At 66.1% G+C, this 221146-nt stretch carries 230 protein-coding genes, 3 tRNA genes and 1 pseudogene (1 of these 234 running past the window's edge); 124 read left to right on the plus strand and 110 right to left on the minus strand.

Translation table 11 applies throughout. The features are described from left to right. Positions 1 to 75 precede the first annotated feature (75 nt). From sufU to FJT57_RS10255, 5 genes are all read right to left on the minus strand, one after another. Positions 76 to 495, minus strand: coding sequence for a Fe-S cluster assembly sulfur transfer protein SufU (sufU, locus tag FJT57_RS10235; RefSeq protein WP_144904829.1), 420 nt, complete (start codon positions 493 to 495; stop codon positions 76 to 78). A gap of 57 nt (positions 496 to 552) precedes the next feature. Then, a complete protein-coding gene (locus FJT57_RS10240; protein WP_144904831.1) occupies positions 553 to 1209 on the minus strand; it encodes a mechanosensitive ion channel domain-containing protein in 657 nt (218 codons plus the stop codon). Positions 1210 to 1288: 79 nt separating this feature from the next. Next, positions 1289 to 2566, minus strand: coding sequence for a bifunctional cysteine desulfurase/selenocysteine lyase SufS (gene sufS / locus FJT57_RS10245; RefSeq protein ID WP_144904833.1), 1278 nt, complete (start codon positions 2564 to 2566; stop codon positions 1289 to 1291). Between the two features lie 253 nt (positions 2567 to 2819). Beyond that, a complete protein-coding gene (locus FJT57_RS10250) occupies positions 2820 to 3119 on the minus strand; it encodes a DUF424 domain-containing protein (protein ID WP_144904835.1) in 300 nt (99 codons plus the stop codon). Continuing rightward, positions 3119 to 3883, minus strand: a complete 765-nt coding sequence (locus FJT57_RS10255; protein WP_144904837.1) for a tetratricopeptide repeat protein — start codon at positions 3881 to 3883, stop codon at positions 3119 to 3121. The genes FJT57_RS10250 and FJT57_RS10255 overlap by 1 nt, the downstream gene beginning before the upstream one ends. Positions 3884 to 3964: 81 nt before the next feature. Here FJT57_RS10255 and thpR point away from each other — a divergent pair, with 81 nt between their 5' ends. Further along, positions 3965 to 4525, plus strand: a complete 561-nt coding sequence (thpR, locus tag FJT57_RS10260) for an RNA 2',3'-cyclic phosphodiesterase (protein ID WP_144904839.1) — start codon at positions 3965 to 3967, stop codon at positions 4523 to 4525. Between the two features lie 87 nt (positions 4526 to 4612). On the opposite strand, the gene FJT57_RS10265 is transcribed toward thpR, so the two are convergent. Further along, entirely contained in the window at positions 4613 to 5551 is a 939-nt protein-coding gene (locus FJT57_RS10265) for a DMT family transporter (protein WP_144904841.1), read from the minus strand. A 146-nt stretch (positions 5552 to 5697) separates the two neighbouring features. Between FJT57_RS10265 and FJT57_RS10270 the strand changes: the two genes are divergently transcribed. The 10 genes from FJT57_RS10270 (at position 5698) to FJT57_RS10315 (ending at position 13021) form a co-directional block, all read left to right on the plus strand. Next, the gene (locus FJT57_RS10270; RefSeq protein ID WP_049985609.1) at positions 5698 to 5850 is read left to right on the plus strand and encodes a 50S ribosomal protein L39e; all 153 of its coding nucleotides are present in this window, start codon (positions 5698 to 5700) and stop codon (positions 5848 to 5850) included. Positions 5851 to 5852: 2 nt separating this feature from the next. After that, entirely contained in the window at positions 5853 to 6131 is a 279-nt protein-coding gene (locus FJT57_RS10275) for a 50S ribosomal protein L31e (RefSeq protein ID WP_144904843.1), read from the plus strand. 1 nt (position 6132) lies between these two features. After that, positions 6133 to 6798: a translation initiation factor IF-6 gene (locus tag FJT57_RS10280; RefSeq protein WP_144904845.1), complete on the plus strand. Its 666-nt coding sequence runs from the start codon at positions 6133 to 6135 to the stop codon at positions 6796 to 6798. A gap of 200 nt (positions 6799 to 6998) precedes the next feature. Continuing rightward, complete coding sequence (rpl18a, locus tag FJT57_RS10285; RefSeq protein WP_144904847.1) at positions 6999 to 7184, plus strand: 50S ribosomal protein L18Ae; 186 nt, start codon at positions 6999 to 7001, stop codon at positions 7182 to 7184. Continuing rightward, positions 7184 to 7648 (plus strand): prefoldin subunit alpha, encoded by a 465-nt coding sequence (pfdA, locus tag FJT57_RS10290; RefSeq protein WP_144904850.1) that lies wholly within the window; start codon positions 7184 to 7186, stop codon positions 7646 to 7648. The genes rpl18a and pfdA overlap by 1 nt, the downstream gene beginning before the upstream one ends. Before the next feature lie 38 nt (positions 7649 to 7686). After that, positions 7687 to 8985, plus strand: coding sequence for a signal recognition particle-docking protein FtsY (ftsY, locus tag FJT57_RS10295; protein ID WP_144904852.1), 1299 nt, complete (start codon positions 7687 to 7689; stop codon positions 8983 to 8985). A gap of 217 nt (positions 8986 to 9202) precedes the next feature. Next, a complete protein-coding gene (locus FJT57_RS10300; protein WP_144904854.1) occupies positions 9203 to 10609 on the plus strand; it encodes a signal recognition particle protein Srp54 in 1407 nt (468 codons plus the stop codon). 112 nt (positions 10610 to 10721) lie between these two features. Next, positions 10722 to 11303 (plus strand): magnesium transporter, encoded by a 582-nt coding sequence (locus tag FJT57_RS10305; RefSeq protein WP_144904856.1) that lies wholly within the window; start codon positions 10722 to 10724, stop codon positions 11301 to 11303. Beyond that, positions 11304 to 11861, plus strand: coding sequence for a magnesium transporter (locus tag FJT57_RS10310; protein ID WP_144904858.1), 558 nt, complete (start codon positions 11304 to 11306; stop codon positions 11859 to 11861). An 80-nt stretch (positions 11862 to 11941) separates the two neighbouring features. Then, entirely contained in the window at positions 11942 to 13021 is a 1080-nt protein-coding gene (locus FJT57_RS10315; protein ID WP_144904860.1) for a nucleoside recognition protein, read from the plus strand. Between the two features lie 72 nt (positions 13022 to 13093). Here the strand turns inward: FJT57_RS10315 and FJT57_RS10320 are convergent, their stop codons facing one another. Beyond that, positions 13094 to 13513, minus strand: a complete 420-nt coding sequence (locus tag FJT57_RS10320; protein WP_144904862.1) for an RNA-binding domain-containing protein — start codon at positions 13511 to 13513, stop codon at positions 13094 to 13096. Next, positions 13510 to 14154 (minus strand): AAA family ATPase, encoded by a 645-nt coding sequence (locus tag FJT57_RS10325; protein ID WP_144904864.1) that lies wholly within the window; start codon positions 14152 to 14154, stop codon positions 13510 to 13512. Before FJT57_RS10325 ends, FJT57_RS10320 begins: the two co-directional genes overlap by 4 nt. A 132-nt stretch (positions 14155 to 14286) precedes the next feature. Between FJT57_RS10325 and FJT57_RS10330 the strand changes: the two genes are divergently transcribed. Together FJT57_RS10330 and mdh are read left to right on the plus strand one after the other, a co-directional pair. Further along, positions 14287 to 14360, plus strand: a tRNA-Arg gene (locus FJT57_RS10330). 302 nt (positions 14361 to 14662) lie between these two features. Continuing rightward, complete coding sequence (gene mdh / locus FJT57_RS10335) at positions 14663 to 15577, plus strand: malate dehydrogenase (RefSeq protein WP_144904866.1); 915 nt, start codon at positions 14663 to 14665, stop codon at positions 15575 to 15577. 7 nt (positions 15578 to 15584) lie between these two features. Here the strand turns inward: mdh and FJT57_RS10340 are convergent, their stop codons facing one another. Then, a complete protein-coding gene (locus FJT57_RS10340; protein ID WP_144904869.1) occupies positions 15585 to 15983 on the minus strand; it encodes a CBS domain-containing protein in 399 nt (132 codons plus the stop codon). A 258-nt stretch (positions 15984 to 16241) separates the two neighbouring features. Further along, positions 16242 to 17975, minus strand: coding sequence for an excinuclease ABC subunit C (locus tag FJT57_RS10345; RefSeq protein WP_144904871.1), 1734 nt, complete (start codon positions 17973 to 17975; stop codon positions 16242 to 16244). A 128-nt stretch (positions 17976 to 18103) separates the two neighbouring features. Between FJT57_RS10345 and FJT57_RS10350 the strand changes: the two genes are divergently transcribed. The 3 genes from FJT57_RS10350 (at position 18104) to FJT57_RS10360 (ending at position 20460) form a co-directional block, all read left to right on the plus strand. Then, positions 18104 to 18430: a hypothetical protein gene (locus tag FJT57_RS10350; protein ID WP_144904873.1), complete on the plus strand. Its 327-nt coding sequence runs from the start codon at positions 18104 to 18106 to the stop codon at positions 18428 to 18430. A gap of 108 nt (positions 18431 to 18538) precedes the next feature. Then, positions 18539 to 19543, plus strand: a complete 1005-nt coding sequence (locus FJT57_RS10355) for an ABC transporter ATP-binding protein (protein WP_144904875.1) — start codon at positions 18539 to 18541, stop codon at positions 19541 to 19543. Further along, complete coding sequence (locus FJT57_RS10360; RefSeq protein ID WP_144904877.1) at positions 19540 to 20460, plus strand: ABC transporter permease; 921 nt, start codon at positions 19540 to 19542, stop codon at positions 20458 to 20460. The genes FJT57_RS10355 and FJT57_RS10360 overlap by 4 nt, the downstream gene beginning before the upstream one ends. 87 nt (positions 20461 to 20547) lie before the next feature. On the opposite strand, the gene FJT57_RS10365 is transcribed toward FJT57_RS10360, so the two are convergent. Together FJT57_RS10365 and ligA are read right to left on the minus strand one after the other, a co-directional pair. Then, positions 20548 to 21435 carry a hypothetical protein gene (locus FJT57_RS10365; protein WP_144904879.1) on the minus strand — a complete coding sequence of 296 codons (888 nt, stop codon included), beginning with the start codon at positions 21433 to 21435 and terminating at the stop codon, positions 20548 to 20550. A 267-nt stretch (positions 21436 to 21702) separates the two neighbouring features. Next, positions 21703 to 23856: an NAD-dependent DNA ligase LigA gene (gene ligA / locus FJT57_RS10370; protein WP_144904881.1), complete on the minus strand. Its 2154-nt coding sequence runs from the start codon at positions 23854 to 23856 to the stop codon at positions 21703 to 21705. 164 nt (positions 23857 to 24020) lie between these two features. On the opposite strand from ligA, the gene FJT57_RS10375 reads away from it, so the two are divergent. The 7 genes from FJT57_RS10375 to fer all read left to right on the plus strand — a co-directional run bounded on the left by FJT57_RS10375 (position 24021) and on the right by fer (position 31740). Beyond that, positions 24021 to 25205 carry a pyridoxal-phosphate-dependent aminotransferase family protein gene (locus FJT57_RS10375; RefSeq protein WP_144904883.1) on the plus strand — a complete coding sequence of 395 codons (1185 nt, stop codon included), beginning with the start codon at positions 24021 to 24023 and terminating at the stop codon, positions 25203 to 25205. 174 nt (positions 25206 to 25379) lie between these two features. Then, on the plus strand, positions 25380 to 26774 hold the full coding sequence (locus tag FJT57_RS10380; RefSeq protein ID WP_144904885.1) for an O-acetylhomoserine aminocarboxypropyltransferase/cysteine synthase family protein: 1395 nt from the start codon (positions 25380 to 25382) through the stop codon (positions 26772 to 26774). Further along, entirely contained in the window at positions 26771 to 28021 is a 1251-nt protein-coding gene (metX, locus tag FJT57_RS10385) for a homoserine O-acetyltransferase MetX (protein ID WP_144904886.1), read from the plus strand. Before FJT57_RS10380 ends, metX begins: the two co-directional genes overlap by 4 nt. A 76-nt stretch (positions 28022 to 28097) precedes the next feature. Next, positions 28098 to 28514 (plus strand): hypothetical protein, encoded by a 417-nt coding sequence (locus tag FJT57_RS10390; protein WP_144904895.1) that lies wholly within the window; start codon positions 28098 to 28100, stop codon positions 28512 to 28514. A gap of 98 nt (positions 28515 to 28612) precedes the next feature. Then, the gene (locus FJT57_RS10395; RefSeq protein ID WP_144904897.1) at positions 28613 to 29917 is read left to right on the plus strand and encodes an O-acetylhomoserine aminocarboxypropyltransferase/cysteine synthase family protein; all 1305 of its coding nucleotides are present in this window, start codon (positions 28613 to 28615) and stop codon (positions 29915 to 29917) included. A 135-nt stretch (positions 29918 to 30052) separates the two neighbouring features. Further along, positions 30053 to 31210: an inorganic phosphate transporter gene (locus FJT57_RS10400; protein ID WP_144904899.1), complete on the plus strand. Its 1158-nt coding sequence runs from the start codon at positions 30053 to 30055 to the stop codon at positions 31208 to 31210. Positions 31211 to 31350: 140 nt separating this feature from the next. Next, entirely contained in the window at positions 31351 to 31740 is a 390-nt protein-coding gene (fer, locus tag FJT57_RS10405; protein WP_144904901.1) for a ferredoxin Fer, read from the plus strand. 186 nt (positions 31741 to 31926) lie between these two features. Here the strand turns inward: fer and FJT57_RS10410 are convergent, their stop codons facing one another. Then, positions 31927 to 33237: an amidohydrolase gene (locus tag FJT57_RS10410; RefSeq protein WP_144904903.1), complete on the minus strand. Its 1311-nt coding sequence runs from the start codon at positions 33235 to 33237 to the stop codon at positions 31927 to 31929. A 249-nt stretch (positions 33238 to 33486) separates the two neighbouring features. Between FJT57_RS10410 and eif1A the strand changes: the two genes are divergently transcribed. The 3 genes from eif1A (at position 33487) to FJT57_RS10425 (ending at position 35296) form a co-directional block, all read left to right on the plus strand. Beyond that, positions 33487 to 33777, plus strand: coding sequence for a translation initiation factor eIF-1A (gene eif1A / locus FJT57_RS10415; protein ID WP_144904905.1), 291 nt, complete (start codon positions 33487 to 33489; stop codon positions 33775 to 33777). After that, positions 33774 to 34688 carry a serine/threonine-protein kinase Rio1 gene (gene rio1, locus FJT57_RS10420; RefSeq protein ID WP_144904907.1) on the plus strand — a complete coding sequence of 305 codons (915 nt, stop codon included), beginning with the start codon at positions 33774 to 33776 and terminating at the stop codon, positions 34686 to 34688. The genes eif1A and rio1 overlap by 4 nt, the downstream gene beginning before the upstream one ends. Before the next feature lie 65 nt (positions 34689 to 34753). After that, positions 34754 to 35296, plus strand: coding sequence for a KH domain-containing protein (locus FJT57_RS10425; protein WP_144904909.1), 543 nt, complete (start codon positions 34754 to 34756; stop codon positions 35294 to 35296). A gap of 17 nt (positions 35297 to 35313) precedes the next feature. Here FJT57_RS10425 and FJT57_RS10430 read toward each other — a convergent pair whose 3' ends face one another. Next, entirely contained in the window at positions 35314 to 36087 is a 774-nt protein-coding gene (locus FJT57_RS10430; RefSeq protein ID WP_144904911.1) for a DICT sensory domain-containing protein, read from the minus strand. A gap of 201 nt (positions 36088 to 36288) precedes the next feature. On the opposite strand from FJT57_RS10430, the gene thsA reads away from it, so the two are divergent. Beyond that, positions 36289 to 37941 carry a thermosome subunit alpha gene (gene thsA, locus FJT57_RS10435; protein WP_144905320.1) on the plus strand — a complete coding sequence of 551 codons (1653 nt, stop codon included), beginning with the start codon at positions 36289 to 36291 and terminating at the stop codon, positions 37939 to 37941. Positions 37942 to 38382: 441 nt separating this feature from the next. Here the strand turns inward: thsA and FJT57_RS16670 are convergent, their stop codons facing one another. Then, a complete protein-coding gene (locus FJT57_RS16670; RefSeq protein WP_175454563.1) occupies positions 38383 to 38547 on the minus strand; it encodes a DUF6757 family protein in 165 nt (54 codons plus the stop codon). A gap of 67 nt (positions 38548 to 38614) precedes the next feature. Next, a complete protein-coding gene (locus FJT57_RS10440) occupies positions 38615 to 39433 on the minus strand; it encodes a PHP domain-containing protein (RefSeq protein WP_144904913.1) in 819 nt (272 codons plus the stop codon). Between the two features lie 155 nt (positions 39434 to 39588). Between FJT57_RS10440 and FJT57_RS10445 the strand changes: the two genes are divergently transcribed. Next, positions 39589 to 39873, plus strand: coding sequence for a DUF5789 family protein (locus tag FJT57_RS10445; protein WP_144904915.1), 285 nt, complete (start codon positions 39589 to 39591; stop codon positions 39871 to 39873). Between the two features lie 43 nt (positions 39874 to 39916). Here FJT57_RS10445 and FJT57_RS10450 read toward each other — a convergent pair whose 3' ends face one another. Further along, the gene (locus FJT57_RS10450; RefSeq protein WP_144904917.1) at positions 39917 to 40909 is read right to left on the minus strand and encodes a DUF5784 family protein; all 993 of its coding nucleotides are present in this window, start codon (positions 40907 to 40909) and stop codon (positions 39917 to 39919) included. 122 nt (positions 40910 to 41031) lie between these two features. Between FJT57_RS10450 and FJT57_RS16675 the strand changes: the two genes are divergently transcribed. Next, positions 41032 to 41205, plus strand: coding sequence for a DUF5786 family protein (locus FJT57_RS16675; protein ID WP_203229146.1), 174 nt, complete (start codon positions 41032 to 41034; stop codon positions 41203 to 41205). 23 nt (positions 41206 to 41228) lie between these two features. On the opposite strand, the gene FJT57_RS10455 is transcribed toward FJT57_RS16675, so the two are convergent. From FJT57_RS10455 to FJT57_RS10465, 3 genes are all read right to left on the minus strand, one after another. Beyond that, positions 41229 to 41951 carry a DUF7530 family protein gene (locus FJT57_RS10455; RefSeq protein WP_144904918.1) on the minus strand — a complete coding sequence of 241 codons (723 nt, stop codon included), beginning with the start codon at positions 41949 to 41951 and terminating at the stop codon, positions 41229 to 41231. After that, entirely contained in the window at positions 41948 to 42925 is a 978-nt protein-coding gene (locus FJT57_RS10460) for an NAD(P)H-binding protein (RefSeq protein ID WP_144904920.1), read from the minus strand. The genes FJT57_RS10455 and FJT57_RS10460 overlap by 4 nt, the downstream gene beginning before the upstream one ends. A 70-nt stretch (positions 42926 to 42995) precedes the next feature. Beyond that, positions 42996 to 43910: a YkgJ family cysteine cluster protein gene (locus FJT57_RS10465; protein WP_144904922.1), complete on the minus strand. Its 915-nt coding sequence runs from the start codon at positions 43908 to 43910 to the stop codon at positions 42996 to 42998. Positions 43911 to 44007: 97 nt separating this feature from the next. Between FJT57_RS10465 and FJT57_RS10470 the strand changes: the two genes are divergently transcribed. The 3 genes from FJT57_RS10470 (at position 44008) to FJT57_RS10480 (ending at position 47714) form a co-directional block, all read left to right on the plus strand. Next, positions 44008 to 44211, plus strand: a complete 204-nt coding sequence (locus FJT57_RS10470; RefSeq protein WP_144904924.1) for a DUF7561 family protein — start codon at positions 44008 to 44010, stop codon at positions 44209 to 44211. Positions 44212 to 44383: 172 nt separating this feature from the next. After that, positions 44384 to 46285, plus strand: coding sequence for a receiver/sensor box histidine kinase (locus tag FJT57_RS10475; protein WP_162524333.1), 1902 nt, complete (start codon positions 44384 to 44386; stop codon positions 46283 to 46285). 145 nt (positions 46286 to 46430) lie between these two features. After that, the gene (locus FJT57_RS10480; protein ID WP_144904928.1) at positions 46431 to 47714 is read left to right on the plus strand and encodes an adenosylhomocysteinase; all 1284 of its coding nucleotides are present in this window, start codon (positions 46431 to 46433) and stop codon (positions 47712 to 47714) included. A gap of 46 nt (positions 47715 to 47760) precedes the next feature. On the opposite strand, the gene FJT57_RS10485 is transcribed toward FJT57_RS10480, so the two are convergent. Together FJT57_RS10485 and FJT57_RS10490 are read right to left on the minus strand one after the other, a co-directional pair. After that, entirely contained in the window at positions 47761 to 48186 is a 426-nt protein-coding gene (locus FJT57_RS10485) for a GtrA family protein (protein WP_144904930.1), read from the minus strand. After that, positions 48187 to 49677, minus strand: a complete 1491-nt coding sequence (locus tag FJT57_RS10490; RefSeq protein WP_144904932.1) for a sulfatase — start codon at positions 49675 to 49677, stop codon at positions 48187 to 48189. It lies immediately after the preceding gene. Between the two features lie 150 nt (positions 49678 to 49827). Here FJT57_RS10490 and hjc point away from each other — a divergent pair, with 150 nt between their 5' ends. Beyond that, a complete protein-coding gene (gene hjc, locus FJT57_RS10495) occupies positions 49828 to 50265 on the plus strand; it encodes a Holliday junction resolvase Hjc (protein ID WP_144904934.1) in 438 nt (145 codons plus the stop codon). Here the strand turns inward: hjc and FJT57_RS10500 are convergent. Then, positions 50230 to 50889: an SWIM zinc finger family protein gene (locus tag FJT57_RS10500; protein ID WP_203229147.1), complete on the minus strand. Its 660-nt coding sequence runs from the start codon at positions 50887 to 50889 to the stop codon at positions 50230 to 50232. The two genes, hjc and FJT57_RS10500, sit on opposite strands and share 36 nt — an antisense overlap. A 361-nt stretch (positions 50890 to 51250) precedes the next feature. Between FJT57_RS10500 and FJT57_RS10505 the strand changes: the two genes are divergently transcribed. Further along, positions 51251 to 51445: a DUF7472 family protein gene (locus FJT57_RS10505; RefSeq protein ID WP_144904938.1), complete on the plus strand. Its 195-nt coding sequence runs from the start codon at positions 51251 to 51253 to the stop codon at positions 51443 to 51445. Positions 51446 to 51523: 78 nt separating this feature from the next. Here FJT57_RS10505 and FJT57_RS10510 read toward each other — a convergent pair whose 3' ends face one another. Next, the gene (locus FJT57_RS10510; RefSeq protein ID WP_144905322.1) at positions 51524 to 52672 is read right to left on the minus strand and encodes a DNA primase large subunit PriL; all 1149 of its coding nucleotides are present in this window, start codon (positions 52670 to 52672) and stop codon (positions 51524 to 51526) included. Positions 52673 to 52846: 174 nt separating this feature from the next. Here FJT57_RS10510 and FJT57_RS10515 point away from each other — a divergent pair, with 174 nt between their 5' ends. Further along, positions 52847 to 53437: a DUF7474 family protein gene (locus FJT57_RS10515; protein WP_144904940.1), complete on the plus strand. Its 591-nt coding sequence runs from the start codon at positions 52847 to 52849 to the stop codon at positions 53435 to 53437. Positions 53438 to 53604: 167 nt separating this feature from the next. Beyond that, entirely contained in the window at positions 53605 to 55116 is a 1512-nt protein-coding gene (locus FJT57_RS10520; RefSeq protein WP_144904942.1) for a molybdopterin-dependent oxidoreductase, read from the plus strand. A 71-nt stretch (positions 55117 to 55187) separates the two neighbouring features. On the opposite strand, the gene FJT57_RS10525 is transcribed toward FJT57_RS10520, so the two are convergent. Further along, on the minus strand, positions 55188 to 55931 hold the full coding sequence (locus FJT57_RS10525; protein WP_144904944.1) for a DNA polymerase sliding clamp: 744 nt from the start codon (positions 55929 to 55931) through the stop codon (positions 55188 to 55190). 200 nt (positions 55932 to 56131) lie between these two features. On the opposite strand from FJT57_RS10525, the gene FJT57_RS10530 reads away from it, so the two are divergent. Beyond that, the gene (locus FJT57_RS10530) at positions 56132 to 56905 is read left to right on the plus strand and encodes a 23S rRNA (uridine(2552)-2'-O)-methyltransferase (protein ID WP_144904946.1); all 774 of its coding nucleotides are present in this window, start codon (positions 56132 to 56134) and stop codon (positions 56903 to 56905) included. Between the two features lie 84 nt (positions 56906 to 56989). Here FJT57_RS10530 and FJT57_RS10535 read toward each other — a convergent pair whose 3' ends face one another. Then, the gene (locus tag FJT57_RS10535) at positions 56990 to 57703 is read right to left on the minus strand and encodes a queuosine precursor transporter (RefSeq protein WP_144904948.1); all 714 of its coding nucleotides are present in this window, start codon (positions 57701 to 57703) and stop codon (positions 56990 to 56992) included. Next, entirely contained in the window at positions 57696 to 57869 is a 174-nt protein-coding gene (locus FJT57_RS10540; RefSeq protein ID WP_144904950.1) for a ribbon-helix-helix domain-containing protein, read from the minus strand. Before FJT57_RS10540 ends, FJT57_RS10535 begins: the two co-directional genes overlap by 8 nt. 177 nt (positions 57870 to 58046) lie before the next feature. Here FJT57_RS10540 and FJT57_RS10545 point away from each other — a divergent pair, with 177 nt between their 5' ends. From FJT57_RS10545 to FJT57_RS10555, 3 genes are all read left to right on the plus strand, one after another. Beyond that, a complete protein-coding gene (locus tag FJT57_RS10545) occupies positions 58047 to 58247 on the plus strand; it encodes a hypothetical protein (protein WP_144904952.1) in 201 nt (66 codons plus the stop codon). A gap of 217 nt (positions 58248 to 58464) precedes the next feature. Beyond that, entirely contained in the window at positions 58465 to 59301 is an 837-nt protein-coding gene (locus FJT57_RS10550; protein ID WP_144904954.1) for a BKACE family enzyme, read from the plus strand. A gap of 401 nt (positions 59302 to 59702) precedes the next feature. Continuing rightward, positions 59703 to 60644, plus strand: a complete 942-nt coding sequence (locus FJT57_RS10555; protein WP_144904956.1) for a polysaccharide deacetylase family protein — start codon at positions 59703 to 59705, stop codon at positions 60642 to 60644. Between the two features lie 85 nt (positions 60645 to 60729). Here FJT57_RS10555 and FJT57_RS10560 read toward each other — a convergent pair whose 3' ends face one another. From FJT57_RS10560 to tatC, 3 genes are all read right to left on the minus strand, one after another. Continuing rightward, complete coding sequence (locus FJT57_RS10560; RefSeq protein WP_144904958.1) at positions 60730 to 61938, minus strand: GNAT family N-acetyltransferase; 1209 nt, start codon at positions 61936 to 61938, stop codon at positions 60730 to 60732. A 64-nt stretch (positions 61939 to 62002) separates the two neighbouring features. Further along, positions 62003 to 63472 carry a flippase gene (locus tag FJT57_RS10565; protein ID WP_144904960.1) on the minus strand — a complete coding sequence of 490 codons (1470 nt, stop codon included), beginning with the start codon at positions 63470 to 63472 and terminating at the stop codon, positions 62003 to 62005. Between the two features lie 151 nt (positions 63473 to 63623). Continuing rightward, positions 63624 to 65885 carry a twin-arginine translocase subunit TatC gene (gene tatC, locus FJT57_RS10570; RefSeq protein ID WP_144904962.1) on the minus strand — a complete coding sequence of 754 codons (2262 nt, stop codon included), beginning with the start codon at positions 65883 to 65885 and terminating at the stop codon, positions 63624 to 63626. 110 nt (positions 65886 to 65995) lie between these two features. Here tatC and FJT57_RS10575 point away from each other — a divergent pair, with 110 nt between their 5' ends. After that, the gene (locus FJT57_RS10575; protein WP_144904964.1) at positions 65996 to 67969 is read left to right on the plus strand and encodes a twin-arginine translocase subunit TatC; all 1974 of its coding nucleotides are present in this window, start codon (positions 65996 to 65998) and stop codon (positions 67967 to 67969) included. A gap of 104 nt (positions 67970 to 68073) precedes the next feature. Here FJT57_RS10575 and larE read toward each other — a convergent pair whose 3' ends face one another. Next, positions 68074 to 68979, minus strand: coding sequence for an ATP-dependent sacrificial sulfur transferase LarE (larE, locus tag FJT57_RS10580; RefSeq protein ID WP_144904965.1), 906 nt, complete (start codon positions 68977 to 68979; stop codon positions 68074 to 68076). Positions 68980 to 69115: 136 nt separating this feature from the next. Between larE and FJT57_RS10585 the strand changes: the two genes are divergently transcribed. From FJT57_RS10585 to rpiA, 4 genes are all read left to right on the plus strand, one after another. Further along, positions 69116 to 71140 carry a MutS-related protein gene (locus FJT57_RS10585; RefSeq protein ID WP_144904967.1) on the plus strand — a complete coding sequence of 675 codons (2025 nt, stop codon included), beginning with the start codon at positions 69116 to 69118 and terminating at the stop codon, positions 71138 to 71140. A 35-nt stretch (positions 71141 to 71175) separates the two neighbouring features. Further along, on the plus strand, positions 71176 to 71511 hold the full coding sequence (locus FJT57_RS10590) for a hypothetical protein (RefSeq protein ID WP_144904969.1): 336 nt from the start codon (positions 71176 to 71178) through the stop codon (positions 71509 to 71511). A 73-nt stretch (positions 71512 to 71584) separates the two neighbouring features. Continuing rightward, on the plus strand, positions 71585 to 72709 hold the full coding sequence (locus FJT57_RS10595) for an ORC1-type DNA replication protein (protein WP_144904971.1): 1125 nt from the start codon (positions 71585 to 71587) through the stop codon (positions 72707 to 72709). A gap of 73 nt (positions 72710 to 72782) precedes the next feature. Continuing rightward, on the plus strand, positions 72783 to 73475 hold the full coding sequence (gene rpiA, locus FJT57_RS10600; RefSeq protein ID WP_144904973.1) for a ribose-5-phosphate isomerase RpiA: 693 nt from the start codon (positions 72783 to 72785) through the stop codon (positions 73473 to 73475). 81 nt (positions 73476 to 73556) lie between these two features. On the opposite strand, the gene FJT57_RS10605 is transcribed toward rpiA, so the two are convergent. After that, the gene (locus tag FJT57_RS10605) at positions 73557 to 73724 is read right to left on the minus strand and encodes a DUF1931 domain-containing protein (RefSeq protein WP_144904975.1); all 168 of its coding nucleotides are present in this window, start codon (positions 73722 to 73724) and stop codon (positions 73557 to 73559) included. Between the two features lie 280 nt (positions 73725 to 74004). On the opposite strand from FJT57_RS10605, the gene larB reads away from it, so the two are divergent. The 4 genes from larB (at position 74005) to FJT57_RS10620 (ending at position 76442) form a co-directional block, all read left to right on the plus strand. Beyond that, positions 74005 to 74769, plus strand: coding sequence for a nickel pincer cofactor biosynthesis protein LarB (gene larB / locus FJT57_RS10610; protein WP_144904977.1), 765 nt, complete (start codon positions 74005 to 74007; stop codon positions 74767 to 74769). A gap of 140 nt (positions 74770 to 74909) precedes the next feature. After that, positions 74910 to 75059 carry a DUF7563 family protein gene (locus FJT57_RS17455; RefSeq protein WP_449405207.1) on the plus strand — a complete coding sequence of 50 codons (150 nt, stop codon included), beginning with the start codon at positions 74910 to 74912 and terminating at the stop codon, positions 75057 to 75059. Positions 75060 to 75268: 209 nt separating this feature from the next. Further along, complete coding sequence (gene surE, locus FJT57_RS10615) at positions 75269 to 76150, plus strand: 5'/3'-nucleotidase SurE (protein ID WP_144904979.1); 882 nt, start codon at positions 75269 to 75271, stop codon at positions 76148 to 76150. Between the two features lie 13 nt (positions 76151 to 76163). Continuing rightward, positions 76164 to 76442, plus strand: a complete 279-nt coding sequence (locus tag FJT57_RS10620; RefSeq protein WP_144904981.1) for a GIY-YIG nuclease family protein — start codon at positions 76164 to 76166, stop codon at positions 76440 to 76442. Positions 76443 to 76500: 58 nt separating this feature from the next. Here FJT57_RS10620 and FJT57_RS10625 read toward each other — a convergent pair whose 3' ends face one another. After that, positions 76501 to 77244, minus strand: a complete 744-nt coding sequence (locus FJT57_RS10625; protein ID WP_203229148.1) for a hypothetical protein — start codon at positions 77242 to 77244, stop codon at positions 76501 to 76503. 50 nt (positions 77245 to 77294) lie between these two features. On the opposite strand from FJT57_RS10625, the gene FJT57_RS10630 reads away from it, so the two are divergent. Genes FJT57_RS10630 through FJT57_RS10640 form a run of 3 tightly spaced genes read left to right on the plus strand, consistent with a single transcriptional unit; the run spans position 77295 to position 80474 of the window. Beyond that, positions 77295 to 78470: an ABC transporter substrate-binding protein gene (locus FJT57_RS10630; protein WP_144904983.1), complete on the plus strand. Its 1176-nt coding sequence runs from the start codon at positions 77295 to 77297 to the stop codon at positions 78468 to 78470. A 10-nt stretch (positions 78471 to 78480) separates the two neighbouring features. Continuing rightward, on the plus strand, positions 78481 to 79647 hold the full coding sequence (locus FJT57_RS10635; protein ID WP_144904985.1) for a FecCD family ABC transporter permease: 1167 nt from the start codon (positions 78481 to 78483) through the stop codon (positions 79645 to 79647). After that, positions 79644 to 80474 (plus strand): ABC transporter ATP-binding protein, encoded by an 831-nt coding sequence (locus FJT57_RS10640; RefSeq protein ID WP_162524334.1) that lies wholly within the window; start codon positions 79644 to 79646, stop codon positions 80472 to 80474. Before FJT57_RS10635 ends, FJT57_RS10640 begins: the two co-directional genes overlap by 4 nt. A 42-nt stretch (positions 80475 to 80516) precedes the next feature. Here the strand turns inward: FJT57_RS10640 and FJT57_RS10645 are convergent, their stop codons facing one another. Beyond that, positions 80517 to 81053: an NADPH-dependent FMN reductase gene (locus FJT57_RS10645; RefSeq protein WP_144904989.1), complete on the minus strand. Its 537-nt coding sequence runs from the start codon at positions 81051 to 81053 to the stop codon at positions 80517 to 80519. A 93-nt stretch (positions 81054 to 81146) separates the two neighbouring features. Here FJT57_RS10645 and FJT57_RS10650 point away from each other — a divergent pair, with 93 nt between their 5' ends. Beyond that, on the plus strand, positions 81147 to 82520 hold the full coding sequence (locus FJT57_RS10650) for a phosphoglucomutase/phosphomannomutase family protein (protein ID WP_144904991.1): 1374 nt from the start codon (positions 81147 to 81149) through the stop codon (positions 82518 to 82520). On the opposite strand, the gene FJT57_RS10655 is transcribed toward FJT57_RS10650, so the two are convergent. Both FJT57_RS10655 and samp2 read right to left on the minus strand, forming a co-directional pair. After that, the gene (locus tag FJT57_RS10655; RefSeq protein ID WP_238993970.1) at positions 82513 to 83088 is read right to left on the minus strand and encodes a GNAT family N-acetyltransferase; all 576 of its coding nucleotides are present in this window, start codon (positions 83086 to 83088) and stop codon (positions 82513 to 82515) included. The genes FJT57_RS10650 and FJT57_RS10655 overlap by 8 nt on opposite strands. A gap of 21 nt (positions 83089 to 83109) precedes the next feature. Then, the gene (samp2, locus tag FJT57_RS10660) at positions 83110 to 83322 is read right to left on the minus strand and encodes a ubiquitin-like small modifier protein SAMP2 (RefSeq protein WP_144905328.1); all 213 of its coding nucleotides are present in this window, start codon (positions 83320 to 83322) and stop codon (positions 83110 to 83112) included. A gap of 117 nt (positions 83323 to 83439) precedes the next feature. On the opposite strand from samp2, the gene FJT57_RS10665 reads away from it, so the two are divergent. The 5 genes from FJT57_RS10665 (at position 83440) to FJT57_RS10685 (ending at position 89715) form a co-directional block, all read left to right on the plus strand. Beyond that, positions 83440 to 84420 carry a replication factor C small subunit gene (locus tag FJT57_RS10665; protein WP_144904993.1) on the plus strand — a complete coding sequence of 327 codons (981 nt, stop codon included), beginning with the start codon at positions 83440 to 83442 and terminating at the stop codon, positions 84418 to 84420. 57 nt (positions 84421 to 84477) lie between these two features. After that, complete coding sequence (gene alaS / locus FJT57_RS10670) at positions 84478 to 87246, plus strand: alanine--tRNA ligase (RefSeq protein WP_144904994.1); 2769 nt, start codon at positions 84478 to 84480, stop codon at positions 87244 to 87246. Between the two features lie 149 nt (positions 87247 to 87395). Further along, the gene (locus FJT57_RS10675) at positions 87396 to 88001 is read left to right on the plus strand and encodes a DUF7504 family protein (RefSeq protein ID WP_144904996.1); all 606 of its coding nucleotides are present in this window, start codon (positions 87396 to 87398) and stop codon (positions 87999 to 88001) included. Positions 88002 to 88131: 130 nt separating this feature from the next. After that, positions 88132 to 88911, plus strand: coding sequence for an alpha/beta fold hydrolase (locus FJT57_RS10680; protein WP_144904998.1), 780 nt, complete (start codon positions 88132 to 88134; stop codon positions 88909 to 88911). A gap of 96 nt (positions 88912 to 89007) precedes the next feature. Next, positions 89008 to 89715 carry a type 1 glutamine amidotransferase gene (locus FJT57_RS10685; RefSeq protein WP_144905000.1) on the plus strand — a complete coding sequence of 236 codons (708 nt, stop codon included), beginning with the start codon at positions 89008 to 89010 and terminating at the stop codon, positions 89713 to 89715. Between the two features lie 98 nt (positions 89716 to 89813). Here the strand turns inward: FJT57_RS10685 and FJT57_RS10690 are convergent, their stop codons facing one another. Then, a complete protein-coding gene (locus tag FJT57_RS10690; protein ID WP_144905002.1) occupies positions 89814 to 90296 on the minus strand; it encodes a cupin domain-containing protein in 483 nt (160 codons plus the stop codon). Between the two features lie 161 nt (positions 90297 to 90457). Here FJT57_RS10690 and FJT57_RS10695 point away from each other — a divergent pair, with 161 nt between their 5' ends. The 3 genes from FJT57_RS10695 to FJT57_RS10705 all read left to right on the plus strand — a co-directional run bounded on the left by FJT57_RS10695 (position 90458) and on the right by FJT57_RS10705 (position 91947). Beyond that, positions 90458 to 90823, plus strand: a complete 366-nt coding sequence (locus tag FJT57_RS10695; RefSeq protein ID WP_144905004.1) for a 4Fe-4S dicluster domain-containing protein — start codon at positions 90458 to 90460, stop codon at positions 90821 to 90823. Between the two features lie 38 nt (positions 90824 to 90861). Then, complete coding sequence (locus FJT57_RS10700) at positions 90862 to 91413, plus strand: VIT1/CCC1 transporter family protein (protein ID WP_144905006.1); 552 nt, start codon at positions 90862 to 90864, stop codon at positions 91411 to 91413. Between the two features lie 81 nt (positions 91414 to 91494). Beyond that, positions 91495 to 91947, plus strand: coding sequence for a ferritin-like domain-containing protein (locus FJT57_RS10705; protein ID WP_144905008.1), 453 nt, complete (start codon positions 91495 to 91497; stop codon positions 91945 to 91947). Positions 91948 to 91966: 19 nt separating this feature from the next. Here the strand turns inward: FJT57_RS10705 and FJT57_RS10710 are convergent, their stop codons facing one another. From FJT57_RS10710 to FJT57_RS10720, 3 genes are read right to left on the minus strand one after another with little or no spacing between them, the layout of a single operon-like run. Continuing rightward, the gene (locus FJT57_RS10710) at positions 91967 to 92701 is read right to left on the minus strand and encodes an energy-coupling factor transporter transmembrane component T family protein (protein ID WP_144905010.1); all 735 of its coding nucleotides are present in this window, start codon (positions 92699 to 92701) and stop codon (positions 91967 to 91969) included. Beyond that, positions 92695 to 93438, minus strand: a complete 744-nt coding sequence (locus tag FJT57_RS10715; protein ID WP_144905013.1) for an energy-coupling factor ABC transporter ATP-binding protein — start codon at positions 93436 to 93438, stop codon at positions 92695 to 92697. Before FJT57_RS10715 ends, FJT57_RS10710 begins: the two co-directional genes overlap by 7 nt. A gap of 37 nt (positions 93439 to 93475) precedes the next feature. Continuing rightward, entirely contained in the window at positions 93476 to 94057 is a 582-nt protein-coding gene (locus tag FJT57_RS10720; RefSeq protein ID WP_144905015.1) for a biotin transporter BioY, read from the minus strand. A gap of 84 nt (positions 94058 to 94141) precedes the next feature. On the opposite strand from FJT57_RS10720, the gene FJT57_RS10725 reads away from it, so the two are divergent. The 7 genes from FJT57_RS10725 (at position 94142) to FJT57_RS10755 (ending at position 100476) form a co-directional block, all read left to right on the plus strand. Then, the gene (locus FJT57_RS10725; RefSeq protein WP_144905017.1) at positions 94142 to 94897 is read left to right on the plus strand and encodes a conditioned medium-induced protein 4; all 756 of its coding nucleotides are present in this window, start codon (positions 94142 to 94144) and stop codon (positions 94895 to 94897) included. A gap of 91 nt (positions 94898 to 94988) precedes the next feature. Further along, entirely contained in the window at positions 94989 to 97100 is a 2112-nt protein-coding gene (locus FJT57_RS10730) for a minichromosome maintenance protein MCM (protein WP_144905019.1), read from the plus strand. Then, positions 97100 to 97384: a DUF7854 family protein gene (locus FJT57_RS10735; protein WP_144905021.1), complete on the plus strand. Its 285-nt coding sequence runs from the start codon at positions 97100 to 97102 to the stop codon at positions 97382 to 97384. Before FJT57_RS10730 ends, FJT57_RS10735 begins: the two co-directional genes overlap by 1 nt. A 57-nt stretch (positions 97385 to 97441) precedes the next feature. Further along, complete coding sequence (locus FJT57_RS10740) at positions 97442 to 97780, plus strand: DUF7855 family protein (RefSeq protein ID WP_144905023.1); 339 nt, start codon at positions 97442 to 97444, stop codon at positions 97778 to 97780. Next, complete coding sequence (locus tag FJT57_RS10745; RefSeq protein ID WP_144905026.1) at positions 97777 to 98721, plus strand: DUF7856 family protein; 945 nt, start codon at positions 97777 to 97779, stop codon at positions 98719 to 98721. Before FJT57_RS10740 ends, FJT57_RS10745 begins: the two co-directional genes overlap by 4 nt. Before the next feature lie 82 nt (positions 98722 to 98803). Further along, complete coding sequence (locus tag FJT57_RS10750) at positions 98804 to 99811, plus strand: DUF7857 domain-containing protein (protein WP_144905028.1); 1008 nt, start codon at positions 98804 to 98806, stop codon at positions 99809 to 99811. After that, a complete protein-coding gene (locus FJT57_RS10755; RefSeq protein WP_144905030.1) occupies positions 99808 to 100476 on the plus strand; it encodes a MinD/ParA family ATP-binding protein in 669 nt (222 codons plus the stop codon). Before FJT57_RS10750 ends, FJT57_RS10755 begins: the two co-directional genes overlap by 4 nt. 102 nt (positions 100477 to 100578) lie before the next feature. Here FJT57_RS10755 and FJT57_RS10760 read toward each other — a convergent pair whose 3' ends face one another. Next, the gene (locus tag FJT57_RS10760) at positions 100579 to 101469 is read right to left on the minus strand and encodes a transcription initiation factor IIB (protein WP_144905032.1); all 891 of its coding nucleotides are present in this window, start codon (positions 101467 to 101469) and stop codon (positions 100579 to 100581) included. Between the two features lie 163 nt (positions 101470 to 101632). Here FJT57_RS10760 and FJT57_RS10765 point away from each other — a divergent pair, with 163 nt between their 5' ends. Beyond that, a complete protein-coding gene (locus FJT57_RS10765; RefSeq protein ID WP_144905034.1) occupies positions 101633 to 102154 on the plus strand; it encodes a DUF7858 family protein in 522 nt (173 codons plus the stop codon). A gap of 136 nt (positions 102155 to 102290) precedes the next feature. Here the strand turns inward: FJT57_RS10765 and FJT57_RS10770 are convergent, their stop codons facing one another. The 6 genes from FJT57_RS10770 to FJT57_RS10795 form a co-directional block, all read right to left on the minus strand. Then, positions 102291 to 103052, minus strand: a complete 762-nt coding sequence (locus tag FJT57_RS10770; protein WP_144905036.1) for an AAA family ATPase — start codon at positions 103050 to 103052, stop codon at positions 102291 to 102293. Between the two features lie 57 nt (positions 103053 to 103109). Beyond that, the gene (locus FJT57_RS10775) at positions 103110 to 103538 is read right to left on the minus strand and encodes an HIT family protein (protein WP_144905038.1); all 429 of its coding nucleotides are present in this window, start codon (positions 103536 to 103538) and stop codon (positions 103110 to 103112) included. A 272-nt stretch (positions 103539 to 103810) separates the two neighbouring features. Further along, on the minus strand, positions 103811 to 104446 hold the full coding sequence (locus FJT57_RS10780) for a uracil-DNA glycosylase (protein WP_144905330.1): 636 nt from the start codon (positions 104444 to 104446) through the stop codon (positions 103811 to 103813). Between the two features lie 26 nt (positions 104447 to 104472). Then, on the minus strand, positions 104473 to 105339 hold the full coding sequence (locus FJT57_RS10785) for a ribose-phosphate diphosphokinase (RefSeq protein ID WP_144905040.1): 867 nt from the start codon (positions 105337 to 105339) through the stop codon (positions 104473 to 104475). Positions 105340 to 105480: 141 nt separating this feature from the next. Continuing rightward, on the minus strand, positions 105481 to 106335 hold the full coding sequence (locus FJT57_RS10790; protein WP_144905042.1) for an HVO_0234 family beta-propeller protein: 855 nt from the start codon (positions 106333 to 106335) through the stop codon (positions 105481 to 105483). A gap of 150 nt (positions 106336 to 106485) precedes the next feature. After that, positions 106486 to 106803: a hypothetical protein gene (locus tag FJT57_RS10795; RefSeq protein WP_144905332.1), complete on the minus strand. Its 318-nt coding sequence runs from the start codon at positions 106801 to 106803 to the stop codon at positions 106486 to 106488. Between the two features lie 249 nt (positions 106804 to 107052). Here FJT57_RS10795 and FJT57_RS10800 point away from each other — a divergent pair, with 249 nt between their 5' ends. The 4 genes from FJT57_RS10800 (at position 107053) to FJT57_RS10810 (ending at position 110889) form a co-directional block, all read left to right on the plus strand. Continuing rightward, positions 107053 to 108168, plus strand: a complete 1116-nt coding sequence (locus tag FJT57_RS10800; protein WP_144905044.1) for a tRNA (guanine(26)-N(2))-dimethyltransferase — start codon at positions 107053 to 107055, stop codon at positions 108166 to 108168. Positions 108169 to 108316: 148 nt separating this feature from the next. After that, positions 108317 to 109627 carry a YihY/virulence factor BrkB family protein gene (locus FJT57_RS10805; protein WP_144905046.1) on the plus strand — a complete coding sequence of 437 codons (1311 nt, stop codon included), beginning with the start codon at positions 108317 to 108319 and terminating at the stop codon, positions 109625 to 109627. Positions 109628 to 109670: 43 nt separating this feature from the next. Then, positions 109671 to 109844 (plus strand): hypothetical protein, encoded by a 174-nt coding sequence (locus tag FJT57_RS16680; protein ID WP_203229149.1) that lies wholly within the window; start codon positions 109671 to 109673, stop codon positions 109842 to 109844. A 133-nt stretch (positions 109845 to 109977) separates the two neighbouring features. Beyond that, positions 109978 to 110889 carry a phosphatase PAP2 family protein gene (locus FJT57_RS10810; protein WP_144905048.1) on the plus strand — a complete coding sequence of 304 codons (912 nt, stop codon included), beginning with the start codon at positions 109978 to 109980 and terminating at the stop codon, positions 110887 to 110889. Positions 110890 to 111068: 179 nt separating this feature from the next. Here FJT57_RS10810 and glnA read toward each other — a convergent pair whose 3' ends face one another. Then, a complete protein-coding gene (gene glnA, locus FJT57_RS10815; RefSeq protein WP_144905050.1) occupies positions 111069 to 112442 on the minus strand; it encodes a type I glutamate--ammonia ligase in 1374 nt (457 codons plus the stop codon). A 126-nt stretch (positions 112443 to 112568) separates the two neighbouring features. Here glnA and lrp point away from each other — a divergent pair, with 126 nt between their 5' ends. Next, a complete protein-coding gene (gene lrp / locus FJT57_RS10820; RefSeq protein WP_144905052.1) occupies positions 112569 to 113027 on the plus strand; it encodes an HTH-type transcriptional regulator Lrp in 459 nt (152 codons plus the stop codon). An 88-nt stretch (positions 113028 to 113115) separates the two neighbouring features. On the opposite strand, the gene FJT57_RS10825 is transcribed toward lrp, so the two are convergent. The 3 genes from FJT57_RS10825 to FJT57_RS10835 form a co-directional block, all read right to left on the minus strand. Next, entirely contained in the window at positions 113116 to 114027 is a 912-nt protein-coding gene (locus FJT57_RS10825) for an HFX_2341 family transcriptional regulator (protein ID WP_144905054.1), read from the minus strand. Positions 114028 to 114172: 145 nt separating this feature from the next. Further along, positions 114173 to 115675: a sodium:solute symporter family protein gene (locus FJT57_RS10830; RefSeq protein ID WP_144905055.1), complete on the minus strand. Its 1503-nt coding sequence runs from the start codon at positions 115673 to 115675 to the stop codon at positions 114173 to 114175. Beyond that, a complete protein-coding gene (locus FJT57_RS10835; RefSeq protein ID WP_144905058.1) occupies positions 115668 to 115901 on the minus strand; it encodes a DUF3311 domain-containing protein in 234 nt (77 codons plus the stop codon). The genes FJT57_RS10830 and FJT57_RS10835 overlap by 8 nt, the downstream gene beginning before the upstream one ends. A gap of 324 nt (positions 115902 to 116225) precedes the next feature. Between FJT57_RS10835 and dnaG the strand changes: the two genes are divergently transcribed. Further along, positions 116226 to 117788 carry a DNA primase DnaG gene (gene dnaG / locus FJT57_RS10840; RefSeq protein ID WP_144905060.1) on the plus strand — a complete coding sequence of 521 codons (1563 nt, stop codon included), beginning with the start codon at positions 116226 to 116228 and terminating at the stop codon, positions 117786 to 117788. Positions 117789 to 117905: 117 nt separating this feature from the next. On the opposite strand, the gene FJT57_RS17245 is transcribed toward dnaG, so the two are convergent. Then, positions 117906 to 118322: a GNAT family N-acetyltransferase gene (locus tag FJT57_RS17245; RefSeq protein WP_338035701.1), complete on the minus strand. Its 417-nt coding sequence runs from the start codon at positions 118320 to 118322 to the stop codon at positions 117906 to 117908. Between the two features lie 186 nt (positions 118323 to 118508). After that, entirely contained in the window at positions 118509 to 119813 is a 1305-nt protein-coding gene (locus FJT57_RS10850) for a DUF92 domain-containing protein (RefSeq protein WP_144905063.1), read from the minus strand. A gap of 174 nt (positions 119814 to 119987) precedes the next feature. On the opposite strand from FJT57_RS10850, the gene FJT57_RS10855 reads away from it, so the two are divergent. After that, entirely contained in the window at positions 119988 to 120596 is a 609-nt protein-coding gene (locus tag FJT57_RS10855) for an undecaprenyl diphosphate synthase family protein (RefSeq protein WP_144905065.1), read from the plus strand. Positions 120597 to 120736: 140 nt separating this feature from the next. Here the strand turns inward: FJT57_RS10855 and uppS are convergent, their stop codons facing one another. Continuing rightward, positions 120737 to 121678 (minus strand): polyprenyl diphosphate synthase, encoded by a 942-nt coding sequence (gene uppS, locus FJT57_RS10860; protein WP_144905067.1) that lies wholly within the window; start codon positions 121676 to 121678, stop codon positions 120737 to 120739. Between the two features lie 175 nt (positions 121679 to 121853). Between uppS and serS the strand changes: the two genes are divergently transcribed. The 3 genes from serS (at position 121854) to FJT57_RS10875 (ending at position 124431) form a co-directional block, all read left to right on the plus strand. Beyond that, complete coding sequence (serS, locus tag FJT57_RS10865) at positions 121854 to 123236, plus strand: serine--tRNA ligase (protein WP_144905069.1); 1383 nt, start codon at positions 121854 to 121856, stop codon at positions 123234 to 123236. 248 nt (positions 123237 to 123484) lie between these two features. Continuing rightward, complete coding sequence (locus FJT57_RS10870) at positions 123485 to 123772, plus strand: HalOD1 output domain-containing protein (protein WP_144905071.1); 288 nt, start codon at positions 123485 to 123487, stop codon at positions 123770 to 123772. 167 nt (positions 123773 to 123939) lie between these two features. Beyond that, on the plus strand, positions 123940 to 124431 hold the full coding sequence (locus FJT57_RS10875) for a DUF367 family protein (protein WP_144905335.1): 492 nt from the start codon (positions 123940 to 123942) through the stop codon (positions 124429 to 124431). A 45-nt stretch (positions 124432 to 124476) separates the two neighbouring features. Here the strand turns inward: FJT57_RS10875 and FJT57_RS10880 are convergent, their stop codons facing one another. Continuing rightward, positions 124477 to 124839, minus strand: a complete 363-nt coding sequence (locus FJT57_RS10880; protein ID WP_144905073.1) for a DUF5518 domain-containing protein — start codon at positions 124837 to 124839, stop codon at positions 124477 to 124479. Positions 124840 to 125072: 233 nt separating this feature from the next. Between FJT57_RS10880 and FJT57_RS10885 the strand changes: the two genes are divergently transcribed. After that, positions 125073 to 126047: an NOG1 family protein gene (locus FJT57_RS10885; protein ID WP_144905075.1), complete on the plus strand. Its 975-nt coding sequence runs from the start codon at positions 125073 to 125075 to the stop codon at positions 126045 to 126047. Between the two features lie 5 nt (positions 126048 to 126052). Here FJT57_RS10885 and FJT57_RS10890 read toward each other — a convergent pair whose 3' ends face one another. Further along, positions 126053 to 126790 carry an SIMPL domain-containing protein gene (locus tag FJT57_RS10890; protein ID WP_144905077.1) on the minus strand — a complete coding sequence of 246 codons (738 nt, stop codon included), beginning with the start codon at positions 126788 to 126790 and terminating at the stop codon, positions 126053 to 126055. A 100-nt stretch (positions 126791 to 126890) separates the two neighbouring features. Next, the gene (locus tag FJT57_RS10895; protein ID WP_203229150.1) at positions 126891 to 128210 is read right to left on the minus strand and encodes a TIGR00341 family protein; all 1320 of its coding nucleotides are present in this window, start codon (positions 128208 to 128210) and stop codon (positions 126891 to 126893) included. A gap of 299 nt (positions 128211 to 128509) precedes the next feature. On the opposite strand from FJT57_RS10895, the gene FJT57_RS10900 reads away from it, so the two are divergent. Next, positions 128510 to 129211 carry a rhomboid family intramembrane serine protease gene (locus FJT57_RS10900; RefSeq protein ID WP_144905079.1) on the plus strand — a complete coding sequence of 234 codons (702 nt, stop codon included), beginning with the start codon at positions 128510 to 128512 and terminating at the stop codon, positions 129209 to 129211. Between the two features lie 32 nt (positions 129212 to 129243). Continuing rightward, complete coding sequence (locus tag FJT57_RS10905; protein WP_049986659.1) at positions 129244 to 129477, plus strand: DUF7385 family protein; 234 nt, start codon at positions 129244 to 129246, stop codon at positions 129475 to 129477. 99 nt (positions 129478 to 129576) lie between these two features. Here the strand turns inward: FJT57_RS10905 and FJT57_RS10910 are convergent, their stop codons facing one another. Beyond that, entirely contained in the window at positions 129577 to 130914 is a 1338-nt protein-coding gene (locus tag FJT57_RS10910; RefSeq protein ID WP_144905081.1) for an RNB domain-containing ribonuclease, read from the minus strand. A 234-nt stretch (positions 130915 to 131148) separates the two neighbouring features. On the opposite strand from FJT57_RS10910, the gene FJT57_RS10915 reads away from it, so the two are divergent. The 4 genes from FJT57_RS10915 to FJT57_RS10930 all read left to right on the plus strand — a co-directional run bounded on the left by FJT57_RS10915 (position 131149) and on the right by FJT57_RS10930 (position 136364). Next, on the plus strand, positions 131149 to 131898 hold the full coding sequence (locus tag FJT57_RS10915; RefSeq protein WP_238993971.1) for an AzlC family ABC transporter permease: 750 nt from the start codon (positions 131149 to 131151) through the stop codon (positions 131896 to 131898). Beyond that, positions 131898 to 132233 carry an AzlD domain-containing protein gene (locus FJT57_RS10920; protein ID WP_144905085.1) on the plus strand — a complete coding sequence of 112 codons (336 nt, stop codon included), beginning with the start codon at positions 131898 to 131900 and terminating at the stop codon, positions 132231 to 132233. The genes FJT57_RS10915 and FJT57_RS10920 overlap by 1 nt, the downstream gene beginning before the upstream one ends. Before the next feature lie 131 nt (positions 132234 to 132364). After that, a complete protein-coding gene (locus tag FJT57_RS10925) occupies positions 132365 to 134413 on the plus strand; it encodes an AMP-dependent synthetase/ligase (protein ID WP_144905087.1) in 2049 nt (682 codons plus the stop codon). An 82-nt stretch (positions 134414 to 134495) separates the two neighbouring features. After that, the gene (locus FJT57_RS10930) at positions 134496 to 136364 is read left to right on the plus strand and encodes a cation:proton antiporter domain-containing protein (protein ID WP_144905088.1); all 1869 of its coding nucleotides are present in this window, start codon (positions 134496 to 134498) and stop codon (positions 136362 to 136364) included. A 104-nt stretch (positions 136365 to 136468) separates the two neighbouring features. On the opposite strand, the gene FJT57_RS10935 is transcribed toward FJT57_RS10930, so the two are convergent. Continuing rightward, on the minus strand, positions 136469 to 137602 hold the full coding sequence (locus tag FJT57_RS10935) for a thiolase family protein (protein ID WP_144905090.1): 1134 nt from the start codon (positions 137600 to 137602) through the stop codon (positions 136469 to 136471). Between the two features lie 152 nt (positions 137603 to 137754). Here FJT57_RS10935 and FJT57_RS10940 point away from each other — a divergent pair, with 152 nt between their 5' ends. Both FJT57_RS10940 and FJT57_RS10945 read left to right on the plus strand, forming a co-directional pair. Continuing rightward, complete coding sequence (locus tag FJT57_RS10940) at positions 137755 to 139131, plus strand: ATP-binding protein (protein WP_144905092.1); 1377 nt, start codon at positions 137755 to 137757, stop codon at positions 139129 to 139131. 87 nt (positions 139132 to 139218) lie between these two features. Beyond that, positions 139219 to 140043, plus strand: coding sequence for an MBL fold metallo-hydrolase (locus FJT57_RS10945; protein ID WP_144905094.1), 825 nt, complete (start codon positions 139219 to 139221; stop codon positions 140041 to 140043). A 39-nt stretch (positions 140044 to 140082) separates the two neighbouring features. Here FJT57_RS10945 and FJT57_RS10950 read toward each other — a convergent pair whose 3' ends face one another. The 4 genes from FJT57_RS10950 to FJT57_RS10965 form a co-directional block, all read right to left on the minus strand. After that, on the minus strand, positions 140083 to 140844 hold the full coding sequence (locus tag FJT57_RS10950) for a maleate cis-trans isomerase family protein (protein ID WP_144905097.1): 762 nt from the start codon (positions 140842 to 140844) through the stop codon (positions 140083 to 140085). 173 nt (positions 140845 to 141017) lie between these two features. Next, complete coding sequence (locus tag FJT57_RS10955; protein ID WP_144905099.1) at positions 141018 to 142988, minus strand: TRAP transporter permease; 1971 nt, start codon at positions 142986 to 142988, stop codon at positions 141018 to 141020. Between the two features lie 18 nt (positions 142989 to 143006). Then, a complete protein-coding gene (locus FJT57_RS10960; RefSeq protein WP_144905101.1) occupies positions 143007 to 144140 on the minus strand; it encodes a TAXI family TRAP transporter solute-binding subunit in 1134 nt (377 codons plus the stop codon). 305 nt (positions 144141 to 144445) lie between these two features. Further along, positions 144446 to 145231 (minus strand): IclR family transcriptional regulator, encoded by a 786-nt coding sequence (locus tag FJT57_RS10965; RefSeq protein ID WP_162524335.1) that lies wholly within the window; start codon positions 145229 to 145231, stop codon positions 144446 to 144448. 162 nt (positions 145232 to 145393) lie between these two features. On the opposite strand from FJT57_RS10965, the gene FJT57_RS10970 reads away from it, so the two are divergent. After that, on the plus strand, positions 145394 to 146239 hold the full coding sequence (locus FJT57_RS10970) for an MBL fold metallo-hydrolase (RefSeq protein ID WP_144905105.1): 846 nt from the start codon (positions 145394 to 145396) through the stop codon (positions 146237 to 146239). A gap of 81 nt (positions 146240 to 146320) precedes the next feature. Here the strand turns inward: FJT57_RS10970 and FJT57_RS10975 are convergent, their stop codons facing one another. The 7 genes from FJT57_RS10975 to FJT57_RS11005 form a co-directional block, all read right to left on the minus strand. Beyond that, positions 146321 to 146851, minus strand: coding sequence for a DoxX family protein (locus tag FJT57_RS10975; protein WP_144905107.1), 531 nt, complete (start codon positions 146849 to 146851; stop codon positions 146321 to 146323). Between the two features lie 98 nt (positions 146852 to 146949). Further along, positions 146950 to 147930: a DUF5787 family protein gene (locus tag FJT57_RS10980; protein WP_144905108.1), complete on the minus strand. Its 981-nt coding sequence runs from the start codon at positions 147928 to 147930 to the stop codon at positions 146950 to 146952. A gap of 83 nt (positions 147931 to 148013) precedes the next feature. Beyond that, positions 148014 to 148346 (minus strand): NifU family protein, encoded by a 333-nt coding sequence (locus tag FJT57_RS10985; RefSeq protein WP_144905110.1) that lies wholly within the window; start codon positions 148344 to 148346, stop codon positions 148014 to 148016. 163 nt (positions 148347 to 148509) lie between these two features. Next, positions 148510 to 150129 (minus strand): LVIVD repeat-containing protein, encoded by a 1620-nt coding sequence (locus FJT57_RS10990; protein WP_144905339.1) that lies wholly within the window; start codon positions 150127 to 150129, stop codon positions 148510 to 148512. A gap of 86 nt (positions 150130 to 150215) precedes the next feature. After that, positions 150216 to 151184 (minus strand): ROK family protein, encoded by a 969-nt coding sequence (locus FJT57_RS10995; protein WP_144905112.1) that lies wholly within the window; start codon positions 151182 to 151184, stop codon positions 150216 to 150218. A 255-nt stretch (positions 151185 to 151439) separates the two neighbouring features. Beyond that, complete coding sequence (locus FJT57_RS11000; RefSeq protein ID WP_144905114.1) at positions 151440 to 151820, minus strand: DUF5611 family protein; 381 nt, start codon at positions 151818 to 151820, stop codon at positions 151440 to 151442. 151 nt (positions 151821 to 151971) lie between these two features. Then, positions 151972 to 153144 carry a DUF7093 family protein gene (locus FJT57_RS11005; protein WP_144905116.1) on the minus strand — a complete coding sequence of 391 codons (1173 nt, stop codon included), beginning with the start codon at positions 153142 to 153144 and terminating at the stop codon, positions 151972 to 151974. 166 nt (positions 153145 to 153310) lie between these two features. On the opposite strand from FJT57_RS11005, the gene FJT57_RS11010 reads away from it, so the two are divergent. The 4 genes from FJT57_RS11010 (at position 153311) to FJT57_RS11025 (ending at position 158634) form a co-directional block, all read left to right on the plus strand. Further along, on the plus strand, positions 153311 to 153613 hold the full coding sequence (locus FJT57_RS11010; RefSeq protein ID WP_144905341.1) for a DUF6432 family protein: 303 nt from the start codon (positions 153311 to 153313) through the stop codon (positions 153611 to 153613). Between the two features lie 294 nt (positions 153614 to 153907). Then, the gene (ygfZ, locus tag FJT57_RS11015) at positions 153908 to 155119 is read left to right on the plus strand and encodes a CAF17-like 4Fe-4S cluster assembly/insertion protein YgfZ (RefSeq protein ID WP_144905119.1); all 1212 of its coding nucleotides are present in this window, start codon (positions 153908 to 153910) and stop codon (positions 155117 to 155119) included. Between the two features lie 120 nt (positions 155120 to 155239). Further along, entirely contained in the window at positions 155240 to 156787 is a 1548-nt protein-coding gene (locus tag FJT57_RS11020) for an ATPase domain-containing protein (protein WP_144905121.1), read from the plus strand. After that, positions 156784 to 158634 (plus strand): PAS domain S-box protein, encoded by a 1851-nt coding sequence (locus FJT57_RS11025; protein ID WP_144905123.1) that lies wholly within the window; start codon positions 156784 to 156786, stop codon positions 158632 to 158634. Before FJT57_RS11020 ends, FJT57_RS11025 begins: the two co-directional genes overlap by 4 nt. 66 nt (positions 158635 to 158700) lie before the next feature. Here the strand turns inward: FJT57_RS11025 and FJT57_RS11030 are convergent, their stop codons facing one another. The 5 genes from FJT57_RS11030 to FJT57_RS11050 form a co-directional block, all read right to left on the minus strand. Beyond that, on the minus strand, positions 158701 to 159789 hold the full coding sequence (locus FJT57_RS11030; protein ID WP_144905125.1) for a geranylgeranyl reductase family protein: 1089 nt from the start codon (positions 159787 to 159789) through the stop codon (positions 158701 to 158703). Positions 159790 to 159942: 153 nt separating this feature from the next. Next, complete coding sequence (locus FJT57_RS11035; protein WP_144905127.1) at positions 159943 to 161049, minus strand: beta propeller repeat protein; 1107 nt, start codon at positions 161047 to 161049, stop codon at positions 159943 to 159945. 66 nt (positions 161050 to 161115) lie between these two features. After that, entirely contained in the window at positions 161116 to 164064 is a 2949-nt protein-coding gene (gene uvrA / locus FJT57_RS11040; protein ID WP_144905129.1) for an excinuclease ABC subunit UvrA, read from the minus strand. A 68-nt stretch (positions 164065 to 164132) separates the two neighbouring features. Further along, complete coding sequence (locus tag FJT57_RS11045; RefSeq protein ID WP_144905131.1) at positions 164133 to 164486, minus strand: cell division protein SepF; 354 nt, start codon at positions 164484 to 164486, stop codon at positions 164133 to 164135. A gap of 102 nt (positions 164487 to 164588) precedes the next feature. Continuing rightward, entirely contained in the window at positions 164589 to 165068 is a 480-nt protein-coding gene (locus FJT57_RS11050) for an RNA-binding protein (RefSeq protein ID WP_144905133.1), read from the minus strand. 101 nt (positions 165069 to 165169) lie between these two features. Between FJT57_RS11050 and FJT57_RS11055 the strand changes: the two are divergent. Next, positions 165170 to 165382 (plus strand): annotated as a pseudogene (locus tag FJT57_RS11055) (DUF7562 family protein); the annotation flags it as partial. Between the two features lie 307 nt (positions 165383 to 165689). Here the strand turns inward: FJT57_RS11055 and FJT57_RS11060 are convergent. The 3 genes from FJT57_RS11060 to FJT57_RS11070 are packed head-to-tail and all read right to left on the minus strand — an operon-like array spanning position 165690 to position 166691. Next, the gene (locus FJT57_RS11060; protein ID WP_238993972.1) at positions 165690 to 166130 is read right to left on the minus strand and encodes a hypothetical protein; all 441 of its coding nucleotides are present in this window, start codon (positions 166128 to 166130) and stop codon (positions 165690 to 165692) included. A gap of 1 nt (position 166131) precedes the next feature. Then, positions 166132 to 166401: a hypothetical protein gene (locus FJT57_RS11065; protein ID WP_144905135.1), complete on the minus strand. Its 270-nt coding sequence runs from the start codon at positions 166399 to 166401 to the stop codon at positions 166132 to 166134. After that, a complete protein-coding gene (locus tag FJT57_RS11070; RefSeq protein WP_144905138.1) occupies positions 166398 to 166691 on the minus strand; it encodes a ubiquitin-like small modifier protein 1 in 294 nt (97 codons plus the stop codon). Before FJT57_RS11070 ends, FJT57_RS11065 begins: the two co-directional genes overlap by 4 nt. 292 nt (positions 166692 to 166983) lie before the next feature. Between FJT57_RS11070 and FJT57_RS11075 the strand changes: the two genes are divergently transcribed. Further along, positions 166984 to 167751: a CRISPR-associated protein Cas4 gene (locus FJT57_RS11075; RefSeq protein WP_144905345.1), complete on the plus strand. Its 768-nt coding sequence runs from the start codon at positions 166984 to 166986 to the stop codon at positions 167749 to 167751. 131 nt (positions 167752 to 167882) lie between these two features. On the opposite strand, the gene FJT57_RS11080 is transcribed toward FJT57_RS11075, so the two are convergent. From FJT57_RS11080 to FJT57_RS11090, 3 genes are all read right to left on the minus strand, one after another. Then, the gene (locus FJT57_RS11080; RefSeq protein WP_144905139.1) at positions 167883 to 168536 is read right to left on the minus strand and encodes an L-threonylcarbamoyladenylate synthase; all 654 of its coding nucleotides are present in this window, start codon (positions 168534 to 168536) and stop codon (positions 167883 to 167885) included. 99 nt (positions 168537 to 168635) lie between these two features. Further along, on the minus strand, positions 168636 to 169145 hold the full coding sequence (locus FJT57_RS11085; protein ID WP_144905141.1) for a redoxin domain-containing protein: 510 nt from the start codon (positions 169143 to 169145) through the stop codon (positions 168636 to 168638). Next, positions 169145 to 169414 carry a glutathione S-transferase N-terminal domain-containing protein gene (locus FJT57_RS11090; RefSeq protein ID WP_144905143.1) on the minus strand — a complete coding sequence of 90 codons (270 nt, stop codon included), beginning with the start codon at positions 169412 to 169414 and terminating at the stop codon, positions 169145 to 169147. Before FJT57_RS11090 ends, FJT57_RS11085 begins: the two co-directional genes overlap by 1 nt. 163 nt (positions 169415 to 169577) lie before the next feature. On the opposite strand from FJT57_RS11090, the gene FJT57_RS11095 reads away from it, so the two are divergent. Next, positions 169578 to 171071: a hemolysin family protein gene (locus FJT57_RS11095; RefSeq protein WP_144905146.1), complete on the plus strand. Its 1494-nt coding sequence runs from the start codon at positions 169578 to 169580 to the stop codon at positions 171069 to 171071. A gap of 31 nt (positions 171072 to 171102) precedes the next feature. On the opposite strand, the gene FJT57_RS11100 is transcribed toward FJT57_RS11095, so the two are convergent. Both FJT57_RS11100 and FJT57_RS11105 read right to left on the minus strand, forming a co-directional pair. Beyond that, positions 171103 to 172305: an inorganic phosphate transporter gene (locus tag FJT57_RS11100; RefSeq protein WP_144905148.1), complete on the minus strand. Its 1203-nt coding sequence runs from the start codon at positions 172303 to 172305 to the stop codon at positions 171103 to 171105. Between the two features lie 5 nt (positions 172306 to 172310). After that, positions 172311 to 172532, minus strand: a complete 222-nt coding sequence (locus FJT57_RS11105) for a DUF7859 family protein (RefSeq protein WP_203229152.1) — start codon at positions 172530 to 172532, stop codon at positions 172311 to 172313. Positions 172533 to 172665: 133 nt separating this feature from the next. Here FJT57_RS11105 and FJT57_RS11110 point away from each other — a divergent pair, with 133 nt between their 5' ends. After that, the gene (locus FJT57_RS11110; protein WP_144905150.1) at positions 172666 to 173682 is read left to right on the plus strand and encodes an ArsR/SmtB family transcription factor; all 1017 of its coding nucleotides are present in this window, start codon (positions 172666 to 172668) and stop codon (positions 173680 to 173682) included. Positions 173683 to 173749: 67 nt separating this feature from the next. On the opposite strand, the gene FJT57_RS11115 is transcribed toward FJT57_RS11110, so the two are convergent. Beyond that, positions 173750 to 174268: a metallophosphoesterase gene (locus FJT57_RS11115; protein ID WP_144905152.1), complete on the minus strand. Its 519-nt coding sequence runs from the start codon at positions 174266 to 174268 to the stop codon at positions 173750 to 173752. Positions 174269 to 174388: 120 nt separating this feature from the next. Between FJT57_RS11115 and FJT57_RS11120 the strand changes: the two genes are divergently transcribed. Continuing rightward, a complete protein-coding gene (locus tag FJT57_RS11120) occupies positions 174389 to 175330 on the plus strand; it encodes a cation diffusion facilitator family transporter (protein ID WP_144905154.1) in 942 nt (313 codons plus the stop codon). Positions 175331 to 175411: 81 nt separating this feature from the next. On the opposite strand, the gene FJT57_RS11125 is transcribed toward FJT57_RS11120, so the two are convergent. Both FJT57_RS11125 and FJT57_RS11130 read right to left on the minus strand, forming a co-directional pair. Continuing rightward, complete coding sequence (locus FJT57_RS11125; protein WP_144905156.1) at positions 175412 to 176443, minus strand: threonine aldolase family protein; 1032 nt, start codon at positions 176441 to 176443, stop codon at positions 175412 to 175414. Positions 176444 to 176674: 231 nt separating this feature from the next. Further along, on the minus strand, positions 176675 to 177220 hold the full coding sequence (locus FJT57_RS11130; protein WP_144905158.1) for a DoxX family protein: 546 nt from the start codon (positions 177218 to 177220) through the stop codon (positions 176675 to 176677). Positions 177221 to 177419: 199 nt separating this feature from the next. Between FJT57_RS11130 and FJT57_RS11135 the strand changes: the two genes are divergently transcribed. Both FJT57_RS11135 and FJT57_RS11140 read left to right on the plus strand, forming a co-directional pair. Next, entirely contained in the window at positions 177420 to 177839 is a 420-nt protein-coding gene (locus FJT57_RS11135) for an EamA family transporter (RefSeq protein ID WP_144905160.1), read from the plus strand. Then, entirely contained in the window at positions 177839 to 178258 is a 420-nt protein-coding gene (locus FJT57_RS11140; RefSeq protein ID WP_144905163.1) for an EamA family transporter, read from the plus strand. Before FJT57_RS11135 ends, FJT57_RS11140 begins: the two co-directional genes overlap by 1 nt. A gap of 294 nt (positions 178259 to 178552) precedes the next feature. Here the strand turns inward: FJT57_RS11140 and FJT57_RS11145 are convergent. Next, positions 178553 to 178625: transfer RNA gene (locus tag FJT57_RS11145), tRNA-His, on the minus strand. Between the two features lie 119 nt (positions 178626 to 178744). Here FJT57_RS11145 and FJT57_RS11150 point away from each other — a divergent pair. Continuing rightward, positions 178745 to 179200, plus strand: coding sequence for a DUF5814 domain-containing protein (locus tag FJT57_RS11150; protein ID WP_144905165.1), 456 nt, complete (start codon positions 178745 to 178747; stop codon positions 179198 to 179200). Between the two features lie 30 nt (positions 179201 to 179230). Here FJT57_RS11150 and FJT57_RS11155 read toward each other — a convergent pair whose 3' ends face one another. The 4 genes from FJT57_RS11155 to FJT57_RS11170 form a co-directional block, all read right to left on the minus strand. Then, positions 179231 to 179599 (minus strand): DUF7344 domain-containing protein, encoded by a 369-nt coding sequence (locus FJT57_RS11155; RefSeq protein WP_144905167.1) that lies wholly within the window; start codon positions 179597 to 179599, stop codon positions 179231 to 179233. A gap of 130 nt (positions 179600 to 179729) precedes the next feature. Further along, positions 179730 to 180140: a ribbon-helix-helix protein, CopG family gene (locus FJT57_RS11160; RefSeq protein ID WP_144905169.1), complete on the minus strand. Its 411-nt coding sequence runs from the start codon at positions 180138 to 180140 to the stop codon at positions 179730 to 179732. Between the two features lie 157 nt (positions 180141 to 180297). Further along, entirely contained in the window at positions 180298 to 180987 is a 690-nt protein-coding gene (locus FJT57_RS11165; RefSeq protein ID WP_144905171.1) for an RPA family protein, read from the minus strand. Position 180988: 1 nt separating this feature from the next. Then, positions 180989 to 181918, minus strand: a complete 930-nt coding sequence (locus FJT57_RS11170; RefSeq protein ID WP_144905173.1) for a replication factor A — start codon at positions 181916 to 181918, stop codon at positions 180989 to 180991. Between the two features lie 229 nt (positions 181919 to 182147). On the opposite strand from FJT57_RS11170, the gene FJT57_RS11175 reads away from it, so the two are divergent. Together FJT57_RS11175 and FJT57_RS11180 are read left to right on the plus strand one after the other, a co-directional pair. Continuing rightward, positions 182148 to 182459: a DUF7091 family protein gene (locus tag FJT57_RS11175; RefSeq protein WP_144905175.1), complete on the plus strand. Its 312-nt coding sequence runs from the start codon at positions 182148 to 182150 to the stop codon at positions 182457 to 182459. Beyond that, the gene (locus FJT57_RS11180; protein WP_144905177.1) at positions 182459 to 183592 is read left to right on the plus strand and encodes a mannose-1-phosphate guanylyltransferase; all 1134 of its coding nucleotides are present in this window, start codon (positions 182459 to 182461) and stop codon (positions 183590 to 183592) included. The genes FJT57_RS11175 and FJT57_RS11180 overlap by 1 nt, the downstream gene beginning before the upstream one ends. Positions 183593 to 183613: 21 nt before the next feature. Here FJT57_RS11180 and FJT57_RS11185 read toward each other — a convergent pair whose 3' ends face one another. Together FJT57_RS11185 and FJT57_RS11190 are read right to left on the minus strand one after the other, a co-directional pair. Beyond that, positions 183614 to 184126 (minus strand): Tfx family DNA-binding protein, encoded by a 513-nt coding sequence (locus FJT57_RS11185; protein ID WP_144905179.1) that lies wholly within the window; start codon positions 184124 to 184126, stop codon positions 183614 to 183616. 134 nt (positions 184127 to 184260) lie between these two features. Then, positions 184261 to 184746: a TRAM domain-containing protein gene (locus FJT57_RS11190; RefSeq protein WP_144905181.1), complete on the minus strand. Its 486-nt coding sequence runs from the start codon at positions 184744 to 184746 to the stop codon at positions 184261 to 184263. A 175-nt stretch (positions 184747 to 184921) separates the two neighbouring features. Here FJT57_RS11190 and FJT57_RS11195 point away from each other — a divergent pair, with 175 nt between their 5' ends. Further along, positions 184922 to 185608, plus strand: a complete 687-nt coding sequence (locus tag FJT57_RS11195) for a hypothetical protein (protein WP_144905183.1) — start codon at positions 184922 to 184924, stop codon at positions 185606 to 185608. A 17-nt stretch (positions 185609 to 185625) separates the two neighbouring features. Here FJT57_RS11195 and FJT57_RS11200 read toward each other — a convergent pair whose 3' ends face one another. Beyond that, positions 185626 to 186621, minus strand: a complete 996-nt coding sequence (locus FJT57_RS11200) for a radical SAM protein (protein WP_144905185.1) — start codon at positions 186619 to 186621, stop codon at positions 185626 to 185628. Positions 186622 to 186818: 197 nt separating this feature from the next. Here FJT57_RS11200 and FJT57_RS11205 point away from each other — a divergent pair, with 197 nt between their 5' ends. Further along, the gene (locus tag FJT57_RS11205; RefSeq protein WP_144905187.1) at positions 186819 to 187946 is read left to right on the plus strand and encodes a DUF373 family protein; all 1128 of its coding nucleotides are present in this window, start codon (positions 186819 to 186821) and stop codon (positions 187944 to 187946) included. A 77-nt stretch (positions 187947 to 188023) separates the two neighbouring features. On the opposite strand, the gene FJT57_RS11210 is transcribed toward FJT57_RS11205, so the two are convergent. Together FJT57_RS11210 and FJT57_RS11215 are read right to left on the minus strand one after the other, a co-directional pair. After that, on the minus strand, positions 188024 to 188866 hold the full coding sequence (locus FJT57_RS11210; RefSeq protein WP_144905189.1) for a polyprenyl synthetase family protein: 843 nt from the start codon (positions 188864 to 188866) through the stop codon (positions 188024 to 188026). 114 nt (positions 188867 to 188980) lie between these two features. Beyond that, a complete protein-coding gene (locus FJT57_RS11215; RefSeq protein WP_144905191.1) occupies positions 188981 to 190351 on the minus strand; it encodes a helix-turn-helix transcriptional regulator in 1371 nt (456 codons plus the stop codon). A 244-nt stretch (positions 190352 to 190595) separates the two neighbouring features. On the opposite strand from FJT57_RS11215, the gene FJT57_RS11220 reads away from it, so the two are divergent. Next, entirely contained in the window at positions 190596 to 191927 is a 1332-nt protein-coding gene (locus FJT57_RS11220) for a DUF7096 domain-containing protein (protein ID WP_144905193.1), read from the plus strand. Positions 191928 to 192006: 79 nt separating this feature from the next. Next, positions 192007 to 192510 (plus strand): type IV pilin, encoded by a 504-nt coding sequence (locus tag FJT57_RS11225; RefSeq protein WP_144905195.1) that lies wholly within the window; start codon positions 192007 to 192009, stop codon positions 192508 to 192510. A 120-nt stretch (positions 192511 to 192630) separates the two neighbouring features. On the opposite strand, the gene FJT57_RS11230 is transcribed toward FJT57_RS11225, so the two are convergent. Then, positions 192631 to 193254, minus strand: a complete 624-nt coding sequence (locus FJT57_RS11230; protein WP_144905197.1) for a methyltransferase domain-containing protein — start codon at positions 193252 to 193254, stop codon at positions 192631 to 192633. 135 nt (positions 193255 to 193389) lie between these two features. Between FJT57_RS11230 and ahaH the strand changes: the two genes are divergently transcribed. The 12 genes from ahaH (at position 193390) to FJT57_RS11290 (ending at position 204739) form a co-directional block, all read left to right on the plus strand. Beyond that, the gene (gene ahaH, locus FJT57_RS11235; RefSeq protein ID WP_144905199.1) at positions 193390 to 193722 is read left to right on the plus strand and encodes an ATP synthase archaeal subunit H; all 333 of its coding nucleotides are present in this window, start codon (positions 193390 to 193392) and stop codon (positions 193720 to 193722) included. Beyond that, positions 193709 to 195979, plus strand: a complete 2271-nt coding sequence (locus FJT57_RS11240; RefSeq protein WP_144905202.1) for a V-type ATP synthase subunit I — start codon at positions 193709 to 193711, stop codon at positions 195977 to 195979. The genes ahaH and FJT57_RS11240 overlap by 14 nt, the downstream gene beginning before the upstream one ends. A gap of 213 nt (positions 195980 to 196192) precedes the next feature. Further along, entirely contained in the window at positions 196193 to 196432 is a 240-nt protein-coding gene (locus FJT57_RS11245) for a hypothetical protein (RefSeq protein WP_144905204.1), read from the plus strand. 21 nt (positions 196433 to 196453) lie between these two features. Continuing rightward, positions 196454 to 197035: a V-type ATP synthase subunit E gene (locus FJT57_RS11250; RefSeq protein ID WP_144905206.1), complete on the plus strand. Its 582-nt coding sequence runs from the start codon at positions 196454 to 196456 to the stop codon at positions 197033 to 197035. Next, the gene (locus FJT57_RS11255) at positions 197032 to 198078 is read left to right on the plus strand and encodes a V-type ATP synthase subunit C (RefSeq protein ID WP_144905208.1); all 1047 of its coding nucleotides are present in this window, start codon (positions 197032 to 197034) and stop codon (positions 198076 to 198078) included. Before FJT57_RS11250 ends, FJT57_RS11255 begins: the two co-directional genes overlap by 4 nt. Continuing rightward, the gene (locus tag FJT57_RS11260) at positions 198075 to 198401 is read left to right on the plus strand and encodes a V-type ATP synthase subunit F (protein WP_144905210.1); all 327 of its coding nucleotides are present in this window, start codon (positions 198075 to 198077) and stop codon (positions 198399 to 198401) included. Before FJT57_RS11255 ends, FJT57_RS11260 begins: the two co-directional genes overlap by 4 nt. 3 nt (positions 198402 to 198404) lie before the next feature. Next, positions 198405 to 200174, plus strand: a complete 1770-nt coding sequence (locus FJT57_RS11265; RefSeq protein ID WP_144905212.1) for an ATP synthase subunit A — start codon at positions 198405 to 198407, stop codon at positions 200172 to 200174. Between the two features lie 2 nt (positions 200175 to 200176). Beyond that, the gene (locus FJT57_RS11270) at positions 200177 to 201604 is read left to right on the plus strand and encodes an ATP synthase subunit B (RefSeq protein ID WP_144905214.1); all 1428 of its coding nucleotides are present in this window, start codon (positions 200177 to 200179) and stop codon (positions 201602 to 201604) included. Positions 201605 to 201707: 103 nt separating this feature from the next. Further along, positions 201708 to 202538 carry a lycopene cyclase domain-containing protein gene (locus FJT57_RS11275; RefSeq protein WP_144905216.1) on the plus strand — a complete coding sequence of 277 codons (831 nt, stop codon included), beginning with the start codon at positions 201708 to 201710 and terminating at the stop codon, positions 202536 to 202538. Beyond that, positions 202535 to 203770, plus strand: coding sequence for a Brp/Blh family beta-carotene 15,15'-dioxygenase (locus FJT57_RS11280; RefSeq protein WP_203229153.1), 1236 nt, complete (start codon positions 202535 to 202537; stop codon positions 203768 to 203770). Before FJT57_RS11275 ends, FJT57_RS11280 begins: the two co-directional genes overlap by 4 nt. Positions 203771 to 203806: 36 nt before the next feature. Next, positions 203807 to 204490, plus strand: a complete 684-nt coding sequence (locus FJT57_RS11285) for a V-type ATP synthase subunit D (protein WP_144905218.1) — start codon at positions 203807 to 203809, stop codon at positions 204488 to 204490. A 176-nt stretch (positions 204491 to 204666) separates the two neighbouring features. Further along, positions 204667 to 204739, plus strand: a tRNA-Asp gene (locus FJT57_RS11290). 287 nt (positions 204740 to 205026) lie between these two features. Here the strand turns inward: FJT57_RS11290 and FJT57_RS11295 are convergent. From FJT57_RS11295 to FJT57_RS11305, 3 genes are read right to left on the minus strand one after another with little or no spacing between them, the layout of a single operon-like run. Next, entirely contained in the window at positions 205027 to 205365 is a 339-nt protein-coding gene (locus FJT57_RS11295) for a fluoride efflux transporter FluC (RefSeq protein WP_144905351.1), read from the minus strand. 44 nt (positions 205366 to 205409) lie between these two features. Then, complete coding sequence (locus FJT57_RS11300; protein ID WP_144905220.1) at positions 205410 to 205751, minus strand: CrcB family protein; 342 nt, start codon at positions 205749 to 205751, stop codon at positions 205410 to 205412. A gap of 21 nt (positions 205752 to 205772) precedes the next feature. Further along, complete coding sequence (locus FJT57_RS11305) at positions 205773 to 206885, minus strand: ATP-binding protein (protein WP_144905222.1); 1113 nt, start codon at positions 206883 to 206885, stop codon at positions 205773 to 205775. A gap of 75 nt (positions 206886 to 206960) precedes the next feature. Between FJT57_RS11305 and FJT57_RS11310 the strand changes: the two genes are divergently transcribed. Then, a complete protein-coding gene (locus FJT57_RS11310; protein ID WP_144905225.1) occupies positions 206961 to 207413 on the plus strand; it encodes a DUF7382 domain-containing protein in 453 nt (150 codons plus the stop codon). A 29-nt stretch (positions 207414 to 207442) separates the two neighbouring features. On the opposite strand, the gene FJT57_RS11315 is transcribed toward FJT57_RS11310, so the two are convergent. Further along, positions 207443 to 208720 (minus strand): tRNA(Ile)(2)-agmatinylcytidine synthase, encoded by a 1278-nt coding sequence (locus FJT57_RS11315; RefSeq protein ID WP_144905227.1) that lies wholly within the window; start codon positions 208718 to 208720, stop codon positions 207443 to 207445. A gap of 169 nt (positions 208721 to 208889) precedes the next feature. Between FJT57_RS11315 and FJT57_RS11320 the strand changes: the two genes are divergently transcribed. Continuing rightward, the gene (locus tag FJT57_RS11320) at positions 208890 to 209867 is read left to right on the plus strand and encodes a transcriptional regulator (RefSeq protein WP_144905230.1); all 978 of its coding nucleotides are present in this window, start codon (positions 208890 to 208892) and stop codon (positions 209865 to 209867) included. A gap of 111 nt (positions 209868 to 209978) precedes the next feature. Here the strand turns inward: FJT57_RS11320 and FJT57_RS11325 are convergent, their stop codons facing one another. The 6 genes from FJT57_RS11325 to FJT57_RS11350 all read right to left on the minus strand — a co-directional run bounded on the left by FJT57_RS11325 (position 209979) and on the right by FJT57_RS11350 (position 215956). Further along, positions 209979 to 210236, minus strand: coding sequence for a glutathione S-transferase N-terminal domain-containing protein (locus FJT57_RS11325; RefSeq protein ID WP_144905232.1), 258 nt, complete (start codon positions 210234 to 210236; stop codon positions 209979 to 209981). A 153-nt stretch (positions 210237 to 210389) separates the two neighbouring features. Beyond that, a complete protein-coding gene (locus FJT57_RS11330; protein WP_144905235.1) occupies positions 210390 to 211787 on the minus strand; it encodes an aryl-sulfate sulfotransferase in 1398 nt (465 codons plus the stop codon). 130 nt (positions 211788 to 211917) lie between these two features. Continuing rightward, positions 211918 to 213306, minus strand: coding sequence for an NCS2 family permease (locus tag FJT57_RS11335; RefSeq protein WP_144905237.1), 1389 nt, complete (start codon positions 213304 to 213306; stop codon positions 211918 to 211920). Positions 213307 to 213414: 108 nt separating this feature from the next. Continuing rightward, complete coding sequence (locus FJT57_RS11340; RefSeq protein WP_144905239.1) at positions 213415 to 214134, minus strand: phosphoribosyltransferase family protein; 720 nt, start codon at positions 214132 to 214134, stop codon at positions 213415 to 213417. 169 nt (positions 214135 to 214303) lie between these two features. Continuing rightward, a complete protein-coding gene (pyrE, locus tag FJT57_RS11345; protein ID WP_144905241.1) occupies positions 214304 to 214828 on the minus strand; it encodes an orotate phosphoribosyltransferase in 525 nt (174 codons plus the stop codon). Between the two features lie 585 nt (positions 214829 to 215413). Next, the gene (locus tag FJT57_RS11350; RefSeq protein ID WP_144905243.1) at positions 215414 to 215956 is read right to left on the minus strand and encodes a CDP-2,3-bis-(O-geranylgeranyl)-sn-glycerol synthase; all 543 of its coding nucleotides are present in this window, start codon (positions 215954 to 215956) and stop codon (positions 215414 to 215416) included. A gap of 130 nt (positions 215957 to 216086) precedes the next feature. On the opposite strand from FJT57_RS11350, the gene FJT57_RS11355 reads away from it, so the two are divergent. Continuing rightward, positions 216087 to 216674 carry a DUF502 domain-containing protein gene (locus tag FJT57_RS11355; RefSeq protein ID WP_144905245.1) on the plus strand — a complete coding sequence of 196 codons (588 nt, stop codon included), beginning with the start codon at positions 216087 to 216089 and terminating at the stop codon, positions 216672 to 216674. A 54-nt stretch (positions 216675 to 216728) separates the two neighbouring features. After that, positions 216729 to 216869 carry a hypothetical protein gene (locus tag FJT57_RS16425; protein WP_162524336.1) on the plus strand — a complete coding sequence of 47 codons (141 nt, stop codon included), beginning with the start codon at positions 216729 to 216731 and terminating at the stop codon, positions 216867 to 216869. Between the two features lie 169 nt (positions 216870 to 217038). Here FJT57_RS16425 and FJT57_RS11360 read toward each other — a convergent pair whose 3' ends face one another. The 3 genes from FJT57_RS11360 to FJT57_RS11370 form a co-directional block, all read right to left on the minus strand. Continuing rightward, the gene (locus tag FJT57_RS11360; protein ID WP_144905247.1) at positions 217039 to 217968 is read right to left on the minus strand and encodes a branched-chain amino acid transaminase; all 930 of its coding nucleotides are present in this window, start codon (positions 217966 to 217968) and stop codon (positions 217039 to 217041) included. Positions 217969 to 218134: 166 nt separating this feature from the next. Continuing rightward, on the minus strand, positions 218135 to 218860 hold the full coding sequence (ribB, locus tag FJT57_RS11365) for a 3,4-dihydroxy-2-butanone-4-phosphate synthase (RefSeq protein WP_144905249.1): 726 nt from the start codon (positions 218858 to 218860) through the stop codon (positions 218135 to 218137). Continuing rightward, on the minus strand, positions 218857 to 219567 hold the full coding sequence (locus FJT57_RS11370) for a DUF120 domain-containing protein (protein ID WP_144905251.1): 711 nt from the start codon (positions 219565 to 219567) through the stop codon (positions 218857 to 218859). The genes ribB and FJT57_RS11370 overlap by 4 nt, the downstream gene beginning before the upstream one ends. A gap of 283 nt (positions 219568 to 219850) precedes the next feature. On the opposite strand from FJT57_RS11370, the gene argS reads away from it, so the two are divergent. Continuing rightward, positions 219851 to 221146, plus strand: the 5' portion of a protein-coding gene (argS, locus tag FJT57_RS11375; RefSeq protein WP_144905253.1) for an arginine--tRNA ligase. 459 nt of this gene lie beyond the right edge of the window; the window shows 1296 of its 1755 coding nt (coding positions 1-1296); it begins with the start codon at positions 219851 to 219853; its stop codon lies off the right edge, out of view.

The raw sequence follows: 221146 nt of genomic DNA on the forward strand, positions 1-221146 counted from the left end.
ACCTCCTGGTATTTGCACGGTGGGTTCCCGCAGCGAACGAAGTGAACGAGAAAACCCACCGTGCAAAAAGGTGAGTCAGTCTTCGGTCGTCGTCTCGTCGATGTCGATATCCCCATCGTAAATCTTCGCGCCGTCCTGCGCCACCTGTCGGGCGAGCACGGCGCACTTGATCCGCATCGGCGAGATATCGACGCCGAGCATTTCCGTGACGTCGTCGGTGTCCATCGCGTCCAGTTCCGAAAGCGTCAGCCCGCGAAGCTTTTCGGAGAGCATACTGGCGGACGCCTGGCTGATCGCACACCCGTCGCCGGTGAACGTCACGTACTCGATCGTTTCGCCGTCGTCTTCGAGCCTGACGTTCACCGTGATCGTATCGCCGCAGGACGGATTCTCCCCGGTGTGTGAGAAGTCCGGTTCGGACATCTCGCCCTTGTTCCGGGGGTTCTTGTAGTGATCCAGAATCTGCTGCCGATACATGTCCGAGCCCATTCCCATCGTTGCCGGTGCTACGTCAGTCCCGCGCAAAAGGGTTCCGCCGCGCGGCGCGGACGCTCACGCCGTATCGGTCGCGTCGGTGTTGTTGCCCTCCGTTTCCGGCGTCGACACGTCGGTGTTGGAACCCGTGTCATCGGGATCGACGTCGGAACCCGACTCAGCGTCACCGTCGGCGATCTGCGTCCACTTCTTTTCGACGTCGCGGTTCGCGACGACGACCGTGCGACCCTCCTCGTCGCGGAACCGGGTCTTCCGTAGTTCGATCGCCGTGACAACGCCGGTCACCGGATCCGATTTCACCTCGTCGCCGGGGTTGAAGTCCGGATCGCGGAGGAGATACACGCCCGCGACGGTGTCGGCGATCATGTTCGAGAGCGCGTAGGAGACGCCGAGCGCGACGAAGCCAGCCGCGGTCCCGAGGCTCGCCGCGATCTCGCCCATCCCGAGGATGTTCAACAGCGCCAGCGCGGCACCGAACCACAGGAAGACCGCGACGACCGTCACGCCGAGATCGACGACGAGTCCCTGCTCTTCCGAATAGAGTGCGGCCAGCGTCCCCCGGAGCACGCGGGTCACTACTCGAATCGAGACGTACGCCAGCGCGAGGAACACGATTCCGGTCAGGAGCTTCGGTGCGGCCTCCTGTATCCCTCCCGCGAACTCATTGACTGTTCGTTGAATCGTGTTGCCGAGGAATTCGCCGACTGTGGGCATCGGTGCGTATGCCCTCACGTATCAGGAACTAAGCGTTTTGGGCGTGGGGCCCCCGCGAGGTCGCGAAAGCTGAGTGAACCTAGGCGAACAGCTGTCGGGCGTCGTCGACGGCGTCGACGAGGGCATCGATTTCAGACGTCTCGTTGTAGATGTAGAACGATGCGCGGGTGGACGCGGGTACGCCGAGTTTGTCGTGCAGCGGTTGCGTGCAGTGATCGCCCGCGCGGATCGCGACGCCGTGGTCGTTGAGGATGCTCGAGAGGTCGTGAGCGTGGACGCCGTCGAGATTGAACGCGACGAGGCCGCCGCGATCGTCGCCCGGCGGCCCGTAGATCTCGATGTCGTCGAACGCCGTCAGTTCGTCGTAGGCGTATTCAGCGAGCAGTTCCTCGTGGGCCTGCACGCGGTCCATCCCGATCTCGTCGAGGTAGTCGATCGCCGCGTGGAGGGCGATTCCCTGCGCGATGACCGGCGTCCCGGCCTCGAACTTCCAGGGCAGGTCCTCCCACGTCGAGTCCTCGTAGGTGACGCTGCGGATCATCTCGCCGCCGTAGAGGTACGGCTGCACCGATTCGAGGATGTGCTCTTTCCCGTAGAGGACGCCGATCCCCGTCGGCCCGAGCATCTTGTGCCCCGAGAAGGCGAGGAAGTCGGCGTCGATTTCCTCGACGTCGACCGGTCGCGTCGGAACCGACTGCGCGCCGTCGACGAAGATGTACGCGTCCTGTTCGTGTGCCAGGTCCGCGAGGTCGGCGACCGGCGCGACCGTTCCGAGCGTGTTCGAGACGTGAACGACGGAAACCATCGCCGTCGAGTCGTCGATCAGCTCCGCGGCGTGGTCCATATCGAGGTATCCGTCGTCGTCGACGCGGATGTACTCGACGCTGGCACCGGTCTTCTTCGCGATCTGCTGCCAGGTGACCAGCGACGCGTGGTGTTCCATCTCGGTGAGGACGACCGTGTCCCCGGGACCCAACTCCGCGAGCCCCCACGCGTAGGCGACGAGGTTCAGCGATTCGGTCGTGTTCTTCGTGAAGACGATCTCTTCGCGCCCGTTCGCGCCGATGAAGTCGGCGACGCGGTCGTGGGCCGCCTCGTAGGCGACGGAGGCCTCCTGACTCAGGTGGTGGATGCCACGATGAACGTTCGAGTTGTAGCCGTAGTAGTAGTCGACGATGGACTCGACGACGGGTTTCGGCGTCTGCGTCGTCGCCGCGTTGTCGAGGTAGACGAGCGGGCGGGTGTCGTCGGGGCCCTCGCCCGGCGTCTCGATGTCGCCGCCGACCTTCCGCTCGAGGATCGGGAAGTCCTCTCGGACGGCGCCGACGTCGATCGGGTGCGATTCCTGCGTTCTCATTGGGGACCGATAGTGGCCGGAGCACTAACACGGCTTCGGTCTGGACGGGAAAACGAAACCGGTGGTGGTTACGAATAGTTGAAACCGCCACCGTAGAGTCGCCATCTCACCTTTTGTTCCAGGAAATTCTACCGCGAGCGAGGCCGAAGGCCGAGCGAGCGGCCTTTTTCCCTCCAGGTTTTTGCACGGTGGGTTCCCGCAGCGAGCGGAGCGAGCGAGGAAACCCACCGCTGGAAAAAGGTGGGGGTGTTTTCTACATCCAGAGTAACTGCGCGTGCAACGTGCCGTCGACCGAGAGCACGCGCTCCTCGTCGACGATGCCCGCATCGACGGCGACGGAGACGGACCGTTCGCCGACGAGGTTGGCGACGCTGGCGCGGGTGAGACTGTCGACGACGGCATCGGCGTCGACTTCTTCGGCCTCCTCGCCGCCGTAGAACGCTTCGGTCACGTCGAGTTCGATCTCGCCCTCGACGTACGTCTCGCCCAGGCATTCGGGATCGCAGACCGAGACGAGAAGGCCCTCTCCGGTCTGCCGCTCTCGGAGGAGCATCACCGGCGCTGTTGCTGGGGCTGCCCCTGCTGATTCAGCAGCTCCTGTTCGCGTTCCTGGCGCAGCTCTTCGGCCTGCTGTTGGACCTCCTCCGCCTGTTCGTCTTCGCCGAGTTCTTCGAGCGCGGCGGCCTTCTCTTCGAGGACGTCAGCGGTGCGCATTCCCAGCCGCATCGCGTTGTCGAAGGCGTTGACGGCCTCCTCGTTGAGGCCGCGCTCGCTCAGGAAGAAGCCCCGGTTGTACCACGCCTGCGGGAACCGCGGGTCGATCTCGACGGCCCGCTCGGCGTGGTGCAGCGCGGCTTCGATCTCGCCCGCGTTCCAGAGCGCGTACGCGAGGTTCGTCTCCGCCGACGCCGCGTGCTCGGAGTCGTCGTCGATGCGCAGCGCCTCCCGATAGGCGCCGATCGCCTCGTCCCACTCCTCCAACTCGGCGTGCGCCGCGCCCTCGTTCACCCGCGCCTCCTGGGCTTCGAGGGAATCCTCCTCGGCGAAGCGCGCCGCGCGCTCGAACGTCTCGGTGGCCTCCTCGAAGCGGTTGATCTGCATGTAGGAGAGTCCCACGTCGACGAGCTGTTCGACGTCGACCTGGTCGGAGGCGACGTTCCGCTTGTCCAGTTCGTCCGTGAGGACGCGCGTGTCGACGGGATCGACCTTCGTCGGATCGACCTTCAGCTCCGGCGGGTCGAGTGTGAACTCCTCGTAGTCGTCCGAGAAGCCCTGTCCCGAGGAGAACTCGTGGTCGTCTGGCTCGCCGTCTGTCATACCGCCGGATTGGGTGTGAGGACGGTTAAGCACTGCGTCACGGGGACGAATTTCTTGGTCGATGCGCGCCTACGACCGCATATGCGACTGTTCGTCAGCATCGACCTCCCCGACGCCGTCATCGACGCCGTCGCCGATGTCCAGGAGCGCTTCGCGGACGCGGAGGGCCTCCGCTTCGTCGATCCCGCGCAGGCGCACCTGACGCTGTTCTTCCTCGGCGACACCGACCCCGACCGACTCGAAGCCATCGAGTCCGCGCTCTCGCGCGCCGCCGACGACGCCGACGTTGATCCCTTCGAACTCCGCGTCGGCGGCTTCGGCGTCTTCCCCTCGATCGAGTACATCAGCGTGGTCTGGACCGGAGTCCGCGACGGCGGCGGCGTCGCGGAGACGACGCGGCTGCACGAGGTCGTCGAGGCCGAACTGACCGCTCTCGGCTTCGAGGCCGACGACCACGAGTTCACACCGCACGTCACGATCGCGCGGATGGACGACGCACGCGGCAAGGATCTGGTCCAACGCGTCGTGCGCGAGACCGATCCGGATCTCGGGGCGTTCACCGTCGAGGAGATCCGGCTGAAAGAGAGTGTGCTGACGGCCGACGGCCCCGAGTACGAAACGATCGCCTCGTTCCCGCTGTGAGACGTCCAACATCGGCCCAGCCATCCGGCGCCATTCGTTCCGTCATCCGGCGCTAACTGCGGATCGATCTCGGCGGGCCGCTCGTCGTCAGTCCGCACGCTGTGCTTGTGGCTCCGGCCCCTCGTGCCACTGCCGGAGTTCGGCCCGTATCGTCCGGCGCTTCACGAGGACGAACCCCGTGAAGATGATCGCGAATCCGAGTACGGTCCGTGGCGCGAGCGACTCCTGGAGGGCGATCCACCCCGAGACGGCGGCGAAGATCGGGATGACGTATTCCAGGAGGCTCACTTCGACGGGGCCGACGCGGCGCAGGAGCCAGAAGTACAGCGCGAACCCGCCCGCTCCGGCGACGACCGCGAGATACACGAGCGAAAGCATCGCCTCGCCCGTCCACACGACCTGCGCCAGCGACTCGCCGGGCAGGAGCGCGCTCGTCGTATGCAGCACGACCGCGCCGACGAGCATCATCCACGCCTGTTCTGTCACGAACGGCATCGTCGCCTGCGAGTCGTGCGTCAGGACCGCGCCGACGGCGAACGCGAGCGCCGATCCGAGCACGAGGCCGATTCCGCGGAGGTCCGAGCCGACGAGGTTCGATGGATCCGGGTTCGCGATCGTGATGACGCCCAGAAAGCCGAGCCCCACGCCGAGGACGCCGATCGGCCCGAGTCGCTCTCGTGTCGCCGACAGTCGCGTCAACGCGGGCGTGATGATCGGGATGAGACCGAGGAGCACGGCGGCGACGGCGCTCGTGACGTGCTGCTGCCCGGCGAAGAGCAGCGCGTGATGGACGCCGATGAGGAGGACGCCGCCGGTCGCAATCGGTCGCCACTCGCGGCCGTCGACGGGGCGGAGCCTGTCACCGCGCCAGACGGCGAGTCCGAAGAGGAGAACCGCGGCGAGATCGAATCGGAGCGCCGCGAAGAGCGCGGGCGGGAGCCATTCGAGGCCGACCTTCGTCACCATAAACGCGGTGCCCCAGACGGCGGCCACGCAGAGAAAGACGAGCGCGGTTCGATAACGCATCGACTCTTCGGAGGCGACAGGTCGTGTTGAACATCTCGACTTCGACGCGCGGCGCCGAAGGATCGCGAAGCGCGTGCGAACTGCTCGCACGTTGGCGGAGGCGAAGGAACAAGATTTTATGCGGCCCCGAGGTACAGAAGAGCACTATGAGCAAGAAGTCGAAGGCCAAAAAGAAGCGCCTGGCCAAACTGGAGCGCCAGAACACGCGCGTTCCGGCCTGGGTGATGATGAAGACGGATATGGAAGTCACGCGAAATCCCAAGCGTCGCAACTGGCGACGGAGTGACACGGACGAGTAACGATGAGCGCCAGCGACTTCGAAGAGCGAGTCATCACGGTACCGCTTCGAGACGTCAAAGCCGTCCCCGGGCACGAACGCGCCGGACGGGCGATGTCTCTGATCCGATCGCACCTCGCAAAGCAGTTCTCGGTCGACGAGGATGCCGTCCGCCTGGACACCTCGCTCAACGAGACGGTGTGGGCGCGCGGCAAGCAGAAGCCGCCGAGCAAGCTCCGCGTGCGCGCAGCCCGGTTCGACGAGGACGGAGAGTCCATCGTCGAAGCGGAGCCCGCCGAATAGCGTGCTCCGCGCATCCTTCGCCGGGTCGCCGTACGTCGGCGTGTTCGCCCGCGCGACGGATCACGTTCTGATCGTTCGCTCGGACGCCGAAGCCGACGTCGTCGACGCGATGGCCGAAGAGCTCGGCGTTCCGGCAGTCGCGACCACCGTGGGCGGCTCCGGCACCGTCGGCGCGCTCGCGACCGGCAACGAGAACGGCATCCTCGTGACCAGCCGCGCGACCGAGCGCGAGAAGGAAACCATCGAGGAGGCGGCCGACCTCCCGGTCGCCGAACTCCCCGGTCGAATCAACGCCGCCGGAAACGTCGTTCTCGCGAACGACTACGGCGCGTTCGTCCACCCCGACCTCTCGGATGCGGCGGTCGACGCCGTCGAATCCACGCTCGGCGTTCCGGTCGAGCGCGGCGAACTCGCCGACGTCCAGACTGTCGGGACTGCGGCAGTCGCGACCAACGAGGGCGCGCTCTGTCACCCGAAATCCCGGGAACCGGAACTCGAAGCCCTCGAGGCACACCTCGACGTCCGCGCCGACATCGGCACGGTCAACTACGGCGCGCCGCTCGTCGGCTCCGGACTCGTCGCCAACGAGACCGGCTACGTCGCCGGAGAGGAGACGACCGGTCCCGAACTGAGTCGGATCGAAGACGCGCTCGGCTACTTGGAGTAGGCCTTCTTCTCTCGCGGGTTGCGGACGCCTTTCGCGGGTTGTGGACGCTTTCAGGTGTCTCGTGGATGCCTTTCACGTGTGACGTCGGAGATTTCGCTCTCATCGGGCACCCCACGAAAACGGTTCTCACGGCGCGATTCGGCGCATTTCTACGATCCCGAGTAGGAAGATACTTCCCGCTCGCTCAGGAATTTACGGCTATGAGTCAGTTTACTGTGAGCGGCCGGTTCCAGAGCCGCGAGGGATTCAGCGAGTTCGAGACGAGCGTCGAGGCACCGAACGAGAACGTCGCCCGCGAGCGCGTGTACGCCAACATCGGGAGCCAACACGGCCTGAAGCGCCCGCAGATCGAACTCGACGACGTCGAGGAGGTGTCGGCGGCATGATGGGTGGTGGCGGTCAACAGCAGCTTCAGCAGCTCTCCCAGGAACTGCAGGCGATCGACGAGGAGATCGAGGCGCTGGAATCCGACATCGACGAGCTTCAGAACGAGCAGAGCGAGATCGACGAGGCGATCGAAGCGATCGGAACGCTCGACAGCGGCTCGACCGTGCAGGTCCCGCTCGGCGGCGGCGCGTACGTCCGCGCCGAAGTGCAGGACATCGACGAGATCATCGTCAGCCTCGGGGCCGACTACGCGGCCGAGCAGTCCGCCGACGACGCCGTCGACGCGCTGGAGACGAAGCGAGACGCCCTCGACGACCGCATCGCCGAGGTCAGCGAGGAGGTCGACGAGTTGGAAGACGAGAGCTCCGACCTCGAACAGCAGGCACAGCAGATGCAACAGCAGATGCAGCAACAGCAGATGCAGCAGATGCAGCAGATGCAGGAAGACGGCGACGGCGAGTAACCCGACCGCCGAAGAACGTTTACGCGTAGCAGACACCAATGTTTGACGGACTGAAAAAGAAACTCGACAGCTTCCGGGAGGACGTCGAGGAGACGGCCGAAGAGAACGCACCGGACGACGCCGACCTCGACGACCCCGGCGCGGCCGACACCGACGCGGTCGATGCTGAGGAGGTCGACACCGACGCCGAAGTGGCCGACGCCTCCGAACCCGAATCCACGGACCCGTCTACGGCCACCCCCACTGACGTTTCCGGAGCCGCAGAAACGGCCGAGTCGGCGGCTCGCGAGGCCGAACCCGTTGCTGAAGATGACGGGTCGATCGTCGAGGACGACACTTCGGATACCGAGGACGGCACTCCGGATACCGAGGACGACAGACCGGCGTCTCTCGCGTCGGAGGAAGCCGCCGCTGCACTCCGAGAAGAAGAAGCGGAGGAGTCGGGGCCCGGCCGACTCAAGCGCGCGGCGGCCTTTGCCACCGGGAAGATCATCATCGAGGAGGAGGACCTCGAAGACCCGCTGTGGGAACTGGAAATGGCGCTCTTAGAGAGCGACGTCGAGATGAACGTCGCCGAGGAGATCCTCGACACTGTCCGCGAGAAGATGATCGGGGAGACGCGAGCGCAGGTCGAAACGACGGGTGAACTCGTCGAAACGGCGCTTCACGACGCCCTTTACGACGTGATCAGCGTCGGGCAGTTCGATTTCGACGGTCGCGTCGCCGAGAGCGAAAAACCGGTGACGATCATCTTCACCGGCGTCAACGGCGTCGGCAAGACGACGAGCATCGCGAAGATGGCGCGCTACTTCGAGAATCAGGGCCTATCGGTCGTCCTCGCGAACGGGGACACCTACCGCGCGGGTGCGAACGAGCAGATCCAAAAGCACGCCGACAACCTCGGAACGAAGATCATCACCCACGAACAGGGCGGCGATCCGGCGGCCGTCCTGTACGACGCCGTCGAGTACGCCGAGGCGCACGACATCGACGTCGTCCTCGGCGACACCGCGGGTCGGCTCCACACCTCGAACGACCTGATGGCTCAACTCGAAAAGATCGACCGCGTCGTCGGACCCGATATGACGCTGTTCGTCGACGAGGCCGTCGCGGGCCAAGACGCCGTCGAACGCGCGAAGACGTTCAACGACGCCGCTGAGATTGACGGGGCGGTGCTGACGAAGGCCGACGCCGACTCCAACGGCGGCGCGGCCATCTCGATCGCCTACGTCACGGGCAAGCCGATTCTCTTTCTCGGAACCGGTCAGGGCTACGACGACATCGAACGCTTCGACCCCGAGCGGATGGTCGCGCGACTGGTCGGCGACGACGAGTAGGCCGCGCAGTTGATCGACGGGGCGGCCGACTCGGTCGTCGCGGTCGATCCCGCTTCCCTCCGCAGTCACTCCGCGGCAAGCGCCAGCCCCAGCGTGATCAGCGCGACGGCGGCGCAGAAGGCGAGATAGGTGGCGCGGGCGGGAACGAACGTCACAGCCGACGATGCTCGGGCTCGCAGAAAAAGCCTTTACCCGCGCGGTGGCGTAGAGACGGGTAATGGTACTCGATAATCTCGGGAGTTCCCTCCGCAGCAGTCTCGACAAGCTGCAGGGGAAGTCCCGCCTCGACGAGTCGGACGTCGAGGAAATCGTCAAGGAGATCCAGCGCTCGCTGCTCTCCGCCGACGTCGAGGTCGCACTCGTGATGGACCTCTCCTCGTCGATCAAAGAGCGCGCGACCGAGGAAGAACCGCCCGCGGGAACGTCCGCCCGGGATCACGTCCTCAAGATCGTCTACGAGGAACTCGTCGGTCTCGTCGGCGAATCGACCGACCTCCCGCTGGAACCGCAGACAATCCTCCTCGCCGGGCTGCAGGGATCCGGTAAGACCACGAGCGCCGCGAAGATGGCGTGGTGGTTCTCGAAGAAGGGGCTTCGCCCCGCCGTCATCCAGACGGACACGTTCCGCCCCGGCGCGTACGATCAGGCCAAGCAGATGTGCGAGCGCGCCGAGGTGGAGTTCTACGGCGACCCAGACGAGTCCGATCCCGTCAAAATCGCCCGCGAGGGCCTCGAAGCGACCGAGGACGCCGACGTCCACATCGTCGACACCGCCGGTCGGCACGCGCTCGAAGACGACCTCATCGCCGAGATCGAGGAGATCGAGTCGGTCGTCGAACCGGATCGCTCGCTGCTCGTCCTCGACGCCGCGATCGGACAGGGTGCGAAGGAGCAGGCTCGCGAGTTCGACGACGCGATCGGCATCGGCGGCGTCGTCGTCACCAAACTCGACGGCACGGCGAAGGGCGGCGGCGCGCTGACCGCCGTCAACGAAACCGGCTCCTCGATCGCCTTTTTGGGCACGGGCGAGACCGTCCAGGACATCGAGCGCTTCGAGCCCAACGGCTTCATCTCCCGGCTGCTCGGGATGGGCGACCTCAAGCAGCTCTCCGAGCGCGTCGAGCGCGCGATGGCCGAGACGGGGGACGAAGACGACGACTGGAGCCCCGAGGACATCATGGAGGGGTCGTTCACCCTCAAGGACATGCAGAAGCAGATGGAGGCGATGAACCGGATGGGGCCGCTCGATCAGGTGCTCGATATGATCCCGGGCCTCGGCGGCGGCTTCAAAGATCAGCTTCCGGACGACGCGATGGACGTCACGCAGGACCGGATGCACTCCTTCGACGTCGTGATGGACTCGATGACCGAGGACGAACTGGAGAACCCGCGCTCGATCGGCGCCTCCCGCGTCCGCCGGATCGCCCGCGGATCCGGAAAGAACGAGGAAACCGTCCGCGAACTCCTCGAACAGCACAAGATGATGGAGCAGACCATCCAGCAGTTCCAGGGGATGGGCGACGGCGATATGCAGCGGATGATGAAGAAACTCCAGAACCAGGGTGGTGGCGGCGGAATGGGCGGTCTCGGCGGCGGCGGTGGCGGTCTCGGGCCGTTCGGCTAAGCACGACGTTCGGTTCGATTGAGTAGGGCGCTCGTCCGACTGACTCGCCCGCTGATTGCGCGACTGTCCGAGACACGTCCGATTTTTCACCCCTCCGGTCGTCGGTCGTGGTATGACCGTCCGGGACGTGGCTCGCGAGGCCTACCGCGAGGCGCTCCCAGCCCTCGCTGCGAGCCTTGTCGGGGGCCTCGTCGCGGGCGTTATTCTCAGCGGAATGCGTGCGGAGCTACGAGCCGTGCCGGGGCTCTTGGTTCTCGTCCCGGCGCTGCTCGCGACGCGCGGAAACGTCTACGGCTCGCTCGGCGCGCGCATCTCGACGGCGCTTCATCAGGGTCTCATCGAACCGCGGGTCCGCGGCGGCGACGAGCGGCTTCGAGCGGCGGTGGCCGCGGCGCTCGCGAACGGCCTGTTGGTGTCGACGTTCGCGGCCGCCGCGGCGTTCGCCGTCCTCACGCTCCTCGGTGACACGGTCGCGCCGTTTCCGATCCTCGTCGCAACCGCGCTCGTCTCCGGGATCCTCTCCGGCGTCGCGCTCGCGGGTGTCGTCGTCACCGCGGTGTTCGCCGGATACCGTCGCGGACGGGATCCGGACACGCTCGTGGGGCCGCTCGTGACGACGACCGGGGACCTGTTCGGGATGCTCTTTCTGCTCGTCGCAGTCAGGTTCGTTCTGGCCGTCGCGGGGGTGCTCTGAGTGCCGACCGAGTGGACCGTCCGCGCGATCACGCGCGCGATGCTCCCGGTGTTGCTCGTCCTCACGCTCGTCGAGATCGGCAGCGGGTTGGTGTTGGGGCAGTTCGAGGCGCAGCTGTTGCGGTACCCCTCCCTGCTGGCACTCGTTCCGGTGACGATCGGCACCGCGGGGAACCTCGGGAGCGTCCTCGCGGCGCGGCTCTCGACGTCGTTTCACCTCGGGACGCTCTCGTTCGATATCGACGACGAGCACCTCGTCGGCAACGCGGCCGCCACGTTCGCGCTCGCGCTCTCGATCTTCCCGATCGTTGGCGTGGGCGCGTGGGGCCTCACCGCGCTCGTGAGCGGCGTTCGTCTGTCGCTGTGGACCGTCGTCGCGATCTCGGTCGCCTCGGGCATCGCGCTGGCGGTGCTCGTGATCGTCGTGACGCTCTCGGCGACGTACGTCGCCTACCGGTTCAGCCTCGATCCCGACGACGTCGTGATCCCCGTCGTCACCAACACCTGCGACGTTCTGGGCGTCGTGGTCCTGTTCGCGACGGTCCAAGCGTTGCTCTGAGCGATTGTCCTTCCACGGGGGCGAGACGTGCGGAGCTACTGAACCGACGCCGATTAGTCGGTCGCCGCCGAAAGATCGCTATGGAACTGGGGGCCGTTGCCGGGACCGTGTGGCCAGTCCTCGCAGAGGTCGCACCCCGAGTGGCCCGTATCTCTGTTTTCATCGCGGTCGGCGTCTTTCTCGCGAACGTCACCGTCGAATTCGGCCTCGTCGAGCGGATCGCGACGGTGTCGACGTACCTCACGCGACCGGCGAACCTCCCGGACGAGGTGGGTGCCGCGATCGTCACGACAGCGGCGTCGACGACGGCGGGCTACGGGATGCTCGCCGAGTTCCGCGAGTCCGGTCGGTTGGACGACACGGAGACGCTCGTCGCCGTCACGATGAACACGTTCTTCGGCTTCGTCCAGCATATTTTCACGTTCTACGCGCCGGTGTTGATCCCGATTCTCGGCCTCGAAGTCGGTCTGCTCTACGTCGGCGCGCGCGCCGCGATCGCGCTCGGAATCACGGTTGCCGGGGTGGTCGCGGGCGCGGTGTTGCTCTCGGGGCGGTCGGCGGCAGCCGAACCGGACGGTGAAGCCCCGACGACCCCAGACGGCGGGACCGAAGCGAGCGCAGGAGACGGATCGGCCTCACCGACTCCCGACGCCGAGACCGGTGACGCCACCCCCAAGACCGTTCGCGCCGACGCCGACGAATCCGATCCACCGGGTTCGGTACTCCGGACCGCCGCGGAGAAGACGTGGCCGAAGCTGCGGCGCATCGTGCCGCGGCTCGCGATCGTGTACGCGCTCGTCACGCTCCTCGTCCGGACGCAGGATCTGGAATCGGCCACGGCGTCGGCCGAGCCCCTGACGGCGCTGCTCGGGCTTCCGGGGGCGTCGCTGCCGGTGATCGCGGTCTTCGCGTTCGACACCACCGCGGGTGCCGCGACGATCGCGCCGATGATCGGCTCGACGTTCACCCCGCGAACCGCCGTGGCGACGATGCTCCTCGGCGGTATCATCTCCTTCGCGGTGTCGACGTTCAAGCGCTCGATCCCGTTTCAGTACGGCATCTGGGGACCGGCGTTCGGCTCGAAGGTCATCGCGGTCAACACGGCGCTGAAGGTCGTGTTCATCGCCGCCGCGCTGGCCGTGCTTCTCGTTCCCGTTTGAGCGTCGGGGACGGCGTTCTGTCTGAGCGTCGGGGACGGAGTTCCCGTCTGAGCGTCGAAGGCGAAGAGTGCGCTACTCGCGCTCGTCCGGATCGATCGGTCGTCCGTCCTCCGTCGGCGGCGCGACGTGGTCGATGTACGACTCGACGTCGGGCTCGGTGACGGTGACGTGCACCTGGATGTCGCCGAGTTCGTCGGGGTTCCCGACCGCGAAGTTGATGACGCCTTTGAACGCCGCCTGCTTCTTCAGCGCGAACGAGAATCCCTCGTCGTCCACGCGCTTGAAGAACTCCGTCCGGGCGGTTTCGAGAATCGCCTGTTGGTGTAACCGCTCGGAGAACCGCTCTAACGAGTGCGTCTCCCCGACGAGTTCGCCGGGCCGGTGTTCGAAATCGACGTTCGGAAAGAGGTTCCGAACGGCGTCCTCGACGCGGTCGGTCACTTCGGTGTCGCGGACCGGGACGACGATCTGGGCCTCGACGCGGTAGATCATCGCGACTCACCGGCGTCGGCCTCGGGGGCCGAGTTGTGGTCGTGGTCGTTTCCCGGACGCTCGGCGATTTCGACGTACTCGTCGTGCGTGAGGCTCTCGATATTGTCGGTGAGAACCGCTCGGATGCGCTCGCGGAACGCAGACAGCGTGTCGGTGTTTTCGACGACGACGTCGGCGTCGGCCATCACGTCTCCCATCCCGAACCCGAGTTCGCGCTCCTCGCGCTCGCGGAGGGCCGCTCGATCGACGTCGGAGTCGTCGCGGTCGCGTTCCAGAAGCCGCTCGGCGCGGGTCTCGAACGGGGCCTCGATGCTCACGAGCAGGAACTCCTCGCCGAACGCCTCGCGGAAGCGATCGAGTTCGACGCCCGAGCGGAGGCCGTCGACGAGAACGACGTCGTTCGTCTCCAGTTCGGACTGGATGAGGGGGAGTGACTGCTCGGCGATGGCCGCAGGCCCGCCCTCTTCGCGGAGCGTCCGCGCCATCTGACCGTGATGCTCTGCGGGGTCGAGGCCGCGTTCGCGGCAGGCCTCGCGGATCACGTCGCCCATCGTGACGACCGGAACGCCGATCTCGCGGGCGACGGCGGCGGCCTCGCCCTTGCCGCTGCCGGGCAGTCCGACGGTGCCGATGACCTTCATTACGCGTCGATTCACGGCACCCAACCTTACGCGTTGCGCTCGGCGCTCCCGTTGTCCTCTGACGTCTCGGTACTCCGCTCCCGACGCGAAACCCGTACGCCTTTTTACCCGCCGCCGAGTTGACAGTGCCGAGGGCGCGTAGCTCAGTCGGACAGAGCGTCGGACTTCTAATCCGATGGTCGCGGGTTCGAATCCCGTCGCGCTCGTTCGGCCTTCGGCCTCACTCGCGCGACGTACTCCCGATCGCTTCGCTCTCGGGAGTCCCGTCGCGCTCTTCTACACGGCGGCGAGCGGAGCGACCAGCGAACCGACATATGAGACTCGAATCAGAGAGGAGCCTCGCTCCGACTGTGGTTCGAATTTCACCGCACTCGTGAAATCTCCGATTTCACTCACGAGGCGATTTCCCGCTCACTTCGTTTGCGGGGATCCCGTCACGCTCTCCCCGATCCGTCCCTATGAGAGCGCCAAAGCGTTTAATCGACCACAGCGGCAACTCTCACCCGTTATGACGAAAGTCAGCGTGGTCGGTGCGGCCGGAACTGTCGGCGCGGCGGCCGGGTACAATCTCGCGCTCAGGGACGTGGTCGACGAACTCGTCTTCGTCGACATCCCCGACAAGGAGGACGAGACCGTCGGGCAGGCGGCCGACGCGAACCACGGGGTCGCCTACGACTCCAATACCGAGGTCGTCCAGGGCACCTACGAGGACACGGCCGGGTCCGACGTCGTCGTCATTACCGCGGGAATCCCCCGCCAACCCGGACAGACCCGGATCGATCTGGCGGGCGACAACGCGCCGATTATGGAGGATATCGGCTCTTCGCTCGCGGAGTACAACGACGACTTCGTCTCCGTCACCACCTCGAACCCCGTCGATCTGCTGAACCGCCACCTCTACGAGTCGGGCGAGCGCGACCGCCACACGGTAATCGGCTTCGGCGGCCGCCTCGACTCCGCGCGCTTCCGGTACGTACTCAGCCAGCGCTTCGGTGCGCCCGTAAAGAACGTCGAGGCGACGATCCTCGGCGAGCACGGCGACGCGCAGGTCCCCGTCTTCTCGAAGGTCCGGATCAATGGCGCGGATCCGGAGTTCTCGGCCGCCGAGCGCGAGGAGATCCTCGGCGACCTCACGAAGTCTGCGATGGACGTCATCGAGCGGAAGGGGGCGACACAGTGGGGTCCGGCGACGGGCGTGGCCCATATGGTCGAGGCGATCCTCCGCGACACCGGCGAGGTGCTCCCCGGTTCGATCGTTCTCGACGGCGAGTTCGGCTACGAGAACACCGCCGTCGGCGTGCCGCTGAAACTCGGCTCCGACGGCGTCGAGGAGGTCGTCGAGTGGGAACTCGACGAGTACGAGGCGGACCTGCTGGACGACGCCGCGGAGAAACTGTCCGAGCAGTACGAGACGCTCTCGTAGCTGGGAGTTACACGCTCGCTGGCTGGAACCGCGAGAGGTACGATGCCAGATCGGTCGTCGTCACGATGCCGATCACGGTCCCGTCGTCGTCGACAACGGGCACGTGGTGGATGCGGTGTTCGACCATCGATTCGGCGACGTCGGCGATCGGGATCTGCGCACCCGTCGTCACATCGACCGGCATCATGTACGCCGACACCGGCGTCTGGTCCTTCGGCTTCCGCTCGGCGACGATCTTCACGAAATCGGTGTTGGTCAGGATACCCACCAACTCCCCGTCGTCGACGACCACGACCGATCCGATCTCGGCGTCCAGCATCTCTTGGGCGGCCTCCTCGACTAACGTGTCGGGAGAGACGGTGTGTACCGGCGAGGACATCACTCGTGCGACAAAAATATCGTCCATAGTACGATGTCGTGTGTTAACTACTATTAAGGATTTGGCTCGCGGTGGTCGATGTCGGGCGAACGTTTATACCCGGAGACGAGGCCAGCACCGCCGTGACGTAAGTCCTGCCCCGCGTCGTGCAGCGGTTGTTCGGCACGGCGACGCGGGTCGATACGTGATGACGATGCCACGGGCGAGGCCGTCGTCGCGAGTCGCAAGCGTGTGCCGACTGTTTGCCTCATACGTTACCGGTAGCGATGCATCGGTCCGCGTCGCTCACAACCGCTCGCATATCGTCTGCGCCGTCCCCTCGCCGACGCCGGGGACGTCGGTCAGGTCCGCGGTCGACGCCTTCCGGACGTTCTCGACGCTTCCGAACCGTCGGAGGAGGGCGGTTCGGGTCTTCTCGCCGACGCCGGGGACGTCGTCGAGGACCGTCCGGACGTCGTCGCGGAGCGTCTGGTGGTACTGGACGGCGAAGCGGTGTGCCTCGTCGCGGACGCGCTGGAGGACGTGCAACGCGGGGTCATCGCGCTTCCAGTCGCGGACGCCGGTAGGGGTGATGACGAGCTCTCGCTCCTTCGCGAGCGCGACGACCGGGACGTCCCAGCCGGTCTCCGCGAGCGCGTCCTGCGCCGCCCCCAGCTGTCCCTCGCCGCCGTCGATGAGCAGCAGGTCCGGATCGGGTCTGTCGTCGCGGCCCTCGACCGCGCGTTCGGCGCGCCAACGGACGAGGTCGCGCATCCGCGCGTAGTCGTCGTTGCCGTCGTCGAGCCGCTTGCGGCGGTAGTCGGACTTCGCGGCGGAACCGTCGACGAAACAGACGTTGCTGCCGACGACGGCCGTCCCCCCGGCGTGGCTCACGTCGAACCCCTCGATTCTGGAGACCGACGACACTCCGAGCGCGTCCGCAAGCTTCCCGAGACCGTCTCCTCGGTCCGGGCCGCTACGGGCGTTCTTGAGCGCGAGCTCGACGAGCTTCGACTCCCGTCCGGCACCGGGAACCCGGACGTCGACGCCCTCGGTGTTCAGCCACGCGGTGACGTCAGAACCGTCCGGGCGTTCCGAGCAGAGGATCGCGTCCGGTAGCTCGCGTTCGGCGTAATACTGGGTGAGAAACGCCGTGAGCACCGCGGCCGAGCGCTCGCCGCCCTCGGGGGCGTCGAGATGGTGACGCGAGCGGTCGACGAGCTGTCCGCGCTCGCTGTGCAGCCGCGCGACTGTCGCCGCGTCTCCCTCGACTGCGACGCCGAGGACGTCGATCGCCCGCTCGTCTGTTCGCGTGGAGACGGCCTCCTCGCCCGCGCCGTGGAACGATTCGACAGCGTCGAGTCGATCGCGGAGGTTCGCGGCCCGCTCGAACTGCTCGGACTCGGCCGCCTCGTCCATCGCCCGCCGGAGCGGATCCGCCAGTGCGCCGGTCTCCCCCTCGAAGAAACGGATGACCGACTCGACGTCCTCGCGGTACGCCTCGGTGTCGATCGCGCCGGTACAGGGAGCGGTGCACAGCCCCATCTCGTAGTCGAGACAGGGCCGATCGCGGTTCGCGTACTTGTGGTCCGAACACCCCCGGAGCCCGTACGTTTCCCGAAGGGCCTTCACTACGACGTCGACGCGGCCCTTGTCTGTGAACGGGCCGAACACCGTCGCCCCCGGGTCGGGGTCACGAGTGACTTCGATCCTCGGGATCGGATGCGCCGTGAGTTGGACGAGCGGATAGGACTTGTCGTCCTTCAACCGGACGTTGTACCGCGGCTGGTGGCGCTTGATCAGGTTCGCTTCGAGCAGCAGCGCTTGCGTCTCCGTGTCCGTGACCGCGATATCGATCGAGTCGGCACGCTCGACCATCTGGCCGATGCGCTCGCTGCGCGGATCGGCGTAGGAGCGGACGCGGTCCCGGATGTCGACGGCCTTGCCGACGTAGACCACGTCGTCGCCGTCGAGGAACTGATAGACCCCGGGATCGGACGGTAACTCCGCGGCCCGGTCGCGAAGTTCGCTGCGTTCCATTACTTCGACGTAGCGGCGCGAGCGGCTTGAGCGTGACGCGACGAATCGCTCTCGTATTCTCTCACTCACGGAGAACCCCCTTGTAACAGGGACGGCAGCTACAAACCGTTCGATCGACGAGTTCAGGTATGCACGATGACGCACCCGACGGAGGACACCCGGACGACGCAGACAGCGGAGACGACACCGACGAGACGGTTCGCTGCTGGCTCGTCGAACGCACCTACACGGACCGGGGGCTCGTCGATACGGTGTACGCCACGCCGGATGGCTCGAAAGCGCACCGAAAGCAGGTCTCGACGACGATTATGCGTCAGCGCGGCGTCGGTACAACCGCCGCTGTCGACGTCGACGCCTCGGATCTCGAACCCGTCGATGACGGGGAAACGAGAGACCGTTACGCGAGCGAAGTCGAGCGAGTCCGCGAGCAGTACGGCCCCGACGACGAGGTGTGAGTTTCCGGTCGGTACGTTCGTTGATCGCACCGGTTCGACGCGGCATCCGAGTCTCAGCGCTGATTTTCTCACCAAACGCTTTATGCGCCGACCTGACAACCCTCGCCTATGGCTGCTATCGAACTCGACGGAGTGACGAAGCGGTTCGAGGACGTCACCGCCGTCTCGAACCTCTCGCTCACCGTTGAGGAGGGGGAAATATTCGGGTTCCTCGGCCCGAACGGGGCGGGGAAGTCGACGACCATCAATCTCCTGCTCGACTTCGTTCGCCCGACGTCCGGAACGGTGACGGTGCTCGGCAACGACGCGCGCGAAGAGAGCGTCGCGGTGCGGGATCGGACCGGCGTGCTTCCGGAGGGGTTCGACGTCTACGATCGGCTGACCGGTCGCGCACACGTGGCGTTCGCGATCGACTCGAAGGAGGTCGACGCCGATCCCGACGCCGTCTTAGCGCGAGTCGGACTCGCCGACGCCGCGGACCGACAGGCCGGTGGTTACTCGAAGGGGATGCGCCAGCGACTCGCGCTCGCGATGGCGCTCGTCGGCGAGCCCGACCTGCTGATCCTCGACGAGCCCTCCTCGGGGCTCGATCCGGCCGGAGCGAAAGAGATGCGTGAAATCGTCCTCGAAGAGGCCGAACGGGGGACGACCGTCTTCTTCTCCAGTCACATCCTCGAGCAGGTCGAGGCGGTCTGCGACCGCGTCGGGATCCTCCGAGCGGGGGAGCTCGTCGCGGTCGACTCCATCGACGGACTGCGAGCGGCCTCGGACGCCGACGCGACGCTTCGGGTCACGGTCTCCGAGCGAGTCGACGACGGGGTCCTCGCGGCCGTCCGTGCGCTCGCGGGCGTTCAAACCGTCGAGCGCGACGGCGACGACGCGCTCCGCGTGGCCTGCGACAGCGACGCCAAGACGCGAGTCGTCACGGAACTGGAGGATCGCGGCGTCAGCGTCACCGACTTCACCACCGAGGAGGCCTCGCTCGAAGATCTGTTCCTCGCGTACACCGAGCGCGACGAGGACGCGAATGCAGACGGTACAGGAGCCAGCGACGAGGAAACCGACGAAGCGGAGGCCCACGCCGCGGCCGAAGACACGGAGGTGCCGCGATGAGCTGGCAGGCGGTCGCCAACAAGGAGTTCCGCGACGCTATCCGCTCGCGGTGGCTCCACGGCTCGACGCTGTTTTTCGCGCTCTTCATCGGCGGTGCCGCGGCGCTGTTCTTCGGCGTCCTCCTGGGACCGGGCGCCCGACAGGTCTCGAACCTGTTCGGCTTCTTCGCCAACCTGGGCGTGTTCAGCTTCTCCTTCCCGGGACTGCTCGCGTTGGTGCTGGGTTTCATCGCGCTCTCGACGTCGCACGGATCGATCACCGAAGAGCGCGAGAGCGGTTCGATCAAGCTGTTGCTCTCACTGCCGAACTCCCGGCTCGACGCCGTCCTCGGCAAGCTGGTCGGCCGCTCCGCGGTCGTCGTCGTCGCGCTGCTCGTCGGCTTCTTCGTGACGTTTCTCACGCTTCTGGCGACCGGGACGCGGCTGGAACTCGGGTCGTTCGTCCCGCACATCGCGCTCACCGCGCTCTTGGGGGTCGCGTTCGTCTCCATCGGATTGAGCCTCTCGGCGCTCGCCGACTCGAACCGCGAGGCGACGCTCGCGACGATGGGGCTGTACCTGGTCTTCGCCGTTCTCTGGGGGTCGATCTCAGAGGGAATCCCCAAGCTCCTGAACTACACGGCCGAACAGGTCGGTATGGGCAGTCTCTCGGAGGTGCTGCGGGTGAAGATTGGGGTGTTCCTGAAATATCTGAATCCGCTGAAGACCTACGAGACGCTCGCGGCGCAGTTGTACTATCCCGCGGAACAAGCACGTCTCGTGAGCACCGCATTCGGTGAGCAAGCGGTCCTGACGCCGGTTCTGCAGGAGTCGATCCCGTTCTATTTCTCGGGGTGGTTCCTCTTTTTGATCCTCCTGGCGTGGATCGTCGTCCCCGTCGCCGTCGGATACTGGGCGTTCGAGCGCGCAGATCTGTGAGGACTCCAATTCCGTTACGGTCCGCTGGGCCGCCAGTTATGTAGGCGGGAAATCGCGCTCGCGGTTCGCTTCGATTTTACTGTTGCGTTAGTCGTGTCCTCGTCTGCGACCGCGTTCGTGTCCTCGTCCGCGCCCTCGTCCGCGCCCTCGTCCGCGCCCTCGCTTGTCGTCTTTCTCCTCGTCGTCCTCGTCTTTCTCCTCGTCGTCCTCGTCGCTCGGTTCTGACGCGGGGTCCTCACAGCTCCCAGTCGCGATTCGGAGCGCATCCTCCAACGCGAGCGAGATGCGCTCTTCGCCCTCTGCGCCGGAGACGAACTCCCAGTCGGTGACGATCCCCTCATAGTACTCGTCGTAGAGGTAAGCGGCCTCGTTGAACGCCGGAACCACCTCGATATCGAAGTCCTCGCCGAGGCCACCGAACGCACCGCCGTCGGTGCCGCTGCTGCCCCACGTCCAGTCGATCGTATGGTCCGCTTCCTCGATGTCCCAGTGGTCGTAGTTCGTCGAGGCGATCTCGCCGGTGTCTGGGTCTCGGTAGAGGTCGTCCTTGACGGTCCACTCGCCGCCCTCGGGGAGCCCGGAAATCTCGAACGTCACCGAACCGCCGTCGTCGGTTTCCACGTTCCCGTGGACGACGACGAGGCTCAGTTGCTCCGGCCCCTCATAGAGGAACGCGATGCTCGTCTGCGCTCGTTGCCACTCGGTAGTCCCTCCCGACGAGTACGACGGACCGTCACCGGTGACCGCTCCGTTCTCCTCGGAGACGTACTCCTCCGGAAGCGTGTACTCGTAGAAGGTTTCGACGGGCACCTCTCCCCGAATCGGTTCGATCGGAACGCATTCGCCGTTCTGCTCGAGGACGTAGTCCGTGTCCTCCTCGCCGGTCACGCCCGTTCCGACGGCCCCGGCGGCAATTCCGGCACCGACGGCGGACAGCACGGTTCTACGGGTCAGCGCGGCGGTCTCTTTTTGCATCGGTCGAAGATGGCGCTCCGACGAGTTTGTTACCAAGCGCTTACCACCGACAGCCGTTACAATCGCCCAAAGCGCGGTTAATCGGCGTTTGAAGTGGCTATCGAACGCGAAACTCTCTCTCTCAAGCGGCAGTAATGAACTGAAAAATACACCGCCGCTCAGAGCGCAGCCAACGGCAGTCGAGACGGCGATTCAACGAGCAGTTCGACCGACCGGAAGTCAGTACGGCCGTCAGTATGCAGACGTTTGCAACGATATGGTGTCACCCTACTCCACCGGCGGGTACTCGATCCCTCGCGCTTCGAGCAGTTCGGCGAATGCCGACTCATCGAGCATCTGAACGCCGTTGGCCTCCGCGTCCTCGCGCTTCGTGCTCCCGGGGTTCTCGCCGACGACGAGGTAGTCGGTGGTGCCCGAGACGCTGCCCGTCGCGGACGCGCCGTGCCGTTCGACCAACTCCTGCGCGGCGCGTCGCGTCGCGGAGAGGGACCCGGTGAAGACGAACGTCAGCCCGTCGAGACCGCCGTTTTCGTCGTCTGTTTCCAGCGACTCGGGCTCGACGCCGGTCTCGCGAAGTTCCTCGACGACCGCGCGGTTCCGCTCGTTCGCGAAGAACTCGGCGATGTGCGCGGCGACGGTCGGTCCGACGTCGTCGACGGTCTGTAACTCCTCTTCTGTCGCCGCCGCCACGCCGTCGAGGTCGCCGAACGCCCGTGCGAGGTTTCGAGCCGTGCTGCCGCCGACTTCCGGGATCCCGAGCGCGACGAGGAAATCCGTGAGCGGCGGGGTTCGCGTGGCGTCGACCGCGTCGACGAGGTTCCGCGCGCTCGTTTCGCCCCAGCCGTCCAGCGCCGCGAGGTCGGCGACCGACAGCCGATAGAGATCCGGGAGCGACGTCAGCACGCCCGCGTCGACGAGCTGTTCGACGCGCTCCTCGCCGAGTCCGTCGATGTCGAGCGCGCTGCGGCTCCCGTAGTGTACGATCGCGCGGACCAACTGCGCGTCGCAGGTGAGTCCGCCCGTGCAGAACGCCAGCGGGCCGTCGCGCTCGACGGGGCTGTCGCAGACCGGGCACATCTCGGGGAAGTCGAACGTCCCCGCGGCGCGCTTTTCGATCACTTCGGCGACTTCCGGGATGACGTCGCCCGCGCGTCGGACGCGCACCTCGTCGCCGACGTCGACGCCGAGGCGTTCGATCTCCTCGGGGTTGTGCAGCGACGCGCGAGAGACGGTGACGCCGCCCACGTCGACCGGTTCGAGGAGGGCGACGGGAGTCAGACGGCCCGTTCGGCCGACCTGGACGACGATGTCCGTGATGCGCGTGACCTCCGCGCGCGGCGGGAACTTGTAGGCGAACGCCCAGCGGACGGCGCGGCTGGTCGCGCCCAACCGCTCTCTCGCGTCGCGGGCGTCGACCTTGATGACGGTGCCGTCGATCTCGTAGTTCAGGTCCTCGCGGTCTTCGAGCAGCGCGTCGCGGTAGTCGACTGCCGCCTCGATCGATCCGACAGCCTCGACGCGGTCGTTGACGTGGAGTCCCCACTCGCGGAGCCGATCGAGCGTTTCGGACTGGCTCGCCGGGACCTCGCTCGCGTCCAACACGTCGTAGAAGAAACAGTCGAGCGGTCGGTCGGCGACGACGCTCGGGTCGAGTTGTCGGAGCGTCCCCGCGGCGGCGTTCCGGGGGTTCGCGAAGGGTTCCTCGTCGCGCTCGACGCGCTCGCGGTTGTGCTCGCGGAACGCGTCTCGCGGCATAAACACCTCTCCGCGGACCGCCAGCGAGTCGGGGTAGTCGCCGCGAAGCCGCAGGGGGACCGAGCGGACCGTCCGCACCTGCTCGGTCACGTCGTCGCCGCGCCGCCCGTCGCCGCGGGTCGCCGCGCGCACGTACTCGCCGTCCTCGTAGACGACTTCCACGGAGAGTCCGTCGAATTTGGGTTCACAAACGTAGTCGATATCGCCGACGGCCTCGCGCACGCGGCGATCGAACTCCCGTAGCTCGTCGGCGTCGGTCGACTGCTCGATCGAGAGCATCGGCGCGCGGTGTTCGACCGTCGCGAGTTCGCCCAGCGGCTCCCCGCCGACGCGTCGCGTCGGACTCGTCTCGGTGTCGAGGTCGAACGCGTCTTCGAGCTCTTGCAGCCGCGAGAACAGTTCGTCGTACGCGCGATCGGAGATCAGCGGATCGGCCAAGACGTAGTAGCGGTGGTCGTGCTCGCGGATCGCGTCCCTGAGCTGCGCCGCCTCCGTCTCGGCATCCTCGGGGGTCAGCGCCTCGATCGGCGCGAAGTCGGTGTCGGGGTCGCGGAGATAGGGGTTATCCGGATCGGCGTGCGCGAGTGCCGGTTCGCGTTCGGAGTCGCCGCCCTCGTCGTCGATGCGTTCGGAGTCGGGATTCGTCGACGACGCGTCGTCGCTCATTCTATCGGCGGATCGGATGCAGGGCAGTTAGGTGCTTCGTCGGACGCCGGGGACGTGTCAGGGGGACGGAGACGGAGACGTCGAACTCGGGTGTACGCCGTCGAGCGCCCGCAACGTCGGCGGAAACCCGTATCGCTTATCCCTGCGGACCGCAATCGCCGCGTATGGAAGAGGACTTCCTTCTCCTCAACCCCGGTCCGGTGCCCATCACCGACGAGGTGTCGGCGGCGATGGACGAGCCGATGGTTTCGCACCGGTCCGCGGCGTTCGAGGCGGTCTATGAGCGTGCACAGGACGGTCTCGACTACATCTTCGAGCAGTCGACGCTCGACGGGTCCTCGACGGCGACCGCCGGGGGCGGAACCTCGCTCATCCTCAACGGAACGGCTTCGATGGGAATGGAGGCGTCCGTCGCCAACCTCGTCGGGGACGGGGGACACGTCGTCGCGCTCGTCAACGGGAAGTTCGGCCGACGCTTCGCGCGGATCGCCGAGCGCTACGCCGACGTCACGCGCGTCGAGGTCCCGTGGGGCGAGTCGATCCCGCTGGAGGACGTCCACGCCGTCGTCACCGAGGAGACCGACGTCGTGACGATGGTCCACAACGAGACGAGCACGGGGCTGCTGAACCCCGTCGCTGGCGTCGGCGAGGTCGCCGAGGCGTACGACGCGCACTTCGTCGTCGACGGCGTCACCTCCATCGGCGGCGACGCCTTCGCGCTCGACGCGTGGAACGTCGACATCGCGATCACCGACTCCCAGAAGGCGCTCGCGGCCCCGCCCGGAATCAGCGCGATGTACGTCACGAGCGAGGTCGAGGAACACCTCGACGGCGAGTCCGCGCCGTTCTATCAGGACCTCGAATGGCACCTCCGGAAGGCCGGGGATCACCAAACGCCCTTTACCAGCGCCGTGCCGCTGTTCCGCGCGATGGCCGTCGCCGTCGAGGACATCGTCGAGGAGACGATGCCGACCCGGATCGCCCGGCACCGCCGACAGGCCGCCGCGTTCCGCGCTGGTTTCACGTCGATGGGACTGGACCTCTTCGCCGCGCCGACGGGCGAGACGGAGCTATCGAACACCGTCACGGCCGTGGCGCTGCCGGGGGACGTCTCCGGCGACGACGCCGACGCGTTCTTCGACGGCGTCGACGCGAGAAACGTCAGCATCTCCGGTGGGCAGGGTCACCTTGGAGGGACGATCTTCCGCGTGAGCAATATGGGCGGCCTGCCCGACGAGGCCGTCCTCCGCGGTGTCCGGACGGTCGGCGAAGCGATGGCCGACGCGGGCGTCGACGTCGACGTCGAGGCCGGTCTGGAGGCCGCCGAAGACGAACTCGACGCCGAGTGAACCACGGCGCGAGCGACTGACCCCGACTCTGCAGTTTCTCTTCTCCGCCGGACGTCTCGACCGAGAGCGTTGCGACCGCAGTGTCGCATCCGAGCGAGAAATGATATCACGTGTCGCCGCGGGCCGTAACCGCTGGTTATAAGTCTGCGAACGAATATGCGTATTATACATAGTATGGTCGATGGCTTCCACACCCGGAGTCTGCACGCCGGTCAGGAGCCGGACGAGGCGACAGGCGCGCGAGCGCCGCCGATCTACCAGACGACTTCCTACGCTTTCGACGACGCCGACCACGCCGCCGATCTGTATGCGCTCGCGGCCGACGGCGACGTCTACTCGCGGATCTCGAACCCGACGACGCGGATTTTGGAGAACCGGCTCGCGGCGCTCGAAGGCGGCGTCGCGGCGGTCGCGACCGCGTCGGGGATGGCCGCGCTGGACTCGGCGACGAGCATTCTCGCGAGCGCGGGCGACAACGTCGTCGCCTCGTCGGATATGTACGGCGGGACGGCGACGTACCTCACGAAGATGGCGGCGCGCAGGGGCATCGACATCCGGGTCGTGGACACCCTCGACTACGATGAATACGGCGAGCAAATCGACGAGAACACCGCGTTCGTCCACGTCGAGACGATCGCGAACCCTTCGCTGAAGACCCCCGATTTCGAGCGCCTCGCCGAGGTCGCTCACGCCAACGCCGCGCCGCTCGTCGTCGACAACACCTTCGCGACCCCCTACCTCTGTCGGCCGCTCGAACACGGCGCCGACATCGTCTGGGAGTCGACGACGAAGTGGATTCACGGCTCGGGGACGACAATCGGCGGGATCCTCGTCGACGGCGGCACCTTCCCGTGGGAGCACGCCGACTACGACGAGCTTTCCGGAACGAACCCCGCGTTCGGCATCGACTTCGTCGAGCGCTACGGCGAGGCCGCGTTCGCGAACGCCGCCCGCCAGCGCGCGCTCCGGACGCTCGGCAACCAGCAGTCGCCCTTCGACGCGTGGCAGACGATCCAGGGGTTGGAGACGCTCCCGCTGCGGATGCAGCGACACTGCGAGAACGCCCGCGGGGTGGCGACATTCCTCGAAGCGCACGACGACGTCGCCTGGGTGTCGTATCCGGGCTTTGCGGAACACCCGACACACGAGAACGCGTGTCGGTACCTGGGATCCGGAGACCGGAGCGCCGACACGGGCGACGGCGAGTTCGGCGGAATGGTCACGTTCGGTCTCGCGGCGGGCTTCGAGGCGGCCAAGCGGACCTGCGAGGAGACCCAACTCGCCTCGTTCCTCGCGAACATCGGCGACGCGAAGACGCTCATCATTCATCCGGCGTCGACGACGCACGCCCAACTTTCGGAAGACGAACAGCGCGCCGCGGGGCTCTCCCCCGAGATGCTTCGCCTGTCGGTCGGCATTGAGGACGTCGACGACGTGATTTCCGACCTCGATCGGGCGATTCGAACGGCGAGCCGAAACGATTCGGAGGGGGAGAATCGGAACGGTTCGGAAGCGGCGAACCGGTACAGTTCGGAATCAGACACCGAAAACGGGGCTGAGACACGATGAAGGCCGACAGCGGCACGGTCGAGATCGGTCGTTTCGACTTCGCCTGCGGCGACGAGATCGAGAACCTCGAGGTCGCCTACGAGACCTACGGCGAGTTCGACGGGGACAGCGCGGAGCAAAGCTCCGCCAGCGACCGGGCGCAGTCCGGGAGCAACGCGGTCCTCGTCTGTCACGCGCTCACCGGCAGCCAGAACGTCGCGGGCTACGGCTCCGAGACGGCCGGACAGGCCCGCGCGTGGTGGAACGACATCGTGGGACCGGGAAAAGCGATCGACACCAACGAGTACTACGTCGTCTGTGCGAACATCCCCGGATCGTGCTACGGGACGACGGGTCCCGCCTCGGAGGACCCCGAGGGCGAGATCTACGGCACGGACTTCCCGCCGGTCACCGTCGGCGACTGGACGCGCGCGCAGCGACTCCTCCTCGACGAACTCGGCGTCGGCCGCCTCCACGCGGTCGTCGGCGGCAGCGTCGGCGGGATGAACGCGCTCGACTGGGCGAAGCGCTATCCGGACGACGTCCATCGCGTCGTCTCCGTCGCATCGGCCGCTCGGCTCGACGCGCAGTGTCTGGCGCTCGACGCCATCGCGCGCCGATCGATCACGACCGATCCGAACTGGAACGGCGGGAACTACTACGACCAAGAGAACCCACCGACCGACGGCCTCGCGCTCGCCCGCCAGATCGGCCACGTGATGTACCTCTCGAAGACCTCGATGGAGCAGAAGTTCGGCCGCCGGGCCGCCGGTCGCGACGCCCGCCGGGACTCGTTCCCCTCGGATCCCGCGGCGGCGTTCTTCCCGTACCGCGACGTCGAGTCGTACCTCGACTACCAGGCCGAGAAGTTCGTCGACCGCTTCGACGCGAACTCGTATCTGTACCTCACCCGCGCGATGGACGACTACGACCTCGCGGAGGGCTACGAGGACGACGCCCGCGCGCTCGCGGCCTACGAGGGCGAGGCGCTGTTGCTCTCTTTCACCGGCGACTGGCACTTCACCACCCAGCAGTCCGAATCGCTCGCGAGCGCGTTCCGCGCGAACGACGTCCCGGTGGCCCACCACGTCATCGAGTCGGACCACGGCCACGACGCCTTCCTCGTGGCACCGGAGAAGGTCGGCCCGCCGCTCCGGGACTTCATCGACGCGGGCGTCGAAGGACGCGCCGTTCACGACACCGACGACCCCGACCCCGACACCGGCAACGACTTCGCGCCCGTGCACGCGTCCCTGTTCAGTCAGTGAGGGCGTGCGTTCGTGCCGCTCCACGGAGAGCGCGCAAACCCGAACACACTTTTCGATCCGCCCCGTCCGCTGGCGTATGTCTCCCGCCGACCTCCTGGCACGACTCGTCGGTCTCGCGGTCGCCATCGCGGGCGGCGCGCTCGCGTGGGTCAGCCTGTTCGCGCCGCTCGCGTTCCGCGACGGTGCTCGCGGCGTCGATCTCCTCGCGTCGGGCGCGGTGGTGAGCGTCGCTTCCGCGGGCGCACTCGTCGGAGCGGTCTTCGTCCTCGGCGGCGTCGCCGTCCTCCTCGGGCGGGGGCGCTCGCTCGCTGTATCCGTCGGTGGCGTCGTCCTCGTCTGTGTCGTCGCGGTCCTCGCACTCGGTGTCGACGGCGCACTCGGACAACCCGTTGCGGCTGGCGGCGTCGGAAACGTCGGCATACTCGGCGTCGGCATCGTCGCGCTCGGACTGTTGTTCGCGGGCGCGTGGATCGGCGACCGATCGGTCCCCTGAGCGGCCCCTGTTCGAACGTTTCTGGATGTCCGTCGCAGATAGCGGCGGAATTTGCTCACGTCACGTCGGTTAGGCCGTTCCTCTGAGAAGGCCCGTGTATGTCAGACGAAGAAAACGACACGCCGCTCGGATTCGGGACGCGAAGCCTCCACGCGGGGCAGGAACCCGATTCGGCGACCGGAGCGCGCGCACCGCCGATCTATCAGACGACCTCGTACGTCTTCGACGACGCGGAGGACGCGGCCGGGCAGTTTGCACTGGAAAAGGAGGGGTTCATCTACAGTCGACTGATGAATCCGACGGTCGCGACGCTGCAGGAGCGACTCGCGTCGCTCGAAGGCGGGATCGGCGCGGCGGCGACGTCGTCGGGGATGGCCGCGCTCGACCTCGCGACGTTCCTCCTGGCCTCGGCTGGGGACAACATTGTCACGGCGTCGTCGCTGTACGGCGGCACATACACGTACTTCACGCACACTGTCGAGCGCCGCGGCGTCACGACCAAGTTTGTCGACACGCTCGATTACGAGGCGTACGAGGAAGCGATCGACGAGGACACCGCCTACGTTCACTTCGAGACGATCGGCAATCCGGCGCTCGTCACGCCCGACATCCAGCGGATCGCCGACATCGCGCACGAGCACGACGCTCCGCTGCTCGTCGACAACACGTTCGCGACGCCCTATCTCTGTCGGCCGATCGAGCACGGCGCCGACCTGGTGTGGGACTCCACGACGAAGTGGATCCACGGCGCCGGGACGACGATCGGCGGTGTCCTCGTCGACGGGGGCTCGTTCCCCTGGAGCGAACACGCCGAAAAGTATCCGGAAATCGGCGCGTCGAACCCCGCTTACCACGGCGTCAATTTCTCCGAGCGCTTTGGCGACGCGGCGTTCACGTACGCGGCCATCGCGCGCGGCCTGCGCGACCTCGGGAACGCCCAATCGCCGTTCGACGCGTGGAACACCATCGAGAAACTCGAGTCGCTGCCGATGCGGATGGATCGGCACTGCGAGAACGCGATGGCCGTCGCGGAGTTCCTCGAAGACCACGACGCCGTCTCGTGGATCAACTACCCCGGCCTGGAGAGCCACGAGACCCACGAAGAGGCAAGCGAGTACCTCGACGGCGGCTACGGCGGGATGATCACCTTCGGTCTCGAAGCGGGGTACGACGCCGCCCGCGACACCGTCGATAACGTCGAACTCGCCTCGTTGCTCGCGAACGTCGGCGACGCGAAGACGCTCGTGATCCATCCGGCGTCGACGACGCACCAGCAGCTCACCGAAGCGGAACAGGAAGCGGCGGGCGTGACGCCCGATATGGTTCGCCTGTCGGTCGGCATCGAGGACGTCGGCGACATCATCGCCGACCTGGAGCAGGCGATCGAATCGGCGACGAACTGAGTTGCGGGACGGGCGGGCGGTGGCTCACCGTCACTATCGCTCTCACCCCTGATCTTACATTCCTCCGGATCGGCATTCGTGCCGACGCTGCGCTAATAGTGACGCTTTTTTCCCGGTATGGTAAACGGTTCACCCGTGGTCGAAACACTCCTCGTCGTCGGCCTGCTGGTGGCGGTCTTCGTCGGGTTCAACATCGGCGGCTCCTCGACCGGCGTCGCCTTCGGCCCGGCGGTGGGGAGCGACCTCGTCTCGAAACTGGCCGCGGCGGCGCTGATGACCGCGTTCGCGCTCTTGGGCGCGTGGACCGCCGGGCGGGAGGTCATCGCGACGATGGGCGGTCGGATCGTCCCGCAGAGCGAGTTCACGCTCGCCGCGAGCGTGGCCGTCCTCTTCTTCGTCGGCCTCGCGCTGCTCGTCTCGAACACCTTCGGCGTCCCGGCGTCGACGTCGATGACCGCCGTCGGCTCTATCGCCGGGCTCGGCATCGCCTCCGGGACGCTGAACGAGGCGGTGATGCTCGAAATCATCTCGTGGTGGATCGTCGCCCCGGTGATCGCCTTCTGGATCTGCGCGGTGATCGGCCGTTACGTCTACCCGCACCTCGATGCGAGGTTGAAACTCGACCGCTCTCCGGGTCCGATCGTCGTCTTCGACCGCGAGGGCGCGGTCCCGCGCCCTCGACTCGGTCCGAACACGACGCCCAGAGAGCTCGGTAGCGTCGTGCTCGTCGTCGTCATCGCCTGTTATATGGCCTACTCGGCGGGTGCGTCGAACGCGGCGAACGCCGTCGCTCCATTGGTCGGCAACGGGGCGGTGTCGATGAACGGCGGGATCTTTCTGGCCGCCGGTGCGATCGGACTCGGCGCCTTCACCATCGCCAGACGGACGCTCGACACGGTCGGAAACGACCTCACGGAGCTGCCGATTTTGGCCGCGCTCGTCGTCGAAACGGTGTCGGCGTCGCTGATCACGATGCTCTCGTATCTGGGTATCCCGGCGAGCCTGGCGGTCTCAGCGACGATGTGCATCGTCGGATTGGGGTGGGGAAGGGCGACGCGGACGGTCACTATCGGGGAAGCCATCGGCGGCAACGCGCCGGAGATGTCCGTGGACGCGTTGACGACGGAAACCAGCGAGACGGTCCCCCGCGTCGGCGAGGAATCCGCGCGGGACCTCGGCGGAACGGATCTGTTCGATCCCGGGACGACCGGTCGCGTGATCTTCTTTTGGCTCCTCACGCCCAGTCTGTCGGCCGTCGCCTCCTATCTGCTCTTTGCGACGACCGCTCTTTGAGTCCCCTGAAGAATCGACGGACCATCTTTCGCATTGTAGCGTGGTTTCGGCCGAAACCAGACAGTCATTTGGTAGTAATCGGCTCACGAGGGGGAACTGAACAGCAAAGTCTAATGGGATGGCATACAAATCGGATGCTGATGCCTACCGTAGAATACCTCAATTACGAAGTGCTGGATGACCAGGGCTGGGATATGGACGACGACGACCTCTTCGAGAAGGCCTCGGACGCCGGACTCGACGACGAGGATTACGGTTCCCTCGAAGTCAACCAGGGCGAGTATATCCTCGAAGCCGCCGAGGCGCAGGGCTACGACTGGCCCTTCTCGTGCCGCGCCGGTGCCTGTGCGAACTGCGCGGCGATCCTCACAGAGGGCGAGATCGATATGGATATGCAGCAGATCCTCTCCGACGAGGAAGTCGAAGAGAAAAACGTCCGCCTGACCTGCATCGGGTCGCCGGCGGCCGACGAGGTGCAGATCGTCTACAACGCGAAGCACCTGGACTACCTCCAGAACCGCGTCATCTAACAACCGGCGTACGCCGCCGGTTAGCTTCTCGTATCGCTGCGGATTCGATCAGAAACTTGTTGGGATATCATCCCGATTCCCGGATACTCATCCGTTAGGTGGCCTCGATCCTCGGTCTCTTTGCGTTGATTCTCAGTCTCCCCGATTTGATGAGGAATCTTTCGGGGGAGAGCGCCGCGCCGTCAGCTATCGCTCCGCGCGAGCGACGAGGTCGACAGCGCGCTGTCGCGCCGTCTCGACGACCGCCCGTTCGTCGAGGGTGAGTACCTCCCGATCACGCATCAAAATCTGTCCGTCGCAGACCGTGTGCCGGACGTCGGAGCCGCGGACGGCGTACGCGAGGTGACTGACGAGGTCGTGGGCGGGTGCGAGGTGCGGGGCGTCGAGGTCGACGACCGCGAGGTCCGCGGCGGCACCGACTTCGACCCGTCCACCGGGAAGTGACAGCGCCGCCGCGCCGCCCTGCGTCGCCATATTCACCGCCGCTTCGGCGGGCACCGCCGACGCGTCGTCAGCGCCGAGCTTACCGATCATCGCGGCGTCCCGGAGTTCGTCGAACAGGTCGAGGTCGTTGTTCGAGGCGGCCCCGTCGGTGCCGAGACCGACGGTCACGCCAGCGTCGAGCAGCTTCTGCACGGGCGCGATTCCCGAGGCGAGCTTCATATTCGACGCCGGACAGTGGACGACTGCGGTCCCGCGCTCGGCGAGGAGGTCGATCTCGCTGTCGTCGACGTGGACGCCGTGCGCGAGAAAGTCGACCTCCGAGAGCAGGCCGATATCGTCTGCGTACGCGAGCGGTCGCTCCGAGCGGTCCTCGACGATCGGATCTACCTCGTCGCGCGTCTCGTTCGCGTGCGTGTGTACCGGAATCCCGTCCTCGCGTGCCGCAGCGACTGCCTCGCGAAGGAGCGTCTCGTCGACCGTCGTCAGGGAGTGCGGCATCACGGCTGTCCGGATCCGCCCGTCCGCTGCGCCGTCGTACTCCCGAGCGACGTCGAGACTCTCCTCGACGTCCGCGCGAGCGGCGTCTTCGTCCTTGCCGACCGTGACGACGCCGTGACCGACGCGGGCGCGCATCCCCGCTCGATCGACGGCCTCGACGATTTCGGGCACGTGGAAGTACATATCCGCGAACGTCGTCGTTCCCGAGCGAATCATCTCGAGGAGCCCGAGCTCCGTCCCGGCGCGAACGTCTTCGGCGGTGAGTTCGGCCTCCGCGGGCCAGATGTCCTCTCGGAGCCACGCGTCCAGCGGTTTGTCGTCGGCGTACCCGCGGAGCAACGTCATCGCGACGTGCGTGTGCGCGTTCACGAGGCCGGGCATCACGAGACCCCCGGAGGCGTCGAGCGTCCCGCCGATGTCGTACTCGGCCGCGAGGTCCGGTCCAATCGCCTCGATTCGGCCTCCGTCGCGATCGATCAGCACGTCCGCATCCGTGAGCGTGGCGTCCGGACGCAACACCCGGCCGCCGGAGACGAGCAGCGTGTCAGTAGCCATGTCGGCCGCTACCGAGGGGACGCCTATGAGCGTGTCGTCTGGTGGACGGCGGACCGCTCGTGATCGGTTGGGGGCGGGCGGCACGAATCGGGATGTACCGAGTGGCAGGAATCAGAACGTACCAAGCCACAGGAATCAGAACGTACCAAGCCGCAGGAACTGGAACGTACCAAGCCGCGGGAACCGGAGCGTACGGGCGTTTCGTCGGCTCTCGCAGAACTTAAACCGGGGCGCGACGAACGCAGGTCTATGAGCGACGACGAGAACGGGGGGCGACGTGACCTCCGGATGCCCGACGACGACGAGGTGTTCGCCGTCGTCACGGACATGCTCGGAGCGAACCGCGTGAAAGTCCGGTGTGCCGACGGCGTCGAACGCACCGTGCGAATCCCCGGTCGGATGCAAAAGCGCATCTGGATCCGCGAGGACGACGTGGTGCTCGTCGAACCGTGGGACTGGCAGGACGAGAAGGGCGACATCACCTGGCGCTACGAGAAATCCGAGGCCGACCAGCTACGCGAAGAAGGACACATTCAGTGATAGACTCCGACGAGTACGGCTTTTTGGCGACCGACGACGAAAACGCCCCCGGCGACGAGTGGGAAGAGATCGACGTCTCCGACACCGAGGCCGATCGAATCGCGCGTCGTCGGGACCGCGAGTTCGACGAGTTTCGCAAGCGGCTGAAAGACGCCGATCAGTTCAAAGTCGAACAGTCGGTTTTCGACGACGCCACGTTCGCGGCGATCTACAAACTCGTCCAGGACGGTCACATCGAGGCCTTCGGCGGGCCGATCTCGACCGGCAAAGAGGCGAACGTCTACGAGGCGCTCGGCAGCGAGGACGACAGCGAGCGGGACGTCGCCGTCAAAATTTATCGGATCAACGCCTCGAACTTCCGGCAGATGCGGGAGTATCTGGAGGGGGATCCCAGATTCGAGGGGATCGGCAACGACAAGAAGCAGGTCGTGCTCGCGTGGACGCAAAAGGAGTTCGCGAACCTCAGCCGAGCCCGACAGGCGGGCGTCCGCGTCCCCGAACCGATCGCCGTCGAGCGTAACGTCCTCGTGATGGAACTCGTCGGCCTCGTCGAGGACAGAGCGCGCAGGCTGGCCGAAGTCGAGGTGGAAAACCCCGAGACGGCCTACGAGGTCGTCCGCGAGTATATGCGTCGCCTCCACGCCGCAGGGCTCGTCCACGGCGACCTCTCGGAGTACAATATGATCATCCACGACGGCGAACTCGTCGTGATCGACCTCGGCCAGGCGGTGACCGTCCACCACCCGAACGCCGAGGAGTTTCTCCGCCGCGACTGCCGCAACGTGGCCGCGTTCTTCGGCCGCCAGGGCCTCGAAGTAACGAGCGAGGAGTTGTACGAGTTCGTCACTGCGGTCGAAGCGGATCCGAGCGGAACGCCCGATCGGGATGACGGCACCGGCCCGGAGACGTAACGCCGCGTGCTGTGGAACCGTCTCACGAACAAACGCTTAAACGGCTCCACCGGGTATTCGGCCGTATGAAACACGTGAAGGTCCCGCAGGACCGCATCGGCGTCCTCATCGGCGAGGGCGGTGAGACGATGCGCGAGATCGAATCGCGGGCCGAGGTTCGCCTCGACATCGACTCCGAGAGCGGGTCGGTCGCGATCGACGACGTCGGCGATCCCGTCAGCGGAATGATCGCCCCCGACATCGTCCGGGCGATCGGACGGGGATTCACGCCCGAGTCGGCGCTGTCGCTGCTCGACGGTGAGCTCCGGACGTTCGAACTCGTCGACCTCGAATCGCACACCCGAAACAAGAACGACCTCAAGCGACAGAAGGGACGGCTCATCGGCGAAAACGGCCGAACCAGAGAGCTGATGGAAGAGCTCACGGGCGCGGAAGTCGTCATCAAGGGAACGACCCTCGGCGTCATCGGACAGCCGGAGGAGGTCGAGGCCGTCCGTCGCGCCGTCGGGATGATCCTCGACGGCGCGCCGCACGGCGCGGTGTACTCGTTCCTCGAACGCAAGCACAACGAACTCACGAAGGGGTTCGACGTGCGTCAGTCCGGTTGAAACGGAGACAAACGGAGCTATTCTGCGCCGTACTCGGCGGAAAGGTACGCTGCAACCCGCCGGGCGGCCTCGGTGTCGATCACCCAGATCCCGTCCCACTCGACGTTGTCGTCGGTGAACGCAATGAGTGCCGCGCCGGTCGCATCGGAGTCTGTCGGGGGAGCGAACACGACGAACCAGCCGCTGCGGAGTTCCGCTACGTCTTGGTTGTGCACGGTGACGTCGTGTGACGAGAGGGCGTCCGCGTCACCGATTCCGTACACGTGGACGTCGAGGTCGGTCTCCGAGAGCGTCTCGTAGGCGCGCTCGGTTCCGCGTTCGTCGACGATCCGCGACAGTCGCTGAAACCCCGTGTGGAGTTCGCCCTCGCCGTGGCGAAGCGCCTTCGCCTCGATATACCTGGAAATTTCGATGAGGAGGAGTTTCCCTTTGGTTCCGGCGGGATAGCCCCGTACGCTGAATTTGATCCCTTCGAGATCGCGGATCACGGCGGGCGTCTCCACCGCTTTCAGCGGCCGAGAACCGGTGATATAGAGGTCCGAATTGACCGCGAGTACCGAATCGCGGACGTCGCTGAACGCCGACTGGGAAACGACCGTGCCGTCGCGCCGAAGTTCGACGACGTCCGAATCCGAGAGGACCCGAGCGGCTTCCGAGACGTCGACAGTCTGCTCCTCGAAGAGCGAATTCACCATTCGGGCGATCATCGGGGGCTGTTCGCTGTTGACGATCGAGAGGGAGGTTTCCGCGTCTCCCTCGGCGAACTCGTCGATGAACTCCCGAAGTTCCATCGCCCGAAACATCGCCATTCGGCGTAATAGACCTTTACACACTCGTGGGACAAAACAATATATAAACAGATACTGTGAGAGATGTTAACACCCACATTCGGGAGCATATACCGCTTTTCGATGCCGCTTGCGATGCCTTTTTATAGAATCACAAACAATCATTGGGTGATTATGTCTCAGCGAATGCAGCAGGGTCAGCCGATGATCATTCTGGGCGAAGACTCCCAGCGCACGCAGGGTAAGGACGCACAATCGATGAACATCTCGGCGGGGAAAGCGGTCGCCGAGTCCGTCCGGACCACACTGGGTCCGAAAGGGATGGACAAGATGCTCGTCGACTCCACCGGATCGGTCGTCGTCACCAACGACGGCGTAACGATCCTCAAGGAGATGGACATCGATCACCCCGCGGCGAACATGATCGTCGAAGTGAGCGAGACGCAGGAGGACGAGGTCGGCGACGGCACCACGACCGCCGTCGTCGTCGCCGGTGAACTCCTCGATCAGGCCGAGGAACTCATCGAGCAGGACGTCCACGCGACCACCATCGCGCAGGGGTACCGACAGGCCGCGGAGAAGGCCAAGGAGATTCTCGAGGAGAACGCCATCGAAGTCGGCGAGGAAGACCGCGACACGCTCGTCAAGATCGCCGAAACGGCGATGACTGGTAAGGGCGCGGAGTCCTCGAAGGACCTGCTCGCCGAACTCGTCGTCGACGCCGTGCTGGCCGTCGCCGACGACGAGGGCATCGACACGGACAACGTCTCCGTCGAGAAGGTTGTCGGCGGCTCGATCGATAACTCCGAGCTCGTCGAGGGCGTCATCGTGGACAAAGAGCGCGTCCACGAGAATATGCCCTTCGGCGTCGAGGACGCCAACGTCGCGCTGTTCGACGGCGCCCTCGAAGTCCGCGAGACCGAGATCGACGCGGAAGTCAACGTCACCGACCCCGACCAGCTTCAGCAGTTCCTCGACCAGGAAGAGGCCCAGCTGAAGGAGATGGTCGACCAGCTCGTCGACGTCGGCGCCGACGTCGTCTTCGTCGGTGACGGCATCGACGACATGGCCCAGCACTACCTCGCGAAGGAGGGCATCCTCGCGGTTCGCCGCGCGAAGTCCTCCGACCTGAAGCGTCTCGCCCGCGCGACCGGCGGCAACGTCGTCGGCTCGCTCGACGACATCGAGGCCGACGACCTCGGCTTCGCCGGCTCCGTCGCCCAGAAGGACATCGGCGGCGACGAGCGCATCTTCGTCGAGGACGTCGAGGACGCGAAGTCCGTCACGCTCATCCTCCGCGGCGGCACCGAGCACGTCGTCGACGAGCTCGAACGCGCCATCGAGGACTCCCTCGGCGTCGTGCGCACGACGCTCGAAGACGGTCAGGTCCTGCCCGGCGGCGGCGCGAGCGAGACCGAACTCTCGATGCGGCTCGGCGAGTTCGCCAGCTCCGTCGGCGGCCGCGAGCAGCTCGCGATCGAGGCGTTCACCGAGGCACTCGACATCATCCCGCGCACGCTCGCCGAGAACGCCGGTCTCGACCCCATCGAGTCGCTCGTCAACCTCCGCAAGGAGCACTCCGACGGCGACATCTCCGCGGGTCTGGACGCCTACACCGGCGACATCGTCAATATGCAGGACGACGGCGTCGTCGAACCCCTCCGCGTGAAGACGCAGGCCATCGAATCCGCCACCGAGGCGGCCGTGATGATCCTCCGCATCGACGACGTCATCGCCGCTGGCGACCTCAAGGGCGGCGGCAGCGACGACGGCGGCGACGAGGGCGGCGCGCCCGGCGGCGCACCCGGCGGAATGGGTGGCATGGGCGGTATGGGCGGTATGGGCGGCGCAATGTAAGCGCGGCTCCGAACACGCCACACCACACCCACCCCAGTTCCGCACGAACCGCGCGCCGAACGCCTGCGACGAGCCGAATTTTTTCGTATGCGAGAGAACACGCCTACTAGCGGAGAGCTTCACACCTACTAGCGGAGAGAGAGAGTAGTCCCACTAGCGCGGAGAATAACCCCGCTAGCGCAGGGAATCGCCCCGCTAGGGCGTCGCTGTCGAAGGAGGGACTCCCCCAGCTAACGAAGTGAATTTGTGTCCCGGCTGCGAACGGCAACTGATGGGAGAGCGAGCCTGTTACCGCGAGTTCTGTCCCGACTGCGACGCGTCGGTGACGATTCTCGATACGCAGTGTCCGGACTGTGGAACGTCGTTACGTGAAGATCGGTAGTGAGATCAGACGGGACGAGTCGCGGTTTCGCAGCGATCGAACGGGTCCGTCGTCGCGAGCTATTCGGTTCGGTCGATATCGATCTGCTCGCGGATCGCCGCCAACTCCTCGGAGTCGGCGAGTGCCTCGACCTGCGTCCGGAAGTGCCGCTCGCAGAGGCCGACCTTGATACCGTCTTTCTCCGCAGCGTACGCCGCGTCCCGGTCACAGTAGTGGCACTTCATACACGTCCCATACGTTCTCACTGCGGTTTAAGTCTACGCTCGCGGCTATCTCCACCGAGAATCGGGATCAGACGGTCGGCAGACGGGAGGCGAACGGTTCGAACGCGGCTGGTGACGGTCCGTCGACGCCGAGCGTCCGACCGTGGGCGTCCGTCCCACCCGTTCGCAGTAGGTCCGCTTCCTCGGCGACCGCGTCGACCAGCGCGCGGTCTTCGACCTCGGCGCTGGCCCCGGAGTACGGATAGAACCGTTCGACTGCGTCGAGTTCACGAGCGCGTTGGAGTGCTGCTTCGGGATCCGACGAGCGGAACGGGTGCGCGAGCGCAACGACGGCGCAGGACTCCCCGAGGACGTCCGCGCCCTCGGAGAACGATGGGACGTAGCGCTCGACGTAACACGGGCATCCGTTGCCGATCAACTGATCGAACGCCGCATCGAAGTCATAGGGGGCGTCGCTCTCGGCGATGGCGCGGGCGATGTTCGGCCGTCCGATTCCGTCCGTCAATTTGATATCGAGATCGACGCCGAGGCGGTCCTCGACGCGGTCGACGATCTCCGCCCCGCGCCGCTTGCGGTTCTCTTGGATGCGTCTCGTCACCGCTTCGATGCCGTCTGTCGCCTCCAGGCCGTAGCCCAGAAGGTCGAGGCGCTGATCGCCAGCGTCGACGCGGAGCTCGATACCGCGGATGACCGTCACCCCATCGAGCCGCTGCACCGGCGCGTCGAGTTCGGGATGGATCCGGTCGTGGTCCGTCACGGCGACGACGTCGACGCCGCCGGTACGGGCTGCGTCCGCGAGTTCCGCGACCGTGAGAACGCCGTCGGACGCGGTGGTGTGGACGTGGAGATCGGCCGCGGGCGCGTCGCCGTCGCGTTCCCGAGTCACGGCTCTACATCCGCTGCGACGTCTCAAAGCCCTTGCGACCGTGCCAACAGTTCCCGTGACACAGTTCGACAATTAATGATCATTAAGGAATTTAGCGTGTACATATTCCATCATAGAAAACCATTAAGAATTTGGGGCACATACTCACGGATGCAATGCGCTTGAACCACACTGGCGAGCTCATCGACGCTCACGAGTTCCCGGCGACGACCGAGGAACTCATCGAGGCGTACGGCGATCAGACTATCGAACTCCCCAACGGGACGGCCCGCCTCGGAGACGTACTCGCCCGTGCCGGTTCAGAAACCTACGTCAACGCCGACGACGCGCACTCGGCGCTGCTGTGCGGCCTCGGTCACGAGGCCATCGGTCGGCGGTACTACAGCGACCGCGACGCCTACGCGATGGGCGAGGACGGTCCCGAGCAGGTCTCGTTCTGAGAGACAGCGGCTCAGAACGGCGTTTTTCAAAGTCGGATAGTGACTAGAACGGCAGCGTGAGCGGAACGCTTCCCTTCGTGTACCCCTCGACCCGCCCGTCCGGTCGGAGTCGGAAGACGACCGCCGGACGGTGATGAACCTCCGGCTTCTCGGCGATGACGGACTGCCACTCGTCGTCGGGGAACGACGAGCAGTCGACGAAGAGGGTAACGCCGCCGCCGTGTTCCTCTAGCTGTCCGTCGGACTTCGTCGCCGCCGTGTCGCGGACGGCTGCGACCGGCGTTCCGGCGCGTCGCTCTCCCGTCGGCGTCGGGCGCGTCACCTCGACGAGCACGGCCTCGCTGTCCTGTCCCTCTGCGCGGTAGTCGATGGCGTGTCCGGTCGAAACCTCGATCTCCGGCTCGATCTCGTAGCCCGCCTCCACGAGCACGTGGGCGACGTTGAACTCGCCCATCGCGGCGGTCATCCGCGTGAGATCCAGATACTCCGAGGTACCCAGTTTCCCGGCCATCACCTCGCGCCACGGGTCGAGCACCCGGGTCCGGAAGAACGTCTCGTAGAATTCGAGCGCCTCCTCGCGGGTCGCGTCAGGGAACCCCGCGGCGTGTTCGTCGAAGAACGCCAGCGTGGTCTCGCGACCGTCTTTCGAGAGGAAGACCGGCAGAAAGTACCACGAGAGGTGCGGGTACGGTTTCAACCACGGGCTCTCATCGTGGAGTTGGGCGGTCAGTTCGCGCGTCGCCCACCGCGAGACGTCGTCGGGAATGTCCTCGAAGCTGTACTTCTCAGTGCGCCAGAGCGCCTCCGGTGTCTCGGTGTTCCCGAGCCAGTAGGCCTCATCGTCGTTCCACAGAAAGAGCGCGACGTCGCCGTTATCCATCTCGAAGCGCTCGCCGCGGTAGCGAGCGGGCTGTTTGAACCACGGACGGCGACGTGTCGCGCCGAGATTGCGGTCTAAATCGCGGTAGATCTGGCCGACCACCCGGTCTTCGGTCCAGCGACCGGGCGCGTGTCGAAAGCGAAGCGGACGTGCCACACGCGCCAGTAGCGCGGCCGTCGGTTTATACTGTCGCCTGATCGATCGCCAATCCGACGCCCGTTTCGGGCCGGGACCGGCGATACATATATGTGGGTACCACTCACACGGTAGGTTGTACCATGTCGATGGGCGCATACGACGACGACGAACACGAGCGTCGTGAGCGGAAGAACGGGACGGTCGATACGGACTTTTCGGACGACAGAAACGTGTATCGAGGGTCTATCGAATACGACTCGGGCGACTCCACGGAGGCGCTCCTCGACCAGTTCAAGCGAATGCAGGGAGAGTAGCCTTTTTTGACCGGATATCGGCGTTAGCGAACCTTCAGCGTCGCAATCGCCGCCAGTGAGACGACGGCTACCGCGACGACGTGACCGGCCACGGCGGCGAGCAGCACCGGGTGATCAGTCAGGAACGGGACCATCGCGAGTTGCGTCAGCCCGAACCCGATGTTGAACGCGTCCAGACGACGGAGGCGGCGGACCGTCCCGGCGTCGAACGGGTATCGCCACGACCGCCAGAGCGCGGCGACCGCCACCCACCACGAAGTCCCGATGCGGTAACAGAGGTCCCAGAGGATCAACAGCGTCAGGAAGACTACCGGGACAGGCGGTTCGGGGCCGAACAGGGCCGTCAGAAGCGGGGCGTCGGCGGTCCGGGGATCGACGACGAACAGGTACGTGACGAGGCCGACGAACGCGACGATCCCGAGAACGGTCTCGATACTCGATCCGAACAGGAGGCGTCGATACGGTTCGGGCAGATTGAGCCGACGCGTTCGACGACCGAACTGGCGCATCACGCCGCTTCCGACGGCGGCGACGGCCACCGCGACGGTCCCGGGTAACGCGGCCGCCCAGAGGTCGTAGAACCACGCGAGAACGAGTATACCCGTCTCGAAGAGCAGTACCTGCACCGCGATCGCTTGGCTGTCAGAGAGTTCGAGTCCCGGGATCGCGCCGACGATGCTCTCGTAAACCCACGTCTCACCGTACAGGTCGACCCCTGACTCGTAGCGGGAGTGTGACCGACTCATCGGCGTTCGGGCGCTCCGTCCGTCGTTCCGGATTCCGAACGGGAGCCGGGATGTTCGGCGTCGTCGCTCGCGCGGGACTCTCCACCGCCGTTAGACCCCTCCATGAGGGCCCGCCGAACCGCCTCGTCGAACGGCGTGAGAGCGACGTCGATCAGCGATTCGATCCGGTGATCGTGCACGACGACCGGATTTTTCAACCCCTCGATCAGCGGCCGAGCGACAGACGCCGGAACGTCGGTGACGAGGCCGATCCAGAGCGACGACAGCCTCGGAGAGAGGATCGGAATCGGAACGATCACCGGGTCGTGCCCCTGGAGGTGGCCGATCTGGGTCAGTATTTCCAGATACGTCAGCACGTCCGGCCCGCCGATCTCGTAGGTCTCGCCCGCCGTCTCGGGGACGTCGAGCACGCCGACGAGATACGCGATGGCGTCGTCGACGAAGATCGGTTGACAGGGGGTTTTCACCCACCGCGGCGTCACCATCACCGGCAGTCGCGACCCCAGCTGTTCGATCATCTCGAAACTCGCTGACCCGCGCCCGATCAGGATCGCCGCTCGTAACGTCGTGAGCCGGTACGCTCCCTCTCCGAGGAGGCGCTCGACCTCCCGTCGCGAGCGGAGGTGCTCCGAAAGGCGGTCGCGCTCCTCGCCGAGACCGCCGAGATAGACTACGCGTTCGACTCCGCGGTCGGACGCGGCGCGTACGAAGTTCCGCGCCGCGCGCCGGTCCCGCTCCTCGAAATCTGGACCGGAGCGCATCGAATGGACGAGATAATACGCGGCCTCCACGTCCAGCGCGGCGTCGAAGCTCCCGGGGTTGAGGAGGTCACCCTCGACGACGCGGACTGACGAATCGGGGTCGTACTCCCTCGCGTCCCGGACGAGCACCGTCACGTCGTGTCCGGCCGCGAGCAGCTCGGGGACGAGCCGTCGCCCTACGAATCCGGTCGCACCGGTCACGAGAACTCTCATAGTTGAGTATGGTTCCGTATCCTGTTAAAGCGTGCTTCTCTGTCCTGTTAACGCCCGCTTCCGTGTCGTCTCACCCGTTCTCGCCGAGCGAACCGTCCGGATGCCGCTCGCCCGCGACCGCGTCCCACCCCGGCGTCTCCGGCGCGCCGCGGGCGACTTCCACGGCGTCCGCGTTCGGCGGGTCCGTCGCGAGCGAGCCCTCGGTCCCGGCCGCGTCGACCCACTCGTCGATCGCGCGGCCAACCCACGAGTCCGCGTCGAGCACCTCTGCCGTCGCTGCGGCCGTGCGATCCTCGTTCACTGACAGCGAGCCGGGGCTCGATCCGACGGCGACGCCGACGAACGCCGCTCGGTCCGTCGCTGTCAGCGCGTCCCGACGCATCCGATCGACGGTACCCGCGAGTTCGTCGGGGTCGGGGTAGGCGAACACCTTCGCGCCGATCGCCTGCGGACCGAGGAGCAGTCCGGCGCTTCCCTCGGGCGCGTCGTCGAGGAGCCGATTGCCCCCGTGTTCGGCTTCGACCCGCTCGCACTCGGTCTCGACGCCGAGATCGAGGTTGTGGCTCGGATACGCGGCGCACTCGTCGGGGTAGCTATCGGTGCCGTGAATCCGACACTGGAGCGTCTCGGGATCGAGGAAGACGCAACTCCGCAGCCAGTGTCTCTCGGTCTCGAACGGGCCGACCGGTTTCGGCGGCTTTCGAAAGCCGACGAAGAACGCGGGTCGACCGTCGACGGCGGCGATCCGAACCCCGTCGACGACGACGCCGGGCGTCTCGCGGTCGACGCGCCAGAGCCGGGGCGTCAACGCGTCGCCGAACCCGCGTTCGACGAACCGCGCCACCTCATCCCGCGTCAACGGCACGAGGTTGTACGCGTCGTCGAGCGGTTCGCCGGGACCCCGACGCTCGTGTTCGGAGGGCGCCTCCGCGAGCGGCCGCCAGTCGATGCAGCAGCCCGCACAGCCCTCGCAGTTCAGTTTCATTTACATATGATACTCGTTCACACTGTATGAATGGCACGGACGGAAGGGGGGGCGTCTGTGCCGCAGGAGGTATCAGCGTCCCCTCCCTTGTCCCGATATGACAAGTGAACCTTGCGAGGGCTGCGGACGTTCCGTGCGAATCGCCGGTGGGATCGGAGATTTCTGGTCGTTCCAGACCGAATCGACGGGCGGAATGACGCTCGAACTCGATGACGGCGGCGAGTTCTTCCTGTGTCACGACTGCATCGCACAGTTGCCTGAGGACCGCGTCGTAACGAGCGAGGACGTCCAGTCGCTGTGAGGGCCGTCGCCGTGGACGACGAGTGGCGCGTCGGTGGATGAGTGTCGGGTGAGTGATGTCTGTGGGAGCGATTGACGCGTCGTCGTGTATTCCGTCGTCGTTCGTGGAGTTTCCCCCGTACAAGCGGCGGATGGCAAGACTAACGACACTGCGAGACCGAACCGCAGAGCAGATGGAACCGGCGTCCGATCGGATCCGGGTGCGATACGTCGATAGCGACGAGACCGCTGCGGAACGAACCGCGACGGTGCTCGAACGGTCGGACGACGCGTTCGAGGTGGTGGCGAGCGGACCACCGGACCCGGTTTCGACTTTCGACGGGACGGCGTGCGACTGCGTCGTCTCCGCGTACGATCTCGGATCGACGACCGGGGTCGAGTTGCTCCGTGCGATCCGCGCGGACGATCCGGAGCTGCCGTTCATCCTCTATCCGACCGCGGGTTCCGAACGGATCGCCAGCGACGCGATCACCGCGGGCGTGACGGGGTACGTCGTTCGGGAGACGGCGGCGACCGATGATCACGAAACGCTCCGGGAGCGAGTGCGAGCGGCGGTCGCCGACCGAAACGCCGAAAATACAGAACCGGGCTCCGAGCGCGGCGAGACGCGACGACTCCGGACGTTCAGAACGGCGGTTGAGGCCTCCGGGCACTCGATATACTACACCGAACCGGACGGAACCATCACTTACGTGAATCCCGCGTTCGAGGCGGCGACGGGCTACACGGCCGAGGAAGCCATCGGCCGCACGCCGCGGATCCTGAAATCCGGCGTGCACGACGAAGCGTTCTACGCCGACCTCTGGGAGACGATCCTCTCGGGGGATGTCTGGCGGAGCGAACTGACGAACAGCACGAACCGCGGCGAACGGTACGTCGTCGATCAGACCATCGCACCGGTCGAGGGTGCGGACGGATCGATCGAAGGTTTCGTCGCGGTCAACGCTGAAGTGACCGACCAGCGGCGACGCGAGCGACAGCTTCACGGGCTCTACGAATCGATGATCGAGTGGCTCGACGCCGACACCGAAACGGAGCTGTGTTCGCTCGTCGATCGGAACCTCTCGAACCTCCCGGGCATCGACGCCCACGCGATCTACCGATACGAGGAACCGGGGGACCAGTTCGTCGTGGTGACGCAGACCAGTCTCGCGACACCGGTCGTGGCGGCGCTCCGTGCCGCGGGGTCGGATCGCCCGCTGATTCGAGAAGCGTTCGAGAGGGGGCAGTCCGAGCGCTTCGACGCCAGTGCGAGCGACACCGAGATCGAGAGCGGGCTCGTGGTTCCGATCGGATCTCGCGGCGTGCTGGTCGTCGGTGGGGCCCGTCGTGACGCGTTCGACGCGTCCGACGAAGCGATTCTCAACGTCCTCACCACCGCGTTGTCGGAAGTGGCCGATCGGATCGAGAAGGGTCGAGAGTTGCGGGAGCGCAACGACCGGCTTGAGGACTTCGCCAGCGTCGTCTCCCACGACCTGCGGAATCCGCTCTCGGTGGCGGGGGGATATCTCGAACTGGCGCAGGAGACCGGATCGACGACGCACCTCGAGGAGGTCGAGCACGCCCACGAACGGATGGAGCGGATTATCGACGACCTGCTCTGGCTCGCCCACAAGGGGCGGCGAATCGGTGAACTTCGACGCATCTCTCTCGCGAATGTCGTCGCCCGGGCGTGGGAACATGCTGAGACGCCAGCCGCGACGCTTGAGGCACACTGCACGGCGGAGATCGCGGCCGATCCCGACCGACTCCAGCAGTTGTTCGAGAACCTGTTCCGCAACGCCAGCGAACACGCCGGACCCGACGCCACGGTACGAGTCGGACACATCGGCGACGGCCCGGACTTCTACGTGGAAGACGACGGTCCGGGAATCCCGACGGAAGAGCGCGGGCGCGTGTTCGACTCGGGATACACGACGGCGGTTGACGGAACGGGATACGGGTTATCGATCGTCGAGACGGTCGTCGACGCTCACGAGTGGGACCTACGGGTGACAGAGAGCGACGCGGGCGGGGCCAGATTCGAGTTCCGAGACGTCGATAGTGACGCGTTGCGCGCGGGACGCGAGACGTAAGGGAACCACCGGTCGGTGTAACCGCGCAGTCCGCGAGAATACGGATATCGAGACGGCGCGGTTTCCCAGTTCTCGGACCGCGAGAAAACCCACCCGGAAAAGGGAGGTCGGTAGCGTTTTCTTCCGTCTGTGGTAACCGACGTGTATGAGTGCGTATCCACCGATCAGTGAGCAGCTCGACGAGGTCGAGAGCGCTCGCACGGAGGGGCGGCGAAAGATGGACTGGGCGCTGCAACACATGCCCATTCTGCGGGAACTCCGCGAGCAGTTCCGGGAATCGAAGCCGCTCGACGGCCAGGTCATCGGGATGGCGATGCACGTCGAGGCGAAGACCGCGAACCTCGTCGAACTCCTCGCGCTCGGCGGTGCAGAGGTCGCGATCACGGGGTGTAATCCCCTGTCGACGCACGACGACGTGAGCGCGGCGCTCGACGCCAACGACGACATCACCTCCTACGCCAAGCGCGGCGTCGGCGACGACGACTACTACGCGGCCATCGAATCGGTCGTCTCTCACGACCCGACGATTACCGTCGACGACGGGATGGATATGGTGTACGCCATTCACGAGGACTACCCCGAACTCATCGACACCATCGTCGGCGGGGCCGAGGAGACCACGACCGGCGTCCACCGGCTCCGGGCGATGGACGCCGACGGCGAGCTGAAGTACCCCGTTTTCGCCGTCAACGACACGCCGATGAAGCGGCTCTTCGACAACGTCCACGGGACCGGCGAGTCCTCGCTCGCGACGATCGCGATGACGACGAACCTCTCGTACGCGGGCAAGAACGTCGTCGTCGCTGGCTACGGGTACTGTGGGAAAGGTGTCGCGAAGAAGGCCGCCGGGCAGAACGCCGACGTGATCGTCACCGAGGTCGAACCGCGCCGCGCGCTGGAGGCGCATATGGAGGGCTACGACGTGATGCCGATGAACGAGGCCGCCGAGATCGGCGACGTCTTCATCACCACGACGGGCAACCGCGACGTCATCACCCGCGAGGACTTCGCGGAGATGAAAGACGGCGTCCTGCTCGCGAACGCGGGTCACTTCGACATCGAGATCGATCTGGAGGCGCTGTCCGAACTCGCCGTCGACGAGTACGAGGCGCGCGACGGCGTCCGAGCCTACGAGATGGCGGACGGCCGTCGTCTCAACGTTCTCGCCGAGGGACGACTCGTCAACCTCGCCTCGCCCATCGCGCTCGGTCACCCCGCGGAAGTGATGGACCAGTCGTTCGGCATTCAGGCCGTCTGCGTCCGCGAGCTCGTCGAGCACGGCGACGAGTACGACGCTGGCGTCTACGACGTCCCCGACGATCTCGACAGGGAAGTCGCAGAGATCAAACTCGACGCCGAGGGCGTCGATTTCGACTCACTCACCGACGAGCAGGCGGAGTATATGAGTAGCTGGAGCCACGGTACGTAATCGCATCGCCTGCTTTTCGTCGGGGAATCTCGTGGGACCGCTACTGCTACTGGCCCCACGTCCACTTCGCATCGAGCACGTAGCGGTACACGCCGCTGATGACGATGGCGACGGCGTTGGCCGCGAGATACGGAACCGACCGCCACTCGACGAGCAGGTACAGCACCGCCAACTGTATCGGAATCGCCGTCCCGCGGACGACGTTCGTTTTGAGCAGTCCAGTGAGGAACTCGATCGTCCCCGTGTTCTGGGTCGCCTCGAACGTCCAGGCGTTGTTGAGAACGTACGAGAGTATGATCGTGATCTCGATAGCGAACAGCGCGCCGAGTAGGTAAAAGAGGCCCACGATGTCCACGAACAGCCACAACAGCGCCATCTGGATTCCGGCCGTTACCGCGCCGACCATAACGAACCGACGTAACTGAACGACGAGCGGTCCGCTGTGGAGGTTACGAAGGAAGCTCCGAACCATCTATCGGTAGCCCAGTGCCTCCAGCCGAGCTTCCAAGTCCTCGTCGACGCGTTCCGCTGTCTTCCCGTCTTGGGTGGCGTCGCGCTCCGCGTTCCGCAGGAGCTCTGTATGCGCGTCGACGATCGAGCGAGATTCCTCGACGAACGCCGCGACACCGTCATCGGCGTCTATGGTGTCAATATCCCCGGCGTCAGCGTCATCGACGCCGACCTCGCTGAGTCGGTTCCGTTGCTGCGTCGGGTCGTCCGGTCGGTAGTACAACTCCGCTTCGTCGTCGTCCACGTTTCGAATGTACGTCCAATCGCGGTTGCGAACGCTGACGATGAGGTCGCCGTCGTCGAGCGAGCGGGGGATCGGCTGTGCGGTCACGTCCTCGCCGCGGACGGTGACCGAGACGACTGGCTCTCCCGCTGGCTCCTCGCCGTCGAGGACGGTCGAGACGAGCGATTCGCCGAGCCACTCCTCGGCCGCGTCGATGCCGAGGAGATCGCCCACCGTCGGCGGGATCGAATCGAGGGCGACCTGCTCTTCGACGCGTCGTCCCTCCGCGCCCGGCACGTCGACGATGAACGGGACGTGAATCAGCTCGTCGTACAGCTTCGGGTAGTGCGCCAAGTGGCCGTGCTCCTGGAACTCCTCGCCGTGATCGCCCGCGAGAATGACGGCCGTCTCGTCGTCGAGACCGTTCGCCGACAGTTCCTCGAGGAGTCGGCCGATACTGGCGTCGACCTGCCTGGCGGCGGCCTGATACAGCGTCCGCAGGTCGTCGAGGGTCCGTTCGCCGACCTCCCAGCCGAGGCCCGTGCGGGTGTGCGCGTGGAGCATTCGGTGGGTCCCCACGAGTCCGGACGACACTTCGCGAATGTACCGGGGAGCGGGTACGTACGGCGTGTGCGTGTCCATATAATGGACCCACAGGAAGAACGGTTCGGAGGCGTCGTCGAGAAAGTCTATCGCGGCGTGTTCGACGTCGAACATCCGTGAAGTGTCCAGAAAGGGTCGATCGTCGGCGTTGCCAGCGAGCCGCGATTTGATCCGTCTGATCGGCGAGGCCGCAAGCTGGAGCCACGCCTCGACGGTCGGGTGGGTGGCGAGATACTTGCTGTAGATGCTTGATCCGACGCTGGCGACGAACGGCTCGAACTCGTCGAAGCCGTCGTCGTATCCCCAATGCGAGGTCAGAAACCCGTTCGCCGCATTGAACCCGCCGGTTGCCACCCCCGCATCGGAGACTGTCCGTGCGAGGGTCGGCACGTTCTCGACGCCGATCTCGCCCGAATCGGCGAACACCGGTCGGGAAGCCAGCATCGAGGGGAAGGAAAACGGCGTCCAGTTACCGTTGGCGAACGCCCGCTCGAACACGGTCCCGCGCTCGGCGAGTTGGTCCATCACCGGCGTGTGGCGCTCTCGGTCGTATGCGCCGATCGCGTCCGCTCTGAGGGAATCAACAGTGACGAGAACGACGTTCGAGACTGGTGTATCAGTAGTCATCTGTATGTGCGGCAACGCTCCGTATCTGCCCGACGGAACGACGTATTATCCAACAAGTGGGTTTTAAGACATATATACCCGCGGATTTCTTCTGACGTCGTCGGAAACTGGTGTCGTCCGGTTTAAATCCTTCACTAACCGAGGAGAGGTATGTCCGCGAATCGAAAGGGCGACCGCCGCGAGCGAGAACTGGTCAACCGGCTCGACGAGGCCGGATTCGCGGTGATGCGCGCCCCCGCGTCGGGATCGGCGACAGAGCGGGAGCTCCCGGACGTTCTGGCCGGGGACGGCGACGTCTTCTACGCGATCGAGGCGAAATCCAGTTCCGGGCGACCGATCTATCTCTCGGGCGAGGAGGTCGAGGCGCTCATCTACTTCGCGCGGAACTTCGGCGCGAAGGCGCGGATCGCGGTCCGCTTCGACCGCGAGTCGTGGTACTTCTTCCACCCCGGCGATCTCCACGTGACCGACGGCGGAAACTACCGCGTGAAAAAGGAGACGGCGCTCGCGGAGGGCGAAGACTTCGATTCGTTCGTCGGCGGTCCCGCTCAGTCACGCCTCTCCGACGTCGGCGACGACGCCGAGTAGGGTGTGCGTCCCCCTGTCTCTCGCCGCCGATTCACTACCATTCGCGTTCCTTCGAGCGTTCCCCGCGTTGTCGCGATCGCTTGTAACGGAGCGGAGCCGGGAGGCCGGAAACAGGTACCGGCGGCTGTCGCTGACGTCGTCGACCGGCAGCGAGTCGACGTAGACAACCGCGAACACCGGCTCGTGTCCGCCGTAGGCCGCGTTCGACTCGTAGGAGGAAACGAGCCGTCCTTCCGTGGTCTGCGTCGCGTCCGCCCGTGTTCCGAGCGCATCGGCGACGACGAGCAGCGATCCCGTCTCCCGATCCCGAACGAGTTCGCCGGGTGCGCGCTCGTGCCGTTCGCACAACGCGGGGTGATCCGCTGGATCCTCTCGTGACCGCTCGTCGCCGTCGTCTGGGACGAACGCGCGGCCGCCGCAGACCGCACAGACGCGTTCGCGCTCGTTCGGCCCGGGAACGAGCCCGGCTTCGATTTCGAGCGCGACGCGTCGGCGGTGCTTGCAGCGAACGCCCCTGATCGCGCTGTCCGGACAGGTACACGTCTCGCGCTCGACGTCGACGACGTAGGTTCCGCCCGCGGTTTCGACGACGTACCGACCGTCTCGAAGCGGTCGGACCGTCATCGGTTCGGTCCGAGCGCGGTACGCCCGTCCCGTCTGTCCGTCGACCGGAAACGGTCGTTCCGTCGGCGCGTGGGAGCGGTCGTCGGCGGGAGGACGACCGTCCGAGCGACGATCGCCAAGCTCGGCGTGTTGGCGTCCGTGTGATCTCGACCCTGTCGAACCGCGTCGCGTAGCGGCTGCTGGTGCCGTTTCTTCGTCTGACGCGGATGTGTTTCGTGTGTGCGTCATCAGTGATTGCGAGAGGTCGTCCTCTCGTCGGTATCCCTACGCGCTCGACGGACCTAAACCTTCGTTTCAACTGGAGTATCGGGACGTAACGCCGCATCGAAGCCCTTTTAGAACGTCCTCGGGAACCTCGGGTATGGAAATCGATGCGGCGATGCGCCGGAAGATCGTGGTCTCTATCGTCGCCGTCGGCGCGTTCTTCGCCCTCTTCGTCGGCATCGGGGCGACGTACGGTCCGGATCTGGGCGAGACCGGCGGCCTCGCACTCGTCGGCGCGATCGTACTGTTTATTCTCGTGATGGCTCTCGTCGGCGTCATTCTCAAAGACTGATCTCGTCACCCACTCTCCGTCGAGGAACTTCTGACCGCCGGACAGCGCGTTTGTGAGTTAGTACCGAGAGCGTGGTCCTCAGTCGCTACCGGCGGTTTCGCGCCAGTCGCGGACGTCGCCCGCGTCCCGCAGTGCGTCTGTGTAGTACGATAGCGGATGCGAGATCGTCTCACAGCGCTCGTCGGGATCGACGCAGTCGCCGTAGGCTTTCATCGTCGCGCACGAGGGCGGCGGGTACTGCGTCCCGTTGCTCTCCGTGAGGTACTCGACCCGCGATTCGATACGCGCTTTGGCGGAATGCTCTTCGCCGTCACCCGATTCGGCGCCGAGAAGCGTTAGCACGTCCTCACTGTCCATCCCGAGCGCCACGAGAAACGAGACGAGGGAGAACTCGGCGTGCGTCGAGAGGGATTCGTCCGCGCGCGCGCGCCGCACCAGCGCCTTCATACACGGGGGGAACAGCGCGGGGACGACAGTTTCGATTTGGCCGGTACTGGCCGTTTCGGTGTCGTTGAGAAGCGAGCGGAGTTCGGCGACGGCGTCTTCGAGCGCATCGGCGATTGCGTCGCCGCCGTCGGTCCCGCGCACCTCGAACGGGAGGCCCCCCGCGACCCGCCGCTGCACGGCCGCTTCGAGGAGTCGAAGCAGGCCGTCGGTGGGTATCCGGACCGCTCCGTCTGCGACTTCCCGGTTGACGAGTCGCCACCGCTCGCCCCAGTCGGCGTCGGCCAATTCCAGATACGGTCCGATGCGGATCCAGTAGTGCGTGGGGCCTCGTCCGCCGCGGCGCGAACGACCGTCCCCGGGTCCGTCGATCGGTTCGGGACGCACGGCCGCCGAAAGGTCGAACTCGCGGAGGACGTCGTCGAGCGACGCGCGGGTGATTCCCGTGCTTTGGAAGTCGTCGTCGGCCGCGAAATCGGCCGCGAAGCGTTCGCGCGCCGTCGACGCCTCCGCAGTCGCGTACTTTTCGACCGCCGCGGGCGTCTCGATCAGCGAGACGAGGATCCGCGCGATCGGGTAGGAGAGCAGTCGTTCGCGGTCGTCCCAGCGGTGGGGTTCCTCGGCCGCGACGGTTCCCTCCATCAGCGCCCGCTCGACCCGCTCTGTGGCCCGCTCGACCGCCGGTGCGTCCTCCGCGATGAGCGCCGCTGGCGAGATATCCGCCTCGCGGACGGCCTCGCGCGCGCCCTCGAAGAACGGGTACCGCGCGTACAGCGGGTCCATCGGCATCGCCTTCCCGTTTCCACCGCCGTCGAATAAACACGACGGTCGGAGATTCGCGCGCCGCGCTCCGACCTGTCGGACGGGGTCGACGGACTCGGGAGTCCGCGATACGTCTCGACACCCCGCGACACCGACACCGTATCACCTAAGACGGCGGGTCTCCACTCTCTCCCCGTGCCGCAGTTCGACTACCCGTGTCCCGACTGCCGGGCCACGAACAGCCTCCACAGCGCCGACTGCGACTTCGAGGGGACGCCCTGGCCGGACGTCGAGAAAGCCTACGTCGACATCGTCGCCCGACTCACGGCGGAACCGACCGGGGAGGCCGACCTGTATGACGCGATCGACGGCGAGTGGGGAGCGCTCCACCGATCGGCGCTCGAACGGCTGAAACGCGACGAGCGAATCACGGAAGCCAACGACGTGCTCCGCCTACGCACGGCCGCGGAGTTCCGCGAACACGTCTCGGAGCCGACGCGCGAGCCGATGCGAACCCTCTACCGCCAGGGGAGTGTTCCGGGCTGTCACGACAACGCGGTCTTCGCAATGATCGCGTGGTACGAGATGGTCGGGCTCTCGTGGTCGGAGACGCGCGAGAACGTGATCGAATGGCTGCACGAGAGTGGTACGTGGGCCCGTGGCGGTTTCGAGGAATCCTCGCCCGAAGCGCTCGTCGACGCGAAGCGTCACGTCTACGAGGCCGGATACGGTTGGAAGGAGAAAGCCGAAGCGGCGAAGCGCGTGATCGATCGCCATCACGGGTGATCCCGTCGAATATACGACAGAGCATCACCGCGCCTGGCTTGATCGAATACGCGACCGAGATCGAATACGCGACCGAGCGTCACCACGCGTGAACCGGCCGAATACGCGATCGAACGCCATCGTGGATCGGCCGTACTCATTAACCGTCTGCGACGCTTGGTAACACTATGCATTCGAGGGCTGGCCGACGCGGCGTCGTCGGTGCCATCGCGGGCGCGGCGTGGCTCGTCGGACTGTACGTAGCAACACCGCTCGTCGGTGAATTCGCCCCGGTCGCGATCGCGGAGGGGATCATCGTTCGGTCGCCGGGGTGGCTGTCGACGCTCGCGATCGGTCTGCTGGGATTTTCGGCCAAGCCGGTGCTGTTGGGCGGCGTGCTCGTCGGAATCGTCGCTGTCGCGGCGGGTGCGTGGATCCTCTGGCCGCATAATCGACAAGTGGCGACGCCGCTTGCCGTCGTCGCGGGCCTCGGGCTGACTGCCACGGCGCTCGCGGTTAGCGGTGGGCGGTTCTCGGCGGGAACGGCGCTGGCTCTCGCCGTCGCTGTCGGGTTTCCGCTCGTTGCGAGCCGGTTGCTCTCGGCGGCCGACCCGTCCCCGGACCGACGGCGGTTCCTCCGCCGACTCGGTGCGGTCGCCGTCGTCGGGACGGGATCGGCCGTCGTCCTTCGAGCCGGGTTCGACCGCCTCACGGACCGGGGGAGAAGCGCTGCGGTCGCGGGCGGCGACGCGGGCGGTTCCGCCGGTGGCGCTGCGGACCGATCGACTCCCTCCGTAGGCGATCCGCGGTTCGACTTCGCGGGGATGCCTCCGGCGGTCACACCCGCCGATGAGCACTACGTCGTCGACATCAATATTCGACCGCCGAGCGTCGATCCCGACACGTGGACGCTCGACATCGACGGCGCGGTCGATGAACCCTACAGCCTGTCGTACGACGACCTCCGCGGGCACGACGCGAGCGTCGAGCAGATCACGACGATGCTCTGTATCTCGAACACCGTCGGCGGAAACCTCATCGGCACTGCCCGCTGGACGGGCATCCAGTTGTCCGACCTCGTCGCGGACGCGACCCCCGCTGGCGGAGCGGTCGACGTCGTCACTCACGCGGCCGACGGGTACAGCGAGGCGATCCCGCTCGGTATCGTCGAGCGCGAGGATATCCTGATCGCTCATCAGATGGGTTCGGCTCCACTCACGGCGGAACACGGGTTCCCTGCGCGGCTGCTCATCCCCGGGCGGTACGGGATGAAGATGACCAAGTGGATCACGCGGATCGAGCTCTCGGAGACGGAACACGACGCCTACTGGGAGCAGCGCGGCTGGAACGAAGAGGCCATCGTCAACACGATGTCGTACGTGCGCGGGGCCGAGCGCGACGGCGACAGGGTGACCGTCGGAGGTGTCGCATTCGGCGGCTTAGAGACCGGCGTCGAGGAGATTGCCGCCGTCGAAGTCAGCGTCGATGGCGGGAACTCCTGGAGTGAGGCGGAGTTGGAGGAGCCGATCGCGCCGCATGCGTGGCGACGCTGGCGGTACGCGTTCGAGGCACCGGACCGAAACGAGTTCGAGGTCGTCGTTCGGGCGATCACGCGCGACGGAGACGTACAGAGCGAGGAACGGAGCTCGCCGCGCCCGAACGGTGCGACGGGATGGCACAGACGCTCGGTGAGGGTGTGAGGTATCGAAAGGAACGGCAAAGTCGCCCGCAGCAGAGTCTGCTATTCGCGCCGAACCGAGCCGCACCGAACCTAGTCGCTCTGGATCCGCGGCGCGAGCATATACGTGACGTTGCCCTGTCCCTCCGCGACGGCGTAGTGGATCTTGACGGGGAACTCCTCGCCGAGTTCGACGGTGACCTCGGCGTCCTTCGGGATCGCCTTGTTCATATCCTTCAGGTAATCAAGCGAGAACAGCGAGTCGGCCGTCCCCGCCGTGAGCGCGATCAGGTCGTCGGCGTCGAGTTCGAAGTCGACGTCGTCGGTGTCGCCCTCGGCCTCGATGTGGAACGCCTCCTCGTCGGCGTCAACGCGGAGCCGGACGTGGTCCGAGACCATGTCGGCCGCTTTGATCCCGCGGTCGAGCTGCGCCCCTTCGAGGACGATTTCGGCGGCGAGGTCGAGATCCGGGATGTCGGGCTCCTGTCGGATCGAATCGGGGTCGATGAGCGCGAGCGTCGAGGAGAGACCGTCCATTCGGATGTTGAGCTTTCGCGTCTCCTCGTCGAGTTCGAGTTCGACGAGCTGGTCGCCCGTGGCCATCCCGACGAAGTCCTCGAGCTTCGCGAGGTTGACGCCGATGACGCCGCCGTCGGCCTCGTAGGACTCGAAGGCGGCGGCGTCGAGAGAGAGGTCCACCATTCCGACGTTCGCGGGGTCGACGGCCCGGATCGACAGTTCGTCCTCGTTCAGCCGGATCTTGCACTCGTCGACCAGCACGCTCACCGAGTCGAGCGCGTCCTGGAGCGTAGACGCGCTCACGATGGCCTTGAACATATGGAGCGTGCTACGGCAGCGGGCTTAAAAATACTCCTGATTTTGTGCACGCGCGCGGAATGTCCCGACGAATGCGGGCAGCCGCGGTGACTGATGATATCCGATGTGCCTTTCCGGTTCGACAGCGTCAGACCCTGTATGAACGCAGATTCGTCGACGGTTTCGCAACTGAAGACGTCGAGAAACCCTGTGAGGAACCGATGACCCGAAAGGACCACTACTACAACAAAGCCAAGCAGGAGGACTATCGCGCCCGTTCGGCGTACAAGCTCAAGCAACTCGACGCGGAGGCCGGGCTGTTCGGCCCCGGAAACACCGTCGTCGACCTTGGGGCCGCTCCCGGCGGGTGGCTTCAGGTGGCGGCCGAGGCGGTCGGAGACCGCGGCACGGTCGTCGGCGTCGACTTCCAACGCATCCGCGACCTGGAGATGGACAACGTCGAGACGATCCGCGGCGATATGACCGACGAGGAGACGAAAGCGAAACTCCGCGAGCGAATCGGCGACGACGGTGCCGACGTCGTCATCTCCGATATGGCTCCGAACATGACGGGCGAGTATTCGCTGGATCACGCTCGCTCGGTCCACCTCGCGCGGCAGGCCTTCGAGGTCGCGCTCGAACTCCTCCCCGCGGGCGGCGACTTCGTCGCGAAGGTGTTCGACGGGCAGGACCTCGCCGACCTGCGTGCGGACGTCGAACGCGAGTTCGAGTACGTGCGCTCCATCCGTCCCGACGCGTCCAGGGACTCCTCTTCTGAACTCTATCTGGTCGGGAAACACCGCATCACAGCCCCGGTCCGCGAGGGCGACGAGCTCGACGTCGTCGTCGACGACGTGGGAAGTGAGGGCGACGGCGTCGTCAAGGTCGACGGGTACACGCTGTTCGTTCCCGGTGTCGAGACGGGGGATGCCGTCCGCATCCGCGTGACCGACGTCAAGGCGAAGTTCGGCTTCGCCGAAGTCGTCGAGGAGTGACTCGGCAGATCCGGCGCGGCTCTCGACGCGGCTTCCGATACGTTTCTTCGTGCAGTGTTCGACGCGGTCCCCCGGGAGTCGCTCTCAGTTGGGGGCCCAGGCGTTGTCGTCGTCATCGATGTTCGATCCACCGAATATCGCCACGACCGCGTACACGAACGGCGTGTCGACGAGCGCGATGAGCAGCTTCAGCAGGTACTGACCGACGATCAGCGAGAGGATCACCGGGATCTCGAACTGATTGCCCAATCCCAGTACCTGCGGGGCGAGATAAAACGCGACGGTGACGAAAAGCACCGTATCGATCGCCTGGCTCGTCGCCGTCGAGACGATGTTCCGCAACCAGAGCATCGACGCGCCCGTGGCGTCGCGAATGCGGTGGAACACGAGCACGTCCCAGTTCTGGCTGACGAGGTACGCCAGCAGGCTCCCGAGCACGATGTTCGTTCCCGGTGCGAGCACTGCGCGGTACTGCGACGCCGCGTCGGGATTCGCCGCGGGGGCGAGAATCGTACTCCAGACCAGCGCCAGCAGGACGAAGTTCATCGCGAAGCCGACGTTGACCATCACCTGCGCGGCGCGGCGGCCGTACAGCTCGGAGTAACAGTCCGACGCGAAGAACGTGAGCGCGTACGCCAGCGCCGCCCCCGGCAGGATGATGCTCGCCCCGGTGACAGGCAACTCGAACGGGAGCCCGAACGCCAGGAGCTTCGATGCCGTCAACTGCGCCGTCGTCAGCGCGGTCACGAACAGCCCGATGAGTGCGATCTGGCCCGTCTGTGCTCTCGCGTTACTCATCGTCGATTCGACCGTGCCGCGAGTCGATTTCGTCCAGCAAGTCCAGCGTCTTGCGGATCGACGCGCGGATCGCGTCGCTCCGGTTGACGAACTTCCCGCCGTCGCCCACGTGATCGTCGAGATCTGTGAGCAGTTCCTCCGGTATCTCTACGCTTATTTTGGGCATATATTCTCCTAAGAATACCGAGTTAATATACAACGTGGATTCGAGTCACCCGTGACGAGCATCATCACACTGCGACAGTTGCGACCCGCGCCAGTCGCCCCGACAACCGCGGAACCAGTCGCTACGGGCGGTAGCAGTCGGGTTACAAAGTCCTCTCTAGGTGTCAGACTGTACCTGATGACGTGTCCACGACTCGAATACCGAGCGGCCGACGACGAGCACGAGTTCGATCACGTGCGGCCCTACTGTACCGTTACGAAGGAGTTCGTCTCACCGATGAAAGCCGACATCTGCAACGATCGCTTCGACTTTCATCACGAGCGTCACTGTGACGTGTTCAAAGCGAGGGCCGAGACGCCACCCGCGGACGACGACTAGAGCGCGACACTCGCGAAGCAGTCGAATCATCGAACGGCTCGACTCCTCCTTCGATACCTTCCGATAGCGCGGCTGGGATCAGCCCCCCACGGACAGCGGAACCGTCCGTCTCACCAAACCCCAAGTAAACAGGTGTTACTCGTGGTAATCTGACTAATACAAAGCAGCCGTTCCGCCACGTCACAGACGATTCCGGTGTTCGACTGGATCTGATGCTATGAGTTACCAGGACTATCTCGACGACAAGAAAGTGATACTGACAGTGGCGACGACAGGCGGCATTCACGGGAAGAACGTGAACCCGAACCTCCCGGAGCAACCCGAGGAGATCGCAGAACACGTGGCCGCCTGTGAGGAGCTCGGCGCGGCGATCTGTCACGTCCACGGCCGCGACGAACACGGCGAGAACGACGCCAGCCGCCTACAGGCGGTCAACGACGCGATCAGAGAGCGCTGCGATGATATCATCATCCAGAACACGACCGGCGGGCAGAGCACGCTCGAAGCGCGGATCGCGGGCATCAGAACGGATCCGGTGCCTGATATGGCCTCGCTCGATATGGGCCCGTTCAACCGCGGCCAACACATCATCACCGAGCACAACCGTCACAACATCCAGACGCTCGCTCGGGAGATGAAAGAGAAGGGAATCAAACCCGAACTGGAGGTGTTCAACAACGGCCACCTCAACGAGGTCTACCAGTTGATCGAAACCGGGCTGTTGGAGGAGCCGTACTACATCAACCTCATCTTCGGCACCGGTACGTTCTCGATCCCGTCTCCAGAGAACGTGCTGAACCTGGTGCGGAACCTCCCGGAGAACAGCGAGTTCAACCTCCTCGCCACCGGCCCCCACCAACTCCCGCTGACGACGCTGTCGCCGATTCTCGGCGGTCACATCCGCGTGGGAATGGAGGACAATCTCTACTTCCGCCGCGGCGAACCCGTCGAGAGCAACGCCCAACTCGTCGAGCGGACGGTCGAGATCGTCGATCGGCTCGAATGCGATCTCGCGACGCCCGCGGAGGCCCGCGAGACGCTCGGAATGAACTGAGGTTCCGATCGCGAAGTCGCGTCCCGACCCACTCTCGACGTCCGAGACGGCTTCAACCGACTGTTACCGTCGTATGGGTTCGTTTATCGCCGTGTGCTCGCCCGCGACTCCGCTGATAATCGTCGGTGTCGCTCTCGCCGAAGCCGACCGGTGGCCGCAGTCTTCAGGTTTCACCGGCTCACAGGCGTCGAGAGCGTGTCCATCGCGGTGACTGAATCTCGGGGGTCGAACTCGGCGGTTAACGGCACATGCACTGCTTCTTCGGTCCGACTACGGATTCCATACACAGAGCGAAGAGCCATAGTCCGCTCCATAACAAAGCCCTCTGTCATACCATTTGTAGCCACTATGAGCCGTCCGTTATCCAACGTTCCCGCAAAATCCGGTGGAGGTGACCGACTGTGGGAACCGTCGTAATCTCGATCGACGCCGAACTCGGGTGGGGGTTTCACGACGTTGTGGACCCACCGACCGACCGCGTCGAGTCCGGACGTGACGGTTGGCACACGCTGTTGGAGCTCTTCGACCGCTATGACCTCCCGGCGACGTGGGCCGTGGTCGGCCACCTGTTCTTAGAAGAGTGTGACGGCGTCCACGCGCGACACCCGCTCGCCGGAACGTGGTTCGAACGCGAGCAGACGGAGTGGCTCGACCGACCCGATCTCCGATTCGCTCCCGACCTCATCCGGCAGATTACCGACGCCGACGCCGCGCACGAAATCGGCTGTCACACGTTCTCACACGTGCTCTTCGGTCAGGAGTCCACGACGTTGGAAATCGCCCGTGCCGAACTGCTCGCGGCGCTGGAGGCCGCCGAAAATTCGCCGATCGACTCCGAGATGCGGTCCGTGGTGTTTCCGCGAAACAGCGTCGGCCACCGAGACGTGCTCGCAGAGTTGGGTTTCTCCTGTTATCGCGGCACCCGCCCCAACTTCGATGCCATCGGACCGGACGCGATACGGAAAATCGGAGCGCCGCCGATCGTCCACCCCACGATCGACGAGTTCGGTCTCATCAATATCCCCTCCTCGCTCTATCTGTACGGCTTCGAGGGGTTCGCACGCCGCCTCTGCGAGTGGCTCTGGGAGGATCCGATCGTCTCTCGGGCGCGGGCTGGCGTCGCGGCCGCTGCTGATGAGGACGGGGTGTTTCACATCTGGCTCCATCCGAACAATCTGATGAGCGATATCGACGTCGAGCGCCTCCGACGGATCTTCGCGCACATCGCCGAACGTCGTGATCGCGGGGCGATCGAGGTGAAGACGATGGCCGACGTCGCGAAGGCGGTTCGATCACGGGCCGACGAAATGGTATATGAGTACCCACCGCCTTCGGGTCGCTGATACTGAATCTGACTTTCGCCACCTCGGGCGGCGGACCCCCCGCTCGTAACTGGTCAGTCGCTCGGCCCAGTCGTGCGCGTCTGTGTCAGAATCCGTTGTGCTCTGCGAACGTGAGTAACCAACTCTCGGGATCGTCGAGTTGCACCCCGTGAAGCCGCCACGACGGTTCTTCGAGTCCGTCGAACGGGCGCGAGACCAGAACCGTCGGCGTCGCGACCGCCGACAGCGGAAGTCGGTCGTCGAGGAGGAATCCGTACCGGTACAGCAGGGACTTCGGGATCGCGCTGGGTGCGGCCAACAGGAGGTCGGCGTCGGTCTCACGCGCCGTGATGTGACTGAGGAGCGCTTTCAGCCCGCGGATTCGCTCGCCACCGCCGACCAGCGGGACGACGTCGGTGAGCGCGACGACGTCGGCTCCCCCTTGCTCTTGCCGTCCCACGACGATTCCGGCGATCGGTTCCGCGTCTTCTCGTTCTTTGCTGTCTTCCCACTCCCGCCCGGCACCCCGCTCCCCTTCGGTTCCTCGTCCTTCCTCTTCCCCTCGTTCCCCTTCCGTTGCCCGCCCGTTGCCGGTTCCACGTCCGTACGCGAGATACGTCTCGTACTCCCAGTCGGGGCGTGCGAACCGCCAGTCGTAGAAGCGCTCATCGCGCAGCGCGTGAGCGACGTCCGGAACCGATTTCCGATACAGCCCGGCGAGCGTCGCGGCCGGGACGTCGTCGTGGTGGGTCACGTCCACGTCCGTCGGCGGCGACGTTCGGAGACGCTGGGCTCGCAGTCCGGTGGCGACGAGCGGAGCGGCCGCCCCGGCCACGCGCGAGGCGAGGCCGTCGGTGAGTGCCGCGGGATTTTGGACGCGGTACGCCGCCGTGAGCTGCCCCACTTCCCGGCAGCCCAGTTTCAGGTAGCCGGGACGAGACAGCGCGTTCGGCACGCTGAACGTCAGCACGTCCTCGGCCAGGTCGCCGTAGTACTCGAAGGAGCGCTCCGTCATTCGCGTGAAGAGCCCCCGTCGCTGGTGGTCCGGGTGGACCATCGTATCTCCCGTCTGGAGGCCCAGCGGCGACGCCTCGCCCATCCGCAGTCGGAACGCCATATACGGCCGCGCGCCGACCAGGTCGCCGTCGTGCTCCGCCACGTACATCGGGACGTGCGAGACGTACGGATTCTCTAGGTACTTCCACCTGAACCACGCCTCGCTGCCCCCGCCGAACACGTCGTCGAACAACTCGAGAAACGCCGCCCGGTCGCCGGGTTCGTACAACCGGATCGTGTACGGGTCGTCACTTGTCATAGGCGAATCCCGGCTGGCTCCGCTGTTAGTTATGGACAGATTACGGGTCTCTTTCGACCGTGGGTCACGTGAGAACCGCTCGGATTCGCTTCACATCGAGTAAGCCGCCCAGTGTCGCGAGCGCCGCCCAGACGGCGACGCCGACACCGACGACGAGCAGTAAGGTGACCAGACCCGTGACCATCGGAAGCAGTACTCGAACCACCGCACCCATCACGACGGCGATACCGGTGGTCGCGACCAGCAATCGGCCGATCGACGCGACGTTCAATTCGAGTTCTTCGTGGATGATGTACACGTTCGCGACGGTGTAGACGGTGTAGGTGATCACCGTCGCGATGGCGGCACCGACGACGCCGATCCGCGGGATCAACACCAGGTTCAACAGGAAGTTCGCCACCGCGGTTATCGTCTTCACGATCGCCCGCTCCCGGGCCCGACCGAGAAAGTCGAGGCCGTCGCTCGTCACCTTGTTGACCGCGTTTACGAGCATAAATCCGGCCATCACCTGCAGGACCGGGGCCGCGCCGTCGTATTCGGGGCCGAACACGTAGGCGACCACCGGTCCGGCCACGAGTATGAGTCCGACCATCCCCGGAACGTACAACAACAGGACGTGCCGCAGGGAGGCCTCGTAGACGCGGCGGGCGCGACTCCGGTCCTCCCTAGCGCTCTGTTCGCCGACGGTCGGCGAGATCGTGTACCCGAGCGACTGCGCCGGGATCGAGCCGAACTCCGACACCTGCTTTGCGATCGTGTAGAAGCCGACCGCCGCCGGAGTGAGGAATATCCCGACGAGCACCGTGTCGATCCGCTTGTCCAACACGTTGGCCCCGCGGGTCGCGGTGAGCGGCACGCTGTACTCTAGGATCCGCCGCCGGAGTCCGTCGGCCATCTCCGTCGTACGCGGAAAGGACGAGTACGACCCCCGGTAGAAGACGACGCCGCCGACGAGCGCCGTCACGGCGAATCCGACGACGTAGCCGCCGAGCGCTCCAGCGGCCCCGAACCCGGCGAGCACGAGGCCGATCGCCGCGGTCAGTCTGGTGATCCCGGAAATCGCCGTGAGACGGCCGCTCCAGGCGACCCGGTTGACGGATTGAAACAGCCGCCCGAACGACGTTCGAAGCGTGTTGCAGACGACGTACCCGGCACCGAGGACGAGCAGCGGTGCGAGTCCGGGTTCGTCGAGACGGTCGGCGATGATCGGGCTCCCGACGGCGATCGCCGCGCCGACGATCAGTGAGAGAAGCACGACGATACCGAGACTGAACCGGACGACGTGACGCACCTGTCCCGGTGTCGTCTCCGCGAGCTCGGTGACGTAGCGGGCCGCGGACGAGGGCACACCGAGCGTTCCGAGAATGGCGACGACGCCGATGATCGACAGCGCGTAGTGAAGCAGCCCGAACTCCGACGGCGTCAGTAGATATCGGGCGAGTACGACCATCAGTAGCCCGTTCGCGAGAGAGTTGACGAGGTTCCCGCCCAGACTGGCCTTGACCCCGGTTGCGATCCGGTCCGTGAGCGACATCTGCCGAATTCTCTCCCCGCACGTGGGTTTGTTAGCCGTCCTATACTCGGAGACTGTCCATCAGTGAGAGACGACGGAGCCGAGGTCCACGTCGCTTACGCGGCGTCAGATATTGGTCTTGAGCAGTATCAGATGTCCGTTCCGCGGAATGTCAGATGTCCGTTCCGCGGGTAGGTGCCAGATCCCGTCGTCCGCCGAAGGTGATGACGAAGAGGACCCCCAGACCGATGCCGTAGGCGACCATCAGCGGGATCGTCACGAGGAACATCGTAAGGACGTCAGCCGGGGTGAACAGCGCCGAGAACGCGAGGATGCCGACGGTCACTTCGCGCCAGCGGCCGCGCATCGTGCGGTAGCTGATCCCCGCGCTGTTGAGGAGGATCATCAGGATCGGCACGTCGGCGAGGAGGCCGATTCCCGCGGTCGTGAAGAAGATGAGCCAGAAGAAGTTCGTGATGCGGTAGGCGATCACCATGTTCGCCATCACGGCGTCGTTGACGAGCCACGAGATGATGCCCGGCGCGATCATCGTGTAGCCGAGGACGAAGCCGCCGATCAGCCCCGCCGCCAGTGCCCCGGTCCACAGGAAGACCGCGCGGCGGCGCTGTCTGATGATGTTGCGCTCGCGGAGCGCAGGCCACGCGTAGTACGCGAGCACCGGGGCCGTGACGATGGCAGCGATGATCGTCGAGAACTTCACCTCGAAGACGAGCGCCTCCATCGGATGCAGGGCGACGACGTTGAGGACCTCCTCGGGGGTCACCTGCGCCGGGAGCCGACTGAGGAAGTCCTCGTAGACGCGCTTGATTCCGCCGGTGTAGAGCCAGCCGAACGTGCCCGCGAGCACGAGCATAAACAGTCCAACGATGCGGAACGCCCGCGACGTGATCGAGTCGAGGATGAACGCGATGTCGGTGTAGTAACCCTCGAAGTCGTCGGACGCGTCCGCTCCCTCGTCTTCGTCCCCGGCCGCTCCGTCACCGTCCGCATCATCGTCTGCATCCCCGTCGCGGAACTCGCCGAGGAACGTGTCGCTGGCGCGCGAGAACCGATCGGCGATCGAGCCGCCGGACCCGGCGGCTTCCGTCGCACCCGCCGCCGCTGCCGACTCCGCGTCGGCGTCGGCAGCATCCCCGTCGGGGTCCGCGTCGTCGCTCGCTCCGTCTTCGTCGAACCGGTCGATGATCGCCTGCGCCTTCCCCCTGTCACCCGCGTCGATCGCGTCGCCCGCGGCGGCCATCGCCTCGTCTTCGCTGAGCGCGGCGAACACCTCGGGGGGTGCCGCGCGGACGCCCGCTGCGTCGAGGTCTGCGAGATCGATGGCGGCGGGGTCGCCGACGCCAGCCTCGACGATCGCGAGGTCGTCGAGATCCTGATAGACGTAGTAGCCGACGGCGACGGCCGCGGCCCCGACGCCCGCGAGGAGGACGTAGCCGGCCAGGAGCGGCGTCGACGACGGTGCGTAGATCACGTAGTCGCTTCCGATCGCGGCGAGTCCACCGTTGAAGTAGTCGACGCCCCCGCGCTCGAAGAACGCGTAGACGAGCAATCCGCCGACGACGCCGACGCCAGCGATCGTGTTCCAGTGCGCCCGGGCGCTCCCGACGACGTCCATCCGCTCGCTCCCGCGACGGGCGGTCGTGACGACCTTCGCGAGGTAGAGGCTGACGCCGTAGAGCGCCAGGACGGGGATCGCCCACATAATCTGGGTGAACGGATCCGGCGGCGTGAACATCGCGCCGACGGCGAAGACGCCGACGACGGCGTGCCGCCACTTGTCCCGGAAGGTCTCGTAGGGGACGATCTCGGTGTAGGACAGTCCGGTCATCACGAGCGGCAACTGGCTCGCGAGACCGAAGGAGGCGGTGAGTAAGAAGATGAACTGCGCCCACTTCACGATGGAATACGTCGGCGAAAAGCCCGCCGCGATGGCGTTCTGTGCGAGGAACGCGAACGTGAACGGGAAGAACACGAAGTAGCCGTAGGCGACGCCGAGGACGAACAGCGTCACCATCCCGAGGAGGATGATTACGAGCTGCCAGATCGGCACCGGCGAGGAGGGCCACAGCCCCCGTTCGACGAGCGCGTCGCGCGAGAAGTACAGGAAGGGGGGGACCGCGAGGACGACGCCGACGACGAGACCGATCTTCGCCTGCAGGAGGATCACGTCGAACGGCGTCTGCGCGATGATCGAGACGTCCCCGCTCACCTGTGCCGACATCTGCGCTCTCGTGACCCGTTTGAGGAAGTCCCACACGTAGAGCCGGAGCGCGTAGAACGTCCCGAGAAAGCCGATCAGGAAGAAGATGAAAACCTTCTGGAGGTCCTTCTGCGCGGCTCGAAGCATCGCACCGGCGGTCTCTCGACCGGCGTCGAGTGTCGCTTTCGTGTCCTCGTCGAGCGCGCTGGACATATCCGAAGAGAACCGACTCGCAGTTATCAATCTTTTCGACCGGCGGCGCGGGAGCAGCGTCGAGACGATGCGGAAAGGCCTATAAGAACCGGGCGGCCAATCTCTGGTGAATGGCCGAGGATTCGGAGGACGCCGACCGGACGCCCGATGCGGACGACGCGGAGGCGTCCGGTACTGGTGAGTCCGTTGCCGACTCGGAGACCGACGCCTCTCCGGACAGCGCCGAGTCCGACGCGGACGACGCTCGCGCGTCGGATCCGGATTCGAGTAGCTCCGAAGCCGACGGCAATGCGGAATCCGACGGCAGTGAGAACGCGGAGGCGGCGGACGCGTCCGCGACTGGCGACGAAGGGGTTATCGAGGAAGGGACGGTCGGCGAGGAGGCGGCGACTGACACCGACGAGGGCGACACGAAAGCGGCGTCATCCAACGAGCCCGAAGAAGACGCGGACAACGGGAAAGACGACGACACGGACAACGGGAAAGACGACGGCGCGAGCGACGAACCGTCAGACTCGGGCGAGGAGGTCGACTCTGCGGACACGGAGTCGGACGCTGATACCGACGCTTCCGGTTCGGAGACTGCGGACGAAGACTCGGAGCCGAACGAAGAGCCCGATACTGACTCGGACGCAGAATCGGAGCCAGATTCGGAGACCGACGTTCAGAAGTCCGAAGAGGAAGGGGAAGACGCAGACGAAGAGGAAAAGGAAGAGAAAGACGCAGCGACCACCGGAACCGACGGCGGCGCACCGGCGACCGCTGGCGACGTCCTCCCCGGCGATACGGACGATATGCTGCCCGAGGAGGACTCGACCGTCGACGACGGCTTGCTTTCGGGTGGGCCCGAGAGTGACGAGGAGATGCCGCTGGCGGACCACATCGAGGAGATGGTCCGCCGGCTCACCGTCGTGCTCGGCATCGGTGGGCTCATTACGCTCCTTTTGTACCCCGGTGCCGACCTCGTCAACTCGGCGTTCGGTCTCAACCTCATCAGTTCGACGGAGGTAATCGACTTTCTCTGGAACAAGCACATCCCCGGCGCGCCCGAGATGGTCGACCGGCGCCCGCGGATTTACGGTCCGCTCGAACTGCTGTTGACCGAGTTGAAAGTCGCCGCGCTCGGCGGGCTCGTGGTCGGACTCCCGGCATTCGTCTACGAGACGTACCTGTTCATGCGACCGGGGCTGTACTCGAAGGAGCGTCGATATTACCTCGCGGCGGTGCCGACGAGCCTCGTGCTCGCGTTCGTCGGAATCTCCTTCGCGCACTTCATCGTCCTCCCGGCGATCTTCGCGTACTTCACCTCCTACACGACGGGGACGGCGATCGTGGCGTTCGGCCTCAAGGAGACGTTCAACCTCATCCTGATTCTGATGGGCTACAACGCCATCATCTTCCAGATCCCGCTGTTCGTGATGTTGGCGATTATGATGAACCTCGTCACGCGGCGGTGGCTCGAAGACCGCCGCCTGCTCTTCTGGGGTACCTTCCTGGGGCTCGCGTTCCTCGTCAGTCCCGACCCGACCGGGATGGCTCCGATCATCATCGGTGCGACGATGATCGCGCTGTTCGAGGGGACGCTGTTCGTGCTGCGGTGGGCCGGGAGGGGGTCGCTGGCCCCCACCGCCGAGGGACTGGCGGCCCGCCGTCCGCTGGCTGCCGTGCTCGCGGCGCTCGTCGGCTACCTCCTCAGCCCCCTGCCGGTCCCGACGGGCTATTACCACCTTCTTCCCTCGGTGGTCGTCGAGACGCTCGCGGCCAACGGTCTCGCGGTGTACACACCGTTGATCATCGCGGGCGCCCTCGTAGGCACGTTCGAACTCGTGTCGCTGCTCCTGCGCCGCTACGGTCGCTCGCGGCGGATACTGCGGGTCAGTCTCGCCACTGACACCGCCCGCCGCTCGGTCTGGCTGGTCGCCGTCGTCGTGGGTTATCTCGGCAGCCCCGATCCGGCCGTCCTCCGGTGGGCCACTGAGCTGAATCTGCACCCGGCGCTGGCTGGCGGAATCGCGGTCGGACTGGTGCTCGGCTACGAGGCGATTCGCCTCCTACTCGCGTCCCGCGAAAATCGTGCGGGCTGATACTGATTGCTCTCACTGGTTACCGGTGAACATCACCTTCGTCCGCGGTGTTTACCACGCCCGGTGCGGTGAGCTCCGGGAAGAAGAGACGACAGCAGACTGTCTCACTCGCTGGCGGTCGGGTAGTCGGCCTCGAAGACGTTCTCGACGACGGGGTCGCCGTCGCCTCCGGCGTCGCCTGGGCTGACGCTCCCCGTCTGGTACCCGTGTAAATCGAGCGTCACGTGCTCGAAGCCCAGGTCTTCGAGGTGCTCGCGGGCGGCGATCACGAAGTCGTGATTCAGCGCCGCGTCCAGTTCCTCGGCCGCGATTTCGATTCGCGCGAGGCCGTCGTGATCGCGGACGCGGAACTGCGAGAAGCCCCACTCCCGGAGCACGCGCTCGGCCTTTTCGATGCGCGTGAGCCGTTCGTTCGTCACTTCCAGACCGGTCGGGATCCGCGAGGAGAGACACGCCATCGAGGGCTTGTTGGCGACCGAAAGCCCGTAACTGTCGGCGATCTCTCTGACTTCGTCCTTCTCGATTCCGGCCTCCAAGAGCGGCGACCGGACGTCCAGTTCCTCGACAGCGCGGAGTCCGGGTCGGTGGCCCTCTCCCGGATCTGAGGCGTTGGTGCCGTCGCAGACCGTCCCGATGCCCAGCTCACGCGCGGCCTCGTACATCCGGCCGAGTCGCATCGTCCGGCAGTGGTAGCACCGCTCTCCGTCATTCTGGACGAAGTTCGGATCGTCGAGCTCGGAGAACTCGACGACCTCGTGACGGATCCCGATCTCGTCTGCGACCCGGCGGGCGTCGTCGAGTTCGGCGGCCGGGAGCGTCTCGGATTTGGCCGTGCACGCGACGGCGTCGTCACCGAGGGCGTCGCGTGCGAGCGCGGCGACGACCGAGGAGTCGACGCCGCCGGAGAACGCGACGAGGACGCCGTCGCAGTCGGCGAGCGACGCGCGTGCGGCGTCGGCCTTCCCCGCGGTATCGCCGGGGAGTTGGTCCGTGTCCGTCTGGGGTGGCATACTCGGCCTACCCGGTGCAGGGGCAAAAGCACGTTGTCGCTGGCTCGAAATGAGACGCCACGCGACCCGCGGTCGCGACGTCGGCACTCGCACCGACCCGTAACGTTTTGTCGGATCGGGAGCGAAGGCACCCCGAATGCAGTTCGAGGCCATCCCGGGCGTCGGCGAGAAGACGGCGAGAGCGCTGTCGAAACTCGACGACGCCGAACGCGCGCTCGAAGAGGGGGACGTCGCCACGCTGGCGCGCGCACCTGGGCTGTCAGAGGGCCGCGCGGCGGTCGTCGCGCGCGGCGCGATTCGCCGCCGACACGGCGACGACGGCGACTTCCTCGCGACCGACCGGGCCCGAGAGGTGTACGAGGACGCCCTCGGACTCCTCCGCGAGCGGACCGTCACCGACTACGGCGCGAAGCGCGTCGCCACGTTCTACCCCACGCGCTCGGCTTCGCGAATCGCAGAAGTCCGCGACTTCGTCGAGCGCGCGACCGACCACGAGATCGATCCCGAAACGCTGGACGCCCTCGACGGCGTCGAACCGCTCTCTCCGCCCGCCGCGCGCCGGGTTCGCGATCGGTGCCTCGCGACGACCGACGCCGAACGGTTCGCCGCCGCCGAGGGGGCGTTCCCCGAACTCTCCATCGAAGTCGTCGAGGACGCCCGCGGCCTCGCCGAACTCGCCCGCTCGTACGCGACGGTCGTCGCGCTCGACGAGCAGTTCGCGGGGATCGACGTCGACGGCGACGTCCGCGTCCGCCCCGACGCGATGGAGGCGCCGGACGAGATCGTCCCCGAGCGCGTCCTCGCGTTCTTCGCCGAGAACCGCTCGCGCATCCTCGCCGCCGCGGCGGTCCACGAGGAAGCGGGAATCGATCCGTCCTGCGACCTCGACGCGCTCCGTGGCGCGCTCGACCGACTGGACGAGGACGGAACGATCGTCGGCGACGCGGAACTCGACCGGCTGGTGACCGCCGTCGACGACCTCGACGCCGCCGTTTCGACGGCCGAATCGGTCGCCAACGACCGCCTCCGCGACGCCATCCGCGAGCGCGACGTGACGATCGAGGGGACGGACTTCCTCTCGCTCGTCGAGCAGGGCGCGCGGGTGGACTCGCTACTCGATCGGGAACTGGACGACGACTACGCCGCCGCCGTCGCCGCCGCGCGGGGGCAACTCGTCGACGCGCTGGATCTCCGGCCGGAGGAGGCCGACTTCGCCGAGCGCGCGTTCCCCGAGGACCCCTCGTTCCCGATCGAGCACAACGAGTCGGTGATCTCCCGCCTCCGGACCGAACTGAAGGCGGGCCGGGACCGCCGAGCCGCCCGGTTGAAGCGCGAACTCGCGGCGGACCTCTCGTCGCTCCGCGACCCGGTCGAGACGCTCGTGCGCGACGCGCTCGAACTCGACGTCGAACTGGCGGTCGCGCGCTTCGCCGCCGACTTCGAGTGCGCGCTGCCGACGTTTGCCGACCTCGACGGGGAGCCATCGGCGGACGGACCGACGGACGCCGAAACGAAAGAACCGCACGGCTTCGCCATCGAGGGGGGTCGATCTCCCCTCCTTGACGTCGGTTTCGCCGAGGTTGACCCCGTCGATTACGAGGTTTCGGGCGTCACGCTGCTCTCGGGCGTCAACTCCGGCGGGAAGACCTCGACGCTGGACCTGGTCGCGCTCGTGGTCGTCCTCGCGCAGATGGGCCTCCCGGTTCCCGCGGCGCGCGTCGAACTCGAACGCTTCTCGGAACTCCACTACTACGCGAAGACGCAGGGCACGTTGGACGCGGGCGCGTTCGAGAGCACGCTGCGTGACTTCCGAACCCTGGCCGACGGCGAGACGAACCGCCTCGTCCTCGTCGACGAACTGGAGAGCATCACCGAACCCGGCGCGTCGGCGAAGATCGTCGCCGGGATCTTAGAGGCGCTCGACGAGCAGGCGGCGACGGCCGTCTTCGTCTCGCACCTCGCCAGAGAGATCAGCGAGGCGGCCGATTTCGACGTCGCGGTCGACGGGATCGAGGCGCTGGGGCTCGAAGACGGCGAGCTCGTCGTGAACCGTTCGCCGGTGAAAGACCACCTCGCGCGCTCGACGCCAGAACTCATCGTCGAAAAGCTGGCCGAGGGCGACGAGTCGGGGTTCTACGACCGACTGCTCACGAAGTTCTGAGGGATACTTTTCACGGTCGGCGTGAAACGCCGCCTATGGTCCCCACTCCCACTGACGACGACACCCGCAACCAACCGACGGAGGGTAGCCCGAGTCGTTCGTCGGGTGCGAATCCCTCTGACCTCACGGACGATGAACGCTACGACCTGCTGTACCGAGCAACTCGCGAGGCGATCTGGGACGTGGTCGGAACGGCCACGTTGATCCTCTTTTACGTCGCGTTGTCGGCGATCAGCCTCTCGATCGCCCTCGGCGGACTCGGGCCGTTTCTCCGCGGTTCGGCGTCCTACGTCGCCTTGGTGATCGGCGTCGTCGCGCTCGCGGTCGGCGTCTTCGCGCTCGTCCGCGTCTATCGGCTCGTGACCGAGTGACCGCTTGGCGGGTGTGCCGATGGACGCGCGATCTGGGGAACGGTTAAGTAGACTCCTCGTCGTGATTGAAGCGATGAGGGACGACCCCGATGAGGGGATGCTGTCGTGGGACGAGACGGTCTTCCGCGACGAACACGTCTTCGAGATCGACTACGTCCCCGAGACGTTCGAGCACCGCGAGACGCAACTGGAGAGCCTGAAGTACGCGCTCCGACCCGCCGTTCGCGGATCGCGCCCGCTGAACACGATGGTCCGCGGGCCGCCGGGAACAGGCAAGACGACCGCCGTCCAGAAGCTGTTCGGCGAACTCGGCGCACAGACCGGCGTCCAGACCGTCCGCGTGAACTGTCAGGTAGACTCGACGCGCTACGCCGTCTTCTCGCGGATCTTCGAGCACATCTTCGAGTACGAACCGCCCTCCTCGGGCATCTCTTTTAAGAAGCTGTTCGGCCAGATCACGGATCGCCTCGTCGAGGAGGAGCAGGTGCTCGCGGTCGCGCTCGACGACGTGAACTACCTGTTTTACGAGAACGAGGTCTCGGACACGCTCTACTCGCTGCTCCGGGCGCACGAGGCGCACTCCGGCGCGAAAGTCGGCGTCGTCGTCGTCTCCTCGGACCTCTCGCTCGACGTGATCGACGAACTCGACGACCGCGTCCAGAGCGTCTTTCGGCCCGAGGAGGTGTACTTCCCGGTGTACGGCGTCGACGAGATCGTCGACATCCTCCGCGAGCGCGTCCGGCGTGGGTTCCACGAGGGCGTCGTCGACACGTCGGAACTCGACCGCGTCGCCGAACTGACGTCCGAAAGCGGTGACCTCCGGGTGGGAATCGATCTTCTCCGTCGAGCGGGACTGCACGCCGAGATGCGCGCGAGCCGCACCGTCAACCTCGAAGACGTCGAGGCCGCCTACGAGAAATCCAAGTACGTCCACCTCTCTCGGAGCCTCCGCGGCCTCTCGGACCGCGAGCGCGAACTCGTCCGCGTGATCGCCGAACTCGACGGGAGTCAGGCGGGCGAGGTGTACGAGGCGTTCCACGACGAGACCGACCTCGGCTACACCCGGTACTCCGAAATCGTCAATAAGTTAGACAGGTTGGGCCTCGTCGACGCCGACTACGCCGAGATCGAGGGCCGCGGGCGGTCGCGGTCGCTCACGTTGGCGTACGATTCCGAGGCCGTCTTAGAGCGGTTATAACTTCGGCGGCCGCCCGGGAGGATTGGAACCGCAGAGCGGAAGTTTTGTGCCCCGCGTCGTCGAGACGACGCGTATGAAGACGACCGGCGGGACCGACGATCAGAAGCGACGCGCGGGCGAACGCGCCGCCGAACTCGTTGCGGACGGCGACGTCGTCGGCCTCGGAACCGGGAGCACCGCGGCGCACGCCATCCGCGCGATCGGCCGCCGGGTCGATAACGGGCTCGACGTCCGCGGGATCCCGACATCCTTCGACGCCCGCGCGCTCGCTCGCGACGCGGGGATTCCCCTGTGCTCGCTCGACGATGCGGACGGCGTCGATCTCGCGATCGACGGCGCGGACCAGGTCGACGCCGACCTCCACGCGATCAAGGGCGGCGGCGCGGCCCACGCACGAGAGAAGGTGGTCGACGCGGCGGCCGACCGGTTCGTCGTCGTCGCCGATCCCTCCAAGATGACCGACGCGCTCTCGCGAGCGGTACCGATAGAAGTGCTTCCGGACGCCTACGCGGCGGTCGAACGCGATCTCGACTCGCTCGACGGGGAGTCGACGCTCAGACGCGCCGAGCGCAAGGACGGGCCGGTCGTCACCGACAACGGAAACCTGGTTCTCGACTGCGATTTCGGCTCGATCGGCGATCCGGGGTCGCTGGCGGCGACGCTGTCGGGGGTACCGGGCGTCGTCGAACACGGTCTCTTCGTCGACCTCGTCGATGCGGTGTACGTCGGCACCGACGACGGTGTGGACGTGCGGCGGCGCGACTGAGCGGGTCGCTGGATCGCTAGTTACACGGCGCTGTCGCTCGTCGGCGTTGTCGCGATAAAAATACGGGATCGGTCTCCCTGCTTACAGGTCGCGGGGCTGAACCGTCTTTCGGTCGTTCTCTTCCGCGCGGCGAGCAGCGTCTTCGAGCAGTTCGTTCACTTCTCCGTCGAGGGCATCGTAGAAGTCAGAAGCCACGTTCTTGTCCTGGAGCGCTTCCTTGACGGCCGCTTTGACAATAAGGTCTGCCATACACCACCCTCTATATCGGCACTATATAAAAAGATTTTCCAAAACACCGGCCTCTCCGTCCCTGCGCGTCGTCTATAGCGTTTCCTATGGGAATGATTTATATACTCGGGAGTCGCAGTAGAATGATCACCTTGGTTTTGACGGTTCGATGCGTTTCGTGCGGTCCAGGGACCGATCTGTGGTCTTGAGCCGCGGTTCTGAGGTTCGGTCGATCTCGGCCGCGCCAGCGGGGAGCGCGTCGAAGCGACAGGTACGTGCCGATCGCCACAGAGTATGCAGTATGCGCGAAGTGCTCGAAGCGGTCGCGGCGGGTGAACTCTCCCCGACCGAGGCAGAAGGACGATTGGCCGGATACGTCACGACCGGCGCGGGGCGATTCGATGCCGCCCGAGAGCAGCGACGGGGCGTCCCGGAAGGGATTCTCGCCGACGGAAAGACGCCCGACGAGGCGGTCGAACTCACGCTCGCGGCGCTCGATTCGACGGGGAGCGCGCTTCTCACGAGAGCCTCCGCGGCCGACGTCGAGGCCGTCACTGCCGCTGTCGACGATTCTGTGGAACTCACGCACAACGACCGAGCCGGGACGCTCGTCGCCCGGCGCGCTGATTACGAACCGCCGACGGTCGATGCGACCGCGGCGGTCGTCACCGGCGGGACGGCGGATCGCGCGGCCGCGGGCGAAGCGGCCACCGTCCTCGAGGCGATGGGCGTCGCCGTCGAGGTGATCGAAGACGTCGGCGTCGCGCACCTCGGCCGCGTTCTCGATCACCTCGAGACCCTCCGATCGGCCGACGTCCTCGTGGTCGCCGCCGGGCGAGAAGGGGCGCTCCCGACGGTCGTCGCCGGACTCGTCGACACGCCCGTGATCGGACTCCCGGTCTCCTCGGGATACGGGCACGGTGGTGAGGGGTCCGCGGCACTCGCGGGAATGCTCCAGTCCTGTACGGTGCTCTCCGTCGTCAACGTCGACGCCGGGTTCGTCGCCGGATCCCAAGCCGGGCTCATCGCGCGCGCCGTGAGCGACGCCCGCGACGACACGGAGTGAGCGTTTCACAGCCCAAGCGTGGACCTTTCGCTCGAAGAGGCCTAAGTCTAGTGGCCGGTTCCTCGCGCATGCGCGGGAAGCCATATACGTGTCGCGCTCGTACGGCTGTCACCGGCAAATGGTGGCTGCCGGACACACGCATGCCAACCTGTGACCACTGCGGGTCACACGTCTCCGATCGCTTCGCGCGCGTGTTCGCCGATAAGGAAGGGCGATTGCTCGCCTGTCCAAACTGCTCGGCGAACGCGGGGATCGCGGAGGTCGCACGGCGTCGAACCCGCACCGCGTGACCACTGAAACGGCCATTGACCACCACGCGAAGCCGTGTTCCGTTCTGATCGGGCGGGCGAACCACCGCTCGGTCGTCGGCTCCGACCGACTGTGATTCTCGATGAGTGACTGCTTCCGTTCCCACCGACTGCTGACCACCCCGACCGCTGTCGCGTCACCGCGCTCCGACCGGAAGGGCTACCTGTCTCTCACGCCCTAGCATCCGGTAATGAGCACGGAGCCGCGGATCCTCTTGACGAACGACGACGGTATCGACTCGCCGGGCATCGCGACGCTCCGCACCGAACTCACCGCGCTCGGCGACGTCACGGTCGTCGCGCCGGACGCGAACCAAAGCGGCGTCGGTCGGACGCGAAACCACACCGCGTACATCCGCGAGCATCCGTGGGGGTACCGACTGTCGGGAACGCCCGCCGACTGCGTCGCCTACGGGCTCCGGGGTCTCGACACCGAATTCGACGTCGTCGTCTCCGGCGTCAACGACGGTCCGAACGCGGGCAACTACGTCGTCGGCCGCTCGGGAACGGTCGGCGCGGGCATCGAGGCGGCGTTCCTCGGGACGCCAGCGCTCGCCATCTCGGCGTATCACTCCACGGACTTCTTCGTCTCACCACCCGAGGAGTACGACTTCGCCCGCCCCGCCCGAATCGCCGCTCGGCTCGTCTCTCGTGCGCTCGATTCGGGCGTCTACGACGATGTCGACCTGCTGAACGTCAACGCGCCCATCGACGCCCCGTCGCCGCCGGTCATCCTCACCGAGCCGTATCACGACTACGAACAGCACGTCGAGGCCGCCGACCCGGATGCGCTCGACGGGGTGTTCGGTTCCGACGGCGGCGAACGGCTCGACAACGGCGGACTCGACGACGACGAGCAGGTCGTGCACCTCCACGACCGCACCTGGCCCGGCGTGGTCGGCTGGGAGAACCCGTTCCCCGCGACGGACGAACACCGCGAGCGCTACCCGGTCGGCACCGACCGCCGCGCGATGGTCGACGCCTCGGTCAGCGTCTCCCCGCTCTCTGTGAGCCACGCCTCGCCCGACAGCGCCGCGCTCGCAGAAGTCGTCGAGACGATCGACGTCGAGTGATCCCGTTCGGAAGATGACTGACTCCGACGCTGATCCCCCCGCGGATGCCGACCACTACGTCTACATCCTGCGATGTGACGACGGTTCGCTGTACACCGGCTACACGACCGACGTCGAGCGCCGCGTCGCCGAACACGACGCTGGGGAGGGTGCGAAGTACACGCGCGGCCGGACGCCGGTCGAGTTGGTCCACGTCGAGTCGTTCGGCTCGCAATCCGCGGCGATGTCCCGAGAGTACGAGATCAAACAGTTCCCACGTAGGGAGAAAGCGCAGTTGATCGATATCGAGTGACCGACTACCCGTCGGACAGAATAGCTAGGACTGTCCGCAACGCCGCCGACACCGGAACTCAGTCGTCGACGTTCGTCGCCCGATAGCGACCGTCCGCTCGCTCTTTCACTTCGAGCACGGCCGACCCGCCGCGGAGGAGCGGACGCACCCAACCGGTGGTCGCAACCGCCCCCGATTCGATCACCGACCCGTCAGGCGTGACAACGGCGATCCCGTCCGACCGGAGCCGCTCGACCGACTCGGTGCCGGTGTAGGACCGAATCTGTCCGTATTCGATAAACCGACCGCACTTCCCGTTCGCGGTACGACCGACGCCCGCGAGCGCGCCGATGACTCCCTCGCCCGTCCCGCCGTACTCCGCGAGAAACAACCCTGATTCGCGCGCCAGTTCGTACGCTCGCTCCTCCCCGACGAGCTTCGATGCCGCGTCGACGCCGAACTCGCGCACCGATTCCGTAACGTCCGACCGGCGGCCGACGCAGAGCCCCGGATCGGAACCGTCCGCGGCGATGTTTTCGAGGAAATCCGCCGCGAGATCGATGATCTTCTGACGGCTCGTCGTCGGCACCTCACAGAGGAGTGTCGCGGAGCTGTTGTGGGTGGTGTAGGGGACGCGTGGATCGACGAGCAGCTGTTGTCGAACGCTTCCTAGCCACCGAAATTCCGGCAGTTGCTCGGCGAGATGCGCTCCCAACAGTCGACTGACCTTCCCAGTCCCATACTCGCTGTCTATCGTGTCAGTATCGTCGATACCGATCAGCATCATCGAATCGGTGAGGAGGCGCTCGGATCCGGAGTCCATAACTGAAATCGGTGGGACTTTACTTTCCACCAGTATAAAGCGTTGTATCTATGAGAGAACAACGATCCCGAAGACGGTTCCTGCAGACGCTCATCGCGACGACAGGTGCGACGGCGATCGCCGGGTGTAGCGGCACGGACGACGGGGCGGGCTCACCGACATCAACCGGGACGAACACGGAAACAGCGACGGCAACCGGAACGGCAACGGCGTCATCTTCCACGCGGACGATCGAGGATATGTCCGATCGGACGGTCGAGATTCCGGCGACCGTCGAGAGCGTCATCGGCGTCGGCTCCGGGGCGCTCCGACTCATCACGTATCTGGGCGCCGAGGACGACGTCATCGCGGTCGAGAATCTCGAGACGACGAACGAGAAGCGGCCCTTCCGTCCGTACATCCTAGCGAACCCGTCTCTGTCGGAGCTCCCGTCGGTCGGCCGTCGAAACAAACCAGACGCCGAACTCCTGCTGCAGCAGGATCCTGACGTTATCATCTGGGCATGGGGCAAAGGGGCCGATGCGGACAACTTACAGAGCCAGACCGACATCCCGGTCGTCGTCGTCCAACCGGGCGATATCAACAAGGAACACCGAGGCTTGTTCTTCGAGTCGCTGGACGTCATCGGGACAATCACCGATCGGTCTGAGCGGGCCGCCGAGTTGCAGACGTTCACCGACGAGACGATCGCCGATCTCGACGAGCGGACGAGCGACGTGGCAGATGACGAGCGACAGCCGAGCTACGTGGGGTATCTTGGACGCGGGAATCACGGCCTCACCCGGACGCAGCCGCTGTATACGCCGCTACACTTCGTGAACGCAGACAACGTCGCCAGCAACCTGACTGGGACGCTCACGGAGACGAAGGGCGCGGCGCGGATCGACATCGACCCCGAGGAGATCATCGAGCAGGACCCGAACTACATCTTCGTCGATATGGGCACCGTCGAGTACGAGGCACTCTCGGAATCGCAGTACCAGTCGGTCACGGCGATCGAGAACAGCGACGTGTACACCCTCTTCCCGGTCCGGGAGTACTCAATCAACTTCGGGACGTCGCTCGCGAACGCGTACTACGCGGGGCAGGTGCTGTACCCCGATCGATTCAGCGACGTCGATCCGGTGGCGAAGGCCGACGAGATCTGGGAGTCGTTCGTCGGAGCCCCTGTTTACGAGGATCTGAGGGAGACGTACGAACGAGGCTTCAGCCGGCTCGATATCTAACTCCGGACCGATGCCAGAGAGCTCGTCTGGAAACGCCGATCGGGACCCATCGGCAACCGACTGGTCCGTCGACGTTCCGGAGGCGACATCCAGCGACGGTGGTTCAGACCTTCGGGCGTCGAACGTGCGGCTACTCCATCAGTACCACCGGCGGTACCGGAAGAAGTTCGGCGTCATCGTCGCGATCGCGGCGCTCCTGGTCGCCGTCTGGGGGTATTCGGTCGCCACCGGTCCCATCGACGTTCCGGTCTCCGAGATCGTCTCGGTTCTCGGGGGGACGGACACCGGCACCGGCTATCAGGTCGTCTGGAACATCCGCCTCCCGCGCATCGTCGCCGCCGTCGGTGCTGGCGCGGGGTTAGCGGTCGCCGGTGCCGTTCTGCAGAGTGTGCTCAGGAACCCGTTGGCCTCGCCGTACACGCTGGGGATTTCACAGGGCGCGGCCTTCGGCGCGGCGTTTTCGATCGTCGTCCTCGGAACGGGCACGACGAGCGGGAGCGGCCCGATCCTCTCGGTCATCGACCCGTACCTCACCTCCGTCTCGGCGTTCACCGGCGCACTCACGTCTACGACGGCCATCTATCTGGTCGCGAAGTACAAGCGCGCGACGCCCGAAACGCTCATCCTCACCGGGATCGCGCTGGCGGCGCTCTACACCGCGGGAACGACGAGTCTGGAGTACTTCGCGACGAACACCGAACTCGCGGCGCTCGTCTACTGGAAGTTCGGCGACGTCAGCGGCACCACGTGGCGCTTCAACGCGCTTCTGTGGCTCGTCGTCGCCGTCGTGACGGTGTACTTCACACGGCGGGCGTGGGCGTACACGGTGCTGAACGCTGGCGACGAGACGGCGCGAAGCCTCGGCGTTCCAGTGGAGCGGACCCGGCTCTTCGGAATGGTCTTCGCGTCGTTCGTGACCGCCGTCGTCGTCGCTCTGTTCGGAATCATCGGGTTCGTCGGCCTCGTCGTTCCACACATCGTCAGACGACTTATCGGCGGCGAAGAGCGGATTCTCATCCCTGCGTCGACCGTCGCCGGCGGGACGCTCTTGCTCTCTGCGGACACAGTCGCCCGAACGGTCATCTCGCCGATCGTGCTCCCGGTCGGAATCGTCACCTCATTCGTCGGCGTGCCGCTCTTTCTCTATTTGATCCTCCGCGGGAGGGAGTACTGGTGAACGACGATCGACCGAGGGACGCCGAGCGCACCCGCCCGACGTCGACCGATCCCGTCATCTCGTTCGACGGCGTCAGCGGCGGGTACAACGGGGTAGAAGTCATCTCCGACGTCTCCCTCGACGTGCATTCCGGTGACATCGTCGGATTACTCGGCCCCAACGGCGTGGGTAAGAGCACGCTGCTCAAATGCGCCGTCGGCCTCCTCGATCCGCTGGCTGGCGAGGTGGCTATCGGCGACCGACCCGTCCCGGTGTTCGACCGCGACGAACTGGCCCGCACAGTTGGGTACGTCCCACAGCACGAACCGACGAACTTCCCGCGGACCGTTTTCCAAACGGTACTGATGGGGCGGAAACCACACTTCGGGACGCGGCCGAGCGCCCGAGACCGAAACGTCGTCTCGACGCTCCTGCACCGACTGTCCCTCGATGAGTTCGCGATGCGGGACGTCAACGCGCTCAGCGGCGGGCAGCGGCAAAAGGTCATCCTCGCGCGGGCGCTCGCCCAAGAGCCGCGAGCGCTCGTTCTGGACGAACCGACCAGCGACTTGGACATCCGTCACGAAGTCGAAGTGCTCTCGCTGTTACAGCGGGAAGCCCCGAACGGGCTTGCGATCCTGCACGCGATGCACGACCTGACGCTCGCGTTCCGATACAGCGATCGGATCGTGCTACTCGGCGAGGACGGCGTTCGGACCCAGGGACCGCCGGAAGCGATCTCCGCGGCGGCAATCTCCGAAGTGTACGGAATCGACGTCTCGATCCACGACGTCGATGGCGAGACGCTCATCGTCCCGACGGATTCGCCCGCGGATCCGTCGCTGTGAGCGGGATGACCCAGCCAGCGGGCGGCCGCCAACTCGTCCCGTCTACGCCTCCGGATGCAGCCGCCGCGCCTCCCCGACGACGGCCGCTCCCAGTTCTTCGAGCCGGGCCCGAATTCCCTCGTCAGTCAGCGTGTCGCCGTCGTACTTCCGCGACGCGCGCCGGATTCCGACCTGCTCTGGGACGGTGTGGCCGTGGACGCCGCGGACCGTGCTCCGCATATGCTCTAAGGTCGCGCCGTAGGAACCGCCACCGGCGGTCGCGACGAGTCCGACCGCGGTGTCCTCGAACTCGTCTTTCGAGCAGTAGTCGTGGAAGTTGCGGAACGTCGAGGAGTACGAGTCGTGGTAGACGGGCGAGCCGAGGAGCACCGCCTCCGCGTCGCGGACGCGTTTCTTCAGATCGGCCGAGTCCCCCTGTTCGTCGATATCGGGGTGGTACAGCGGGAGGTCGGCGGTTCCGAGATCGATCAGCTCCGTTCTGACGTCTCCTCCGTCCACGGCGTCGAGCACGACCTGGAGGGACTTCTTGGTGTAACTCCGCTCGCGGCGACTGCCGGAGACCGCGACGACAGTGATCATTGCTCGCTCTCGGTGTCGAACGGCGAAAAGACCCCGGGTTCGAGGCGCACTCCCCGCCGCACCTTTTTATCGAATGCCGGGCTCAGTTTGGGTATGAACGCCATCTCTTTCGGGACCGACGGCTGGCGAGCCACGCTCGACACGTTCACCGACGATCGGGTGCGGATCGTCGGCCAGGGCGTCGCGAACTACCTCATCGAAGCGGGCTACGACGACCCCGTCTTCGTCGGCTACGACGCCCGCGAGACCTCGAAGGGGTTCGCCGACTCCCTCGCCGAGGTGCTCGCGGGCAACGGCTTCGACGTCCTCCTCCCCGAGCGCGACTGCCCGACGCCGCTCGTCGCCTACGCCATCGTCGACCGCGGGCTCTCCGGCGCGCTGATGATCACGGCCTCGCACAACCCGCCGGAGTACAACGGCGTGAAGTTCATCCCCTCCGACGGCGCGCCCGCCCTCCCGGAGGTGACCGACGCGGTCGCGGCGTCCCTCGCGAAACCCGATCTCGCGCCCGAGTCCGAGCGCGGGACGATCGAAACGATCGACATCGTCACGCCACACGCCGAGCGAGCCCGCGAGTTGGTCGCGGCGGACCTCTCGGGGCTCACCGTCGTCCACGACGCGATGCACGGCTCCGGCCGCGGCGTCACCGACGAACTGCTCAGATCCGCTGGCGCGGAGGTCGTCGGCATCCGCGACGAGCGTGATCCCGACTTCGGCGGGACGCCGCCGGAGCCCAGCGCCGAGAACCTCGAACCGCTCGTCGAGGCGGTCGAGGCCCACGACGCCGACCTCGGGGTCGCAAACGACGGCGACGCCGACCGGGTCGCGTTCGTGACGCCCGAGCGCGGTCACTTGGACGAGAACCTCTTTTACGCCGCCGTCTACGACTACCTGCTCGAATCCGACCGCGGATCCGCGATTCGAACGGTCTCGACGACGTTCCTGATCGACCGGATCGCCGAGGCGCACGACGAAGACGTGTTCGAGACCGCGGTCGGGTTCAAGTGGGTCGCACAGGCGATGGCCGAGCACGACGCGCTGATCGGCGGCGAGGAGTCGGGCGGGTTCTCGATCCGCGGACACGTCCGCGAGAAAGACGGCGTCCTGATGGGACTGCTCGGTGCCGCCGCGGCGGCCGAGGAACCGATGGACGACCGCGTCGACCGCCTGCTCGACACGTACGGCGATATCGTATCGGACAAAATCAGCCTCGATTGCCCCGATTCGGAGAAGCAACGCGTCATCGACGAACTCGACGACGCCCTCCCCGAGCGCGTCGCCGACCGCGACATCGCCGAGGTGGTGACGCTTGACGGCTTCAAACTCCTCTTAGAAGACGGCTCGTGGCTCCTCGTCCGACCCTCCGGGACCGAGCCCAAAATGCGGGTCTACACCGAGGCGGCGAGCCGAGAGCGCGCGGACGCGCTGCTGGCGGCGGGAAAGGAGTTGGTGGAGCCGCTCATCTGAGGATCCCGCACAGCCGGTCGTCCGCGGGGTCGTCTGGGTCGTCTGCGGGTTCATTCGGACCGTCAGCGTTGGTTTCATCCCGACCGTCTGGGTCGGTTTCGTCCGGGTCGTCAGCCTCGGCTTCGTTTCGCCTGCCAGCGCCGGCTTCGCCGCAGTTACCCCTGCGAATCTCGAACCCCAACGCCGCGTAGAAGGGCCGAACCTGCTCGCGGAAGCGCGCGACCAGCGGTCTCGCCGCGCGCGTCGCCGCCGTCTCGACCAGCGCGCGCCCGATCCCGCGCCCGCGACGCGACCGGCGAACGGCGATCGACTCGATTTCGATCGGATTGACGTCGCCGCCGTCGTCGATGCCCTCGCCCTCGATGTGCTCGGCGATGCTTAGCACGCAGGCACCAATCACGTTCTCACCGTCGTCGACGGCGACGAGCACGTCGGCTTCGATCACACAGTCGCCATCGCAGACGCGTCGGCGCACCCGCTCGCGGTCGAATTCGAGCATCGCGGCATCGAGCAGATAAACGATCTCGTCCGCATCGTCGGCCGTTGCCTCGCGGATCTCGTGTGTCACGATCGGACCTCCGAAGAGACGTCACCGCGGCGACGAGCCGCCCTTGATGAGTCGAAGCACCCGAACGCGGTCGACTTCGACGGGTTGGTCCTCCGGAACGGGGCTGCCGTCGATCATCACCGAGATCTCGTGCGGGGAGTACCCGACGGCGCGAACGACGTCGGCGTACGTGTCGTCGTCACCGACTTCCACGGTCTCCTCTCCCTCGCCGACGACATCGACGGTCACGCGCATATCCCCCGCTTCGACCGCGCCGGGCTTTCCGGTTTCGCTTCCGGCGGGGCGGACGTCGACCGCGAACCGTAGCCGAAACGCGGGTGGTTTATGAGCCACGGGCTCCCTGTCTCGCGTATGAGTGAGGCCGACGCCTCGGAGGGGGCCCCGGCGGGACGCGAGATCTGGATCGAGAAGTACCGACCCGAAACCTTCGACGACATTTACGGACAGGAAGAGATCGTCGAGCGCCTTCGATCGTATGTCGAGCGCGACGACCTGCCGCACTTGCTCTTTGCGGGTCCGGCCGGAACCGGCAAAACCACCTCAGCCACCGCCATCGCCCGCGCGATCTACGGCGACGACTGGAAGAACAACTTCCTCGAACTGAACGCCTCCGACGAGCGCGGAATCGACGTCGTCAGGGATCGGATCAAGAACTTCGCGCGCTCGTCGTTCGGCGGCTACGACCACCGAGTCATCTTCCTCGACGAGGCTGACTCGCTCACGGATGACGCCCAGTCGGCGCTGCGGCGGACGATGGAACAGTTCTCCGACAACACGCGCTTCATCCTCTCGTGTAACTACTCCTCGAAGATCATCGACCCGATCCAGTCGCGATGCGCCGTCTTCCGGTTCTCGCCGCTCTCCGACGATGCGATCCGCCAGCAGGTCGAAGACATCGCTGCGGCGGAGGATATCGAGATCACCGAAGACGGCCTCGACGCGCTCGTTTACGCCGCGGGCGGCGATATGCGCCGCGCGATCAACTCGCTGCAGGCGGCGGCGACGACCGGGGACGTCGTCGACGAGGAGGCCGTCTATCTGATCACCTCGACCGCTCGCCCCGAGCAGATCGAGGAGATGGTACGGGCGGCGATCGACGGCGACTTCGCGTCGGCGCGGTCCCAACTCGAAACGCTGCTCGTCGACACCGGGATGGCGGGCGGCGACATCATCGACCAACTGCACCGCTCGGCGTGGGACTTCGACCTCGACGAGCGCACGACGATCCGACTGATGGAGCGCATCGGCGAGGCGGATTATCGGATTACGGCGGGGGCGAACGAGCGGGTCCAGTTGGAGGCGCTGTTGGCCTCCCTCGCGGCCGAGGAATAGCGGTTCGCGGCCTGTACCCGGAACTGTTTTACCCGGCCGTGGGTCAACTGACGGGTAATGAGTGAACTCGAAGCGGAGTATCGCCTCGATTACTTCGAGGAGGAGGGGTTCCACCGGAAGCAGTGTCCGGTGACCGACGTCCACTTCTGGACGCGGGATCCCGACCGCGAGACGTGCGGCGAGCCGCCCGCGGACGACTACTCCTTCATCGACAACCCCGGCTTCGACGAGGAGTACACCCTCGAAGAGATGCGAGAGAAGTTCCTCTCGTTCTTCGAGGAGCACGGCCACGAGCGAATCGACCCATATCCGGTCGCGGCGAACCGCTGGCGCGACGACGTCCTCCTGACGCAGGCGTCGATCTACGACTTCCAGCCGCTCGTCACGAGCGGGCAGACGCCGCCACCGGCGAACCCGCTGTGCATCTCCCAGCCCTGCATTCGGATGCAGGACATCGACAACGTCGGCAAGACCGGCCGCCACACGATGGCCTTCGAGATGATGGCCCACCACGCGTTCAACGCCCGCGAGGAGGCTGGCGACGAGTACGCCTACTCCGGCGAGGTCTACTGGAAGGACGAAACCGTCGAACTCTGCGATCAGTTCTTCGAGCACATGGGGGCGGACCCGGCCGAAGTGACCTACATCGAGGACCCGTGGGTCGGCGGCGGCAACGCCGGACCGGCCTTCGAGGTCCTGTACCGGGGTGCCGAACTCGCGACGCTCGTCTTTATGTCGATGGAGCAGGACGCCGACGGCGAATACGAGATGAAAGACGGCAACCGGTACTCGCCGATGGACACCTACATCGTCGACACCGGCTACGGCCTCGAACGCTGGACGTGGGTGTCGCAGGGGACGCCGACGGTTTACGAGGCGGTCTACCCCGATATGATCGAGTTCCTCAAGGAGAACGCCGGAATCTCGCTGACCGACGAGGAGCGAGAACTCGTCCACCGCGCGGCGAAGCTCTCGGGCTATCTCGACATCGACGAAATCGACGACCTGACGGAAGCCCGAGCCGACGTCGCCGACGAACTCGACGTCGACGCCGACGAACTCACCGAACTGCTCCACCCGCTGGAGACGATCTACGCGATCGCCGATCACTGCCGCACCCTCGCCTATATGTTCGGCGACGAGATCGTGCCGTCGAACGTCGGCACGGGCTATCTCGCGCGGATGGTGCTGCGCCGGACGAAGCGCCTCGTCGACGACGTCGGCGTCGACGCCCCGCTCGACGAACTCGTGGATATGCAGGCGAAGCGACTCGACTACCAGAACCGCGATACGATCCGCGACATCGTCCGAACCGAGGAGCGGAAGTACCGCGAGACGCTCGAACGCGGCCGACGAAAGGTCGAAACCCTGGCGGCCGACTACGCGGAGAAGGACGAACCGATCCCCGTCGAGGAACTCATCGAACTGTACGACTCCCACGGGATCCAGCCGGAGATGGTCGCGGAGATCGCCGCCGACCGCGGCGCGAGCGTCGACGTCCCCGACAACTTCTACTCGCTCGTCGCGGAGCGACACGGCGGCGACGACGCGGCCGCGGCGTCGACCGCGCGCGAGGAGCGCCTCGCGGACCTCCCCGAGACGGAGAAGCTCTACTACGACGACCAGGAGCGGACGGAGTTCGAGGCGGTCGTCCTCGACGTGATCGAGCGCGAGGAGGGGTACGACGTCGTCCTCGATCAGACGATGTTCTACCCGGAGGGCGGCGGCCAGCCCGCCGACCACGGGGCGCTGTCGACCGACGACACGACCGTGCAGGTGACCGACGTCCAGATCCGCGACGGCGTCGTGCTCCACCGGACCGACGGGACCCCCGGCAAGGGCGAGTTCGTCCGCGGCCAACTCGACGTCGAGCGCCGTCGTCGGCTGATGCGGCACCACACCGCGACGCACATCATCGGCTACGCCGCCCGGCAGGTCCTCGGCGAGCACGTCCGGCAGGCGGGAGCACAGAAGGGGACGAAGCGCTCCCGTCTCGACATCAAACACTACGCGCGGATCTCCCGCGATGAGGTCAAACGGATCGAGATGGTTGCGAACGATCTCGTGATGCAGAACCGGACGGTGAAGCAGAACTGGCCGGACCGCCACGAGGCCGAAGCCGAGCACGGGTTCGACCTCTATCAGGGCGGAATCCCGCCGGGACAGAACATCCGGACGATCACCATCGACGACGACGTCCAGGCCTGCGGCGGGACGCACGTCTCCCGTACCGGCGACATTGGCGCGATCAAGATCCTCACCACGGAGCCGGTCCAAGACGGCGTCGAACGCGTCGTCTTCGCCGCCGGTGACGCGGCGATCGAGGCGACCCAGCGCACCGAGGACGCGCTGTACGAGGCGGCCGAGGTGCTCGACGTCACGCCCGAAGACGTCCCCGAGACGGCCGAGCGCTTCTTCACCGAGTGGAAGGAGCGGGGGAAGACGATCGACCGGCTGAAGACCGAGGTGGCGGAGGCCCGCGCGGCCGCCGGAGACGACGAGATCGACGTCGACGGAACGGCCGCCGTCGTGCGGCGACTCGACGGCGACGCCGACGAACTCCGGGCGACCGCCAACGCGCTCGTCGAGGAGGGGAAGGTCGCCGTCCTCGGCTCCGGTGCCGGTGGCAGCGCGCAGTTCGTCGTCGGCGTCCCCGACGGCGTCGGGATCAACGCGGGCGAAGTCGTCGGGCGTCTCGCCGCGGCGGTCGGCGGCGGCGGCGGCGGCCCGCCGGACTTCGCGCAGGGCGGCGGACCGGACGTCGACGCGCTGGACGACGCGCTGGACGACGCCCCGGACGTGCTCCGCGCGGTTCGGAGCGCGTGATCGACGAACCGTTCGCCCTCAACTGAACGCGTAGCGACCCACCGCTTCGCCCTCGGTTGCGGGCCTAATCGATCCACCGCTTCGCTATCGATACCATCACTGCGGCGTATCACACAAGACTTATCGGAATCTGTTGACAATCCAACACTGTGTCCTCGATAGCGACGGTCGCGGCGCAGGTTGCCGACGCTTCGACCGTGTTGATCCTCCATCCGCAGAACGCGGCCGTCGATGATGTCGAGTACAAACGCCACTTCGCGGACGGCGGTAGCGATGTGGAATTGCTCGGTATCTCGTTTTCGCAGCCTCCCGCTCCGTGGTACGACGCGTGGTCCGAAGCGCTCGACGGTGAGCCTGCTGCGGCCGCGATCATCACGACGCCCGAACTGGACAGCGGCGACGTCGGCGACCGCGACCTTGTGGTCGAGACGGTCGCCAATCCCTCGAATCTCACGGGTGTCGGGATGAAATCCACGCCGTACATCTCCGACTGGACCAACCCGATAGTCGCCGTCGATTCGCTCACGGTCTTGCTTCAGTACGCCGATTCACAGAGCGTGTACCGCTTCCTTCACGTGCTCACAACCCGGCTTCGGGCGGCCGACGCGACCGGGCTCTTCTTCCTCGATCCGATGGTGCACGACGACCAGACCGTCGAGCTGCTCAAGACGCTGTTCGACGCCGTCGTCGAGTGCGAGGCCGACAACGCGGATGGCGAGCAGGTGGAGTGGACGGCGCGGGCCCAAGAGTCCTGAGCGGTTCGAACTAAGCGGTCCAAACCTGAGTCTCCCGACTCTGAATCCTCCGAAGCTGAGTCTCCGAATCTGTGAGGCCCACCTCGTCCCGAGGCGAGACGCCTAAGACGCGCCGAATCGACGTTCCGGTATGGCGCGGGTCTCGAACGATGGCGTCGATCTGTACTACGATACGGCCGGGCGGGGCGAGACAGTCGCGTTCGTCGGCGACGTCGGCTACGGGGCGTGGCAGTGGGGCTGGCAACACGCGGCCGTCGCGGGTCCGTACCGGAGTCTCGTCACCGATCTCCGCGGTTGCGGACGCTCGAACGCGCCCTCCGGTCCCTACGCCGTCGCGGATTTCGTCGACGACCTCACAGCGGTGCTCTCGGACGCGGGCGTTCGCTCGGCGCACGTCGTGGGCGCGGGTCTCGGCGGGATGGTCGCGCTGGAGGCCGCGCGGACGACCTCGCGCGTCGACAGCCTCGTCCTCGTCGGGACCGCGGCCCGCGGCGAGGGCCTCGACCTCGAACCCCTCTGGGGCGCTCCGGACGACCGCGGGGCGCTCGAAGGCTCGCTCCGCGCTGGCTTTTCAGGATCGTTCTCCGAGGCCCGTCCCGATGCTCTCGCGCAGATGGTCGACTGGCGTTCGGCGGAGGACGCAGCGCGGTCGGCGTGGGAGGCACAGATTGCCGCCGTCACCGACTTCGACGTCTCCGATCGCCTCTACGCGATCACGGACCCGGCGCTCGTCGTCCACGGGGCCGACGACGCGGTCTGGCCGTTCGAGCGCGGTGACGCGCTGGCCGAGGGGCTTCCGCGCGGAGAGCTCTCCTCGATAGAGGACGCGGGCCACCTCGTCCATATCGAGGCCTCCAAACGCGTCAACGACGATTTGCTCGGCTTTCTGGCAGCGCTGGAGGACGCGTAGGTCGTCACCTCCCCGCTGGCAAACGGGCGTCACAGGGTCCGGCACGACTGCCCGCGGGCGCAAGACACTTTTCGATCCGCCGCGTTCGGACCGTTGATGAATCGGGCCAGCGACCGGTTGCGGATCGCGCTTCTCGACGCTTCCCACGGCGACGAGCACACGCCCCGGAACTTCCGACGCGAACTCGCCGCCGACCTCGTCGAGTTCGACGTGACGACGGACGGGCCGCCCGCGGACTTCGACTTCGACGCCGTCGTGGTCACGGGATCTAGCTCGTCGGTGTACTGGGACCGCGAGTGGATTCGGCCCCTCGTCGCATACGTCGCCGACGCCGACGAGCGCGGCCTACCGATCCTCGGCGTCTGTTACGGCCACCAGGTGCTCGCGACGGCGCTGGGCGGTCGGGTCGAGGATATGGGCCGCTACGAGATCGGCTATCGGGAGATCACGAAGGTCGCCGACGACGAGTTACTGGGAGGCGTTCCAGACACCTTCACCGCGTTCACGACGCATTCGGACGCGGTCACCGAACTCCCGCCGGACGCGACGCTCCTCGCGGAGAACGACTACGGGGTACACGCCTTCCGCCGGGGGGTGGCCTGGGGGGTTCAGTTCCACCCCGAGTACGACCCGGAGACGGCACGGGCGATCACGAACGAGAAGGAGCTCTCGGACGAGCGCCGCCGATCGGTTCTCGACGGCATCACCGAGGAGAACTACCACGCCGCGTGCCGGACGAAGCGGCTGTTCGACAACTTCACCGACGCCGTCCGTCGGGCGCGACGCGAGCGGGTTTCGGCGTAGCTCGACGCGAACAGAGTTCGGCGTGGCTCGATGCGAACAGATTTCAGCGTAGCTCGACGCGGGCGAGTGGCGGCTATCGCCACGGAGTCGATATCGGCCTATGATTCGTCCTCCCAGTAGTCGACGTCGTCGCCGCGGCGGAAGTAGCCGGAGACGACGCGCTCGTCGTCGCTCCCGGGCGGTGAGCCCGCATACACGCCGATCTTTTCGGAGTCGGGATAGACGGTCACGTCCGGATCTCGCATCGTCGAGACCGCGAGATAGCGCAGCGGTTCGTCGCCGTCGTTGTGCAGGCGGTGCGCGCCGTCCGGATCCGCTGGAAACCCGCAGAAATCGCCCGCTTCGATCCTGCTCTCCCCGTCCGGAGTTCGGAGCGCGCCGGTCCCCGAGAGGACGTACATCGCCTCCGCGTTGCCGGTGTGGAAGTGATACGGCCACGAGGAGGCGTCCGGCGGGAGTTCGTAGAGGCTCGCACCGATATCGTCGAAGTCGGCCGCGCTCGCGAGTTTCTTTCGCTTGAAGTTCGTGCGCTCGCGCTTGACCTCGGTCCACTCCAACTCCCGTTCGTTAACACGGCTCATACACTCACTCCCGACTGGTGTGGCTTAATTATGCGGTCGGCACCGACAGTTCAACAACGGCGTCGACAGTCCAACAACAGCATCGACAGTCCAACAACAGCATCGACAGTCCAACAACGGCACCGACGGTGTTTTCCTCCTCACTCGTGTACTGACGCACAATGGGAATCGATCCGAACTTCGATAACAACCGCGAGAAGCTCCGCGAGGAGGAGTTGGACGAGCTTCGCTCGTCAGCGAGCAAAACGGAGCTCGGCGAGGGCGTCGACGTCTGGGGACCCGTCGAACCGCCGGAGAAACTCGGGATCCACGGGACGCACGTCGCCGTCGACTACGACCTCTGCGTCGCCGACGGCGCGTGTCTGGAGAACTGCCCGGTCGACGTGTTCACGTGGGTCGAAACGCCCGGACACCCCGAATCGGACCGGAAGGTCGAACCGACGCGCGAGGATCAGTGCATCGACTGTATGCTCTGCGTCGACATCTGTCCGGTGGACGCCATCGACGTCGACGGCTCGCGGGCCTGATACGGCCGGTTCGCGCGTCCCGACGGTGACGACACACGATGATCGAGAAACTCCTCGGCGACGACGTCGAACCCTCCGGTCGGTACCTCGCGGAGATCATCTACGGCGCGAACGACGGCATCGTGACGACGTTCGCCGTCGTCTCCGGCGTCGCGGGGGCCGCACTCAGTCCCTCTATCGTGCTCATCTTGGGCGCGGCGAACCTCTTCGCCGACGGCTTCTCGATGGGGATGAGCAATTACCTGAGCCGCCGCTCCGAACTCGACTACCAGCACACCAGGGCTCGCGTCGGCGACGCGGCTCCGGCGACGTTGGCTGACGGGAAATCGCCGCGCTGGACCGCGCTCGTCACCTTTCTGGCGTTCGTCGTCGCCGGGTGGGCACCGCTGTTACCCTACATTCTCGGACTCGGCCCGGCGTTTCCGCTCTCGGTCGCGGTCACCGGTGTGACCTTCTTCGTCGTCGGCGCGAGTCGGAGCCTCGTGACTGCACGTCGGTGGTATCTCAACGGCGCGGAGATGTTCGTCGTGGGGATGGCCGCCGCCGTCGTCGCCTACACGGTGGGACGCGTTCTCGGCGGCGTGGCCTAAGTGGCGCGTGGGTTCTGTTCGGCGCTAGTACGTCGGATTGGCGACAGTATCTTGTCGACGGCGAGCGAATCCTTACCCGCTATGTCTGACGAGGTAACCCGGCTGCTGCAGAAGGCCTACCAGGACGAGATCGAGACCGTGATGAACTACTTGACGAACTCGATCGTCCTCGACGGCGTCCGCGCCGAGGAGATCAAAGAGTCCCTCCAGCAGGATATTCAGGAGGAACTCGGCCACGCCGAACAGCTCGGCAATCGACTCAAGCAGCTCGACGAGCACCCGCCCGGCTCCGCCGCCTTCGAGGCGAACCAGCTGAGCCTCCAGCCGCCCGAGGACACGACGGACGTCCTCTCGGTGATCGAGGGGGTTCTTGACGCCGAGGAAGGTGCGATCGAGACGTACCGGGCCCTGATCGACGCCGCCGAGGCGGCCGATGATCCCGTCACGGAGGACCTCGCAGTGACGCTTCTCGCCGACGAGGAGGCGCACCGAACGGAGTTCCGCGGGTTCAAGAAAGAGTACAGCCAGGCGTAACCCCGGCCCACGCGGAGCCCTACGGCCCGAGCAGAGTCGCCCCCGCGAGCGCGAGCGCGACGAGCAGTCCGACCGCGTCGATTCTCTCGAATCGGAGTTCCGGGAGCGTCGGATTCCAGGCGAAGCAGCGCGCGCGAAGAGCGAGCGCCAGCCGATCCGCCCGCCCGAACGCCCGTCGGATTCCGGCCGACGCGACGAGTTGCATCCGCGCTCGGAGCGGCCGCTCCGAGCCGAGCCGGGCGTTCGAGGCCTCGCGGATCCGTCCGAGATCCGATCGGAGCAGCGGCAGGAACCGGAACACGAGCGCGACGCCGACGCCGAGCAGCCGACCGACGCGACCCGGAACGAGGCGCTGGATCGCCGCGCGGGTGTCGCGAACGGGCGTCGCGTGCAGGTAGACCGCCGACACGAGGAGAATGAGGAGCACCCGGTAGCTCGCCAGCAGCGGCTCGAACGCCGCGGCCGGATCGATGCCGACCGCCCACGCGCCCGACCCCGGACTGACGTCGACCTCGACGACCGAGAGCAGCGGGGCGGCCACCAGAAACGGCAGTGCGGGCAGATAGCCCCGGATCGCCCGCACGGGAGAGAGCCGCCCCGCGGCGAGGAAGGCGAGCGCCACGACTGTGAGCCACGCAAGACCCGAGGGAGTGGTGTGCGCGAACGCGGCCGCCGCGAACGCGGCCTGTGCGAGCAGTTTCGTCCGCGGATCGAGCCGGTGAGCGAGCGAGTCACCGGATCGGTAGGTCAGCATCGCGCGTCGGCGTCGCGGTCCGCTGGGGCGTTCACCGACTCCGGCACGCGCACGTCGTACTGCGGAAGCGACGACGCGGCCTCCGCGGGCGCGGCGTCGACGACGACCCGCCCGTCGGCCATCGCGACCACGCGATCCGCCAGTTCGAGGACGTCGCGGAGGTCGTGCGTCACGACGATGAGGCTCGTTCCGTCGTTCGAGAGCGTCCGCAGTCGATCGAGCACGGAGCGGCGCGCTGGCTCATCAAGGCCGGTGAACGGCTCGTCGAGGACGAGATGGTCGGGTTCCATCGCGAGCGCGCCCGCGATGGCGACGCGTTCGCGCTCGCCCCCGGAGAGTTCGTCTAGCCGATCATCGGTGCGATCGGCGAGGTTCACCGCGGCCAGTGCGGCCTCGACCCGACGATCGATCGCTTCCCGCTCCAGTCCGAGGTTCTCGGGGCCGAAGGCGACGTCGGCGCCGACCGTCGCGGCGACGAGTTGGTCGCGCGGCTCCTGAAACACCATTCCGACGGCCGTCCGCGCGGCGACGAGATCCGACCCGACGTCGCGACCGTTCACCTCGACCGTTCCCGCGTCCGGTTTCAACAGGCCGTTGAAGTGCCGCACGAGCGTCGTCTTCCCCGACCCGTTCGCGCCCGCGAGGACGACGCACTCGCCGTCTGGGACCGAGAGCGAGACGTCGTCGACGGCGACGGAGTCGCCGTAGCGGTGAACGAGCCCGTCGGTTCGGATCACTGTGCGTTTCCTCCCACCATCACGGTTGTTGCGGTTGTCACGCGGCCGCGGCGGCGTCGCTGCGGACCACGCCCACCGCGGCGGCGATTTTCACGGCCTCGAAGGGAACGAACGCCAGCGCGCTCACCGCGAACGCCTCGACGAGACCGACGTTCTGCACGAGCGCGAAGCCGACCGTCCCGAGCGCATAGATGACGACCGTCCCGGCGAGCATCCCGCCGACCAGTCGGACGGTTCCGACCGTTTCGGGGTCGTCGAGGCCGTCGAACCCGTGGACGGTGGCTCCGATCAGCGCGGCCGCGATCGGGTACGACCAGAGGTAGCCCGCCGTGTAGCCGACGAGCGGGCCGAAGCCCGCGGACCCCGCGGAGAAGATCGGCGCACCGGCCGCGCCCGCGGCGAGATAGAACGCCAACGACACGCCGCCCCACACGGGGCCGAGAAAGATCCCGGCGAGGAAGACGCCGAGCACCTGCAGGCTCACGGGGACCGGCGAGATCGGATTGGGAAACGATACGTACGCGAACGCGCCGGTGAGCGCCGCGAACAACGCCGCGCGAGCGACGTTGCCGACGACGTCCTCCCCGACGAGCTCGACCGACTCCGTCTCTGTCGACATACCCTCTCCTGTCCCGTAAACCTAAATCAATACTTTGGTTTACGACGGAAACGTTTGTACGTCGCGGCGACCTTGAGTGACCTGATGGACGAAAAGACCGCCGAACTCCGGGACCTCTTCGTAGAGACGACGGGCGAAGAAACCGTGACCGAGTCGCAGTCGGCGGCGCGCGGCTCGCTGGCGAGCGACCGCGACGAGGAGGCCGTCGACACGGAACTCGACCACGTGATCGAGACGATGCGCGAGCGCTACGATTTCGCCTCGTCGCTTTCGACTCCCGATCTCCGCCGTATCGTCCGGGCGTTCTTCGATCCCGACGTCGCGGGCGTGGACGCGGGATCGTGGTCGGATGCGGCCGACGCGGCGGTAGCGTCGTCGCTCTCTGCGGCCGTCGATAGCGAATCATCTGCGGTCGATGTCGATGCCGAGACGGTCTTCCGCGCGCGAATGGACCTCCACCTCGTCAGCGACGCGGACCGCGAGAGTCCGGTTCCCTACGAGCGACTTCGAGAACTCGTTTCGGACCGTTCCCCTGACGTCGCCGACGAGTCGCTCGCGGCGGAACTGTCCGCGGCGACGGATGTCGGCATCGACGTTGCGGCGGACGCAGATGTCGACGTGGCTGCGGATGCAGACGTCGACGTGGACGCTGACGCCGTCCGACGATACCGTCGCGTCGTCGAGGCTGATCTCGAATCCCGGCAGGCGAACCACCGGTTCCGCGACGCGTTCACCGACCTCCTGACGGACGCGGACCTGTCGACGCGACTCGCGGAGGACGCCCGCCGCGACGGTCTCAAAGACGCGACTGAGGACATCGAAACCGACGTCTCGCTCTGAGAACAGCCTTCTGCGGCCTCCGCTCGTAGTTCGTTCACTTTCGCTCTCCGTGGCGAAGACTCTTACCTGATGAGGACCCTACTCCGGTGCGATGGCGCAGGCCCCCCAGGATTCACGCGACCTCACAGATCGATTCATCCAGTTTTACCGCAAGTACTACAGCGACGAGATCGGCACGCTGGCGCAGCAGTATCCGAACGAAAAGCGGTCGCTCTACGTCGATTACGACGACCTCTACGCCTTCGATACCGAGTTAGCCGAGGATTACCGAAAGAAACCCGACCAGATACGGGAGTACGCCGAGGAGGCGCTCCGGCTCTACGACCTGCCGGTGGACATCAAACTCGGGCGCGCGCACGTCCGCCTGATGAACCTCCCCGAGACGGTCGACATCCGCGGTATCCGCGTTCACGACGACCATATCGGGCGGATGATCGCCGTCCAGGGGATCGTCCGGAAGGCGACCGACGTCAGGCCGAAGATCACCGAGGCCGCCTTCGAGTGCCAGCGCTGCGGGACGATGACGTACATCCCGCAGGCCGACAGCGGCTTTCAGGAACCGCACGAGTGTCAGGGGTGCGAGCGTCAGGGGCCGTTCCACGTCGACTTCGACCAATCGGAGTTCGTCGACGCGCAGAAGGTGCGCGTCCAGGAGAGCCCGGAGGGCCTGCGCGGCGGCGAGACGCCGCAGAGCATCGACATCGACCTCGAAGACGACGTCACCGGCAGAGTGACCGCGGGGGATCACGTGATGGTGACGGGCGTCCTCCACATCGAACAGCAGACCTCGGGCAACGAGAAGACGCCCATCTTCGATCTCTACATGGACGGGGTCAGCGTCGAAATCGAAGACGAGGAGTTCGAGGATATGGACATCACCGACGAGGACGTCGCGAAGATCGTCGATCTCTCGAACGACCCCGACATCTACGAGCAGATGGTCGCCTCCGTCGCACCTTCCATCTACGGCTACGATCAGGAGAAACTCGCGATGATTCTCCAACTGTTCTCGGGCGTGACGAAACATCTCCCGGACGGGTCGCGGATCCGCGGCGACCTGCATATGCTTCTGATCGGTGATCCTGGGACGGGTAAGTCGGCGATGCTTCAGTACATTCGCAATATTGCCCCCCGATCCGTCTACACCTCCGGGAAAGGCAGCTCCTCCGCAGGGCTCACTGCTGCGGCCGTACGCGACGATTTCGGCGACGGACAGCAGTGGACGCTCGAAGCCGGTGCGCTCGTCTTGGCCGATAAGGGGATTGCGGCGGTCGACGAGCTCGATAAGATGAGGTCGGAAGATCGCAGTGCAATGCACGAAGCGCTAGAGCAGCAATCCATCTCGGTATCAAAGGCCGGAATCAACGCGACGCTGAAGTCCCGGTGTTCGCTGCTCGGCGCGGCGAACCCGAAGTACGGCCGCTTCGACCAGTACGAACCGATCGGCGAGCAGATCGATCTCGAACCCGCGCTCATCTCCCGGTTCGATCTGATCTTCACGGTGACCGACAACCCCGATCCGGAGACCGACGCGGAGCTCGCAGATCACATCATCAACACGAACTACGCGGGCGAGCTTCACACGCAGAAGTCGAAGATCCCGAGTTCGGAGTTCACCGACGGCGAGGTCGAAGACGCGACCGAAGAGGTGACTCCCGCGATCGACGCCGAACTCCTGCGGAAGTACATCGCCTACGCGAAACGGAACTGCTATCCGACGATGACCGAGGAGGCCAAGGAGGTCATCCGCGACTTCTACGTCAACTTCCGGGCGAAGGGGGCCGCCGACGACGCCCCGGTGCCGGTGACGGCGCGGAAGCTCGAAGCGCTCGTTCGCCTCTCGGAGGCGTCGGCGCGGCTCCGCCTCTCCGACAAGGTCGAACACCAGGACGCCGTCCGCGTCACCGATATCGTCGAATCCTGCCTGCGCGACATCGGAATGGACCCCGAGACGGGCGAGTTCGACGCCGACATCGTCGAGACCGGAACCTCGAAGAACCAGCGCGATCGGATCAAGGACCTCAAGCATCTCATCGAGGAGCTCGAAGACGAGTACGAGGAGGGCGCACCGGTCGAGGAGGTCATCAAGCGGGCGGGAAGCGACCTCGGCTTGGACGAGACGAAGGCCGAAGACGAGATCGAGAACCTCCGCCGGAAGGGCGAGGTGTACGAGCCACGACAGAACTACCTCCGGACGACGTAATGGATCGAATATCCGCACTCCGGAACGTCGAGGAGGCGCTCAGAGACTTCGAGTCGGGCGAGTCGGACCTCGCGGCGACCGAGCAGCGCGTCACGACGGTTCTCCGGACCTACGCGACGGATTTCGAGGGCGAAGCGGGCCTTCGAGCGTATCAGGCGATCGGCGACGGCCGGGCACACGGCCTCGTCGTCGTCGCCGAGAGCGACGCCGAGGCGCGCGAGCGGATCGCCGACCTCCTCGACGAAAATCCGTCGGACCTCGACGTGAACATCTCGCCGGTGTGAGTCGGTTTCGCCGGTGTGAGTGGATTTTTACCACCCCCGTGAAATAGGCTCGTAGCCGTGTTGTTGGTTGTGACGTACTCGCGTCGGGCGCGCGAGACGCTGCGAAACGCCTGTCGAGCGCACGAGGAAACTGTCGTCAGACGGTTCGGTCGCGCCGCCCTGTTACGCGAGACCGAGTACGGCGCGTTTCTGGCGTGTCGGCTTCGGGAGCGACACGCTGCGGACGTGCAGATCGAGCGAACCGAGCCGTTCAACGAGTTCGCCGACGCGCCCGAATCGGTTCGGGAAGCGGCCGCAGCCTACGAGGACCGCGAGTCGCCGAGCACGCCGTACGACAGGTTCGCCGCGGGGACGGAGTATCCCGACCCTGCCGCGATGCGAGAGCGGGAACTGTGACCGGGAGTTCCGCCGAATCGCCGTTCGCGCTCCGGCTACCGGACGGGACCGTCCAGCGGGGGCCGGTCGTTGATCTGCGGGAGGGCGCTGTCGGGACCGCTCTCTCGCTTCATCGACTCCGCCGCGCGATCCGCGACGGCCGACCGACCGGACCCGAAGCGCCCGCTGTTTCTTCGCCACCTCCCGGGGCGACTCACGCACACGTCGCTCGTCTCGCCTTCGATACCCGAATCCGAACCCGTGCCGCGCTCGCGGCTGTCGCGTTCGACCGAGGCGTCGAAACGCCGCACGACGACGACCTCCTCGAGGCGGCCCGGTCGCTCCGATCGCACTCTCCGGCACCGATAGACGACGGGGAACTGCGGGATGCCCGCCGTAAGGCGGCCGAGGCCGGGGCCGAGACGGACCGCCTCAGAGAACGCGTCGCGACCGTTCGGGGTCGGGTGACCGCGCTCCGGGAGGCCGCGGCCGACGACGCGCGGCGATCCCCGGAGACCGACGAAGGGGTGGCCGACGCGGAAACCGCGCTCTCGGACGCGACGCGTCGGCTCTCGGAAGCGGCCACGGAGCGCGTCGCTGCGACCCAGCGACTGAAACTCCTCGAAGCGCAGGCCAGGAACGCACGCGACGGACGAAACACGCGCATCAGCCTCGAAGACCGGCTCGAAAACTGCAGGCGAAAGGTCCGGGCTGCCCGCGTCGACGCTGTCTCCGACGAGTTTCACGCCGCCCGTCGCGAGACCGTGCGTCGGGTTCACGGACTCGACGAGGCCGCCTCTGATGCGCTACCGACGGACGTTCCGGAGTTCGTCGACGCGCTCGCCGTGGCCCGTATCGCGCCGATCCGCGCGCCGGTGGTCGTCGCTGGCGACGTCGTCGGCGCGTTCGGCGGCGCCGACGCGGCGTTCGAGTGGCTCGACGCGCCGCTCGTGATCTGTTAGCGCGTCGGGCGAGTACCCCCGCCTCGGACCGTTGTCCCTACACCTCCAACAGTTTATGTAGGAACGAGCGACCAGACCTCGCGTGAAAGCCGTTTCCGACGCCACCGATCGGGTCGGTGAACCGAAATCACCGGACGACGAACAGCCCGCCGCCGACCCGTTCGTGACCACCGTCTCTACGAGGTCCGTCGCGGGCGTCACGCTCGTGCAGGTTGAACTCCGGAACACCGTCTCGGTCGATCTTCGGGTTCGCGTTCGGAACGAACTCGACGGCCCCGTGCTCCCGCCTCGCGAGGAGGGCCTCCCCGCTTCTGGGTGGGGCGCTGACGGGTTTTGTGGTGCTGTTCCCGCGTCTGGACGCCGGGGCGTCGGCTACGCCTGTCCGGTGTCGTCTCCGACGGAGACGGATACGCACTCGGAAGCCGTCAGTGGTGACTCCGAGCTGTCGCGTGACTCCGATGCCGTCTCGATCGACGTACTCGGCCCCGCTGACGGGTCGGAGTCGCAGTCGACTCCCACCGCGGCGGCGATTCGATCACTGGGCCGGGCGCGGCCGCCCGCTGACGTCGTCGAGAACGATGTGCAAAATGATGCCGACACTGACATCGATACCGGCGCCGACCATCTCGCGGCGGCATCTGCTGTCGAAACTCCCGATGGATCGACCGTCGAATCTACTCCCGAATCCACTGGACAAGCGGAAATGGACAAAATAGCCGCTGTGGGGGAGGAAACGGACAGCAGTCCCGAAAACGCGGTGGGAGCACGATCCGGCACGGTTCCCGTCGCCGTCGACGTGTGGCTCGACGCGGCCGAACGGCGTATCGGGCACGCCGAGCGACTCACCGGCGGAACGGCCGAGGAGGCGACGGCGGTGCTCGTCGACCGCGGCGGCGCGGATGCGCTCGCGGGGCTTCCCGAGGCCGTCGCGGCCGACGAATCGTCCCTGCGGGCCGCGGCGTCCCGAATGCGCGATCTCGCCGAGCGCGCGGCGGCAACGGACGCGGCACCGGTCGTGTCGTCGCTGTCGGAGGCGGCCGTGTCGAGCAACAATTCCGCGATGGACTCACACGCGGGGAGTGAGCGATGATCGTCGCCGTCACCGGCGGCAAGGGCGGCGTCGGTAAGTCGACTGTCTCGGTCGAACTCGGCGCGGCACTCGACGCGACGGTCGTCGACGCCGATCTGGGAATGGCCGATCTGCCGACGGGACCCGGGCCGGACCTCCACGACGTCCTCGCTGGCCGAGCGGACCCGATCGAAGCCGTGCGGGAGGGCTGCGGTCCGGTCAGGTTGCTCCCCTGCGGGCGTTCGCTCGCGGGCGCTCGCGCCGCCGACGTCTCGACGCTCGACGGGGCGCTCCGCGCGGTCGAAGCGACCTACGGCGACGTCGTCGTCGACTGCCCGGCGGGGATGAAGGCCGATGCGGGCGTTCCCCTCGCCGTCGCGGACGCCTGCGTCATCGTGGCCTCGCCGCAGTCCTACGCGCTCGCGGACGCGGTTCGATCCCGGGAGCTCGCCCGCGAACTCGACGCCGGACTGGTCGGCGTCGTCATCAACCGTGCGCTCGACGACCCGCCGACGCGGACCTTCGAGGGGGTGTTGGGTGCGCCCGCGGTCGTCGTTCCGGCGGACCCGCGCGTGGGTCAGACCGTCGAATCGTTTCGGCCGGTCGTTCGCGCCGCGCCGTCGACGCGAGCGGCTCGCGCGGTCTCGGCCGTCGCCGATGCGGTGACTCGGGCGAAGCGGGTCTGAACGAGGTCCGCTGCCGATCATCTGGAGGACGCCAGTAGCTGAGCCTTCGAACGACAGCAGAACAGTAGTCGCCGACACCGACAGCGATCCAAAAGACGTCTCTTACTCGTCGTCGCGGAGCCGCTGGTACGTCGACCGCAGCGTCACCGGCGTCACGTCGGCGGCGTCGGCTGCCTCCTGCTGTGTCACTCCCGCGCCGAGGTCGCGACCGGCGGTGTACAGGCAGGCTGCCGCGACGCCGCCGGGGTTTCGCCCCACTGAGAGGCCCTGTTCGGCCGCTTCGTCGACGTACTCGCGGGCGCGCCGTTCGACTTCGTCCGAGAGATCGAGTCGGGAGGCGAACCGCGGGACGTACTCCGCGGGATCGATCGGCCCGACCGGCAGCCCGAGTTCGCGGTTGATGGCGTCGTACGCGGCAGTCTGCTCGCTTTTCGTCGCCTTGGCGACGTCGGCGACCTCTCCGACCGTCCGCGACACGCGGGCGACCCGGCAGGCGGCGTAGACCGACGCGGCGGCGAACCCCTCCAGCGAGCGCCCGCAGAGGAGGTCCTCCGACTGCGCCGAGCGGAACAGCGAACACGCGTGATCTCTGATCCGGTCGGGGAGCGACAGGACGCTCGTCAACCGTCGAATCTCGGTGAACGCGTACACCTGGTTGCGCTCGCGCTTCGTCGAGATCCGCGCGCGGTTGTGCTGCCGTCGCATCCGCGCGAACTGTCGGCGCTTGCGACCCTTCACCCGCGTCGAACGCCCGATCTTCGTCGACAGTCCCCTGTCGTGACGCGAGCGCGTCAGCGGCGCGCCGGTCCGCTTCGGGTCCGTGTCGGAGTCGGCGAAGGAGCGCCAGTCCGGGCCGTGGTCGATCCGGTACTCCGAGATGACGAGCCCGCAGTCCCCGCAGACCGTCTCGCCGCGGGCGGTCTCGGGCCGACCCCCGCACTCGGGACAGGCGTTCGTCGTCGTGGTCGCGTCGGCGGTGGGTGATTCACTCATCACAATTGAAACTCGGTCGCGAAGCCATATTTAAAGACGTGAGAAAACGGGGCTTTACCCCCGATTCGACCACGTCTAACCTACCGGTAACCGGTAGGTTATGATATCAATTATGATACTCAGAACGAAGATTCTTATCCCACCGGGAGGACACACGCACACGATGGGTTTGTCGGAGATCGCCGCGGGGTTGGAACTGACGACGGAGCAGGTACAGCGCGGCGTCGCGACTGTCGACGACACGGACGTCGATCTCGACGCCCGCCTTCGCGAGTACGAGGACGACCTCCCGTGCACGGCGGCGGGGGCGGCGACCGTTCTCGACCGCTACGACGCGGGCACGAGCGTCGGCGACGCGGGAGAGGCCGCGGCGCTCGCGCCGGTCACCGCCGCGAAGTTACTGCATCGCTGCGGTTTCGAGGGCGTGACGCCGCTGTCGCCGACGGCCCACCGCGTTCTTCGAGATTGGATCGACGGTCGACTGTCGCGCGCGGACGCGCTGGAACTCACCGGCGCGGACGAGGCGGAGTTCGCGCTCGCCGCCTACGTCGAAACGCACGACCGGATCGCCGAACTCGCCGAGGCGGTCCGACGCGACGCGTCCGCCCCGATCGCTGGCAACGCGCTGGTGTCGAAGCGGGACGCGCTCGCGGAGACGATGAGCGGTACCGCCGAGCTCCGGTAGTCGCGGTGCCGCGCACCGAACACGGTGATCGGTAGCGGCCGGTCAGCGATGACTGCGCCGCTCACCAGTGAAAACCCGCTCAGCGACGGTTACCTATCTGAGCCACGATAGCGCCGCCCAGCCGTCATGTCCCCGCTCAGCGACCGATCAGACCACCGACCGAGCCGAGAAGTCCGCTGTCGTCACCTTCCGATGACGACAGTTCTTCCCCCGCGACGGCGGCGGCGACGCGCGCGACTTCCCTCGCGAATGCGTCGTCGTCGCCGAGACACGCCGGGGCCGAGCCGACCGCGCTGGCCTCGGTCTCCGGAACCGACACGTCCGCCGTCTGTAGCTCCCCGCGAGTCGAAACCACGAGATCGGCTTCGGTGCCGACGTCGGCCAGTCGCTCGTGGCACTGCTGGACCGACTCGGTTCCGCGCTCTGTGGCTGGTGCGACGACGGCGACGCTGTCTGCGGCGTTCACCGCGGCGACGGCCTGATTCGACGCGATCGGCGGCGCGTCGAGGAGGACGTGGTCGAACTGCGCGGCCGCCGTGGCGGTGAGCGACTCGAACCGCTTTGCCGCGTCGACGCTCTTCGCCCGCGCGAGTCGCTCGAACGGCGCGTACGCGGGGCAGACCGCGACGCCTCCGTCGGTCTCCCTGCCGAGATTGAGCTGATACAGTCCCGTGGCGAGCACGCGCTGCTCCTCGGTGAGCAGTGTCGTGATGTCCGGCTCGATCCTCCCTTCGACGTACTGCGCGAGCCCCTGGGTCGCGAACGCGGCGTCGAGAATCGCGACTTCGCGGCCGTCGGCCGCCAGCGCTGCACCCACTTCGACGGCGGTCCGCGTCGTTCCCGCGCCACCCGTCGCGCCGACGAACGCGGCGACGTCGGCCGTCCTCGTCTGTGACATATCCCACTTGGCCGCGTACTCGGGTTTAAACGATCCGATCGGGTTTCGGACTCCCGCTCACTCGCCCGATCCGATCGCGGCGGCGATGTCGTCGAGTTCGCTCTCGGAGAGATCCGGTCGCGCCCCGGCGACCGCGTGGATCGGCCCGCCGCCGTCGCCCTCGAAGCGCGGCACGACGTGCACGTGCACGTGCGGGACTTCCTGCCCGGCGGCCTCGCCGTTGTTGACGCCGATCGTCGTCGCGTCGGCGTCGACCGCGGCTTCGATCTGCGGCGTCAACTCCTGGACGGCCGCCCAGACGTCGGCGGCGACGTCGTCGGGCATCTCGTCGAGGCGTTCGTAGGGTTCTCTCGGAATCACCAGCGTGTGCCCCGGAGCGAGCGGGTTCGCATCGAGGAACGCCGCGACGGTGTCGGTCTCGTGAACGATCCGCGCCGGGATGTCTCCGGCGACGATCTGCTCGAAGATGGTCGGGTCGTCGCTCATACGCGAGGTGTCGGGCGGATCGCCGAAGTAGGTTCGGGTCAATACGAATCTGGCACAGATTGTACTGAAAGTGGTGCAGAAGAAGTATGGATGACCTCGGAATCCCCTGCCGTCTCGACTCCCGGGCCTCGTTGCGCTCCTCCTCGCTCACTTCGCTCGCTTCTGTGGTGCTTACGTCGGCCGGGTTCGTCGAGACGACAGCCCCTTCCAATCCCACCCGTGTGTATTTTCGTTCTGTCGTCGTGCGTAGAATCCGGGTTTCCGATCCCCACTCAGGACGAGTCGTCGTCGAGAGCCGTTCGGATCGCGTCGTGCACCGCAGTTCGGTACTCGTCGGCGCTGTAGCCGAGTTGCGCTCGCCAGATATCCTGATAGGACGGGTGCAGGATCGGCAACAGGGTCGTTCCGAGGTCCGCAAGTTCGATCGGCGCTAAGATCCGATCGACGAAGCCGTCGATCGTTCGGTCTTCGAGGGCTAATATTGTCGTCGTGGCGTGCTTCCCGGTCGCGACGATGACCGTCGGCTCGACGGTCTCGATCTCGACCAAAAGGTGCGTCCGGCAGTTCTCGCGCTCGGTCTCGGTTGGCTCTCGATTCGAGCCCTCGCCGTCGCACGGGAAGCACTTCACGGCGTTGGTGACGTAGGCGTCGGATCTGTCGATTTCTGCGAGGAGTTCTCTGACACGACGCCCAGAGTGCCGCGCGGTGTATGCCTTCCCCGTCCAGTTACCGCCGCGCCAGGTCTCCACTTCCGGGTTCCCGGCGCCGGGCGCTTCGCCGACGACCATCACGTTGGCGTCGAGGTCGCCGGTTCCCCACGAGATCTCCTCTCGGCACGCCACGAGTGCGGGACAGCGAGCACAATCGGCTTCGAGCACGTGGCGTTCGCCGGGGAATTCGAGAGCCATTCCGCTCTCCTCCGGTTCCGCTTCGCTCACGGCGATTCGACCGAGTCGACGGCGGCCGCGACGATCGGGGCGACGGAGACCGCGCTCACGTCGCGCTCGACGGTGTCGGTGCCGACGATCCGCTCTATTCCGGCGCGTTCGAGTTTCGTTCGGGCGTTTCGAGCGAGCAGCGGGTGGACACACGTCGCGAAGACCCGAGCGGCTCCTCCGGCGTCGAGGTGACCCACGGCCTCGCTCATCGTCGACCCGGTGGCGACGATGTCGTCGACGATGACGACGTCGCGGCCTGCCGGATCGGCGGCGCTCGGGGTGATCTCCACTTCGGTCCCGGAGTGACGGACCTTCTCGAAGTAGTCCGTCTCGCCCGCGCCGTAAGCGTCTCTGGCCGCTTCAGCGAGTTCGACCGCGCCGGAGTCCGGCGAGAGAAACAGCGGCTCGGCGAGGTCGTCGGGGAGGGGTTCGGCAAGGACGCCCGCGGCGTCACAGACGGTCACGTGCGCGTCGAAGAAGTCCGCGATCGCGTCCTCGTGGGGGTTAACGAGCACGACGCGATCGGCACCCGTCGAGGCCGCTTTCGCCATCGCCCGCGCGGAGACCGGCTGTCCCACCTCGAAGGCCTTGTCCTGGCGCGCGTAACCCATATACGGAATCACGGTGACGATTTCCGAAGCCCCGGCCTCGCGGACGGCGTCCTGCAACTGGAGCAGTTCGATCCACGCGTCGTTCGAGTCCGTGGTCGCGACGACGACCGCGCGGTCGGCGGCGAACTCGGGGACGGCGGCGAACGTCTCGCCGTCGGGGAAGCGGTCGTACTCGACGGCCGCCAGCGGTTCGCCCAGTCGGTCCGCGAGCGCGGCCGCGAGAGCCTGCGAGGATGCGCCGGGTACGATCATACCAGGTAGGTCTCGACCCGCGGTAAAACCCCTTTCCGTCTCGGTTTCGGTGTGCGATCGTGCGTCGCCGCGCCCGCTCCGCGGTTCGAGTCGCGCTCCGTCGATCGGCTCACGTTCGACCGTCCGGACTACGCCTGTCGCTCAAACCGCCGCGGCGGCGACGTCTCTGACGCCCAGCTCCCGGTGCCGCCACTCCTCCCCGGGGAGCCGAACCGCCAGCGTTCCACCGGCGGTGACGGCGTACGCCGCGTCGGTTCCGTGCGTCACGGCCACGACGTCGCCGTCGACGGGGAGCGACGCTTCGTCCCACGTATCGCCGTCGTCGCCCGTGCGCTCGTACAGGACTCCATCGCTGACTGCAAGCCCCCGACCTCCGGCGGCGTCGACGGCGTCGACCGGCCCGTCGATGACGTCCATCCAGCCGTTCCCGAGTTTGTACAGCCCCGTTCCGGTCGCGACGAGCGGCTCGGCGTCGACGTCGCGCGCGTCGTCGAGTCCGGCGTGCGCGAGCCCCGCCGCGCCGAGGCGGTAGACGCCGTCCCCGGCCGCGACGAGCGGCCCGTCGATGGCGCGAACGGCCCCTGCCGTGCTCCCCGCGTCCGTCCACTGCGGTTCCGAACCCGTGGCGTCCGCGACGTCCACGCGGCCGACTCGTCCGCCCGCGTCGCCCGCGAGTAGCGTCTCGCCGTCGAAGCCGACGGCCGTCGCCGGGCCGAATCCCGTCTCCGCGACGTCGAGGCCACGATTGCCATCAGTCGCGCCATCCGCGCTGTCGGCGTCGGTCCGGTTCGCGAGCAAGACGTCCTCGTCGGTCGCGACCGCGACGAGCGGTCCGGCCGTGGCGATGTCGCGCGCGCGGCACCGATGGGCGACGCCGAACTCGCCGATCAGGTCGTCGGAGACCGAGACGGCGACGACGCCTAACTCCGCGGCGAGAAACACCCGCTCGACCCCGGAGTTATCGGTGTACACCCGCTTTTCATCGATCGTGGGCATTGTCGACCGTTCGCCGAGGCGGGGTAAAAGCGGTGCGGACGGCGAGTGGGAAGCGATGCAGGCGTCGGGAGTGAATCGGTGCGGACGGCGAACGGGAGGCGGTATGAGCAGGAGAGAGTGAATCGGTGCGGACGGCGAGGGTAGGCCCGATCAGAGGAAGTCGCGGACCTCTGAGTACCACATCTCGTGGTAGTCGACCTCGCCGATCCGCTCGGCGATGGCGACCGCGAGGACGTGCCAGCAGCGCTCTGTCGGATCCTCCGGATCGAGGTTGTAGGCGCTGTCCTTGCAGGTGCAGCCGCCGTCCTCGACGACGTACTCGTCGGCGTGGCCGACGACCACCGTGAAATCCCGGTAGCGTTTGACTCTCCCCTCCGAGACGGCCTCGATGGCGCGCGCGCCGCGGCCGTCGTGACGCGACATCAGCGCGTCGACCGCGCCGGGCGTTAGCTCGCCCTTCTCGGCCAGCTCCCGCCGCCACGCGGTTTCGGTGTCGCTGTCTGTCTCGGTGGGGACGACGTAGGCGTCGCTCGGATCCGGGGCGTCCGGGTTTGCCGCTCGGTCTCCCACGTCGTCGCCGTCGGTCACGCTCGGGTGTTCCCCCGGCCCCGACAAAACGCCTCCGGTGGATTCGACCCGTTCGGCCGTCGGGGACGGACATCAGTCCGCGCGCACCGCATCGTATCGCTTTTCGCGGCGGAGCGCTCGAATCCCCCTATGGACGTTCGTGAGGGCAACGTCGAGGTGTCGGTGCCGGACGCGCGCGACGGGGCATCGGAGGGTGCGGGCGACGGCGTGTTCTACAACCCGACGCAGGAACTCAACCGCGACGTGACGGTGGCGACGCTGCGCGCGTACCGCGAGCGCGAGCCCCGCGCGAGTTCGTATCTCGACGCGATGGCCGCGAGCGGCGTCCGCGGCGTTCGCGCCGCGGCGGAGGGGTTCGACGTCACCTGTGCCGACGTCGATCCCGACGCCGTCGACCTCGCCCGCGAGAACCTCGCTCGCAACGGCCTCTCGGGTGAGGTCGTCGAGCGGAACGTCAACGCCCTGTTGCACGAATCCGTCTTCGACGTGGTCGATCTGGACCCCTTCGGCACCCCGATTCCCTTTGTCGACGCCGCGGTCGCGAACACGCGGAACCTGGTCTGCGTCACCGCGACCGACACCGCGCCGCTGTGCGGGGCGCACCAGCGATCGGGCATCCGGAAGTATTCGACGCTCCCGCAGAACACCGATTACCACGCCGAGATGGGGCTTCGCGTCCTCCTCTCGGCGCTCGTCCGCACGGCGGCGCGCTACGACAAGGCGGCCGTTCCGATCCTCTCACACGTCACGCGCCACTACGCCCGCGCCTACCTCGAACTCGACGCGCGCGCGACGCAGGCTGACGAGTTGATCGACCGACTGGGCTACGTCCACCACTGCGAGGACTGCCTCCACCGGACGCACGAGTTCGAGTTAATCGCCCACCCGCCGGACACCTGCGAGGGCTGCGGCGGCGACCGCCTGCTCTCGGCCGGACCGCTCTATCTCGGGCCGATCCGCGACGCCGACTTCACCAGGTCGGTCCGCGAGCACGTCTCTGAGGAGATGGGCGAGGCCGCCCGCGCGAAACGGATGCTCGACACCCTCGCCGCGGAGCTCGACGCGCCGACGCACTACGACCAGCACCGCCTCTGCAAGCAGTGGACGCGCCCGGCCCCGGCGATGGACGACTTCCTGGAGTCGCTTCGAGACGCCGGGTTCGAGGCGACGCGAGCGCACTACTCCGGAACGGCGTTCAAGACCGACGCGACTGTCCCGGAGATCCGTGACGCGACTGCGGAGTGAGTAGCGGCGGAGTCGGAGGAAGTGAGGCGAATCGGCGGAAGCAAGGCAAGTCGGCGGAGACAACACGTTCTGGCGCGTCGGAGTCGCTGGGAACAACTCGCTCCGATGCGCCGGGTGATTCTTGTGTCGATCCGCCGAACTACACCCTGTGAGCGCCTCGACCGCCGACCGACTCGCCGTACCACGTTCGATCGTCGAAACCGTCCGCGAGCGGGAGGTCGCGTTTCTCGCGGCGGGAATCTCCTACTACGTGCTCGTCTCGCTCATCCCGCTTCTCACGCTGGCCGTCGTCGTCGCGACGATCGTCGGCGGGGCCGACCTCGCGGCGGCGGTCCAATCGATCGCCGCGGCGTATCTCCTTCCGACCGGCTCCGACCTCGTTTCGAGCGCGCTCGCGGATCCGACCGGTCGCGGGACGCTCTCGGTTTTCAGCCTCCTCCTGACGCTTTGGGGCACGCTGAAACTGTTCCGCGGCGTCGACGTCGCGTTCGCGAAAGTGTACGGCTATCCGACCAGCCCGATACTCGAACAGCTCTCGGACGGGCTCGTGACCCTCGCGTCACTGGGAGCGGCGACCCTCGGAGTCGTCGCGGCGACTACGGTGTTAGCCCTCGTCGACGTCCCGTTCATCGAACTACTCAGCGCGCTGGTTCTCTTGGGATTTCTCGTCGCCTCGTTTCTGCCGCTCTACGTCGTCATCCCCGATGTCGAGGTCGGCGTCGCGAGCGCCCTTCCGGGAGCGGTGTTCGCCGCCGTCGGGTGGACCGTCCTGAGCACCGGGTTCGGGATCTACGCGCGGGTTTCCAGCGGCGTCGCTGGCGCGCTCGGTGCCGTGTTGCTGCTCGTCACGTGGTTTTATCTCTCGGGGATTCTCGTGCTCACCGGGGCCGCCGTCAACGCGGTCCTCGCGGGGCAGGTCGGCGGCGTAGACCGGCAGCTACAACACCCGCCGGGGCGACGTGACGAGCAGACGATGAGTGCGGACGACGCGACGAACGAGGACGCCGCCGACGAGTCCGTCCCCGAGGGCGATCCCTCCTTCGCGGGCGACGCCGATTCCGAAACCGAACTCGATCCGCGGGGCGCGCCCGACATCGAGCAGCTGGACCGACGAATCGAGGAGCTGCGCGCCGATCTCGACGCCTTCGAGTCCGACGTCCAGTCGCGAACGGTCGACCGTCCGGACGTCGAAGGGGAGATGCGCCGCTACGTGCGCGGTCGGCTCCGCCGCGGCAAAGCCCGCGGTTGGGGTCCGTATCTCGTGCTGCTCTACGGCACTGCGGCGACCATCGCCGCGTTCTACTTTCTGCAGGACGACCTCCTCGCCGTCGCGGCGATGGTCGTTATCTACCTCTCGACGCTCGGCCTCTACACGCTCTTCGTGGTCTTCGGCGTCGGGTTGAACGCCCTCGGCGTTCCGGGCAGACTCGTCGACTGGGTCCGAGACCGCCGCTCTTGAGATGCCGTAACGCTGTTACCGTCGTGTTCCGTTTTCGGCGGTGATGGTCTCCACGGACTCCGTAACCGTCACCGTGTTCGCCGTGATCGGTGTTGTGCTCTGGTACGCATCGGCGTCGTTCACCGACAGCTCGGTGGTCAGACTCGCGGTTCTCATCGGTGTCGGCGTCGTCATCCCGACGCTGATCAACCAGTACCGCGAGCGATCGCGGCCGTGACCCCCGTCCGTTCGATTCCGCGAAGCGAAATCGCACTCCTCCGACGTAGTCACGTTCGCTAACGCTCACGTTACCCCCCGTCGAATCCGGTTTCCCGCAGCTATTTGGTCTTGGACCGGCGACCGAACGGGCAATGACCGTACCAGTCACGCCGCTCGCGACCCGGGGGATCGGCGAAGTCGCGTTCGCCGAGTCACTTCCGGAGGCGGTCACGGCCGTCTTCTGGGCGCTCACCCACCTCGGAAACCCCTACCTGCTCTTGGGGATCGTCGCGCTCGCGTACCTGCTCGGTGACCGCGTCGGCATCTCTCGGCAAAGCGCGGCGTTCGCGCTCGGGCTCGGGCTGTGTGCGATCGGACTGACCGTCGGACTGAAACACTTCTTCGGGCTTCCGCGCCCGCCGATCTCCTACCGGGACGGACTGGGCTTCCCCAGCGGGCACGCCCTCGGCTCGACGATCTTCTGGGGCGGCGTGGCGGTTCTCGCCCACCGGGGCGCGTGGCAGCGTCGACTCGCGCTCGCCGCCGCGGTCGTCGCGACGGTCTCGCTCTCCCGCGTCCTCATCGGCGTTCACTACCTCGCGGACGTCGTCGCTGGCGTCGCGCTCGGCGTCGCCTTCCTCGCGGCGGCGTTCGCCCTCGGACCCGGGTTCTCCCTCGGCACCCGCGTCGGCGCGCTCGCGAAACCGACCCAGCGGCACGTCACCGGGCTGTTCGGCGTCGCGCTCGCGCTCGGCGTCGCGGCTCTCTTCGTCGCACCCGGCGAGAGCGAACTGTTTCTCGGAATCGGCACCGCCGCGGGTGGCACCGTCGCGTGGCACCGCTTCGGCGACCGAGCGGCGCGGGAGACCATCGAACTGGCGGGGCGTCCGCTCGCCGTCGGCGGCGGCGGGCTGTTGATCGCGCTGGCCGCGATGAGCGGGGTCGCGGAGCTCGCCGAGAGCGGAGCGCTGATCGCCGCCGTCGGCGTCGTCGGCGGGATCGGCCTGCTCGTCCTCCCGATCGTCGTCGGACGGGCGACGGGATCGGAGCCCCGCGGCTTCTGATCGAAGCGGTCGAACCGCACCGCTTCGGAACTGCCGAATCGAAAATTCTGAACGGAACTGTCGAATCGGAAATTCGAAAAAGAAAGACCGTCGCGGCGTCGGACGGTCGTGACGGGTGATGGTTTCGGCGTCAGACGGTCGCGATCGAAGACGATTACGGCGTCAGGCGCTCGCGACGCTCAGTACGTCTCGAGGTAGCGGTCGAGTTCCCACTGGGAGACGTCGATGCGGAACTCGTCGTACTCCTGCGTCTTCGCCTCGACGAACTTCTCGTAGACGTGCTCGCCGAGCGCCTCCTGGATGTCCTCGTCGGCTTCGAGCGCGGCGACGGCCTCGCCGAGGTTCGCGGGCAGCATATCGATGCCGTACTCCTCGCGCTTCGCCTCGTCGAACTCGTAGATGTTTTCTCGAACCGGATCGGGCGCTTCGAGACCGTCCTCGATGCCGTTGAGCCCGGCGGAAACGATCGCCGCGATCGCGAGGTAGGGGTTACACGCCGGGTCGGGAGATCGGAGCTCGACGCGCGACGCGGCAGGCACTCGCGCGGCTGGCTTGCGGATGAGCGCCGAGCGGTTGCGGTCGGACCACGCGACGTACACCGGCGCTTCGTAGCCGGGAACGAGGCGCTTGTAGGAGTTCACCGTCGGGTTGGCGACGGCCGTGATCGCGGGAGCGTGTTTGAGGACGCCAGCGAGGAACGAGTGCGCCGTCTCCGAGAGGTTGAACTCGTCGTCGTCGTCGTGGAAGGCGTTGTTGCCGTCCTCGTCGAACAGCGAAACGTGGGTGTGCATCCCCGAGCCGTTGATCTTCGGGATCGGCTTGGGCATAAACGTCGCGTGGAGGTCGTGCTGCGCGGCGATGGCGCGGACGACCGTCCGGAACGTCCCGACGTTGTCGGCGGTGGTGAGGGCGTCGTCGTACTCGAAGTTGATCTCGTGTTGGCCCTCGGCGACCTCGTGGTGGCTGGCCTCGATCTCGAAGCCCATCGACTCCAGGCCGTAGATGATGTCTCGGCGGACGTCGCTGGCGAGGTCCTTCGGCGCGAGGTCGAAGTAGCCACCGGCGTCGTTGGTCTTCGTCGTCGCGCGACCGTCCTCGTCCTCCTCGAAGAGGAAGAACTCGGGTTCGGGGGCGACGTTGACGGTGTAGCCCATCTCCTCGGCGCGATCGAGGGTCTTCTTCAGGACGGTCCGCGGGTCGCCCTCGAAGGGTTCGCCGGTGGACGTGTTGATGACGTCGCAGATGAGACGCGCCGAGCGCCCGTCGCGCCACGGCAGGATCGCGAACGTCTCGGCGTCGGGCTTGAGCCGCATATCCGACTCCTGAATCCGGACGAACCCTTCGATGCTGGACCCGTCGAAGTAGATCCCGTCAGTGAACGCCTTCTCAGCCTGCGTCGCGGGGACGGCGACGTTCTTTACGGTGCCGAGAATGTCGGTGAACTGCAGGCGGAGAAAGTCGACATCTTTCTCCTCGATTTCGTCGATTACGCGCTGTGCTTCGGCGGAAAGGCCGCCGTCTGTTGCGGCGACAGGTTCGTTTTCGTCCGTCATGTCCTAGACAATCGAATCCGAACACTCCCAGTATAAAGACGTTATCGCTTAGTGCAAATGCCCCTACTCGCATTTTGAATTGGATATTCGTAAAATTCTAATGCCTTCAGATACACCGTGAGTGTAATGACGTACGAAAACCTCGACGCAAAACTGATTAACGCATTACTCGGTGATGGGCGCGCGAGTCTTCGGAGCCTCGCGGAGGAACTCGACGTGTCGGTCACGACCGTCTCGAATCACCTTCGCGACCTCGAAGACCAGGGCGTGATCGAGGGGTACACCCCGCGCGTGAACTACGACGCGCTCGGTTACGACGTGACGGCGATCATTCAGCTGAAGGTCGAAGGGAGCGCGCTTCCCGACATCACCGACCGGCTCAAAGGACACAAACAGATGGTGACCGTCTACGAAGTCACCGGCGACTACGACGTCATCGCGGTCGGGAAGTTCGAGGACACCGACGGAATGAACGCGCAGATTAAAGAGCTGCTCACCGACGCGGACATCCGCGAATCCAACACGAGCGTCGTTCTCAACGCCGTCGTCGAGAACGCGCAGTTCGACCTCGACGTCACCGAGTGACGCATCGTCACCGCGTACCGCACCGGAACGCCAGCACGCTCACCCGCGTCTCCTGAGCGATCGCTGTTGCAGCCCGCTACACGCTTATTCACGCTTCGAGGACGTCGTCCTCGGCGTGCGCGCGCACCCAAAGCTGCCCGATGCGGGAGAGCCGCGTCCGATACGATTTCCCGCGCTCTTCCTGCTCGATGTATCCCTTCCCGCCCGGCCCGAGGCGGTCGACGTTGTAGATCACCTTCGATCTAAACGAGTCGGTGTACTCCTCGTTCATATCGCGCGCCAGCGTCTCCGCGAGCTCAGAGACCGAGTCGAACTCGCCGTACTCGCCGAGCTCGTAGAGGATGACCTCCTCGAAGGGCTTGACGTTCTGAAACGACGCGACAGGCAGTTCGACGACGTGGCTGTCGCCGATGCGCTTCGCGCCGATGGTCGTCCCGCGCTCGTCGAACTCCGCGAGGATGTCCGTCGCCGACTCGTGGCGCTCGCGGATCCGCTCGTCGTCGATATCGTCGCCGGACAGCAGTTCGCTCAGAAGCGCCTTCGCCTCCCGGACCTCCTCGGCGAGTTCCGTTTCCAGATACTTCTCGGGGGCGGTGTAGTAGGTGTGGATCCGGTCGCGGTCCGCCTGCCGCTCGACCATAATCGAGTGCGCGGCGGTGGCGAACGCGAACGAGACCGGTCGCGGCATCGCCGAGACGTTCACCCACACCTCCGAGTCCTCGGCGGCGTCGAGCTCCTCGTTGATCAGGTCGTAGGCCTGCTCGAAGGCGGCGTCGTAGTCGTAGACGTCGGCGACGACGACGCGTTCGGTGTCCGCGCCCAGGAGGTTCTGAAAGTCCTTCTCGAGCTTTTTCGAGAGGTGTCGCGAGTACTCGACGTTCGACTCGCTGCCGACAGCGCCCTCCAACAGAATCACCCGGTCGACGTCCTGCTGGTCCCGGATGAGGGGCGCGATGAGCCGGTCGTAATCGAACCCGACCGGGACGATGTGGGTCTGCATACGCCGTCGTAGGAGCGACCGGGTGTTAAAGCGACCGTCACTCGTTCATTGGTGTCGTCGGTTCCTCATTCGATCGGCTGTAGCTGTGTACCGGTGATCGCGACTCTCGCGACCGCTATCATCCGGTTAGATCTCCGCGTTGCGCCTACTCCGCCCGCACCCCGACGGCGAACGTCTCGCTGCGCTCGTCGGTGTCGGTCGCAGTGATCAGCGATCCGCCGACCGTGAGCACGAGCGAGAGCACCATCCCGTAGAGCGCGAAGTCCCACGTGAAGTACGTCGTACCGAGGACCGTGATGCCGCCGACGGTCACCGCTGGGAGGAACACGTGCGCGACGTAGAACAGTTGCGCGCCCAGGATCCCCGCGAACATTCCCTGTCGGGTCGTCCGCGGCCAGTAGAGCGCGACGATCACCGGGAGCGCGAGCTGGGCGTACCCGCCGAAAGCCGTGTCTCCGATCTCGACGAGCGTACCGGGTCGGAACAGGCTGGTGACGAACGTCCCGATCGCGAAGGCGGCGACGCCGACCCTGGCGATCCACGCCTCGCGCTGCTCGGTGGCGGCGGGGTTCACGAACGGTCGGTAGAGATCGCGCGTCAGGTACGACGATCCCGAGAGGAGCATCGAGTCCGAGGAGGACATCATCGCCGCCATCGCCCCCGCGACGACGAGCGCGGCGAACCACGCGGGCGTGTACGCGTTCAACAGCACGGGCACGACGTTCGCGCCGTCCGGGACCGACACGCCGAGGCCCGCCGCCCACGACCCGAGGAGGAACGCGGGAACGAACAGCAGCACCACGAGCACCGGCCACAGCGCGAAGGAGCGCTTCAGTACGCGGGCGTCCTTCGCGACGAAGAAGCGCTGGTTGATCTGCGGGAACATCGCGACGCCGAAGGCGATCGTCACGGCCTGGGCGATCATCCACTGCGGCGAGTAGACCCCGCCGCCGAGACTGAGGAATTCGGGGTTCGTCTCCGCGAGCGACGCCGACACCGCGTCGAGACCGCCCGCCGCCGAGAGCACCCAGCCGACGGCGATCCAGACGATCCCGAGCATGAACACGCCCTGGATCGTGTCCGTCCAGGCGACGCCGCGGAGGCCCGCGAGGACGACGTAGACGATCATGAACAGCGTGATGCCCGCCGCGCCGATCCAGTACGGGACGGTCCCGTTCGTCAGCCCGACGATCGCCTCGCCCGCGCCCATCTGCTGGAGCATCACGTACGGGAACAGCCAGAAGATCGAGACGCCCGCGACGAGCGCGCGAAGTCGCTTCGAGCCGAACCGATCACCGAGCATCTCCCCGAGAGTGACGTAGCCCTGCGCTTTCCCGATCAGCCACTGCCGGTAGCCGATCACGTACCAGAGAATCGCGAAGAGGATCCCGTCCATCACCCCCATCACGAGGATCCACTCGGGCCCGGCCGCGTACGCGAGGTTCGGCCCGCCGAAGAACGTGAACGCCGAGAGCAGCGTCGCGAACGTCGTAAAGAGGAGTACGCCCGTTCCGATCGATCGACTCGCGAGGTAGTAGTCCTCGGCGTCGCGGCCGGTCAGTCGGTACGCGAGGACGCCCACGGTGAGCGCCACCACGAGATACGCGCCGATGACGCCGAGTTGCACGAGGAGCGCCGACTCAGCCATCGAAGCCCACCTCGTCGGGTTCGACGTTCATCAAGCGGTCCCATCCCCTGCGAGTGAACAGCGCGAACGTCAGCGATGCGAGTCCCATCCACCCGATGTGCCACCACAGCCAGAGGGGAAGTCCGAGCCACGTCCTCGCGTCGCCCCAGAGGAACCACGGGATTGCGAATGCGACGAGCACTCCGAACACGCCGATCCAGAGATAATCCGTCTTCTGTCTCTCCATCGAAGTCTACTCCTCACTCGGTATATGTAAAAATTTCTCTTAGCACTTCGGAATGGTTGTATGAAGAAAATTATTCTCCAATACGCGACGATGGTGCCTTCTCGTTCGTGAGTCGGTCCGAGCGTCGCGCTCCCGTGAATTCCGGTTCTCTGCGGGCCATCCGGAACGCCCAGTCCGCTCTGTTCCATCCGCCCGCACTCGCGCGCGGCGCGTTGTCTCGGGTACGATAGATATTTGCCGCGAGCAGCCGTTATATAAGCACGTCATTGGGCTACCCATGACGCACATATCACCATCATCACGCCCCTCCGGGGGTATTCATCAATGGAAGACACCGAAAAATATCTCATACACGCAGCGATCACTGCCGACGGCATCGTCGAGCGGTCCGACGTCGTCGGGGCCATCTTCGGGCAGACCGAAGGGCTCCTCGGCGACGACTTGGACCTCCGCGACCTCCAGCAGTCGTCGAAAGTCGGCCGAATCGACGTCGAAATCGACTCGCAGAACGGCCAGTCCTTCGGGACGGTCACCATCGCGAGCAGCCTCGACAGAGTCAAGACCGCGATTCTCGCGGCCTCCCTCGAGACGATTACCCGCGTCGGGCCCTGCCGGGCCACCGTCGAAGTAACGGACATCGAAGACGTCCGCGAGGCCAAACGCCGCGAGGTCGTCGAGCGCGCGAAGGAACTCCTCTCGGGGTCGTTCGACGAGAGCGTGATCTCCTCGACGGAGATCTTAGAGGAGGTCAAAGAGAGCGTTCGGATCGAGGACATCAGCGAGTACGAGGGACTTCCGGCGGGCCCGCACGTCGCCGAATCGGACGCCGTCGTCGTCGTCGAGGGCCGCTCGGACGTCCTGACGCTCCTGAGCTACGGCATCAAGAACGCCATCGCCGTCGAGGGGACGAACGTGCCCGACGCCGTCGCGAAGCTCACTCACGAGCGGACGACCACCGCGTTCTTCGACGGCGACCGCGGCGGAGAGCTCATTCTCCGCGAGCTGACGCAGGTGGGTAACGTCGACTACGTCGCGTTCGCGCCCGAGGGACGCTCCGTCGAGGACCTCAAACGCCACGAGGTCTTCGCCGCGCTCCGCGATAAGATGTCCATCGACGCCTACGAAGCGGACGATCCAATCGGAGTGGACGAAAACGCCGAGGCGACGTCGGACGGTGAACAGCCAGACCCTCCGCAGGGGTCGCAGACGACTGAGTCGGCGACCCCAACCGAACTGAACGAATCGATGAACGACGTCTCCGGCGACATTCCCGACGGGGCATACACCGACGTCTCTCCGGAAGATGGAGCCCACGAAGTGCACGAACCGACGTCCGATGGTGCCGGGGTGCGGGAGTCGTTCGAGCTCTCGACGAACGCCGACAACGAATTCGAGGCCGCTGCCGTCGACTCCGACGTCGCTGACGGCCGCGAAGGCGACATCGGAACTGATGAGGCGAGCACTGAGAGCACCGACGACGTCGCTGACGAAACCACTGACGACGTCGCTGACGAAACCACCGAAGATGCCGCTGACGAAACCACCGACGACGCCGACGAGGCGGCCGATACGGCCGGTCAGCACTCTCTCAGAGACCACGTCCGCGAGGTGATCGACGAACGCAGCGGAACGGTCCGCCTACTCGATACCGATCTCGCGATGGTCGCCGAATCGCCCGCCGAGGACGCCTTCGATGCGCTCGCGGAAGCGGAGTCCGCACCGTACGCCGTGGTCATCGACGGCACCTTCACGCAGCGCCTCCTCGACGTCGCGGCCCAGCGGGGCGTCGAACACGCCGTCGCGGAATCGACCGGCGAGTTCGTCAAGAAACCGGTCGGCGTCCGACTCCTGACGGCCGATCAGCTGGCGACGTCCGTCGCGAGCTGATCGGGAGTATCGTAACACCTCCTCGATTTCTCGCCTGATCGTCCGTCGAGACGCTAGGTACCGTTACGATACTCTCGATGAATCCGAGAGTGCGCCACGTTGCGAATTGTCCCTCCCTTAGCACTCCTCGGGAACGTCGTAGGCGTACACGGCCGCGTCGACCGTTCTCGGTTCGGGATTCCGCGTTTCGCTTTCGACATTCCACGCTTCGTTTTCGACGTTCCGCTCGCCAGCGTCCCGCCCGCGACCTCCCGCGTCGACCTCGAAGAACTCCGGCTGTCGGCCGATCTCTCTGAACCCCACTGACTCGTAGAGCGCCCGAGCGGGGTCGTTGCCGACGGCGACCGTCAACGTCATCCGCGTGCCCGGTTCCAGGCGCTCGATGACGGCTTCGAGTAAGGCCCGCCCGCGACCCTCCCGGCGGTAGGTCGGATGGACGACCAGTTCCGCGAGGTGGCCGTCACCGACGACCAGGGCGTACCCCACCGGGCGATTGCCGGTTCGATCCGCACTCTCCGTCACTCGGGCTCTCACACGCTCACGCCTCGGTCGGTTTCTCAGGTGAGTGGGATCGACAGAGACCAGACAGGTTCCCAGCGACGCGAACGAAGCGAGCAGTTGGGGAGCGGGCGCGACGAGATGAGACTGGAGTTCGCTGAGGGCGTCGATATCCGTTGGACGAGCGGGACGGATCATAGTGGGCAACGTATCGGAGTCAGTTCACAGCAGCACGATCGCGGCGACCGCGCTGAGGACCGCGCCGACGAGGGTCGCGGCGAAGTTGACGGCTTCGTTGCCGAACCGCGGGCCTTCGACGGTCGCGCCCAGAACGCTGTCGGCGGTCATCCCGAGGAAGCCACCGACGGCGACGACGGCCGCGCCGAGCGGCGAGACCTCCGGAAGAAGTCCCAGCGCGACGGCGGCGACGACGGCCGCGCCCAGCAGGCCGAACACCTCTCCTTGCCAGGTGACGCCGCCGTCGGTTCCCGGCGAAACGGGCTCGAAGGTGGTGATGAGCCGCGGGTTGTCGTACAGGCCGCCGAGTTCGGAGGAGAGTGTGTCACTCAGCGCGGCCGCCATCGACCCGGCGAAGGCGTACTGAAAGACGGCCCCGTCGACCGGTATCGACCGGCTGGCCGCGAAGCAGATCACGCAGATGAGCGCAACGGCGGCGTTGCCGAGGACGTTCCCCGTCCCGCGGGCCCCCTCGTTCTCCTCGGCGATGCCGCGGCGCTTCTTCTCGTCGTACTTGAACTTCGTCGAGAGCGACCCGACGCCGAAGAAGCTGATGAGAACCGCGAACCAGCCGATGCCGCCGAAGACGATCACGAGGAGTCCGAGCAGGACGCCCGAGAGCATTCCGGCGACGGAGGCCGCACCGAGCGCGTACGACACGTAGCCGAGAGCAACTGTGACGGCCAGCGCGGCGGCGACGTCGACGGTCCCCACCGCGAGCGCGAGCGCGTCGAACAGCCACAGCAGCATTCCGGTCGAGAGCATCACGAGCGGATCGTCGCGCTCGAAGAGCATCTCTCTGAACAGCGCGGCGACGAGGGTTCCGGCGACGGCGAGAAACACGAACCGCGGGACGAGAACCGGCTCTGCGGACATCGACGCGACCGTCGTTTGTCCGGCGACGCCTGCGAGGCTCCCGGCTACGACGAAGCCAGCCGCGCCGAGAAACGGGTTGTTCGTCGTTTCGGCGACGAGTCGCTTGCCGAGGTTCCCGTAGGCGAGGACCAGCACGGCGGCGACGAACAGGGTGACCGGGAGCCCGATCTCGGTCGCTAGCAGGGCGAGACCGGCGGCCGCGAGCGCGAAGCCGGTCAGGCCGTTTAGCCGCCCCTCGCGCCGGTCGGCCGGTCGGGCGAATAACTCGAACAGCGGTCCGTCGCTGACGCCGAACGCTGCGAGGACCGCGACCGCGGCGAACGGGGCGAACGCCGCCCGCCCGAGTACCGGGGCGGCCACCGCCAGGGTCCCCACCAGGGCGAATCCGCTCGCCCGCCGGAGCGTCGGTTGCACACCCCCGGATACCGCCGACGCGCACTTAACCCTCCCGACATCCGGTCCCGCGGTTTGCTGACGCTCGATCCGGCGGTCCTGCGCTGCCTCCGCTCGCGATTTCGAGAACCGACGCCGTCCGACGCATCGAATCGAACCCGGAGGCCTATATCGGTTCGCGCCGGAGGGATGGCTGTGGGACTGTACGATCGCTATCTTGCCCTCCGCCACCGCCTCCACGAGGCCGACCCGCCCGCGCACGTCGCCGTCGTCATCACCGAGCGCGACCTCCTCGAACAGGGGGCCTACGGCACGCTTGCGTCGTTTCTCGACTGGGCGTTCGAGTACGGCGCGGCGCGTGTCACGGTCTCGGTGAGCGTGCTCGATGAGTCCGTGGTCCCGACGCTCTCGCGGGAGCTACGCGCGATCGACGCGCCGCGTCCGGTCGCCGTCCGCGAACCGGGAGACACGGAGCGCGCCGACGCGCCCGTTCGGATCAACATCGGCCTCGGCGGCAAGCGGGAGTTCGCGGCGGCCGTCCAGCGGATCGCCGAGTCGGTCGAGGACGGCGAACTCACGCCCGAGTCGGTCGACGCCGAGACGGTCGAAGAGCGGCTGGTGTTCGACGACGAGCCCGATCTGCTCATCAAGACCGGGGCCGAGCGGCTTTCGGACTTTCTCATCTGGCAGTCGGTGTACGCTGAACTGTACTTCACCGACGTCAATTGGCGGGACTTCCGGCGTCGAGACTACCTCCGAGCCGTCCTCGACTACCAGAACCGTCAGCGGCGGTTCGGTCGGTGAGTCGCGTTCGCGGCCGCTCCCGTGGTTGACGGTCGCCGCACAATCCGCGTGCTCGCGAACGCTCACCGTGGTCACCCGTCATCGTGGCCGCCCGTCACCGTTCAGTGCGCTCTTTGCCGTTCAGTGCGCTCGCTTGCAACTCAATCCGCGCGCTCGCCGCTCTCCGTCCCGCGCTGCCGTTCGAGTTCCGCGGCCACCTCGCGAGCGCCCGCCGAGGGGAGTTGCGTTCGCAGCCGTCCGGCGACCGTCTTCGCGTCGTCGAGTTCGGTCTCGGCCACGGCCCGCAGGAGGGCGACGGCGCGCTCGGTGCGGGACTGCTGCCAGGACTGCTCACGCGACTCGTAGGTCCTGAGGCCGCGGAGGAAATCGACTTTCGAGAACTCGGGCCAGTATGGGGCACAGAAGTAGACCGCCGCCTCGTTGCCGTTGGCGTGCCACGGCAGGAAGTTCGAGGTCCGCTCGTCGCCGCCGGTGCGGATGATGAGGTCGACGTCCCGCGTCGTGTGCTCTGCGAGTCGGGCCTCCACGGCGTCGACGTCGACGTCCCGAGGCGAAAGGTCGCCGTCGGCGACGTCGCGGGCGACGGCTCTGGCCGCGCCGAGAAGCTCCGATCGGCCGCCGTAGGCCAGCGCGATGTTCAGTCGAAGGGAGTCGTAGTCGGCCGTCCGCGACTCGGCGTAGTCGACGGCGTCGCGAACCCGCTGGGGGAGCCGTTCGAGGTCGCCGATCGCGCCGATCCGCACGCCGTTCTCGTGGACGCGGTCGGCATCGGCGAACTCGTGAAGCTTCGATTCGAGCAGATCGAAGAGCGGCTCCAACTCCCCGTCGGGCCGGTCGAAGTTCTCCGTCGAGAAGGCGTAGAGGGTGAGTTCCTCGATTTCGAGCTCCTCGCACCACTCCAGCACTCGCTCGGTCGTCTTCGCGCCCTCTCGGTGGCCGTCTGGGGCGTCGTCGCCGCGCTCGCGGGCGTAGCGGCGATTGCCGTCCTGAATGATGGCCACGTGCGTCGGTGCCGCGTCGAGCTGTCGACGGAGCATCCGCTCGTAGGCGGCCGAAAAGCGTCGGCGGAACCACCGCATCATACCTGATGGGACTCCGTCCGCGGGTATGTGTCTTTTCGTTGTGATTCGTTGACGTTCGTGACGGGAGAGACGCGACGTGTTCGAGGCGAGAAACGCCGAGTGTCCGAGACGAGCGGTCGATTCACGCACACGCGGATGCGACACGGTTTTGCCACGTCCCGCGGAACCGTTGGGTATGATCGGGAGACAGTTCCTCCGCGAGAACCCCGACGTGGTTCGTGCGGCCCTGGAACACAAAGGCGTCGAGGACGTCGATCTCGACCGCGTCCTCGCCGTCGACGAGGAGTGGCGCGAGCTCAAACAGCGCGGCGACGACCTCCGACACGAGCGCAACGAGATTTCCTCGAAGATCGGCGATCTGAAGGCCGCCGGTGACGACGACGCGGCCGACGAAGCCATCGAGCGCTCTCAGGAACTCAAAGCCGAACTCGACGACGTCGAGGTTCGCGCCGAGGAGTTGGAGGCAGAACTCGAAGCGGCACTTCTGGAGATCCCCCAGATCCCCGACGACGACGTCCCGATCGGCGAGGACGAAGACGAGAACGTCGAGCGACGTCGCGAGGGGTTCGACGACCTCCGGACCCTTCCGGAGGCGATCACGCCGCACTACGACCTCGGCGAAGAACTCGAAATCCTGGATTTCGAACGCGGCGCGAAAGTGACCGGCGGCGGCTTCTACTTCACGAAGGGCGACGGCGCGCGCCTCGAACACGCACTGGTGCAGTTTATGCTCGACGTGCACCGCGAACAGGGATATACGGACATCTTCCCGCCGATTCCGGTAAACTCGCGATCGATGATCGGCACCGGGCAGTTCCCGAAGTTCACCGAGGACGCCTACCGCATCGGCGGCGCGAACGAGGACCCGTGGGACGACGACGATCTGTGGCTCTGTCCGACGGCGGAGGTCCCGGTGACGAACATGTACCGCGACGAGATCCTGCTTGACGACGATCTGCCGCTCAAACTGCAGGCGTACACGCCCAACTTCCGACGCGAGGCGGGCGAGCACGGAACCGAAACCCGCGGGATCGTCCGCGTCCACCAGTTCAACAAGGTCGAGATGGTGAACTTCGTCCGGCCATCGGAGAGCGACGAGCGCTTCGAGGGCCTCGTCGACGAGGCCGAAGAAGTGCTCCGTCGGCTCGAACTCCCCTACCGGATCTTGGAGATGTGCACGGGCGATCTGGGGTTCACCCAGCGCAAGAAGTACGACATCGAGGTGTGGGCTCCGGCGGACGAGATGGAAGACGGACCAGCGGAGGGCGGCCGCTGGCTCGAAGTCTCGTCGGTCTCGAACTTCGGCGACTTCCAGGCGCGGCGGGCGGGGCTTCGGTACCGCCCCGAGCGGCACGAATCCGCGGAGTATCTCCACACGCTGAACGGGTCGGGCCTCGCGATCCCCCGCGTGATGGTCGCCATCTTGGAGTACTACCAGAACGACGACGGGACGGTGACAGTCCCCGAGGCGCTCCGGCCGTATATGGGCGGCATCGAGGTCATCGAGGGCCACGACCCCGTCGGCGAGTCCGCCGTCGGTGCTGGCAAGCGGGACTGAACCTGTCTCGCTTGCGCAGTAGTCGACTATTTTCACCCGTTTCTTCGACGTGTGTGCTGCCAACGACGAGCGCTTCGGGGCCTCCCTTCGGTGCGCCACTCGCCGTTGGTGTCCCCTCCGTCCCGTGGTCGGATAGGTACCCTTGAACCATCCATAATGACTGCTTAAACCCGTGATCCGGCTTAATCGGGGTGAATCAGGAAGCACCGTCGTTCCGTTTCTTGAGGGACTACGCGGTATGACGTATCGTGATCGATCGAACCGCGGATCCTAATTCGACCGGTGCGAACGAATGGGAAGTCGTTGCCCGTCACGACTTCGACGGCCCGGCGGAACTCGACGTGACAATCGTGACGGCGCTCGGCGAGGAGAGTTGCTGTGAGGGCCCGCCGCTGTACACGGCCGTCGACACCGAACCCGCCGAGCGATTTCTTCGCTCGGTCGACGGCGACGACGCGAGCGTGGTCTTCGTGATCAACGGGTGGACGGTCCGCGTCTCGGCGGACGGGCGGATTGCCGTCCGTGACGTGCCCTGACCCTCCGACCGGTGTGGCCCGGGCCGGGACGACGAACCGCTTTTACCTCCTGCGCCCCTCTCTAACCCGTGGACGCCGACGACGCCTCACGACCCGATTCGAACACGGACACAGCGCTCGGTGGCACTGATCTCGCCGGTAGCACTGGCCCCGACCCCGCGCTTCACGTGCGGTACGAGGGCGACGACGACCCCGCGAAGTGCACGGCGCGGAAACTCGCGCGCTTCGATCTCGTCGACCTCCATCGCTCGGACCGCTCGACGCCGTACGGCGTCGTCCTCAATCCGCACGCCGAACGGGCCCTCTCGCCAGCCGACGCCGAGACGAGTCGGCTCGTCGCGCTCGACTGCTCGTGGGAATCGGCGGGCGAGGCGCGTTTTTCCCTCCCCGGCGAGCACCGAGCGCTACCCTATCTCGTCGCGGCTAACCCGGTCAATTTCGGCCGTCCGATGCAGTTGACGACGGTCGAGGCGCTCGCCGCGGCGCTCGCGATCTTCGACAGGCACGACCGGGCGGAGACGGTGCTTTCTAAGTTCACCTGGGGGCACACCTTCCTGGAACTGAACGAGGAACCCCTCCGGCGCTACGCCGACTGTGCGGACTCAACTGAGATCGTCTCCGTGCAGCAGGACTACCTCGATCGCGCCGAGAACCAGTGATGGAACGCCTTCGGTGCGGTAGATCGCTGCGACGATCAGCGGCCGTTATCGGTTGAAGAACCCGCCGATCGCGCCGCCGATCGCGCTGTCGATGGCGAACAGGACGGTGATGACGACGCCGACGAGGAAGACGCCCGCCCCGCCGAGTATTCCGCCGAGCGGCCCGCCTGCGAGTCCGAGTAGCCCGCCGAGCAGCGCGGCGAGTATCGAAACGGCGATCCCCGACACCGATCCCGCAATCAATCCGTTCCACGCGCCGTTTCCGACGCCACCGGCGAGATAGCCAGCGACGAACCCGCCGACGAGCCCCGCCCCGACCTGCCCGATAATCGGGAGCCAGAGGCCGAATACGCCGACAATCACCATCACGAGAAAGCCGATTCCGACGGCCCGCCAGTTCGTGTTCATACTGGGACGGACGCCGCGGGAGCACAAAGCCTCCGCGGAGACGGCGAGACAGCAGGGACGCGCCACCAGATCCGAGACGACGGAAGCGGAAGATAGGTCGAGACGACGAAAGCGGAAGACAGGCCGAGACGATCCGGAACGACAGGAAAACCGGAACGACAGGAGCGAGAACGGAACACACACTGCGGCCGAACGGACGCGCTTTTACGGTTCGGCCGTGTAACGGTCTCAATATGATTTTTGAGGCTCTTCCGACGACGCCGCGGTCGGAGGAACTTATCGATAAGGCGTTCTCGCGAGCGGCCCGCGCCGGACGCGCGAAATCCGGGTTGGAGGCGCAGCAGTCGATGCTACAGACCGCCTCGTCCATTCTCTCGGACAACTTAGAGAACGTCGTGACGCAGTGGCCCGACTTCGGGACCGTCGATCCGTTCTACTACGAACTCGCAGACGCCATCGTCGACGTCGACGAACTCAGACAGAGCCTTTCGCGAGTCACGTGGACGAGCCGACAGATCGACGAACTCCGACGTGAGTACCAGCCGAAGCTCCGTAAGACTGATCCAGAGACCGCTCGGAAACACCGAAAACAGGCGTTCGCACGGATGGCGGACGTCGTCGAGGACGTGGCTGACGACCTCGAACGGATCGGCGAGGCCAGAGACGCGCTCAAAACTCTCCCCGATATCCGTCCCGACGAACCCGCTATCGTCGTCGCTGGCTATCCCAACGTCGGCAAATCCTCGTTCGTCAACGGCGTCACCCGCGCGAGCAACGAGATCGCACGCTACCCGTTCACGACGAAGGGCGTGTACGTCGGTCATTTTGACCGAGACCGCGTTCGTTATCAGATCATCGATACCCCCGGGCTTCTCGACCGACCGGAGGCCGAGCGCAACGACATCGAGCGGCAGGCGGTGAGCGCGATCGAACACCTCGCCGACGCCGTGGTGTTCGTGCTCGACGCCAGCGAGGCGTGCGGGTACCCGCTTGAGGCGCAACTGGAACTCCGTGACGCCGTCACCGCGCGGTTCCGCGAGCGCGACGTCCCCGTTCTGACGGTGAACAACAAGAGCGACCGCTCGCGCGACGTCGAGGCCGACCTGCACATGAGCGTCGAGACCGGCGACGGCGTCGACGCGGTGCTCGACGCGGCCGTCGAAGCGGTCGGCTGGGAACCCGATATTCCGCCCTCTCGGCAGGAGTAGCGCTTCTACTCCGCCGCAGTGTAGGTGACGTCGACCGTCGCGGAGACGGTCACCGATCCGGCGTCGAACTGTGTCGGAACGCCGCCGCTGTCGGCGGCGGTCGCTCGCGTCTCGTAGATCGGCGAGTGACCGCCGCTCGTCGAAGCTGACTGGACGCCCGTGACGGACAGGTCGGCAGCCGCGGCGATCGTGTCGGCGTCAGTTCGCGCGGCGTCCATCGCCCGTTCGATCGCCCGCTCGCGGAGTTCCGCTCTCCGCTCGTCGCTGAGCGTGAAGCTCACGCCGTACACCTCGCTGCCGCCGTTTTCGATCGCGGTGTCGACGACGCTTCCAGCGTTGTCAGGGGTTGTCTCGATCCGGTAGGTGTGGACCGCCTCGTAGCCGGTTATCTCCCGTTCGCCGCTCTCGCGGACGGGATCCGAAACCGGCCGAATCCGGTAGGAGTCGGTCGTCACGGCGTCGTCGGCGACACCTGCCTCTCGGAGCGCGTCGCGCATCTCCTCTACGCTCGCTGCGACGTCCTCGCGGGCGGCGTTGGCGGTATCCGCCCGCGCTGTCACGGCGACGGTCACGACGGCCAGATCGGCGTCGGCCGACACTGTTCCGCTCCCGCTCGTGGAGATCGTTCGCGGTTCCGCTCCCGGCGTGTCGTTTCCGGCTGTCGTTTGCAGCGGGGCGCTACACCCTGCGACGAGGACGAGCGTTGCGATTGCGACCGTTGCGAGACTGAGTCGACGGTTCATACGTCTGTGTTCGTCGGCCGGGCTATTCAACGCGCGCTTGACACAAGTAGCTCTTTGCGTCACCGCTCGGTATGCGTTCCGACCGCTGAACAGATGGATATCAACTGTTCGCCGTGTCAACGCCGACGTATCGGATCTCGACGCGGACGTCCGATTCGCCGAAGGGGCCCATCGGGTTGGGGGCGAGTTCGTTGATCCGGTCGCGTATGGTTTCGGCGACCGGCGGCGGGGTTGACGTCGGCGGATACCCGACGGTCACGACGGCCCTCTGCGGCGTTTGGAGCGGGAACCCTTCGTAGGTGACGTCGAGTCCGAGCAGCGTCGCCTCGGGCGGGAGCTCCGATTCGATCGCGGCGGTCACGTCGGTCTCGAAATCCGCCGTTCGGTAGGAACTGTAAGTGAACGTGCCGAGCAACCCCGTCAAGAGGATCAACACGGCTGCGAGCGCGGCGATCCGTTTGATTGTCGCCGAGCGGGCCTCGTCCTCGCGGAACCACAGTTTCGGCCGGTAGCCCATCCGCCAGAGAACGATGAGGGCGACGAGGTTGATCGCGAGGATGTTCACGAGCACGAGGACGGCGGAGCCGATCACCGTCTGCGGCGCACCCCACGCGATGCCGATGCCGACGACTGCCGTGGGCGGAACGAGCGCCGCGGCGATCATCACGCCGACGAGTGCGGAGGAAACGCCAGAAGCGAGCGAGACGGCTCCCGCGGCACCGGCACCGAGCGCGATCACGAGCGAGAGGACGTCGGGCGCGAGCCGCTCTCTGACCTCACCGATCGCGAACACCTCCTCGGTGGTGAGCGGCACGACGTTCGTCACGCGCAACAGAATCGCGAACACCGCCGCCGCGGCGATCGCCAGGACTCCTCCGAGCGCCTGGAGCTTCACGCCGCGGAGCGCCATCTCGCGGTCGTCGACGACAGTGCCGACGCTCGCCGCCATCGCCGGTCCGATGAGCGGCGCGATGACCATCGAGCCGACGACCACCGCGGGCGAGTCCAAGAGCAGCCCCGCGGTGGCGACGATCGCACTGACAGCCGTCATCAGCACGTACGGACGAACGGTCGGCGCCATCTCGTCGGCCCGAGCGATGAGCTCTTCGCGAGCGATTCGATCACCGTTGCCGTTTTTTTCCTCCTCCTGCTCGTAGCGCTCTTTGAGCGCCTCGAACCGCTCGGAGACGACGATCTCCGCCTGTACGATGACGGTGTACGCGTCGCGCTCGATGCCGACGCCCCGGAGTTTGTCCAAGATGGGCTCGACCGCGGCGGTCGGCAGCGGGAAGGTGACGATCGCGGCGTAGTCCCGTCCGCTGGTCTCGTCAGAGACCGCGTAATCGACGTCTTCCTCGTCCAACACGTCGAGGATGGCCTCCCGCTTTCCGGTCGGCACCATCACCTGTACGAGTCGCACGGCCGTCACTCTCGCCGACGAACTATCAATCCGGCGGGTCGAACGTCTCCACTCGGCACATACGGCTCCGATCGCAGATTCGTGGCGAACAGCCGACACTCACTGAACGACGGTCGTTGCCCCCGTCGCTCCCGTTGCTCCTGTCACTCCCGCGTGTCCCGCGTCGATGTGTCGGACAACCGCGACCCGACGCGGGGTGGATCTCACGTCACGGCAACAGTGGTTCCGTTTTCGGTTATAAACGTTCGGCGGCGACGTCGACCAAGCACTCATTGCGACTCGAACCGGAGTGAGACTCGATGCGACGCGTCACGGCGACGAACGTGTTGACACCCTTCGAAAACGGGATCCGGCCGCTCGTCGCCCAGCACCGAGCGCTCGCCGCGCCCCTCACGGATCTACTCGTTATCGTGGTGTGCGGCGTCTACGCGATTCAAGCGGCCCAGACCGCGCTGTGGAACGTGTCGTCGGTGTTCGAGACGACCAACTACGTTTATTTCAGGGAACCGTGGCTCGCGTGGCTGTTGGCACCGCTGCTTCACGGCGGCCTCACGCACGTCGTCCCCAACGTGCTCACGCTGTTCGCGTTCGGCCGAATCGCGGAGGGCCACCTGCCGCAGCGTCAGTTCGCCGCGATGGTCGTCGTCGCCGCGGTCGGATCGATACTCGCGCTCGTCGCCTGGAGCGTGGTCTTCGCTCCGGACTCGTACGTCGCCGTCTACGGTATCAGCGGCGTCGTGTTCGCCGTCGGCGGGTTCGCAGTCGTTCACCTCCCGCGGCACGGACGGGCGACCGATCTGGAACTACTCGCGACCCTGTTCGGCGTCTGTGCGGTCGCGCTCGTCGGCGTCGAAGCGCTCACCGCACTCGCGTTTCGCGCCCCGGCGAGCGTCAACGTCGGCCACGCCGTGGGTCTCCTTGTCGGCGTCGTCACCGCGTTCGGCACCCGACCCCGGGGTCGCTCCTGTGTCCCGTCGCGCGACGCCCCCGACGAGGAGTAGAATTATGACGGATCGCCTCCTTCGTGCGGACGATGGAGGACAGCGAGTACGACGAACTCACCTCGTCGCTGACGCCGCACGAGTCGGCGGGCGGGGTGACGACGTATCGGAACACCGTGAGCATCGCCTGTCCCGCGTGCGGTGACCCGTTCGACGACCTGGTCATCTGCGAGGACGAGTACAACAGCCTCGAACTCAGTATGCTCCTCGATCTCTGCGTGACGACGCACGAGGACGAGGTACTCCTCTTCACGCACAAACACTGACAGCGTGTTCGCGCGCACGCGCTGTCGACGGTTTCGCACACGAGTGATGACGTTCGACCGCGAAACGAACCGTTGGCTTCGCGTCTCTCTTTCGTGAGGCTACTCCTCGCGTCGGTCGAGTCGCTCCGGCGGGAGCCCCTTCTCGTTGACGACCTCGCCGTCGTCGTCGACGGTGACGATCCCGCGGTTGTTGACCGCGTGCGGATCGAGATGGACCTCCTCTAAGAACTGCTTGTACAGTCGTTCGGCGGTTTCGCCGTCCTTCTGGCGCTCCGACGCGCGGTCACACAGTTCGACGAGGTCCTCGGGGACGTCGTTTTCGTGGACGATCCAGTGGTTGATCAGGTCCGAGAGCCGTCGGATCGGGGAGGTGAAGTGCCCGTAGATGTCGAAGTTCAGCGCGTAGTGCCCCCCGAACGGATCGTTCATATACTTCGCGCGCGGCATCACCTTCAGCACGGCTCGCTGGATCTTGTTGAGCGCCCGCGAATCGGAGTTCTCCAGGGCGTCGTTGACGGCTTTCCGCGGGTCGTCCCACGAAGCGCCGGAGATGTTCACGCCGTCGAGTTCGGTGATCTCCCGCAGTGCCTCGTCCCACTGATCGGGCGTCGGCTGCGGGTGGACGCGGTACATCGCCTCCACGCCGCGGTTCCACATCAGCTCGTGCGTGACGGCCTTGTTCGCCTTCAGCATACATTCCTCGATGATCGTGTGCGCGCGGTCCCGGCTCGGGTTCAACACGAGCGAGCCGTCCTCCTTCCGCTGCTCGTGGAGCTGATCGGCGAGCTCGTAGACGAGGACGTTCTCCTCGTGCAGCGGCGCGTCGGGGTCGTCGAGGCGGTTCTCACACTGCGTGTACGTCAGCCGCTCGTTCGAGTGGATGACCGACTTGTAGATATCGACTGTCTCGAAGGAGAGCGTGTCCTTCTTGATCTCCATCTCCACCGTGTGCGCCAGTCGGTCCTCCTCGGGGACGAGCGAGCAGACGGTCTCGGCGAGCATCGGCGGGAGCATATGGATCGTATAGCCCGGGAGATAGACGGTGTTGCCGCGCTCGACGGCCTCGGCCCACATCTCGGAATCGGAGTGGACGTAGTGGGTGACGTCGGCGATGTGGACCCACAGCGTGTACGTCTCCTCGTTCTCGCGGATGCTGAGCGCGTCGTCGAAGTCCTGGGCGTCGATCGGGTCGGTCGTCCACGTCGTCAGCTCGCGGAGGTCCGTTCGTTTCTCCAGTTCGTCTTCGATCTCGGATTGGATGTCCTCGGTCCGCGCTTTCGCCTCCGATCGGACCGCCGGGGGGAACTCGTCGCGAATCCCGAACTCCTCGAAGAGCTCCTCGCGTTTCTCCGCCAGCTGCCGGGCGACGTCGATAGAGATCTCGACGGGGCCCTGCCCCTCGGCCGTCCCGGCCTGTGACTGCGCGTCGTTCGACATACCCGTTCCTACTGGGGAGAGGTAGTTAGTGGTGTCGCACCGATACGCGGAGGGACGTGTAATCTGATCCGCGATTCGGGTCGAGCGGGCTTTCAGTCCCATTCGGAGCGGTTCTTCGGCAGCCACCGACCGCGGCAACGGCCCTGCCCTCGCCGTTCCGAACGCGGCTGTCGCCGTCGATCCGCTCGACTGCAAACCGCACCGATTTACTCCTCGCACGCTGAACGCATTCCCGTGTCTCTCGTTCATCTCCCTCCCGAAATCCGCCGCGGCGTCCGCGACGTGGCACCGCTGCTGATCGGGATCGCCCCGTTCGGTCTCGTCGCGGGCGCGGCCGCGATCGACGCCGGTCTGACGCCGCTGCAGGCCGTCGGTCTGTCGGTGGTCGTCTTCGCAGGCGCGTCTCAGCTCGCTGCGATCGACCTCCTCGGCAGCAACGCCGAACTCCTCGTTGTCGTCCTCACGGGCGCCGTCATCAACCTCCGGATGCTGATGTACTCCGCGTCGATCGCGCCGCACTTTCGCGCGCTGCGCTCCGGGTGGAAGTCGCTCTGTGCGTACGTACTCACCGATCAGGCCTACGCGCTCTCGATCGCGCGCTACACCGACGCGGAGGCCGAGTTGGACCCCCGCGAGCGACGCCGATACTACCTCGCCGTCGGGCTGTCGCTGTGGGTCGTCTGGCAGTGCTGTACGCTCCTCGGAATCGTCGTCGGCGCGCGCGTCCCCGACTCCTGGGGGTTGGCCTTCGCCGTCCCCCTCGTCTTCCTCAGCCTGCTGATCCCGGCGATCACGACGAAGCCGAAGGCGATCGCCGCACTCGTCGGCGGCGGCGTCGCCGTCGCTGGCGAGGTCTTCGCGGTGCCGTTGGACCTCGGGCTCATCCTCGGGGGGCTGGCGGGCGTCGTCGCTGGCGTCATCGCCGACGAACGGCTGTCGACGGTGAGCGGGAACGCCGAGTCGGATGCCGGAGGTGAGCCCTGATGCCGACGGAGTACGGCACCCTGGCGGTGTGGACCGCGATCGTCGCGCTCGGCCTGGTCACGTTCGGGATCCGCGCGTCGTTCATTCACCTGTTCGGTCGCCTCGAAGCCGTGCCCGACAGGGCGACGAACGCGCTCAGATTCGTTCCGCCCGCCGTCTTCGCGGCGCTGACCGTCCCGGCCTTCATCGCTCCCGAGGGTGCGATCGCGGTCGTCGGCAACGAGCGGCTCCTCGCGGGACTCGTCGCCGCGGCGGTCACGTGGTACCTCGACGACGTCTTCGCGACGATCGTCGCCGGGATGGCGACGTTGTGGATCCTTCGGTTCGGGTTCTGAACGCCCCGGAGAGGCGTGGCTCTGGTCGTCTGCGAAATAAACGCGCGGTGGGTGGGGCCGCGTTCAACACCGAACAACCCGAAACCTCCGAACTACTGTAGATTTAATTCGCGTCGGTGTCTGGGTGGGCTATGAACTGGCGGGACGCGGAAGCGACGTACGACGACGACGTCCTCGGCGAGACGACGCTGGCTCGGATGTTCGAGGAGAGCGCGGCGCGAAACGCCGACGCGATCGCCCAGCGATACAAGGGCGGCATCTACGACCGATCGCTCGCGGCGGCCGACGTCGTTCCGGCCGCCCCCGACGGTGCCTACGCCGATCTGACGTACGCCGAGATGCGCGCGCTCGTCCGTCGACTCGCGGCCGGATTCCGCGATCTGGGTGTCGCACCCGGCGACCGCGTCGGCGTCCTCTCTGACACCCGGATGGAGTGGGCGCAGACGGATTTCGCGCTGCTTTCGGTCGGCGGCGTCGTCACCACCGTGTACACCTCCTCGTCGGAATCGCAGATCCAGTACCTCCTCTCGGATCCCGGCGCGAGCGGCGTCGTCGTCGAAAACGCGGACCTCCTCTCCCACGTCCTCGCCGTCGAGAAGGATCTCTCACTGGAGTTCATCGTCGTGATCGACGAGATCCCCGACGGCAGCGGGATGGGCGGAGCGGTTCGCGACCGCGACGACATCTACACCCTCGCCGACGTTCACGCCCGCGGAGCCGCTGTCTTCGACGAGGACGACGTCGAGTCGTGGCTGGCGGCGCGCGAGGTCGACGACCTCGCGTCGCTCATCTACACCTCCGGAACGACCGGCCGCCCGAAGGGCGTCGAACTGACCCACCGGAACTTCCGATCGAACGTCAACCAGAGCTACCGCCGGTTCGGCCCGCGTCCGGACCGCACTGGCGGATCCATCTCCCCGGAGGCGACGACGCTCTCGTTCCTCCCGCTCGCGCACGTCTTCGAGCGGTTGGCGGGGCACTACCTGATGTTCGCCGCCGGGGCGACCGTCGCCTACGCCGAGAGCCCCGACACGCTTCGGGAGGATTTCGGGCTCGTCCGCCCGACTGTCGGGACGTCGGTCCCGCGGGTGTACGAGAAACTCTACGACGCAATCCGGTCGCAGGCATCCGAATCGCCGATCAAGCGCCGGATCTTCGAGTGGGCCGTCGACGTCGGCCGCGCGCACCAGTCCGCGGACGACCCCGGCGCAGTCCTCGACGCGAAACTCCGGATCGCCGACCGTTTGGTCTTCCAGCAGGTACGCGAGGCGCTCGGCGACCGCGTCGACTTCCTCATCAGCGGCGGCGGCAGCCTCTCCCCCGAGCTGTGTCGGCTGTACCACGCGATGGGCCTGCCGATTCTGGAGGGGTACGGGCTCACCGAGACGTCGCCAGTCGTCGCCGCGAACCCGCCGGAGGCCCCGAAAATCGGGACGATCGGCCCGCCGCTCACGGGGGTCGAGACCCGCCTCGATCCGTCGATCGTCGGCGACGGTGTGGGCGGCAATCCTGGCACGCACAGTGAGAGCGACGATACCGGCGCGCACAGTGAGGGCGGCAATCCCGGCACGCACAGTGAGAGCGACGCGGAATCCGCGGCGGCGACGGAGGTGGGCGAGCTCCTCGTCCGCGGTCCCAACGTCACCGCGGGCTACTGGAACCGCCCCGATCAGACCGCCGCGGCGTTCACGGAGGACGGCTGGTTCCGGACGGGCGACATCGTCGAACGGGGTCCCGACGACTACCTCCGGTTCCGCGAGCGGGCCAAACAGCTCCTGGTGCTTTCGACGGGCAAGAACGTCGCACCCGGTCCGATCGAGGACGGGTTCGCCGCCAGCCCCGTGATCGAACAGTGTGTCGTCGTCGGCGACGGCCGGAAGTTCGTCTCGGCGCTCCTCGTCCCCAACTTCGAGGGCCTCCGCGAATGGGCCGGACGCGAGGGAATCGACCTTCCCGCGGAGCGAGCGGCGATCTGTCGCGACGAGCGCGCAGTCGAGCGAATCCAGCGGGAGGTCGACGCCGTCAACGACGGACTGGAGTCGTACGAGCGGATCAAGCAGTTCCGCGTCCTCTCCGAGGAATTCTCCGAGTCAGACAACACGCTCACGCCGACGATGAAGAAGAAGCGGCGGAACATCCTCGATCGCTACGCCGACCAGATCGAGATGCTGTACGAGTGACCCCCGGAATCTGGATCGACGGGGCGGAGGCGTGGTTTTATGCGCTCACGTCCCACCGAGAGAGACGTATGGAGGGACGATAGTGGCCGCCGCCGGTGGCTCGTTGCTGCTGCCCATCGTCGCCGCGATCATCGGAATCGGGGTGATCGCCCAGCTCCTCGCGGACCGGTTCCAGGTCCCGAGCGTCGTGTTCCTCATCGCGGCTGGCATCCTCCTCGGACCGGAGGTACTCGGCGTCGTGGGGCCGGACTCCTTCGGCAACGCGCTGGGCGCGATCGTCGGCCTCTCGGTGGCGATCATCGTCTTCGAGGGCGCGTTCCACCTCCGAGCCGAGAAGCTCGGGGAGGCACCGGCGGCGACGGTGAAGCTGATCACGTTCGGTGCGGCCATCGCGCTGGTGGGGACCGCGACCGCCGTCCACTTTCTGCTCAGTGCGCCCTGGGACATCTCGTTTCTCATCGGCGCGCTCCTCGTCGCGACGGGGCCGACCGTGGTCACGCCCATCCTTCGAGTCGTCCCGACCCGCGACCGGGTCGCGGCCGTCTTAGAGACCGAGGGCATCGTCAACGACGTGACGGCGGCCATCCTCGCGGTCGTGATCTTCAACGCGATTAACGTCGGCATCGACGAGCCCCTGGCGCTCCTGACGCTGTTCGCGGAGCGCCTCGGCGTCGGGGTCGTCGTCGGCGGGATCGTCGCCGGAGTGCTGTTCTATCTCCTCCGGTACGTGGACCTCTCGCCGGGGAACGCCCCCCGAAACGCTCGGCTGCTCGTCCTCGCGGGCGCGCTCGTCGCCTACGGCGCGGCGGACACGATCGACACGGAGGCGGGCGTCGCCGCCGTCGCGACCGCGGGAATCCTGCTCGGGAACGCCGACGTGCCGTACGAGGAGGAGATTTCGGCGTTCAAAGGCGACGTGACGCTCGTCGTCCTCTCGTTCGTCTTCATCGCGCTCGCAGCGCTCCTGCGCTTCGACGTGCTGCTGACGCTCGGCGTCCGCGGACTGGCCGTCGCCGTCATCGTGGCACTCGTCCTGCGCCCGGCGTTAGTGTTTCTCTCCGCGGCAGGCGATCGGTTCACCACCGGCGAAAAGTGGTTCATGAGTCTCGTCGGCCCCAGAGGCATCATCCCGGCGTCGGTCGCGACGCTCTTCGCCATCGGTCTCCGCGACGCGGGACGAACCGCGTCGGCGGACCTCCTCGTCGGGACGGTCTTTCTCGTCATCTTCGTCACCGTCGTGTTCGAGGGCGGCTTCGCCCGACAGATCGCAGAACACCTCGACATCATTCCAATGCGCGTACTCATCATCGGAGGCGGCTCGGTGGGCCGATCCCTCGCCGAGCGCCTCGAAGACCGCGGCGAGAACGTAGTGCTCATCGAACAGAACCAAGCGGTCGTCGAGACCGCCCGTAACGCCGGATTCACCGTTCACCACGGCGACGGCACCGACACCGACGTCCTGCAATCTGCGGGCGCGGAGAAGGCCCGGATCGTCGTCGGCGCGACCGGCGACGACGACGTGAACCTGCTCGTCTCGCAGCTCTCCAGCTCGAAGTTCGATCCCGAGACCCTCGTCGCGCGGGTGAACAACCCGAACAACGCCGAGGCGTTCGAAGAGCTAGGCGTTCGGACCATCTCGGCGTCGCTCGCGACGGCGCAGGCGATGGACAACTACATCGAACGCCCGTCGATGATGGAGTGGATGGACGAGGTGGGCCACACCGGGGACATTCAGGAGATCGAAGTCACCACGGAGGAGCTGATCGGACACACGATGCGCGAGATCGGCCCGAAGCTCCCGGGCGACTGTCTGATCGCGCTCGTTCAGCGGGATGGCGACACGCAGGTCCCCGGTGCGGACTTCACGATCGAGCGCGGCGACCGTCTCACGGTCATCGGCAGCCGCGAAGCGGTCCGTGAGGCGATCCAGTTCGTCAACCCCGACGCGTAAGGAGAGATCGGCCCTCATCGACGGGGACTACCGCGACCTTCCTCGACGAGGACTACCGCGGACTTTCCTCAACGCCGATTACCACGAATTTTCCTCAACGCCGACTATCGCGAGAACTCGATCGCCGCGCCCTGTCCGAATCCCACGCAGAGCGTCGCGAGCCCGCGTTCGACGTCGCGCGTTCGCATCTCGTGGAGCAGCGTGACGGGAAGGCGCGCGCCCGACGCGCCGAGCGGGTGCCCGATCGCGATCGCGCCGCCGTTGACGTTGTACCGCTCGGGATCGACGCCGAGTTCGCGACGCGCGTAGACGCACTGGCTCGCGAACGCCTCGTTGAGTTCGACGAGGTCGTAGTCGTCGATGTCCGTCCCGGCGCGTTCGAGGAGCGAACGCGTCGCCGGGACCGGCCCGATTCCCATCACGGTCGGGTCGACCCCCGCGACGGCGTTGGTTCCGACTTCCGCGAGGACGTCGAGCCCGTGTTCCTCGGCGAACGCCCGCGAGGTGACGAGCGTGGCGGCCGCGCCGTCGGTCACCTGCGAGGAGTTGCCCGCGGTGACGGTCCCGTCGCCGGTGAACGCGGGCGAGAGCCCGGAAAGCGCCTCAAGCGAGGTGTCGGGGCGAATCCCCTCGTCTTCGGTGACGGTTTCGTCAGCCGTCTCGATCGGGACGATCTCGTCGTCGAAGCGCCCCACCTCGGTCGCCTCGGCGGCGCGCTGGTGCGACTGCAGCGCGTATTCGTCTTGGGCCTCGCGGGACACCTCGTACTCGTCTGCGACCTTCTCGGCGGTCATCCCCATCTGAAGCTGGAAGACGTTGTACGCCTCCGAGAGCTCAGGATGAAGGTGCTGATAGGAGTCGCCGTCCATCGGCACGCGGCTCATACTCTCGACGCCGCCCGCGATGACGCACTCGCGGTTCCCCGCGGCGACCGCGTCCGAGGCTGAGATGATCGCCTGCATCGACGAGGCGCACCAGCGGTTGATCGTCGTCGCCGGGACGCTCTCGCCCAACTCGGAGAGCAACGCGATCACGCGGGCGACGTTGTTGTCCTGCTCGCCGCGCTGCTGGGCGACGCCCCACATCAGGTCGTCGATCGCGTCGCTGTCGAGTCCGGTTTCGGCCAGAATGTGGTCGATCAGCGCGATGGAGAGATCCTCGCTGCGGACGTCCTCGAAGACGCCACCGGCCTTTCCGAACGGCGTTCGGTACGCGGCGGCGATGACTGGTGTCGGCATAGTATTCTCTCCCGTCGCCGTCGTGATAAAAGGAATAGAACGCGAGAGGTCGGACGCGGAGTTTTCGCGTCCGATCCGTTGAACGGTGGTCGGTGGTTGCTGGTACCGACGTTCCGACGCGCTTATGCGACTGAGTCGGCAACGTCTTTGGGATGAGTAACCGGGCTCTCGAGGTCGTCGAATTTCTCCTCACGGCGCACCTCTACAGCGAAAACCGTGATCTCGACGAGAACGATCTGCCGCCGCGGTATCGACGTGTCTTCTGGACGGAGCCGTCCGACGACGACGAGGACGACGGACCGAACGTCGTCGGCATCGAGCGGCCGCTCGTCGTCACCGATAGCGTCGCGCGAAAGGCAACCGGGGTCGAGCACCCGTGGGAATCGATCTCCGATCTGCTCTTCACCCAGCGAGAGGAGTTCTCGGGGCGAATCTCGCTGACGCAACCGGAGATGGCGATCGAGTGGTTCCTCGACCGCGCAGACCGCGAGCGGCTGGAGACGAACCCGACGGTCGCGGCCGCCGTCGAGGGTCGTGAGGGCGTCGACGTGACGCACGCCGAGGCGCTCGAGCACACCCGCCCGATCCACGCCGACCGCGTCTGGATCGACAGCCTCCTGGAGGAGTACTTCGACGAGGACGAGGACGGCGAGATGCTCGATCTCGTGCAGGTCCGCGCGCCCGAGGAGATCGAGATGACCCTCAACGACCTCGTGCTGACGGGCGATCAAGAGGGCGAGATTCACAAACTGATGCAGGCGATCGAACACCGCGAGTACCTCGCCGAGATCGGCCTGCGCGAAATCGGGAAGATCCTCTTCGTCGGGCCGCCGGGAACCGGGAAGACGACCGTCTCGCGCGCGTTGGCCCACGAACTCGGCCTGCCGTTCGTCGAGGTGAAGCTCTCGATGATCACGAGCCAGTACCTCGGCGAGACCGCGAAGAACGTCGAGAAGACCTTCGAGGTCGCCAAACGACTCTCGCCGTGTATCCTCTTCATCGACGAGTTCGACTCCGTCGCGAAGACGCGCCGCTCGGACGAACACGCGGCGCTGAAGCGCGCGGTCAACACGCTGCTGAAGAGCATCGACGACATCTCGCTGATCCGCGACGAGGTGATCCTGATCGGCGCGACCAACCACCCCGACCAGCTCGATGCGGCGGCGTGGCGGCGCTTCGACGAGATCGTGAACTTCCCGAAGCCGGACAGTCAGATGCGCTCGGACATCCTCCGGATCATCACCCGCCGGATGGACATCGACGACTTCGACCCCGACGCCGTCGCCGATTTGACGGAAGGGCTCACGGGCTCGGACCTCCGGATGGTCCTTCGGGAGGCGGTGTTGGAGGCGCTGACCGAGGACAGAATGACGCTCACGCAGCAGGACATCGTCGAGGCCGTCGAGGACTTCGAAGAGCGTGACAACCTCAAGAATATGGATATGATGTCCGACGGCGAACAGCTCGTCGCGGGCAACGGCGGCGACGACGAGCATTCACACGACCACGACCACGATCACGACCACTGAGGGTAGCTCGATCAGTGCGGTCTCGGCTGCCGTCTTCGGACGCCGCTTCGACCACGCTTATCATCTGCCCGCTCTCATTCCTCTACGATGCGGGTCACACTCCTCGGAACGGGCGACACGACCGGGACGCCGACGGTCGGCTGCGAGTGCGACACCTGCGCGGAAGCGCGCCGCCGCGGCGTCGAGCGAACGCGCTTTTCGGTCCACGTCGAGAACGAGCGCAGCGGCGAGTCGCTGCTCGTCGACTTCAGCCCGGACTTCCGCCACCAGTTTCTGACGCAGGAGGTCCCGCTCCCGGACGCCGGAATCGTCACGCACATCCACTTCGACCACTTGGACGGCCTCGGCAACGCCTACCGGCTGTTCGACGACCTTCCCGTCCACGCCGCCGACGAAACCGATCCACAGACCGGCGAGAGCGTCGCCGAGACCGTCTCGCGGAAGTACGACTATCTCGATCGAGTGCACGTCAGTCCGGAGACGCCGTTCGAGCCGTTCGAGGTCTGCGGACTGGAGGTCACCCTCGTCCCGGTCGACCACCCGCCGCTGATCTGCTTCGGCCTCGCGATCGAGGATACAGAAACGGGAGCGAAACTGTCGCTGTCGGGTGATACGAGCTACGGCATTCCCGAGGCGTCGCGGGCGGTCCTCGACGATCCGGACCTGCTGCTCGCCGACGGTATCGTGCCCGCGTCGCTAAGCGAGCACCACCCTCGCGGTGGGAAGCACGTCGGCGCGGACGGCGTCCCGCGGACGTTCGGGCAGAAACACATGACCCGAGAGGGGGCGCTGGCGCTCGCTCGCGACTTATCCGCGACGGAAACGCGGATCGTCCACACGGCGCACTTTTATCCCGCAAATGAGGCGTTCGAGGAGCCGCTGGCGATCGACGGCGAGACGTACGAGCTGTGATCGGGGACGACAAACAGTGATCATTGCCTGTCGGCTGTGTCAGCGTTCGTTCATCCCGCCCGAGAGCAGTCGACCCGCTCCCGCCACCTGCGTGCTGAGATTGAGCTGATCGAGGATCTCGTAGGTGGTCGCCGTCGCCGCCGAGAACACGGGCAGCCCGAACTTGTCCTCTGCCGCCTGAATCGAAGCGAGCGACGGCATCTGCACGCACGAGGAGAGGACGAGCGCGTCGGCGTTCTCGGTATCGAGGTCCTCGGCGATGGTGAGCAGGTTCCGCTGGTCAAGTTGTGCGACCTCGAGGTTGTCGGGACATTCGAGCGTCTCGTAGTCGATTACCTCCACGCCTGTGTCCTCGAAGTATTCGATAACTGTCTGCGTGAGCGCTTCCATATAGGGCGCGATCAGTACCACGTTTTCGGCTTCCAGCCGTTCGAGCGCCCGAACGAGGGCGCCCGCGCTCGTGACGACCGGTGCTTCCGCGTCGTTCTCGACGGTTCGCTGACGGAGAGTGGCTTCGCTCTCCTCGTGGTATCCGGGTCCCTGCGCCATAATGCCGATGAGGCAGGCGTAGGCGAGGACGTCACAGCGGGCATCGGATAGTAACGTCGCGCAGTCTTCCGACTGCTCGTCCATACGCGCTAACTCCTCTTGGGTCACACTCTGCATCCGCATCCGACTGGAATGGAACGTGAACGATTCGGCGTAGTGATCCGGACGGGCCTGTAACATCGCCGGAATCTCCGTCTCCATCGTGACGTTCGAACTGGGTACGATCAGCCCGACTCGGAAATCGTTCTTCATAGCTCAGCTATCGTTTCGCACCCAGAGGATATGAGAATTAGCCTCACGCTTCCGATTTCTGAGAATTATCTCCACGCTTCCGAGTTCGGTGCGGGGCTGCTTCGATCCGGCTGGTGACGGAAATGCCCGTCACGGGCTTCGACGCTCCGAAGCGGGGTGAAAACGGAGGACTCTCACTGACTAGCGGAGCTGAACTGTGGGAATCCCCCGCGAAGCAGCACGGTCAGCGCGACGACCGCAACCCCGGTGAGCTGGATCGCGAGGCTCGGGCCGAACGCGATCACCAGGAACAGAACTGCCCTGAGCGCCCGCTCGTACCGCGGGAGCCGCCGTCCGAACTCGATGCCCATCGTGACCGACAGCGCGACCATCAGCCCGATCGCCTGGACCAACAGCGCGATGGGGGTCTCGGGGAACGACCAGAAGATCAGCGCGGGGTTGTACACGAAGACGAAGGGGATCAGGAACGTCGGACCACCGAGTCGGATCGATGCGAGCGCCGTCTCGATGAAGTCCGATCCGGAGATGTTGATCGCCATCGCGACCGCCAGCGCCACCGGCGGCGTGAGCGCCGAGAGCAGCGCGAAGTAGAAGACGAACATGTGCGCAGTGATCGGTTCGACGACGATGCTGTGGAGCGCACCGAGTTCGACGATGACCGGTGCGATGATCGTCGCCACGAGGAGGTAGGCCGCCGGGGTCGGCATTCCGAGGCCGAAGAGCAACGCCAGAATCATACTGATGACGAGGATGCCGACGAACGATGCGCCGGTGAGCGTCGACAGCGCGAACGTGATTCGGTTCGTCAGGCCGGTCGCGCCGAAGATGTTGATCACGACCGCGAGGGCCGCGAGCAGCGCGACGAACGGCGCGGCCGACTCGCCGCCGTGTCGGAGCCCGCTCAAGAACTGTCTGAGGTATTTCCGGAACGTAGAGAGACTGATCCCGTCGTGGAGCTGCAGGTACACGAATCGCGTCGCGAAGAGCGTCAACACCGTGTACAGCCCGCTGTAGAGCGGGCCGAACCGCTGTACGATGAGGAGGTAAATCAGTACGACCAACGGGATGAGGTACTGCGCGCCCTGCACGAAGAACTCCGTCCGAGATTTCTCCGGCGCACTGTCTTCCGCCTCCGACCCGCCGCTCTCCCAGTCGTACCAGATCGACCACTGATACACGCCGTAGCTCGTGACACCGTAGTACAGGAAAGCTGGAATGGCCGCCGCGATGGCGACGTCGGCGAACGCGATCCCGAGGATGTCGGCCATGATGAACGCGGCCGAACCCATAATCGGCGGGAGGACCTGTCCGGCCGTACTGGCGACCGATTCGATCGCCCCGGCGTGCTTGCCGAGGATGCCGCGCTCCTGCATCAGCGGAATGGTGAACGAGCCCGTGGCGGCGACGTTGACGCCCGCCCCGCCCATCATCGTTCCCATAAACATACTCGACACGACCGCGGTCTGCGGGACGGCACCGCTGAACGAGCCTTCCAACCGCTCTGTGAGTTCCAGGATGAGATCGAAGCCGCCGAACATCCGCACGATGCCCGCGAAGATGACGAAGATCGCGACCCAGGTGGCCGCGATCTGCGTCAGGAACCCGTAGACGCCCTGCAGCGAGATCGTGTTCTTGAACACGATCGTCTCCAGCGTCAATCCGCCGTGATTGAGGATGCTCGGAAGGTACGGACCACCGACCCCGTACAGCACGGTCGCGAGGACGAGCGCGCCGAGGAAGTGCCCGAACTTGTCCGAGGTGACGACCGTCACGAGGACGATCAGCAGCCCCCCCGTGATCAGGTCGGCGTTGTTGTAGATCACGAACGCGCCGGTTTCGAGCCACCGATCGAAGGCGAGATGGACGTACGCGACGGCCGCGATCGACAGGACGATCAGGAGCGCGCACGACAACAGGAGCGGTCGCGAGGATCGACCGTCCGCGTCGTCTACTTCCGCCCGCGCCCGACCGAGGAAGTACGTGACTAACGAGAGGCCGAGCACGAGGTTCGTGAACAGTTGCTTCGGCAGGTACGATCGCATCGCATAGGCGATGACGGCGACTGACAGGAGGACGGCGGGCGCTCCGATGGCCGCGGCTCGGAGCCACGAATGTCGTTCGATAAACCCGCGGAGATTGGCCATTGTGTCTCTCGCTCCGAATCAGAAACTACCCGCGGTGAGGTCGTCGCTCCAGAGCCCCTGCTCTTCGAAGAACTCGACTGCACCCGGGTGGACCGGAATGTCCGGATGGAGGGTGCTCGTCCAGACCTCGTCGTCCTCGAAGAGCCGCCAGCCCTCGTGGGCGTCGATCAGGGCGTCGCGGTTGCTCCAGAGCGCGTCGAGGAGGTTGTACACGCTGTCGGCGTCGACCTTGTCCGTCGTGTAGTGCGGATAGTCGACCCGGACCGTCGTCGTCTCGCCTTCGTCGGTGTACTCCTCGATGCTGTCGCCGAAGTCCCCGTTCGGGAGGGTTTCCATCGAGAGCCACTCGTGGTCCTCGATGGCCTGCTCGGTCTCGTCGGTGAGCCCCAGCAGCCGGACGTCGTTGTCTGAGTATGCCTGCTGCATAAAGCCGGGCGTCAGTCCGCTCACGATGCCGGGGCCGCCCATCGCGTCGACCCGACCGGCGCTGAACTCCTGGGGGATCTCAGTCGCGCCTTGGTGGACGAGTTCGTAGTTGCCCTCGCCGACGGCGAGATCGAGTGCCGCCCGGTAGTATGCCTGGTACGTCGACCCCTGCGTCCCCGTCGCGATCGACGCGCCCTCGAGGTCCGACCAGTACTCGTACTCGCTATCGGTGGGTACCAGGATGGGTTCGATCAGCGTCGTCTGCGTCATCATCTGGTAGATCTCGTGATTGAACTCGACTTGCGAGAACTCTTGTTCGCGGTTCATCGCGTTGAGTCCCGCGAACGCCGTCCCGAACGCGAGCTCCTCGTCCCCGCTCACGAGCCGCACCATCGACTCCCCGCTGGTCCCCGAGACCACGTCGAGGCCGACGTCGCTCTCTCTGTCGAGGACGCCCGCCGCGGCGTTGTGCATCAGGAACGTCACGCCGTTTTGCGGACCGGAGATGATTCCGAACGTGGAGACCGACTCGGGCTCCGACCCCGACCCGCCGTCGGATCCGCCGCTGTCAGACGACGAGCCGTCGCCGTTGCCGTCGCCGCCACCGTCTCCGCCACCGCCGTCGCCCCCGTTGCCGCCCGAACAACCGGCGAGCCCGGTCAACGCGGCGACACCGCCGATCGTTTTGAGCGATTCGCGCCGTGTGAGAGACGTTCTCATCGTCATGCTACTCGTTTGGAACCGAGTATCGACTATAATTGTTACGATTAATTATGTTCTATTAGACGGAACACCGAATATCCCACCGAGCGAGCGAGAGAACCTGATACAATCGTGTAGGAATTATTATCTATTTGTTCTGGAATCGATGAGTGGACGGTAGCTGCCGTCGAACGCCCGTTCTATGGCGTTTTCTGTGGTCATAGCGAATTGCTGAAACCCGGACGCTCGCAACCCGAGGCGTTCGCACGAACGAAACGAGTTCACACGCCCTCTCTAAAACGTGTTCACACTTCGTATTTATACCGAGCTTACGCCTCGTATCGCATACTCAGTTCGATCTCGTTTTTCGTCCCGAGCAGCAGGTCCGAGAGCTCCGATCGCAGGTACGATTCGTTCAGCCTGTGGGCGGGTCCGGCGACGCAGATCGATCCGATCGGTGACCCGTCCTCGCGCTGAATCGGGACGCTGATCGCGTTCCCGCCGTCTACCGCTTCCTCGAGGTGAAGCGCGTATCCCCGCTGTCGAGTCCGATCCAGTTCGGCGAACAACGCGTCTCGATCGGTGATCGTCTCTTCGGTGTACGCCGGAAGCCCTCGCCGGTCGAGGATCGCGTTCACTTCGTTTTTGCTCAGTTGCGCGAGGATGGCTTTCCCCGCCGAAAACGCGTGGAGGTGCCCACGGTAACCGACCCGCGTGAACGACCGGTACAGCTCTTCGCCCGACTGCATATACAGGTAGACGGCGTATCCGTTCTCCTCGACGACCAGCCACACTTTCTCGCCGACTTTCTCCGCCAGCGCGTCCACCTTCGGCTTAGCGGCGTCATACAGCGGGTGTGACCGCTGTGCCTCGATGCCGTAATCGAGGTACAGCTGTCCGATCCGGTAGCCGTCGTCGGTCTCGACGAGATACCCCGCGTCCTCCAGGGTTCGGAGGTGGCGGTAGACGGTGCTCTTTGCACTGTCTGTCTCCTCGGCGATTTTCGACAGGGTCGCGGGACCGTTCTCCTTGAGGAACCGAAGCACGCCGATCGATTTCTGGGTGGCCTCGACGTAGTTCGGCCCGTCGTTTCCGCGACCGGTTCGACCGTCCATACCGTGCAGTATCGACGGATGTACAAAAGTTTCACTCTCGCGAACACACTCCGAAATATCGACAAAAACTGCCTCATTCTGCAGCATCCAGAATGTATATAATAAAAATGGCGAATGACTATCTATGACCCTCGAACCGATTTGCACGGAGGTGCGGCCGTCGTGAAAACGACGCTTCTCGGAACGGCGAACCCGATCCCGACGCTCGATCGCGCGGGGAACGCGATCGTCGTCGAGGTGGCGGGCGAACCGTACCTCGTCGACTGCGGGCCGCGAACGGTGTACGAACTCCTCCGCAACGAGATCGATCCCGGCGACGTGGAGAACCTGCTGTTCACGCACCATCACATGGACCACAACCTCTCGTTTTTCCACCTCGCGATCGTCGGCTGGACGGCGGGCCGGGAGTCGCTGGAGATCTACGGTCCCACCGGTACCGACGACCTCGTCGACGGGCTGTACTCACTCTGGGAGGAGGATATCGCCTACCGGCAGGAAGCGGGATATCCGGCTGAAGGGATCGAGAATATCGCCACGACGCGGGTGTCGGAGGGGTTCGAACTGGAGACCGACGAAGTCCACATCGAAACGCTCCCTGTCCAGCATTCCATCGAGACGTACGGCTACAAGTTCACCGAGAAATCGACGGGCGCGACGACGGTCCTTTCCTCGGACACCGCGAAGTTCGACGGTCTCTCGGATTTCGCCGCGGGAGCAAACGCCCTCGTGATGACGTGTGGCATCGTCCCCGTCGGCGAGACGCCCGAGGAGGGCTTCGTGTGGGAGCGATACACCGAACCGTACGAGGAGGAGCGGCGGAGCGTCCTGCTGAACTACCACGTCACGCCGACGCAGGCGGGCGAGATCGCAGCCGACGCAGGCGTCGACACGCTCGTGCTAACGCACTTCACGCCCTACCCCGACCGCGACGCGATCGAGGCCGAAGTCGCCGAGGTGTTCGACGGCGAGGTCGTCGCCGCTCGAGACGGCTGTACGGTCTCCGTCTAATCCGTTTGCCGCTATTCGATCCGATTCTTGCGTCGAGAACGAATTTTGCCGCGGGTCTTCACCGCGGGGGTGAAGCTGCGGTCACCCGAGCAGATACTTCGCCGCCCGCGTCTGCCCGAGCCTCGTCTGTTCGAGGACCGCGTCGAGGCCGAGCACGCGACCCGCGCCGAGGACGCCAAGCGTGACGAACAGCAGCAACCCCATCAGGTCGCCGTTGACGAAGCCGTGCGCCCAGCTGGCATTCCCGAGGTAGAAGAACGTCATCAGGACTCCGCCGAAGAGGCTCGCCAGTCTGACGAGCGCGCCGACGACGAGCCCGAGTCCGATGAGCGCCTCCCCGACCGGGACCATAACGTTCGCGAACTCGACCATCCACGGCGTCTGCCCCGCCCACACGAGGAAGCCCTGGATGGGGCTGCTCGCGCCGACGTTGACGAGGTAGCCCTGCGCGCTGAAGGGTTCGCCCGAGACGAAGGCAAACTTGGTGATCCCGGAGTGGAGGAACCAGTACCCGGTCACCACCCGCAGCACGGCGACCCAGTACCCCGCGAGCGTTCCGTGCAGGTCGAAATCGAGCGGATTCGCGATCGTCGTTTGGGTGAATGTGGCCATCGTGCGTCACCTCACATCTCAACGTTGGCCCGGAAAGTCAGTATAAACCCCGGCCGGTTTTCAGATCCTTGGAACGAATGTCCCCGATTCCGGGTGAACTATCCGAACCGGTCCAACCCTGTCTGCCGCCGAACCACGCCCGGCGGATCGCGCCGCCAGGACGTCCGCGAGTCACGGTGTTCGTCGGCAGCCACCTCGGGAGGAGATCCCGGCGCGTATCCAGTACACTCGGACCCGCACGCTCGGCTCGGTTCGACGACGCACTCGAACTGCGCGCAGTACGGACGGCCGTCAGCGGTCGCGCTCGCGTGCGCACACGCCGGAAAATCGTAGGTCCGCCACCCTTTGCCGTAGGCTCGTTCCGCGATCCGTCTCCGCGCCCGCGCCTTCTCGTCAGTGCCGACGATCGCGACGTCGGTTCTGAGCGGTCGCTCCTCGACGAGTTCGACGCCCGCGCTCTCGGTCGAAAGCGACGTCGACTCGCGAATTACTTCCTTTCGCCCCGTCTCGGGATCGAACCGCCAGACCCCCACCGCTCTCGGGATCCGATTCAGGTGCGCTCGGGTGACGTGACTCTCGGTCGCCAAGACGACCTCCTCGAAGAGGCCGAGCGAGACGTCGGTCCGGAGCTGCCGCGACAGTGCCCCCGGATCGCCGAGATCCGGCTTGTTCTCGATACCGACTAGCCCCTCGAACCACCCGTCGGGATACCGCGTCGTCCGTCGGAGATACTCCCGGCCCTTCCGTCGCTCGCGCTCGAAGAATCCGACGTCGATCGCCCGCTCGACGACCTCCTCGCGGAGCCTCCACGACTCGCGGAGCGCGCGGTACCGGGAGACGGCCTCGCCCGCGCCGACGCCGCTTTCGATCGCTCGAACCGGAATCGATCGATCCGTTATTCTGGCGCGCTCCTCGAAGTCCGGACCGGGAACCACGCCGACGACGTCGACGATGCGCCGCCCCGAGCGGTCGACCGCCGCGCCGAGCTGGCGGCTGAGCACCCACTCCGTCGTCTCTTCGAGGTGCGCACAGAGCGCGAGTTCGAAGGCGAACTCCCGGGGTGCGTCGGCGTCGTTCACGACCTACCGACGGCGCTGCGGAACCAAAAACGCCTCGTCGTCGACGACTGTCTCGTTTCCGAGCCCCGTGTCGTCGCCGACACTCAGAAGTGACCGGGGTCGTCCGTGCCGTACTGGAGCTCTCCGCCGCGACCGCCTTCTACCGTACTGCTCCCGTGATCTCCCGAGCTCGGGACCTTCACGCGAACGTCCGTGATCTCCTCGAACTCCATCATCAGATCGGCGGTGATGTTGTCGGCCGTGATGTTCGAGATGCCGCAGCCGGCGCACGCGCCGCCGAGTTCGACGACGACCTCGCCGGTGTCGGGGTCGGCCTTCCGGACGACGCTCTCGCCGCCGTGCATCTGGATGATCGGCATCTGCCCGGCCATCCACGTCTCCACGCGCCGCCGGAGAGAGTCCTCGGAATCGCTCATTACACCCTCTTCGGGCTCGACGCTTTGGAACTTTGCGGTTCTGCTCGCCCCGCACTCGCCCTGAGAAAAGTGTATCACGGTCGTCCGTGTGCCACTGCTGTCCGTGCATCACTGCCGTCTGTGTGTCACCGTTCACCCGTCTGCTGTGATCGTCCGCATACGATCATCCGCGTCGGCGCAGTCGCCACGCGGCCAGCCCCAAGGCGGACACGGCGGCACCGACACCGAATCCCGGGGCACTGATGCCGCCACCGCTCTCGTCGGTCGCCGTCGGTTGCGAATCCGGTTCCCGGTCCGAATCCCCCCCCGTCGCAGTCGTCTCCGACTCGCTCGTCGCGGCCGGTCGAGGCGTGTGCGGCGTCGCCGTGCCGCTCGGAAGCGTTGACGGCGGGTCGGCCTGCTCACCCGCGTGGTCGGGGAACGTGTAGAGCCGTTCGGGGCCGTCGCCGACGCCCCAACTGCTCGCGATGAAGAACCCCTCTCGCTCGCCAGCGTGTGCGAGTCGCGCTGTCCAAAAGCTCGCGGCTTCGGGGTCGCGCCACCAGGTCACTTCCTGCGGCGCCGCGGGGTCCGAAACGTCGTGACGCTTGACCCCGCCTCGGTACCACGACGAGTAGAGGACGCCACCGCTGATCTCGAAGTTGTGCGCGGTCGTCCACACGCCGCCGTAGGTCGGATCCGGCGAGGCGGGCGCGGGGATCGTCGACTGCAACACCGGAGCAGCGGGATCCGAGACGTCCCACAGGTCGATCCCCGACGGGCCGCCGACGTACTCAGTTTCGGGGGTACTCGGGCTCGTAGTCGCCGATTTCGCAACCGTTGTGCTCGTTGTCATCTCCCCCGCGTCCGTCCCACGCGACGTCGATTTCGCCTCTGCCTCGGCCGTTCCCGCGTCGGCTCCGGGAATGGCCCACGACTCGCGGCCGACGCCGAGGAGCGTGCCGGAGTCGTCGGTCGCGACGTAGTGGTGGTTCCCCGGCGGGAGCGTCGCCTCCCGTCGAGCCTTCTCCTGTGACCACTCGGCGAGGGAGGCGGGATCCGGCGTGTCGACGCGCCCCACCGCGACCGGTTCAGTCGGCTCCGATACGTCGAGAATCCACGTTCCGGCGTCCCACAGCGCCACGTAGGCCGTCGTCTCGGTGACGAACACGTCGTGGACGCTGCGGGAGGCGTTCGGTACCTCGCTCCACGTCTCGTCGGCGTCGTCGAGCGCCCAGCGACCCAGCTCCTCGCCCGTCGCGACGTCGAGGAGGACGAGCGGGTTTCGGTCGCCGTCGTTGCCGGTGAGGTAGGCGATTCCGTCGCGGACGAAACAGTTGTGGATCGGGTACGAGGTCTCGTGGAACGCCCGTTCTGCGGGATTTTCCGGGTCCGAGACGTCGACGACCAGCGCGCCAGCAACCGCGCCGCGGAGGGGGTTCGCGGGGCCGACGACGAGAAGCGTGGTCGGGTCGGTCGCGTCCAGTTTCACGTCGAAGATGCCGCGGAGCGGGCCGCCCTCTCGGTCCGCGAGCGGCTCGCGGACGTCCGCGAGCAGTCGCGGCCGGTCGGGAGCCGACACGTCGACAGCGGCGTAGCCCGTTGTGGTCGCGAGATAGGCCACGTCGCTCTCGGGGTCGACGACGGCCTCCTTCGCGCCCTCGACGTCGAGGGAGCCGTACGGTTCGTAGGGGCCGGGATGCGCGCTGGCCACTCCCGCGTTCCCGACGGCTTTGCCGACGCCAGCGGCGACGCCCGCACCGAGGAGCGCGCCGCTCGCCCGCAACACGTCGCGGCGATCCAGCGCGTCGCCGCGGTACAGTGCGCCACCGCTATGGCGTGCGTCACCGTCGTCCAGCGCGTCACAGCCATTCAGCGTCTCGCGGCGGCTCATAGCCGGGATCGATCGCCGGTTCCCCCGGTCATCGCGCTGGCGAGCGCGCCCATCACGACGACGTCGTCTCCGAGGGTCGTCAGCTGAATCTGGGGGACGTTCGACATCACCATCTCGTCCATCCGCTCGCGGATCGGATCGAGCGTCTGTGCCGGATTGTTGAGCGCGACCGCGCCGCCGACGTAGATGATGAGCGGCGCGTACGCGTGGACGATGTTCGCGACCCCCATCGCGTTCCAGTGGCCGAGCTGCTCGACGACGTAGGTGGCGAACTCGTCGGCTCCGGCGTGTTCGAAGACGTCGACGGCAGAAAAGTCGGGATCATCGACCGGAAGTGCCGTTTCGACGTTGTCGTCCTCGTAGAGGAATTTCGCGTATTTCGGGATGTTGTTTCCGGAGCAGTACGCCTCCCAGTGGCCGTCGTGCCCGCAGCCGCAGGTGAGGTATCCCTGGGGATCGATCGTCATATGTCCGACCTCTCCGGCGTTTCCGTCCCATCCGGAGAGGACGTTGCCGTCGACGCAGACGCCCGCACCGATTCCCGAGGAGATCGTGAGATACACCATATCGTCGGGGTTCCGTTCGGAGTAGAACCGCTCGCCGATGACGCCCGCGTTCGTATCGTTGTGGAGGAACACCCGATCGGTGTCGAACAGCACCGACAGCGGCCCGGTGAGCGGGATGCGATCGATGGTGTCCGGGAGGTTCGCCGGGTTCTCGACGGCTCCCTCGGCGAGGTCGAGCGGACCGATCGCACCGATCCCAGCCGCGTTCACTCGCTCCGGATCGATTCCCGCGTCGTCGCACGCCTCGCGGGCGACGCGGAGGACCGCCTCGGTGACGGCGATCCCGGTCGGCGCGCGCGGGGTACTGTCGTCGTCGCGCCCGACGACTGTGCCGTCGCCGTCGGCGACGATCGCCCGGACGTTCGTCGCCCCGAGGTCGACGCCCACGTAGTAGGCCATCGTGTCGTTACGAGTGAGCCCGACACTTAACTCAGCGGGTTCGCACGGACGCTTCGAACCTCACGATCGTTCGTTCACAGCTCTCCTCACCCGGTCTGGGCTTCCGGTTCGGTGGGTCGTGGGTCTCGAAGTGAACGGTGATACGTCGATCGCTGGGAGGTCCGTACTATCCGCTCGAAGCGCACGGGCGGACCTCGCGGTGCCCTTCGTTGAGGACGGTGAAATCCGCGTCAGGCGAAATGAGAACGAGTCGCGTCAGTAGTCGGGGGCGTCGTCTTCGACGTCGCGCTTCATCGACTCGCGGCGCGACTTCGCGTCCCGACCGGTCGCTTCGAGGAGGAAGTCGTTTTTCGCGTCGACCGCGTCGCCCGCGGCTTCGAGGTCATCGGGGGACAGTTCCGTCGGATCGCGCTCCTCGAACTCGACGGCCAGCCGATCCTTCTTGCCGCTGTAGGCTACAGCCCCGACGACGACGCGTTCGAACACCGGATTGTCCGGCTCGTCGATGACGTGGAGGTCGCTCCCCTTGTACTCAGTTGTCCCCGTGATCGGACCGAAGTACTCCTGGACGGTCGTCTCGATATCCGGAACGCGATCCTCCAGCGTCTCCCCGCGACGCATCTTGTACTCCTTCATGGGCGCTGATTCGGTAGGTGGTGGTTTACCTGTTTCGTCACCGGCCGAGCGGCGTCACAGCGGTGCGCTTGTTCACCTTCGCGGCCTCGTTCGCGTCGGCGTCTGGTCACGCCTTCGTCGGTCGCTGATACGCTCACGCACATCCTCACACTCACCGCTCGCGCTCGGCGATGTAGCCCCGTTTACACTCCGGGCAGATATCCCCGGCGCGCATCGACGACGCGCCCGCACTGTTGGCGTGCCCGCAGTTGGGGCAGTAGAACTCGACGCGGTCGTCCGGCACGTCGGACTCTAACGTCGTCGACTCCCTCGCGCGAGCGAACCCGTCGTCTTCGCGAGCCTGTCGGTGTGCCCTGGATGTCGCGTGCTCTCCGTCGGCGGCGATTCCCTGCACTGTGCCGTCGTCGTCGAGTGCTGCGCGGCCGTTCACCTCCGGAGTGAGGCCGTTACCTTGGAACTCGACGTCGTCTTCGACATCTGCTGTGGCGTCGAACCCCTCGTCTTCGCCCTTGGGGTCGGGCCATCCGCTCGATCCCGCCTCTTCGGCTTGGGAATCGGAGGCCTCGTCCCGTTCGGGCCACTCGCCGTGGCCGCGCTCCCGAGGCTCGACGTCGTCGGTGCCGTCGATGATCTCGGCGTCGTTCGTCACCTGTTCGTCGGTTGCGGCCTCACCACTCTCGGCCGCCTGCGACTGCTGTGCAGCATTCGCCGGGTCGGGGCCGGAGTCCTCCGGCCACTGCGTTTCGTCGCGTTCGGTGTCCGTCTCGCCGAGGATGACGGCGTCGTTCGCGTCCGGGTCGGCCTCGACGTCCTCCCAGTCGTCGCTGCCGGTTTCCCAGCCGTCTGTCTCCGCTTCCGCCTCGCCGATCGGACCGTCCGACGCCGGGTCCGAAGCGTCTGTCTCCGTCGCTTCCTCCGCCTCCGCATCCGCGGCGGCTGTCGACGCGTCGGGCGCGTCCGCATCGGCCGCCGAATCCACGCTTTCGGCCTCCTCGGCGTCTGCCGACGCGACGTTAGCAGGCGCTGACGACGCCCTCTCTTCCGCCGACGGTTCGCCGTCGCTCCCCGCGGTCGACGACGGCTGCGCGCCGTGTGCTGGCTCCGGGTCCGTTCCTCCGGCGGCGGTGCCGCCGAGGCCGACCTCTTCGGGCGTGCGAATCGCCGTCACCTCCTTGTTTTGGCTGACGACCTGTTCGGCACCGCACCGCTCACACACCTGCACCTCGCGGATCGTGACGATGACCTCGTCCCCCTGTTCCTCCCGGCTCCGCTGGACCTCGGGGTCCGCGTACGTGTGCCCGAGAAGACGGCACTTGAGTCCCATTATCCGACGTTCGGACATTCAGGGCCAAAAGTGTACCTCCTGCGTCAGACGGTCGGCTGACGAGTTCGGTCTGATCGAGGGGGCGGAGACGCTGCAGAGCGACTTCGAGGCCGTCGTCGCGCGCGGCGGCGGTAAGCGTAAACCCCACGGGAGCGAACGGGCACCTATGAGAGCGCGGCGCGAATTCAGAGACCGACGCGACGTCGAAGTGGCGGTGCTCGACGCGCTCGTCGATCGCGCGGAGGAGGGGATGACCGTCTTCGAGGTGCGCGCCGCCGTCGACGCCGATATCGACGAGATCGAAGAGGCGCTGGCGGCGCTCAAGCAGGACGACCTCCTCTCCGTCGGGAACGGCGACGACGAGCGCGTCGTCATCTTCGTCGACGACCGTGTCGTGCCCGACCCCGAGTCGACACACGCGGACGAACAGGGGCTCGTGGATGTGCTTCGCGACCGATTTGGACTGTGAACGGCCGATAGCCGTCGGTCCCGCTCGACGGTGGCGACCAGCTGACACCCGCCCGAGCGGCCGGTCCCTCGTAAGTCGCGAGGGCCTCCGACGCACGCGAGGAGACTGCGGCCCGACGCGAAGGGATGGCTCCGTCACGGCGGGACTGGTGCCGTTTTCGTATATAAACCCAGGCCCGCGACGCGTACTTCGGGCGGGAAGTGACGACTGCGTCCGCTCCATCGCGAGGGCGTTGCGACCTGTCCCACCGCGAGGGCGCTGCGGTTTTCCCCGTCGAGCGCGCACGGGAGTGTAATGACGGTCGTCACGGAGATGCACGAGCAGCACGGTGCGACGTTCGAGGAGCGCGGCGGTCGCGGGGTCGTCACCGACTACGGCCGTCCCGAGCGGACGCACCGCGCGGTCCGAAACGGTGCGGGCGTGATCGAGATGGGCTACGGCGTCGTCGTCGTCGAGGGCGACGATCGGATCGAGTTCGTCGACGACACCGTCTCGAACCGCGTCCCGCGAGACGACGGCGAAGGGGTGTACGCGCTGCTCTTGAATCACCAGGGGCGAATCGAGACGGACCTGTACGTCTACAACGCTGGCGAACGGTTGCTCTGCTTCGCGCCGCCAGCGCGCGCGCGGCCGCTGGTCGAGGACTGGTCGGAGAAGGTGTTCATTCAGGACGTCGAGATCCGGGAGGCGTCGACGGAATTCGCCGTGTTCGGGGTTCACGGCCCCAAATCGACGGAAAAAATCGCGAGCGTCTTCAATGGCGCTGGCTCGCCCGAACCGGGGCTGACATTCGTCCGCGGCTCGATGGGCGGTGAGGGCGTCACCGTGATCGCCGGTGATGGTCTCACCGGCGAGGAGGGCTACGAGGTCGTTTGCGCCGCTGACGCCGCCGAGCGCGTCTTCGAGACGCTTCTGACGTTCGGAATGAACGCCGTCCCGTTCGGCTACCGCACGTGGGAGACGCTGACGATCGAAGCAGGGACGCCGCTGTTCGAGACCGAATTGAAAGACAGGATCCCGAACGTGCTCGGCCTCCGAAACGCGCTCGACTTCGGAAAGGGCTGTTTCGTCGGCCAGGAGGTCGTCTCGAAGGTCGAGAACCGCGGCCGTCCCAGCCAGCAGTTGATCGGGCTCCGATTGGCTGATCCGGCGGGCGATTCGATCCCCGGATCCGGCTCGACCGTCGTCGCCGACGACGAACCCGTCGGTGAACTCACGCGGGCGACGGTGAGTCCCACGCTCGATGCGCCGGTCGCACTCGCGCTCGTCGACTACGAGGTCGCGGACGCGCTCGCGTCCGACCCCGGTTCGCTTCCGGTCAGTGTCGAACCCGAGTCCGACCCGGACGGTGGCTCCGGACCACCCGCTGACTCCGACGGTGATTCCGCCCCCGCTCTCGACTCCGAGGGCTTCGACACGAAGTGCTTCGATGCCGAGTTCGTCCAGTTGCCGTTCGTGGCGGGCAGTGCGGAGTCGGCTCGGTGTCCGTCGTATCTGCAGGACTGAGATGCTTCAGTTCCGGCCGGACTGCCTCTCACCTGCGAGAGACCCCCAGCGGAGCACGAATTTTCAGTACAAACACAGGATATCCCAACTATCAATACCTCTCCGTTCTCCAATCCTCCAATGAGTGGCCCTCAACGTCTCTCGACCGGAATCGCTGGTCTCGACGAAGTTCTCGGCGGTGGGTTCCCCCGAGAGCGAGCGTATATGGTCACCGGCGGTGCCGGAACGGGTAAGACGATCCTCGGCCTCCACTTCCTGACCGCGGGGGTCGACGCGGACGAGAACGCGCTGTTCGTGGCCTTCGAGGAGGATCCGGAGGACCTCTCTGCGGACGCCAGACAACTCGGCTTCGACACGGGAGAGATCGAGTTCTTGGATCTCTCACCCGACGCCGAGGAGTTCGTTATCGACGACCGATACGACGTGTTCGAACCGGACGTCGTGGAGGGGTCCGGGATCGCCGATCGGATCGTCGAAGCGGTCGAGCGGACCGATCCCGACCGGGTGTTTATCGACCCGTTGACGTACCTTCAGTACCTCGCGCCCAACGAGTACCAGTACCGCCAGGAGGTCGCCGGTCTCGTGCAGTATCTGACGGATCAGGACGCGACCGTCCTGTTCAGTTCACAGGCGGCGATCGAGGGCGAGCGTCGAACGCTCGAATACCTGTGTGACGGAAGCCTCACGGTCGCCCAGGCGGAGAACGGGCGAACGATCGAAGTGACGAAGCTCCGTGGGTCGGGCTTCCTTTCGGGCGCGCACACACTGGAAATTTCGGGGGACGGAATCGACGTGTTCACGAGATTGGTCCCGGACGCACACGACCGAACACACTCGACGACGACGCTCTCCACCGGCGTCGAGGAACTCGATGAACTGCTTCACGGCGGGATCGAATCTTCGACCGTGACGGTGATCAGCGGTCCGAGCGGCGTCGGGAAGACCACGACGGCGTCGCAGCTCGCGGTCGCCTCGGCAAAGGCGAGCGCGCGGGCGGTGACCTATCTGTTCGAGGAGACGCGCGACACGTTCGTCCACCGCTCAGAGAGCGTCGGACTTCCGATCGAGCAACTCGAAGCCGACGGGACGCTTTCAGTCGAGGAAGTCGAACCGCTGCGCGTCTCTCCGGATCAGTTCGCCCACAGCGTGAGACGGGAAGTCGAGGAGCGCGACACCCAATTCGTTGTCATCGACGGGATCTCCGGCTACCGGCTGTCGATCCGCGGTGAGGGAGACGAGCTGATCCGCGAGCTCCACGCGCTCGGCCGGTACCTCAAGCGAATGGGGGTTACGGCGGTCTTTATCGACGATATGAAGAACGTCACCGGCGACTTCGAGCCGACGAGCTCGAACCTCAGTTACCTCGCGGACAACCTCCTGTTCCTCCGCTATCTCGAAGCCTACGGAGAACTGCGGAAGGCGATCGGGGTGCTGAAAAAGCGGACGGGTGACTTCGAGCGCACGCTCCGAGAGTTCGGGATACGCAGTGACGGCATTCACGTCGGCGAGCCCCTGACGGGCCTCCGCGGCATCCTGACGGGGACGCCGGAGTGGGGTGCCGACCCCGTGTTCGATCCGCGCGGTTCCGAGGACACCGCGGGGCCGACCGACCATCACCGCAGGATCGAACCGAGTGATCGCTCCGAAAGCGCTGATCCTCCCGAATGACGAGTGAGCAGTCACCGGCGCCCGGAACGAGCGTCCTCGTTCTCGTCTCGAACCCGGGGAACCGACGGGTCCTCGTCGACTGGGTCCGGAGCACCGAGGGATACGAGTTCGCCGATCCGACTGCCGACGGCACCGCCTCTGACGGATCGCTTCCCGAGTTCGACGTCTGTCTCGCGGACCGAAGCGAACTCCGGAAGTTCGCCGACGAAATCCGTGAAACCCGATCCCGTCCGCATACCTTTCTTCCGTGTCTCCTGATCGACGAACGAGGGGCGGATTTCGAGTCGGTCAGTCCATCGATTCGCGGACTCGTCGACGACGTGATGACCGCGCCGATCGATCCGGCACACCTCCGGTTTCGGGTCGACACGCTCGCGCGTCGTCGACGGATCTCACTGGAGCTCTGGGAGACTGAAGAGCGATATCGACGGCTGTTCGAGTTGGCTCCGAACGCGAAGTTCCTGCTCGACGACACGGAGATCCGCGCGACTAACCGGGCCGCAGAGCGGTTTCTGGGGCGGGATTCCGACTCGCTGGAGGGGACAGAGCTGGAAACGTTCGTCGTGGACAGGGATCGCTCGACGCTCGCGGAACTGCTCGCGGCGGCACCGTCGGAGGTCGACCCCGCGGGGCCGACGTTCCAAACACTGACGTTCGAGTTCGACGACCGCACGGCCATCTGCGAGGTGGCAACGGTCAGAACCGGCGAGGGGAGCGAACTGCTCGTCCTCGTTCAGGACATCACCGAGCGAATCGAGCGCGAGCACCAACTCGAACTGTACCGGCGCGCGATGGACGAAGCCACCATCGGAATCACGATCACCGATCCGACGCTACCGGACAATCCGATGATCTACGTCAACGACCAGTTCGTCGAGACCACCGGCTACAACCGCGAGGAAGCGCTCGGACGGAACTGTCGCTTCCTGCAGGGCGACGGGACCGACCGGCAGGCGGCCGCACGAGTTCGGCGAGCGATCGAGAGGCAGCAACCCGTGAGCGAAATTCTCGTGAACTACAGGAAGAACGGCGAGCCGTTCTACAACGCCCTGGACGTGATGCCGGTCCGCGACGAATCGGGAACGGTCACGAACTTCCTCGGCTTTCAGCGGGACGTCACGGAGTGGGTGCGAAACAGACGGCGGCTCTCGGTGCTCGATCGGGTGCTGCGTCACAACGTCCGCAATCGGATGAACGTCGTCACCGGGTACGCCGAACAGTTGCTCGATCACGACGACCCCGACGTTCGGGCGGCCGCAGAGCGGATAGAGGCGGCGGGCGACGACCTCCTCAGACAGAGTGAAACCGCCCGCCACTTCCGGGACGTCGTCAACAACGAGTCGACGGCGGTCGGCACTCGCGATCTGGTCGCCGACGTCACTGCCGCGATAGAGGAGATCAGCGCGGGCTATCCGGACGCCGAAATCGCCACGTCCCTCCCGCCGGAGGCGTGTATCCGAGGCGACGACGGCGTCTCGCTCGCGGTGGTCGAACTGATCGAAAACGCCGCAGAGCACGGGGCGCCGCCGATCATCGTATCCGTCGAATCCGACCCCGACGAGACCGTCCTCTCGGTATCGGACGGGGGCGAGGGCATCCCCCGAGTCGAGCGGGCGGTCTTCGACGACCTCGACGAACGCCCGACGCGGCACGCCGGGGGCGTGGGTCTCTGGCTCGTTCGCTGGACGGTCGAGCGGATCGGCGGCCGCATCGAATACCCCGATCCCGACAGTTCGACCGTGGAGTTGTACTTCGCGACGGCGGACGGCGACCGCGACCGCACCGATGGCCCCGATGGTTACATCGGCCGCGGCCGCGGATTAGACCGCAGTGGGTTCGGTATCTAGCCTCCACTGCGAACCTGACCCTCATCGCCCGTCTAGCCCTCTCTGACAATCGATCCTCATTTCCGTCTAGCTCCCTCTTCGCATCAATGCGCGGAGCTGCTCGCGAGAGAAGAACGACGAGGGCCGGTCCATATGCACGCCGATCTCGCCCGACAGCGCGCGGAGACCGACGCGTTGGATCGGCTCCGGCAGCGAGTAGGCTCGCCGGAGCCAGTGACCCAGCGCGATCTCGCGTGAGAGCGCCGACCGCCACGCCGCGTCGTAGTCGCGGAGCGTCCCCGGATCGTCGGGATCGACGGTCTCGGCGGCGCAGTCGGCGGCGGTCATTCCGTAGAGGATCCCGCCGCCGGTGAACGGCTTCGTCTGCGCGGCGGCGTCACCGAGTAGGAAGACCCGGCGGCCGTGCACGCGCTCGGGCGGCCCGATCGGTATCGCCCCCGAGCAGAAGTGCTCGGTTTCCACGTCGTAGGCTTCGGTGAGTTCCCCGAACAACTCGTTGACGGAGCGTCCCGGCGGCGCGGCGAGGCCGTACTCGACGCCCGCCTCGCCGCGGGGGATCCGCCACGCGAAGAACCGGGGCGCAGTCAGGTGGACGTCGACGAAATCGCCGTCGTCAGGGTCGGGATCGAACGCGAGGACGCCGTGGATGATCTCTTCGGGCTCCGGGAGCCCGCACTGCCGCCGCACCCGCGAGGTCGGGCCGTCACACCCCGCCACCATTTTTGCCATCACTGTCTCTGTCTCGCCCGCGTTCGAGACGGTGAGCTCGACGCCGTCGTGACGCTCATCGACGTCGACGACGGTGTGGCGCTCGCGGACGTCCGCGCCCGCCTCCCGCGCGCACGCCGCGAGCGTGCGATCGAGTTCGACTCGATCGATCACGTTCGAGATCTCCTCACGCTTGTAGAAGGGGTAGGCGGCGGAGTCGGGACCGCCGACGTGGAACCGCGCGCCGTAGACGCGGTTCTGGAGGAGCCGGGGCTTCGCCTCGTCGGGGACGAATCCCCAGATGTCGGTGCTGACGTGGCCCGAGCACGCCAGCGGCGTTCCGACGGTGCCCTGCTCGAAGGCGACAACGTCGTATCCGGCCTCGGCCGCGCGCCGGGCGAAGCGCGCGCCCGCGGGGCCGACGCCGACGACCGCAAAATCGTACATTTCGCTCATCTATCGGAGCCGCGGGCATATACTTTCCCGGTCGCAACGTCGCGGTCCCGTTCGTCGGTTTCGACCGGCGATCTCGCTCGGCGGTCCCGTCCGGCGATTTCGACCGGCTCTCTCGCTTGCCGTCCGGCGACCCGGCTCGCCGGGCTACTGCTCGACGACGGCGAGGCCGCTCGTCGTCGTGTCGCGAAACGACTCCGACCAGTCGATCTCCAAGCGCTCGAAGCCGTCGCCGCCGTCGGTGGTCCGAAACAGGCCGCGATCCGTGAACGCGAACAGTTCGCCGTCGGCGACGCCCGCGGCGAGCGTCGGTCGGAGCACCCCCTCTCCGGTCGGTACGCCCGCGTCGTCGATCCGCTCCCACTCGGCTTCGGTGGCCGCGGGTTCGGTTTCGCGTTGCGTGGATGCGTCGCCGACGGCGTCGAGGTCGCCGTCGACTCGACGGTACAGATACGACGCCGCGGAACCGGTGCTGTGCGCCCGGCGCGCGCCCGCCGCGGCCGAAAGGAGAACGCGTCTCGGATCGCCGGGATCGATCGCGACGCTCCAGCAGTAGCGGTGCTTCAACCCCTCCTGCGGGAACGACCACGACTCGCCGCCGTCGCGGCTCTCGGCATACCCGTCGCCCGCGGCCGCTCGGACGACCTCCGACGCGTCGGGGTGAATCGCCATCGAGTGCGTGTCTCGCCGGGTCGACGGCGCGCGCTCCTCCCACGTCTCCCCGCCGTCGCGGCTCTGAATCAGCGCGCCAGCCTCGACGGCGACGTAGAGATGGGCCGGATCGGCGGGATCGACCTCGATCCAGCGGACGTGATGGGTGTGTGGCCGCGGCGGGAACGCCCACGTCGACGCCGACGGGAGGTCCGCGAGGCCGGGGAGCTCGCTCCACGTATCGCCGCCGTCTGTCGATCGGTAGACGGCGCTCGGCTCGCTCCCGGCGTAGACGACGTCGGGATCGTGCGGCGAGACGGTCACGCTCGTTACCGACGTCGCGAGCGCGGGCTCGCCGACGCGTTTCCACGTTCGTCCGCCGTCGACCGAGCGGTGCAGTCCGGCGTCGAAGGTACCGCAGAAGACCCGTTCGGGGGCATCGATCGCGGCGTCCAGACACTCGATGTCGTCGCGCTCGAAGGTGTACTCGGCGTCCGGTCCGGTAGCTGTGTCGTCGCTCGCCCGATCGCCGGTATCGCGGACGTCAGCGACGCCGCGGACGACGAGGACGCCCGCGCTGGAGGCCGCATAGCAGGTGACCATACACTACCTATGCGACGCAGTCACTTGGCCTCAGCGGGTGAACGAGCGGGAACCGGAGCGGACCGATCAGTCGTCGTCCATCGGCGCGGCGGGCTTTCGGCGATCGGAGCGCGGACCGTCCACGTCGACCGCTGGCAGGAGGTCACGGAGGTATCGGCCCGTGTGTGACTCCTCCCGTCGAGCGACTTCCTCGGGCGTGCCGGTGGCGACGACCCGGCCGCCGCCCTCCCCGCCCTCGGGGCCGAGGTCGACGACGGTGTCGGCGTTCTTCACCAAGTCGAGTTCGTGCTCGACGACGACGACGGTGTTGCCGTTGTCGGTGAGCCGCTGAAGCACCTCGATCAGCTTCCGCTCGTCCTCCTTGTGGAGCCCGGTCGTCGGCTCGTCGAGCAGATAGAGGGTCTCGCCGGTCTGCTTCTTGCCGAGTTCCTCCGCGAGCTTGACGCGCTGGGCCTCCCCGCCGGAGAGAGTCGTCGAGGGCTGCCCCAGCGTCATGTAGCCGAGGCCGACGTCCTCCAGTAACTGGAGCCGACGGCGGAGTTGAGTGTTCGCCTCGAAGAACGCCAGCGCCTCCGACACTTCCATATCGAGGACGTCGGCGATCGTCCGCCCTTTATACTCCACGTCGAGCGTCTCGTCGTTGTAGCGCGCGCCGTCGCACTCCTCGCAGGGAACGTAGACGTCCGAGAGGAAGTTCATCTCGATCTTCACGGTCCCCTGCCCGCCGCAGGCCTCACACCGGCCGCCCTTCACGTTGAACGAGAACCGACCCTTCTCGTAGCCGCGCTGTTTCGACAGCTTCGTCTCCGCGAACAGCTCCCGGACGTGGTCGAACACGCCCGTATATGTCGCGGGGTTCGACCGCGGCGTCCGCCCGATGGGCGACTGGTCGATCAGCCGCACCGTCTCGATCTCGTCGATCCCCTCGATGGCGTCGTGGTCGCCGGGGTCGACCGAGGTGTTGTCGTTCATCTCGCGAGCGAGACCCTTGTAGAGGATTTCGTGCATCAGGGTCGACTTCCCGGAGCCGGAGACGCCCGTGATCGCGGTGAACTGGCCGATCGGAATCGAGACGTCGAGGTCTCTGAGGTTGTGCTGGCGCGCGCCGCGAACCGTCAGTTCGGCGTCCGATTCGCGGCGCTCCTCCGGAACTGGGATCTCCTTTCGTCCGGCGAGGTAGTCGCCCGTGATCGACTCGTCGTCGTCGCAAATCTCGTCGAAATCGCCCTGCACGACGATCTCGCCGCCGCGCTTGCCGGGGCCGGGCCCCATATCGATGACGTTGTCCGCGCGTCGCATCGTCTCCTCGTCGTGCTCGACGACGATCAGCGTGTTCCCGAGGTCGCGCAGGCCTTCGAGCGTGTCGAGCAGTCGGTCGTTGTCGCGCTGGTGCAGGCCGATCGAGGGCTCGTCGAGGACGTACAGGACGCCCACGAGGCCGGAGCCGACCTGCGTGGCGAGTCGGATGCGCTGGCTCTCTCCTCCGGATAAGGTCGACGCCTCGCGGTCGAGCGTGAGGTACTCCAGCCCGACCTCCTCCATAAAGCCGAGCCGCGCGCGGATCTCCTTGAGGATCTCCGTGGCGATCGTCCGCTCGCGCTCGGTGAGCCGCTCCTCCAACCCCTCGAAGTGCGAGAGCGCGTCGCCGATGCTCATCTGATTGACCTCGGTGATCGAGGTATCGGCGACGAGGACGTGTCGCGACTGCTCTTTGAGCCGCGTCCCCTCGCAGGTGGGGCACGTGGTGACGGCCATGTAGTCCTCGATATGCTCTCTGGTCGATTCGGAGTCGGTCTCGACGTGCCGCCGTTCGAGGTTCGGGATCACGCCCTCGAAGCGCTTCGTCTTCCGGCGCGTGCCGTTTCTCGTCTGCCGCTCGAAGACGACCTCCTCGTCGGTGCCGTAGAGGAACTGCCGCTGGATCTCAGGGTCGAGATCCGCGAACGCCGTGTCGACGCTCACGCCGAAGTGCTCCGCGACCGAATCCAGGCGGGTTCGGTAGTACGAGCGGTTGTACGACCACGCCTCGAAGACGTGCTTGATCGATTTCGAGGGGTCGCGGACGACGAGGTCCTCGTCGACCTCTTTGGTCTGTCCGAGTCCTTCACACGCCGGACAGGCTCCGTGGGGGCTGTTGAAGGAGAACGAGCGCGTCTCGACCTCCGAGAACTGGAAGTCCGAGTTCGGGTTTCCGAGTTCCTCGGAGAACTCGAGGACGAGCCGGTCGTCTCCCTCGCCCGCGAGCGCGCCCGTCGAGCGGGTGTTCGAGGCGAACGGCACGTCCTCCGGCGGGTCGGGAACGATCACCTTCAGGACGCCCTCGGCCTCCTCCAAGGCCGTTTCCACCGAGTCGGCGAGCCGCGAGCGACTCCCGAGGTCGATCTTCACCCGGTCGACGATCACGTCGATCGTGTGGTCGTAGTTCTTGTCCAGGTCGGGTTTGTCGAGCGTCAGATCGTACTCCTCGCCGTCGACTTCCACCCTCGCGTAGCCGTCGCCCACGAGCTCCTCGAACAGGTCCTCGAAGGCCCCCTTCTGGTCTCGGACGATCGGCGCGGCGATCTTCGCGCGGGTTCCCTCGGGCAGTTCGAGGAGCTGACTGACCATATCCTGTGCCGACTGCTCGCCCACTTCCTCGCCCGTTATCGGGTCGTACTGCGTGCCGACGCGGGCGTACAGCAGGCGGAGGTAGTCGTGGAGTTCGGTCACCGTGCCGACGGTCGAGCGGGGGTTGTTGGCGGCGTTCTTCTGATCGATGGAGATCGCGGGCGAGAGGCCTTCGACGGCCTCGACCTGCGGCTTGTCCATCTGCCCGAGGAAGTTGCGGGCGTACGCCGACAGTGATTCGATGTAGCGTCGCTGGCCCTCGGCGTAGACCGTGTCGAAGGCGAGCGACGATTTCCCCGATCCCGACAGACCGGTGACGACGGTGAACCTCTCGCGCGGAATCCGGACGTCGAGGTCCTTCAGATTGTGCTCTTCGGCACCGCGAACCTCGATGAAGTCCTTGCTCATCTACGGCCGAGTAGGGAGAGCGGAGAGGAAAGTTCGTCGGTTCCGGCGGTCGGCCCCGACAAGGAAACTCAGTTCAGCTTCTCGCGCGCGACGCCGACGCCCGTGGGCGAGATGATGATCTGATCGTCGCCCTTCTGGGCGATGTCGCCGTCGACTTCCTGGGCGACCTGCCGGAGGTCGTCGACGATGTGCTCCATCGTGCTGTCGCTCGTCGTGTGGCGCGTGATGTCCGCGATAACGAGGTCGCCGTCGTAGACGGCGTCTTTGATCGCGATGACGTCCTGCTGGCCGCTGATGGTCGCGATTCGGACGCTCATTCCGGCCTCACCGCGGGAGGACTCGATGCCCTCGATGTCGAGATCGAGGTACTCGTCTGTCGAATGCTGTCCGCCCCCGCTGATGATTTTGCTCATAATCCCCATACCTCCTTCAAACGGCAGTAACACGTTAGTTCTTACGTCAGACGATCGTCTGACGCGTCGGTCGGCTGCGGCGCGCCTGGGACGTCGCGGACGCCTCCCGGCTCAGACCGCGAACTCGAAGAGGTCGTCACCGACGTGGTGGATCGACTCGACGACCTTCCCCGAGTCGCCGGTCATCTCGTCGCCGTCGACGAGCGCGCGACCGATCGCGAGCACCTTTCCGTGGGTCTCCTCGGCGACCGTGACGAGTTCGCCCGAGGCGACGCCGTCGTCGGCCTCGACGATCCCCGGGCGCATCACGTCCGCACCGTCGCTGACGAACGAGATCGCTCCGGCGTCGACGGTGACGACGCCTCTCGTGGGGCCGTGGCGGTTCGCGCCCTGAACGGTCAGGAACGCCTCATCCTCGAACTGGACGACGTCCGGTTCGCCGTCGACGAGGACGACGTCGAACGGTTCGTCGGCGAGTTCGACCATCTCGTACGTGTCGCCGTCGAGGTCGACGCCCGTTTTCGATTCGATGGCGGCCTCCAGTTCGGCGATCTCGTCGGCGCGGAGGTGGTGGCGGGATTTCACCTGCATATCCGATCGCACGACGCGCCAGCCGATAAAAGGCGCGACACGAAACTCGTCTGACGACTCGGCGGACAAACGCTAAGTGACGGTGGTGCCTCCCTCTCGCTATGTGGCGCTCCCGGAGTGACCGGGACGGGACGACGGTGGTCTGTATCGCCTGCGGCACGTCGCTCCCGCGCTCGGAGGCGCGCGAGTACGACAAGCACGGTAACCGCTGGGAGCGACACGGAAAGTCCTTCGAGCACCTCTGTAAGGAGTGCTACCGCGGGCTCTGCCACCAGCCGCGCGGCGAACTCGAAGCCCTCCTGCTCGACGTCGAAGCGGAGGTGCGCACAGATTTTCCGTCCGAACGATCCACTGTCGCCGATACCGACGCCGATTCCGGACTCGACAGCGACACGGACGCAGACTCGGTCGACGACACTGACGTCGACTCGGACGCCGACTCGGCTTCGGTTCGGGGCTCACGGGCGGCATTTCTCTCTGCGTACGCCCGCGCGGTCGAGGCGCGCTACGGATCGATCGAGCCGTCCGAGACGGAGTCCGAACGAGATCGCTGATAGCAACTACCGGACTGTAGTACTGAGAGCAACAGCCGACGGTATCACCGACACCAACTGTCGAACGCTATCGCCCGATGACGACGGCCTCGCGGATTTCTAAGGCGGTCTCCAGTTCGCTGCGTCTGTCCGCACTTGCCCCGAGTCGGCGGAGCTGTTGTGCGTGCGCCCGCCGCAGTGCGTCCACTTCGCGCTCGGGGAGGTCGAGGGCGTCGCCGACGTCCGTCCAGTGGCCCTCGGGAACGAGAAAGACGTCGCGCTCCTCCTCGGCGAACACGCGCTCGTAGGTGCGGCGATAGGTGTCGCGCCGCGGGCCGAGGTGCGCCTGCGCGTCCCGGAGCAACGGCGCGAGCCGCTCAGGTGCGACGCTGGCGGTTGCGCCGGTGTAGAGCAGGACATCGCCGTCGAGCGGTATCTCGTGCCCGCTCGGTTCTTCTCGCTCGCTCGATCCGCCGCGTCCACCGCCCTCGTTCACGTCGTCCCCTCCACCAGGGTCGTCGCTCGGCACCTCACCCACCGGCGCGCATCGCCTTCTGAGAGAACCGGTCGATCAGCCCGTCCAGCGTCTCCGGGTCGCCCTCGAAAACGACTGTCACCTCCGTCAGTTTCAGCGTCGGCCCGATCGACACTTTCTCGGCCGAAAGCGAGACTGTCCACCCCTCCCCTTCGACGCGCTCGTCGTCGACGATGTCGCCGCCGAGCTTTTCGAGGTAGTGGCGAGCGAGTCGCAGCGAGATCCCGCGATAGGACTTCTCTCTGGTCACGCTGGAGCTGCTCATAGCGTCTCTCCGAGCGACCCGCCCGCGACGGGCGGGAAGATGCTCAGCGTGTCGTCGGGTTCGATCGGCGTGTCGACGCCCTGTTCGTGCTCGACGTCCCGCCCGTTCAGGAGGACGTTCACCTGCGGGGGGACCGCGCCGTCGTCGAGGAGCTCACCGGCGAGGCCCTCGAACTCGTCTTCGAGCGCGACGAGGACGTCGCCGACGGTCTCCGCGTCGTACTCGCGGGCGATCGTCTTCGTGCCCACCGCCTCGCGAAACGTGGCGAAAAAGCGCAGTTCAAACGACATACTCGATGCTCGGGCGCGGCGGGCAAAAAGGACGCGCCCCTGTGATACGTGTGCACGAAACCGATGCGTTGCGCCTCTCGGACGTTGGTTTCGCCGCAACTGCCTGTGCTCTCGTATCCTCCGAGCGTTCAAGTAGGATAGCGACGCCACACAGCGCGTGTCTCACCCAGTCGACTCCGACCCCGCCGCGTCCGCTGCCCCCGACGATGCCCCGTCAGCGTCGCCCGCTGACGACTCCGATCGACCCCGATCCGAGGGTTCAGACGCCGAAAACGAACCGCAGCCATCCTCTTTGGACGGCACGACTCCGATATCTCACCTCGCCCGTGCGGCCTACTGTCCGCGGCAGCTCCACTACGCCCGACGCGATGACGACCACGAACCGCCGTCAGGGGTCGCGGCCGTTCGCTCGCTGGCGTTCGCGTACGACCGAAACCGGTTCGCGACCGACGAGACGCTCCGCAGTCTGCCGATCGCCGTCTCGCCCGGGGCGTACCGGGAGAACCTCGCTGACCTCGCTCGACGGGAGCAGTTCGAACGCCTCGCGGATCCAACCGCGCGCGACGTCTTCCTCCGCGGCCGCGACTGCCACGGCGTCGCTCACAAGGTGTTGGAACCGACGGACGCGGACGGGAGCGCCGAATCGGGGTCTGAATTGACGGACGATTCCTCGACGGTCGAACAGACGAGCGCGGCGCCGACAGTCGAACAGACGGATGCACCGCCGACGCCGACGATCGTCTCGCCGGGCGATCCGCCGCCGCAGGGCGTCTGGGAGCCCCAGCGGGTCCGCGCCGTCGCGGTCGCGAAGGCGCTCGCGTGGGAACGGAACCGAGAAGTTCCGCGAGCCCTCGTCGAGTACCCGGCTCACGGCGTCGTCCGGACCGTCCGGTTGACGACGCGGAACAGGAGCGCCTACCGGCGGACGCTGTGGACGGTCCGGTCGATGGCGGGCGTTCCGAGTCGAACCCGCGACACCGCCAAGTGCGACGCCTGCGACTACCGGTCGACCTGCGGGACGAAAACGCGGTCGCTGCGGACGCTCCTCGGACTGGGGTGATCCGTGCGCTGGCGGTCTCGTCGCTGCCGCTGGTTCGCCGGTCGTCATCAGTCGCCGCCGCTAGTTCGCCAATCGTCCCCAGTCGCTGGCGTGGACCGGCCGGTCATCACCGCTCGCCGCCACTGATCTGATCAGTCGCTCTCGACAGTCGGCTGCGACCCGGTCTCGTCGGTCAGCCACGCCACGATCGCGTCGGCCATCGCCCCGCGTCGGTGGACGACGTTGCGCTCGGGATCGACCACCGTGCTCTCGGTCCCGGGTGTCGGCCCCGCGTCGACGACGGCCCCGACCGACTCGCGGAGCGTCGGGTCCAACGCGGAGACGTCGGTGACGCTCGCCGAGCCGCTGACGTTGGCGCTCGTCGCGGTCACCGGGGTCGGGGCGACCCGCTCGAACAGCGCCAGCGCCACCTCGTGATCCGGGATCCGGACGCCGACGCGGTCGCCGCCAGCGGTGAGCACGTCGGGAACCGCGGGTTTCCGTTCGACAACGACGGTGACCGGTCCGGGGAGGAACGCCCGCATAAACCGGCACGCTCGTTCGGTCGGACGGGTGTATCGCAGGGCCCCGTCGATGCTCGGGACGCCCAACGAGAGCGGCTTCGATCGATCGCGGCCTTTGAGCTCGAACACGCGCTCGACGGCCGCCGGATCCGTCGCATCCGCACCGAGCCCGTAGACCGTCTCGGTCGGATAGACCACGGCCTCGCCGCGTTCGATCGCCGCTGCCGCCTCGTCGATGGCGGCCGAGAGTCGGGAATCTGCCGTTTCCTCGAAATCGGTCATCTGTCCGAGTCGATGAGGTCAGCGGAAAAGAGCGTGGCGGATGCGCGCGTCGGATCCCGGTGGGCTCCGAGTCGGCTGGAAACCGATCGATTCCGTCGTTCAGACGTGTTGGTCGATCGCGGCCTCGATCTCGTCGTACTCGGGGAACTCGGGCCACTCCGCGGCGGCCCACGCGTACTGGACCGTTCGCGACTCGTCGAGGAGGAAGACGGCCGGGCGGTGTTCGATCACCCCAGCCATCCCGTCGAGGGGGTTCTCGATCCCGTAGTCGGCGGCCACCTCGGCGGCAGGGTCCGAGAAGAGACGGGCCCCGTCCGCCCGCTCGTCGAGGAGGGCTTTGTGCTCGTACGGCGAGGAGACGGACACGCCGACGACCTGCACGTCGTCCGCGAACGCTCGGTCGTCGATCTCGTTCCAGATGTACGTCGTCGGGAACGCGCCGTCCATCGGGTGGAACACCAGGAGCGTCGGCCCCTCGGACGCGACCGCCGAGAGCGACGCGTCCTCCCAGTACTCTTCGTTCACGATCGGTCGCGTGAAGTCCGGTGCGGTTTCGCCCGCCTCGGGGTGGTCGCTCTCCGGAAGCGAAACGACCTCGAAGTCGACCATCATGCGGCCCCTCCCTCGCCGTAGGTCGTCGTCAGGTACTCGACGATGTTCGCCGACTCCGACATCGTGACGCCGGTATCCTCGTCGACGATCGCCGGGACGCTCCGCTTACCGGAGACGCGCTTGACCACGTCGCGGTCGGCGTGCATCGGCTCGACGAACCGGGATCGATACGAGAGATCCAGTTCGTCGAGGACGCGGACGACGCGCTCGCAGAACGGACACGCCTGCAGCCGATACAGGGTGATCTGTGGGTCGGAATCGCTCATACCTCGGGTACGGCCGTCTCGTCCCTAAGGCTGTCGGAGGCGGTCGTGGGGCGTCTGCTAGGCCCCCGCATCCAACCCGTTGTCACGTTCGAGGGCTCCCGCGTCCGCAACCAACGACGAGGGTAACTCTTAATTCCGGGGCAAGACAAGGTGACGTAGTTATATGGGTTTGTCTCCGCCATTCGCCTCTATCGCCGCGCGAGCCCCGGACGAAATCGCCGACAGAACCGCGATCGAACTGGGGGCTAACGCCGGTGAGACCCCCGTACTCGATCTTATCTCCGGTCCGACCACTGTCTCCGGCACGCTCCTCCAGACGGTGCCGATCAACGACACGACGGTGACCGTCGCTGGCGCGGTCGCGATTGTCCTCTTGATCGCCTTTTCGGCGTTCTTCTCCTCCTCGGAGATCGCGATGTTCTCGCTGGCGAAGCATCGGGTCGACTCGCTCGTCGAAGACGGCGTCCCGCGGGCGAACGTCGTCAGCGATCTCAAGGCGAACCCGCATCGGCTTCTCATCACGATCCTCGTCGGCAACAACATCGTCAACATCGCGATGTCGTCGATCGCGACCGCGATCGTGAGTATCTACTTCGACCCGGGTGCGGCCGTGCTGGCCTCGACGTTCGGGATCACGACGTTAGTCCTCCTGTTCGGCGAGAGCGCGCCGAAGTCCTACGCCGTCGAGAACACCGAGTCGTGGGCGCTCCGTATCGCGCGACCGCTGAAGTACTCCGAGTACGTCCTCCTGCCGCTGGTCGTCGTCTTCGATTACTTGACTCGCGTCATCAACAAGGTCACCGGGGGCCGCTCGGCGATCGAGACCTCCTACATCACCCGCGATGAGATCCAAGATCTCATCCAGACGGGCGAACGCGAGGGCGTCATCGAGGAGGAAGAGAGGGAAATGCTCGACCGCATCTTCCGCTTCAACCAGACCATCGCAAAGGAGGTGATGACGCCGCGGCTCGATATGACGGCCGTCCCGAAGGACGCCACCCTCGATGAGGCGATCGAGACGTGCGTTCAGTCAGACCACGAGCGCGTGCCGGTCTACGACGGCAACCTCGACAACATCATCGGCATCGTCACGATCCGCGATCTGGTCAGAGAGAAGCACTACGGCACCGGGGTCGCCTCGCTGACGGACATTGTCCAGCCGACGCTGCACGTCCCCGAATCGAAGAACGTCGACGAACTGCTCACGGAGATCCAGGACAACCGCCTGCGAATGGTGATCGTCATCGACGAGTTCGGGACTACCGAGGGACTCGTCACGCTGGAGGATATGGTCGAAGAGATCGTCGGGGACATCCTCGAAGACGACGAGGAGGAGTCCTTCGAGTACGTGGACGACCGCGAGACGCTCGTCCGCGGCGAAGTCAACATCGACGAGGTCAACGAGGAACTCGGGCTGGAACTCCCGGAGGGCGAGGAGTTCGAGACGCTCGCGGGGTTCATTTTCAACCGCGCCGGTCGGTTGGTCGAAGAGGGCGAGGAGATCACCTACGACGGCATCACGATCCGCATCGAGCAGGTGGACAACACCCGGATTATGAAGGCGCGGATCACGATCCCGGAACCGGCGGAGACGGAGGACGAGGAGGAGGCGGACACCGACGCGAGCGAACAGTCGGAATCACCCACGCAGGAGTAGCCCAGCATCGGTTCAGATGATCGATTCCGGTTCAGATCGACAGCACGGCGTCGACGCCGAGGAACCCGAGGTAGGCGACGCCGAAGGCCAACACGAGCGACCCGGCCCACGCCAGCACCGTTTTGAGCATCTTCTCGCGACTGACCCCCGCGCCCCCGGCGGCGTAGCCACTTCCGATGATCGCGCTGACGATGATCTCGTTGAACGACACCGGGATCCCGAGCGCGACGGCCGCCTGCGCGATGGCGAACGACGGGATCATCGCCGCGATCGACCGTCGGGGACCGAGCGAGGAGTAGTCCTGCGCGATCGCTTTAATCATCCGCGGCGCACCGGTCCACGAGCCGACGAGCAGTCCCAGCCCGCCGCCGACGAGCAGCGCGGGGAGCGGGACGGCCACCTCGTCTAAGAGCGGGACCAGCGGACCGATCGCGAGCCCGACCTGACTGCCACCGGCCGAGAAGGCGACGAGGCCGCCCAACAGCAGCAGGAACCGGCGTTGCCCGCGCGTCGCGTCGACGGCGATCTCCCGGTGAATGAGCGCGACGAACGCGAGGACGATCAGCGCGGAGACGATTACGACGCCGAGGTCGACGCCGACGACCGGGAGCACGATCGGGGGCGTCGCGGACGCGCCGACCTCCGCCAGCGATCGGCCCGATTCGCCTCCGAGCGCCGCGAACCGGATGTTCGCGACCAGCAGGCCGACGACGCCGCTGAGCGCGGGAATGGCGACGCGCTCGGGGATCGATTCGTTGCGGAGCAGTTTGGCGGTCCCGTAGGCGATTCCGCCGCCGACAAACGGCGTGAGAACCCACAGCGCGACGATCTGCTGGTACTTCGCGACCGCGGGACCGCCGCCGTTGGCGAGGCCGACGCCGACGACCGCGCCGGTGACGGTGAACGCCGTCGCGATCGGATAGCCCGCGAACACGCCGATCGCGACGAGGGCGGCGGCGACCAGCAGCGCCACCGTCGACGCGGTGGCCGTGAGCACGGAGCCGACGACGAGTTCCGTGCCGACGGCCTCGGTCACGTTCGCGCCCTGGAGGACGGCACCGGCGAGGCCGAGCACGCCGACGACGAACCCCGCGCGCATCACGGAAATCGCGTTCGCGCCGACCGCCGGGGCGAACGGCGTTGACCCCGAGGAGCCCGCGCCGATCGACCACGCCATAAACAGGCTGGCCAGCGCGGCGATGACGAGCGTGGCCAGCGTCGCGACCACAACCATCGCGGCTACTTCCCCCGGTATCCTTCGTCGAACCCGTCGCGAAGCCCGGTCAGCGTCCGCCTGACGAAGAGATACGCGAAGAAGACGAATCCCAGGAGAAACACGAGGAGGATAACCAACGCCGGGTTCGAGGCGACGAAGTCGACGACGACGTCGATCTGTGCGGGATCGCCACCCGGATGCACGGCTCGCAATCGGCCGATCGCATCTGGTGGAGCAGCGAACATAGCCCCCGCTTCCCCCGGCGTCAGTAAATGCGTTTCGCCGTCGACATCCGCGACCGACTCCCGCCACCGGCCGCACGCACTGCGCCAACGAAGGTAACACTCATCATACACGCGTCGAAAACACTGCCGAAAGATGGCCGATATCCTGCCATCCCGGCCAGATGTCCCCGACGACGAGGACAAAGACCCTCGCGTCGTCGGCCTCGATAGCGACGAGGTCGACGAACTGCTCGCCGCGATCGGCTCCCAGACGGCGAGAGAGACGCTCGCGGAGCTGCACGACGAGCCGGGAACGCCCTCCGAGGTGGCCTCCCGCGTCGACACGTCGATCCAGAACGCCCAGTACCACCTCGGGCGACTCGAAACCGCCGGGCTGATCGAATCCGCGGGAACGGCGTACTCCGAAAAGGGCCGGGAGATGACCGTCTACGCGCCCGCCGACCGCGCGCTCGTCGTCGTCGCCGGGACGGACGACGACACAACGGGGCTCCAGTCGGCGCTGACGCAGTTGCTCGGCGGACTCGGCGTCGTCGCGCTCGGCAGCGTCATCGTCGACCGCCTCGCCCGAACGGGGATCCGTCCGCCGATCGCGCTCGGGTCCAGCGGTGCGGACGGCGGTACCGGCGGGGCAGATGGTGGAGGCGGTACCGGCGGGGCCGACGGCGGGAGCACGCCCGGCGGTACCGGCGGTGACGGAACGAACAACCTCAGCGGAACCGAAACGGACGCCCCCGCTGATTCCGAGACCGCGACATCCGGTTCGGAACCGACGGGGGAGTCGACGTCGGAACCGACCGCGGAACCGACGAATACGCCGTCCGACGACGGCGGCGGGTTCCAGATCGCGGAGGCGACCGACACACCGGGCCCGGAGGCAACGTCGGAGCCGACGGCACAGCCGACTCCCGAGCCGACGGACGCGCCCACTGCGACGGACGCGCCCCCCACCGAAACGGTCGCGGAGGCGACGCGGACAGCCGCCGATATGACGCAAGCAGTCGTCGACACGGCGCAAAGCGCCGGAGGGGAGGGGCCGATTCAAGCGCTGCACGCCGCGGTATCGACGCTTCCGCCAGGGGCGTTCTTCTTCACGGGGGGACTCGTGGCGCTGGTGCTTTTGACGGTCTGGCAGACTGACTGGATGCGTTGATCTCGATCCCGGCTGCTTGCGATGATCGCCGTCGAATCAAACGTTGCTGTCAACGTCTCTCGTCGCGTTACTCGTCGATTTGGATGACGAACGACTCGAACACGTCGCCGTCGACGGTGACGAGCCGCCCCTCCACGCCGCCGTCCGGACGCGCTTCGAGTTCGGCGTGCGCGGCGCGGTTGCCGCGGGGCTGGGCGTGGCTCCCCGGATTGAGGAGGACGACCTCGCCGCGCTCGTCGTACGTCGGGCGGTGGCTGTGACCGAACAGGACCACGTCGGCACCGCGCTGTCGGCCGAACAACGGGAGCGCAGTCGGGCCGCCGGGACGCGTGTGCGTCATCGCGAACGTGAGTCCACCGAAGGTGAAATTCCGGGCCTCGGGAAGTCGCGAGCGGATCGGGGCGTCGTCGTTGTTGCCGATGACGCCCAGCAGTCGCGACGATTCGCGTTCGAAGTCGTCGAGGACGGACTCGCGCATAAAGTCGCCCGCGTGAGCGACGACTTCCGCCTCGCGGACGGCGTCGAGCGTTCGTCCCGAGAGTCGGTGTGAATCTGTGCTGTGGGTATCGGAGACGACGGTGAGCATTGCGGGGTGGTATGACGTCGAGAACCAAGAACCGACCGACCCGAATTCGGAGCGGTCACCGGTACGACGGCGCCCGTCGACGGTGCAAATCACTTTATCCCTATCGCCGGAGGTATGCATATGGCCGGAAGCAAAGGCGTCGTCCTCGCCGCGCTGTTCGCGAACGGGGCGATCGCGATCCTGAAGTTCGGCGGGTTTCTCCTCACCGGCAGTCCCTCGATGCTGTCGGAGACGTACCACTCGATCTCTGATACGGGGAACCAGGTGTTTCTCCTCGTCGGGATCCGGTTCAGCGAGAAGGAATCCAGCCGCGAGCACCCGTTCGGCTACGGGAAGGCGCAGTTCTTTTATTCCTTTCTCGTCGCCGTCCTCCTGTTCGGCATCGCTGGCTGGGAGTCGATGAAGCACGGCTACAACGCGATCGTGCACGGCAGCCACGCCATCAGCGGGACACTCACGTTCGCGGGGACGACGTTCCCCTCGTGGTACGTGAACGTGGTCGTGCTGCTCGGCGCGATCGGGTTCGAGACCTACGCGCTCGCGAAGGCGAACGCGGAGATGCAGCGGCAGATCGATCACTACGGATGGAGCGGAATCCGAGAGGCATTCGGCAAGATGAGCGACGTGACGACGCTAACGGCGTTCACGGAGGACTCGATCGCGCTCGCCGGGGCCGCGTTGGCACTCGTGGGCATTCTGCTCTCGAAGGCGACCGGGAACGAGGTCTTCGACGCGATTGCCGCCGTACTCATCGGGATTCTGCTGATGGGGTTCGCGCTCGCGCTGGCGTGGGAGAACAAGCGACTGATCCTCGGCGAGAGCCTCCCCGCGGACGTCGAGGCCGAACTCCGAGCCGTCGTTCGTGCGTCCCCGCGCGTCGTCCACCTCGACACGTTCCGGTCGGTGTACGTCGGCCCCCAGACCGTCCTCGTGACGATGGACGTGAGTTTCGATCCGGAGACGGAGGCGACGGAGCTGGACGGCGTCATCGACGACCTCGAAGCGCGGTTGTACCAGGCAGACGACCGAATCCGCCACGTGTTCGTCGAGCCGGAAGTCTGAGTCGCGTTTCGACCTCCGGGCCGCATTTCAGTCGCTCGCTGCGCGTGCCGACGATCAGCGCGGAAACGGATCTCGGAGGTATCAGCCTCTGATGCCGTCGACGGCGCCGGAAATGCGATCGACTGCCTCCTCGACGTCTTCTCGGGTCACGTCCAGGTGCGTGCAGAAGCGCGTGAGGTTCGGCCCGTGCTGGCCGCCGAGGACGCCCTGTTCCGCGCACGCGTCGATGAACGCCTCGGCTCCGACGCCCAGGTCGTCGGTGAACACCTGCACGATGTTCGTATCGGGCTCCGCGGCGCGGAGGCCGTCGACCGCGTCGAGACCGCTCGCGAGCGCGGCGGCGTTGTCGTGATCGATGGCGAGCCGTTCGACGTTCTCCAGCGCGAGCAGCCCGGGTGCGGCGATCACGCCCGCCTGTCGCATCCCGCCCCCGAACAGTTTCCGGATCCGCCGGGCGTCCTCGATGAACGATTCACTTCCCGCGAGGATCGACCCCACCGGCGCGCCGAGGCCCTTCGAGAGACAGAACAGGACGGAGTCGACGTCGCGGACCATCCTCGGAGGCTCGACGTCGAGCGCGACGCAGGCGTTGAACAGCCGCGCGCCGTCGAGGTGGACCGGCACGTCGCGGTCGTGAGCGGCGTCCGCGGCCGCCGAAATCGCTTCCGGCGGAACCGCGACGCCCCCGCGGCCGTTGTGGGTGTTTTCGAGCGCGACGAGTCCGGTTCCGGCCCGGTGGAGGTCCTCTTCGACGTACGCGCCGTCGATCTGTCCGGGCGTCGGCACCGCGTCGTCGGCGTCGACCGGGCGCGGCTGAATCCCAGATAACTGGGCGAGCCCGCCGAGTTCCCAGCAGTAGATGTGGGACCGCTCGTCGAGGATGATTTCCTCGCCGCGCTCGGCGTGGACCCGCGCGGCGATCTGATTGCCCATCGTGCCGGTGGGAACGTAGAGCGCGTCCCCGGTGCCGACGCGGTCGGCCGCGGCCGCTTCCAGTTCGTTCACCGTCGGGTCCTCGCCGTAGACGTCGTCGCCGACCGGCGCGTCCGCGGCCGCCTCGCGCATCGCGTCGGAGGGACGCGTCACCGTGTCGCTCCGGAGATCGATCGCCATACGCGACTCGTCGGCGTCAACGGAGAAATATCCGCGGATCGGCGGCGTCGCAACGTCCGGGAACGGAATTCATAGCCAATGGGAGACCCAACGAAACGGGATACTGCGGCAGAACTCTGCGAGGCGAAACTACGGCTCGAAAGAAACTACGACTGAAACGATGACTCAAAAGAAACTACGACGCGAAAGAAGCTACGACAGGAATCTCGGATGCTCACCCGCGGACGGGGGTCACCCGAGGAGGAACTTCGCGATTCGGGTGTTCGCGAAGTCGAGCTTTTCGAGGTAGGCGTCCAGGCCGAGGATCCGGCCCGCGCCGAGCGTCGCGAGGGTGACGAAGAGCAGCAGCCCCATCAGGTCACCGTTGACGAGCCCGTGCGCCCAGTCGGCGTTCCCCAGGTAGAAGAACGACATCAGGAGGACCCCGAAGAACGAGGCCAACCGGACGAGCGCACCCACGATCAGTCCGAGTCCGATGAGGAACTCACCGGCCGGGACCATCAGGTTCGTGAGGTCCATCAGCCACGGGGTGCCCGCGACCCACGCGAACAGGCCAGCGATCGGACTGCCGGTCGCGTTGAGGAGGTAGCCGCTCGCGTCGAACGGTTCTCCGGCGACGACGCTGAACTTCGTAAAGCCCGCGTGGAGGAACCAGTAGCCGGTGATCACGCGCAGCACGGCGATCCAGTATCCGGCCAGCGTTCCCTGCAGGTCGAAGTCGAGGACGTTGCCGAAGGTCGTCTCAGCCGCGGTTCGGGTTGTGGGGGTTGTGCTCATAATCGTTCACCTTACAGCTAAACAAATGCGCGCTCGACCCATATAACGGGAGAACGATTCTCGATTGTGTAGAAATCGAGTCACCGGTTGTCTCGGATCGGAGCAGTTGTGTCGGCAGCGACGGGATCGCATCGGTCCGATCGGGTGCGTAAGAGCGTGATACCGAAACAGGAATGCACTGTTCAGGAATGTATTCGCTATGGAGTACCTTCCGTGGGTGGTCGTCGCGCTCGTTTCGTACGGGATGCTCGCACCGGTAACCAGCAAGGTGACGCAGGAGGTTCCGCCCGCCGTGTCGCTGTTTCTCGCAACTGTCGTCTTCCTCGTCTTGACTCTCGGCGTGATGGTCGCGACGGATACGAACCCGCTAGCCTACGTGTTCCTGCCCAGCGCGGGCTACGTGTACGTCGGCGGCGCGTTCCTCGCGGTCGGCATCCTCTCGTATTACTTCGCGTTACAACGCGGCCCGGTCAGCGTCGTCGTGCCGATTTACGGGATGTTCATCGTCGGCAGCTCGGTCATCGGAATCGCGTTCCTCGGGGAGGCGCTGACAGTCACCCGGGTTGGGGGGATCGCATCCGCGATCATCGCGGTCTATCTGAGTTCGGGGGCCGAGTGATGGCGCGATCGTACCTGCAGTTCTCGATCGTCGCCTTCGTGACTTACAGCCTCGTCGCACCGCTTTTGAAGGTCGCGATGGAGACGGTTCCGAGCACGCCAGCGGTCTTCTTCTCGAACTTCGTGCTTCTCATCGTCGTCGGTGGCGTCTTACACTACCGCGGCGAGTCACCCCTCCCGTACCTCCGACACCAGTATACGCCGCACATCATCGGTCTCGGCGTGCTGCTCACCGTTGGGCTGTTGACGTACTATCGGGCGCTCGAACTGGGGCCCGTGAGCGTCGTCGTGCCGATCTACGGGCTCTTCATCGTCGTGAGTTCGGTGATCGGAATCGTCGCCTTCGACGAGGCCCTGACGCCTCGAAAGATCGCGGGGATCGCCTTCAGTATCCTCGCGATCGTGTTGATCTCGATCTGAGGACCGACTTCTGAGGCCTTCCCGGACGGATTCACTACTGGTCGTTACCCTTGGCAGCGTGACTTGGGCTCCAGGCTCCGATCGCAGACGCTCGCTTCGATCCCTCGTTCGGTTCTCTCGTCGACTTCCCCTTCGACACTCGCGACGAGCACACGCTACGCGGCGCTCGTTGGTTGTGGTCTCAGACAGAACCGTCCGGGTGCGAGAATCGAACCCGAGGCGGGACTCGCTGCGCTCATCTGGCGTGATTCAATCTCACTGTCCGTCCTTCTTCGTCACTACGTTCCCCAGAAGGTCCGGGTGCGAGAATCGAACCCGCGTCTCAGCCTCCACAAGGCTGAAGGATAGTCCACTACCCTAACCCGGACACGCACCTTCAGGTACCCCCGTCGAAGTCAAATACGTTACGACTCCGTACCGGGGTGCGCTGGTGTCGCACGGAGACCGAGACGTTTTTCGCCCGCAGCGACCTACCCCCGCCCAACCGTGGCTATCACGGACAAGGTCTACCTCAAGAACCACCGCCAGATCGTCTCCCAGCTCGACGTCAACATCCCGAAAGGGGCGTTTAAGGGCGCGACGATGGACGTGCTCTACTCCGGCGAGGGGCTCTCGAAGGTCGACGACGCGACGCGCGACCGCCTGCTCGACTTCGCTCAGGACTTCCTCGATCCGGAGAATCCGGACGACCTCTACACCGGCTACCCCGAGCGGCAGTTCGTCCGCTACCTCTTGGAACTGCGCGCGCAGGGGCTCGGACCCGACGCCATCGTCGACGTGATGGGCGACGAGTATATGCTGTACGCGTACTCCGGCGACGTGCTCTCGTTTCTGGACAACGCGGTCAGAACCCTCGAGGCGGCCGAGACGCTCGCGGGCGTCGACGGCAACCAGGAGATGGAACAGAAACTGCACCGCGCGCGGACGGCGCTCTCAAGATAGCGCGCGAGTTGAGCACGTCGGAGTTGCGTCCTAGTTGAGCAACTCGGACACGTCGATGGTGTCGATATCCAAAGACGGCTTTTCGAGGCGCTGCGCGATCGAGAGCAGTATCTCGACTTCCCGAGCGGCGTCGGTGATTCTCACCCCCTCGTTCTCGCGGTCGAACTCGACACTCGCGGCCGACTCGATCTCCGGCAGATGCGTGTGATTCAACGTCAACATCACGTCCTCGAACCGTTCGTCAGGCTCCGAACCCTCAGCCGAAGCGGCTTCCCACTCGTTGACCGCATCCGTGAGTTCCTCGATCGTAACCGGGCGGTCTTGTTGATAGAGATAATAGAGCGCGTACCGCCGCCGTTCCTTGCTCAGTAGCCTGAATACCTCGTCTAATGAATTCACGGAGAAGTCAGGCGATGTACAGCTATATAGATTTCGCCGAGAATCAGTACAAGACCGGCCCACGTCGATTCCGATGCCGACACGCCTCTGTGAGTGTTTCCGAGCGCTCCCAACGCGGATGGCTCCCCGCTCAACCCAGTCGGAACGACGGCTCGTCCGGTTCGGCTGCATCGAGGTCTTCGAGGTGGATTACTTCCTCGTCGTCGTCTTCGAGCTGCTCGCGGAGGTGGTTCACGTACTGCTTGTGCTCTTCGAGTTGCTCGCGGAGGTGTTCAGCCTCCAGTTCGAGGCGCTCGTGCTCGCGGACGAAGCTCTTCGGGACGGTCACCGTCGGCGGGAACTCCGACTCGCCGCCGGTTCGCAACTCTTCGAGTTCGTGCTCGGCGACGACCTGCACCTGGCCGTCGTGGGCAACGAGCGTGTCGACGTAGTCGCGAAAGACCGCTGACAGCGAAATGTCTCGCTCCTCAGCGATTTCCCGGAGCGTCTCGAAGGCGTCCTCGTTGACACGGAACGAGATCGTCTTGTTCTTGTTGCCCATAGGTTCGTCTCGTAATTCGTCGGCCGATCCACTTAACGCTTCGTCAGACGTTCTCACGGCGGCAGATGGGGAACACAGTCCTCGAATCGGATGTGAGAAAATTGTCCGGGGCGCTATCGAACCGATCTAACGGCCTAGGGGTCGAGCTAGCGATGGCCTACGGTTCGGGCTGGAGATCCGCGGCGTCAGAGTCGTCGTCGACGTCAGCGTCGGAACCGGCGTCAGCGTCACCGTCGGCGACCGTCCCGCCGTCGAGGCCGAACTCGTCGCTGTCGGACTCTTCGAGACTCTCAAGTGCGGACACCGCCGACTCGGTGTAGCGATCGATCGGGAGGTCGTACTCCTCGCGGGCCATCCGCGCGTACTCGTTGCCCTCCTCGTCGAACGCCTCGATGCGGTCGAGCGTCCGCTCGGCGGTTTCGACGACCCAGCGGTCGCGCGTCGCCGCGTCGACGACCTGGATCGACTCGGGCCTGACGGAGACGTTGACCGTCCCGTCGTCGGTCTCGTACGTCCGCGGCTTGCCGACGACCGCGACGTACGCTGGTGGCTCCAGATCCCGGAGCATACTCGCGGCCTCGGGCTGGTACTGCCCGGCGTAGACGAAGAACGTCCCCGTGGGGTCGACGATGCGACCGCGCCAGTACTCGTTGTCCTCGCCGACGTCGTCTTTCTCCGTCAGTGTCCCGACGAAGAACACGCGGTTCGCTTTCTCGCCGGTCGGCAGCAGCAGGTAGACCGGCGCGCGGTCGTCGTCGGATTCCTTGAAGGTGAAGGCGGCGTCGTTGAACTCGTCTGCGAACACGCGTCGGGCGACTTCTCGGGATGGAATCTCGTTTGCGCTCATATCAGATCGACCTCGCTTTGATCAGCACCGCTTCTGGATCCGCCGGTTCGGTGAGCCGTTCGACCTCGTCGGCGAGGACGTAGCGTCCCAGTTCGGGGCCGGAGACGCGGTAGTAGGTGCCGAGGAGGTCCTCGCGCATCTCGTCGACGACGACGGTCGTGTCGAGGGCGTCCATCGCCATCTGCTGGGCCTCGTCGAGCGTGATTTCCGTGAGGTCCTCTGTGACATCGCGGCCGAAGATGATCTCGTAGACGCGCTCGCCGTCGTCGAGCACGCCCTTGATCCGCAGGTCGAACTCGCCGTCGACGTCGCCGTGCTCCGAGCAGCGACCGTTCTGGAGGACGCGCGTACAGCCCTCCTCGGGGCAGCGCTTGATGAGGCCGCTCCCCGACTGGATGTCGACGAGCGCGCCCTCGACGGTGGTCGAGTCGTCGCCGACTTCGATCTCCTCGTCGAGCTCCTCGATCGAGGTCGTCTTGTTCAGCTTCACCGAGAAGTTACCCTGGTACTCGTCGGTGACGACGTTGCCGAGGCGGTAGACCGCACCCTCTTCGAGCTTCGGGAGGTCCGACGTCTCGAAGGCGACGAACTTCGTCCGGCCGGATTCGTCGCCGAGCAGGCCCACCTGCGCGATCGACTCGCTTCGGGGCTCCCACAGTTCGACGACTTTCGCAGTCACGTCGATCCACTGCTCGTCCTCGTCGATGTCGGCGAGGCGGACCTCGTCGTTGCCGCCGCGTCCGATCTCGTCGCGTTCGAGGCCTGCCTCTTCGAGGTAGCTGTTGATGACCGAGCGACGCGCTTCCTCGACCGGCACGCGGTACTCCTCGACGAGGTTCTCCAGTCGCTCTTCGACTTCGGCCTCGTCGACGTCTAGGTGGTCCGAGAACTGTTCGGCTATCTCCGCTGCGTGTGTTCGCAGGTCTGACATAGTTTCACTCGCCTCCGCCTTGTTTTCCGTTGGGAGGCACAGAGCGTTTGGTGCGCGATGGGTAATAAACTGTCGTAACCGGGGTGAAAGTGAAATCCGACGGCCCGGGTGCCGTATGGATAACAGCGCATCAACGAGACGGAACACCGTACCGACAGCGCCGCTTTCGACGGGGCGGTCGTCAGCGCCACCAACGGACCTATGTCGGTCCGAATCCCACACCCGAGCGATGGACGACCGCCTCGAAGGACTGCTGCGACGGAAGCTTCGAGAGGCGGGCCGACAGTACGCTCGCGCCCGCGACGCCTACCGAGAGGGGCGGCAGTCGGCTGACGCGGCCGAAGCGGGCGAACGCGACGCCGTACCGGACGCGCTTCCCCGCGACGACGAGGGACGCGTCCGCCTCGTCTGCCGTCGCGAGGCCGAACGGCGGGCCGTCGCGGTCGACGCCGACGGCCATCCGGCCTGTTTCGAGGCGGGTCACCCCGACTGTGAGGGCTGCGCCGAAGACGTCAGAGACGGTATCGTGGAGACGTGGTGATGACCGAACCGCGATCTTCTCCAGCGACGGAGCAATCCGTAGCGGAGCGACCCGCAGCGGAGCAACCCGCGACGGACGACGCCGCTTCGCTCCCAGTGGTCGCCGCCGTGCTCGCCGGGGGAACCGGGTCGCGGCTCTACCCCGCGAGCCGATCCGACCGGCCGAAGCAGTTCCTCTCGTTGGCGGGTGGCGGCAAGTCGCTTCTCGAGCGGACCGTCGACCGCGCCCGCGAGGTCGCCGACGAAGTGGTCGTCGTCACGCGCGAGTCGTACCGCGACGGCGTCGCCGAGCGGGTCGGCGACGGCGTGACGGTCCTCGTGGAACCCGCGGGCCGGGACACTGGTCCCGCGCTGTTGTACGCGACGCACCGAATTTCGCGCCGGTACGACGACTGCGTGCTTCTGTCGCTCCCGAGCGATCACCTCGTCGGCGAGGGCTTCGCGGACGCAGTCCGCCGCGGGACTGCCGTCGCGGCGACCGAGGACCGGCTGGTCACCTTCGGCGTGGAGCCGACCCGTCCCGAGACCGGCTACGGCTACATCGAAGCGGCGGGACCCGGGGGAGAAACCGAGTGGCAATCGGTCCGGTCGTTCCACGAGAAACCCGACGCCGCGACCGCGGCCGCGTACGTCGAGGCGGGTCACTACTGGAACGCCGGGCTGTTCGCCTGGCGGCCGGAGATCCTCTTCGATGCCGTCGAGAGGTCGCCGCTGGCTCCGCTCTCGGCAGCGCTCGCCGCCGCCGATGACTCGCGCGGTGCGGCGGACGGGACAGTCACGGCCGCCTTCGAGTCTATCGATCCCGTGAGCGTCGACAACGCCGTCTTCGAGACTGCCGACGACGTCGCGGTGGTCCCGGTGTCGTTCCCGTGGGACGACGTCGGCGCGTGGGACGCGCTCGAACGAGTTCTCGACGCTGACGCGAACGGAAACGTCTCCGACGGCGACGTCACGCTCCGAACGGTCGAGGCCGAGGACAACGTCGTCGTCGCCGACGACGCGCACGTCTCGCTTGTCGGCGTGTCGGACCTCGCGGTGGTCGCGTGGGACGGTCGCGTGCTGGTGGTGCCGAAAGCGCAGGCGCAGAAGGTCAAATCGCTCGTGCGGTCGCTCCAGGACCGCGGGGAGTTCTGAAGACGTCTCAACAGTCCCGCGTCACTCCGTCGTTCGTCGGACCTGCACCGTCCCGCCGGTCGTGACGCCGACGAGCAGCGACTCGCGGACCTCCCGGCCCTGAATGGCGTCACCGGCGGCGTCGGAGACGACCTTCATCAGCTCCGGCGCCGTTCGGTTCACTTTCACCCCCGCCTCGTCGCAGGCGTCGTAGACCTGTTTGGGCACGTCGTACAGGTCCGTTCCCTTCTCGACGGAGATCTGGACCGGCGCGGCCAACGCCTCGGCGAAGGCGACAGTCTCTCGCGCCTTCTCGACGTTCCGCCGGGCACTCGACTCGACGCTCGACACGTTCGCGCGCGAGGTCCCGAGCATATCCGCGATTCGGGACTGCTGGACCCCACGCTCGCGGAGCACGAGCACCTCGGCCTGCCGTCGCGTCAACACGCTCTCTTCGGCGTCGAATCCGACTTCCGACAGCGCGGCGTCGACGTCGAACACCTCGTCGTCGTCCGACGTTGTTGCGCCGCCGCCGTCGCCTTCGCCATCAGCCATACGGCTGTGTTGCGCGGCCGTCGCAAAAAAGCTACAGAAGACCGACTGTCTGTTGGTCGGCCGTCCGTTGATCGACGACCCGTTGACCCGGAGAACCGACTGTCCATCCGATCCCCCCCGGGCCGCGAGTCCGACTACCCGCCCCAGAAGTTGTCGCGGCTTCCGAGTGCGGTCGGTCGTCCCCGGCCGCTGAAGTCGTCGTTTTCGTCGTCACCGTCGTCATCGTCGGGGTCGACAGTTTCTGATTCCGCGTCCGCGTCCTCGTCGTCGACTTCGTCTTCGTCCAGCGGCAGCCGTTCCACGATCTTCTTCGCCGTCGCGTGATTCGACTTCACGCGGTCGATTCTGACGACCGCCCGCGCTTCGGGTAGGAGACCGTCGGTGAGGACGATGAACCCGTCCTCGGTGCGGCCGACGCCCGCACCGCTCTCGTGGATGTCGTCGACGTCGATGACGACCTCCTCGCCCGGCTTGACGGGTTGGGCCTTCAGGTCGCGGATCGGCTGTTCGTAGTTGTTACACCACTCCGCGCCGCCGCGGTCGCCGTAGTACTGACACCCCATTCCGTCGATTCGCTCCGAATACCGGGGACAGTCGTCGGCCAACGGACAGTCTGACATAGCGAGAGATACTTCACGGCCCGTCTAAACGCTTGCGGGTCGACGAACGAGCCCCCGTGTACCGTGGAATGACGGCTCACAGACGCGGCCCGCAACGACGGTCATCAGTCGCTCGATACGGATGCGATCTCGGCGCGACCGCAACGCTTTCTGCCGACTCGCCCCGACTCGGAGTATGAGCCGTCGCGTTCCCGAGTTCGCGGTCCTCATCGGCGTCGTGCTCGGCCTCTCGGTCGTCGTGACCGGGGTCACGCTGGGCTGGGGTCTCTACGCGACGACCGTCGTCGGCGCGCTCGTCTCCTACCCGTTCGTCGGCTTCGGAATCGTCCGCGACTCCGACCCCGCGGCGACGCTTCGCCCGCGATGGCTGCTGGGACTCGGGGGTGCGATCGCCGCCGCTGGTGCGCTGGGTACGCTCGTCGACGACCCCACGGCTGGCGGTGTTCTGAGAGCCGCGCTCGTCGGACTCGCGCTCGGAACCCCGCCAGCCGGATACGCGACGCGCTACGGAGCGGGCGTCAATCCGCTCACGCCGCGGGCGACCGCGGGCGTCGGCGTCGCCGCAGGGCTCGCGCTTCTCGCATTCGGTCTCTTCGTCGGACAGCCGCTCGTCGGCGTCGTCGCCGGGGGCGTCTGCGCGCTCGGTGCCGCACTCTACGCGACTGCCCGCGGGGTCGACTTCGACCGTCGCACGAAACGTCTCGCCGCGAGCGTCGGTGGATTGTTGGGCGTCGCTATCGTCGGGATCGGCGTCGCCAGCGGCGGCGCACTCGGCGAGTGGCTCCTCGTCGGCACGGCGGTGGCGCTCGTTCCGGGTCTCTACGCGGCGCTGACGTTAGAAAAGGAATCACGAACCGGATAGCTGCGCTTCTTGCGACGTCACGCCAGCGGTGTCCGCTCGACGACTGTCCCGTCCGCGGTCGGGTACTGCTCGACGATCTCGCCCTCGGGCACGTCGCCCGCTTCGATCATCTCCTCTAAGAGCCACCACGCGACCTCGATGTGGTTCGATTTGATCGTGTAGAACTCCTCGGGGACACCGAGGGCGTCGAGCTTTTCAGACCCGATCCACGTCTTGCCGTAGACGAGCGTCCCGTCGTCGGTCACCTCGTCGAACGGTCGCCGGATCGTCCGCGCCATCCGCTTGAGTCGGTTGCGGTGCTGGGCGGCGTCCTTGAACACGGAGGTGCAGAAGTACACGCGCTCGTGGTCGCCCATCGCGTCGAGGATTTCAGTCTTCGAGCCGTCGACGGCGGACATGTGTCCCTCCTGCAGTTCGTACCCCTCCTCCTGCATCCGGCGGTAGTTCCCGTCGCTCATCTCGAACTCGTTGACGTTGCAAAAGTCGGCGGCGCCCTCGTCGAGGAACTCCAGGAACTCCGGTTCGGCTCGAATTCCCGGGATCTCGAACGCGGGAGTGAGTCCCTCTTCACGGGCGATATAGAGGATCTCCTCCCACTCGGTCCCGTGGAGGTCGCCCCACAGTTCGTACGGCGGGTGAAAGCGGATTTCGTCGAGTCCGGCCTCCGAGAGCCGCCGCATATTCTCTCTGCCGCCGGTGATCCCGGTGTACAGGTGCGTGTGGTGATCCTCGCCGAACTCCTCTTTCAAGAGCGACAGATAGCGACAGGTCTGCTCGAGGGCCTCCTGCGGTTCGCCGCCGGTGATCGAGGTGCCGAGGGCGTCCATTCGGTGGGCCTCCTCGATGACGTCATCGTCGGATTCCACGAGGCGCTCGTTGGCGTAGACGTCGGTGACGTTCTTGCGGTTCTCGCCGAGCGGGCAGTAAAAGCAGTCGCGCTGGTCGCAGTAACCGTAGACGAAGAGGACCATCTTCCCGCCTTTCGCGCACTGCTCACAGCCCTTCGAGATCATTCTGTTGTACTCGCTACCGCCCGGAGACCCAAAAGTCGTGCTACTTGGATCGGCGACTGGCGTTCGATCCGGACGATCTCTCCCATTCGGTCGGTTGTGACTGCCATCACTCCCGAATTGTGACTGCCATCACTCCCGAATTGTGCCTGTCATCACTCCCGAAAACAGATATAGCCCGGCGGCGTACCTCCGGGCAGATGCTGTTGGTCCTCTGTGTCGACCTCGACGACGACCTCGGCCGCAAGACCGGGCTGGAAACGCCCGTCGTCGGCCGCGACGCCGTCGAATCAGCGGCCGTAGCCCTCGCGACGGCCGACCCGGAGGACTCCGACGTCAACGTGCTGTTCCAGGGGATCCACGAGCACGACGCCCTCGAACGCGACCCCGACGTCGAAGAGGAAGTGGCCGTCGCGGCCGTCACCGGGACGCAGGGCGGCGACGTGAAGGCCAACCGGGCGATCGGCGAAGAGATCGACCGCGTGCTGGCGGGGCTCTCGACCGGGGAAAACGTCAGCGCCATCGTCATCACCGACGGCGCGCAGGACGAGTCGGTGCTGCCGATCATCCGCTCGCGCGTCCCGATCGACAGCGTTCGACGAGTCGTCGTCCGGCAGGCGCAGGACCTGGAGTCGATCTACTACACGATGAAGCAGGTTCTCGCAGATCCGGAGACGAGAGGCACGATTCTCGTGCCGCTCGGGATTCTCCTCTTGATCTACCCGTTCGTCACGATCGCGAGTCTCTTCGACGTTCCCGGCGCCGTCGTGTTGGGATTCATCTCGGCGTTTCTCGGCCTGTACACGCTCTTCCGCGGTCTCGGATTGGAGGACGCCGTCGACGACACCGCAGAGCGCATCCGCGACGTGCTCTACGAGGGGCGCGTCACGCTCATCACGTACGTCGCGGCCGCGGCGCTCCTCGTCGTGGGCGGCTTCCGGGGCTACGCGCTCGTCGAAACGCTCCGGACGAGCGTCACCGACCCGACGCCGCCGCTCGTTCTCGCGGCGCTCGTCCACGGTGCAGTCCAGTGGTTCGCGGCGGCGGGCGTCACGTCGAGCCTCGGGCAGGTGACAGACGAGTACCTCGCGGACCGGTTCAAGTGGCGCTATCTCAACGCGCCCTTTTACGTCGTCGCCATCGCGGTGGTCCTCTACGTCGTCTCGGGGTTCTTCCTCCCGAGCGGGATCGCCGGGGTCGAGTCGTTCTCGATGACCGAGCTGGCGATCGGTCTCACCGCCGGAACGCTCCTCGGCGTGTTCAGCACGCTCGCGTTCGCCATCGCGGAGTCGCGGTTCCCGACGGCCGCGGAGGCGGCGCAGGGGTAGCGTAGCGGGACTCGATGGAAGCGGCTGACTGGACGACGGCCTCCTGTCGCTCGCGTAGTCCCGCTTGTGGGAACACGCTACCGTTCGCGGACGACAACGAACTCCGCGAGGTCTTGCAGGTAACCGAGCGGTTCGCTGTCGTCGACGTCGGAGGCGGCGAGCGCGTCGAGCGCCTGCTCGGACTGGTCGTGCGCGCGCTGGTTGGCCGCCTCCGCCGACAGGTCCGTGACCTGCACCACCGAGGGGCGGTCCATCTCCTCGTCCTGTCCGGTGGGCTTGCCGAGATCCGCCGCATCGGCCGTCGCGTCGAGGACATCGTCGCGGATCTGAAACGCCACGCCGACGCGCTCGGCGTACTCGCCGAACGCCTCGACCGTGAACGGGTCCGCGTCGGCGGCGACCGCGCCGAGTTCCGCCGCGGCGCGGAACAGCGCGCCGGTCTTTCGCCGGGCGAGATCCATGTATTCGCTTTCGTTGGTGGGGCGAGCCACCAGTTCGGTCGCCTCGCCCTCGCCGAGTTCGACCATCGACTCGGCGACGATCTGCGTCGCGTGGTCGTTCCGCGAGAGGAGCGCGAACGCCTCGCCCAACAGGCCGTCGGAGGCGATGATCGCGGGACCGTACCCGTATTCCGCCCAGGCGCTCGCCGTCCCGCGGCGCACGTCGGAGCGGTCGATGATGTCGTCGATCACGAGCGACGCGTTGTGAACCAGTTCGATCGCGACGGCGAAGTCGACCGCCTCGGCGGGCTCTCCGCCGCAGGCCTCACAGGCCAGAATCGTGACCGCCGGTCGGACGCGTTTGCCGCCCGCAAGCGCGACGTGTGCAACCTCGTCGGATAATTCCGGAGGGTCGACCGCCTCGATCACGCTCTCGAGGCGTGCTTCGACCAGCGACACCCGACGCTCCAGATACTCCATTACCCGACGCTGAGGTTGGGGCGGCAAAAGAGGTTCCGGAAAGCGGATCCGAACGATCGAATTTCCGGTCCGATTCCGGCGTTGTCGATGCACCGATCTCGCTGCTGCGGACCGTTACTTGCTGCTCAAACTATCTGAACTGTCGGTCCCGACTTCAGTGCCGTTGCCCGAGCCGTCCCCGTCGTCCTCCGGGAGCGAAATGAGGTTCTCGCGCCCGAGACGGAGCTTGTTCACCCGTCCCTCGTCGGCCATCGCCGAGAGGAGTTGGGAGACTTTCGCGTCCGACCAGTCGGTCTCGTCGACGATCGTCGCCTGTTTCATCCGACCACCGTTCCGTTCGAGGAGGTGTTCGACGCGCTCTTCGTCGGAAAGCAGCGAGAGGTCGGGCTCGCTCCCGGTCCCGTCGTCGCCCGTGGCTGCTTCGGGAGCGTGTTGGCTGTCGGCGGCGGACGACTGCGCTGGATCGCCCCCGGAGCTACTCCGGGCCACGTCACCCGCGGGACGCGTTGTCGACGCCTGGCCTCCGGCGTCTACACCTCCGTTCTCAGCGATCTCCGCTCCGGCGGCGTCGGAAGCGGTCGATGGGACGTTCCACGGTAGGGTCCGCTCGTCGCTGCGCTGTATCAGCCAAAAGCCCGCGAGAAGCGTCGCGATCGCCACGAATCCGCCGCCCGCGAGGAGCCCGAGCGGGAGTTGATCCGCGGGGCCGACCGACGTGTACGTAATTTCGAGCGCTTCGCCCTCGCCCTCGAAGTCCGACGGCTCCGCGAGGATGATCGCGCTCTCGCGCTGCTGGACCGGGATGCTCGTTCCGGTCACCGTGTACCCGTCCGGCGGCCGGATGAGGATCTGTTGATCGTCGCCGAAGATCGAGAGCCACGTCCGCTCCTCGTCGGTCTCGGCGGTCGGGAGCGTGAACACGTCGTCGAGGACGAACGTCCCGTTCGCGCCCTGTCGGAGGAAGCCCGTCCACCTGAACGTGAGCGCGAGCGTCCCCCGGCTCGCCTCCTCGTCGATCGAGCTGTGGTAGGTGACGTTCTCGATCGCCATCGAGCGCCCGGTCGATTCGCTCGCGCGCTCCTGTAACGACTCGAAGAGGGCGCGGCTGGGTCCGACGTCCGCCTCTCCCGCCTCGTACTGGGACGCGAGCGTCCGGAACGCTCTCGTCTCGTTCTGCGAATCGAGGGTGTAGTGCGTCTCGATGCGCCACTCGGCGCTCCGGTCCGATTGGAGGTCGATCTCGACGGTGGTTCCCGCGGGCGCGCCGTCCCCGTCGCTCAACTGCCGGAACCCGCTCGGTGCTCGAACGTCGGCCGCGCGATCCGACGTCGCTCGAACGTCAGCAGTCCGGTCGGATACGGCACCCATATCGGCCGCCGGTGACGCAGAACCGCGCGGGGAGAGATCGTCGACGGCGAGAGCCGAGGCTGGAGCGACAGCGGCGAAGACGAGGAGGAGGGCAACCCACAGCGCGGACGTCCGCATTTGATGGCAGTGCACGTGGGACGCTCAAAACGCTTTCCATCGGTCGAGTCTCTCTCGCGCTTGGTTGGATACGAGATCCTACCGCTGGATACGACATCGCTACCGCTGGGTCTGACATCACTACCGCTGGACCTGACACCGCTACCGTTGATCCGACACCGCTGTTGCCCGAGAAAGACCGTACCTCATCTGACAGTCTGTCGAATGACGCGATTTAATAACCGTCCGGGAGTACGGACGGCGTATGCGTGCTGCCGCCCTCTCACTCGCCCTCCTCTTGGTGCTCTCCGCAGTCGCTGGTGCGGTCCCGGCGTTGGGGGCCGATGCGCCGAACGCATCCGCTAGCGACTCCCTCGAACCGGTGAGCGCCAGCCCGCCGCTACAGGTATCGCCCCCCAACGAAACCGGTGAGGCGTCGCCGATCAACGTCCTCGGGATCCCGCCGAACGCGGCGACGCGGAGTAGCCTCAAGACGGAGTACGTCGAACTCGGGAGCGGCCTCGCGTTCGGCTCGCGAACGGCGGAAGGGCGCCTCGAGACGACCGCGGTTGTCGAGCGGATCGAATCCGCCGGGACGGCCGACAGGCGACAGCAGTATCTCCTCCAGGAGGTCAGCACTATCGAGCAGCGAGTAATCACGCTCCGCACGCGACAGCAACAGGCAGTCGCGGCGTACGGTCGCGACGAACTGACGCCGCGGCGACTCCTTTACGAACTCGCGGTGATTGACGCCGAGGCCCGCGAGCTTCAACAGCGTCGAGACCGACTCCAGGGACTCGCCGACTCGACGCCGGGATTCAGTATCTCCTCCTCGCGCTTCGGGAACATCGAGCTGGAGCTGAACACGCTCGCCGGACCGGTCCGCGGGCACGCGGCGTCGGTCCTCAACGGTGAGGCCGAGTCGACGCGCTTCTTCGTCCAGTCCGGCGACGACAGCGTCGAACTCGCCGTCATCCGCGACGGAACGTACGTTCGCGAGGTGTACCGCGGACCGCTTCGGGTCGGTAACGGCGAATCCTTCACGCTGGGCGACGCCGTCAACGCGACCGAGCAGGCGTACCCGACGATCACCGCCCTCCGGCTCCGCGACGACGTCGTCGGGAACCCCGAGAGCGACAGCACGCGGGTGACGATCGAACACGAGCGCGGCCGACTCGTCGCGTTCGTCGACAGCGGGAGCGAGCGCGTGTTCAAGGAGTACCAGTATCGGCCGATCGACCGGGTGAGGACGACGTCGGCGACGTCGGCGATCAAAGACGGTCTCGAACTGACCGCCCACCGGACGTACCCCGGCGGCCCGGTCCGACTGCAACTCAACAGCACTGAGAACGACGAACCGGTCGACGCCCAGCTCACGGTCGGCCCCGCTGGCGGCCGCAGTTCGGTCGTCGGGCGGACCGGCGGCGACGGATCGCTGTGGACGCTCACCCCGAGCGGGACCTATCAGGTGACCGCCATCGACGGAAGCTCGGTCGTCGTGCTCTCTGTCGAACCCACCTCCACGCCGTTCGTCTACGGCGAGGTCAACGAGAGCGCGCCCCAGGACGGAATGGGAACGATGACGCCGTCCGGCTAACCGATTCGACGCTTTTCCACGTCGTCCGGCGACAGTCTCGGGCCGAACGTTCATATCCCATCGAGGTGCCAACGCCCCCGTGTCTTCCCGCGGATCGGCCTCAGTGATCGGTGTCGTGCTGCTGCTCCTCGTCGGGATCGCGCTCGGTGGCGTCGTCGCCGCCGGTGTGGAGGCCGTCGCGGCGGCGACCGGCGAGGGCGAGATCGCGAGCGGTACAGTCGCGGCGGGCGACTCGGGGACGGAGACCGTCGCGCTGTCGCTGCGACTCGACGGCGACACGGTCGCGTTGACGCACGAGGTGGGGCCGTCGTTGTCGCTTTCGGACGTGCGGCTCGTCGTCGCGGTCGACGGGGAGCGGCTCCGTCACCAGCCACCGGTCCCGTTCTTCGCGGCGACGGGCTTTCGCGGCGGACCGACCGGGCCGTTCAACCTCGCGAGCGACGGCGTCTGGTCAGCGGGCGAAACCGGCTCGTTCCGCGTCGCGGCCACGAACGCGCCGCGGTTGCACCCCGGACGTACCGTCTCGGTCACGGTCTACGTCGGCTCCGATCGGGTGAGCCGCGTTCGCGGGACTGTCGATTGAACGGGGGATAGAGATTCGAGTTCCGAGAGTAGGGCCCGGAAGATCGGAATTTGGGAGGACCGGAAGTACGGAGGACTGGAAAACTGGAACTTCGGGGGACCGGAGAAATTACTGGAGAAATTATTCCTCTGGCGCACGCGCGAGCGTCGTGATCGCCCGGGGGCTACCGGGATACGCCTGCTGGATGTGGTGTTCGATGTCGACGAAGCCCGCCTCCTCGAACATCCGCTGGGCCTCCTCCTCGTCGTAAAAGAGCATAATCGCGTCCGCGAGGTGCTGGAAGATGCGGTTGTTGGGGTAGTCGGGGCCGACGACGAGCACGCGGTGTCCCGGCTTGACGACGCGGCGGAACTCCGTGAGCGCCGTTACCGGGTTGGGCCAGTACTCGATCGAGCCCGACGACCAGATTGCGTCGAAGGAGTCGTCGGCGAACGGGAGCCGCTCGGCGTCGCCCCGGTAGAAGCGCACGCGGTCGCGAGCGCCGAACTTCTCGAACGCCTTCTCCATTTGATGGCGGCTCTGATCCAGGCCGTGAACGTCGTCGGTGTAGCGGAGGAGTCCCTCGGTCCCGAAGCCGGTGCCGCACCCGACGTCGAGGACGCGGTCGCCCTGCTGCACGTCGAACCACTCCAGCGCCTCGTCGCGCATCGCCTCGTTCCAGATGAAGGGGTTGATCCGATCGTAGACCTTCGAGAGGTACTTGTAGAACAGGCGCGCGTTGGCCTTGTCTTCGAGGACACCCATCGCCCCCCGGTTTGGGCGGGAGAATGATAACGGTGCGGATCCGCCCTCGCTGTCACGTCTGAAAACCGAGGGGTTGGCGAGAGTGTTCCGCAAACACCTTATACGCCGCTTGCGCTACGTTTCGGTGATACGAGTATGCCGAGACCAGAGGTTCTCGAACGGATCAAAACGGCGGAATCCGAGGCCGAAGACATCGTGAAGCAGGCCGAGGAGGATCGCGACGAGCGAATCGAGGAGGCTCGACGCGAAGCCGAGGAGATCCGCGCCGACGCAGAGACAGAGGCCGACGAGTACGAGGAAGAGCGGCTCGCCGAGGCCCGCGCGGAGATCGAGGCCGAGCGCGAGGAGCTCATCGAGGAGGGCAAAGAAGCGCGTGAGAAGCTGGTCGCGTCCGCCGAGGAGAACGCCGACGAGGCGGTCGAATACGCGATCAGCCAGTTCGAGGAGGCGGTACATGCTCAGACCTGAGCAGATGAGCAAGGTCTCGGTGACGGGATCGAAGGCCGTGATGGACGAGGTCATCGAGACCGCCCACGGGCTGAATCTGCTGCACGTCACCGAGTACGACGGTTCCTGGGACGGGTTCGACCCCGGCAATCCCGTCGAGGGTGCCGAGGAGTCCTCCGATCGGCTCGTCACGGTTCGCTCCCTCGAAAGCATCCTCGACGTCGACGCCGACGACGCGGGGCCGACGCGAATCGTCACCGACGACGCGCTCGACGAGGAGCTCGAAGCGATCCGCACGCGAGTCAACGAACTCGACGACCGCCGACAGGAACTCCGTCAGGAGATCCGATCGCTCGAAGATCAGCTCGATGCGGTCGAACCGTTCGTCGATCTCGACATCGACCTCGACCTGCTCTCCGGCTACGACACGTTACAGGTCGCTGTCGGCGCGGGCGACCGCGACACGATCGAGCGCGCGGTCATCGACGCCGATGACCTCCGCTCCCACGAGATTTTCGCCGGTGACGACGTCCTCAGCGTCTTCGCGCACCCCACGGCCGACGCCGACGACTCGGCACTCGTCGACGCGCTGGTGAGCGCGGATTTCACCGCCTACGAGGTGCCGGACGCCAGCGGCAGCCCGAGCGACTACGAGGCCGAGCTCGAACACGAGAAACAGCAGCTCGAATCGAAGCTCTCGACGGTCGACAACGAGCTGGAAGCCGAGAAGATGGACGCCGCGGGATTCCTCCTCGCCGCCGAGGAGAAGCTCTCGATCGACGTCCAAAAGACCGAGGCCCCGCTCTCCTTCGCGACGACGGAGAACGCCTTCATCGCCGAGGGGTGGATCCCCTCCGAGGGGTACACCGAGTTCAAGGGCGCGCTCAAAGACGCCGTCGGTGACCGCGTCGAGGTTGAGGAGCTTGAGCGGGCGACGTTCTCGAAGGACGGCACCGACCACGTCCGCGAGGACGTCCCCGCTGGCGGCAACGGCGGGGCGGCGGCGGCCGCAGACGGCGGCGCGGAGACGGCGCGCGCCGACGGTGGCAGCCCGGTCGTGATGGCCGACGACGAACCGCCGACGGTCCAGGACAACCCGGGCGCGGTCAAGCCCTTCGAGATCCTGGTGCAGGCGGTCAACCGGCCGAGCTACTACGAGTTCGACCCGACGATCATCCTCTTTCTGACGTTCCCGGCGTTCTTCGGGTTTATGATCGGCGACCTCGGGTACGGCCTCATCTATATGGGGATCGGCTACTTCCTCTACACCAAATTCGCGGACCGCCCGGCGTTTCGGAGTATGGGCGGCGTCACCATCGCCGCGGGCTTCTTCACGGTAATCTTCGGGATTCTGTACGGTGAGCTGTTCGGCCTGCACGTCATTTCCACGTACTTCTGGGAAGGGATGCTCGGTATGGCACATCCGCCGATCGAGAAAGGACTCTCGCCCGCCGGAATCGACTGGGCCCGCGGTTGGCTCGTCGTGAGCGTGCTGATCGGGATCTTCCACCTCAACGTGGCGTGGATCTTCGGCTTCGTCGAGGACTACCAGCTTCACGACTTGAAGCACGCTGTCTACGACAACGGCTCGTGGCTCCTGATGATGAACGGCCTGTGGGTGTGGGTGTTCAGTGACGCGCTCAGTAGCGTCGCACCCGAATTCATCTACACGACGTTCTCCAGCGAGGGCGTGATCCCGCTCGGGTTCAACGGGTTCCCGACGATGGCGCTGTTCAACATCCCGATCGTCGACGCGCCGTTCACGCTGCCGCTTCTGGTGTTCGTCGTCGGTCTCGTCCTGCTCGCGATCGGCGAGCCGATCGAGGTCGTCGAGTTCCTGAACGTGCTCGTGAACGTCCTCTCGTACACGCGTATCGCCGCGGTGCTGCTCGCGAAGGCGGGGATGGCCTTCACGGTCAACCTGCTCTTCTTCGGCGTGTACGTCGACGATCACGGCGGCTGGCACTTCGGTCTCGGAGGAATGCCGGACGCTGGGGCCGTGGCGGCGCTCGGTCCGGGTGAAACGCTGAGCTACCACGGCTACGAGGTGACCGAGATTATGTTCGGTGGGCTCGTCCACGGCGACGCCGCGACGATCCTGATCGGCCTCCTCGTGCTGGTGCTCGGCCACCTGCTCGTCCTCGCGCTCGGCGTCACGAGCGCCGGTCTGCAGGCGGTGCGTCTCGAGTACGTCGAGTTCTTCAACAAGTTCTTCGACGGCGGTGGGCGCGAGTACGAACCGTTCGGCTACGAACGCCGCTTCACGACCGAAGACTGACGCAGGCGGGCACCGCCTCTCCCGTGTCTGTCTGAAAACGACACCTCACATCCGTGGTTTTGATAGCCGTGTTACTCATTCTCAAATCGGACGAATACGGCCGAGTCCGGGCGCTTCTCACCCGTTCTCGCGAGTTAGTTTGGGAAGCTTTATGAGATACGTGCGTCCAATAACGCACGTTCGGAGACGACTATCCGGTCAACACCAAATACAATGTTCGAAGCACTCCTACAGCAGACACAGGCAGCTGCCCCGGCTCTTGAACCATCCGCCGCCGCCGCACTCGCGGTCGGTCTCGCGGCCTTCGGCGCAGGGTATGCAGAGCGCGGTATCGGCGCGGCCGCGATGGGCGCCATCGCGGAAGACGACAGTCTCTTCGTCAACGGTCTGATCCTGACCGTCCTGCCGGAGACGCTCGTCATCCTCGCGCTCGTCGTCGTATTCCTGGTCTGAACGCCCCCGCTCTTTCCATCAATGAGTTTGGACAACGTCGTCGAAGACATCCGGGACGAAGCCCGCGCGCGTGCGGAGGAGATTCGCGAGCAGGGCGAACGTCGCGCCGATGAGATCGTCGAGACGGCAGAGACTGACGCCGAGGAACTCCTCGAAGCGCGAAAGGAGTCCGTCGAGCGCCAGATCGAGCAGGAACGCGAACAGGCGCTGTCGAGCGCGAAGCTCGAAGCGAAACAAGAACGGCTCGAAGCCCGTCGCGACGTCCTCGAGGACGTCCGCAGTCGGGTCGAATCGGAGCTCACCTCGCTCCCCGACGACAAGCGAGAGGAACTGACGCAAGCGCTCTTAGCGGACGCGACCGACGAGTTCGACGAGGGAGAGTCCGTGTCGGTCTACGGACGAGCCGACGACGCCGAACTGCTCGAGTCGCTCTGTGAGGAGTACGACGGCTTCGAGTACGCCGGGGAGTACGACTGCCTCGGCGGTGTCGTCGTCGAGGGTGAGAGCTCTCGCGTTCGGGTGAACAACACCTTCGACTCGGTTCTTGGGAGCGTCTGGGAGAACAACCTCAAGAACGTGAGCGAGATACTGTTCGACCAATGAGCACCGCCGGCGGTTCCAACCCGGAGTACGTGACGGCCCGCGTCCGAGCGCGCCGAAGCGCCCTCTACGGGGACGAAGAGTACCGCAAGCTGATTCGGATGGGGCCAGCCGAGATCGCGCGGTTTATGGAGGAATCCGACTACGAGGCCGAGATCAACGCGCTCGGCTCGCGGCACTCGGGCGTCGACCTCATCGAGTACGCGCTCAACCGCAACCTCGCGAAGCAGTTCGACGATCTGCTCCGCTGGGCCGACGGTCGGCTGTACGACCTGATCGCGCGCTACCTGCGCAAGTTCGACGCGTGGAACGTCAAGACCGTCATCCGCGGCATCTACTCGGAGGCTGACAGCGACGAGATCGCGGACGACCTGATCCGCGCCGGTGAGTTCGACGAGGAACTTCTCGATCAACTGCTCGACGCACCGAGCATCGAGGACGCCGTCGACCGCCTGTCGGGGACGATCTTCGGCCCCGGCCTCGAAGCGGCGTACGACGACTACGAGGACACGGGCGTCCTCGTTCCCCTCGAAAACGCCGTCGACAGGACGTACTACGACCACCTGCTCGAAGACCTCGTCGTCGACGAGGCCACCCAGCAGTACCGCGAGTTCCTCGAAGCGGAAATCGACTTCCGGAACGCCCGGAACGCGCTTCGGCTCGCGCAAAGCGGTGCGGACATCGACCCCGCCGACTACTACATCGACGGCGGGTCGCTGTTCACCGCGAGCGAGCTCGCGACGCTGGCGCAGAACCGCGACGAGCTCGTCGCGGCGATCCGCGATTCGAAGTACGGTGACGACCTCTCGGCGGCGCTCGACGAACTCGAGTCCGCGGAGAGCCTCATCAACTTCGAGCGCGCGCTCGATATCGCCCTGCTGGAGTACACCGACGCGCTCGGGCACGTATTCCCCCTGTCGATCACGCCGATCGCCTCGTACATCCTCGCGAAGGAGCGAGAGGTGGACAACATTCGCGCCATCGCGCGCGGACGCGAGGCGGGCCTCTCCGAGGAGCAGATCGAACAGGAGCTGGTGATCCTATGAGCCAGGAGATCGCCGTCGTCGGCAGTCCCGACTTCACGACCGGGTTCCGCCTCGCGGGCGTCCGGAAGTTCGAGACCGTCGCCGACGAGGAGAAGGACGAACAGCTCGATGAGGCCGTTACGGAGGTGCTCGAGGACGAGAACGTCGGCATCGTGGTGATGCACGACGACGACCTCGATCACCTCTCCCGATCGGTCCGCAACGACGTCGAGACCAGCATCGAACCGACGCTGGTGACCCTCGGCGGCGGCGCGGGTGCGGGCGGCCTCCGAGACCAGATCAAGCGAGCCATCGGTATCGACCTGATGGAGGAGGACAATTAATATATGAGCCAGACAGCACAATCCGTCCGCGAGGACGGTGTCATCGCGAGCGTGAGTGGTCCCGTCGTGGTCGCCCGCGATCTCGACGCCCGAATGAACGACGTCGTCTACGTGGGCGACGAGGGTCTGATGGGCGAAGTCATCGAGATCGAAGGCGATACGACGACGATCCAAGTGTACGAAGAGACCTCGGGGATCGCCCCCGGCGAGCCCGTCGAGAACACCGGCGAACCGCTGAGCGTCGACCTCGGTCCGGGCCTTCTCGACACCATCTACGACGGCGTCCAGCGTCCACTGGACGTCCTCGAAGACAAGATGGGGAGCCCCTACCTCGACCGCGGCGTCGACGCGCCGGGGATCGAACTCGACACGGAGTGGGAGTTCGAACCCACCGTGGAGGAGGGCGACGAAGTCGGCCGCGGCGACGAGGTCGGCATCGTCGAGGAGACAGTCACCATCGACCACAAGGTGATGGTCCCGCCGGACGCCCTCGACGAGGGCGAGACGGCGGAGATCGTCTCCGTCGAGTCGGGATCGTTCACCGTCGAGGAGACGGTCGCCGAACTCGACAACGGCGTCGAGATCCAGATGCGACAGGAGTGGCCGGTCCGCGAGGCCCGCCCGACCGTCGAGAAGAAGACCCCGCGAACGCCGCTCGTCTCCGGACAGCGGATTCTCGACGGCCTGTTCCCGATCGCGAAGGGCGGGACGGCCGCGATTCCGGGGCCGTTCGGCTCCGGGAAGACGGTCACCCAGCACCAGCTCGCGAAGTACGCCGACGCCGACATCATCATCTACGTCGGCTGCGGCGAGCGCGGTAACGAGATGACCGAGGTCATCGACGACTTCCCGGAGCTCGAGGACCCCTCGACCGGGAACCCGCTGATGGCCCGGACGTCGCTTATCGCGAACACGTCGAACATGCCCGTCGCCGCGCGCGAATCGTGCGTCTACACGGGGATCACCATCGCGGAGTTCTACCGCGATATGGGCTACGACGTCGCGCTGATGGCCGACTCCACCTCGCGGTGGGCCGAGGCGATGCGCGAGATCTCCTCCCGACTTGAGGAGATGCCCGGCGAGGAGGGCTACCCCGCTTACCTCGCGGCGCGTCTCTCGCAGTTCTACGAGCGCGCGGGTTACTTCGAGAACGTCAACGGCACCGAGGGATCGGTCTCGGCTATCGGCGCGGTGTCGCCGCCCGGCGGCGACTTCTCCGAGCCGGTCACCCAGAACACGCTGCGTATCGTGAAGACGTTCTGGGCGCTCGACGCCGACCTCGCGGAGCGTCGGCACTTCCCCTCGATCAACTGGAACGAGTCGTATTCCCTTTACAAGGATCAGCTCGATCCCTGGTTCGAGTCGGAAGTCTCCGACGACTGGGCCGAGAAGCGCCAGTGGGCCGTCGACATCCTCGACGAGGAGGCCGAGCTACAGGAGATCGTTCAGCTCGTCGGCAAGGACGCGCTGCCGGAGGATCAGCAGTTGACGCTCGAAGTCGCGCGCTACCTGCGCGAGGCGTACCTCCAGCAGAACGCGTTCCACCCGGTCGACACCTACTGTCCGCCGGAGAAGACGTACCTGATGTTGACGACGATCGAGACGTTCCACGACGAGGCGTTCGACGCGCTCGAAGCGGGCGTTCCGATCGAGGAGATTGTCGACACCGACTCCGCGCCGCAGATCAACCGGATCGGCGTCCAAGAGGACTACGTGGAGTACGTCGACGAACTCAAATCGGAGATCACAGAAGAGCTCCGGAGTCTCTACTAACAATGAAAGAGTACCAAACAATCACCGAGATCAGCGGTCCGCTGGTGTTCGCCGAGGTCGACGAGGCGATCGGGTACGACGAGATCGTCGAGATCGAGACGGCCCAAGGCGAGACCCTGCGCGGTCAGGTGCTCGAGTCCTCGGACGGCGTCGTCGCCATCCAGGTCTTCGAGGGCACCAGTGGTATCGACCAGCACGCATCGGTTCGCTTCCTTGGCGAGACGATGAAGATGCCCGTCACCGAGGATCTGCTCGGACGGGTCCTCGACGGATCCGGTCGACCGATCGACGGCGGACCGGACATCGTCCCCGAGGAGCGACAGGACATCGTCGGCGCGGCGATCAACCCCTACTCCCGGGAGTACCCCGAGGAGTTCATCGAGACGGGCGTCTCCGCCATCGACGGGATGAACACCCTGGTTCGCGGCCAGAAGCTCCCGATCTTCTCCAGTTCGGGCCAGCCGCACAGCGAACTGGCGATGCAGATCGCCCGACAGGCGAGCGTTCCCGAAGAGGAAGACGGAGAGGGCGAAGGCTCCGAGTTCGCCGTCATCTTCGGCGCGATGGGGATTACCGCCGAAGAGGCCAACGAGTTCATGGAGGACTTCGAGCGCACCGGCGCGCTGGAGCGCTCCGTCGTCTTCATGAATCTCGCGGACGACCCCGCCGTCGAGCGGACGGTCACCCCGCGGATGGTCCTGACGACGGCCGAGTACCTCGCCTTCGAGAAGGACTACCACGTGCTCGTCATCCTGACGGATATGACCAACTACTGCGAGGCGCTCCGTGAGATCGGTGCCGCCCGCGAGGAGGTCCCGGGTCGTCGTGGCTACCCCGGATACATGTACACCGACCTGGCGCAGCTGTACGAGCGCGCTGGCCGTATCCAGGGACGTGAGGGCTCGGTCACGCAGATTCCGATCCTCACGATGCCCGGCGACGACGACACCCATCCGATCCCGGACCTGACCGGCTACATCACCGAGGGACAGATCTACGTCGACCCCGACCTCAACAGTCAGGGGCTGCAGCCCCCGGTGAACGTGCTTCCGAGCCTGTCGCGCCTGATGGACGACGGCATCGGCGAGGGCCTCACTCGCGAGGACCACGCCGACGTCTCCGATCAGATGTACGCGGCGTACGCGGAGGGTGAGGACCTGCGCGACCTCGTGAACATCGTCGGTCGCGAGGCGCTCTCGGAGCGCGACAACAAGTACCTCGACTTCGCCGACCGGTTCGAAGCGGAGTTCATCGACCAGGGATTCGAGACGAACCGAGCGTTAGAGGAGACGCTCGACATCGGTTGGGAGCTCCTCTCGATGCTGCCGAAAGAGGAACTCAACCGCGTCGACGAGGAGTTCATCGAGACGTACTACCACGAGGACGCGAGCGACGCCGACAACACGGAAGCCGAAGCGACGGCCGACTGATCGGCGTTCGAGCGACGCCCCTCACCGTGGACAGACACTATTTTCGCACCCGGCAACGCTTCGGTAGTGCGGCGGCTGTGCGTCCGACGGGAGCGGAGGCGAGATGAGTACCGGGTTCACCTACCTCCAGTTTCACCTCGTCTTTCTGGTTCCGGTTGTGGCGACACTGGTCGCGCTCGACGTCTGGCGTCGGTCGCGATCCGATGAAGCGGGATACGCCGCGGGCGGCCCGAACGCGTGGCGGAACTACTGGGCGGGCCTCGCTCTCGTCACCGTCGTCGCGCTGGCGTACACGACGCCGTGGGACAACTCTCTGGTCGCCCGTGGCGTCTGGTGGTACGGCGACGGAGTCGTGTTCGCGACCGTCGGGTACGCGCCCGTCGAGGAGTACCTCTTCATTCTGATTCAGCCTGTGCTGACGGGGCTGTGGCTCGCACAACTCACATTCTCGGATCGGTGGCCGGTGGCTGATCATCCGCGCGGGAGTCGGTTCGGTGCGCTGGCGCTCGCCATCGGAATCGGTCTGTTCGGCTGGCGCTGGCTCGGGACCGACGCAACCGTCTACCTCGGTTCGATCGCCGTGTGGGCCGCGCCGGTGTTGGCGCTCCAGTGGGTCGTCGGGGCACCGCAACTGTGGGCGCGTCGCCGCGTCGTCGCGCTGGGGACGCTGCCGCCGACGCTGTATCTGTGTGTGGCTGATCGGATCGCGATCGAACACGGCGTTTGGATCCTCTCGTCGCAGTACACTACGGGGTTCACGCTCGGCGGCCTTCCGATCGAGGAGGGCGCGTTCTTTCTCCTGACAAACCTGTTCGTCGTGCAGGGACTCGTACTCTATCGACTGGTGACGCGGCGTCGGGCGCGCGGAGATGAATTGGACCGGCAAACGGGACGTGCCGAAAGCAAACGATCGGCGGTGGGTGGAGATCGATGAACGGGTCGAACGGATCGAACAGGCCGAGTGCGCCGAACGCGCCAGACGCGGGTGCTTCTGGCGCGCGCGAATCTACTCCCGGCCAGCGTGGCGAGATCGACGCGACCGACACGACCGAATCGATCGACACGACGCTGATGGACACGATCGGCCTCCGCCCGTCGTGGCTCGTCGTGGGCGGTCTCACGCTGGTCTGGGTGGGCCTCGGGATCGGAGGGTTCTCGGCGCTTCCGAGATGGCTCTTATACGGCCCCTTAGCCGTGAGTCTGGTCGCAGTCGGGTTGCCGCACGGGGCGGTCGACCACGTGGCACCGGCGCGGGCCGCCGGTCAGTGTCCCGGGGGACGGTGGCTCCTCGCCGTCGGCGTCGTCTACCTCGTTCTCGGGGTCGTCTACGGGGCGCTCTGGTTCGCCGTCCCGACCGCGGCGGCCACGGCGTTCATCGCGCTCACGTGGTTCCATTGGGGGCAGGGAGATCTCTACGCGCTCGATGCGTTGGGGGCTCGATACCTCGATGGACGGGAGGTTCGGATCGGCACGCTGGCCGTTCGCGGCGGTCTTCCGATGGTGGTGCCGCTCCTCGGATATCCCGGCCAGTACCGCGCGGTCGTCGACTCGTGGGTGGAATTGTTCGGATCGTCTCTCGACGCCGCATGGCTCGTGTCGCCGACGACCCGCGGGGTCTTGGGCGGCGGGTTCGCGCTCTTGACAATCGCCACGCTGTTTGCCGGATGGCGGCGCGTTGGCCGATGCGGTGTTACCGGGGACGGCAGCGACGTCGTCGTCGTCGACAGCGGCGACGAGGGCGACGTCGACGACCGCGTCTGGATACTCGACGCCGCGGAGACGGTCCTCCTGTGGGCGTTCTTTCTCGTCGTCCCTCCGATTTTCGCCGTCGGCGCGTACTTCTGCGTGTGGCACTCGCTGCGGCACATCGCTCGGTTGGTCGCGATCGATCCGACAGCCCGGACGGCCTTCGTCGATCGCGGCCCCGCCGCCGCCCTGGTTCGGACGGGTCGGGACGCGCTCCCGCTGACGGTTGTCGCGCTCGCGCTGTTGGTCGGGATCGGCGTCGTGGGCGGCGTCGAGTTGGGGACGCGGTCGGGGAGGCAGTCGGCGGCCGCGTTGTATCTGGTATTCGTCTCCGTGCTCACGCTCCCGCACGTCGCGATCGTCACGTGGATGGACCGGGCGGAGAGCGCCGGTCTGGCCCGTCTCGTCGACGAACAGTAAAAGGTTAACAGGCTCGGTTCTCTACTTTCCTATAAGATGGCCAAAGACGTCAAACCGACCCGCAAAAACCTGATGGCGATCGAGGATCGCATCGAACTCTCCGAACGGGGTCACGACACGCTCGAACAGAAGCGTGACGGCCTCATTATGGAGTTTATGGACATTCTGGACCAGGCCCAGGACGTCCGATCCGAGCTGGACGGGAACTACGAAACCGCCCAGGAGAAGATCAATATGGCGCGGGCGATGGAGGGCGACGTCGCCGTTCGCGGTGCCGCCGCGGCGCTGAAAGAGCACCCCGAGATCACGACTCAGTCGAAGAACATTATGGGCGTCGTCGTCCCGCAGATCGAGTCCTCGCGCGTGAGAAAGAGCCTCGACCAGCGCGGCTACGGCCTGCTCGGTTCCTCGGCGCGGATCGACGAGGCGGCGGACGCCTACGAGGAGCTCTTAGAGACGATCATCCTCGCCGCGGAGGTCGAGACCGCGATGAAGAAGATGCTCACGGAGATCGAGACGACCAAGCGGCGCGTCAACGCCCTGGAGTTCAAGCTGCTGCCCGAACTGCACGAGAACAAGGAGTACATCGAGCAGAAGCTCGAAGAGCAGGAGCGCGAGGAGATCTTCCGACTCAAGAAGATCAAGAACAAGAAAGAGGAAGAAGAGCGCGCCGAGGCGGAAGCCGAGGAAGCGGCCGCCGCGGCCCCGGCCGACGACTAACGGGACTGTCCCGCTTCGATTCGGTGATCGCCTCGTTCGTGACGACCCTTCGGCCACCGGTTTTCGCATCCGCGTGAAGAAGAGCCCGAGCGACCGCTCGACGCGAGGATCGCTGCCACGCCGCCGTCAGATGATAAGTCTTAATTAGACAACCGGGCTACGAGGAGATGGAGCAAGCCCGAGTGGTGTAGTGGCCCATCATACGACCCTGTCACGGTCGTGACGCGGGTTCAAATCCCGCCTCGGGCGCTTTGATTTCACAACGTCCAGCGAGGCGTCTTGTCGCCGATCGATACCGTTGAAATCTAACGCCAGTTACGCGGGATTTGAACACCAGCAGTCGCACGCCCGCGCGGCGAACGCAGTGAGCGAGCAGGAACGTCTGTGCAGGATTCAAATCCCGTGACCATCTTCGTGCTCGATTCCTTCTGACATCGCGCGAAAGGTGAACTGCTCGGAAGCCCGCACCCAGTGATTCTGCTATCAGCTATCGCCTATCCAAACTCGGCCTATCCGAGTCACTTCCAAACACGACACTACCAGAGCGCCGCAAGCCAAAAGCCGATTCCGACGCCCACGAGCGCCGCCGCAAGCGTCCCGATCGCGTCGACGGCGGCGAGTTCTGCCTGTCCCTCTGTGCCCGCCCGAACGACGTTGACCGCGAACGACGAGAAGGTCGTGAACGCGCCGCAGAAACCCGTCCCGACGAGTGCGAGCATCGCGTCCGCGGGCGCGGAGGCGACTAACGCGCCGAGCGCGACGCTCCCGAGGACGTTGACCGCGAGCGTGCTCCGGCGGCCGCCACCGAGCGCCACGTCGACGGCGTAGCGACCGAGTGCGCCCAGAGAGCCGCCGACGCCGACGAGCAGCGCCATCGGGAACGCATCGAGCGCGGCGACTGGTTCGACGAAGCCGCTCGTCACGTCCACCGCCTCCCGATCAGCAGTCCGAGGAACGCGGCCGTGAAGCCGAGCGCGTAGTTGGCGGCGACGTTGGCGAGACCGAACGTCAGTCCGAGCGAGGTCGTCTCGACGGCGAACGCGCTGTAGGTCGTGAACGACGAGAGCAGCCCGGTCATCAGGAAGAACCGAAGGCGGGTCGAGTCGACGGCCCGAACGGCGAGCGCCAGCGCGAAACTCCCGGCGACGTTGACGAGGAGGGTCCCGGTGGGACCGGTCGCAAGCGTCCCGACGAGATACCGCCCGGCGGCTCCGAGGAAGCCGCCGAGCGCGACGAGCACCGGGAGGAGTCGATCGCCCATCGAGTCCCGTTTTTCGGGCGACTACTCGTCAGTTTCGATGGCCCGCGCCGCCGTCGAGGCTCGCGGACTCGCCCCGCCGTGCGGGGTGTCTCGGGTCCGAACCGCGACCGTGCGGGTCGCCTCCGCTGTATCGTCGACGACGAGCGCCTCGCCCGGTGCGGTCGGCATCGACTCCGCGAGGTCTCCGTCGACGTAGGCGGGGTCCGCGGCGGCGAGCGCGCGGACGTCCGAACCGGCCGTGAGCCGGTGGACGATTCGGAGATCCGACTGGGAGACTGCGACTTCCGGGAGCGCGCTCGGGCGCTGCGTCGCGGTGACGAGCGAGACACCGGGCGCGCGCCCGCGCGTGAGGATCGTTCGGAGCGGCTCGCTCGCGACGCCCCCGAAGAAGACGTGGGCCTCGTCGACGAACAGCCACGGGAGCCGGTCGACCCTCGGCTCGGCCCCGCCGTCGTTGGCTGTCGATCGGCCGAGGCGCCCGTCGTACAACGCGGCGGCGACCCCCGCGGCGACGGCGTTCGACGGCGCGTCGTCGAGGCCGGAGCAGTCGAGAACCGTCGCCGCTCCGTCGGCGAGCGCCCGCGCGTCGAGCCCGGCGGGATCGAAGACGTTCCAGGAAGCGGCACGGCGGAGTCGGTTTCCCGCCGCGCGGCGGACGTCGGCCGCGGCGTCCGCGCTGGCGACGGCTTCGCGCATTTCGCCCATCGTCGTCGCCGCGCTCGCGGCGTGCCAGACCAGCGCGCCGACGGGGCGATCCGGATCGGTGCCGACGAGCGCGGGCCAGCTCGCCGGTGGAATCGCGTCCGCGCGGATCGTCGGTTCGTCGACCACCTGCGCCGGGACCGAACCGCTCCCGCTATCGTCAGCGAGGCCACCGAAGACGCCCATCGGATCGATCACGACGGGAGCGACGCCGGGCGTCCGCGCCGCCGCCTCCGCGAGCACGCCGAGCGTGTAGGACTTTCCGTACCCCCGCTTGCCGACGACGAGCGCGGCGTGCGGGCGGTCGAAGTCGATGGCGACGGGCGCGCCGCGGCTTCCGTCGCGGGCGCGGTGGTGACCGAACGAACCGGCGAACCGCGGCGTCGGGGATGCGTCGCCGTCGTCCCCTCGACCGAGAACTTCCGTGTGCATCGGCGAGAGTGGCTCCGCGATCGGACTTGAATCCCCGGACGAGCGTTTATATACGGAGACGGGACCACGAGCGGTATGTTCGACGAACTCCGACGGTTCGCCGGGGACGACCGCGCTATCGAGGGACTGCCGATCAGACTCGTCATCGCCCTCGTGGTGGGCGTCGCCACGATGAGCGTGATGTTGAATATGTTGTCAGGGGTACAGGGGCTCGCCGTCTCCGAACTCGACGTTCGCCCGACGCCGGACGTCGTCGAACCCGGCGAGCAGGAGCTGGAACTCCTCGTCGTCGACGACGACGGCGACGGCGTCGAGGGCGCGACGGTGGTCGTCAAAGACGGCAGCGCCGACATCGACGGGGTCGCGACGGCGAAATCTGACGCCAACGGGATCGCGAGCGTCACGGTCGATCCGGACACGCGGGCGAACCAGGAGACCGGAACGCTCGTCGTCGACGTGAAGCCGCCCTCGGGGAGCCAGTACGTCGACCGACGGGCGAACACGGAGATTCTGGTGGTCGAGAAGTGATCCGCGGGGCCGTAGCGGCGTGACGCTGCTCACCGCTCGGGGTGCACCGGCGCGTCGAAACCGCCGCGGATCAGCGGTTTCGCGATGTGCCGACGCGCGCACGGCGGCACCTCGTACCACCCGGGTTCGAGGTCGCGATCGAGGGTGACGGTCGCGGGATCCGCAGCCGTGGTTCCGCAGTCGCGACAGCGGTAGCCCTGATCACGGCCGGCGCTCGCCATCGAGCGACCGCACTGCGGACAGGTGGGGTTCGCCTCCTCGGTCCGCCGCAGCGATCGGACGGCGAACTTCTCTAGCTTGAGCGTGCCGTCACTCACCTCGCCGCAGACGGTGAGTTCGTCGCCCGCGCGGAGCGCTCGCACGCAGTCGCGGAAGCGCTTCGTCGGCTCGAAGGCGACGCAGTCGATCCCGGCGGCCGGTCGCTCTCGGCCCCGAAGCGCGAAGAACACGTGACCCCCGCGACGCGTCTCGGGGTCGCCCGCGACGGTGCCGTCGACGCGGTAGGCGCGGCCCTCGCGCAGATCGTCGATCGTTCCCTCGCGCAGGTGCACGTCGGTCCCCTGATTCGTCAGGAAGGTCGCCGACCGCTCGACCGGTTCGCTCTCGATTCGCTCGGCGAGGTCGACGACGGCGTTCGCGTCGTCGCCGCGGACGCCGTAGAGGATCGGCCCGGGGGCGTTGGGGACGCAGACCGCCTGCCCTTCGACGCTGTCGACCGTGTCCCATACCTCGGGATAGAACCGTTCGGCCGCCTCGAAGACCGACGCGCCGTCGACGTCCCGGGGGGTCCCGCAGCGCTCGAACGCTCGGTAGGCGATGTGCTCGTGGGTCCACTCGTCGAGCGCGGCCCACGCGCCGACGGCGGCGAGCGCCCCGATACGCCCCCGGCCGCCGTCCCAGCCGCGATGGCGATAGCCGGATTCCTCGATACGCGAGAGCGCGTCCTCCGTGTCGAGGAAGTCGCGAATCGCCCGACGCGTGAAGTCGGCCACGGCGGGCGGAACCGCGTCGGGAGCGTCGTCGGCGACCACGACGCCGGGGCTCGTCCGCGGGTCGTCCAATTCGGCGAGCGGTTCCAACTCGGCGACAGCGAGTTCGAGCGCTCGGTCGGGATCGACGTCGGTGTGGATGGCGAGCGCGGCGTTGCCGCGGGTCTTGTGCTCGACGGCCGGATTGAGTCGAACGAGAAGCGTGCGCTCGACCGTCCCGCCCGAATCGACGACAGCCTCGGCGAGCCGCGCGGCGAGGTACGTCGTGCACATCCCGCGCTCGCGCGAGTCGGTGTCGTCGAGGCCGATGAGCGTCATCGACGGGTTGTAGTTTCCGAGGCGGCTAACGGCTTTCGGACGCAGCTGTGCCCCGACGAGTTTCGCTCATATTCGCACTCAACGACGAAGAAACCGGCAGACGACGCGGTTGCGACGATCGGATCCGGCGGCACAACGCATATATGCGCTGAATCACCTATATCCGCCTATGTCTCGGGGTGCGCTCGTCGGAAACGTCACGGCGATGCTCGAGGACGCGGGGTTCCTCGTCAGCGAACGCTGTGCCATCCGACCGAAGAGTTTCGACATCGCCGCCCGACGGGGCGAGGATCTAGTGCTTCTGAAGATCCTCGGCAACATCGACGCCTTCGACGGGACGACCGGCGAAGAGATGCGGCGTCTGGGAACCTACCTCAACGCGACGCCGATGGTCATCGGTCTGCGAACGCGCGACGAGGATCTGAATCCGGGCGTCGTCTACTTCCGCCACGGCGTGCCGGTGCTCAACCCCGACACCGCAGTGGACCTGTTCGTCGAGGGCGTGCCGCCGCTCATCTACGCCGCACCGGGCGGCCTCTACGTCAATATCGACGGCGACCTCCTCGCGGACGAACGCCGCGACCGCGGCTGGAGCCTCGGTCAGCTTGCGACGGAACTCGGCGTGTCGCGTCGGACCGTCTCGAAGTACGAGGACGGGATGAACGCGAGCATCGACGTCGCGATCCAGCTCGAAGAGATGTTCGACCAGCCGTTTTCGAGCCCCGTCGAGGTGATGGAGGGGGCCGAAGACGTCCACGACGCCGAACCGACGCCGGACGATCCCGACCCCGAATCCGGCGACGAGCACGTCGTCCACGTCCTCACGCGGGCGGGATTCACCGTCCACCCGACCGCCCGTGCGCCGTTCAAGGCGGTCAGCGAGGACGACGAGCGTCGGCGCGACTTTATGCCGATGCTCACCGGCCACTCTTCGTTCACGCGCAGCGCGGAGAAACGAGCGCGGATAATGTCCTCGCTCGGGGAGGTCACGCAGACCCGCTCGGTGTACTTCACCGAGGGCCGATCGAAACGCGAGGCCGTCGAGGGGACAGCGCTCGTCAGCTGCGAGGAGCTGGCCGACATCGACGACCCCGACGAGATCCGCGATCTCATTCGGGACCGCTCGCAGGAACCGACCGAAGCGTAACCGAGCGGAGTGTAGTTAACTAACACGTCGTCGAGCAAAAGCCGCCGCGTAGTCGGGCGAAAGCCGCCGAGTCATTTCTATGCGTGCGAACGCGACGTCGACACTGCGTCGTTATTTCGCAGCGTTGCCGTACGTCTCTTCGAGGTACTCGACGATATCGCCGCTCTCGGACATCCCCTCGACGCCGTTCGCCTCGTCGACGAGGACCGGCACGCCGGTCTGTCCGCTCACCGTCTCGACCTCAGTCCGTTCGCTGTGCGCGGAGGGGACCTTGACCGACTCGTACTCCAATCCGAGTTCGTTCAGTTTGTCGATTACTTTCGCACAGTACGGGCAGCCGTCGAGTTCGTACAGTACCAGATCAGACATCGCCTCCGAGTAGGATTCGCCACCTAAAGAGTCACGTGGTCGCGTGCGTCGGAAGTGCACAGATGAGGGCGTGGAAGGAGCGGGCAGACGATACGGAAATCGTTACAGTCGAAGAACGGCCGGAGCGTCACAGCCGCGGAGAGAACCGGTGCGTCACAACTGATCGGCGAGGCGGCGAACCCCCGCGACGATCTTGTGTCGCCCGGCGATCAACTCGCCGCTCGCCCACCCGAAGCCGACGAGGACCGCACCGATCGCCCAGACGAAGTCCCAGCCGGACATCCAGACGGGGCGCAGCCACGGTGTCACGTGCGCCCACCGGAGCGCGAACTCGGTCATCGGCCCTTCGAGGGGCGTGTCGGCGAAGGTCGCGCGGATCCGCCCGTCGAATCCGACGGTTTCCTCTCCGCCCGCGGCGAGATTCGCGCTGCCGGTGATCTCGTACGTCCCGCTGGCGTTCATATCGCGGATCGTCGGTCCCGACGATTCGGGACCCGTCCCCATCCGCTCGGCGTCGTATGGCCCCCACGTCGCGTAGTACTCCCAGACGACCTCTCCCGTCGGCGTGATCTCTATGATGCGGTGGTTCAGCGTGTCGGTGACGAGCGTGTTCCCGTTGGGGAGGCGGTCGGCGTCGCGCGGCCAGTTGAGCGACTCCGAGCCGACGTTCCACGTCTGCACCCACTCGCCGTCCTCCTTCGCGTATTCGACGATCCGGTTGTTCTCGCTGTCGGCGACGAGGATCGTCGGCGTGCCGTTCTCGCTCAGCAGCCAGTCGGGGTTGTGTTGCTCGCGCATCACGGAGTAGTCGTCGTCGCTGCCGAGTCGCTCGACGATCTCTTTCGAGTCCATATCGACGACGATCGCCTGATCGAAGTTCCGCGGCGACAGCAGCAGTCTGTCTTCGCCGATCTGGTCGACGTCGTTAACGTGCGTCCAATCGTCGTTGTAGCCCCCGTCGGTGCTCTCCGGGTAGTGGTCTCGGAAGTACCACTCCCAGGTGAACTCCTCGCTCGAGCGGTTGTAGACGACGATCCGATCGTCGCTGACGCCCGTCGACTCGTTCCACTGACGCATGTTCGCGATGGCGATGCGGTCGTCACCGAGATACGCGACATCGTGGGTGTCGGTCATCTCGAAGCGCTGCTGCCAGACGCGTTCTTGGGTTTCCGGATCCAACTCGAAGACGACCGTCTCTCCGGCGCGCGGCGAGGAGACGAGCAGGTTCCCGTTCGGCATCGGATCGACGTCGAAGAACCACGCGTCGCCGCCGACGTTATCGTCGTGGGTCCACTCGAGGCTCCCTCGCTCATCGACCGAGACCAGCCGTGCGGGCTTTTTCGGGTTCGTGTTCCCCTGAAAGGTGTAGCCCTGCACGCTGATGACCGTCGAGTCGTTGGCGGCGCTGGAGATATTGCCCCGTTCGAGGCTCGTCTCCTCGGTCGGATCGTACGTCAGCGCCGAGACGGCGGCGGGTGCCAGCAGTGAGACGATCACCAGCAGAGCGACGAGCCTGACCGCGTTGGCTCGGGAAAGCGGAGGGACGTTCACACGTTCGAATCACGTGGTTGTCGATGAATCTCTTGCGGTCTGTGGAATTGACAACGAATTGCGGATCGGAGACGCTGCGTCCTTCGACCTGCGCGATCGAGACGCCTCAGACGTGCGCGATCGAGACGCCTCAGACCTGCGCGGCGAGGATTCCGCCGGTCCGGACGACGAAGTAGACCACGAACGCTCCGGCGAGCACCCAGTGGCCGATCCGGACGTCTTCGCCCTCGCCCGCGGCGAGTTTGATGACGGGGTAGGAGACGATCCCCGCGGCGATGCCGTACGCGATCGAGTACGTGAACGGCATCACCAGGATGGTCAGCCCGGCGGGAATGACGTGGGTCAGGCTGTCCCATTCGATGTCGACGACGTTGCGAAGCATCACGACGCCGATGACGACGAGCGCGATGTTGGTCGCGTATCCGGGGATCCGCGTCACGAGCGGAACGATGGCGAGTGACGCAACGAACAGTCCGACCACGGTCAACGCCGTCAGCCCGGTCCGACCGCCCTCCTCGACGCCGGTCGCCGATTCGATGTAGGTCGTCACGGTCGAGGTGCCGAGCATCCCGCCGACGGTCGTCCCGACGGCGTCGGCCATCAGCGGTTTGTCGATGTCGGGGAGGTTGCCGTCCTCGTCGAGGAAGTTCCCGGCCTGCCCGACGCCGACGAGCGTCCCCGCGGTGTCGAAGAAGTCGACGAAGAAGAAGGTGAAGACGATGAGCGAGAAGGTGAACAGCTCCACGTTTCCGAAGCCGGAGACGAACGCACCGGCCAGCGGCGTGATGTCGTACGTCGCGGAGACCGATTGAGCGACGAGTCCGACGTCGGCGGCGACCGGACCGAACGCGGTGAGCACCCAGCCAACGACCGATGTCACGGCGATTCCGATGACGATCGATCCGGGGATTCCTCGGGCGTACAGCGCGAGCGTGAGGAACAGGCCGAACACCGAGACGATCGCGACGGGGTCCGACGCTACCGCACCCAGCGTGACGAGTGTCGCCTGATCGTCGACGACGATTCCCATTCCCTGCAGTCCGATAATCGCCAGGAACAGTCCGATCCCCGTTCCGACCGCGAATTTTACGGGCGTCGGGAAGAGGTCGATCACGTACTCTCGCGCGCCAACGACCGTGAGAAGGATGAAGACGATCCCTTCGACGACGACGGCCGCGAGCGCGGTCTGCCACGGGACGCCGAGCGCGCCGACGACGGTGAACGCGAAGAACGCGTTCAGGCCAAGGCCGGGTGCCTGCGCGAACGGTCTGTTCGCGTACAGCGCCATAATCAACGTGGCCACCGAAGCCGCGATGATCGTGACCACGGCGAGCATCGACATGATCTCTCCCTGAGAGTACCCTTCGATGCTGATCGCGTTCATCAGGATCGCCGGATTCACGACGATGATGTACGACATCGTCAGGAATGTTGTCAATCCCGCGAGGATTTCGGTTCGTACCGATGATCCGTGTTCTTGCACACCGAAGTAGTCTGAAACGGTTTCACTGATCCCCATAATGCACGTTTGAGCATAGCACGGATCCACCGGATAAGTATTTCTATAGCATATTGAAATAAATCGAACCGAAGATCATATTGTCGTCCCGATTGGGCGTCGATTCGCTCACTCGGCGTCGAACGTTGTCAGCGCGCCGACTGGTGCGTCGGTGAGTTCGCGGGCGCGATCGATCCCCTCGTCGCCGACGGCGATGAGCGCGAACACGCCGGTGACGTCCGCATTCGCCTGCATCGCGATATCGAGGAGCAACTCCTGCGTCTCGCCCGACCGGATGAGGTCGTCGACGATCAGCACGTTCTCTCCACTGGAGAGGGCTCGACGGGGGAGATAGTAGGTCAGTTCGATCCCGGAGGCGAGTCGCTGACGCGATTCGATGAACTCCTCGACAGCGGTCTCCTTCGATTTCTTCGCGTACGCGACGCGGGCGTCGAAGTAGCTCGCCATCGCCGCGCCGAGCGTGATCCCGTCGGTCGCGGCCGTCAGCACGACGTCCGGGCGCTCGAATCCGAGCGCGTTGGCCGCCGCGGGGGCAACGAGATCGAGGAACGACTGATCGAAGACGATTGCAGAGTTGTCGACGTATCCCTCGTCGTCGAACTCGACACGAGCGCGGAGTTCCGCGGCGAGGGCGTCACGACCGACGCCGTCGACGACCTCGCGGGCGCGCTCCGCCCCCGGGAGGACGTGTCCGTTGACGTATCGGTTGAGATCGCCCGCCGGAAGCGCAGTGAGTTCGGCGAGTTCGTCGTACGTCCGCGTCTCTTTGAGCATTCGCAGAACCGCGACAGACTGTAATTGGAGGGCCGCTTTCTCCGCTCTATTCATACATCGATGTGCGAGGTTGCGTAAGTATGAATATGTCGATCCGTATGCAATCGAGAAACACCACGTACGTGGATTCAGTGAGTGCGACGCGCGGGGGTGGTCGTCCGATCTGTCACCAATACTCGACGATACCGGGGCCATCGAGTCGGATCGAGTTCAGGTCTTCCGCCTATGAGGCGTCTTCGAGGAGCTCATCGGCCGTGACGAGCGCGTCGAGTTCCACGTCGGCGTCGGCGAGTCGTTCGCGCGCGCCCTCCTGTCGGTCGACGACGACGAGGACGCGGTTGACGATCGCACCGGCCTCACGGAGCGCCTCGACGGCGTCGAGCGCGCTCGTTCCCGTGGTGGCGATGTCTTCGAGAACGACGACTTCTTCGCCCTCTGTGAGTCGGCCTTCGATGCGGTTGCCCGTGCCGTACTCTTTGGCCTGTTTTCGGGCGATGACGTACGGCGTGTCGGTTTCGACGCTCGTGACCGCGACGAGCGGGACCGCCCCGAGTGCGACGCCCGCGAGCGTTTCGCTGTCCAACCGCTCCGCGAAGGCTTCGGCGATCAGACGAAGGCAGTGCGGGTCGGTCTCGAAGAGGTACTTGTCGACGTAGTACTCGGAGGTACCGCCGTGGGAGAGTTCGAATTCCCCGAACTGGACGGCGTCAGCGTCGCGCAGCGCCTCGATGAGTTCGTCGTTCGCCATTGGATGTCAACGCGCGGGCGGGCCGCTTAAACGGGACGATTCCGACCGGGAGCGGTTGGAAACGACGAACTACTCAGAGGATTCGTTTCACGCTTGTGAGAGGAAAGTATCCGCCAGAGCGAGCGTGCGAACTGACCGTAAGGGATTGTATGCTCCGATACGCTATTCGGAGGCTTTCATAGTCAATCCAACGGAACGGTACGCCCGATACAGGCGAATGATCCAGACCCACGCGATAACGGAGAGAATCAAAAGAACCGCTATTTGGCCAATAGACTCAGTAACAGTGTTCGTTAGTAATTGAACGATGAGGATCACGGGATAGAGGGAGAAAAATAGAGCGAGAACCAGCGCGATCCCTTTCAGATACGTGAACAGACTTTGTTCCACTTTTCTGGATAACACAAGATCGATCAAATATCTTCGGTCGATAATCGTACTCTGTCTTGAGCATCCGCGAACGAAGTGAGCGAGCGGTTCACCGCCGACGAGCGGCCGAAAGCCGCGAGCTCGGCGGCATTTTTCCCTCCAGGTTTTTCCACGATGGGTTCGCGACGCGAACCCATCGTGGAAAAAGGTGGGTGTCTAATACGGCTCGTTCTTCAGCCCGAGGAGATACGCAACCACGTTCGTCACGACGTGCAGCAGGGGTGTGAGCACGATCACGACGGCGATCACGGGGAGCGTGAACGTCTCGGCGAACCACCCGAAATCGAGGAGGGCGGTACAGAGGAGCGCGCCCGCGACGAAATCGAGTTGGTCGACGACCGGGAAGGCTGCGCCGCGCTCCCGGCCCGTCCGACGTTTGAGGAACGACGCCGCGACGTCGCCGAGCATCGCGCCGAGGGCGAGACCGACTGCCGCGGCGAACGGAAAGACCGGCAGCTCGAAGCCGATCACGTGGCCGACGTCCGGTGCCACGAAGTTGAGCCCGAGGGCGAGAAGTACGCCCGCGAGGGTGCCGACGGCGGTCCCCCGCCACGTTTTGCCGTCGCCGAGGAGTCGGCGACCATCCATCGTTCGACCGCCGTCAATCGGTGCGCCGCCGCCAGCGAGGACGGCGGCGTTGTTCGGAACGTACGCGGGGAGCATCGCCCAGAACGCGACGGCGACGAGATCAACGAGCATCGGTGTCGGCTGCGACGGCGAGCACAAAAGTATCCTCGGTTCGCGCGTCAGTTCCGGTGGGATCCGAAGCCGACTGCTCGGCATCGACACCAGTCACTTTAACCCCCCAGTGTGACGTACGTCTCGATAGATGTCCTCCTGGAGGCGCGATTTTGCAAGCGGATTGATCGTCCTGACGCCGATCCTCGTCATTCTGCTCGTTCTCAACTATCTCTACTCGAGAATCGTCGACCTGCCGGTGATCCGACGGCTCGAAGAGCCCCTCGGATTCGTCGTCGCCGTCGTCGTCTTCGTGATGCTCGTGCTCTCGATCGGGTACCTAATGCGAACGACGGTCGGTCGCTTGATCGAGACGTACCTCGACGCGGCGATGAATCGGGTTCCGTTGATCCGCGTCCTCTACAACGCCTCGAAACTCGCGGTCGAGACGGCGGTCTCCGGTACCGACGACCTCCAGAAGCCGGTGAAGGTCGAGCCGTGGCAGGGAATGCGGATGACGGCGTTCAAGACGGGGAAGACGACCGAGGACGGCCGGGTGGTGCTGTTTATGCCGACCGCCCCGAATATCACCACCGGATTCGTGATGGAGGTCGATCCGGACGATATCACCGAAACCGATGAGAGTGTCGAAGAGGCGCTCACACGCGTGCTCTCGGCCGGGTTCGGCGAGAACGAGCAGACGGCCCCGATCGACATCGACGCGCGAACCGAGAAATAATATGAGATCGGTACCACGCATCGAAAGTTGCGCTCGGCGTCACAGTCGCCCTGTTTGCGTACGGACTCCGAGGTGTTTGTCGTCGCCTTGCAACTCGCAGACAGCGCGCTCTTTTTCGTCGGGGTGTTTCTCGCGGCCTACGGCCTGTTCAACGGCGTCGGAGCCGCGATAGCGGCCGGGGACGGTGAGAGGTAAACCGTCTCAGAAGCAGAGTAACTCGGCGGTGCTGAGCAGATTTCCGGACGGTTGTACCGCGAGGCTCGCGTTCGCGAGCCTCGTGGAAAGCTTTTCCCACCAGGTTTTTGTCGGGGGTTCGAGGCCGCGCAAAGCGCGGCCGAGGACTCCCGAATAAAAAGGTGGGTTCCTAGACGTACGTGAACCACTCGTCGTGGGCGTCGGTGCGCCGCTCGACGAGGTCGAAGAACGCCTGCTGAAGCTCTTCGGTGACGGGGCCGCGGGAGCCGTTCCCGATGACCACGTTGTCGACCTTCCGGATCGGCGTGACCTCCGCGGCCGTGCCGGTGAAGAACAGTTCGTCGGCGGTGTTGAGTTCGCCGCGGGAGATCGTCGCCTGGTCGTGGACGGTGTAACCGCGCTCGCGGGCGAGATCGATCACGGTGTTGCGAGTGATGCCCGCGAGGATGCTCTCGGAGAGTCCGGGTGTGTAGATCTCGCCGTCGCGGACGAGGAAGATGTTCTCCCCGGGGCCCTCGGCGACGTTGCCCTCCTTGTTCAGGACGATCGCCTCGGTGTAGCCGTTCCGACGGGCCTCCTCGCCAGCGAGCAGCGAGTTGACGTACAGCCCCGTCGTCTTCGCGTTCGTCGGAATCTGGCTGGAGGCGTGCTTGCGCCACGAGGAGATCATCACCTCGACGCCTTCCTCGAGCGCTTCCTCGCCGAGATACGCGCCCCACGGCCACGCCGCGATCGCGACGTTCACGGGGTTGTCCTTCGGGCCGACGCCGAGCGAGCCGTAGCCGTAGAAGGCGACCGGGCGAATGTAACAAGACTCGAGTTCCTCTCTTCGAAGCAGTTCGAGCGTCGCCTCGGTGAGTTCCTCGGGCTCGTACGGCAGTTCCATATCGTAGGGGTGCATCGACTGGTAGAACCGTTCGAGGTGTTCGTCCCAGCGGAAGATCGCCGGGCCGTTTTCCGTGTCGTAGCACCGAACACCCTCGAAGACGCCTGTTCCGTAGTGAAGACCGTGCGTGAGAACGTGGACCGTCGCGTCGTCCCAGTCGACGAACGAACCGTCCTGCCAGATCGTGCCGACGTCCATCTCGTCGAATCCCATATCCCGTGGTTTACGCCCCGGAATATAAAACCATACAGGAGCGCCTTCGGGGGATACAGCCCGGATACCGTCGAGGTATCGCGTATGCGCGATCGAATATTAATGCGACCGTCGCGAAGCGTTCAGCGAAATCACTCGGCGATAACACGGTTCCGCCGCTCGATAGTCAGCCCAACTGCTCGATGATGGCTGCGCCCTCGACGTAGACGAGGTCGTTGCGGCGGGCGTACGCGGCGGCGGCGGGCGGCGTTCGGGCCCCGCCGGTGTCGGCGTCGAGCATCTCGCAGACGACGACCGCCGGGGGGCGGTCGGCGGCCTCGGCCAGCGCCAGTCCCAGTTCGGTGTGCCCGCGGCGGTCCGCGAGCAGCTCCGGCGCACCGCGGAGCACGTGAACGTGACCGGGCGTGCGGAACTCCTCGGCGAAGGCCGTCGCGTCGTAGTCGCTCTCGGGCTGCGCCGCTTTCGCCGCGGCGTCGCCGAGCCGCCGGATCGTGAGCGCGCGGTCGTCGTCGGTGATGCCGGTGAACGTCTCGCGGTGGTTCACCGGGAGCGAGAAGGACGAGCGGTCGTCGTATCCGAGGTCGTGATCCGCCGCTGCGGGGTGTTCGAGCTCGTCTTCGAGGAACGGCAGGCCGACGGCGTCGGCGACAGCGTCGGAGACGGCCGTACAGACGAGTCCACCGGCGTCGCGCCGGAGTCGGGCGACGGCCCGGGCGTCGACCGTCGCCGCGGGGTAGACGATGTCCGTTTCGCCCTCCCGGTCCGCGGCGTCGTGAATCAGGACCGGCTCACCGCGCCGGAACGCGGCCACGGCGCGGTCGACTGCGGGCTCCACGTCTCGGTCGGTCTCGGGGGTGCTCTCGGCCGCGACGTCGGTCGTCGTTCGCGTCATTGTACCGCCTCCACGCTGACGGTCACACCGTCGCCGTCTTCGAGTCCGAGCGCGTCACGGAGGCGAACGGGGGCGATGATCTCCAACTGCGTCTCGTCGTGGTGCGTGCGCTCGGGGACGATGATGTGCGCGGTCTCGGCGGTTTCGCCCTCGTATTCGACGATCGCCGCGTAGCACGTCGCCGGGCCGAACGTCCGCTCGTCGTCCTCCCAGCCGTCGATTGGGATTCCCGAGAGTGACGAGACCGCCGATCGAGCGCGGACGCTCTCCTCGTCGAGGTCGACGTTGAGCGTGCCGGGGAACGGCTCGTATCCGAGCCGCTCCTCGAACTGCTCCATGTAGCCCGAAAGCGAGATGTAGTGGCGGCCCTCGCCCATCCCGCTCGTCACCGTCCCGTCGAGTTCGACGGCCGACGGATCGGTTTCCTCGAAGATACGCCGGTAGTGCGAGTACTCCCGATGAAGCGCCGCCTCGCCCGATTCCGTCAGCGACACCCACTGCCCGTCTGCGACCACGTCGCGCTCGACGTGGCCCGCCCGTTCCAGCCGCTGCAGCCGACGCGAGGCGGTCTGATTCGAGGCGTCGAGGCGATCGGCGAGGGCCGAACAGGAAATCTTGACGGGACCGGTTCGCGCGCCCTCCAGGGCGACGAACTTCAGCGCCGCCAACTCGTCGTGGCCGACGGCGGAGACTGCGGATTCTGCCATTACCCGAGGTTGGCGGGCGTGCGTGTTAAGGATAACGGATTTGGAATGCGTTCCAAATCTGAGATGGTAGAAAATTACGACGAGGTCGAATTGTGACGGGAAAACAGGCGATATCGATTCTGGAAGGTATCACGGACTTGCGGTCGGTCGACCCTAAAGGCGTCGATACCGACGTCCGTTCGGCCGAGTCGGGCCGTCTCGCCTCTCGGCCGTCTCGGGCGGTCCTGCGGGGGAGTCGACGCCGTTCGGAAAGGCCTTTAGCCGCGGTAGATGAACGGCGGGTATGTTCAGAGCCTTCCGTTCGGAGGTCGAAAATGCGGTCGAGGCCGCCTTGGACGCGCTCGACCTCCCGACCGACGACCTCGGGGTCGAGGAACCGCCGGAGGACGTTCCGGCGACGCTGGCATCGAGCGTCGCGTTCCGCCTCGCCGGAGCGGTCGGTGCCGCGCCTCCGGCCGTCGCCGAGGACGTCGCCGACGCCGTCGACATCGACGACTGCGAGTACGTCGGCCGGGTCGACACGCAGGGCCCGTACGTGAACTTCTACGTCTCCGACGCCTACTACGCGGACACGCTCGACGCTGGGCGTGCGGACGACTACGGGACGCTCCCCCCGACGGACACGTCCGTCGTCGTCGAACACACGAGCGCGAATCCCACGGGGCCGGTCCACGTCGGCCGCGCGCGCAATCCGATCTTCGGCGACGCGGTCGCCCGAGTGCTCGAATACGCCGGAAACGACGTCGAGCGGCACTACTACGTCAACGACGCCGGTCGGCAGGTCGCGGTGTTCACATGGGCGTACGAGACGTTCGAGGAGTCCGACCTGCCCGAACCGGAGCGCGACCGCGCGGACTACGACCTCGTGCGGTACTACCGAAAAGGAAACGAGTTCTTAGAGAGCGCCGAGGGCGACGTCGCCGAGGCGGCCGAAGCCGAGATCGCCGACATTATGCAGGGGCTCGAAGCCGGAGACGAGGAGACGTACGAGCGCGTCGCGGTCGTCGTCGATCAGGTGCTCGGCGGGATGCGGACCTCGCTCGAACGCCTTCCGGCCGAGTTCGACCGCTTCGTCAAGGAATCACAGTTCATCCGCAACGGCGACGCCGCCGACGTCGTTCAGCGGCTGAAGGACTCCGAACACGCGGTCTACGAGGAGGAGGCCTGGCAGCTCGATCTCTCGGCGTTCGGACTTGAGAAGAACCTCGTGTTCCTCCGCTCGGACGACACCACGCTGTACACGACGCGCGACCTCGCGCACCACGAGTGGAAGTTCGAGAACTACGACGAGGCGGTCACCGTTCTCGGCGAGGACCACAAGCTACAGGCCGAACAGCTCGAAGCCGCGCTCGAAATCCTCGGCAACGACACCGACACGCTTCGGCAGACGTTCTACTCGTGGGTCAACCTCCCGGAAGGCGGGATGTCGACACGGAAGGGGACCGGCGTCGACCTCGACGACCTGCTCGATGAGTCGATCCGTCGCGCCCGCGAGGAGGTCGAAGACCGTCTGGGATCGCGCGTCAGGAACGACGAACTGGACGAGGACGACATCGACCGAATCGCCCACCAGGTCGGC

Origin of the sequence: Halobellus captivus (genome assembly GCF_007655485.1) — an archaeon.
GTDB classification, from domain to species: domain Archaea; phylum Halobacteriota; class Halobacteria; order Halobacteriales; family Haloferacaceae; genus Haloquadratum; species Haloquadratum captivum.

Excerpts from the sequence above, each read along its gene's own strand:
- FJT57_RS11305 (WP_144905222.1), bottom strand. The coding sequence starts at position 206,885 with ATGCACACGGAAGTTCTCGGTCGAGGGGACGACGGCGACGCATCCCCG.
- mdh (WP_144904866.1), top strand. The coding sequence starts at position 14,663 with ATGACGAAAGTCAGCGTGGTCGGTGCGGCCGGAACTGTCGGCGCGGCG.
- FJT57_RS10810 (WP_144905048.1), top strand. The coding sequence starts at position 109,978 with ATGACCGTACCAGTCACGCCGCTCGCGACCCGGGGGATCGGCGAAGTC.
- tatC (WP_144904962.1), bottom strand. The coding sequence starts at position 65,885 with ATGTCCAGCGCGCTCGACGAGGACACGAAAGCGACACTCGACGCCGGT.
- FJT57_RS10520 (WP_144904942.1), top strand. The coding sequence starts at position 53,605 with ATGCATTCGAGGGCTGGCCGACGCGGCGTCGTCGGTGCCATCGCGGGC.
- FJT57_RS10355 (WP_144904875.1), top strand. The coding sequence starts at position 18,539 with ATGGCTGCTATCGAACTCGACGGAGTGACGAAGCGGTTCGAGGACGTC.
- FJT57_RS10270 (WP_049985609.1), top strand. The coding sequence starts at position 5,698 with ATGAGCAAGAAGTCGAAGGCCAAAAAGAAGCGCCTGGCCAAACTGGAG.
- FJT57_RS10550 (WP_144904954.1), top strand. The coding sequence starts at position 58,465 with ATGAGTTACCAGGACTATCTCGACGACAAGAAAGTGATACTGACAGTG.
- eif1A (WP_144904905.1), top strand. The coding sequence starts at position 33,487 with ATGAGCGACGACGAGAACGGGGGGCGACGTGACCTCCGGATGCCCGAC.
- FJT57_RS10965 (WP_162524335.1), bottom strand. The coding sequence starts at position 145,231 with ATGGACGGTCGAACCGGTCGCGGAAACGACGGGCCGAACTACGTCGAG.
- FJT57_RS11200 (WP_144905185.1), bottom strand. The coding sequence starts at position 186,621 with ATGATCTCGAAGGGCTGTGAGCAGTGCGCGAAAGGCGGGAAGATGGTC.
- FJT57_RS10490 (WP_144904932.1), bottom strand. The coding sequence starts at position 49,677 with ATGACTACTGATACACCAGTCTCGAACGTCGTTCTCGTCACTGTTGAT.
- FJT57_RS11105 (WP_203229152.1), bottom strand. The coding sequence starts at position 172,532 with ATGTTCGCTGCTCCACCAGATGCGATCGGCCGATTGCGAGCCGTGCAT.
- FJT57_RS10880 (WP_144905073.1), bottom strand. The coding sequence starts at position 124,839 with ATGAACACGAACTGGCGGGCCGTCGGAATCGGCTTTCTCGTGATGGTG.
- rpl18a (WP_144904847.1), top strand. The coding sequence starts at position 6,999 with ATGAGTCAGTTTACTGTGAGCGGCCGGTTCCAGAGCCGCGAGGGATTC.
- FJT57_RS16675 (WP_203229146.1), top strand. The coding sequence starts at position 41,032 with ATGTCGATGGGCGCATACGACGACGACGAACACGAGCGTCGTGAGCGG.
- FJT57_RS10935 (WP_144905090.1), bottom strand. The coding sequence starts at position 137,602 with ATGCCGACACCAGTCATCGCCGCCGCGTACCGAACGCCGTTCGGAAAG.
- FJT57_RS11020 (WP_144905121.1), top strand. The coding sequence starts at position 155,240 with ATGAGTGGCCCTCAACGTCTCTCGACCGGAATCGCTGGTCTCGACGAA.
- FJT57_RS10710 (WP_144905010.1), bottom strand. The coding sequence starts at position 92,701 with ATGCTGACCTACCGATCCGGTGACTCGCTCGCTCACCGGCTCGATCCG.
- FJT57_RS10995 (WP_144905112.1), bottom strand. The coding sequence starts at position 151,184 with ATGGCCTACTACGTGGGCGTCGACCTCGGGGCGACGAACGTCCGGGCG.
- FJT57_RS10775 (WP_144905038.1), bottom strand. The coding sequence starts at position 103,538 with ATGAGCGACGACCCGACCATCTTCGAGCAGATCGTCGCCGGAGACATC.
- rpiA (WP_144904973.1), top strand. The coding sequence starts at position 72,783 with ATGAAGACGACCGGCGGGACCGACGATCAGAAGCGACGCGCGGGCGAA.
- FJT57_RS11270 (WP_144905214.1), top strand. The coding sequence starts at position 200,177 with ATGAAAGAGTACCAAACAATCACCGAGATCAGCGGTCCGCTGGTGTTC.
- FJT57_RS10685 (WP_144905000.1), top strand. The coding sequence starts at position 89,008 with ATGAATCGGGCCAGCGACCGGTTGCGGATCGCGCTTCTCGACGCTTCC.
- FJT57_RS11215 (WP_144905191.1), bottom strand. The coding sequence starts at position 190,351 with ATGCGGACGTCCGCGCTGTGGGTTGCCCTCCTCCTCGTCTTCGCCGCT.
- FJT57_RS11310 (WP_144905225.1), top strand. The coding sequence starts at position 206,961 with ATGTTCGACGAACTCCGACGGTTCGCCGGGGACGACCGCGCTATCGAG.
- hjc (WP_144904934.1), top strand. The coding sequence starts at position 49,828 with ATGTCCGCGAATCGAAAGGGCGACCGCCGCGAGCGAGAACTGGTCAAC.
- thpR (WP_144904839.1), top strand. The coding sequence starts at position 3,965 with ATGCGACTGTTCGTCAGCATCGACCTCCCCGACGCCGTCATCGACGCC.
- FJT57_RS10560 (WP_144904958.1), bottom strand. The coding sequence starts at position 61,938 with ATGACAAGTGACGACCCGTACACGATCCGGTTGTACGAACCCGGCGAC.
- FJT57_RS10730 (WP_144905019.1), top strand. The coding sequence starts at position 94,989 with ATGGCGCAGGCCCCCCAGGATTCACGCGACCTCACAGATCGATTCATC.
- FJT57_RS10765 (WP_144905034.1), top strand. The coding sequence starts at position 101,633 with ATGGGTTTGTCGGAGATCGCCGCGGGGTTGGAACTGACGACGGAGCAG.
- FJT57_RS16670 (WP_175454563.1), bottom strand. The coding sequence starts at position 38,547 with ATGAAGTGCCACTACTGTGACCGGGACGCGGCGTACGCTGCGGAGAAA.
- FJT57_RS10360 (WP_144904877.1), top strand. The coding sequence starts at position 19,540 with ATGAGCTGGCAGGCGGTCGCCAACAAGGAGTTCCGCGACGCTATCCGC.
- FJT57_RS10475 (WP_162524333.1), top strand. The coding sequence starts at position 44,384 with ATGGAACCGGCGTCCGATCGGATCCGGGTGCGATACGTCGATAGCGAC.
- FJT57_RS10530 (WP_144904946.1), top strand. The coding sequence starts at position 56,132 with ATGACCCGAAAGGACCACTACTACAACAAAGCCAAGCAGGAGGACTAT.
- FJT57_RS11050 (WP_144905133.1), bottom strand. The coding sequence starts at position 165,068 with ATGCAGGTGAAATCCCGCCACCACCTCCGCGCCGACGAGATCGCCGAA.
- FJT57_RS17455 (WP_449405207.1), top strand. The coding sequence starts at position 74,910 with ATGCCAACCTGTGACCACTGCGGGTCACACGTCTCCGATCGCTTCGCG.
- ftsY (WP_144904852.1), top strand. The coding sequence starts at position 7,687 with ATGTTTGACGGACTGAAAAAGAAACTCGACAGCTTCCGGGAGGACGTC.
- FJT57_RS11370 (WP_144905251.1), bottom strand. The coding sequence starts at position 219,567 with ATGGCAGAATCCGCAGTCTCCGCCGTCGGCCACGACGAGTTGGCGGCG.
- FJT57_RS10955 (WP_144905099.1), bottom strand. The coding sequence starts at position 142,988 with ATGGCCAATCTCCGCGGGTTTATCGAACGACATTCGTGGCTCCGAGCC.
- FJT57_RS11135 (WP_144905160.1), top strand. The coding sequence starts at position 177,420 with ATGGAGTACCTTCCGTGGGTGGTCGTCGCGCTCGTTTCGTACGGGATG.
- FJT57_RS10905 (WP_049986659.1), top strand. The coding sequence starts at position 129,244 with ATGGAGGACAGCGAGTACGACGAACTCACCTCGTCGCTGACGCCGCAC.
- FJT57_RS11185 (WP_144905179.1), bottom strand. The coding sequence starts at position 184,126 with ATGGCTGATGGCGAAGGCGACGGCGGCGGCGCAACAACGTCGGACGAC.
- FJT57_RS11205 (WP_144905187.1), top strand. The coding sequence starts at position 186,819 with ATGCTGTTGGTCCTCTGTGTCGACCTCGACGACGACCTCGGCCGCAAG.
- FJT57_RS11045 (WP_144905131.1), bottom strand. The coding sequence starts at position 164,486 with ATGGGGATTATGAGCAAAATCATCAGCGGGGGCGGACAGCATTCGACA.
- FJT57_RS10540 (WP_144904950.1), bottom strand. The coding sequence starts at position 57,869 with ATGCCCAAAATAAGCGTAGAGATACCGGAGGAACTGCTCACAGATCTC.
- FJT57_RS10630 (WP_144904983.1), top strand. The coding sequence starts at position 77,295 with ATGAGAGAACAACGATCCCGAAGACGGTTCCTGCAGACGCTCATCGCG.
- FJT57_RS11275 (WP_144905216.1), top strand. The coding sequence starts at position 201,708 with ATGAGTACCGGGTTCACCTACCTCCAGTTTCACCTCGTCTTTCTGGTT.
- FJT57_RS10800 (WP_144905044.1), top strand. The coding sequence starts at position 107,053 with ATGGACGTTCGTGAGGGCAACGTCGAGGTGTCGGTGCCGGACGCGCGC.
- FJT57_RS10345 (WP_144904871.1), bottom strand. The coding sequence starts at position 17,975 with ATGGAACGCAGCGAACTTCGCGACCGGGCCGCGGAGTTACCGTCCGAT.
- FJT57_RS10505 (WP_144904938.1), top strand. The coding sequence starts at position 51,251 with ATGGAAATCGATGCGGCGATGCGCCGGAAGATCGTGGTCTCTATCGTC.
- uvrA (WP_144905129.1), bottom strand. The coding sequence starts at position 164,064 with ATGAGCAAGGACTTCATCGAGGTTCGCGGTGCCGAAGAGCACAATCTG.
- FJT57_RS11265 (WP_144905212.1), top strand. The coding sequence starts at position 198,405 with ATGAGCCAGACAGCACAATCCGTCCGCGAGGACGGTGTCATCGCGAGC.
- ligA (WP_144904881.1), bottom strand. The coding sequence starts at position 23,856 with ATGAGCGACGACGCGTCGTCGACGAATCCCGACTCCGAACGCATCGAC.
- FJT57_RS11005 (WP_144905116.1), bottom strand. The coding sequence starts at position 153,144 with ATGGGACTCAAGTGCCGTCTTCTCGGGCACACGTACGCGGACCCCGAG.
- FJT57_RS11175 (WP_144905175.1), top strand. The coding sequence starts at position 182,148 with ATGGACGACCGCCTCGAAGGACTGCTGCGACGGAAGCTTCGAGAGGCG.
- FJT57_RS10835 (WP_144905058.1), bottom strand. The coding sequence starts at position 115,901 with ATGGAGAGACAGAAGACGGATTATCTCTGGATCGGCGTGTTCGGAGTG.
- FJT57_RS11165 (WP_144905171.1), bottom strand. The coding sequence starts at position 180,987 with ATGAGCGCAAACGAGATTCCATCCCGAGAAGTCGCCCGACGCGTGTTC.
- FJT57_RS10395 (WP_144904897.1), top strand. The coding sequence starts at position 28,613 with ATGTCAGACGAAGAAAACGACACGCCGCTCGGATTCGGGACGCGAAGC.
- FJT57_RS10305 (WP_144904856.1), top strand. The coding sequence starts at position 10,722 with ATGACCGTCCGGGACGTGGCTCGCGAGGCCTACCGCGAGGCGCTCCCA.
- FJT57_RS10425 (WP_144904909.1), top strand. The coding sequence starts at position 34,754 with ATGAAACACGTGAAGGTCCCGCAGGACCGCATCGGCGTCCTCATCGGC.
- FJT57_RS10650 (WP_144904991.1), top strand. The coding sequence starts at position 81,147 with ATGAACGCCATCTCTTTCGGGACCGACGGCTGGCGAGCCACGCTCGAC.
- FJT57_RS10925 (WP_144905087.1), top strand. The coding sequence starts at position 132,365 with ATGAACTGGCGGGACGCGGAAGCGACGTACGACGACGACGTCCTCGGC.
- FJT57_RS11030 (WP_144905125.1), bottom strand. The coding sequence starts at position 159,789 with ATGTACGATTTTGCGGTCGTCGGCGTCGGCCCCGCGGGCGCGCGCTTC.
- FJT57_RS11285 (WP_144905218.1), top strand. The coding sequence starts at position 203,807 with ATGGCCAAAGACGTCAAACCGACCCGCAAAAACCTGATGGCGATCGAG.
- FJT57_RS10460 (WP_144904920.1), bottom strand. The coding sequence starts at position 42,925 with ATGAGAGTTCTCGTGACCGGTGCGACCGGATTCGTAGGGCGACGGCTC.
- samp2 (WP_144905328.1), bottom strand. The coding sequence starts at position 83,322 with ATGCGCGTGACCGTCGATGTCGTCGGCGAGGGAGAGGAGACCGTGGAA.
- larE (WP_144904965.1), bottom strand. The coding sequence starts at position 68,979 with ATGCCACCCCAGACGGACACGGACCAACTCCCCGGCGATACCGCGGGG.
- FJT57_RS11315 (WP_144905227.1), bottom strand. The coding sequence starts at position 208,720 with ATGACGCTCATCGGCCTCGACGACACCGACTCGCGCGAGCGCGGGATG.
- FJT57_RS10825 (WP_144905054.1), bottom strand. The coding sequence starts at position 114,027 with ATGCAGACCCACATCGTCCCGGTCGGGTTCGATTACGACCGGCTCATC.
- FJT57_RS11065 (WP_144905135.1), bottom strand. The coding sequence starts at position 166,401 with ATGAGCAGCTCCAGCGTGACCAGAGAGAAGTCCTATCGCGGGATCTCG.
- FJT57_RS10770 (WP_144905036.1), bottom strand. The coding sequence starts at position 103,052 with ATGTCACAGACGAGGACGGCCGACGTCGCCGCGTTCGTCGGCGCGACG.
- FJT57_RS10320 (WP_144904862.1), bottom strand. The coding sequence starts at position 13,513 with ATGATCTACCGCGTCGAGGCCCAGATCGTCGTCCCGGTCCGCGACACC.
- FJT57_RS11115 (WP_144905152.1), bottom strand. The coding sequence starts at position 174,268 with ATGCTCACCGTCGTCTCCGATACCCACAGCACAGATTCACACCGACTC.
- FJT57_RS10960 (WP_144905101.1), bottom strand. The coding sequence starts at position 144,140 with ATGACGATGAGAACGTCTCTCACACGGCGCGAATCGCTCAAAACGATC.
- FJT57_RS10590 (WP_144904969.1), top strand. The coding sequence starts at position 71,176 with ATGGTCCCCACTCCCACTGACGACGACACCCGCAACCAACCGACGGAG.
- FJT57_RS16680 (WP_203229149.1), top strand. The coding sequence starts at position 109,671 with ATGGTCTCCACGGACTCCGTAACCGTCACCGTGTTCGCCGTGATCGGT.
- FJT57_RS10830 (WP_144905055.1), bottom strand. The coding sequence starts at position 115,675 with ATGGCTGAGTCGGCGCTCCTCGTGCAACTCGGCGTCATCGGCGCGTAT.
- ygfZ (WP_144905119.1), top strand. The coding sequence starts at position 153,908 with ATGACGGTCGTCACGGAGATGCACGAGCAGCACGGTGCGACGTTCGAG.
- fer (WP_144904901.1), top strand. The coding sequence starts at position 31,351 with ATGCCTACCGTAGAATACCTCAATTACGAAGTGCTGGATGACCAGGGC.
- FJT57_RS11090 (WP_144905143.1), bottom strand. The coding sequence starts at position 169,414 with ATGAGCGATTCCGACCCACAGATCACCCTGTATCGGCTGCAGGCGTGT.
- FJT57_RS11335 (WP_144905237.1), bottom strand. The coding sequence starts at position 213,306 with ATGGGGATCAGTGAAACCGTTTCAGACTACTTCGGTGTGCAAGAACAC.
- FJT57_RS11110 (WP_144905150.1), top strand. The coding sequence starts at position 172,666 with ATGGCCGATATCCTGCCATCCCGGCCAGATGTCCCCGACGACGAGGAC.
- FJT57_RS10350 (WP_144904873.1), top strand. The coding sequence starts at position 18,104 with ATGCACGATGACGCACCCGACGGAGGACACCCGGACGACGCAGACAGC.
- FJT57_RS10950 (WP_144905097.1), bottom strand. The coding sequence starts at position 140,844 with ATGAAGAACGATTTCCGAGTCGGGCTGATCGTACCCAGTTCGAACGTC.
- FJT57_RS10445 (WP_144904915.1), top strand. The coding sequence starts at position 39,589 with ATGCGCTTGAACCACACTGGCGAGCTCATCGACGCTCACGAGTTCCCG.
- FJT57_RS10240 (WP_144904831.1), bottom strand. The coding sequence starts at position 1,209 with ATGCCCACAGTCGGCGAATTCCTCGGCAACACGATTCAACGAACAGTC.
- surE (WP_144904979.1), top strand. The coding sequence starts at position 75,269 with ATGAGCACGGAGCCGCGGATCCTCTTGACGAACGACGACGGTATCGAC.
- FJT57_RS10975 (WP_144905107.1), bottom strand. The coding sequence starts at position 146,851 with ATGGCCACATTCACCCAAACGACGATCGCGAATCCGCTCGATTTCGAC.
- FJT57_RS10465 (WP_144904922.1), bottom strand. The coding sequence starts at position 43,910 with ATGAAACTGAACTGCGAGGGCTGTGCGGGCTGCTGCATCGACTGGCGG.
- FJT57_RS10525 (WP_144904944.1), bottom strand. The coding sequence starts at position 55,931 with ATGTTCAAGGCCATCGTGAGCGCGTCTACGCTCCAGGACGCGCTCGAC.
- FJT57_RS11120 (WP_144905154.1), top strand. The coding sequence starts at position 174,389 with ATGGCCGGAAGCAAAGGCGTCGTCCTCGCCGCGCTGTTCGCGAACGGG.
- FJT57_RS10720 (WP_144905015.1), bottom strand. The coding sequence starts at position 94,057 with ATGTCGACAGAGACGGAGTCGGTCGAGCTCGTCGGGGAGGACGTCGTC.
- FJT57_RS10375 (WP_144904883.1), top strand. The coding sequence starts at position 24,021 with ATGGAAGAGGACTTCCTTCTCCTCAACCCCGGTCCGGTGCCCATCACC.
- FJT57_RS10265 (WP_144904841.1), bottom strand. The coding sequence starts at position 5,551 with ATGCGTTATCGAACCGCGCTCGTCTTTCTCTGCGTGGCCGCCGTCTGG.
- FJT57_RS10645 (WP_144904989.1), bottom strand. The coding sequence starts at position 81,053 with ATGATCACTGTCGTCGCGGTCTCCGGCAGTCGCCGCGAGCGGAGTTAC.
- FJT57_RS11025 (WP_144905123.1), top strand. The coding sequence starts at position 156,784 with ATGACGAGTGAGCAGTCACCGGCGCCCGGAACGAGCGTCCTCGTTCTC.
- FJT57_RS10365 (WP_144904879.1), bottom strand. The coding sequence starts at position 21,435 with ATGCAAAAAGAGACCGCCGCGCTGACCCGTAGAACCGTGCTGTCCGCC.
- FJT57_RS10535 (WP_144904948.1), bottom strand. The coding sequence starts at position 57,703 with ATGAGTAACGCGAGAGCACAGACGGGCCAGATCGCACTCATCGGGCTG.
- FJT57_RS10325 (WP_144904864.1), bottom strand. The coding sequence starts at position 14,154 with ATGAAGGTCATCGGCACCGTCGGACTGCCCGGCAGCGGCAAGGGCGAG.
- FJT57_RS11230 (WP_144905197.1), bottom strand. The coding sequence starts at position 193,254 with ATGGGTGTCCTCGAAGACAAGGCCAACGCGCGCCTGTTCTACAAGTAC.
- FJT57_RS11180 (WP_144905177.1), top strand. The coding sequence starts at position 182,459 with ATGACCGAACCGCGATCTTCTCCAGCGACGGAGCAATCCGTAGCGGAG.
- FJT57_RS10380 (WP_144904885.1), top strand. The coding sequence starts at position 25,380 with ATGGTCGATGGCTTCCACACCCGGAGTCTGCACGCCGGTCAGGAGCCG.
- FJT57_RS10695 (WP_144905004.1), top strand. The coding sequence starts at position 90,458 with ATGGGAATCGATCCGAACTTCGATAACAACCGCGAGAAGCTCCGCGAG.
- FJT57_RS11360 (WP_144905247.1), bottom strand. The coding sequence starts at position 217,968 with ATGGGATTCGACGAGATGGACGTCGGCACGATCTGGCAGGACGGTTCG.
- FJT57_RS10900 (WP_144905079.1), top strand. The coding sequence starts at position 128,510 with ATGCGACGCGTCACGGCGACGAACGTGTTGACACCCTTCGAAAACGGG.
- FJT57_RS11035 (WP_144905127.1), bottom strand. The coding sequence starts at position 161,049 with ATGGTCACCTGCTATGCGGCCTCCAGCGCGGGCGTCCTCGTCGTCCGC.
- pfdA (WP_144904850.1), top strand. The coding sequence starts at position 7,184 with ATGGGTGGTGGCGGTCAACAGCAGCTTCAGCAGCTCTCCCAGGAACTG.
- FJT57_RS10700 (WP_144905006.1), top strand. The coding sequence starts at position 90,862 with ATGATCGAGAAACTCCTCGGCGACGACGTCGAACCCTCCGGTCGGTAC.
- uppS (WP_144905067.1), bottom strand. The coding sequence starts at position 121,678 with ATGATGCGGTGGTTCCGCCGACGCTTTTCGGCCGCCTACGAGCGGATG.
- FJT57_RS11080 (WP_144905139.1), bottom strand. The coding sequence starts at position 168,536 with ATGACCGATTTCGAGGAAACGGCAGATTCCCGACTCTCGGCCGCCATC.
- glnA (WP_144905050.1), bottom strand. The coding sequence starts at position 112,442 with ATGACGGACGAAAACGAACCTGTCGCCGCAACAGACGGCGGCCTTTCC.
- FJT57_RS10275 (WP_144904843.1), top strand. The coding sequence starts at position 5,853 with ATGAGCGCCAGCGACTTCGAAGAGCGAGTCATCACGGTACCGCTTCGA.
- FJT57_RS10755 (WP_144905030.1), top strand. The coding sequence starts at position 99,808 with ATGATCGTCGCCGTCACCGGCGGCAAGGGCGGCGTCGGTAAGTCGACT.
- alaS (WP_144904994.1), top strand. The coding sequence starts at position 84,478 with ATGAGTGAACTCGAAGCGGAGTATCGCCTCGATTACTTCGAGGAGGAG.
- FJT57_RS10760 (WP_144905032.1), bottom strand. The coding sequence starts at position 101,469 with ATGAGTGAATCACCCACCGCCGACGCGACCACGACGACGAACGCCTGT.
- FJT57_RS10665 (WP_144904993.1), top strand. The coding sequence starts at position 83,440 with ATGAGTGAGGCCGACGCCTCGGAGGGGGCCCCGGCGGGACGCGAGATC.
- FJT57_RS10885 (WP_144905075.1), top strand. The coding sequence starts at position 125,073 with ATGATTTTTGAGGCTCTTCCGACGACGCCGCGGTCGGAGGAACTTATC.
- FJT57_RS10585 (WP_144904967.1), top strand. The coding sequence starts at position 69,116 with ATGCAGTTCGAGGCCATCCCGGGCGTCGGCGAGAAGACGGCGAGAGCG.
- FJT57_RS10545 (WP_144904952.1), top strand. The coding sequence starts at position 58,047 with ATGACGTGTCCACGACTCGAATACCGAGCGGCCGACGACGAGCACGAG.
- sufU (WP_144904829.1), bottom strand. The coding sequence starts at position 495 with ATGGGAATGGGCTCGGACATGTATCGGCAGCAGATTCTGGATCACTAC.
- FJT57_RS11170 (WP_144905173.1), bottom strand. The coding sequence starts at position 181,918 with ATGTCAGACCTGCGAACACACGCAGCGGAGATAGCCGAACAGTTCTCG.
- FJT57_RS10430 (WP_144904911.1), bottom strand. The coding sequence starts at position 36,087 with ATGGAACTTCGGGAGTTCATCGACGAGTTCGCCGAGGGAGACGCGGAA.
- FJT57_RS10705 (WP_144905008.1), top strand. The coding sequence starts at position 91,495 with ATGTCTGACGAGGTAACCCGGCTGCTGCAGAAGGCCTACCAGGACGAG.
- FJT57_RS10680 (WP_144904998.1), top strand. The coding sequence starts at position 88,132 with ATGGCGCGGGTCTCGAACGATGGCGTCGATCTGTACTACGATACGGCC.
- FJT57_RS11325 (WP_144905232.1), bottom strand. The coding sequence starts at position 210,236 with ATGTCTGATCTGGTACTGTACGAACTCGACGGCTGCCCGTACTGTGCG.
- FJT57_RS10455 (WP_144904918.1), bottom strand. The coding sequence starts at position 41,951 with ATGAGTCGGTCACACTCCCGCTACGAGTCAGGGGTCGACCTGTACGGT.
- FJT57_RS10300 (WP_144904854.1), top strand. The coding sequence starts at position 9,203 with ATGGTACTCGATAATCTCGGGAGTTCCCTCCGCAGCAGTCTCGACAAG.
- FJT57_RS11140 (WP_144905163.1), top strand. The coding sequence starts at position 177,839 with ATGGCGCGATCGTACCTGCAGTTCTCGATCGTCGCCTTCGTGACTTAC.
- FJT57_RS11010 (WP_144905341.1), top strand. The coding sequence starts at position 153,311 with ATGAGAGCGCGGCGCGAATTCAGAGACCGACGCGACGTCGAAGTGGCG.
- FJT57_RS11085 (WP_144905141.1), bottom strand. The coding sequence starts at position 169,145 with ATGGTCGACTTCGAGGTCGTTTCGCTTCCGGAGAGCGACCACCCCGAG.
- FJT57_RS11195 (WP_144905183.1), top strand. The coding sequence starts at position 184,922 with ATGAGCCGTCGCGTTCCCGAGTTCGCGGTCCTCATCGGCGTCGTGCTC.
- FJT57_RS11095 (WP_144905146.1), top strand. The coding sequence starts at position 169,578 with ATGGGTTTGTCTCCGCCATTCGCCTCTATCGCCGCGCGAGCCCCGGAC.
- FJT57_RS10470 (WP_144904924.1), top strand. The coding sequence starts at position 44,008 with ATGACAAGTGAACCTTGCGAGGGCTGCGGACGTTCCGTGCGAATCGCC.
- ahaH (WP_144905199.1), top strand. The coding sequence starts at position 193,390 with ATGCCGAGACCAGAGGTTCTCGAACGGATCAAAACGGCGGAATCCGAG.
- FJT57_RS10480 (WP_144904928.1), top strand. The coding sequence starts at position 46,431 with ATGAGTGCGTATCCACCGATCAGTGAGCAGCTCGACGAGGTCGAGAGC.
- FJT57_RS10780 (WP_144905330.1), bottom strand. The coding sequence starts at position 104,446 with ATGGCTCTCGAATTCCCCGGCGAACGCCACGTGCTCGAAGCCGATTGT.
- FJT57_RS11260 (WP_144905210.1), top strand. The coding sequence starts at position 198,075 with ATGAGCCAGGAGATCGCCGTCGTCGGCAGTCCCGACTTCACGACCGGG.
- lrp (WP_144905052.1), top strand. The coding sequence starts at position 112,569 with ATGACGTACGAAAACCTCGACGCAAAACTGATTAACGCATTACTCGGT.
- FJT57_RS10390 (WP_144904895.1), top strand. The coding sequence starts at position 28,098 with ATGTCTCCCGCCGACCTCCTGGCACGACTCGTCGGTCTCGCGGTCGCC.
- FJT57_RS11160 (WP_144905169.1), bottom strand. The coding sequence starts at position 180,140 with ATGGGCAACAAGAACAAGACGATCTCGTTCCGTGTCAACGAGGACGCC.
- FJT57_RS10620 (WP_144904981.1), top strand. The coding sequence starts at position 76,164 with ATGACTGACTCCGACGCTGATCCCCCCGCGGATGCCGACCACTACGTC.
- FJT57_RS10605 (WP_144904975.1), bottom strand. The coding sequence starts at position 73,724 with ATGGCAGACCTTATTGTCAAAGCGGCCGTCAAGGAAGCGCTCCAGGAC.
- FJT57_RS11000 (WP_144905114.1), bottom strand. The coding sequence starts at position 151,820 with ATGAAGGAGTACAAGATGCGTCGCGGGGAGACGCTGGAGGATCGCGTT.
- FJT57_RS10725 (WP_144905017.1), top strand. The coding sequence starts at position 94,142 with ATGGACGAAAAGACCGCCGAACTCCGGGACCTCTTCGTAGAGACGACG.
- FJT57_RS11250 (WP_144905206.1), top strand. The coding sequence starts at position 196,454 with ATGAGTTTGGACAACGTCGTCGAAGACATCCGGGACGAAGCCCGCGCG.
- FJT57_RS10910 (WP_144905081.1), bottom strand. The coding sequence starts at position 130,914 with ATGTCGAACGACGCGCAGTCACAGGCCGGGACGGCCGAGGGGCAGGGC.
- FJT57_RS10790 (WP_144905042.1), bottom strand. The coding sequence starts at position 106,335 with ATGCCCACGATCGATGAAAAGCGGGTGTACACCGATAACTCCGGGGTC.
- FJT57_RS10485 (WP_144904930.1), bottom strand. The coding sequence starts at position 48,186 with ATGGTTCGGAGCTTCCTTCGTAACCTCCACAGCGGACCGCTCGTCGTT.
- FJT57_RS10890 (WP_144905077.1), bottom strand. The coding sequence starts at position 126,790 with ATGAACCGTCGACTCAGTCTCGCAACGGTCGCAATCGCAACGCTCGTC.
- FJT57_RS10985 (WP_144905110.1), bottom strand. The coding sequence starts at position 148,346 with ATGAGCGATTCCGAGGACTCTCTCCGGCGGCGCGTGGAGACGTGGATG.
- FJT57_RS10735 (WP_144905021.1), top strand. The coding sequence starts at position 97,100 with ATGGATCGAATATCCGCACTCCGGAACGTCGAGGAGGCGCTCAGAGAC.
- FJT57_RS11280 (WP_203229153.1), top strand. The coding sequence starts at position 202,535 with ATGAACGGGTCGAACGGATCGAACAGGCCGAGTGCGCCGAACGCGCCA.
- FJT57_RS10690 (WP_144905002.1), bottom strand. The coding sequence starts at position 90,296 with ATGAGCCGTGTTAACGAACGGGAGTTGGAGTGGACCGAGGTCAAGCGC.
- FJT57_RS10315 (WP_144904860.1), top strand. The coding sequence starts at position 11,942 with ATGGAACTGGGGGCCGTTGCCGGGACCGTGTGGCCAGTCCTCGCAGAG.
- FJT57_RS10635 (WP_144904985.1), top strand. The coding sequence starts at position 78,481 with ATGCCAGAGAGCTCGTCTGGAAACGCCGATCGGGACCCATCGGCAACC.
- FJT57_RS11255 (WP_144905208.1), top strand. The coding sequence starts at position 197,032 with ATGAGCACCGCCGGCGGTTCCAACCCGGAGTACGTGACGGCCCGCGTC.
- FJT57_RS11070 (WP_144905138.1), bottom strand. The coding sequence starts at position 166,691 with ATGTCGTTTGAACTGCGCTTTTTCGCCACGTTTCGCGAGGCGGTGGGC.
- FJT57_RS10785 (WP_144905040.1), bottom strand. The coding sequence starts at position 105,339 with ATGATCGTACCCGGCGCATCCTCGCAGGCTCTCGCGGCCGCGCTCGCG.
- FJT57_RS10510 (WP_144905322.1), bottom strand. The coding sequence starts at position 52,672 with ATGGACCCGCTGTACGCGCGGTACCCGTTCTTCGAGGGCGCGCGCGAG.
- serS (WP_144905069.1), top strand. The coding sequence starts at position 121,854 with ATGATCGGGAGACAGTTCCTCCGCGAGAACCCCGACGTGGTTCGTGCG.
- thsA (WP_144905320.1), top strand. The coding sequence starts at position 36,289 with ATGATCATTCTGGGCGAAGACTCCCAGCGCACGCAGGGTAAGGACGCA.
- FJT57_RS11190 (WP_144905181.1), bottom strand. The coding sequence starts at position 184,746 with ATGTCAGACTGTCCGTTGGCCGACGACTGTCCCCGGTATTCGGAGCGA.
- FJT57_RS10500 (WP_203229147.1), bottom strand. The coding sequence starts at position 50,889 with ATGACGGTCCGACCGCTTCGAGACGGTCGGTACGTCGTCGAAACCGCG.
- FJT57_RS10250 (WP_144904835.1), bottom strand. The coding sequence starts at position 3,119 with ATGCTCCTCCGAGAGCGGCAGACCGGAGAGGGCCTTCTCGTCTCGGTC.
- FJT57_RS11350 (WP_144905243.1), bottom strand. The coding sequence starts at position 215,956 with ATGCTCGTTGATCTCGTCGCCGTCGCGTTCTGGGCGATGCTCCCCGCG.
- FJT57_RS10595 (WP_144904971.1), top strand. The coding sequence starts at position 71,585 with ATGAGGGACGACCCCGATGAGGGGATGCTGTCGTGGGACGAGACGGTC.
- pyrE (WP_144905241.1), bottom strand. The coding sequence starts at position 214,828 with ATGGCGAACGACGAACTCATCGAGGCGCTGCGCGACGCTGACGCCGTC.
- FJT57_RS11210 (WP_144905189.1), bottom strand. The coding sequence starts at position 188,866 with ATGGAGTATCTGGAGCGTCGGGTGTCGCTGGTCGAAGCACGCCTCGAG.
- metX (WP_144904886.1), top strand. The coding sequence starts at position 26,771 with ATGAAGGCCGACAGCGGCACGGTCGAGATCGGTCGTTTCGACTTCGCC.
- FJT57_RS11245 (WP_144905204.1), top strand. The coding sequence starts at position 196,193 with ATGTTCGAAGCACTCCTACAGCAGACACAGGCAGCTGCCCCGGCTCTT.
- FJT57_RS11130 (WP_144905158.1), bottom strand. The coding sequence starts at position 177,220 with ATGAGCACAACCCCCACAACCCGAACCGCGGCTGAGACGACCTTCGGC.
- ribB (WP_144905249.1), bottom strand. The coding sequence starts at position 218,860 with ATGACGCGAACGACGACCGACGTCGCGGCCGAGAGCACCCCCGAGACC.
- FJT57_RS11220 (WP_144905193.1), top strand. The coding sequence starts at position 190,596 with ATGCGTGCTGCCGCCCTCTCACTCGCCCTCCTCTTGGTGCTCTCCGCA.
- FJT57_RS10565 (WP_144904960.1), bottom strand. The coding sequence starts at position 63,472 with ATGTCGCTCACGGACCGGATCGCAACCGGGGTCAAGGCCAGTCTGGGC.
- FJT57_RS10920 (WP_144905085.1), top strand. The coding sequence starts at position 131,898 with ATGCCGACGGAGTACGGCACCCTGGCGGTGTGGACCGCGATCGTCGCG.
- FJT57_RS11320 (WP_144905230.1), top strand. The coding sequence starts at position 208,890 with ATGTCTCGGGGTGCGCTCGTCGGAAACGTCACGGCGATGCTCGAGGAC.
- FJT57_RS11300 (WP_144905220.1), bottom strand. The coding sequence starts at position 205,751 with ATGGGCGATCGACTCCTCCCGGTGCTCGTCGCGCTCGGCGGCTTCCTC.
- sufS (WP_144904833.1), bottom strand. The coding sequence starts at position 2,566 with ATGAGAACGCAGGAATCGCACCCGATCGACGTCGGCGCCGTCCGAGAG.
- FJT57_RS10945 (WP_144905094.1), top strand. The coding sequence starts at position 139,219 with ATGCGGGTCACACTCCTCGGAACGGGCGACACGACCGGGACGCCGACG.
- FJT57_RS10255 (WP_144904837.1), bottom strand. The coding sequence starts at position 3,883 with ATGACAGACGGCGAGCCAGACGACCACGAGTTCTCCTCGGGACAGGGC.
- dnaG (WP_144905060.1), top strand. The coding sequence starts at position 116,226 with ATGGAAGACACCGAAAAATATCTCATACACGCAGCGATCACTGCCGAC.
- FJT57_RS11125 (WP_144905156.1), bottom strand. The coding sequence starts at position 176,443 with ATGGCGATCGATCTCCGGAGCGACACGGTGACGCGTCCCTCCGACGCG.
- FJT57_RS11295 (WP_144905351.1), bottom strand. The coding sequence starts at position 205,365 with ATGGCGCTGCTCGTCGGCGTCGGCGGCTCTCTGGGCGCACTCGGTCGC.
- FJT57_RS11340 (WP_144905239.1), bottom strand. The coding sequence starts at position 214,134 with ATGAATAGAGCGGAGAAAGCGGCCCTCCAATTACAGTCTGTCGCGGTT.
- FJT57_RS10410 (WP_144904903.1), bottom strand. The coding sequence starts at position 33,237 with ATGGCTACTGACACGCTGCTCGTCTCCGGCGGCCGGGTGTTGCGTCCG.
- FJT57_RS10340 (WP_144904869.1), bottom strand. The coding sequence starts at position 15,983 with ATGGACGATATTTTTGTCGCACGAGTGATGTCCTCGCCGGTACACACC.
- FJT57_RS11100 (WP_144905148.1), bottom strand. The coding sequence starts at position 172,305 with ATGGTTGTGGTCGCGACGCTGGCCACGCTCGTCATCGCCGCGCTGGCC.
- FJT57_RS10575 (WP_144904964.1), top strand. The coding sequence starts at position 65,996 with ATGGCCGAGGATTCGGAGGACGCCGACCGGACGCCCGATGCGGACGAC.
- FJT57_RS10940 (WP_144905092.1), top strand. The coding sequence starts at position 137,755 with ATGAGTAACCGGGCTCTCGAGGTCGTCGAATTTCTCCTCACGGCGCAC.
- FJT57_RS10625 (WP_203229148.1), bottom strand. The coding sequence starts at position 77,244 with ATGGACTCCGGATCCGAGCGCCTCCTCACCGATTCGATGATGCTGATC.
- FJT57_RS11355 (WP_144905245.1), top strand. The coding sequence starts at position 216,087 with ATGTCCTCCTGGAGGCGCGATTTTGCAAGCGGATTGATCGTCCTGACG.
- larB (WP_144904977.1), top strand. The coding sequence starts at position 74,005 with ATGCGCGAAGTGCTCGAAGCGGTCGCGGCGGGTGAACTCTCCCCGACC.
- FJT57_RS11240 (WP_144905202.1), top strand. The coding sequence starts at position 193,709 with ATGCTCAGACCTGAGCAGATGAGCAAGGTCTCGGTGACGGGATCGAAG.